The organism is Nostoc foliaceum FACHB-393, assembly GCF_014698505.1.
Taxonomy (GTDB): Bacteria; Cyanobacteriota; Cyanobacteriia; order Cyanobacteriales; family Nostocaceae; genus Nostoc; species Nostoc foliaceum_A.
The window spans coordinates 1-221,824 of the sequence record NZ_JACJTD010000005.1; the positions used below are offsets into that span (position 1 = coordinate 1).

Here is a 221,824-nt window from a genome sequence, read left to right on the forward strand (position 1 = left end):
GCGTGGCTTTGAGGACGAGGTACTTTTAGTTTTGCTTTTAATCGATATCGAACCCAGGCATAAACCGTTGCATACTCTATGTCTTGTCCATGTTCTTCTTTTAACCATTCGACTATTGCACCGTAACTACTAAACCCTTTTCCTGTTTCTAGTTCTTGCTTGAGAGCAGCAAGTGCTTCATCCTGAATTTTTCGTCTTGCTCCTGGTGCTTTCTTAATTTCTAACAAGCCAGACAGTCCACTGGTTCTATACTTCTGCAACCATCTTGTTACTGTTGAAGTATCTCTGGCCAAACGTTTTCCAATTTCTTGCTGTTGGTTGAGTTGACCACTCTTGAGCCACCACAACATTTGTAATTTTTCTTTCTGGATTCCTGAAGATACTGTTTGTAGGCGTTGTTTTAGTTCCTCTTCGCTTTCAGCGATTTCAATCTTAAATGGGCGGCTCATGGGTATATCAACTTACCGACTTTGCTTCTACCTATTATATGCATCTTCATCTTAAATTGGTATAAAAGGGTTATATAAAAAAGCAAGAGCCGAGAAGATTAAGCATTTCACTGGTCTCGATGATCCTTATGAAATCCCACTCTGTGCTGAAGTCGAATGCAAAACTAATGAAGAAAGCGTTGCTGAAAGTGCAACTAAGGTTTTAGAAAAGCTGGGAAAGTTGGGTTATATAGTTGCTAGATTGAATGATTTATGAGTTAAAGAAAGTTTTTAACTCATAAATTTCACTACGATGCCAATAATTGCCGAATTAACCTGGCTACAGCTTTTTGTGTGAAGCGGGTGGCAATTTGTTGACCCAAACGTTGTACATCTGAATTTACCAATAACTGGGAAATTTGGGGCGCAAGTTGCACTGGGTCAAAGCCTCGTGTTTCTCGGAGAATACCTAATATACGTTTGATATGCTCTAAGGTTTGTTGTTGCTCTACTGTCGCCGCCGGAGTTTCATTAACTGCTGTTAACCCAACGCGTTCCCGCAGCAAATAGGTGAAGTTATGCAAAACATTTTTACCTAAAGCATCGAGTCCGTTAACAGATTCATCTACTAGCTTGTCACGAATAAAAGCACCGCGTTCGGATGACAGAAATTCTATCCCCTGATTCAGCACTAAATTGAAGTCGTAGTCTTGACTATTACGCGCATTCTTTAACAAGTTTTCTAAGCGGTTCCAGCGAAATCTGCCATCTTTAAAGAGCAAATCTTGTAATGATGCTCTTAATTGCGGTGCTGGGTCTGTTAACAGGCGTTTGGAAACGTAGGGATAAGCTTCGCTGAGAACTTTAAAGTTGGGATCTATATATATTGCAATACCTTCGAGCGTCACTAGGGAGCGAATAATTAAGGCGTAATATGGGGGTACACGAAAAGGATACTCATACATCAAAGCCGATAGTTCATCAGTAATGCTTTTAATGTTAAGTTCGGCAACACTGGCTCCTTGGGCATCAGCAAAGACTCTGGCAAAAGCTGGGATAATTGGTGTTAAATCAGTTTCTGGTGATAAGAAATCTAACTTAACGTAGTCTTTTGCTAAACCTTCAAAGTCGCGATTAACGACGTGGACGATCGCTTCAATCAATCCATAACGCTGAGGTGGCTTAATCTCGCTCATCATGCCAAAGTCAAGATAAGCTAATTTGCCATCGGTTGTTGCTAACAAATTACCAGGGTGGGGATCTGCATGAAAAAATCCATGTTCTAGCAATTGGCGCAGAGAACACTGCACCCCCACTTCAATTAGATAACGAGCATCTATACCTTGGGCGCTAATTTCTTCGGTCTGGGTCAATTTAGTGCCGTTAATCCACTCCATCGTCAAGACGCGGCGATTGGTGTATTCCCAGTAAATTTTCGGTACATATACGTCTTTTATGTGACCGTATAACTCGAAAAATCGCTCGGCATTTTCGCCTTCATGGATGTAATCCATCTCTTCAAAAATGCGATCGCCTAATTCATCGAGAATACCAACTAAGTCACTTCTTACCCGTTTGACCTTTTTCTGCACCCAAGCAGCGAGGTTACGCAAAATATACAAATCAATGGTGATCCGCTCTCGTAAGTCGGGGCGTTGGACTTTAACAGCGACTTCTTCACCAGTTTTTAGCTTACCTTTATAGACTTGCCCCAAGGAAGCCGCAGCAATTGGCTGGGCCGAGAGTTCGGCGTAAACCTCTTCTGGAGGTGCGCCTAGTTCTTCTTTGATAAACTGGTAAGCAAGTTCGTTGGGAAAAGGCGGTAATTGGTCTTGTAGCTTAGTTAATTCTTCTAGGTATACGGGAGGAACTAGATCCGGTCTGGTGGACAAAGCTTGTCCAATTTTGATGTAAGCAGGCCCCAACTGGGTAAGCAATACTCGTAGCTGAGTGGCTCGGCGGCGGTCATTTTTGACGACGATTCCCCGTTTACTATCCGACCACAACCCAAAAGCAAAGGATAGAGTCGGCCCCAACACGGCGAAAATCCGCCGTACAACTTGCAGTTTTCTGTTTTGGTAATGGGCCGCTATGCTCACCGGATCGTAAAGCGTCTCAGGTTCGGCTGTTGGCCTCACCTGTTGGGCGGCTAAGAGTCTTGGCGAGCGCACAACTAAGCTTGGTGTACCATCTTCTGGCAGTACATCAATAACGTCCAGTTCGCCTCGGCTATTTGTGCCGTTGCGATTGTCCTCCTGAATTGGTCGGGAACTAGGGGGAAGTGTCTTAACAATCATGAAGAAGGCCACCAGTCAGAACGATCACATTAAGTATTGTAACAATATGTTGAAGGATTGAGCATGGGCCATTAAGTATTGGGCATTAGGATTAAAAAAATATTTTCCACTACCCAGCCGCCAGTACCCAGTGGTTTGTTACACTTAAACGGGCATACTAGTTCAATAGTAGTAGGTATTGCTAGTTGCTGAAAGATCATACTTATTGTCTTGTAAGTTAGAAGTGTCCGGCATCTGCCCTCATGGAGAATTTGGCTTGATGTTGCTTTGCCTACGAATTGAAAACTTTGCCCTAATTGACCAACTGGAATTGGAATTTGGCGCGGGACTAAATGTACTGACAGGTGAAACCGGCGCTGGAAAATCGATTATCTTGGATGCCATTGATGCGGCTTTGGGCGGTAAAGTCTCTAGTCGAGTCATTCGCACGGGAACAACTAGGGCGATGGTAGAAGCTACTTTCACCTCAAACGCCCCACTAACGGCTTGGTTGACCGAACAAGAAATAGATTTGCTTGATGAAAATTCTGTAGTGATTAGCCGAGAAATCACAGCCACTGCTAGTAATATTCGTAGTCGATCGCGGGTGAATGGCGTGTTGGTAAATCGGCAGATTATGGGAGGAATGCGCGATCGCTTGGTGGAAATCACAGCCCAAGGTCAAACGGTACAAGTCGGACAATCTGCCCAAGTCCGCGACTGGTTAGATTTATATGGCGGTGACTCTCTGATGCAGCAGCGTCATAAGGTGGCTACTAGCTTCAGTGCTTACCAACAGGCGCATCTAGCACTAGAAAAACGCCGGACATCAGAACGGGAACGGTTGCAACAACTTGACTTACTTACTTATCAAGTTCAAGAACTGGGAGCAGCCAATCTCAGCGAACCTAATGAATTGGAACAGTTGGGACAAGAACGGGAACGCCTAAATCATGTCGTCGATTTGCAACAAATGAGTTACAAAGTTTATCAGGCTTTGTATCAAAACGATAATGAAACTCCCGCCGCCGCAGATTTATTGGGAGACAGTGAAATTACATTAAATGACATGGTGGAATATGATACCCAACTGCAACCCCTATTAGAATTGGTGCGGGATGCGCAAGCTGCGGTAATGGAAGTGGGAAGGCAGATTAATGCATATGGGGATGGATTGGAAGCCGATCCGCACCGATTGGAAGAGGTTGAAGAACGCATTCGGGAATTAAAGCAAATTTGCCGTAAGTATGGGCCGACACTTACAGAAGCGATCGCTTATTACCAACGTATTCAAGGGGAATTAGCCCAACTTAACGACAGCGAACAATCGATCGAAAAGTTAGAACAGCAAGAAAAGGTGTGTTTTGAAAAACTCACCCAAGCAAGCAATCAGTTAACTCAACTGCGGAGTAAGGCGGCTGCTAATTTAGAATCACGTTTGATAGCTGAACTCAAGCCCCTAGCGATGGAAAAGGTGAAGTTTCAGGTTGAGATAGTGCCTGCTTCCCCAACTGCTATGGGAGCAGATAAAATTACCTTTATGTTTAGTCCCAACCCCGGAGAACCACTGCAACCTTTAACGGAAATCGCCTCTGGCGGGGAAATGAGCCGCTTTTTACTAGCGCTGAAAACTTGCTTTTCTCAGGTTGATGTGGCTGGGACAATGGTATTTGATGAAATTGATGTCGGCGTTTCGGGAAGAGTCGCCCAAGCGATCGCGGAAAAATTACACCAGCTAAGTCAACGTAACCAAGTATTATGTGTTACCCACCAGCCTTTAGTTGCGGCAATGGCTGATCGCCATTTCCGCGTAGATAAGCAAACTATCAATCAAGGCAAAGGTAAAAAAACCAACAATGGCAACGCCGAACAGCGTACCGTTGTCAGAGTTACTACCTTAGATAATTTAACCACTCGTCGGGAAGAACTAGCGCAGTTAGCTGGTGGTAAATCTGCAAGTGACGCGATCGCTTTTGCAGAATCTCTGTTATTGCAAGCTGCTAACCACCGCCGTGGGGAGCATACTTAGGAATGTGGATTAAATAAGATCCAGATGAAGCAGAAGCAGACAGTGCATTTTTGCAGTTGTCTCAAGTTACTTCTTCTGAAAGAGCAAGTCAGTGTTATGCAGGATTACTACAAGTCATTGAGTCTTTATTGCAAATGCCAAGGCAATTTTCTCTAGCTAGAGAAAACGATTATTTTAGCCAATAAATTCGCAAGATACTTTACGGTAGAGGGCACAACTCCAAGAATTAGGAATTACGAATTACGAATTAAATTAACATCTCTGGTTATCTTCAACATTTTATTTCCACCAGGCTGTAGTTCGTATTCAACCTTTTCAATATCTACTTTATAACCTTTTGAAGTGTAATATTTAACTATTTCATCTAAATGTTGTGAATGTTTCCACATTAAAGTTATGAGGGGAAATATTCGGACTTCTTTAGCAATACGCAGCATCTCACCTACAGAATCTAGGTGAAAATTGTAATCGAGATGGTCTGAATATAAAAACAATAAATGTGAACAAAGCGCTATATCAAATTCTTGATTTTTAAATGCCAATTTTGGCAATTCCCCGGCTCTGTATCTGTTGGTGTTTATGCCAGTTTCATAATCAGACAGAAATTCTTGAATAACTTTCACTCGATTGTTTCGCAAATCCTCTGGAGATTTATGATAGCTCCATACCCAATCATTTGATGTAGCCTTGACTTGGTTAATGATGTTATCTACAACTTCATTAAATCTTTGCAATATTTCATCACCGGAAAATTGGTAGAGTGGATCAACAGAAACTACATTTTTACCCTGACGTGTCATTTCCGCATTAAAGCTTGCCGGGCCATCCCCAATCCCAATAATTCTTTTATTTAAATCTGCATTTGTTAAATTGAATATTTTTATATATTCATCCATTGACCTCCCAAAAGGAACTACTTGATCTAAAACCATTGCCATAGAATTTACCTCATCAATAGACTGATTACACAGAATAATAGCAAACTAAAAATACTTTATTGCTAGACGGCAATCATTCAAATGAATCTGATAACACCACATCTTTACGCAATTTGAGATTTTGAATACGAGTATCTTCGGTGGGTGGCACATCCCCTTGAGCAAATGGAATTTGCTTAAAGTTAGCAGCCAGATATTCTGCTAATGCATCTTGCTCTGAACCATCAGCAGCAAAGGTGGCTAAACCTGTGCGTTTGCTCTTATCAGCATCTTTTGATGTCAAATCAACCCCTTCTCTTTTGGGAAAAGGATAGCCATCACCACCAGTTGCGAGGAAGTTGAGGGTAACAGTGCGGAAGACCCGATTAGGGTCACCCACTAACTCTGCATTTTTAACCACGACATCAATAATTTTGCCTTTCCCATCTTTGATAGCAAGGGATTTGACACGCTTACCTGCTGGCAAGTCCGGGTCAAAGCTAAAGGTTAATCCCGCTACTTGGGGAAAACTACCAGGGGTAGCACCGGGCGCTATGCCTGCTACACTGTGTTCAATGACTGCTAGTAGTTCTGTTGCACTCAGAGTAAGTAAAGTCAAGCCATTGTTGAATCGTAGCGCATTGGTGATATCAAGTTGGGAAATTTCTTTTGCTTTCTTACCTGCCACAGGATTTGCTTGAGGTGGCAGTTTGATAACATCCTGTGAGCGAGTCGAACCTGCGGGAAAGGTATAGATACCAATATTGTCACGGATGCCACCACCATTTTTGATCGAAATGACAGTTTTCGGATCATATCGCTTGGCGATCGCTAAATTAGCTTCGGCTGTCAAATTCCCTAAATTAGTTTCTTGTGTGCGGACATCATCCCGCCAGCCGTTGAGGAAAACGTTGGTTTTCCCGAAAATCTGACCATCTTGGGCAATAATCACTTTTTTTAGTGCCTCTGTAATGGCGACAATTTTGGGGTCGGGTTTCCCGCCTACAGTTGCTACTCCTTGGAAATCAGTAGCATAAGCACCGCTAATTTTGGGGTCAATACTAAACGGAATAATCACTCCATTGGCATCAAAGTTAACTACTAGACGACCAACATAGCGATAGTTACCATCAGTATTAACTACGGCTATCGGATTACCATCTGCTGCTTTTTTGAGGATTGGATAAGTTCCAGCAGATTTATCACCCACTCGGAGACGGTCTGTTTTATCGGCTAGTAAGGTATTGGAACCACCAGCAACAATAATATCTACTCCCTTGAGTAATTCTGCTAGCTTTTGCTCAATCGCAATTTGCTGCATATGCGCCAACAGAATAACTTTATTAATCTCTGGGTTTTTTGTCAGCAGTTTATCAACAGAAGTTTGAATTTCAGCAGCTAAGGCGGCGATGTCTGCGGCATCACGGTGATTAAATTCTTTAGGCAACACAGTTACACCACCGGGAGAGGAAATAGTCCGCAGTGTGGGAGTTGTCGCCCCAACTACAGCAATTTTTTCACCATTGAGAGTAATAATGGTGCTACGGGCAATCTTATTAGGAATTTTACTTGCCTCTTGACCATCAGTAGTAACTAATTTTGCTAGGTCTTTATCAGTGCTGAAGTCTAGATTCGTGCTGAGATAGGGGAATTTTGTGCCTGGGTAATCTTCTTTAGGTCGGATTAAGTCAGCAACAAAACCCGTTCCTAAGTCAAATTCGTGATTGCCAAATGCGATCGCACCAAATCCAAGAGCATTTAAAATTAAGATATCTCCTCTTCCCTGTCCACCAAAAGCTGTGTCACTGGCAAATAAGAAGGGACTAGGAATATAAGCATCCCCAGATGAAAGGATTAAGGTATTAGGATAATCAGGCTTCCTGTCACAATTTGCATCCTGATTTTTGAGTGCATTCAACACCGCAGAAAAGTTTGGTACATCCTTCAGCGCAGGAACACCCGCTTCTTGGTCAGAAGTATGTAATAGTTGCAGTGTGAATCCTGGCTTGGGTGCTGTTTTGACTTGTGCTACACCAACACTAGTTCCTAGAAATAAAAAGCTGCCAAATCTAATTAGCAAACTTAACTGCTTAGGACTAAAATCTAAAGTATTAAATTTACTTAAAATTTTATTTCTTGAATCTAGAAAACGCATAATAACTTTTAGACTTGATTGGGAGTAAATAATTTTATAGTTTGCTTTTAGCTTAGACTATAGTATTGAACCACAATTTAACCATCCGGTGTGAGTCGATGCACATAATTGCGGGTAAACATTTTTTCAATATTACGAATTTGCGGTGAAATCTAAAAAGTAATCCCATCGTCCCATAAAGTTTTAGCATCAGGTTTCGCGTTTCATAAAAATGGATAACATTGAGCTAAATAAATGTTTTAAAAATAACCAAAAAATGAAATACTGGTGTTTGATGCTTCAACTTCAAGCTGATAAACAAGCAGATAGTTATGAAAAATAAATTGGATGAGAGCCATAAGAATATAAAAACACCAGCTTTTGATAGCCCAATTTTGTCAGTAAAAAATTTAGGGCGGCAAATCCAAAATCGTTGGTTGTGGCAAGATTTAAATTTTGAATTATATTCAGGTGAACGAGTTGCAGTTTTAGGTGTTTCGGGTTCGGGTAAAAGCTTGCTGCTGCGTGTATTAGCTGGTCTTGATACGGCACAATCTGGGCAAATTATTTTTGGGGGAAAATCAATCAATTCCCACTTTCTACCCCATTACCGTTCTCAAATTATTTACTTGCATCAACGACCAGCCCTTTGGGAAGGAACTGTCGAAGAAAACCTAAAGCAAGTGTATCGTTTGACAACTCACCGCCATAAAGTTTATAACCGTCAACTAATTCTAGAATATTTGCATCTTCTGCATCGAGATGCTGATTTTTTGCAGCGTCCAGTTAGTGCTATTTCTGGCGGTGAAGGTCAAATTGTAGCCTTTTTACGAGCCTTGCAACTGTCGCCAAGAGTACTGCTACTTGATGAACCCACTGCTTCATTAGATGGGTCAACTGCCAATAGTTTAGAAGCTTTGATTGCAGCTTGGCTTCATGATGACCCAGAACGAGCATATCTTTGGACAAGTCATGACCCTCATCAGTTGCAGAGATTAACAACCCGCCAAATTACTTTAAATGGGAGAAATAATGGTAACTAATTATATCTCTATTAGCTATGGACAACTCGCTTTGGCGACTTTGTTTGTTGTTATTAATATCGGACTTTCCTTTGCCTTACGTTTGGGACTAGCCCAAAGTCTTTTGGTAGCATCGATGCGAATGGTAGTGCAATTATTGCTGGTGGGATACGTATTGCAGTGGGTATTTACTTTGCGTAACCCAGTATTGGTGTTACTTGTGGCTCTTGCCATGGCCACAATTGCAGGTTTTTCTAGTGTCAACCGAACCCGCAGACGATTTATAGGTATCTATTGGAGCAATTTTGTTTCCTTGTTAAGTGCTTCATTTTTAGTGACGGGGTTAACAGTTAATGGCATAATTCGCGTTGAGCCTTGGTACGACCCACAGTATCAAATTCCCATGTTAGGGATGGTTTTAGGTAATGCTCTCACGGGTACATCCCTGGCTTTAGACCGCTTTTTGGAGGATTTGACCACTAGAAGAGAGCAAATAGAGGCATTATTGGCTTTAGGAGCCACCCGTTGGGAAGCAGCACATCAGTCAGTCAAAGAAGCTCTGAGGACGGGGATGATTCCCACTATTAACTCTATGATGGTGATGGGTTTAGTCAGTCTACCGGGGATGATGACTGGTCAAATTTTGGCAGGAGCGAACCCGACTGACGCTGTACGCTACCAAATTCTGATTATTTTTACTCAAACATCGGGAACTGCGATCGCTACAATAGGTGTTGTGATTCTAACTTTTCTAGCTCTGTTTAATCGGCAACATCAGCTTGCAGAGATTGCACGCAAGCTAGGTTAGTTCCATCGTACCGTAAACTCATCATTCGTAATTTTTGAATTAGGAATTACGAATTATTCACTTTGCCTTGCCAAACAATTTTCTGAATTTGAATTTATTTCGGCATCAATCAATTTAATTTTATAAAAGTTATCTGCAACTTCTTGTTGTTTAGTGATTCTTAAGTTGGCATTAGAAAGCTTCATTCTGCTATTTTCTATGACACACTCCTCAAGCTAGGTACTGATGCTTAATCATGTATATATATTGGTGATCGCTATACAGATGACTGATGCGGGGCTAAAGGAGTAAAAAGGAAATATATTTTGATTAACAGCGACCAACGTTATCAAGAGCTAGGTGAACAGAGAGTTGAAAACCTTTTTCAAGTTGAAGATAGGCTATTTCTTGATCAATTTAGTCAACTATAATTGCCGAGCAAGCACAATAAAATCTACTAGCTGCCTAACAGACAGTTTGCAATGCAAATTCTTAAAGTACTAACTAGAGTCTATCTGAGTCCGATAGATTTGGATGAGGCGATCGCTTTCTATGAAAATCTCTTTACAGAAAAATGTTGGTTATGGTTTCAATATTCTGAGGCTGAGTTGGAACTCGCAGGTGTGGGTTCTATTCTTTTAATTGCTGGTTCGACAGAAGCACTCTCTTCATTCAAGAGTACACATGCAACATTTCTTGTTGACTCACTCAATGATTTTAAAGAAGCACTTATTCAGCAGGGTGCAGTAATTCTGGCAGAACCTAATAAAGTTCCCACTGGAGTCAATATGCGAGCAATGCATCCTGATGGAACCATTGTTGAGTATGTTGAGTTTGTATGATTAATTTTTAGCTCAAAAAGGATCTGCTGTGAAAGCTGCAATCAAACTAGCTAATGAAAATGATGCCTTAAAAATGCTGGCAACTTATGCGCCGATTGTGCGGGAAACTCCAATTTACTTTGAGATAGAGCCTCCCAGCAAAACGGAATTTGAGGGCCGTATCCAGAATTATCAACAGCAAATGCCTTGGCTAGTGTGTAAAATTATATGCCTATGCTACTCCCTATCGGACTCGTGCCGCTTACCAATGGTCTGTAGAATCATCCGTGTACATCAATGCTGAACATCGCAGAAAAGGATTTGCAAAAGCTTTGTACACTTCCCTTTTTGGGTTGCTGCAACTCCAAGAATTTTATAACGTTTTTGCTGCGATCGCTTAACTTTTCATCATAGCCGAGAAAAGCAGTCAATTAATAGCTAGTTGTACTTAGGTAGCACTACTTTATCATAATATTTTACCACAACTTGCACACATGAGCAAATTAGGAGATTGGAAAAGTATCATTTACGTTTAATTAAGTCCACTTACTTAGCGAGCAATTGCTTACATTACTTTTCATCACAGTTTTATAAAGTCTGACTAAATATTTAGCTGTTATGTCATAATAAAAGGTGAGAATTAATTCGGCGACCGCGTTTGTTTTTATTATTGACAGGCTTTTTCCTTTTGGTATTCACAGACTTTTCTCCGAAATCTAAAACTCTACACATCTATGATTTGGGAGAAAATTTATGTCAGTTTATGTAGGCAATCTTTCTTACGAAGTTACAGAAGAAGGTTTGAATGCTGTGTTTGCAGAATATGGTTCTGTAAAGCGGGTTCAGCTACCTACCGACCGTGACACAGGTCGTGTGCGTGGCTTTGGTTTTGTAGAAATGGGCACAGATGCTGAAGAAACAGCTGCCATTGATGCTCTTGATGGTGCTGAGTGGATGGGACGTGACCTGAAAGTGAACAAGGCTAAACCCAGAGAAGACAGAGGTTCCTTTGGTGGTAATCGGGGAAACAATAGCTTCGGCAATCGTTACTAAAATTCAGAGATATAGCTCTTGAAGCTAATCTACTAAATTGAATTTAATTGTGGCTCAGGCAGGAATGCTTGAGCCTTTTTGTTGCAAAACTTGCTTGATAAAAAGTTAAGCGATCGCCGCTTCACGAGTAGCAACTTTGCTAAACCTCAGAAATTAAATATGCGTTATCCAGAACCATTGTAGAGACGTAGCAGTGCTACGTCTTTTTTTTGATATATCTATTGACATTAATATAAAAGTGTGTATCCTCTATATAGAGCATTGTTGTTCAAATAATATGAAAAGCGAAATAAACTTGCCGTCATTTGAAGATTCACTTTAAGCTTTGTGTCAAAATAGCTAAGATTGGTCTGTTACTGAAAATTTGTTTAAATAAATTACCACCATATAGTAAGAACATTTAAAAAATAGATGAAACTTGCATTCAACTAATTCTTTTTCGAAAGTATATAGAATTTTTACGTAAATAGTAAAAAAACAGTATTTTATTTAAATTTTATTAAGTATTTATAGAAATTTATATGGCTGAGGCGTTTATTTCCTACTCTCGCAAAGATAAAGAGTTCGTCAAAAGGCTTTATGAAGCGCTCAAGCAACAGAAGCTAGATATCTGGGTGGACTGGGAAGGAATTCCACCCACGGCAGATTGGCGAAAAGAAATTTATGAAGGAATTGAAGCCGCTGATAATTTTATCTTTATTATTAGTCCAAATTCAGTCGTTTCTGAAGTCTGCCGTGAAGAGATTGCACACGCCCGAAAGCACAATAAACGTTTAGTGCCAATCGTGTGGCAGTATGCTGAAGGTATTGATCCCGAATTAGCCAAAATTAACTATATTTTCTTCCAGGAAAGTAATGATTTTGAGCAAGCCTTTCAATCATTACTCAAAGCACTTGATACTGACCTAGCTCATGCTAAACAGCATACCCGCTTACTCATGGGAGCCTTGGAATGGGATCAGAAAAAACGCAACAATAGTTATTTGCTACAAGGTAGTGAACTCGAAGAAGCAGAGCAATGGTTCACCCAAGGAGCGGGGAAAGAACCTTTGATTACATCACTCCAACAAGAGTATATTGGCGAAAGTCGTAAAGCCCAGAAGATACGTCACAGAAAAAGACTAATTGGCCTGACTTCTGGGTTGTTGATTTCAACGGGATTGGCTATATTTGCAGCTATTGGCTGGAAGCAGGCTGATCAACTGCGGATAGAAGCACAAAAATCGGAACTCCGAGCCTTAATTTCAGCGTCAGACGCACGTTTTACCTCCAATAGAAATACGATTGATGCCCTGATAGAAAGTTTAAAAGCCGGCAAGCAACTCAAACAATTAACTCAAGCCAAAGCCAACATTCCAATTCAGGAACAGCAAGAGGTGATCGAGGTGCTGGGACAGGCGGTTTACTGGGTAAGAGAACGCGATCGCCTCCAGGGACACAGCGATTATATCCAAAGCGTTAGTTTCAGTCCCGATGGAGAAGCGATCGCTACTGCTAGCGGAGACAACACAGTAAAACTTTGGAACAAACAGGGCCGTTTGCTGAATACTTTAGGGCATCTTGATCAAGTCGTTAGTGTAAGTTTCAGTCCTAATAGTCAAATCCTTGCTTCTGCCAGTTTAGATGGAACGGTGAAACTTTGGAAACAAGACGGCAAAGAACTTAAAACCTTTAAAAAGCTAAATACTGGAATTCGGGCTGTGAGTTTCAGTCATGATGGCAAAACTCTTGCCTCTGGTGGTGACGACAACATGGTGAGACTTTGGAACATAGAGGGTCAGGAACTCAAAATGCTCAAAGGGCATACAGGCAGAGTCTATAGTTTGAGTTTCAGCCACAACGATCAAATCCTTGCTTCTGCCAGTTTAGACGGAACCGTGAAACTGTGGAACAAAGACGGTAAAGAACTTAAGACCCTAGAAGAACATAATAATACAGTGACTAGCGTGAGCTTTAGTTCTGATGATACCCTTGCCTCTGCCAGTTTAGATAGAACGGTGAAACTTTGGAATACTGAAGGGAAATTGCTTTCAACTTTTAAGAAATTAGAGGCACAAAGTAGTCGGATCTACAGCGTCAGTTTCAGTCCCGATGGTCAGACCCTTGCCACGGGTAATGATGATAATAGCGTGACACTCTGGCAGAAAAATGGCCAGGAACTTACTACCTTTAGAGGACATAGTAGTAGAGTCAATCAAGTTACTTTCAGCCCCGATGGTCGTACCCTTGCATCTGCTAGTCAAGATAAGTCAGTGAAACTGTGGCAAATTGACCGCCCTTGGCAGACTATTCTCACTGGACATCAGGCTGGTGTCAATCGTGTGAACTTCTCAGCCGACGGGAAAGCGATCGCTACCGCCAGTGATGACAAGACGGTGAAACTCTGGAATCAGGAGGGTAAGCAGATCAAATCGCTTCAGGTAAATGACTACACAATCTGGGATGTGAATTTTAGCCCAGATGGTCAGATAATTGCCGCTGTCAGTTCTGACGAAGGGGTGTTGAGACTGTGGAATCGGCAAGGTCAGCTACTCAAGACTTTAAAGAATGGCGATGGCGATCGCATTCATAGCGTGAGTTTCAGCCCAGACAGCAAAATGATTGCCACCGCTAGTCAAGATAAAACAGTGAAACTTTGGAATCGCCAGGGTCAGATGCTTAACACCCTAAAACATAGCGCCACCGTCTATAGCGTCAGTTTTAGTCCAGACGACAAGATGATTGCCACTGGTAGTAATGACGGGGCAGTGAAACTCTGGAATCGGCAAGGTCAGTTACTCAAGATTTTAAACCATAACGCTTCTGTCTACAGCGTCAGTTTTAGCCCTGATAGTCAGACCCTTGCCAGTGCTGGCGCAGATGAGAGAGTAAAACTTTGGCAGCTTGATGGTGGTGCGATCGCTAGTCTTGATGGGCATAGTGCTGCAATCTGGCAAGTAATTTTCAGCCCTGACGGCAAGATGATTGCCACTGCTAGTGATGACGGAACGGTAAAACTTTGGCACAAAGACCGGACTTTGATTATTACTCTTACTGGCCATAGCGGTGAGGTCAACGGGATCAGTTTCAGCCCTGACAGTAAGACTCTCGTTTCTGGCAGTAAAGATGGTACAGCAATTTTGTGGAATGTAGAAAATCTCACCCTAGATAATTTGATGGGGCGTGGGTGCGATTGGCTGCATGATTATCTGAAGAATAACCCGAATGTGAGTCAAAGCGATCGCAATCTGTGTGGTGGAGTTCAAACTCAGGCTAAATATTGATTTCGACAATTTTCACTATTATTTCAGGTAGTCAAATGCTTCAATAAAAGCAATAAATTTTAACTACTTTTTTGCATAAAAAAAACCAAAACCATAGATAAACATAACAGCATAAATCTGAGAGGACATCACCATGTATAAAAAATCAACAGGTTGGATACCAGACTACCCCGATTTTAGAGACTATCGTATGGACGAAATCAATCAGAAGTTAATGATCACAGTCCAAGATATACAGATAAATAATGATAATGATTCCCAAAACAGTATAGAAGAATTGTTTGAGTTATTAAAATTAATAAAAAATGGACTAAATCCAACTCTCGAAGAGACACTCGCCTCAAAGTTCAACAATTTTCAGCAAAAGATAAATAAAGGTTTCAAATTAGTCAATGCTAAAGCTCTTAAAGAACAGATATTTTTAGCTCATGGTTGTGCAGGGCAGGAAGTCTATAATCTTCAACAGAAGTTGCTGGAATTTAGCGAATATGAGCATATTTTTGGAACTGAGGGACAAAAAATTAGGAAATTTGTAGATGATTTTTCAAAATCAGATTATCTGGAATATGGTTATTTTGGTGAAATTACAAAGGAGGCAGTAAAACTATTCAAGAGTATTTTTGGTCTCTCAATTGTCTCAGATGACAGTATTGATAGGGCTAACACTGATGACAAGGTTGATAGTGTTGTAGATCAAGTAACACTCTATACTTTAGACCGAGTTTTAGAAATCTTAAAACTTCAAAAAACAGAAGAAACTTCTAAAGCTAAAAGCACGGAAAAAACAATTAAAAAATTTGGAATGTTTGATCCAGAAATTAAAGACATTCAAATAAAACTGAATAAACTAGGCTATCTCAAAAATTTAGGAGAAAATAACGGGGCAATAAAAGGATTCTTTGACTATCTAACAGAGGATGCAGTTCAAGAATTTCAAAGACAATATCATCCTTCAAAGGTTGCTCGTGTTGATGGGATAGTTGACGAAAAGACAAAGAGAATCCTAGATGATCTATATGATGCACAAGCAAAACAATATTCTGGTGATGATAAACTTAAAAAAGTACAGCAGCTTTTATGTGAGTTAGGAGAATTTGATGGACAAGTAACAGGGTATTCTAGTCGGCAGACAGATACAGCTATAAAATCATTTCAAGCTAGATATGAAATAGAAATAGAAAGGGATGATGTTGATTGTACAAAAACCTTACAAGTATTAAGTGACTTAGTTGCGCTCAAAAAACAACAGCAACGGGAAGTTTTACCTGCATCCTCAACAATACCCATAACCCTTTATGAAATAATCTTAAGGGTTTTTGAAATTTCTGAATTGAAACCTGAACATTTTGTTAATGAAAAAATAATTCCAAAAGCTACGGATAGTATTAATTCTGATCTCGCCAAACACCGAGATGCGTTGAAACGAGCAATTGACATGATAGTTAAATTGGTTGCTCAACTAATTTCTCCTTTAGCTAAACATAGAAATCTTGAAAAAGCTGTAAGAGACGTATTAGATAAGCTAGATCAATGGTTCGATAAATCTGAATACGTTAACTATATCCGTCAAGAAAATAATCAACAAGGGAATAATAAATCAGGGATTAATGCTAAAAACAATAAATATTCTCAGCAAAAGTTGTGGGAAAAATCTAGTATTTTTTCTCAAGCAGAACAGGAAAAAAACTTATTTAAAGACTGGGATTTAAATCCAGTGTCTTTATATATAGCTATTTCAGCAATTTTAAATTTCAAACAATCCCTGAGTAATATTGATAAGAAAATTACTGATCAAGTTTGCCTAGATAAAGATAGAAAAAAGAAATTAGCTACATCTTTAAAAAAGATAGATGATATATTTAAATCTATCAAAGATTTAGAAGTAACTATCAAGAATTTAAAAATTAGTCTGAATTATAATCCTCAAGTTCAGGGAGAAAATAATTCAAAAACTCAACCGAATAATCTGAGAACAGTCATCCAAATATTACCCGAACGTCAAGATTATCCAAAGCATTTGGAGAAAAGTCTAGAGTTTCAAAGTGATTTACAACTTCCGTTAGAAGGACATTTACAAAAATGTGTAAAACAAAAACAAAAACAAGAAAATAGCAAGAATGTAACTGTATATTTATTAATGCCAGAATTTGTAGATTTAACCTTCTGGTGTTCCCCAATTGAAGACCAAGGCTCATTGGATTCATGTACGGCACATGCCGGTGTTGCTTTAATGGAGTACTTTGAGAAAAGAAGTTTTGATAGATATGTCGATGCTTCTCGGCTCTTTCTTTACAAAGCAACACTCAATCTCATGCATCGTCACGACGATGCAGGAGCATCTCTTCGGGAAACCATGCGGGCAATGGCATTATTTGGCGTGCCTCCAGAAGAGTATTGGCCCTATCAAGAAGACAGGTTTAAAGATGAACCAACCCCTTTTTGCTACTCTTTTGGTCAAAGTTATCAAGCGCTGAAATACTTCCGTCTAAATCCCTTAGGTACTACAGGAAATATACTGTTATTCCGAATTAAAACAGCTTTAGCCGCTGGTTTTCCCTGCGCCTTTGGGTTTACTATGTATTATTCCATCGAGGATTTAAACCCAAGTGGGTATATTCCATACCCAGTTAAAAACGATAAGGTAAAAGGAGGTCATGCTGTTGTTGCAGTTGGCTACGACGACCATAAAGTAATAGAGAACGCTGATGGTAGTAGATGCTCACAAGGAGCATTGCTAATCAGAAACTGTTGGGGAACCCATTGGGGTGAAGGGGGCTATGGTTGGCTTCCTTATGACTATGTATTGGAAGGATTGACAAATGATTGGTGGTCGCTGCTCAAGTCTAAGTGGTTTGAGACAGGACACTTCGGGTTAGAAGCAAACGATTGGGTGTCTAATTTGGGGGGAGGGCCTACAGATAATACACCAAAAGAGAACTCTAAGCCGCCTAGAAATTAGGGCAAACGCACGTAGTTTTAGCAAACCCTTGGTGATAAGGATATTGATGAAAAAAATCGCCTAAAACATGAGAGGAAAATAACTTATGTCCGATTTAATTAACAAACAAATCATCCTCAAAAGTCGTCCAGTGGGCGAACCAAAAGAGAGTGATTTTGCTCTAGTAGAAACACCAACTCCCGAACCAGGTGAAGGCGAAATTCTTAGCCGTACCATTTATCTATCTCTCGACCCTTATATGCGTGGTCGCATTAGTGGAGGCCAGTCTTATGCTGCACCGGTAGAATTAGGTTCAGTTATTGTCGGTGGTACAGTTAGCCAAGTAATTAAATCAAATCATCCTCAATTTCAAGTAGGAGATTTTGTTCTTAATAGTAACGGTTGGCAAACTTATGCTGTATCTAAGGGTGAGACACTGCGTAAACTTGATCCTACTCAAGCACCTTTATCCTATAGTTTAGGTGTACTAGGTATGCCTGGCTTGACTGCTTATGCTGCTCTGCTTGATATCGGTCAACCTAAAGAAGGTGAAACTGTTGTGGTTTCAGCTGCTTCTGGTGCTGTCGGTGCAGTAGTAGGTCAAATTGCCAAAATTAAAGGTGCGCGAGTAGTGGGAATTGTCGGGAGTGACGATAAGCGGGATTATATAGTTAAGGAATTAGGTTTTGATGTTGGCATTAACCGCAAAACTCAAGAACTTGATTCAGCGCTCAAAGAAGCTGCCCCGAATGGCATTGATGTTTACTATGACAATACAGCAGGTGTGATTTTAGAAACTGTCTTGCCGCAGATAAACCTTGGGGCAAGAATTCCACTAGTAGGTTTGATTTCAGAATATAACGCCACATCTACTCCACCAGGGCCTAATTTAATGCCACTACTAATCAAACGGGCTTTAATCAAAGGTTTCTTAGTTAGCGATTACCAACATCGGTTTAATGATTTTTTGCATGATATTACTGGATGGTTGCAGTCTGGTCAACTCAAGTATAAAGAAGACGTAGTTGTTGGTTTAGAGAACGCTCCTGGTGCATTCATCGGTTTACTTCGAGGTGATAATTTTGGCAAGTTGATTGTTAAAGTTAATGACGATCCAACAGCAGCTTAATCGGTTATTCAGTTGGGTATGTGGTACGTTGACACTCAAATTATTTCCAAATGAGCGAAAATTCTGGCACACCACTGGATAAAAGGGAGCAAATTGTTGAAAATCAGCGTCAGGAGTAGATAATTCAACTAAAGTTTTAGGTGTAATATCATGTCCGGTAAAAGACTTATCATTAAGACCGCAGGGAGCAGGGGGAAAGAGAGTTTTAAGATTTTTGCATAGATGCCCTGAATAATAACTAATTAAGCGGACATGATATCACTAGATGCACAATGGTTTTAGGAGTAAGCTGCCACTACTGCTGACATTCTGCTTTAACCCTTTGAATTTTCACTTGTAGAACAGGGAACAGATTTTTTACCCGACCAATCTGTAAGAGTATTTTCATCTTTATAATGCCGGGGTGTTTGCAGCAGCAAGTTCCAAGCCTCGCTAGCATCCAATAAATTAAACTGTTCAGAATAGTGAGTTTCCAATAAATCTCTAACTACGAAGTAATAGTCAGAGTTCATTCCTGGAAAAATATGATGTTCAGTATGGTGAGAGAAATTTAAATGCAACAGGTCAAAGAATTTATAAACCCGGAGAGACATACTATTAATAAGTGGATCATTAACGCTGGTCATTCTACAAAGCAAATGATTGGTATAAATGTAAAAAATTATCCCACCATAGCCAATTCCAATAGGTAAAAAGTAACCAAGTATGAGTTTAAGGGGTTCAAATTGGAGATAGATTAGGATGCTTAAATGAATGACGATCATCATTAATAATTCCCCTGCGATCGCACGACGATCTTTAGGACTAACTGTAAATGCAGCAGGAACATAATCGACGGATTCACTATTAAAAAATAGCACAGATGTGAGATTGCGAAAAGTATGTACTCCCCAAGCTGAAGTCAATCCGACTGTGAACCAAATAGGATTGACTTCACTAGAAGGCACAAATAAGTCCTGAATCCATTTTCCCCAGGTTGAAGACTGTTCGTATAAGTAATTACGATCCGGGTCGCTCAAATCATTAGTGTGATTATGATGTACTCGGTTATGAACTGCTTTCCACAATGTTGGTGGCATCCACAACATTGTTAGCCCTAGAAAGCTAATGATATAGGTTAACCGGGCGTTTTTAATCACGCTACCATGCATCAGATCGTGGGAGCTAAATAGTAAGACAACCACGCTATTACCCATAATGATGCTTAGAGGTAGATAAAGCCATAAAAGAGATGGCGACCAACAATCTAACCGAGCCGCTATCATCCAGCCTAATATTAAAATTGTCAGATTAATGAACAAGATAATTAACTTGCTTGGATCTGGGATAAATGCTTCGGGTGGAATCAGGGAACGTAGTTCTTTTGCATATATTTTCTGGTGAATCAGTGTTTGATCAGTACTAACATTCATAAATCTTTGTTACCTAGAGAATTGAACTAAATACAGTTTTGGGGTGAATCGTAGCGTTTAAAAACGCAGAGAAATGCAAAGTCTTTCGTAATTTTATGCATTACGGACTTATGAAAGCCTATACTATAGCAATTCCAAAAGCTAACTGCTCTCCAAGACTTCGCCAAAAAAGATGATGGAGAGATAGGACTGATGTAAAAGTTAACTATAGAAGGACGAGCAAGGGAGCAAGAGAAGCAGTTCTTCAGCAATAAAAGAATGAAAAACAATCTTTTATTGGCTTTGAAGTTACTTCTGTTTTCTAGCAATCAGTAAATTTTGCTGTTCTAGCCTCTTATTGTTCTAACATTTGGAAGAATCGGGTGAAGTAATCTGGAAAGGTTTTCGCTGTACAGCCAGGATCTTTAATCACAATTCCTGGAACCTTCAAGCCCGTGACAGCAAAAGCCATCGCCATTCGATGATCGTGATAGGTTTCAATCGCCGCCGGAGTAATGGGGCCAGGCTCAATTTTCAGTCTATCTGCGAATTCTTCAACCTTGACTCCTAGGCGACGCAACTCTGTGACTACAGCTTTAATCCGATCGGTTTCTTTATATCGAATATGTTCCACATTCCGAATGGTAATCGGTGAACTGGCAAAAGGCGCGATCGCTCCTAATGTTTGCACTAAATCCGATATATCATTCATATCAATGTCGATGCCTTGCAATTGCTTTGGCCCCGTCACTTCGGTGTAATCATCCGAATCCTTAATTTGGCAACCCATCTGTTCTAAGACATTCAGCCACAGAATATCTCCTTGACAAGATTGTTTGGTCAAATGTTTGACGCGCACCCGTCCACCCGTGACGGCGGCGGCGGCAAAAAAGTAAGAAGCATTTGACGCATCAGGTTCTACTGTGTAATGTCGAGCTTGGTAACGTTGACCGGCTTTGATCTGAAATTGATTATCGCCGATTTGAATCACCTCAACGCCAAAATCTGCCATTAGACGACAGGTCATCTTAACGTAAGATTGAGAAACTAATGTCCCCTCAACCTCGATGATCGTATCTTGTTGAGCATAAGGCGCAATCATCAGCAATGCCGAAAGTTGCTGACTTGTTTGGTTGGCTTTCAACCGAAAATTTCCGCCAGCGAATCCCTGACTATAGACGGTGTAGGGCATAAACCCAGAGTTTCCCTCAAAGTTTATGGTTGCTCCACCCGTTTGCAGCACCGTCAACAAGTCGCCCATCGGCCGTTCTCGCATTCTGGGAACGCCATCTAGGCGATATTCGCCGTTCCCCAGTGCCACCAACGCCGAGATAAACCGTGCTGCTGTACCTGCCAAACCCACAAATAAATCTGCCTGTTTAGCTGGAATGTCGCCTCCTCTTCCCGCCACTTGGATCTTTGCCAGATCAGGATTCAGTGTAATAGGAATGCCCAATTGCTCTACGCATTTGGCAAAATACTCGCTGTCTTCACTAAATAAGGCATTTTCTAAAATTGAGTCACCTTGTGCCAAAGCAGCAACAAGCAACGCCCGATTGGTAAGACTTTTAGAACCGGGAATTTCTACCGTGGCATCCACTGGCCGATTTAGAGCAGGAATTGCAATGGTATCCACGTTAAACCTCTACGTAGGCGGTTAGCTACAACTTTATATATTGCCATATTGTAACCAAATTCGTAATTCGTAATTCGTAATTCGTAGTTGAGTGAAAAATCTGACTTTGCTTTTGGGAATACTTGATTTATTCCCCTGACTAATCTAGAACCTAGGTATTTTCAATATGAAATGGATTAAACCATCTCTATATTTTGTTGCCTTTTCCTTACCTTTGTGTTTGCTTTCTGCTCTCACAGCACAGGTACAGGCTCAGTCGGATCATTCCAATAAAACTTGGCAAATTAGTCAGACATTTAAGCCGCCACAGCGGGGAAAACCTCCCGCAAGTGCTGGTGGTTCTACCCGTGGTGGCTCTTGCATAACAGGGAAAAAACTAGTAACTCCCTTAATACCTCCAGATAAATTAGGGCTGACATTTGCTCAACGTCCAACATTTTTCTGGTATGTACCTCCATCTAAAGTTAAAACAGCCAAGTTTCTGCTTTTAGCTGAAGACCAGAACGTATTTTATGAAACATCTTTTACACTACCGAATAAACCAGGAATTGTGAGCTTCAAACTTCCTGACAGTGCCCCTGCACTTGCTGTAGGTAAAACTTATCACTGGTATCTAACAATTGTTTGTGATGCTCAAGACTCCAGCGAAAATCCCACTGTAGATGGTTGGGTGGAACGCACTCAACCAGGAGCACCCTTGTCGGAGGCGTTAGCAAAGGCAAATTTGTACAAGTTTCCCAGCATCTATGCAGAAGCTGGGATTTGGCATGAGGCGCTGACTAGTTTGGCACAACTGCGCCGGACTGAGCCGAATAATTTAAAAGCAAGGCTGGATTGGAGACAATTTTTCAAGTCAGTAGGTTTGAGTGCGATCGCTTCAGAACCATTGATCGATTGTTGCACATCTAAGAATTCACCACCAAATTGAACAAGGGCATTGAAAAGAGGCAGAGGGGAAAATTCTCCCTTGCTCCCTGCTCCCTGCTCCCCTGCCTCTTCCCCACTCCTAACTCCTAACTCTTGTACAGACGCGATTAATCGCGTCTCTACTCAACATTAAATATTATGTGGGCAAAGCTGAAACCGCAAATCTGGCAATGGCGGGGTGTTTTACTTGCTGTTCCGAATATTACAGCCCTGGTGATTGCACTACGTTTGACTGGATTACTGCAATTGTTGGAATTGGCAGCACTGGATCAATTTTTTCTCCTCCGTCCACGAGAGTCGGCTGATACCCGCATCGTCATAGTTGAAATTAATGAAGCAGATATCCGCAAACAAGGTCAGTGGCCTATGTCTGACGGAAATCTTGCCAGTTTGTTAGAAAAAATCAAACAGCAGCAACCCAGAGCAATCGGTTTAGATATTTATCGTGATTTACCTGTCAATCCCGGTCATCAAGACTTACTTAAGGTCTTTAAGTCTACTCCCAATTTAATTGGAGTCCAAAAAGTCTCTGATACTATTGATAGTTCGGCGGTTGATTCATCTCCAGAACTGAAGCAACTTCATCAAGTTGGGTCGAATGACATACCCATAGATGGAGATGGCAAAATTCGGCGAGGATTGTTGTACGTAAATTTAAATAATGACGAGATTCTCGAAAGCTTTGGGTTAAAGCTGGCATTGTTGTACTTGAAACCTGAAGGTATTACCCCAAAGCCATCAGCAGCTAACTCTAATTACTTGCAATTAGATCGGGGTGTTTTCCCGATTTTTGAGGCTAATGATGGCGGTTATATCCGAGCAGATGCGGGGAGTTACCAAGTGCTGTTGAACTATCGAGGACGGATACAGCAGTTTACTAAAATTTCTCTTAGCGAAGTGCAAGAAAATCCCATTCCACGAGACTTAATGCGAGACAAAATAGTATTAATTGGTGCTACCGCTGAGAGTTTGAAGGATCTATTCTATACGCCTTACAGCAGTAATGTATTGGCTGAACCAGAACGGATGGCGGGTGTAACAATTCATGCTAATTTAATTAGTCAAATTTTAAGTGCGGCAATGGATGGTCGTCCACTGATTAAGTGTTTACCTGAGTCGCTAGAATGGCTATCAATTTTGATTTGGTCAATTATTGGCGCTAGCTTGTGTTGGCTGCAACGCCACAGTAGCAACCAAAAAATGCTCATGGCTGTTAGTGTTTTGTTGGCAGGTAGCGGTTTACTTGGTGGCAGTTTTTTGGCGTTTTTGGCTGGTTGGTGGATTCCCGTTGTCCCTTCAATGCTGGCATTTGCAGGTTCTGCGATCGCACTCACTCAGTATATTGCTCAAAGCGCTACTGAGATGCGAAAAACCCTCGGCCGCTATCTAACTGATGAAATTGTCGCTAATATCCTGGAAACTCCTTCTGGGTTAAAGCTAGGGGGAGAACGAAGAAAAGTTACGGTTCTCGTGTCTGATTTACGAGGATTCTCAGCTATTTCTGAACAATTGCCCCCCGAAGAAGTAGTAAAGATTTTGAATCTTTATCTGGGAACAATGACAGATGTGATTAACCAGTATAAAGGCACAATTAATGAGTTTATGGGTGATGGTATTTTTGTGATATTTGGTGCGCCAATTAGTCGCAAAGATGATTCTCAACGAGCGATCGCTTGTGCTATTGCGATGCAATTGGCAATGCAGCAAGTGAACGAACAAAATCAGCAAATGAATTTCCCAATTCTCGAAATGGGAATTGGAATTAATACAGGCGAGGCCGTGGCGGGAAATGTTGGTTCTCAAAAACGCGCTCAATATACAGTTATTGGCAGTCATGTTAATTTAGCTGCCCGAATTGAGTCTTATACCGTGGGAGGACAGATTTTAATTTCTGAAAATACCTGTAAGGATGCCAATATTGACCTACAAATTGCTGGACAACTACAAATAGAACCTAAGGGAATAAAACACCCTGTGACAATTTGTGAAATTCGTGGCATTGGCGGTCAATATAATTTATTCTTGCCTGATGATGATCAAGAAATGATCATTCTCAATCAAGAAGTCCCTGTGGAATACACCATTTTGCAGGGAAAACATGCAGTGGGAACAGTATTTTTGGGAGCATTGATTAGCCTCTCAGAAAAAAAGGCGCAATTACAATCGCCACATTCTCTAGAACTGTTGAGTAATCTCAAACTCAAGTTATTGATTGAACCAAAACTAGATACAGAAGAAGAATATATCTATGTCAAGGTGATCCAACAATCTCATGTTGACGAGCATCTTTTTCTGCTTCGGTTTACAGCTGTTCCCCCAAAAGCGATCGCAATTCTCAATGCACTCCGTCAGCCTGGGTGAGATTAAGGCATCAATGTTGAAATGCTAACAAAGGGAGGTGTATGTAAATAGAGTCAACCGAAAAAGTAGGTAGTTCAGCTTTTTTTAAAATAGTAGCAATTGTTGCTGATACAAGCTGGCGATCGCGGTAAGATTTTGGACTTAAGCCTGATCAAACTCCAATAACTCCTAACTCTGACCGAATAATTAATAATTCGTAATTTATGGTATGGAGCAATTTAGTTGAGTTATGGAGATAAAAATATGATTTTTTCTAAAACTGAGATTTAATTACATCCGAAGGACAAATGACCAACGTAAACAACTTTCAAAGACTAGTAGAACTTGCAAACGATCATGGAATTATTTGCCAGCCAACCCCAGAAGAATGTTTGATTGCATCCTTGCCTGGAGACGATGATTTCTTATTAGCTTTTACTTGGTCTGGTACAGTTGAAGGAGAGCCGCCAGAGCATGAATTAATCGCAATTAGTGTACAGGATATAGTCAAAGAAGTTACTGTTGCAGCTTGGCAGATTCCTTTTTATTTATTCGGAAATGTTTTAAGGCAAGCTCAGATGCTTGTCGCTGCTCATAAAGATTTTGTTAGCAGTTAGCAGACAAGCTTTAGCTAAAAATTGCTATCCCTGTCCTCTGTGGCAGGGATTTTTATTTGAACTACTACTTTAAGAGACCATTTATCGCCATCCAAGCACTGTTGCAACCCTGACTGCGGTTCCCATTCAGATGCGGTACAACATTACATCACGAGCTGTAGGGGCACGGCACTGCCGTGCCCCTACGAGTCTACCTCACGTAAACGAGAGTGGCGATCGCAGTCAGGAATTTAGTCTTAGATTTGGAGACTTCAGTCTCTACTACAAACTGAGCATCATTATAATTTGGTTCATCAGTGTAACTCAAAAAATTAAAGCTGTAGTTATTACAACTCCTTCTGTATTAACTACAGCTTCTTCTTTATTAACTACAGAAGAAGCTGTAGTTAGTAATGTTTCTAGTTTGATAAGTAACGCTTAAGTTGTTGTTACTGCGCCTGAAGCTGTAGTTAATAATGTTTCTAGTTTGATAAGTAACGCTTAAGTTGTTGTTACTGCGGCTGAAACAGTAGTTATCAATGCTGAAGCTGTAGTTAATAACGTTCCTAGTTTGATAAGTAACGCTTAAGTTGTTGTTACTACGGCTGAAACAGTAGTTATCAATGCTGAAGCTGTAGTTAAGACACAAGAAGTTAATCTTCTCAGTTTTCATCTCCTATGTCTAGATTTTTAACCACCTGCTACTCAATCGCGATTCAAAACGGTAGCCTTAAATAATCCAGCAACTCACACACTGCATCATGTTACCTAAACCCAAAAAGCACTGGACACCCTCAAACTGGGCAAGTTGGAAGCCTTTCGGGATTGGCGAACAGTACCCCAACAACTACTGGGAAGTCTTTCGGGCTATTTGGCTGTCTCGTGACAAACTACCGTATGCGTGGAATATTCTCGATAAAGGTGTCTGCGATGGTTGCGCTCTCGGAACAACAGGGATGAAAGATTGGACTTTAGATGGCATTCATCTCTGCAATGTCCGGTTGCGGCTGTTGCGGATGAATACGATGCCAGCTTTTGACCCTGTACTACTAGAAGATGTTTCGCAATTGCAAAAGCAAAAAAGTGCCCAATTACGAGACTTGGGACGGCTTCCTTACCCGATGATTCGTCAACGAGGGGAAAAAGGTTTTCGTCGTGTTAGCTGGGATGATGCTTTAGGGGTAATTAGCGATCGCATCCGCACTACCACACCAGACCGCCTCAGTTTTTATGTTACCAGTCGCGGTACTGTCAACGAAACTTATTATGCCACCCAAAAAGCTGTGCGAGCAATGGGAAGCAATAATATTGATAACGCGGCCCGCATTTGCCATTCTCCCAGTACAGCAGGACTGAAAGCTGCTCTGGGTGCAGGGGCTACTACCTGTTCTTATAAAGACTGGATTGGAACTGATTTATTAATCTTCATTGGTTCCAACGTTGCTAACAATCAGCCTGTTACCGTTAAGTATCTCCATTATGCCAAGAAAGCTGGCACTAAGATTGTAGTTATTAATACTTACCGTGAACCAGGAATGGAGCGCTACTGGGTGCCCTCAATTGTAGAAAGTGCCGTTTTCGGTACAAAGTTTGCCGAAGACTTCTTCTTAATCAACATGGGCGGGGATATAGCATTTTTGAATGGCACAATTAAACATATAATTGCTAACAACTGGGTAGACCAGTCATTTATAAATTTACATACAGTTGGTTTTGCCGAACTCAAAGCATCATTAGAAAGTCAATCTTGGGAAGAATTAGAGCGGCTTTCTGGTACATCCCGCGATGAAATGTACGCCTTTGCCAAAATGGTCAAAGAAGCTAATACAGCCGTATTTGTTTGGAGTATGGGCATTACTCAGCATGAATGCGGTGAAGATAATGTGCGAAGTATTATCAACTTAGCTCTTACCAAAGGTTTTGTCGGTCGGGAAGGCTGCGGTTTAATGCCAATTCGCGGCCATTCTGGGGTGCAGGGTGGCGCAGAGATGGGATGTTACGCCACAGTATTTCCTGGTGTTAAACCCATTACCCCAGAAAATGCTGCCCAATTGAGTCAGCATTGGGGCTTTGAAGTGCCAGCAAGTAAAGGTTTAATTGCTCCAGAAATGATTAACGCTGCACATCAGAAGCAATTAGATGTGTTGTTTTCCGTGGGCGGGAATTTTTTAGAAGTGCTGCCAGAACCAGATTATGTGGAAGCGGCGCTGAAGAAAATACCGCTGCGGGTACATATGGATATTGTTCTCTCCAGTCAAATGTTGGTGGAACCTGCTGATACTGTGGTGCTTTTACCTGCGACGACTCGCTATGAAATACCAGGGGGAGTAACAGAAACTAACACTGAACGCCGGGTAATTTTCAGCCCAGAAATTCCAGGGCCGCGCATTGGAGAAACGCGTCCAGAGTGGGAAGTGTTTTTAGAATTGGCAAGGCAGGTAAAGCCAGATTTGGCAGATAAGCTGGCTTTTGCTGACACAGCTGCTATCCGTCAAGAAATTGCTCAAGTCGTCCCCCAATACGCTGGTATTCAACATTTACAGCAGGCTGGTGACCAGTTTCAATATGGTGGATCACATTTGTGCTTTGGTTGGAATTTCCCTACAGCAGATGGTAAAGCACATTTTGGCGTATTATTGCCACCACAAAGAGAATTACCAGAGGGCTATTTTTTATTAGCAACGCGCCGAGGCAAACAATTTAATAGTATGGTGCAAGAACGCAAGGATGCAATTACTGGGGCAATACGAGAGGCGGTGCTGATGAATGCTGCTGATGCGGCAGAGTTGGGTTTAAAAGATCGCGATCGCGTCATTCTTAAGAATGATTTAGGCGAGTTGTTCTGTCAAGTCTACATTGCGCCAATTCAGTCAGGTAACTTGCAAGTACATTGGCCAGAAGGGAATGTGCTACTAGATAAAAGTAAGCGATCGCTTGAAGGTGTCCCTGATTATAATGCGATCGTGCGATTGGAAAAAATCTGAATCAAGTCTCATTTTTCCAATTTATTTCAACCAAATCTATCGTAGGGGCATAACAATACTGTGCCCCTACAGCCTGATTTATTTACCTGAAAATAGCTGTAATTTGCTACTTTCAGTTATCTCAAATTCTAGAGAATATTGAGAGTTATTAAACTTAGCTAACCCATCGCTTGTACCGCACTCAACATAAAATTAACCCGCTGTTCAAACTCTAGCTTTTTGATCAATGCGACAAATTCATCCGTTTCAGCAGGTAGTTGATAGTCGGAAGGTACTTGGATGATGGTTCCATTGTCCATGCCTTGTGCTAGCAGCAGCCAAACCTCTAATTTGGCATTAGGACTTAGACTATTATAGGTTTGGCTAATATTGTTAGCTGCACCATTAATAATGTCGCGCTGTGCTTGCAGTTGCTCTTCTTTAGACAAATCTAGGATTTGGTCAAACACTGCTTTAGCAGGAGTTTCAACACTTTGAGGAGGTGCCGGGTTTAGCTGCTCTTTAAGATCCAAATAACCAAACCAAAGTAAGGCTAGCTGAGTATCTACATCAAAGCGTTGAAAAGTTTCTAAAGCTGGTCTTGTTGCTTCATCAACTGTGTAAGTCATAAAAAACTCCAACTAAGTTAAGGCTATTGTGATTTCCTTAGTTACTTGCTAAGAAAATTTGCTTTTAGTACTTCATACAACTTAACTAACAAATGCAGATAGATAACCCTACTTAGGGTAGGGATAGGACTCATTACATAAGACAGATATAGATAACCGAAGTTGCTAGTTACAAAAATGGCTGCTTCGATGTATAGGAAAGCTAAATAACGTCTGTGACTGTAAGCGATCGCTTGAAGGGATTGCTGATTATAAGCAACCATTCTGTATCTAGCTACAGAGATAAGCCAGAATCAGCCTGTAGCATATATCAACAATACAGCAGATAACATTAGAATAATTACTTACTAAACTGTTCAAGCCTCCCCCACAAACGCTTATTGTGGGGGTTTTTTAGCCGTAAAGTCTCAAAAGCCTTACTTACAAATAATTTATAGGGGTTCTCGTTTACGTGAGCTATACCCGTAGGGGCACGGCAGTGCCGTGCCCCTACAGCTCGTGATGTAATGTTGTACCGCATCTGGGTGGGAACTATATAAAAGAATACAGTACTTGAAATTCGGTGCTAAAGGTGACAAATCGTTTTGCTCAACAACAGGTGCAACGTGCCGAATAAGAAAAACAAAGAGCCGATCATTTAGCAGCAAAACTGGGAGAATTAAATATTGAGCGAGAAAATTTATAAAAATTGCTCATGCCTAAAATTTTCTAGATAATGAATAGACAAACTGGCAGTAAAACCAAAGCGCAAGTTTGGGTTGTGGAAAATGGTAAAGTGCGATCGCGTTTAGACCAACTCACCACCGAAGAACCTTTAGAAATTCGCCTCGTTCCTCTCCAAAAGACGGTAGCTGTAACCATGCGGACACCAGGGGCAGATTTTGAACTAGCTGCTGGTTTCCTCTACAGTGAAGGAGTCGTTAGCCACAGGGAAGATATCCGACGTATCAGCTACTGTGTGGATGAATCGGTAGATGGTGAGCAACGCCATAACATTGTAAATGTAGAACTGCGGGATGGTTTGATTCCAGATTTACAGCCTTTAGAGCGTCATTTCTACACTAGTAGCGCCTGTGGAGTGTGTGGTAAAGCTAGCCTTGAAGCTTTGCGTCTGCGGGGATGTCCAGTGATTCCTTCTGGGCCAACAGTAACGCCTGAGATTATCTACAGCTTACCAGACAAGCTCCGGGCTGCTCAAGGTATCTTCACAGCTACAGGGGGTTTGCACGCTGCGGCTAGCTTTAATATTCAAGGACAACTGTTAAATCTGTGGGAAGATGTTGGACGACACAATGCTTTGGATAAATTGATCGGTTCAGCTTTGTTCAGTGATGAGTTACCTTTAAATAATTGTATTGTTTTGGTGAGCGGACGCTCTAGTTTTGAGATTTTGCAAAAGTCTACAACTGCCGGAGTTCCGATTGTTTGTTCTGTTTCCGCTCCCAGTAGTTTAGCGGTGTCTGTCGCCAATGAATTCGGGATTACCTTAATTGGATTCCTGCGCGGAGAACGGTTTAATGTTTACACTGGTTTGCAAAGAATAAACGCTGCTGAGAGGGGTTCTCGTTTACGTGACGTACACCCGTAGGGGCACGGCATTGCCGTGCCCCTAAACCTCGTGATGTAATGTTGTACCGCATCTGAATGGGAACCGCTATATAAGTAGGTAGGCATAATTAAAGATACAAGAAAATTCTAGTTTGTAGTGAGCGATTCATCGCTCGTAGCAAGGTTTCTCAGGACTAAAGTCCTTACTACAAACTTGGATTTATTTACGCCTAGCTACTTACCAATTCTCTATAAAGATGGAAATTAAGGGAAAATGCCTTTAAAATGAAGTTTTTTCAACGATTTTCCCACAAAGTCAATACCCTAGTTAGTAGCTAGTTTGTCCGGCTTTTTTGCAGATGGCGATCGCGGCGATTTACGTCCAGAGATATCATGTAGTAAACCCATCAGTGCGGGTACGACGGTGGGGGTCAAAATCGTAGAAAAAGCTAGACCACCTGTTAAGACGATACCTAACCCCTGATATAACTCTGAACCTTGTCCTGGTAGAACTGCTAGCGGTAACATCCCCAAAACGCTAGTTCCAGCAGACATGAAAATGGCCCGGAGGCGATCGCTTGTTGCATTATATAAGGATGCATCAAAATCCTCACCTGCTTGCTGGAGTTGCAAGGCGCGATCGACTAGCAAAATGGCGTTGTTCACAACCACACCTGTAAGGATCACAAATCCCAAAGCTGTAATCATATCTAATGCCACATTCATTCCCGGAATCATGTTGGCAATTACTAGACTCAATAGTGCGCCACTCATACCCATCGGCACTGTTGCCATAATCACTACTGGGTAAAGGAATGAGCGATACAACGCCACCAATAACAAGTAAGTAATCAAAATCGAAAATGCAAATGCAGCAGCTAATTGACCAACAGTTGTAGCTAACTGATCTGCTGAACCCGCCAGTTCTAGCCGATAGCCTGTTGGTAAACTTGCACGCAGAGGAGTCAGAATTTCTTCTTCGGTACGTTCTACCAGGGTAGCAAGGGGGGCATCTGGTGCAAGGGAAACTGTAAGGCTAATGGAGCGCTCTAAATTGACGTGGTTAATGGCATCGGCTCCCGTTGTTTCACGGACTTCGGCGATATCGCCCAGTTGCACTTGTCGTCCTTGTGCATATAGAGGCAATTGGCGCAGTTGTTCTGGCGTTTCCACAGCAGTATTTTGCAGTTCCACTGAGACATCTAATTCTTCTTTGCCATCAATGTAATTGGAAACAACTCGACCGCCCAATGCTGCTTCTACCATTGAACCAATTTCTGCTTCCGAAAGTCCTACCTCCGCGATGCGTTCGCGGTTAGGAATTACTTGTAATTCCCCTGCACCCAAGACAAAGTTTGAGCGCACATTCTGCACTCCTGCAAGCGATCGCAATTTTCCGGTAATTTGCTTTTCTAAGTCACCAATCTGATTTAAATCAGCCCCAACAATATCCACTTCAAATTCTTTACCCGGATCGCGGAAGATAGAAATCCGCGTCGGGATGACAAAGCGGTATCCAGCAAAGTTGCTGCTTTGGGCGCGTAACCGATCCACCATCTCAGTGAGTCCTGTAGTGGTGGCAAATTCTGGTTTTAAGATAGTTGCAATACCGCGCAGTGCGCCTGGACGGTCAACATACATGATGCGCTCAACTTCTGGTTGCGATCGCAGAAATTTTTGCACAGGTTCAGATTGTCGAATCGCTTCGGGTATACTGGTTCCTGGTAACGGTTCCGCCCGCAATACAACTAAGTTCCGATTTCCTTCGGGTAGATAATCCGCAGGTGGTAAGAGAAAAATACTAGTAACGAGTAAAACAATCGGAATCGACAGCACAATTAACCTGCGACCAATCCGCTTACGTCCCAGTGACCAACTAACTGTAGCGGCGAGAAAGTTTTCCAGTTTGGTTTGGAAATGACGAAACACCGCAGAGGTTTTGGCCACCATCCGTTCAAACCAATTGCCGCCCCGATATTCACCACCCTGCATCATTTGCATGGCTTCCGATTGTTTGAGGAACAATCCCGATAGCATTGGGACTAAAGTTAATGCCGCAAACAGGGAGAATAGAGAAGAGGCAGAAAGTGCGATCGCCATATCGGCGTAGAGTTGCCCCGCTTCACCCGTCACCATTAACAAGGGTATAAATACCACTACGTTGGTTAACGTGGAACCAAGCATTGCGCCCCAAACTTCCTGAGTACCTTCAATAGCCGCCCGCATGGCACTTTTACCTTGCTGCATGTGGGTGAAGACATTCTCAATCACAACGATCGAGTTATCTACAACCATACCCACAGAAAATGCTAGTCCTGCTAGACTGATGATGTTCAATGTGCGTCCCAATGCAGACATAACAATGAACACAATAATTGTACCGATAGGAATGGTAATTGCAATTACAGCAACAGTTCGCATTGAGCCAAGGAATAGAACTAAGACGATAGTTGCTAGTAATGCTCCACTGACCAAGTTCTCTCGAACGAACGTTACCGATTGATTGATATACTCACTTTCGTCATAGTTGTAAACAAAGCGAATACCTTGGTTTTGCTGATCAAACTCAGTTTGAAGTGCCGCAATTTCCGCGCGGATGCCTTTAGCCACCTCTGGCACATTCGCCCCAATTTGCCGAATTACACCAATTGCTGCTCCAGGTTTGCCATTGAACACCAACGCACCATCTTGGGGTTTGCGTCCCATCTGGACTGTTGCTACATCCCGCAAGTAAACTGTGCCCGATTGGTCGCGTCGCAACACAAAGCCTTCAATTTGTGATAAATCTTGCGATCGGCTGATTGTGCGGACTCGGTATTCCCGTCGTCCGAGAATTAATGGCCCACCCCGAATATCGCGGTTATTTTCTTGAAGGATTCGCACTACATCGCCAATTGCGAGATTGCGATCGCTTAATGCTTTCGGATCAACCTTCACCTCAACTTCTCGTTCTTGTCCACCCACTAACAAAAATTGTCCAGTTCCCTGGACTCGTCGTAAGCGCGGAATTACTACTTCTTCTGCTAAGTCTCGATAACGGTCTGCATCCGGTTTAAATCCTTCTTTGGTATCAAACGGAATCCACATCATCGGCGAACTGTTACCACCTACCAGTTCTACATTCGATTCCTGCGCTTCTGGGGGCAAACTTCCCACCTGCTGCAAGCGGTTCAGAACATCTACCATCCTTTCTCTGGCGTTGGCATCTTGAGCAAATTCCAAGGTAATGCTGCTGCGTCCAGCACGAGAAGTACTGCTAATTTCTTGGACGCCTAGCACCTCTTCCATCTGTTCTTCGATGGGGCGGGTAATTAGGTCTTCTACTTCTGTTGGCCCTGCGCCAGGATATGTAGTTGTAATAGTAATTTCCGGGCGATCGCCTCCTGGTTGCAATTCTAGGGGTAACTTTAGTAATGAGAACACCCCAAACATTGCCAGCAAGCAAAACAAAACAAAAGTTCCATGTCGCCAACGAACAGCGGTTTCAATAAAGTTCATATTAATTGGTAATTCGTAATTCGTAGTTCGTAATTCGTAATTCGTAATTCAGAAAATTATATTTAAACTGGGTTTCCAGTATTTTGAAGAAGGAAAGGCTAAAGGAGAAAGAGATGATTCTTTCTCTTTAACCAACTTCTGCAAGAAGTCTATGGAAGCGTGGTGCAACCTATGTTACGCCGTGTGCGACTTTCTCTCAGACCTAACCCCCAACCCCTTCCCTACAAGGGAAGGGGAGCAAGAATCAAAGCCTCTCTCCGTTTCGGGGAGAGGTTTGGAGAGGGGTTTCAAGAATAAGTCGCACATCGGGTTATGTTTTAAGTTGGATCAACTATCTTTACAGGTGCACCATCTTGCAATCCATCACCGCCACGTAGCACAATGCGTTGACCGGTGCGTAAAGTGGGATGATAAATTGCGACATTTTTACCCATGTCAGAAACCATCTCGACTGGAATTTGTTTAGCTTTGCCATCTGCAACTGCAAAAACTAGCCACTCGTTTTGTCTTCTGGTTAATGCATCTCGTGATACCACAAAGCTGGAGCGATTCGAGGGCATATTTAAGTTGCCTGCGATCGCCATTCCTGGTATTAATCCTGAGGGGGGTTTGTTAATTTGGACACGCACCATCTGGCGACGAGAGGCAGTATCAGCAGAAGGGACTACAGCAGTGATGGTGGCGCGTTGTTTCCATTGAGGTAGGGCGCGAGTTGTGAGATCGATTGTCATCCCTGGGGTAACTTTACCACTGAGTTCTTCTGGTAACTCTAGGAAAATATCGAAGCGATCGCCTGCTACCAAGGTGACAATTTGACCCGAACTTTGGACTAAATCACCATTGCTGATATGGCGAGTCTGCACTATTCCTGATTCCGATGCCAGAATTCGCGTGCGCTGCTGTGCTAATTCTGCTTGAGCTAAGGTGGCTTTAGCTGCTTCTACATTTGCTCGTTGGGCGGCGATTTCTTCTTGAATTGGCCCAGCTTTAGCTTCGGCCAGTTCTGCCTCGGCTTCTAACCGTTCTCCTTGAATGTTATTCAATTGTGCTTGGGCTTCCACTAACAATCTTTGAGATAAAGCACCCTCTTTAACAAGATCGCTAGTTCGTTTCAGATTATCCTGTGCTTCCAGTTCTCGCGCCTTTGCAGATGTGACAGCCGCTTGCCGTTGAGCAATGATTTCAGGACGAGTGCCAACTTCCAAGCGGGCTAGATTGCTCCGTTGTTGTGCGAGTTGCGCTCGTGCTTGGCTAATTGCCAATTGCTGATCGGTATCATCCAGTAAAGCGATCGCCATTCCTACTTTCACGCGATCGCCTGGTTGCACTGAAATTTGCTTGACAATTCCACTAGTTTGAGCGCGGATTGTTGACTGCTGAGTTGCTTCTACTTGTCCCAACAACTGGACACTTCTTGTAGCACTTCCAGTTGCCAAGGCGATCGTTTCAATTGGCTTTGGAGGTGGCCCTTGTTCCTGTGCAACAGAGGAGCGTGGTGCGCCACCAGGAGCGAACATCCGCCATAGGATAATGCCACCGGTTGCCAGAAATAGAATCAGCAATCTCCAGAACCAAGGTTTACCCGAACGAGTCGGTGCTAACTCAGAAGGCACAGAACTATCTGATTGGGTTTCAACCTTTGAAACTTCAGTTTCAGAAGTATCCATAGCGATTAACGGTGGGCTACTGAGGGTTAAGTACTAACTATTAACCGTTGAAAGTGAACAATGAATAGTCCAATGTTCGCTATCAACAGTCAATTATTTTAGATAAAAGTAAATTTACGTTACCTTTTCTGTAGTTTATTGGATAAATATGACAAAGAAATGTCAAGGATAGTCATTGGTCATTAGACCTCTTGTATAAATCAAAAACGCGATAAATTATCATAAAGACGCGATAAATCATCACAAAGACGCGATAAATCGCCGTCTCTACAATAATGCATTGGATTCAACTATTAGTTCTTTAACTCGATCGCGCGGTAAACCTAACTCTTGACTAAGAGCGGTTTCAAGTTGGCTTATATCTGTTATTGGAAATTCAAATACTATCCTTGTGAGAACTGAGTTGTTGGTTTTAACGTTCACCCGTGAAATTCCTTCTTCGGGGAGAATTTCCACCTTGATTGCTACTATCCTTTTCATAATCTGTCGTGCCGATTGGGTATCTGCTATCAGATATTTTTTGGTGAGATTGGAGTGACTTAAAATCCGATCTCCAACAAAGCCGCTTCCCAGCCAAAAAACTAACCCAATCAACGGCAAGGACAACCAAAACACAAAGCCTAACGATCGCAACGCTTGAAAAAGTTGAAGTTGCTGCATGGAAGGTATCAGGTTGAGTGTTTCCCGTCACTTTTGCGTCATCCTTTTACCTTAATCTAAAATTAGCAAGGAAAAATTACGGCAACCTGAGCAAATAGGATGTTGATCTTACTAGTCGAAGATGACACATCGCAGTTAGAGCCACTGCGGGCAGCCTTATTGAAGGTGGGGCATACAGTTGATGCGATCGCAGATGGGGAAACCGCACAATGGTTTGCCTTTCGCAAAGACTATGACTTGCTGATTCTAGATTGGATGTTGCCTAAAGTTAGTGGCGTAGAATTGTGTCAAGTATATCGACGAGCAGGTAAGCTGACTCCTGTATTGATGCTGACGGCGAAAGACACGGTTTTAGATAAAGTAATGGGTTTAGATGCTGGAGCCGATGATTACTTAGTAAAGCCTGTAGATGTTCTGGAGTTATTGGCACGAGTCCGGGCACTAGGAAGGCGATCGCCTATGTGGCAAGGAGATATACTTAGCTTGGGCGATTTGCAACTTCATTTATCCAGTTTGACGCTGGAACTTGGTTCATTGACAACTCAACTTTCTAGCCGGGAGTTTCAATTGATGGAGTATTTAATGCGTCATCCCCGCCAAGTATTATCTCATAACCAGATTGAGCAAGCCCTTTGGAGCTACGGAGAGGAACCAGAAAGTAACGCAGTCACTACCTTAGTTCGCCGCTTGCGCCAGCGCCTACAAACCATTGGTGTCAAAGATTGGATAGAAACAGTGCATCGGATGGGCTATCGAATAAATCCGCCTTTCTAAGCCGTTAGGAGGCAGGGGCAGGAGGGGCAGGGGAGCAGGGGGAGATGAGGGGGACAAGGGGACAAGGGGACAAGGGGACAAAGAGAATAACCTATGCCCAATTACCAATGACTAATGACCAATGACTAATGACTAATGTTTGATCATAGCCGTCGTAATCTTGCTCACTGGTTTGCCCTGTCAATGGGTGGAATTTTGTTCGCTTTTGCAGGGGTGGGTTATTGTCTGAGTGTAGAAGAACAGTTGCGGGTTTTTGACGACGAACTCTTTTCGCAAAGTAAAACCTTTGCTGCCAAAACCCAATACTCGCTTTATCAAAGTCAATGGCAAAATCAGCGCGGCCAGACTCCTGTAGAAAGCGGTGTATCGTTGAATGGCGGGCTAATGTACGTCCGGTGGTATAACTCTAATAAACAACTTTTGCAATTTATCGGTTCATCGGGTGGCAAACAGTTGACCGCAGAACCTGGATTTCAAACATTAGAAACACCAATAGGCTCAGAGTCATCTAGTACAACAACATGGGTTCGCCAAGTTACACTTCCTGTTTTGGAAGGTAAGGTGCTGATTGGCTATTTCCAAACAGCGGCTCCAATGAACTCTCTACGCGTTGGACTGAACCAAGCTCGCTTGTTTTTAACTTTCGGGGTTCCCGTGACCTTTGGTGTAATTGGCATTACAGGTTGGTTTTTAGGTGCATTGGCAATGCGACCCAGCCTCCGTGCTTATCAGCAATTGCAGCAATTTACAGCCGATGCTTCTCATGAATTACGTGCACCCGTTGCTACAGTATTGAGCAATGCCCAAGTTGCCCTGATGCCCCCCGAAGACCCCGTGGAGCAAAGATTGCGGTTGCAAAACATCGTCCAAACTGCGAAGTCCATGAGTACGCTGATCAATGATCTGCTTTTCCTATCGCGTCATAATGGCTCCCTTGCGGAAATCGTATTAAAACCCGTTGATTTGTGTGAGATATTGCGATCGCTTGCTCAGGAGTTCGCCACCCAAGCTCCTGCTCAAAATCTCAATTTCGATGCTCACCTTCCAGAGCATCCCATCATGTTAAAAGCCGATGCTAATTTGCTCAAACAAGCTGTAATTAATTTACTGACTAATGCCTTCAAGTACACACCAGCAGATGGTAAGGTACAATTACATCTTTTTACCCAGTCTCACTACGCGGTAATTCAGGTACAAGACAACGGGATTGGTATTCCGTCCAGCGATTTGCCACATATATTTGATCGTTTTTATCGTGTAGATACTGTCCGATCTCGGCAAACAGGCGGCTTTGGACTTGGACTTGCGATCGCTCAACAAATTGTGCAACGATATGAAGGGCAAATTACTGTAAATAGTATTCTAGGTCAAGGCTCCACCTTTCAAATTAGCCTTCCTCTGAAACTTTGACAAAAATAATTCAAAAATTTGTTCCAGACGCTTGGCACCGATAATTGCTGAAGATACGCCTTCATTCCGCAGTACACCCGTAGGGGCACGGCATGCCGTGCCCCTACTAAACAATGATTTTTCACGATATTTTTAATCCTCAAATCTTCATCCTCTAAAAGTTACAAAAGAAAGATATTTGAATTACAGTAATGTCTTTTTAAAAAACTTGTAAACATTAGAATCTATAACTTTTGGATGATGAGCTTGTTAGCTAATTAGACGAAAATTTTGCTGGAATTTAGAAAATATTAAGCAAAAAAATATGTCTAGGATCGCAATTACTGATTTGCAACTTGACAATCAAGTTGAAGAACGCGAAGTATCTGAGGCTGTTATGACGGTAGTCATTGGAGGAATTCAACTTAAGCTTCTAGGTAATAACATTCTGGATGCGACATTCAAGGGTTTTACATTGACAATTTAAATTTGGCAACATATTACATATTCCTTGTAGAAGGGGTAAATTCAACGAAAGTCGGCGAGCAGCGATCCCAGACAACCCGTGAAGGGATAGCTGCTCGCCGATTTCGTCATTTGTCATTAGTGCCAATTACTAATGACCAACGACTTCGATTTCCCCCTTAACCCAAAAGTATTGCCTATACACTAGCAACAATAAATACTTCCTCTTGCTGCATTACTGCTGCCTTACAATCAGACAATAAAGACAAAAGCGTAGGCGTGGAGGTATTTTTTTCAGACAAGTTTTTTAATATACGTAATGGCTCAAGTATGGTTACACTACCGACATAGTAATCAATGTTGGTGGAATACCGAGCGATGTATAGAAATGCTAAAAGATTTACTGGTATTTTTCTGTTGATTTTTCTGTTGATTGTTTCTATCAACTTTGCAGTAATGGCTCAAGATAGTTCAGATGGCCCTTCTGTAAATTTTGCATCGCCTCAGGTATGTTCAGTACCTCCTGGTCTCAAAACTCAACAAGTCATTGCCGACAATGGTCGTAACCAAGTTAAAATGGGCGATCGCATCAGGGTAAGAGTTGAAGGATTATCAGCAGCGACCAGAAATGCAACGGCTAACGCCAATTCATTTGATCCTCGACAATTAGTGTTGTACCTAGATGGTTATGAACTAGAGGATGTCCACGGAGAACCAGTCATCGTCATGGTTCCAGGTAAAGATCAAAAGAAAATTGTTGATGATAATTGGTTAGCCTTTCGGCTTGAACGTACCGACTCATCTCAAACTGCATGGAATGCGCTTCTTGGTAGAGCAAGCAGATACAGTATTAACGTGATAGCGGGAGTAGGCTGTCCCAAGAAACTAGCGATTCCGGTGAGCAATCCTTTATCACCTCCTCAATTAAAAATAGTTCTGTTTTCGTGGCGATTTTGGCTATGTCTGCTTCTACTTGTGGCTATTGTATTAATATTTGTTAGATATTGCCGAAACACTCTTCGTAGCCCTGGGATAGAAGGGGTTTGCTCAAAAAAAGAGGTGATTGGTGGACAGGAACTATTGATCGCAGAAAAAGTTGATCTTGAAAACGAATATCGGAAAACCCCAATTGCTCGATTTTTCCTTGGTAGAAAAAAATTAAACAGAAACCCATTCAGTCTATCAATATCTCAACTTGCTTTTTGGACATTTCTAATTTTTGGTTCTTACCTGATTATCTACGGCATAACAGGAGATTATACCAATATTTTGACTGAACAATCACTAATATTATTGGGCATCAATTCTATAACTGCTTTTGGTAGTTCGTTAATTGATGGACAAGGTAATGAGAAAAAGCGAAAAGGTAGTCAACGGATTTCTGAAGGTTTTTTCTACGATATATTATCAGATATTAATGGAGTCAACTTTCATCGGTTCCAAACATTTATTTGGACAGTTGCGATTGGACTATTCTTTGTTTGGGAAATCATTAAAAATCTGGCAATGCCGGAATTTGATGAAACACTTCTTACACTTCAAGGAATCAGTGCGGCAACATATCTTGGACTTAGAGGGCAAGAACAGCATGGCATGAAAAAAGAGCCGGACTCTATATCTACAGAAGATAACTCGTTTGAACAACTGCTTCCACCAGAACAAGATAATCCACCAGAGAGCGATTCATCAATTCCTCCTGGCTAAATTCTAGAGAGTTTGTAGTAAACACTTTAGTGTAATATCATGTCAGCTTAATTAGTTATTATTCAGGGCATCTATGCAAAAATCTTAAAACTCTCTTTCTCCCTGCCCCCTGCGGTCTTAATGATAAGTCTTTTACCGAACATGATATAACCTCCCTTTTTCTGGATTCGCTGGAATTGATTTTGTATTCATTACTGAATTAATAGTAATACTTGAACTATGAGCCAGTATCGTTTTAAACAGTCATTCTCTGATGATCCCAGCTTAAGCGATAAGCTTTTTGACTTGATGGAAGTCACATTTCCCGGACTCAGCAGTTTAGCAGAATGTGCAAGAAAACTAGGTGCATCCTGGGAAACAGCTTCAACTCCGTTTATGCGCTTTCATGATGATATAGCTATTACCCATGTGGGAGTGTTAGAAATTCCCATGCAAATTATGGGACAAAGACTCACTGTCGGCGGAGTTCATGGAGTAGCTACCCGTGCAGAATTTCGCAGGAGAGGGTATTACCGTGAAGTAATGGGAGAAGTGTTGGAATATTGCGATAGTTTTTACGAAACCCTGGTACTGTCGACACCACAACCAGAGTTTTACTTACCTTTTGGCTTTCGTGTAGTCGAAGAACACATCTTCAAAGTTAAGTGTAACTCCACAGGTAGCACTGATAGCTTTAGAACACTGGATTTTACAGTGACCAAAGATTACACATTGTTACACAGACTTTTGGAAACACGCGCACCTGTCTCTAATATAGTTGGTGTAGTCAAGGAAAAAGCTGTGTTCTGCGTCAATGAAGGAAGTCGTCCTTTATACTATGCAGAAGATTTAGATTTAATCGCCTGCATGGAGATAGAAGATAACCGACTTCATCTTTTCGATTTAGTTACAACGCAGATATGCTCTTTAAACAATATTCTTGCTAAAATACCTCAACCCATTGAAGAAGTAGTGATTTACTTTAGTCCAGAACTTCTTGATGTCAAAGATGTGCAAGCATTCACCCATGTATTTGATGAAACTGTGCTGATGGTTCGTGGTAAATTTGCAGCAGAAGGTGAGAAATTTATGCTGCCGCGTTCTGCAAGGTGTTGAGTTACTCAAAAACAGCAATTTCACATATTAAAATTAGCTAGATTTGCAAGCATACTTTGTATGGTAGTTCTGCACGCACTTTCAGATTTCATTGACTACGATTTGGCTGTCAGTGACTCATCTTGTAGTTATTGGTACGAAGGGCGTTGTCTCCAAAGTGGCGTAGGCGTAGCCCGTCGTAGACATCACTTAAGATTACCCCGCACCTCAACGTCCGAAGCGATCGCTCACGGTTTAATGCAACAACTTGCCAAAAATGACTGTTCTTCTCGTGAAGGCAAGATGTATGGAATACTATTAGTCGAACTGCTTAATGGCGAACAAAGGGTACTCAAAGCCTTCTCCGGTCTTTTGAATGGTTGTAGTGTGGTTAAGGGATGGGTGCCGCCAATTCCAGGAAGAGACGAAGTTGCTTTAGAAGAAGCCCGCACTTTGGCACAGTTGGACGCGATTAAGCAGGAAATTCTTAACCTAAAGCAACTAACGGAACGCCAGCAGTATGAAACCCTGTCTGAGGAATTTGAGCAACAGTTGCAAGTAATGAGCGATCGCCATCGCTATTGTAAACATCAACGACAGGAAAAACGTCAGCAAATCTGCAATACACTCACTCCAGAAGCACTCACTATTGCCCTTGAACAACTCGACGAAGAGAGTCGTCAGCAGGGAATTGAGCGACGACAACTTAAACGCCAGCAAAATGCGGTATTACAGCCCCTCAAGCAGTTAATTGCAGCGACGGATGCGCGAATTAGCGAACTGAAACAACAGCGTAAAGAACTATCCCGTCAACTCCAAGCTCAGATGCACGCTACCTATAGCCTGACTAATTTTTCTGGGCGATCGCTATCATTACAGCAATTGATGCCAGAAGGCTCCCCCACTGGTACAGGAGACTGTTGTGCCCCAAAGTTGCTTCATTATGCCGCAACACATAATCTCAAACCACTGGCAATGGCAGAATTTTGGTGGGGTGCGTCTTCCGTAAATCAGGATAAAATCCAGGGAGAGTTTTACGGAGCATGTGCCGAGCGATGTCAGCCATTGATGGGCTTTTTGCTCTCAGGCTTGAAACCTAAACCCCCTGCCCTGGGAGGGGTTGGGGGAGAAGTCACTTTACCAATTATTTATGAAGATGAATGGCTGATTGCTGTCAACAAACCTGCTGGGCTACTTTCGGTGCCTGGTCGTTACCGCGATCGCCAAGATAGTGTCTTGAGTCGCTTACGTCATCTGTTAGCTGATGGCATGGCACTTACATCTGTGCATCGGCTAGATCAAGAAACTTCTGGTATTTTGTTATTGGCACGCGATCGCCAAACCCATCAGCAACTCAGCCAGCAGTTTCAGCAACGCCAAGTTCACAAAGTTTATGAAGCCCTGCTTTCCGGTACTGTGACAGTTGACCAAGGTGTGGTTGACTTGCCATTGTGGGGAGATCCTGAAAATCGCCCTTATCAAAAAGTTGATTGGCAACACGGCAAACCGAGCTTGACACACTTCCAAGTAATGGCGAGGGAAGGAGACTACACCCGCGTAGAATTTACGCCGCTAACAGGACGCACCCATCAACTGAGGGTTCATGCGGCTGATAGACGAGGACTTGGGGCAACTATTTTAGGCGATCGCCTTTATGGATGCTGTGTAGTTACTAGCCGATTACATCTCCACGCTAGGGAACTTCGCTTCGAGCATCCGCAGTTAAATGAAACTATTCACCTAAATGTAAAGACACCATTTTGAGAATGTGCGTTGCATAAATGGGGGATAAATTTGAGGTTGAAAGCATTGAAGTTCGTTCCAAATGGGTCATAATCATCCCTTGATTCAGCAACGCCGGATTTTCCATACTCTACATTTTTACTTTGTATTCGAGCCTCGATAAATTCGCTCCATTTGCTCTGGAGAAAGCACTGTCATTGGAAACCATTCATTTGTGGAAATAGGGAGTTTCTGAGACGATTGATATGCTCGTTGTTGAGTTTTAGTGAAATGTATCTCCACATTGCTAGTTAAAGGTGGGCTAATTAACGTCTCATCTATCTCCGATGGGAGAAGCTGATTTTGGGGCAAGACATAGGCGTGCTTTTGTGGATCGTATGCCAAAATTTCTCCTGTCTCGATTTGATAAATCCAAGCATAAATATTGAGTTGCCCTTGGTGGAGCTTAGAGTGAATCACCGGATAAGTCCGTAAATTTTCGATTTGGGTGAGTACATTCTCGGCAATAATTATTTCTAAGAGTTCTTCCCCTTCATAGTGGCTATAATTGTCTTTTACCAGCCGTCGGGTTGCCTCTGCATACTTGAGCCAGTCATGTACAAGCGGCATTTCTACCCGCAAGCTGTCTAACTTCATTAACCCTTTCATAGCACCACAATGCGAGTGTCCACAAACAATAATTTGTTGAATATCTAATGCTTGAATAGCATATTCAATTGTTGCCCCTTCACCGCCATTAGTCGCACCAAATGGTGGAATGATGTTGCCTGCATTGCGGATAACAAACAATTCCCCCAACCCGGCTTGTGTAATCAAGTTTGGATCGATACGCGAATCTGAACAAGTAATAAATAGTACTCTGGGCTTTTGACCATGAGAAAGTTGTTCAAACAGTTCTTCATTAGCAGAAAAATAACTACTTTTGAATTCGCGCAAACCTTTAATCAGTTTTTTCATAAAAGTACCTAAATGAATAAGTAATACTTGAAATCTTTCGTAACAATTTATTTCTCAAATTAAGGAAGTAGGGACAGGTTAATAGTATCTATAAACAGATTGACTTAATTGATCGGCTTTTGCCATTGCCCCATCGGCTTAGTCAAAGGGTGAAATTCATCCTTGTATTGTTTAAGCAGTCTTGCCAAACTACTCTCTTTGGCCACAGTTTTAACATGAACTCAATCTACAATTGGAAATAAATTTGATATTTTTTTCCTTCCACTTATCTAATTCCTCATTCCCGATTCCCTATCTGCACAAGTAATCTCCCAGCATGACAGCAAGTACTCGAAGCCTAGGTTTTGTCTCAAAATCTCAGCCTTCTTGACTTTTTCCAGTCTTCCAGACCGCAATTTAGACCATATAGCGATCCCGGACGGGTGCGGCAGAACGACCCACACACGGGATAAATAGCTAAACAAAATTAATTACATAGTTTTTACCAAATGGAATGTTTGAAATTTGAAGTTAAATGCTCTTAACATTTTTTGCAACATAACTATTTTTACAACACATAGTTTTGCTAAAATAAATTATTTATCTGACCAGCAAAGATAAAAAAATTGGTATTAATCTTAGTCGCCTCCCAAATGGAGGAATATAGATGACGAACCACACCATCTTAGAACCATTGCCAGAAGACCAATGGTTTATTGAGAGCCAGGAACTACGATCCTTTGTAGCAACAGTGCGGGAAATTAGCGCTAGTACTGTTGACGATCGCACACAAACTCTCGCTAGACTAAAACCCTATTTTCAAGAACTGCTTGCTCAACAGCAATGGCTACCTGAAAAGTTTGCCCAAGTCAACCCCGAAAGCAGGATGGGCGGTGGTATTGGTCAGTGGCTACTTTATCGCGCCAAAGACCGTTCACTGTCAGTCTTCAGTTTGGTGATTCCCCCAGGTTCAACGACTCCCGTCCATGACCATTTAGCCTGGGGATTGATTGGTTTATACAAAGGCAATCAAGAAGAAACAGTCTATCGCCGTGTAGATAACGGCGATGCTGAAGGACACGCACAATTACAAGTAACTGAAGTGCAATCGCTTCAATCAGGGGATATCTACTGCCTCTTACCTCCAGATGGTGATATCCACGCCGTCAAAACCACGTCCCAGAGCGCATCTGTATCGATCCATCTTCTGGGTAATGATACTGGTTGCATCTTGCGTCACCAGTTCATCCCAGAATCTCACAGCGTCAAATCCTTTCGCTCTGGATATTCCAACGCTCCCTGCAAAGAGGAACAGGAAAAAGAACATGCCCAAGTACGCTAGACCAAAACCCCCCATATTCGAGCGAGTTGAAGACGAACGCCTACACCGTAAGCAACGCCTAGCCGCTGCCTTTCGCCTGTTTGGTAAGTTTGGTTTCAGCGAGGGAATTGCAGGTCATATTACAGCTCGCGATCCGGAGTTTACAGATCATTTCTGGGTCAATCCATTAGGAACATACTTCGGTCACATCCGAGTCTCTGACCTGCTCTTAGTTAACAGAGAAGGCGAAGTGGTTAAAGGCGATGCGGAAGTGAATCGAGCTGCTTTCGCCATCCATTCTCATATTCATGAAGCTCGACCTGATGTAATCGCGGCGGCTCACGCCCATTCACTTTATGGTAAAGCCTGGTCTAGTTTAGGTCGTCTCCTTGACCCCTTGACTCAAGATTCCTGTGCTTTTTATGAAGATCATGCGCTATTTGAAGATTTTACAGGTGTTGTTTTAGAAAGTTTTGAAGGTCAGCGACTAGCACAAGCCTTGGGGCGAAAGAAAGCCATAATCCTGCGTAACCACAGCATTTTAACTGTGGGACATACGGTAGATGAAGCTGCCTTTTGGTACATTAACTTAGAGCGATCGTGCCAAGCCCAACTACTGGCAGAAGCTGCGGGTAGACCCACTACCATCAAACACGAAACAGCCCGTTTAACACAAACTCAAGTGGGGTCACATACAAATGGGTGGTTCAGCTTCCAGCCTCTTTACGACAGGATTGTACGTGAAGAACCTGATTTGCTAAATTAGTGCTGTGTTTTTTGGCACTGGGATAATAGCGGCGAAGTTTCCATTCACCGCACTTCCCGCTCTTTTATGTCCAAGAACGATATGGGTGGAAGAATTAATCAACGCGCGGATTGCTAAAAGTGGTGAAACAAAAGAAGCAGAAATTACTAGAGTCAGTGCAACAGTTTCTTTAGGTCGCATCGTTACACCACAAGAGTTTGCCAATGTCGCGGTATTTCTGAGTTCACCAGCAGGCTCATTTGTAAATGGAGTCATGCTGCAAGTAGATGGTGGAGTTATTCAAGGAACATTTTGAGCAATTAAATACTCAAAACAATGCAATAGTTGCTTTTTTCAGATTTATAAATAAATATTAACAATCTATTAAAATTCAAACTTTTTGTACGTATTCAGGCGGCACATAATCCACTAACCAAACACCATTAGCAGAACAATAGAAGATGTAACCCGCTTGATGCATTGCCGCGGCATGTACGGTCACAACCACTGCTTTTCCATGTCTTGCACCAACAGTTTGTGCTGTTACAATATCCTTTGATAAATGGACATGATGTCGTGACATTTTGGAAATTCCTGTTTGCAGAATTGATTCTACAGATTTGCGTCCCGTGCCGTGATAAAGCTCATCTGGCGGGACAACAGGTTCTAATTGTAAATCGACTTTTACACTATGTCCTTGGTTAGCACGAATCAAATTACCTGTAGAATCAAAAGAAAAGCGTTGTTTCTCGTTGAATTCAACTACCACCTGTAATTCCTGGCGGGTAATCGGAAACTTGTTTTTAGCACAAGCAGTAAGTAGTTCATCAACAGCAACCCAACCACCAGGAGCAAGTTTAATTCCAATTGCGTCCGGTGTATGCCGCAGATATTTGCTGAGATATTTGCTGATTTTGACGAGGCGAGAATCACTCATTTGATCAGTCTATACTACAGGTATATGCTAATTATACTACATGAAAATTATCATTGATGGTTTTACTGTGTGGCAATTGACATAATTTGTCTTCCCATCATGGCTAATGCTATTCCAACCATCACAATGAGTGTCACTTTCCCACCAGGAACGAGTGGTTGATTTATACTATCTGAGTTTTCTTGTTCTTGACGTTGCTTCCAACTCATTAACGCTGGAATAATTCCACCTAAAACTGAGATACTAAATGTTCCAGTGTAATCTAGGGCAGTGAAAAAGATGCTGGGATTGAGCGTTCCAAGAGTCATCGGAGGGAAAAGAACTAGGGAATATAGGGGTAGGCGGCTAGAAAGTTTGCCCTGTGCAATGAGAAAAATATCTTTGAACAAATCCAACAATCCGTAGACAAATCCAATGAATGATGTTGCGATCGCAAACTCTGAAAAAATGGATACTAGCACTCCTAACCATTCCCCCGCCCCACCTGCTCGGAGAATTTGCAATGGGTCAAAAACAGTTCTACCGCCAGATGTGACATGTAGCATATCGGAACTGACGCTTCCTAAAATTACGGCATTCCACGCCAAGAACATAATTAGAGGAATCACAGAACCAAAAAAGATAGACTGACGAATTTTGCGGGCATCCCCTTCAAGTTGCGTTACAACCAGCGGCACAACGTTTTGGAAAAATAGGGCCACAGACATCACTGAAATGGCACTACCAAGAGCACTCCAGTTCTGAAATAAAAGTTGGGCACTCTGAATATGCCCTCCTGCCAGAAACAATAGTCCCAAGAAAGAAACGATGACAATTCCCACAAAGGCGCTGTTTAATTTTTCAATAAACTTTTCTCGCCCAAGATACATAATGCCACCAAATAAGAGCGTGAAAGTTGTTGTACCTACCCACGTAGGTAATATCTGCGCACCCCAGACTTTTGCTACCGCAGAACCTAAAATCTCTCCACCTTCGGTAATGTATGCCACCAAGAGAGCATAGTGCATGAATAAATATGCGCCGCCTGCAAGTCGCGCTCCCAGCTTACCAAGGATTTTCTCAACAATTCCCAAAAAACCTATACTGGCACGCCCTTCTGTTCGCATCGTGTTTAAGGTTACCTCTGCAACCAGTGACCCTGAAACTAAAGCGTAGAGCCAAACAGCAATCAGCCCAGATGTGGAGGGTACAATACCAGACGGCATGGTAACAGCTGGTAGGGCGAGAATCCCAGCCCCAACAGTGGTTCCCGCAATCAGTGCAGTACTCCCCAATACACTACCCGGTTGATGATTGAGCTTTTTTCCATCGAATTCGAGATGAGAAAACAACCGAGTGACTTGCTCTGAATCTTGGAGAACAGTCTTTATGGGAAGCATACTGAATATCCGTACTTAAACCAAAAAGTTAATATTAACATATGTAAATATTATTCGTAAAAACCTTGATGTTCTTGGTTTTTCAAGCAGATTTTTCTGTTAAATAAGCGATCGCCACTTCATTATGAACACAACTTTAATCGCTCTTTTGTTACTACGGTAAAAGTCAGGAACCGCTCGCTATATAGCGATTCTCATTCAGATGCGTTACATGGGTAGGGACACGGCAATGCCGTGTCCCTACCCATGCGGAAACCACTATAAATGAATTAAAAACACCATCGCCTACTACCCCACTTTGATATTTGGTGGCATGGCTGCGGGCAAATCTTGGACTACCAGCGAGATTATTTGGGCAAAGCTTAAAGCTGGCTGGAATCAAATATTTGCCCTACATCTACATGGTACACAGGTCGAGTGGCAAGGGATGAATCTGATTACTGGCTATGAGCGGTCAAATAATCTGTCGCTTTACATTTGGTATCAGTGTTTTTTATGAGAATGTTCTCATGGTTCCTTAATTATCTTCTCATAAAATTCTGATTAAATTTAATTTAAGGTAAAGTTAACTGACACTCAGTAATACTTTACTTATCATCAGGAGGCATCCTAATTAACAAAGATAAAGCAGAAATAAAAGAGATGAAAATAGATGAAAAATATTACAATCACATCACCACAAATACGCAATTGAATATATTTTTTAAATATTTTTACCGTTCAAACCGTTGGGAAATTAAATCACTGTTGGCACTATTTTTAACTTCTCTATCTGGAGTTGCAGTATTTTTACCCAATGGCTTATCTACACAAGGGCGGGTGACAATATTTGTATTTCTGCTGGCAGTAATTTTGTGGTCAACAACCTCAATCAATGCTGGTTATATTGCCTTGAGTTCAGCACTTCTTTTACTGTTAACCGGGGGAATTTCCCAAGAACAATTTTTTGAGTCTTTGGGTTCAGATGTCGTCTGGTTAATGATAGGTGCGTTTGTTTTAGGAGGAGCAGTTAAGCAGACTGGTTTAGCAGCACGGCTAACTCAAGTAGTAGCTGCCAAAGCACACAACGTTAATAGTTTATTTTGGTTGCTCACTACAGTCTTAATTCCAATCTCATTTTTGATTCCCTCGACTTCTGGACGTGCTGCTGTTACCTATCCCGTTTTTCGCAGTCTCACCAATGCCATAGAGGATAGTCGCATCCGTCAGGCTCTAGCCTTGCTGATGCCTACTATTATCCTGGTGTCTACAATTGTTTCCTTAACTGGCGCAGGTTCCCATTTAATTGCTAAAGATTTATTACAAGAAATTTCAGGAAAAGATATATCTTTTAGTCAGTGGTTGCTTTACGGCTTGCCCTTTGGAGTGGCTGCCAGTTATGCATCTTGCTGGGTAATCATGCGGATGTTTCTAGACAAAAAACGCTGTCAACAAAAGTTAGATGTTAAATGTTTGCAATCAGAACCCTTATCTGTGCCAGAACGCAAAACATTGCTGATTATCTTCTTGATGTTGGCATTTTGGTTAACTGAAAAATGGCATGGTTTAGAAATTGCTACCGTCACCGTCATCGGTGCAATGATTCTCACCGCACCCAAGTTTGGAGTGATTAAATGGAAGGATGCAGTCAAAGCTGTTTCTTGGAATCTAATTATTTTCGTAGCTGCAACTCTGGTTTTAGGACGTGCATTAATTAGTTCTGGTGCGTCGGGATGGATTATCAATAATATCTTTGATTTGAGTGACATCAACAGCACTAAACCCCATTTTCTGATTCTGCTGCTACTGGCTATCATTTCTCTGACTTCCCATATCTACATGACTTCCCACACTGCAAGAGCAGCAGCTTTAGTTCCTCCTTTGCTGTACCTCGCCAGCAGTCTAAATATAAATCCTGTCGCTGTCTTGTTTCTCAGCACCTTGGGAATGGACTATTGCCTCACCTTTCCTGTAAGTTCCAAAGCACTGATGGTTTACCAAGAGGCAGAAGAACAAGGCTTTAAACCAACAGATTTACTCCGGCTAAGTTCAGTGATGATTGTCGTTCACTTAGCTTTAATCGTGTTGTTCTACTACACCTGGTGGCGTTGGGTAGGTTTATCCCTCTAATTCTAAGTGCCCAGTAGTGAGTTAAGAATAAGAATTTCTCTCCTTATCTCCAATCCCCAATTGAACAACAAAAAAGCGGCTGGGTTGCCGCAGGAAGTTAATAATGACACTAAATATTTTAATCGCTCCTTCTGGATTTAAAGAAAGTCTTGATGCAGAACAAGTAGCTGATTGTATTGCTACGGGTATAACCAGAGTTTTATCCGATGCAAATATCCGCAAAGTACCTTTAGTAGATGGCGGTGAAGGCTTTACTAAAACCCTTGTAGCAGCCACAGGGGGTACTTTACATTATCTTGAGGTAACTGGACCTGTGGGAAAAAAAGTACAATCTCACTTTGGCTTTCTTGGTGGAACTACAAAGAAAACAGCAGTATTAGAAATGGCTGCTGCGGCTGGGTTACGTCTTGTACCTGCCAATATGCGAAATCCAATGATCACAACAACCTATGGCGTTGGTGAGTTAATTAAAGCTGCCTTAGATGCTGGTGCAGAGCGCATTTTAGTTGGCTGTGGTGATTCCGGTACTAATGATGGAGGTATAGGAATGGCTCAGGCTTTGGGTATAAAGTTATTGGATGAGAGTGGAAATGAGTTAGGTTTGGGTTGCGGTGAATTAATCAAACTCAAACGCATTGATTTGTCTGGGCGAGATTCTCGTTTAAATAAAGTCCAGATTGATGTTGCTTGCAACTGGCATAATATTCTGTGTGGTAAAAAGGGGGTTGCCAGAGTTTTCGGCCCCCAAAAAGGTGCATCTCCTGAAACGGTGGAAAGAATGGCTTCAGCACTAGAACACTACGCCGCAGTCATCAAAGCAGATTTAGGTATTGACGTGCGAGAAATGTCGGGTGGTGGTGCTTCTGGTGGATTGGGTACAGGTTTACACGCTTTAATTGGAGCTAAATTATACTCACGCTACGATATAGTTATGCAGTATTTGGAATTAGATAAGTTGATTCTAGAAGCTGATTTAATCATTACTGCGGAAGGCTGTATTGACTTTCAAACTCCACGCGGTAAGATTCCTGCTGAAGTAGCAAAGCGTGCCAAGCTTTATAAATTACCAGTGATTGCACTTGTAGGAACTATTGGTGAGGGTGCGGAAATTAATTTCCAGGAAGGTATCGATTACTTCAACAGTATTTTGACTCATCCCTGTCAATTGAGTGAGGCTATTGCTCAAACTGCAAGCTTATTAACAAATGCGGCTGAACAACTAGCGCGGTTGTTGTTAGTTGGCAGACAAATTAAAAGTTACACGCCTATAGGTTAGTAATTCATCGTTTGAAATAATTTAAGTTTTCCCCAGAAATTTACTAGTACTTTATCAGTACTAAATTGCAAAATAAAGCTGTTCTTTACATCAGTAAGCCATTTAATTTTACTGATTTATTGAACAGCATTCATGCTACTTTGCTAGCAAAAGTTTAAAACTTAAAATGAGTGCGAATAGCCCCCACAAAAATACTTTCGTTATTGGCATTATGTTCAGGATTAGTAATCAAAAATAACCCAGGCGTAATCGAAATATTATCTGTAACCTGAAACCGATAAAAGCCTTCTATATGTAAAGATGTGTCTCGATCAGCGATTAGACTGCTACTGGTAACTTTTGGTGGCATTCCCATAACTAAACCAGCTAAATTACCTTCACCTCCAAAATCAGGTAACGCTAAACTAACAGCATAATTGAAAATATCTGCATCATCATTAGTGACTTGCGACTCGCTTTTTGTATAACCAACCCAACCAGAAAGAATAAACTTTGGATTTATTTGCCAGCTAGTTTCTAAACCAAATGAATTTGCTATAGTCGCAACATTACCAAAAGGACTACGGGCGGTTAAACTACCTGTACTTCCTGTCAAATTAACTCCACTTTCCCCTCCACCTGCATAGTAACCATGAAGATAAGTAAAAGTAATTCCTAAATTATCAACTGGTCGAAAATATAAGTGTCCAAGTGCCGCAAAGTTACCATTAAATAAGCCATTATTTTCCGTCGGAACGGCTGCATTATTAGCCATATAAGCAACAGCAAGATGAGTTCTTTGATTTAATTGATAGTTAATCCCTAAACCTGTTCCGTCCATACTCCGTAAAATTGGGTTATACCTACCAAAACGCGAGACTGCACCGCTACCACTACTCGCCAAAGGATTTATAGGTTCAGCAATATCATTTAATTCCATTTCTGTAATAGCGATTGTTGTTTTTATCTTGTCACCAATAGGAAAGGAATAATATACTTCATCCAACCCGATATCATTACCAGTATCTTCATCAAAACCCAAACGAGTCATCGTTGTACCTGTAGTGCTGTCATCAAATTCGGGAATGTTACCTGATTCTAAGCGGAGGTTTAATTCATCTTTTCCAGTAAAGCTAGTCAAAAAATTTAAACGTACACGCTGGGCAAATATAAGATTTGTATCTAATTGTGCATTGTTATTTTGATTATCATCACTATCGGTAACATTTTCACCAAAAATATTAGCAACAGTCAAAATTGCTTCAGCTTCTAGTTTTGTTGTAGGAGAGAATTGATTTGCTTTTAACTCAGAATTTGTGCTTTCTAAAGCATCTACTCGACTGCGTAGTGTTACCAACTCTGATGAAAATTCTGATTGTAATTTTTGGATTAAATCTAAATCTTCTTTAGTTGCTAAACTATTGTTGGTAGTGGCAATTAACTCTTGCACTTTTGTTAAACAAGTATTTAAACTAGCTGCAAATTCATAACGTGTCATTGCACGTTCGCCGCGATAAGTTCCGTTCGGATACCCAGCAATACACGCATATCTTTCAATGAGTGATTGTAAAGCCTGAAATGCCCAATCTGTAGGTTGTACGTCTGAGAGTTGAGAAACAGATGTTAATTGTGATATGTCTGCTAGAGGAGTCTGTCGCTGATTTGCTTGAGCAAAAATTGGTGTGTTAATGCAGCTTATGGTAACAGTTAAGCTAGATGTCAAGATGAGGAATTCACCGATTTTATTCATTTTCACTGCAACAAGAAAGTATGAATATACAACGCTATTTGCATAATAAATTAGCATGATAATAGCTCATAAATCATGAGAAAATTCTCATCTATTTATTTGCAATTAATCCTCGAATAAATTAATAGACCCTAATTGTAATGCGTTTGTCTAGTGATGATCATCATCCAAGTATCTCGGCTTAATGGCCTCTAGATATTTTTGTAACGCAGATAAGGTTCTATAACCAGACGCAACGCAACATGAGCATTTCCCTATTGGTGCGAACTATACCCAATTGTGGGTAATGTGCTGCAAACATTAGCAGGATAATATAGACAAACTAAAGAATGAGGGTTGTAGCGTTCGTAGTATGTGTCTTGTTGATAAATCCTTTCTCCGGCAAGAACTGCCTTCTTTGATAATTCGTTAACCGATAATTGATTTTATTTTTACCTTTGATTAAAGTTTGCTTAAGCTCCTGACTATAAAATAGGATGATTCTAATTAATTGGAGACTTATTTTTTAGAAAGGTAAAATTATTGCTTTTCATCACTGTTTTAATAAGTGAGACTTATCCATTTTGGAAATAAGGAAGTTAGAAATAGTTTATTTCTATAATTTGCAGTGTGTATTGCTTACAGAAGTTTATGATGAGGAAAACTGAAATGAAATTGGTTTCACCATTAGTACTTGCTGCTGCTAGTCTGACTTTAGGCTTTGTTACTGTAGATGCAAAATCTGTATCTGCTGCAATTATTAATTATGCTTTCACAGTTGATAGTCCGATAACTAAGGGAAATGGCTTTTTTAGCTTTGATGACTCAACTTTCAGCAATGCAATTAATCCGGTAGCTACCATTAATTTCCTCTCTTTCCAATTTGATGGTGAATCTACCATTTATACTGAAAAAGATGATAACAAATATCCAGAGTTCCCTGTTGTTTTCCCAACCACATCTTTAACAGGGCAAAAATATTTTGCATTAGATTATCTGTTCAACGATAAATCTAATCCTTCCAGTTCTATAAGTTACGAAATTATTGGTGAGGATTTTACAATTTTCTCTAGAACTTCTCCAGATGCTGAACCCATCTCAGGGAAAGTTTCGTATATACAAGTACCTGAACCTACACCTTTCGTTGGCGCTCTTTTTGCTTGTAGCCTTGGCTGGATGATGAAGAGAAAGGTAGCATCAATGAAAAAGGTTAAAATCTAACCTTGGTTAAGTTGATATTAACGCTTTCTTTGCCAAGGATTAATCTCTGATTAGTAGGCTTTTATGTAGCAAAACAACATCTAACACAATGATACTAAGAGAAAAATTGGGAATTAAAACCTGATTTTGGTAAGGGAATTATTTATGAAGTTTGTCTACGATTACCCTGCGTTCTTCGTGTTAGCTGTTGCTGTGCTTTAACTTACCTGTTAGCCAGGAGTAGAGAATGGTAGATTACCGGAATTTTGAGCAGTTCCTGCACAGTCGAATGAAACGACGCAACTTAATTATTGGGGCGGGAGCATTGTCTGGTTTAGCGATCGCTAACCAATTTTCTCATCAAAGAGCGATCGCTAGAGGCAGATTTTCCAACTATCCTTTCACTTTGGGCGTAGCATCGGGTGAACCCTATCCTACCAGCGTAGTGATCTGGACTCGTCTCGCTCCTGAACCCTTAAACGGAGGCGGAATGCCACCTATGAATGTGCCAATTCGCTGGGAAGTTGCAACTGATCCCGATATGAGGCGCATTGTCTCCAGAGGTACGGTATTGGCAACTCCAGAACTAGCTCACTCAGTTCGAGTTGTGGTAGAAGGACTGCAATCTGATACTTGGTACTGGTATCGGTTTCTTGTTGGCCAAGACGCTAGCCCTATTGGTCGCACTCGTACAGCACCTTTAGCAAATAGCTACTTAAGTAAATTTAACTTTGCCCTTGTCTCCTGTCAGCACTATGAGCAGGGGTACTATACTGCTTACAAATATCTGGCCAAGGACGACCTCAGCCTCGTAGTACATGTTGGTGACTACATCTACGAAGGGGGAATCACAGAAAATCGCCCTAGAAAACACAATGGTTCAGAAATTTTTACTTTAGAGGATTACCGCAACCGTCACGCCCTCTATAAAACTGATACCAATCTGCAAGCAGCCCATGCAGCATTTCCCTGGATTGTCACCTGGGATGACCATGAAGTAGAAAACAACTACGCCAACGATATCTCCCAAGTTGATACTGAACCTGATCAAGAACGGGCAATTTTCCTCCAACGGCGGGCTGTTGCTTATCAGGCTTACTACGAACACATGCCACTGCGCCCCTTCTCGCGTCCCGTTGGCCCCGATATGCAACTTTTCCGCCGGCTCTCCTTTGGCAACTTAGCCACCTTCCATGTCCTAGATACCCGCCAATATCGCACCGATCAGCCCTGTGGTGATGGCACCACAGAACGTTGCCCAGAAAATTTAGATCCGAATGCAACGATTACCGGTAAGGTACAAGAAGATTGGTTATTCGATGGTCTAAATAGCTCACACTCCAAGTGGAATGTTTTGGCGCAGCAAGTTCCTATTGCTCAACGAGACACAACACCAGGAGAAGGCGGAACTTACAGCATGGATAAATGGGATGGTTACGTGGCTTCGCGCGATCGCCTCATGGCTTTCCTCGGACAACGCCAGCCCTCTAATCCAGTATCCTTAGCAGGCGATGTGCATTCCAACTGGGCGATGAATCTCAAAGCTAACTTTGATAAACCAGAATCCGCCACACTTGGGAGTGAATTCGTCGCTACCTCAATTAGCTCCGGTGGCGATGGGACAGACAGCAACCCCACGGTTGAAGCTTACTTACCCGATAACCCACACATTAAGTTCTACAACGCTCAACGGGGTTATGTTCGTTGTGCGCTGACTCCTACAACCTGGAAGACAGATTATCTAGTTATGTCAAATGTCACAACCCCATTTGGCACGATTAGTAAACGGGCTTCATTTGTGGTTGAAGATGGTCGTCCAGAAATACAACAAGCCTAATCATTTAATTCCCAGGTATTGACACCAGATAATCATAGATGGATACAGATGAATCATTAGTATTTATCTGCATCCATCTGTGTTTTCATTTTCTGAAAATGTGACTTTTGCAAGTCGATGCTTTCTAGCGTTAACCCAATCTACAAGATTAGCGATCGCACTTACAGCCGCCATATCTTTTTAAGAACTTGCAAAGACTCTTCTTGTCGCCGCTCAATAACTGCTGGAGTCCATTCAGATTGACATATAATTTCAAGTACTACCTGAGTATAATCTGATGCTAATTTCCCTGATCAAACGCATTTTAACTCACTAATTACTGCGATCGCCAGACTGAATTAACTCAAGTTATACATATACAATGAGCTAACCTACGGTTTTTTACTTAGTTTTGGGAATTCTAAATCTAATAACCTACAGAAACCGCAGATATATATGACTAAATTTAAGATATGTGACTCAAGACAATGGCAATTTCTGCTTTTTGTAACAGGTCGCACTGTTGTTATTTTTACCAGCATTTTGCTATTTTCAGAATCAAATGTGGCAAATGCTAGGCAGTATCCGGTAAACATTGCACAGAGAATGCAGACAGATTCGCCAGATGCAACTCTTGCTGCGGCTGAACTTGCATATCAGCAGGGGAAGGAGCTATATGAGCAAGGAACAGCAGAATCTTTGCTACAGGCGATCGCAAAATTTGAGATCGCACTCCCATTTTATCGGAAGGCAGGCGAACGCTCATCAGAAGCTTTCACCGTCGCTCATCTTGGCAAAATCCACTCAGATTTAGGGCAACAGCAAAAAGCACTTTCTTATTTGAATCAAGCCCTATCAATCAGGCAACAGTTGGGAGATCAAAAAGGGGAAACTATTACCCTGAACAACATTGGCAACGTCTACTTAAATTCAGGAGAACTGCAAAAAGGACTCTCTTATTTTCACCAAGCCCTGTTACTCAAGCAACAAATGGGAGACAAAGCAGGGGAAGCTCTTACCCTGAACAACATTGGCATAGTCTATTTAGAGTCAACTCAATACCAAAAAGCCCTGGATTATTTCAACCAAGCCCTACCTTTAAGGCGACAGGTGGAAGACAAAGCAGGAGAAGCTCGTACTCTGAACAACATTGGTAGAATCTACTTAGATTTAGGAGAACCGCAAAAGGCGCTGGATTATTACAACCAAGCTCTGCTTCCACTGCAAAAACTGGGAGACAAAGGAGGCGAAGCTATTGCTCTAAACAACATTGGCACAGTCTACTTAGATTTAAGAGAACGGCAAAAGGCGCTGGATTATTTCAATCTAGCTCTGCCTCTATACCGACAAGTGGGAAACAAAGCAGGAGAAGCTTATAATCTGAACAACATCGGTACAGTCTACTTAAATTCGGGAGAAAAACAAAAGGGGCTGGATTATTTCAACCAAGCGCTACCCCTATATCGACAGGTAGAAAATAAAGTAGGGTTAGCAACTACCCTGAATAACGTCGGTACAGTCTACTTAGATATGGGAGAACAGCAAAAGGGGCTGGATTATTTCAACCAAGCGCTACCTCTATATCGACAGGTGGGAAACAGAACAGGGGAAGCTCAGACTCTTTATAACGTCGCCTCTGTACAACGCAATCAAGGAAATCTGAAAGCAGCCCTGACTCAGATTAAAACAGTTATCAACATTGTTGAAGATTTACGTACCAAAATTAACTCTCAGGAACTCCGCACCTCTTATTTTGCCACAGTGCAGAATTATTATGAATTTTACATCGACCTGCTGATGCAGTTACACAAACAGCAACCATCCCAAGGATATGATGCTCTGGCACTGCAAACCAGCGAACGCGCCCGCGCCCGGAGTCTTTTGGAACTGCTGACAGAAGCTAAGACCGATATTCGCCAAGGCGTAGAGCCAAAATTACTCTCTCAAGAACGCAACTTGCAACAAAAACTTGATACTTTAGAAAAACGCCGGATACAGCTATTAGGTGGCAACCATACCTCAGCACAGGTGCAAGTTTTAGAAAAAGAAAATGAGGCGCTTTTAGAACAATATCAGCAAATCCAGGCGCAGATCCGCGCCACCAGCCCACGTTATGCAGCACTCACTCAACCCCAGCCTCTCTCACTCACGCAGATTCAGCAGCAGGTGCTTGATGACAACACTCTGCTTTTAGAATATTCTCTGGGGGAAAAGCGCAGTTATCTTTGGGCAGTTACCAATAAGAGTATTACCAGTTACGAACTACCCAAGCGTGCAGACATTGAAGCTACCGTCCAAAAATTCCGTCAAGAAATCACTACCCCATATCTCAGAAATAGCCCATCTATAGATGTTCTCTCTCAACAATTACTTGCACCAGTCGCCCAGCAACTAGAAAAGAAACGCTTAGTGGTTGTCAGCGATGGCGCTTTGCAGTATGTCCCATTTTCCGCCCTGACTAGACCTAATTCAAAAGGAAGTAGCAGCTATGAACCATTACTGCTCAACCACGAAATCATTACTTTACCCTCAGCCTCTACAGTAGCTATCCTTCGACATGAACACAAAGAACGTAAATCTGCTGCCAAAACATTAGTTGTCTTGGCAGATCCGATTTTTAGCAGTGATGATGAGCGTCTCCAAGGTAAAGTACAAGTGTCTCGCCCACCTGTAGCAGAAAATAATTTAGCCAGCCTCGCTTTAACCAGAACTGCCACAGACTCAGATATTAGCTTTGATCGTCTGCGTTTTACACGGCAAGAAGCCGAGCAAATTCTTGCTCTTGTACCAGCTAACGAAGGCAAGCAAGCTTTTGACTTTACTGCTAGTCGTACCACTGCAACTAGCAACGAGTTGAGTCAATATCGCATTATCCATTTCGCTACTCATGGCATTCTCAACAGCAAGCATCCAGAATTATCAGGAGTAGTGTTATCGCTATTTGACGACAAGGGAATGCCACAAAATGGCTTTTTACGCTTGCACGATGTTTTCAACCTCAACCTGCAAGCAGAACTGGTAGTACTCAGCGCCTGTAAAACCGGATTGGGAGAGGAAGTTAAGGGAGAAGGATTAGTAGGGTTAACCAGGGGGTTTATGTATGCAGGCAGTCCGCGAGTCGTGGTCAGCCTGTGGAGTGTAGATGATCAGGCAACATCCGAACTCATGAAGGTATTTTACAAAAAGATGCTGCAAGAAGGATTAAAGCCAGCAGCAGCATTGCGGATAGCCCAAATAGAAATATGGCGCACTCAAAAATATGCCGCACCTTATTATTGGGCAGCTTTTACTCTACAAGGCGAATGGAAATAAAGGAATGTTGAGTGAATTTTTCTTCAGCTTTTCTTTATTCACTCAATGTTGAATTTTTTTAAACATCTGTTACATTACTTTACAGACAGTTACAACTGCTACAACACTTTAACTTTGGAGTTTTACTCATGTCAGGTTTTAAGAATCCTGCGCCTATTGTTTCAGAAGATCCTAATGCTGTGCGTTTTGGCTTCACTCCTCAGAGTGAAAATTGGAACGGTCGTCTTGCAATGATTGGTTTTCTATCTGCGATTTTGATTGAAGCTTTTTCTGGTCAAGGCTTACTCCATTTCTGGGGCATCCTCTAAATTAATGAGGTAGGGGCGCACACCCGTGCCCCCTAATAACTGTCATTCCACGCAAGTTATTCGTTTCTAACCTATGGCAGTTGTCGGAATTGGTGCAAAATATCAGATTTTTCCGGTTGAGCCAAAATATAAGTGAATAATTACTTTACATTGAATATGTATAGATAAAACTCATGGAAATACCTCAACGCGTATCAGTCCGCTACAAAGACGCGTCCTTCAACACTAATGAAATCCGCTTGAGAACTTTTCGGCTTGGGTTACAAATATGGGAAGAACAAACCAAACCTAGAAAAACAGAGCTTTATCAGTTTATATCGTCTTGCTTGAAACAAGTTGACCGCCAAGATCGTTTTATGTTTTCTCTGCTGTTCATAGAATTAACAGACCTCATACGCAATTCTTCGCTGGAAAGGGGAACGAAAGAAGTTCTGATTAAAACAGCTTTTAGGGAGTTTGCTTGTGCAATAACAGACTTTGAAGACGTTACCAAATAAAGTTGGTTATGGCGGTGCTGATATTGCTTAGGCGTAACCCAACCCAGGCATCGCCCTGAAGTCAGCTAACCTAATCGAGTAGGATATCTATTAAGTAAGCAGCTTTCCAATCAGATTAGTTTTTTCGCTGAATGCGCGGATTGGTAGGTGTTGGGGAAGGGGTGACTAAAAAAATGGCTGAATTACCTTATATACAAGAACTTGAGAGCGTTAGCATTTCTAAACCATTCGCGCACCTTATGGGGACTTGTTTTCAGCCATTTGCCTCTAGCCAACTCACAACTCCTCATGTTATGATTTCTGCATTCGCGCAACCGAACCTTGAAAACCAAATAAAGCAAGACTTTCAGAAGCCAGCTATTGCAATTACCTAAAATCCCTATTAGGGATTGAAACCTCGCGCGGCTTGTTGCTGTGCTTGTTCCCTGAAATTGCAATTACCTAAAATCCCTATTAGGGATTGAAACATAAGTCGGTAACAAGCTACTCTGCAAAGAAAGATTGCAATTACCTAAAATCCCTATTAGGGATTGAAACAAAAGCGGCTAACTTTTTAACTTCTACATAATTCATTGCAATTACCTAAAATCCCTATTAGGGATTGAAACCATTAATTTTAGTATTAACAACGAAGATATTAAATATTGCAATTACCTAAAATCCCTATTAGGGATTGAAACAAATGTGCGTACTTTACCCCCACGGATTACCTTAGATTGCAATTACCTAAAATCCCTATTAGGGATTGAAACAACTAAACCCCGGTGTAAACTATCCAGCGCATATTGATTGCAATTACCTAAAATCCCTATTAGGGATTGAAACTACCCAAAGAGTCAACTAAGGTTAGAATAGTAGATAATTGCAATTACCTAAAATCCCTATTAGGGATTGAAACATAGTGATCGCTTGGATAACTTACACTCTGAGTTTATTGCAATTACCTAAAATCCCTATTAGGGATTGAAACAATGCTAATCCTTGGGCGTACCGTGGTAGGTGCTTCTGAATTGCAATTACCTAAAATCCCTATTAGGGATTGAAACTAATCGGATCATTTGCCCGGCAGCCCCCTGATAACATTGCAATTACCTAAAATCCCTATTAGGGATTGAAACTACCAACTTCAAAGGGCACAACATAAAGGATATTATTGCAATTACCTAAAATCCCTATTAGGGATTGAAACGGTGAAGCGATTAAGAATACTTTGATGTATCCCAATTGCAATTACCTAAAATCCCTATTAGGGATTGAAACCACCATTAGGGTCAACCTCAGTACGGAACACATAAAATTGCAATTACCTAAAATCCCTATTAGGGATTGAAACTTTCTGCACAGTCTAGAGAACAAACACAGCATTCTGAAATTGCAATTACCTAAAATCCCTATTAGGGATTGAAACTTACACTGGTGAAGCCTGTAACTACTTATTTTATCATTGCAATTACCTAAAATCCCTATTAGGGATTGAAACAAAGCCGCGATCGCTGCTGAAAACGCCCTGAGAAAAATTGCAATTACCTAAAATCCCTATTAGGGATTGAAACTAGTGATTCACGAGGTGGCAACCACCTTGAGACTGATTGCAATTACCTAAAATCCCTATTAGGGATTGAAACATCCAAAGGGCGGTGCTTAAGTTCGCAGTAGAACGATTGCAATTACCTAAAATCCCTATTAGGGATTGAAACTATCTTAGTAATGACAAAGTGAGATACGTTCTAGAATTGCAATTACCTAAAATCCCTATTAGGGATTGAAACATTTTAGAATCTTTGGAATTTACTCCAGTACCCGTAAATTGCAATTACCTAAAATCCCTATTAGGGATTGAAACAATGCAGAGAGATTGCCACAAGCGACAGCCAGAAGCATTAGACCAATTGCAATTACCTAAAATCCCTATTAGGGATTGAAACAATGCAGAGAGAAGGGGCTAGTTTAGAAGAAATAATCATTGCAATTACCTAAAATCCCTATTAGGGATTGAAACAGGATTGCAGCACTAAGTGTGGTGAGTGGTGGTGACATTACTTGTATTGCAATTACCTAAAATCCCTATTAGGGATTGAAACAGGATTGCAGCTTATCTGGCACTAGTTCATTAGGATGCGGCGAATTGCAATTACCTAAAATCCCTATTAGGGATTGAAACAGTTTGGCTCAAAGCAATAATGCAGCGCTTGGGCTTGATTGCAATTACCTAAAATCCCTATTAGGGATTGAAACCTCCATTAGCTTGTCCGTTAGATGATGATTTAAGATTGCAATTACCTAAAATCCCTATTAGGGATTGAAACGTAGCAGGCTCAGTGCTATCGAGAGTACAACTTATTGCAATTACCTAAAATCCCTATTAGGGATTGAAACCCGGTGTAATGTCTGGCACATCCTTCTTAAGCTGACAAAATGTTTGGTATGATTAAGAAGTGTAAAGTTATGTTACACTCAGTTACGAGTCAGGAGTCGAGCGCAACCGACATCTGAACAACAGGCCAATTTATCAAACATTCCCATAGAACTCAGAAAATGACTCTATCGATTCGTCCCGATCTAACTTCTGCCGATCAGGTACTGTCATCTTTAGCGACTGGGCAACAGCAAACTGTAACAGAAGCTCAAATGATGCAGGCTGTGCGTACTTTGCTGATTGGATTAGGAGAAGATCCAGACCGCGAAGGACTAAAAGATACTCCGAAAAGGGTGATGAAAGCCTTACAGTTTCTCACAAAAGGGTATCATGAATCATTGGATGAACTGCTAAACGGAGCAGTATTTACAGAAAATGCCAATGAAATGGTATTAGTACGGGACATCGATATTTTCAGTTCCTGCGAACATCATATTCTGCCAATTATTGGTCGTGCTCATGTTGCTTACATTCCTAATGGCAAAGTAATAGGATTATCTAAGATTGCCCGTATTTGCGAAATGTATGCACGACGTTTACAAGTTCAAGAACGTCTGACTGTACAAATTGCTGATGCTTTACAAGGATTACTCAAACCCCAAGGGGTTGCAGTGGTAATAGAAGCAACCCACATGTGTATGGTGATGCGCGGTGTGCAGAAACCCGGTTCTTGGACTGTTACTAGTGCAATGCGCGGTGTTTTTGCAGAAGATGTGCGGACTCGTGAGGAATTTATGAATTTGATCCGGCACAATTCTAATTTTCACTAAATAGCCTTGGTTGATATAAACCTAAAGATTTGACTATCACCAATTTTTAAACTGGCGTTTGCCCCTCAAAATCCAAACAGTTTTGAGGGGCAAACTTTGGGCTTTTCAGGCTAGATTTTGATAAACCGTCAGCCTGCTATAGTTTGAGTAATTCTCACCTACCTACTTACCTAATACGAAGATAAACCATCAACAGATAGAGGAAAAGCGGAGAAAATAATGATAGCTTGAGAGCAGATAAAACAGATAAAAAGCCATTGTGAATAATTCAGCATTAATTGCCCTTTCCCTATTAGCGTTTATAGTCCTGTCGCCAGTTAGAAAAGCTGATATTGTCCAAGGTTCAACCAATCATGCTATCAAAATGTCTTCATTTAACCTCAGTTCCCAAAAATGGAAAAATCGCGTGCTACTAGTATTTTCACCGTCTGTTGATAACCATACCTATCAGCAGCAAATGCAACTATTACAAGAGCATAACAGTGGTTTTGCAGATCGGGATTTAGTTCTCGTTCAGGTTTTGGCAACAGATGAAAGTTATGCCAACAGACAGCCCATAGATGCGTCTTCTGCTGCCAAGTTGCGCGAGTACTTTGGGGTTGACAAAGAAAATTTCCGTGTGATTTTGGTGGGCAAAGATAGTGGTGTTAAGCGCAGTGATACTACACCAGTAAAGGCTACAGCAATTTTTGAGCAAATTGACGCTATGCCCATGCGTCAGCAAGAAATGCAAGAGCGAGGCAGAAAGTAATTAGAATTGCTGTAGTTAAGACTCTCTAATGTTTTCTTTAGTTGAATGACTAGCTTTGAAAAAGATTTGTCAAGTTTTTTATAGCAGAATAATCTGATGATCACTGTCCATCACTTGAACAACTCCCGTTCCCAGCGTGTGCTTTGGCTGCTGGAGGAACTCGGCATAGAGTACGAAGTCAAGCGCTACGATCGCAACCCGAAAACCATGTTAGCACCGGCATCGCTGCGCGAGGTACATCCACTCGGTAAGTCGCCAGTGATTACCGACGGTGCCCTGACCCTGGCCGAATCCGGTGCCATCATTGAGTATCTGGTCGAACGCTACGGTAACGGGCGGCTGATTCCTCCTCCAGGTACGCCGGAGCGACTGCGCTACACCTATTGGCTACATTACGCGGAAGGCTCGGCTATGCCTCCACTGCTGCTGAAACTCATCTTCGACCAAATCGAAAAGGGGCCAATACCGTTTTTCGTGCGGCCAATCGCTCGGGTCATCGTCAGCCGCGTCAAGAACTCGTTTATTGAACCTCAGATCACGCAGCACCTAGATTACCAAGAGGCGGAACTGGAGAAAAGCACATGGTTCACTGGCAATGAATTCACCGCAGCTGATATCCAGATGAGCTTCCCCCTGGAGGCAGCAGCCGCGCAAGCAGGACTGGATGCGAAGCGTCCGAAGCTCATGGCTTTCCTAGATCGCATTCACACGCGTCCGGCCTACCAGCGTGCGCTGGAGCGTGGTGGTGCTTACGAACTGAGCTTCTGAGTTCAGTGACCTGTAGCTATGGCATTGGCCAACAAGTAAGAGAGAAACCACCAGATGGTACAACTCGTTATATTCCTGTTAGGCTTTACTTGCACTGTAAGATTTAATCGGATAACCTGAGCGATCGAGATTGTTTTCTAAGAAAATCAATGAACAAATTCATACTGAGTTTGCTTTCTTCTCCTGTGCTGATTAGCTCTATTCTCTCTATGGGAGTAATGCTCAATCAAGCACAAGCTATGGAGCCAGAACTAAAAACCAACACCACAGACCGTCTATCTTGTATACGCAATAAACATAAAGTGGGTTTAGTTTGTGCAAGGGCTTCGGTATTAGCTCAAATTCCTAACTATCAGCGTGAAATAGAGTTTTCTCAGGAAAATTCTCCTATGCTGGAGTTCAATGTCGAGGAAAGCGATGTGGCAGTCACCTTATTTAATTGCGATTGTCCTGCTTGTATAAATTCTTTACGTCAGATGCGCGGCGTGACACCTTTGGTATATTAGGATTTTACAAATTTTTCTTTGTTTATAAGCAACATCCGCAAACTTTTGTGAGGGCATAACGATGTTGTGCCCTCACTGTATCTTGTATTCAAAATAATTACGCTGATTTTTCCACTCGCAAACCAAAGTAGGTCAAAACAAGCTCAGTGGAGCCACTATTGACAACTTCATGTACTTCTCCTGGTTCTATCGCTACGCAGTTCCCTGGCAGCAAAGGGTATTCTGTACCATCAATGTGAATTACTCCTGAACCAGCTTCCACAAAGAATACTTCGCACATATCTTGATGTGCGTGTGCTGGTGCGGTTTGTCCAGGAGCAAAACGTGCTTGAGAAAAGTTAGTCAGGTGAGGCAAATCGCCGAAGCGTAGCATCACCTTTTTCTTGATTTCGGCATTGTGAGAAACAGATTCTTCTGGCAAGTTTTTCAGAGAAGTGGTAATCATTCGGGTCTTAAATCGTTAGATAATTCCACAATACCCCTAGAGCCATCAATCCTTACCCGTTGACCATCTTGCAGTATCCATGTAGCGCCACGAACATCCATCACAGCGGGAATTCCATACTCACGAGCAACGATCGCACCGTGAGAAAGCCTGCCTCCAGCTTCGGCAATTAATCCTCCAGCCCTCAATAACAAAGGTGCCCAGCCGGAATCTGTGTAAGGTACTACCAGAATTGTATCTCGATCAATCTCTGGGATGTCTTGTAAATTTCGCAACACCTTCACCCTGCCTTCAGCTTGTCCGTGACTGGCTCCAATCCCTTGTAAGATTTGATCAGAGTAGAGTGCAGAGGGAGCTAAGGGGTGAGGAGGTGTATTGCCGTAGACTAAAAGGGGTATTTGAATGATCTCACTATCTTGGACGAATTGCGATCGCCTCGATTCCACTAACTCATCTAACTCCTCAATTAACCTAGAATCGTCACCCGCAACTAAACGTCGCACTTCATCAAACTCTAGAAAAAAGATATCTCCTGTTTTCTTGAGTAAGCCGGACTTTAACCAAATTTTCTCTAAAGCTACAAAACTCCAACGCAATTCAGCCAAAAGCCGTGAATAAACTTCGGTAACTCGTCCTTTGATATCCACACGCCGTTGCACAAAAGAGCGTTTGCGCTTACCAGCAAAGATGCTATTAATCGCGTCTTTAGCGCCTGATTGTGGTTCGTTACCCTGCATTAACTGCACAAACATCTGCTTAATCATCTGGGGATTTTCCCGCCAAGTAGGAACGGAAATATCAGTTCCCACTTCGCTTAAATAGCCGTAATCCTGAAGCAATTCGTCAAATTCTTGCAGGATCTTCTCTCCCTCTGGAGTTTGCTTTAATTGCTCAAATACTTGCTGCGGCTCAAACTCAAGCAATACTTGCTTGGCATCTGTGGCTATTGCACTCAGCGATCGCAATGCGGCTACCTCTGGAGTCACGCTATTATCAATTTGCCCATCTTTCACCCGAAAAATCGCCTGCCGCAGGGCAGCGCTTAAGGGAGCTAAAATGCTGTAATATGTCCCATGGCGTAGCAAATCCAGAATCAAGTCAATTCTTGACAACAGCTTGGCTGGTTCCAAATTATCTATATCTGACTGCGCCAACTCCGACAAACCAGGAATAAACCGTTTGTGATAATCTTCCTTGAAGTCTTTTTCTAAACTTAATTCCCGCTTCAGCAACTTCCCTAGTCCTGGCAAATTCTCCCAGGTTGACTGCAAGGATGGTTTACTTAATTTAGCTCCTCTAGTTAAAAATTCCAGACTTTCCGGCGGCAATCCCATGCGGATAAAGATGTTCCCTAAGAGGGATGCATTAAAGTAGGCTCTAGAATAATGCAGAGTTGCTGTTTCGGCAAAATCTAACCCCAAGGCGCGATCGCCTAAAACTAGAGTAAAAAATTCTCCCCAAACTCCACAAGTTAAAGGACGATTAATCGACCATGTTAAGGGGTGAATTACTCCGGGGATCACTTCCGCGGCAATTTTGCGTGTCCAGATTGGTAATAGAGTGGTAATTGGTCGAGATTGTAACACCCACAGCGTTTGACCGTCATAACTCCATTCGATATCTTGGGGAGTGCCATGATAACGTTTTTCGAGTCGGTAGGCTAAGTATGCAACTTGTTTAATTAATGCTTGTGGGACTCGTCCTTGACCCTCTAATTGCACAGAGGAAGAATTTTCTCCTTCAATGACAAAAGCGCGATATTGTTCTGGTGTAACTTTTCCCGAAACGACTTGCGTCGGGCTGCCTGGAAGGGCTTCAATGATGATCGCATCACCTTGCTGGGTAATGGGATCGCGGCTGAAAGCTACGCCAGAATATACACTTTGCACTTGTTGTTGAATCAACACAGCCATTGCAGTATCGTTTAAGCCGCGATCGCGCCGATATTGCACAGCAGATGGATGATTGTAGGAAGCTTGAACTTGAGCGATCGCTGACTGCAATGCCTCTGGGCTGGTAACATTTAAAACTGTTTCATACTGCCCAGCAGCAGAAGAGTGTTCAGAGTCTTCTCCAATGGCAGAAGAACGTACCACCAAGGGAGATAATTTTGATGGCTGGAGAAATTCTGTCAACACTTGGGGATCGTCGATTGGCGCAAGTACCCACCCTTTCGGGACTGGATAGCCCCAGCGCTTAATTTGAGATAACGTAGCTGCCTTTTCTCCGACAATGGCAGCATCCAACTCTTCATCTAAAGAAACCATCGTGCGTTGGCGTAGCCCGTCGTAGACATCGCCGCGTAAAAATTCCAACATCGTTTGCGATTCTGTTTGTGCCTCTTGGGCTGGCAGATTCATATCATCAGGAATTTTAGTATAAATCCAGCCCATTAAACCAGCTAAGGCCACAGCAGCAAGCATTCTGGGGTAATCGCTAATATGCAGAACTATCACAAACAGAGGAAAGAGAAGCAAAACCCCAAATTTGACTAGCTGTCTCGATTGCAGAATTGTAAAGCTAATACCTGCAAAGAAGGATACAAATATTGCTACAAGTGGATCATGTACGACAAATCCCCAGACGACATTTGTCGTACCTGCCCCTCTGCCTATCCAGTATCTACCAATTACCAGAGCGATGAGAGCGATCAATTCCCAGAACGATCCCTCTGGGAAGAAAACGCGGGTGAGTAAGACTGCTGCAACTCCTTTCAAAGCTTCTGACAAGACTGCCAGAATTCCTACAAACTTACCGCCGTGATAAAAGGCAGCCGATACACTAATATTTCCTGTACCAACTTGTGATAACTGCTTCCGCTTGAGGGCGTAAGTTATCCATGCAATCAGGGGTAATCCGCCCAAAAGGGGGCAGATAATTAAAATAACTAAGACACCCCAAGGTTCAAACATTCTGGATTTTGGATTTTAGATTTAAATTTTCCATCTAAAACCTCAAATCTAAAATCTAAAGTTTTTCTGAAATTTTTGATGGTTATTAGGGCGTTTTTATTTACTAGTTACTGAATGGACACTTGGCTACGACGGAAACCGTTTTTGCCAGTGCCCTTCTAGGTTACTAATGGTTTTAGTTTAGCGCATAGGCAGCTTGCAGCGCCCAGATTATGAGAGCAGCGATCGATCCCAGAAGCAACACGGTAGAGATAGTGACTACTTTTGGGGAATCTGCACCCTCAAATTTCATAATTCCGCGATTTAAGTCGGACATAGCTTTGTAATCCTCTTTTGTTGGAGCATGAAACATTTGTCCGTTTTGATTGTAGTCCCTCTATTTACGGATGATGTTAAATTCCTAATATTATTTTGTTTTAGCTTGGCAATTTTTCCATCACCAAAATTGCTTAGTTCTTGGGAGGTATTAGTTGTATTTATACAAATGTGGGAGTGGGGAGCAGGGGGAGATGGGGGGGGACAAGGGGGACAAGGGGGACAAGGGAGAATTATTGAACAAGTTTCTTCCTTGTCTCCCCCCTCTTCCTTGTCTTTTCGCAATTCCCAATCCCCAATTCCCAATCTCATCCAATATGTACTAGAATCAATGACTTGAGTCACAAAGAGAGCAATCATGGCATCCATCCGCGAGTTGCACCAACAGCTGGTTAAGAAAGAACGTTCTGCCGTTGAAATTACCCAAGAAGCTTTAGAGCGCATTCAAGCGTTAGAGCCGAAATTGCACAGCTTTTTATGTGTGACCGCAGAACGGGCATTAGAGCAGGCGGGTGCTGTGGATGCCAAAATTGCCGCCGGAGAAGAAATTGGGCTGCTAGCAGGCATTCCCGTGGGGATTAAGGACAACTTATGTACTAAGGGAATTCCTACCACCTGCGCCTCTCGGATTTTGGAAAATTTCGTGCCGCCTTATGAATCAACAGCGACGCAAAAACTTGCAGATGCTGGTGCGGTAATGGTAGGCAAAACCAACTTGGATGAGTTTGCGATGGGTAGTTCCACAGAAAACTCTGCCTACCAAGTCACGGCTAATCCTTGGGATTTGTCACGAGTTCCAGGTGGTTCTTCGGGGGGTTCTGCGGCGGCGGTGGCGGCTCAAGAATGTGTAGTTGCTCTCGGTTCTGATACTGGCGGTTCGATTCGGCAACCTGCATCTTTTTGCGGTGTGGTGGGAATGAAACCGACTTATGGTTTGGTTTCTCGTTATGGTTTGGTGGCTTACGCTTCGTCTTTGGATCAAATTGGGCCATTTGGAAACACAGTAGAAGATGCTGCAATATTATTAAGTGCGATCGCAGGTCACGATCCCAAAGATTCTACCAGCCTCAAAGTTGCCATTCCCAACTACGCCGCCAGCTTAAAACCAGACTTCAAACCCAGAGGTCAGCTAAGAATTGGCATCATTAAAGAAACTTTTGGTGAAGGTCTGGACTCTGTTGTGGAACAAGCTGTTACCAAAGCAGTAGACCAACTACAAAGTTTGGGAGCAGAAATTCATATAATTTCCTGTCCCCGCTTTCGCTATGGCTTACCCACCTACTACATCATTGCTCCATCAGAAGCGTCAGCAAACCTAGCTCGTTACGATGGCGTTAAATATGGTTACCGTGCCCCTGATGCGGATAATCTGCTATCGATGTACACTCGCACCCGTGCCACTGGTTTTGGTACAGAAGTCAAACGCCGGATTATGATCGGCACTTATGCCCTTTCGGCTGGCTATTATGATGCCTACTACCTGAAAGCACAAAAAGTCCGCACCCTGATTAAGCAAGACTTTGAAAAGGCTTTTGGCGCGGTTGATGTGTTAGTTTGTCCCACATCTCCCACAACAGCATTCAAAGCAGGGGAAAAAACTACTGATCCCTTGAGTATGTATTTAACTGACTTGATGACTATTCCTGTGAATCTTGCTGGTTTACCTAGTTTAAGTTTGCCATGTGGTTTTGATGATCAGGGGCTACCGATAGGATTACAGCTAATTGGCAATGTGCTGCGAGAAGACCAACTGTTTCAGGTAGCTTACGCTTATGAGCAATCTACTACTTGGCATCTGCGTAAACCACAAATATCTTGAAAATGGTCATTGGGAAGAGACAAGGAAGAAACTTATTCAATAATTCTCTTTTGTCACCCTGTTCCCTGCTCCCCTGCTTCTTCCCCACTCCCTGATTACTATTCACTGATTAGTTACCATTGACTGTTGACCATTGACTGCTGGAGTCAGGGATTCAGATGCAATTTGCGGTGGATTAAGTGTATAGAAAAGGCCAGTAGATGCAGCTACTAATAATAGAATGTAGGTGACGACAAGAGGTATGTATGTATTGGATTTGTTGTCTGAACTCTTATGGGCATTATTGGAGTCTTGGCGGACTACATTGCTGCTTATAAGAGCATGTGATAAAGCATTCCCATCCAGTCCTAAAGCATCTCCATAGCGACGGATCAATCCTTGAACAAAAATAGGCTCAGGCAATTCTTCAAATCGTTCTTCTTCTAAAGCTTGCAAAACACCTGCTCGAATCAGTGTTTCAGCAGCTATTTCTTCTATGCGTATGGATTTTTCTTGTCTTACTTGTCGCAAGTGTGTGGTTATTTCCTTTAGCTGCTCTACTTGAGCTTGGTTTAAGAGCGTCACAGTCTTCTCCTGTATGGGCTAATTCTACTATTCATATAGTGAGAAGACTTCAAATCGCATACGTATTTTTACTGAATAATTGATTTTAGAGTAAAATTTTTTGAGAATGCTTGAAATCTAGATACAAAAATGCTAGAGCTACTCATTCTAAGTAATTTCTTTGTTAATATAGACACTTTAATATTCAATAAAAAGTTAGGCATGGGAGTTAATAAGCTGCAATTTTTCATACAAGTATTTTCCCTACTGCTACTCTGGGGTGGAATCATTGCATCATAATGACACAGCAGTAATTGCCGATTTGCAATATTTGCAATGGGTAGAGTCTTTTGTCGAAAAAGTGTGAGCTAGTAGCTATTCCCTTTGGGTGCGGCTATTGTCATAATACGTATCTTCATAAAGAGTAGTATTCAAAGACTTATTGCAGATATTATTGGAAAGAATCATTAGACTTGTCCCTAAATTCTGCAAAAAAAATTATAGATTCATCACCGAAATGAAATATGCTGTAACTATTCAACCAAACTTGATTATAAGTTTTGAGATTAAATTAGAAGATTTCTAAATACCTTTTATTAGTTACATATGTTTCAACGAGTGTTGATTTGCACAGACTTTTCCGACGGTTTGCATCGTCTAAGACATTTTGTTTCTAGTCTTGCACTTACGGGGATGAAGCAAATAGTTTTTCTGCACGCTGTTCCATTATCGGAAAGAGGCATTATTCCACAAGTCGATAGTGAAAAAATAGAACAAGCTCAAACTCGATTCGCAGAAGCTGTTGGCGAAAGCCCCACTGATGTAGAAGTAAAAATAGAAGTTCAATCGGGAAAGGCTGTTGATACCATACTTAAAGTTGCCCAAACCTATCGATCTCAATTAATTATCCTGGGTTCTCAAAGTCGCAGCTTACTCACGGAAAAATTGGTGGGTAGTACGATGGCTAACTTATCTCGTCGAACACCTATTCCCTTACTGGTACTGCGTCCTCAGTTGATGTATGCTTATACTTCTGAGGAATTAATACTCCGTTGTCAGCACCTTTTCCGTTCTTTGCTACTTCCCTACAACGGTACTCAAGAGGCGGATTATTTGGTACAACAAGTAAAGCAATTGGCTCAACAACAATCTGGTAGATATCTACAACAATGCAAGCTTTGCTGGGTTTTAGAAGATACTGGTCGTCGAGAATTACCAAGGAAAATCTTACCACAGCAGGCAGGGCAAACTCTATCTCAGATTAAAGCTGATTTGGAGGGGATAAATTTACAAGTAGAGCTAGAAGTTCGGGAAGGATACTCTGTTACCGAGGTTTTAGAGGCGGCTGCAATGGGTGATATTAGTGCGATCGCAGTGTCTTCAGGAACGATAGGTAAACTCCAAGAATGGTTGGTTTCCAGTTTTACAGCTGAATTATTACGTTTTAGCTGGTATCCCGTACTCTTTTTTCCAAGCCAACGTGGCTAAACCTCTGCCACAGACTTACTAGCTGCTATCATTGTTAACCCATATTAGCTCCCCTTCAGCCACCCCAATAGCCTCGCCAACTGCGGCTCTTTTGAATTCCTGAGTCTTCATCAGCTTCCACTAGCTTTGCGTTGGCGCAGCCCGCCCCGCGCTTCGACCCAACTCTTGGAGAGGCTGCGCCCTAAGCGTAGCTATGCCGCAGGCTTTACGGCATAGGTATGTAACCACCGGAGGCATCGCTTGTAGTTTAGTACAGTTGCTTACTTCAAAAATCTTCATCAGAATTCTATTCCGATATATCGTGATATATTTCGATATATCGTATATTAGAGAAAGTTGATTTGAAATTGATTTATGTTTAGACACTTTCGATCGCGCTTTGGGACACCTGCATGGGCAGGAGTTAGCGAAGATGATTCATTGTTTGTCAAGTCTTGGTTTGGGCATGGCAAGCATCATGGTAGAGATCATGGCAAACACTTAGGTAATGAAATGTTTGGTCGTGGTTGGGGAGATGAATATCGAACTCGTCGGGGTGATATCAAGTTCATCCTGCTGGAATTGTTATCTGAGCATCCTAGTCATGGTTACGACCTGATCAAAGATGCGGAAACTCGCTACGGTGGTTTCCGTCGCCTCAGTCCTGGCTCAGTGTATCCAACACTCCAACTGCTGGAGGAAGGTGGTTATCTTAAGAGCGCCCAGGAAGGTGGCAAGCGGATTTACACGATCACCGATGAAGGTAGACAACTATTGGCAGAACGTGCCCAACAAGAAACTTCAGATACTCCTTGGGATAGCGTCAAAAGTTTCGTGACAGGTAAGCCCCAAGAGTTTATTGAGTTGCGAAATGCTGCAACAGAATTAGCTGCTGTTGTGGTGCAGGTTGCTCGTAGTGGCAATGTGGAGCGAATAAATCGGGTGCGTGAGCTATTAGAGCAAGTTAAACGGGAAATTTACGCAATTTTGGCTCAAAAATAAGTAGAGAGGCAAAAACTTGCATCTCTACTCTCAATATTCTCAGATTTTGCGCTTAGAAGTTAGAAGCGATCGCACTTAAATCTTGTTCAATAAGTGAGTTTAGCAATGTCCACAACTGCAAATCAGTAAAATCTGGAATTGCCATAAATGCGCCGATTTCCTGTAAAACTTGGGGATCGTGGGTTGACGCTATACCAATAGTGCGGATATCTGCGCTTACCGCCGCCCGAATACCAGAGGGAGAGTCTTCTAAAGCGATCGCTTCCTCTGCTGTAATCCCCAACTTATTCAGGGCAGCTTGGTAGGGTGCAGGATCGGGTTTACCTGCAATACAATCATCCGCTACAACAACTGTATGAAAAGCTTCTTTGATTCCCAAAACGTCTAGCATAAATTCTGCATTTAATCTAGGGGCATTAGTTACTAATGCACGTTTTAAATTATGTGTCTCTGTCCATTTTAGTAGTTCAGAAAATCCACTTAGCGGTTTTAGATCCGGGGCGAGTTTGCGGAAAAGTGCCTCTTTTTCGTCTGCAAATTTTTGCCCTTCTACTGTTGATAATTGTGGCAGAATATCCTTAACAATTTCTGGATTTAGCCGCCCACTAATTCGCGATTTATAAAATGTTTCGTCAATTTCTACACTGTAATTTAACAGCATTTCCTGCCAAGCTCGGTAGTGTATGGGGTCAGTGTTAACAATAGTGCCGTCTAGGTCAAAGAGAATTGCAGTTAGCATGATTGTTTGGTAAAATGTAAATAATTGTTAACTTAATTTAAATAGTTTACATCGTTTTTTTATTCTTAGTGATTGTTCCTTGGTTAATACAGGGTAAAAAGTCGCGCTAAATCCTAAAATCTATACTGGATAAGCCATGTAAAGGCAGACAGGTAGAGCTTCTCAACAAAGTGCCATATAATTGATAACCTTCTGTGTAAGCAAATGCTAGCCGCTACAAACTTTTTTCGCGTTGATGATTTACTAGTGCAGATTTACAATTCTGAAGTCGAAATGGCCCAGGATGTTGCCGAAATCGCACAAAAGCATTTACAGCAAGTTCTCAAACAACAAGATACAGCCGCTGTATTGTTAGCAACAGGTAACTCCCAACTTAAATTTCTTGATGCTTTGATTGCATTGGGTGGTGTAGATTGGTCAAGGATTATTCTGTTCCATCTAGATGAATATTTGGGAATTACTGCTGACCATTCTGCGAGTTTCCGGCGCTATATGCGAGAACGTGTAGAGAAACGGGTTGCTCCTAAGGAATTTCACTATATAGAAGGTGATACATTGCAACCAGTAACAGAGTGCGATCGCTACACTAAACTACTGCAAGCACAACCAATTGACTTATGCTGTCTTGGTGTTGGCGAAAATGGACATTTGGCTTTTAATGATCCAGCAGTAGTAAATTTTCAAGATCCTTACAGTGTAAAATTAGTAAAACTGGATACAGTGAACCGTCAGCAACAAGTAAGCACAGGTCACTTTCCGAATCTAGAAACTGTCCCACAGTATGCTTTTACTGTCACTATCCCAACGATTTGTTCAGCCAAAAAAATTCTCTGTCTTGCTCCAGAAAAACGTAAAGCGAATGTGGTAAAAGAGATGTTGCAAGGAGCTATAAGTACAAACTGTCCAGCTTCTATTCTCCGTCAACAACCTCAAGCGACGTTATTGTTGGATGTCAATTCTGCTAGTTTGCTGTCGTGAAGAAAGATTGAGAACTCCAATTCAAGCGATCAAATGGTGAATTACAGCAGTTTGTAACTAAATGAGGTACAAAACCAAGAACTCAAAACAGAAATTATTATTCTTTCTCCTGCCTCAAAATCTGTGATTTTGTACTTCATGCAAACAAAAGCTGCTGTATACAATTATATGCTTCAGGTGTTGCCGACTGTGCTGCCTTAATAGCATAAGAGTCTTGCAATTACCCTAATTTTGAGCAAATTTATACCATCACTTTTCTAATGTTAAATATTTGGACAAAATTGTTGTAATTATGTTTATTATTTCTAGTTTTAAGGAATTAGAAAAATACTAAATTTTTAAATGATTGGTAATTTTGAAATTTTCTATAATTCTTTGTAGCGTGCATCTTGTCTATTTACCCATAATCTAGTAAGACTTAGGTTTGTAGCTATATAATTTAGTTCTATCTAGTTAGGCTAATTAGTTAAATAATTGTAGATATTTAAAAGCATGGCTTAGAGATTGTCTTGTCAAGAGTCTCCGACTGGGAGGGCTGCTGCCTCTTGAGTTGCGGCAGCAGCCCAATGATGAGCATTTCCCTCCTCTGGCTGGGAACAAGGCTTTAAAGGAGTTTTAGTTTAAGTTGCCACCAATGGGTACTGCCGTATTCCTACACCTCACGATATGTTGTACCGCATCTGAATGGGAACCGCTATAAATATAAAAAAGTCCGCTTTCGCGGACTTGACTAAGGGCTTCTGTCACTTTTTTCGGCTACAATCATGTATGAATCATGATGTTTTTATTGTTGTTTATCCGTAAAAAAAAATCAAGTTACCTGAGCTATTTTAATAGACATAATTACTTTAATTATATCTTTTTCCAGGTACTCCAATAATAGCTATTAAATTGTTTCAAAATATTTCTTATTATTCCATGCGACAGAGATTTAGACTAGCACAAATTTACTAACTTATGTAATTATTTTTGGACAGAACACAGATATATATGTCTTTTAAAAAGCAAGAATTTACAAGATTTTTGCATTAAAAAGGTAAAGGTGGTCAGGTATAACAGCCCCAGGAATGAATTCCCAATCCTGGGGTTTTATTATGCGATCGCTTAGAGGATGTTTGAAAAGTCCTCTTATCGGTATCAAATAGTTTTAGATCCCCCTAAATCCCCCTTAAAAAGGGGGACTTTGATTCTGGTTCCCCCCTTTTTAAGGGGGGTTAGGGGGGATCTAAAAGTGCTTAAAGTTACAGCGAAACACTTTTCAAACAACCTCTTAGAAAAGTGGATTTAAAAAAGTGCTTATGCCTGCTTTTATGTATAGCGACGCGGCGTATAAACCCAGATATTACCATCGCGGCGCTTGATGGTTCGGGTTTTTGTGGAACCAACGAGAATAATTGTCCGCATATCAGCGGTTGCTGGTGCTAACTGGTCAAGCGTGATCACTTTCACCACCTGTCCTGGTCTACCAAGATTCCGTGCCAACACTACTGGTGTATCCGGTGTTCTATGTCGCAGCAAAATATTTCTTGCTTCTGCCAGTTGCCAGGTACGCTCTTTGGAAACAGGATTGTAGAAAGCAATTACAAAATCAGCCTCAGCAGCAGCCGCAATTCGTTGTTCGATCGCAGACCAAGGTTTCAAGATGTCAGACAGGGAAATAGCACAGAAGTCATGCCCAAGGGGCGCACCAATGGCTGCTGCTGCTGCCTGCATGGCTGAGATCCCTGGTGCTACATGAATATCGATATTGTCCCATTCGGGCTTGGCATAGCGATCGCATACTTCAAATACTGCTGTTGCCATTGCATAGATACCTGGGTCACCAGATGAAACTACAGCTACATATCGCCCAGATGCTGCTAAATCAAGGGCCATTTTCGCCCGTGCTTCTTCTTCGCGGTTGTCGGACTCATGCCGTTGCTTGCCATCAGCCAGAGAACCGACTAAATCTAAATAAGTTTTGTAACCCACTAGGTCAGTTGCCGACTTGAGTATCTCCTTGACTTCTGGAGACATCCATTGTGATCCACCGGGGCCCGTGCCAATAATCGCTAATCGTCCGCGTGGTTGACCGATGGTGTTGGGGTCAATTGGTTGAGGGGCAATAGCGATCGCAATCTGGGGAGATGAGGAAGATAAGGGGGATGTGCCTGTGGCTGCGATCGCTACTGCTTGGGCGGGGCTATAACCTTGTGATAACAGACTTTCTAGCTGATTTGGGGTAAAAAAGCGGGCAGGCACTCCTAAGGCGCTAGCTACGGCATGGATTGCTGGATCGGCTGCGACGGTGATGGGTGCAAATATCCCGGCGACTGATGCTTTTTCTAGTTTGGCATCAGCTAGTAGCTGCTGTACTAAAGTGACTGCATCATCAATGGGGGTACTAATTGCGATCGCGATCGTTGCTGGGTGGTAGACAAGGCAGTTAGCTGTAGGAGTCACCAAACGTTCCGTAACTTGGATGGTCAAATCTCCCTGTGGATTTATGGGCAGTTTACTATCGCTCAACCAAGGTGCTACTCCTTCTAACTTGACTTGTGCCCCGGCTAGCAAATCTGAGATAAATTTCTTCGCATCGTCTGGGTTTGCTAAATGGTATCCGGGGGGAGGAGATAACAGCGTTGTGCCCAAACGTAAATCGCCTGTGGTCGTAATTGCAGGTTTGACATCAAGCACTTCGGCAATGCGACGGGCTAAATCGTTTACCCCACCAAGTCCGCCCAAGAGGGGGACAACAGCACTACCATCCTCAGCCACAGCTAGCACTGGTGGTTCCTGTTGTTTATCTGAGAGTAGGGGGGCTAGCGTCCTAATTAAAATACCAGCGGCACAAATGCCAATTAGCGGCGTTCCTTGGGCAAATAGCTCGCGCAGCGTCTCGCCAAAGTTAGTAAAGCTGACATCAACTCCAGATGTGCGACCCGTTAGACCGTATAGTGTCGCCCCTGGTAGGATACTAATGATTTTGCGTGCTACTGTGACGCTATTTTGACCTAGTATTACAATGGCGGGTGCAACGTTCATCAACATAAGTAGATATCTTGCAAAGTTTAATATCCTTCAAATAAAAGCACAGATTTAGATATACTTAAAAACCTCTTTTGGGTTTATCCCATATTAGGTTTTAGAATTTAACTGAGTTCAGCAATATGTCATAACTCTCATCGAGATCGAATAAACCATCGCCAGAAAAAAGGCAAGCTAAAGTGCCTAAATCAGTTTTCAGCGAAGAGTACAATCGGTTTCGCCAGCTACTTATCGAAGCCCGAAAAGCTGCCAAGCTCACTCAAGCAGAGTTGTCAGCAAAGCTAGAGCTTCCGCAATCCTATGTATCAAAGTATGAACGTGGAGAGCGTCGTCTTGACGTGATTGAATTTTTACAAGTTGCCCAAGTTCTTGAAATCGATCCGCTTGCTTTTATCAAAGAACTGTTGAAATACCAAAAGGAGACATAATAATCATTATTCAATATGTTGACTTTAACGCAGCAGATACAATAATTAATACCCAATACCAAAACGAATGGCATGAGATTAGTAATACTCTCACTAGAATGCCTTTACACCTCAAGGCTTCAGATCAAGCTGGAATTCAGGGTAATACAATATTTGATCCAGTAGGTACGAACGAATATATTAAAGGTGCTTTTACTCATGATGGTTGGCAATCAAATATTCCTATTCCAGCACCTTATAGATTTTTAGGTACAGATGTTGATTTTGCCAAATCTGGCATCGTCATTGAAATTCAATTTTCTAACTATGCCTACTTACTCAATAACACTTTGCGTTCAGAATTGTTCTTCAAAGCTAAAACTGAATTTGTTCAATACCAGACTAATTTGGTAATTATAGTAACAAAGGCTCTGATGTTTCCTGCTTCTAATAGCACTCTTTATTACGAGCAAGCTGTTAATCAGTTAACAGCTTTGACTAAATACCAAGTTTTTGATGTACCAATCAGACTGGTTGGATTATTTGAACAACAGAATACAATAGTGCCTATCATCTGGACAGAGTATTCATCTAAAAGATATTCTAGAACTGTGAATACTAGAGTTAGTCGCCAATGCCAAATCATTACTGGACGTTCAGCCCGTAGTCGTTGTCTATTTAACTTATTGTAAGAATTAATCTATTCACTCCATAATCTCAATTCAATTTGTTCTATTTCTTCTACTTGTTTTACTATTTTATTTTGCAAAGAGGTCTTTTTCCCATTACCATTAAGCTTTGCATCTACTGGAATTTCTTCACCTCTTATATTAGCTGCAAAAGCAGATTCTTCATAGATTAATCTTTCTTCCATTTCTTGCAAGTGATACTCTTCTGGATAAATTTTGGCTTTGCTGCGTTCTGAAGCTTTGTTTCCTACCTGCACATCAAACTTAAATTTATCAATAGATTGACCAGTTTTTTCAACATAATCGCGCAAGGTTTTTAAATTTGGAAAACAACCATTTTTATCTGGATTGCCACTGAGACGACGTAACGCAACTTGATGATATTTTGGTTCAATTTCTGAGCCAATAAAATGGCGTTCATGATCTCTCGCAACCACTGCCGCAGTACCAGAACCCATAAATGGATCTAAAACAATATCATTTTTGTTAGTTGTAGCTAGTATAATTCGAGCTACCAAGTCTTCTGGAAATTGGCAAGGATGTATAGTCTGTTCTTCATGGTTGTGTTTAACATTCCGAAATAGCCAAATATCACCAGGATTTTTCCCTTCTGGATTGCATGAAAGTTCCCCTTTATGATTTCCCCGATAATGTTTCTTATTTTGATACTTTTGGGGAACTCTAATAGCATCTAGATTAAATTTATAGTTATCTGATTTAGTAAACCAAAGAATAGTTTCATGTCTACAAGAAAACTTTTTCTGGGCATGAAGACCATGTTGCCTAGCCCAGATAATTCGGTTGCGAGGAATTAATCTGCATGACTCTAAAATCGGAAAAAAGCGAATATCCAGAGGAATCAGAATTCCTCGGTCAGAAAAAGCACCAACTTGCCAAAATAGCGAACCTGTATTTTTGAGAATCCGGCTACATTCAAGTAGAACGGCTGTTTGTTCTGCCAAATAAATCTCAAGAGCCTGCCTTGATTCGTATTCTTTGCCTAGATTATAAGGTGGAGAGGATACAACTAAGTCAACACATTCATCTGGCAGATTACTCAGCATTTGTAAGCTATCCTCTAAGAGAATCTGGTCTAAGGGTAGATTCTCTCGATTACTCTTCATTACGATACCTACCTTGCAAGTAATACTAGACTTTCGTCATAATAACCTATTTTAGGTTATTAGCCAATTCATAGTCTAATACTTTGAAGCGATGGAGAGGCGATATCTCACGACAAGCCGTCGTAGACATCGCTTCTGGTTTCAATTAGCTTTACGCTCTTTAAGGACTTGATCTAACAAGTTTCTAGCCGATTGTGCTTTAGTCAACGCTATTTGATGGTCATTATAAGCCCGAACAAGGCGAGAAAGACTGCTCACACCTGCTTTAAGTTGCTCAAGCTCTTCACCCGCAACCAGTTCTCCATCAAGCATCCGCCCGATTAACGGTTTGATATCGCCCACTTCCTGCCGGACTTTTTGGAGTTTTTCTAAGCTACTCAGCAAGGTTTTGAGTGAGTTCAAGATGTCGTCAATATCCTGGACATCCTCTACAGCTTCCGGTAAATCTTCAATTGTCACTGTATCTTCATCTGATATTGTAGGCAATTCCTGTGCAGACATTTCAGTTTTAACCCCGTTTGACCGTGCCATCAAAGCTTCCTCAAGGAATTTTCCTTAGTGTATCGCTGATTCAGCCTATGTTAAGCAATTTCGCCATAGCCAACCGTTGTAGTTTGCCGGTAGCACCACGAGGTAGTTGCTCCAAAATATGAATTTGCTTCGGAACTTTGAAGTCTGCCAACATAGTTGAACAGTGAGCTAAAAGTTCTTTTTCGTTAGCTTCTCCCTTAAGGACAACAGCAGCATGGATATCTTCTCCTAAAGATTTGTGGGGAACGGCAAAAGCCAAGGCTTCGGCGACGGCGGGATGGCGCAGCAAAACATCATCCACTTCCAGGGGAGAAATTTTTTCCCCACCCCGGTTAATCAATTCTTTAATGCGTCCAGTCAAGCGGAGGTAACCGTCTGCGTCCAGTGTGCCCTGATCCCCTGTGCGAAACCAACCGTTTACAAAAGCTGTGGCATTAGCTTCCGGGTTGTTTTCGTAGCCATCGATGACATTGGGTGCTTTTACCACCACCTCGCCCAGGCTTCCCTGAGATAATAAGTTGCCTTCGGAGTCCATGATGCCGACTTCCACACCGAAGCCATAACCGACAGTACCCGGTTTCCGCATTTTTGGCGGTAGGGGGTTGGTGGTCATTAAGTGAGAAGCTTCAGTCATGCTGTAAGATTCCACCACGGGAGCATTGAGAGTTGCCTCTAGTTGTTCAATAATAATCGGGGGTAAAGAAGCGCTACTAGAGCGAATGAAACGAAAGCGGTTAGCTTTGACAATTTCTGTGTTGCGGCTAGCGCGGGCCAAAATTGTCTGGTGCATAGTTGGCGCTGCGGAGTACCAAGTAGGTTTGTAGGTATCTACCAGTTTCCAAAACTCCAGGGCATTAAAACCATTGGGACAAATTAGTGTACCGCCCGATGCCAAAGTTGCCAGCAAACAGCCTACCAATCCGTGAATGTGGAATAGGGGCATTAAGCAAAGTGTAGTATCAGCTGCTGTGAGTGAGTAAGCACCAATGATGTTGTTGGCTGAGGCGATTAAGTTGCGATGACGAATCGGCACACGCTTGGGACGACTGGTGGTACCGCTAGTGTGGAGAATCATCGCCATATCATCGGCGTTGGGGGCTGTGGGATTCGAGGCCTCTGCTGGTTCTGAACCTGTTTTGACTAATTCAAAGCTCAATCTGCCGTCTGTGTTTACCTTGGTATTAATCAGCATCATTTCGGATGTGAGGGCAGCAATGGCTACTTCTGGCCCCTCAGACAAGGTAATCAGTGCTTTTGCTTGGGTATCTTCGTAGTAGAAGGCAAATTCTTCTTGTTTGTATTTGGGATTTAAGGGTGCAGCAGTACCACACAGGGCGGCAGCCAAAAAGGTGATAGCCATTGGTGAACCGTTAGTCATGGCAATGGCAAGGCGTTCTCCCCGTTTCAATCCAAAACTATTGAGTTGGGATACTAGTGCAACAACATTCTCGCGCAATTGCTTGTAGGTTAGCGATCGCCCCCCAGGCGTAACTAGGGCTGGATGATTGTCTTCCCCTGCTAAAAGCTCAAATAAATTCATGAGTTTTTCCGGTCTGTCAACAGATGATTCAATCAGTTCTAAGAATAAAGCACACGCCAGGGGTAAATCACGTTTAGTCTGGTTTTCTCGACATGGTAATATTTATTACATTAAAACTATTGATTAATATCATTGACAAACAAATGACTTAATTATAGTTTAAATAGGGTGTACAAAATATGAATATTTAATAACTTTATTAAGCATAAACAAGCTCTTATGAGTCCTATAAAAATTACTATGTTAGGCGAAGGCTTGGAGCGGCAAGGTGGAATAGTTTCTGTGCAAAAGCTCATCCTTGAAGAAGCTACTTCTGATATTCAATTTAGACATATTACTACTTTACCGAATGGCTCTGCTGCCCAGAAATTGTTAGTGTTTGTGCAGGCAATAGGAAAGTTATTTTGGAACTTATTAAATAAAAAATCCGACATTATTCATATTCATGTTTCAGATAGAGGTAGCGCTTTTCGTCACTCAATCACTACTGTTATTAGTTGGTTATTTCAGAAACCACTAATTATTCATACTCATAGTGCTGACTTTCATGTGTTTTACTCTGAGCTTCCTCAATTTCTTAAACAATGGCTCAGTTGGTCTTTTTGTAAATGTACTCGTTTTATTGTTTTATCAGATAGTTGGAAAAAATTTTATATCGAAAATCTTGGTTTAAAACCAGAGCAAGTTATCGTTCTTCCTAACGCAGTAAGAATTCCTACACAAATCCCACAGCGTATAGATTCAAGCCAGATAGTTTTCTTATTTTTAGGGCGAATTGGTGAGCGCAAAGGCGCATTTGATTTAATTAAAGCATTTGCTTCTATACCTGCTGAAGATAAAAGCAAAGTAAAGTTGGTTATAGCGGGTGATGGAGATGGAGAAAAAGCTCGTAATTTGATTCAAACTCTAAATCTCACTGAATATATTACTATCCTTGACTGGGTAGACCAAGAAAAACGCGACGATCTTTTAGCTAAAGCTGATGTATTCGTGCTACCTTCTTATAATGAAGGTTTGCCGATGGCACTACTAGAAGCAATGAGTTGGGGTTTAGCTGTTATAACCACTACAGTAGGAGGAATACCCGAAATAGTTACTCAGAGCGAGAATGGTTTATTAGTTAATCCGGGGGAAATTCAAGAGTTGTCAGACGCAATGCAATCTTTAATTGCAGACAAAAATTTGAGAATATCTCTAGGAAATAATGCACGGATAAGAGTTAAACACTTGGATATAAACAATTATCTTGCATCTTTAAAATACATTTATACATCAGTTGTAGGTTGAAATCAATATTGTTAAGATAATTGATTAACAACAAGCTTGTCTAAAAGTAAACAAAAGTGATTTTTAATCAGAGTGCATAGCATATGAAAACTTTCCCGGAAGTAAAGTTGTTTAATACAAGATTTCATAAAGTCAAAGTACAAGAATTAATCGATTATTTAGTAGAAGCAGTAAAAACTCCTAAAAAGACAATTGTAGAATATGCGAATATCAGATCGATGAATTTGGCATATGAAAAGTCTTGGTATCGGGATTTTTTAAATAATGCTGATTTAGTATTTTGCGACGGATTTGGTGTATTGCTAGCAGCTAAATTAAGCGGTTATTCGGTGCAATCTGCACATCGGATGACAGCACCAGATTACCTAGAAGATTTAGCATTAAAATGTGAAAAAGAAAATATTTCTTTATTTTTGCTAGCTGGAAAACCCGGTGTAGTGGATAAAGCAATTACTAAGTTAGTATCAATTGCACCAAATCTCCGAATACAGGGACATCATGGTTACTTTGATAAATCAGGAAAAGAGAATGATTTAATAATAGAAAAAATTAATCATTTCCGTCCAGATATTTTATATATTGGTTTTGGTATGCCGTTACAAGAACGGTGGATTTTAGATAATTTCAATAAAATTGAAACTCGTGTATTTTTACCTTTAGGCGCTTGTTTAGATTTCTATACTAACTCTGTATATCGCGGCCCCCGTTGGCTTACTGATAATGGCTTCGAGTGGTTAACACGCTTAATTGCTGAACCTACTCGTCTATGGGATCGTTATATTATAGGCAATCCATTGTTTTTTTATCGTGTTCTTAAACAACAAATCACTCAAAGATTAATAGCAAATCGCTGAGAAAACTTGCTTCAAATTTTGTATTAGTATGATTGTGACTGCTAAAAAGTCATGGAATCATCAAGATACCAAAGCAGCTTTAGTTATCAGGAAAGGCAGAGGGCAGAAGGGAATTCTGATTTCTGCCCTCTCGCTTACGACCGGAGGGAGTAAGGGTTTAAGACCCCTACCAAATTGAAAATTTGGGGCTGCTTGTTCAGGAGAGGTCTGAATCCTCTTCTGAACAAAACCTTCTGCCTTCTTCAATTCTACAACCCAGTTGGTAAAAGCTTCATCTTTACAGAGGAGCAGGCAATTATCCTTGTGAATATCGAGGATTTTTCGCTTTTCGAGACGAAGATGCCAAGTTATTGGGCGAGAATTTTTCAGGCACTTTCCTGTTGTTCTCTTCTTTTCTTTCTAAGTATTTGCTTTTGCTTGTCAGCCAATTAAAGTTCATCGATGTGCGTTATCAAAAAGCTGGCTTGAAATATAACGAAGTCGACGTAAATAATTAAAAGTTTGTAGTGTACCTCTTTGGGGATATTGCTACGCGTACCGTCTCGCAGAGAGGGCTAGGGCCGCTCAATGCGAAATAATTTTATTATTTTATACATAGTTAATATAGTTTGAGTTATTATCATCGGCTTACTTACGTTTTATAAAAGTATGTTGTAATTATGTATAGTGTTAATCATCATTTGCCTTCTTGATTAAGTAAGTTGACGGCAGAAATAAAAAGTTAAAATTAAGTAAATAGCTAATCTAAACTGTATCTGCCATTACCAGCAATCACAAAAATATTTTTGACCAGGTAAATCAATTAATAAAATATGGATCGTCGGAATTTTCTAAAGTATGTCACTTTAGCAGGATCTAGCTTTACCTTAACTAGTTGTGTTCAAGGCAAAAATTCCAAATTGCAGGGTGAGGTGTCTCCCTTTGCGTCGCCTGTAGCTGTAAATGAACCTCTCAAAGTGGGATTTGTTTATGTGGGGCTTGTGAGTGATTTTGGCTGGACTTATGCCCATGATTTAGGTCGCAGAGACATGGAAGCCAATCTTCAAGATAAGGTAAAAACTACCTTTGTCGAAAATGTCAACGAAGGCGCTGACGCTGAAAGGGTGATTCGCCAACTAGCATTAGATGGTAACAAGTTGATTTTTACAACTTCCTTCGGGTACATGAACCCAACAATTAAAGTTGCCAAAGACTTTGGTGATGTTGTCTTTGAACACTGTACAGGATACAAACGTGCTGCTAATGTCGGTACTTATCTGGGACGTTTTGAAGAACCGCGTTACTTAACCGGCATGATTGCTGGCAAGATGACAAAATCGAATGTAATTGGTTTTATTGGCGCATATCCAATTCCAGAAGTAATTCGGGGAATCGGTGCATTCACTCAAGGAGTAAGGCTAACAAATCCCCAAGCAAAAGTTAAGGTACTTTGGGTACAAAGTTGGCACAATCCAGCTAAAGAAAGAGAAGCGGCTCAAGCTTTGGTCGATTTAGGTGCAGATGTACTAACGCAGCATACTGGCTCTGGTGCAGTTGTCCAATTGGCTGAGGAAAAAGGGATTTATGCTTTTGGCTACAACACTGATATGAGTAAGTTTGGTCAAAATGCCCACCTGACATCAGCTATTAACAAATGGGGCAAATTCTATATTGATAAAGCCTTGGCTGTAATGAGTAATAATTGGAAGTCTCAAGAGGTTTGGGATGGCATTGGTCAAGGAATGGTGGATATTTCCCCCATGAATCAGGCGATTCCTGCGGATGTGCAACAACTGGTGAATGCAAAGCGCGATGAGTTTATTCAGGGTACTGCACATCCTTTTGATGGCCCGGTGCAAGACCAAAAAGGGGTAGTGCGAGTGCCAAAGGGTAAGGTATTGGATGATAGGGGACAACTGGCGATGGATTGGTATGTTGAAGGAATTGAAGGCTCAATTCCCAAGGATAAATCCTAGCGCTGCTAAAAGTCTGATTGGCGGCTTTTACTTTCTTTCACTAGTTGTCCAACTTGTCAAATAGCCATGCTAAAGCACCATCAACATCAGTAACCTTTTCTCCTGGCGGTATGGCTGGACGATTTACCATAACAACCTTCACACCCAGTTCTCGCGCTGCAATAATCTTAGGCTTTGTTGCATCGCCACCACTATTTTTACTTACTATGGTATCAATCTTGTTATGAATCAGGATTTGTCTTTCATTATTGAGGGTAAAGGGCCCGCGATCGCACAATATCATTCCCGGTGGTACTAAAGCATCATCGGTAGGAGGGTCAATCATCCGCATCAAAAACCATATTTTCTCTAGATGAGCAAAGGCGGCGAGTTCTTGCCTCCCAACTGTCAAAAATACATGCTGTGCCTGGTTTGCTACAGATGCTGCTGCGGCTTCAATGCTGTCAACTTCAATCCAGCGATCGCCACTTCCTTTTTCCCAAGGCGGGCGAATTAACATCAGATGGGGTACTCCGACTTCCGTTGCAGCATCTGCCGCATTGAAGGAAATCTGAGTAGCAAAAGGATGGGTTGCATCAATTAATAAGTCGATTTGCATTGCTCTGAGATAGCTAACCAATCCAGCCACACCACCGAAGCCTCCAACCCGTAAATCGCCCAACGGAACTGATGGTTCACGGGTGCGACCAGCTAGAGACGTGATTGCTTCTAACCCTTGGATAGTCGCCACTTTGGCAGCTAGTTCTGCGGCATCTCCCGTACCACCCAGAATTAAAACTCGCATCATTGAGATAAAGGTGGAATTTTTGCTAATATGCCCTTTTTCAGGGCTTCTGGACGCTCTGACCAAGGGAGTAAACCATTTGCTTTGGCATAGTATTGAGTAGCACATTCTAGTATCGCAGATGCACTGCCATCAACGGCTAAATCACCAAATAGATATGTTAATTTGCCCTTGGCAGCAAAGGCAACTACACAGGAACGATTACAAGCACTCATGCATTCAACCTCTTGAATTGGGAATTGATCTCGCAAGTCCCAATCTTGTGCCAAGTGCTGAAGTTGCTGTAGTAGTTGTTCGCCACCACTTTCACCTAAACGTTTTCCATCTTGCCAAACGCTAGCACAGGTTTTGCAAACAAATAAAGTGTGGTCAGGAACACCAAAGCGATTAGTTGGGGAAATATTTGCAGTAGCAGTCATCTGTACCTCGCAGAAATGGGGAACTGATCAATCTACTTCGGCGGGCATCCTGACTCACTCAATTTGGAATTTGGGATTACTTAGTTTGCTAATCTCAAATCTCAAATTAGTTCACAGTTGCGGGACAGCGCCGGATTTGCACCGAACTTTCCCCGTTACCTCTGGTAGCTGACCCCTACCAGAACCGAATAACCTCAATGATCATACACCAGGGTCGAATGGTACTTCTCTTATTGACACTCCCCGCGATAAATCGACGGGGATTCTTTAATCAAAGATGTTACTTACTCAGACAGGATTGCTCCAACCAGAATAGAGGCATCATCTCCGAAAGCGTTGCTTGCGTCTAGCGCAAAGGTTCCAGTATGCCCTACTGCACGTTTTACCAATCTCACCCGTTTTATCTGGTTAATTTGGTAGGCACAAGCCTTGAATAAATCAGCCCAGCCGTCGCTTTCGCCTTGAGGGCTTTCATCGCCTAAATCTCTCGGTTTTGCCAAAAATATTATTGATACGGCTGGGCTGATTTATTTATTGGATCTCCCGTAGAAGTGCAAATCACGAGTACCTTTGAGTTTTAAGCGACCAATACCTTTTTTGTCAGTAAAGGTTATAGACTTACGATTATCCGCAAGCTTCCATCCTGATGTTTTGTATTCAACAGAACGACAGTCTTTCTGGAATTGAGGATACCCTTTTAAACCCGAAATACCCTTCTTGCAGTGATCATAAAACCGAGAAATAGAAGACCATGCTCGTTCAGCAGAAGCTTGACGAGCCATTGAATTAAGTTCATTGGCAAAAGGGAAATTAGCCGCAAGTACAGCGCAATATTTCTGCAAGTCGTTTTTACCTATACCTTTAACATCCATCCATAGACGAATACAGCTATTACGAATAAACTTTGCAGTCCGAATTGCATCATCTATTGCGACTAGTTGCGCTGAATTCCCATAAGCTTTGAACTCAAAAACAAGCATCTTTTTACCTCCCCTCTTATACTACGATATCTGGTATAAGATATCTGAGGAGTTCAAAAACTTGTGTCTTTATTGATACCCGAATAAATTCAGCCATTCGCTTATATCCCCTCGCCTAAAGGCGAGGGGCTTTACGCTTCACGACTCGTAAGATGGATTTACACCTTTATCTTGCTTTATCAAGAAAATATGTGTTATTATTAATAATCGTGTGGTTAAGGACGTATAGCTCAGTTGGTTAGAGCGCTACGTTGACATCGTAGAGGTCACTGGTTCGAATCCAGTTACGTCCATTGTTGGTGTACATTCACAAATTGAATGTCGTGTGACTTTACCCATAACTTTGCCGCAACGGCAAGCTTATGGGTAAAGTGACAATAATGGCAATCTGAATGCTGGGTCTTTTGAATTGCTCAGTATCCTGCTTGCTTGTCTACGACATTCCGCAAAGGCTGACCGGTTTGGTAGCGTTTGAGATTGTCGAGAAACAGTTGTGCTATGCGCTTTTTCAGCGGTGGTGAAAGGGCTGAACAATGGGGTGTGATAAAGGCGTTCGGTAGTGACCACAAGGGGCTTTCTGGTGGCAGAGGTTCTGTAGCCACTGTATCTAATCCAGCACCCGCAATCCATCCTTCACGTAGTGCGGTGAGTAATGCAACTTCATCAACGATCGCACCACGAGCAATATTGATTAGATAAGCAGACTGACGCATAGAGCGCAATGCAGCTTCATCGATCAAGCCTTTAGTTTCTGGAGTTAACGGTGTAGCAATAACTACATAGTCGGCTGCTGTTAGGAGCGATCGCCACTCATCAGCACCCACAATTTTGTCAAAATTCGGCAAGGGTTCGGGATGGCGGCGACTACCCCAAACTCTAACTCCAAAGGCTTTGGCACGAGATGCGATCGCTTGGCCAATATTCCCAGTACCGAGAATTAATAAAGTCGCGTCTGCCAACTCTTCGAGAAACACTCCTCTTACCCAAGTATGTTCATTCTGCAAAGTTTGCAACTTTCGCAGATTCTTGGCGTGATAAAGCATGAATGCCAATACAAATTCTGAAATTGGAATTGCGTGAACCCCTGCGGCATTGGTGAGGATAATATCCTTTTGTAAAAAAGTTGGTATGAGGATGTGATTCACACCAGCACTTGGTGACTGTTGCCAACGCAGCCTGGGTGCTGCTGTCAGCACTTTGTCAAGGGTAGAGGTTTTCAGATAAAATCCATTGACATAAACTTCTGCATCACTGGCATCACCATCGAGATTACCTTCACTATCCACCTCTACAACATCTATATAAGATGGTAGGTGTGGCTGAATATCAGCAATGAGCTGATCGGGTAAAATTAGTTTCACCATTTACTATTCTTCGATTTCATTTTGAATTTTCAAAGGGACTCGATATTACAAAAGATAAAATAAAGTATGAAGGTAGAGGCAGGTTTATTCAGCTATTAAGTTGGCGATCGCATCTACTAATTCGGCTGGATCTACTGGTTTGGCAAGATGCTTTTGAAATCCGGCTGCAAGTACTTGCTTGGCGTTCATTTCTCCAGCGTAGGCGGTAAGTGCGATCGCTCGAATTTGCCCTCCCTGCTCTGGTGACAGCATTCTCAACTGTCGCATGAACATACAGCCATCCACTTCTGGCATCCCAATGTCGCTTAAAAGTATATCTGGCAAGGATTGGCTTAAAGCGGCTAGTGCTTTTTCTGCTGATGCTACTGCTATCACATTTGCCCCATACTGCTCTAGCAAGAAGGCAATGAATTCTCGCGTATCTGCATCATCATCCACTACTAAAATATTGACACCATTTAAATTTGAGGATGTCTCTGAGTTACTAGTGTTTTGTTTTATCTCTAATTGATTTTGGATCAGTGGGAGTCTCACAGTAAAAGTTGCCCCCTGATCTTCGCCCCCACTTTCTACCTGGACTGTGCCGCCATGCAGTTCGACTAAGTGACGGACGATCGCTAACCCTAATCCCAATCCACCAAACTTTCTGGTGGTGCTGCTGTTCTCTTGACGGAAGTATTCAAACACGTAAGGCAGAAAATTGGGGTCGATGCCTTTGCCAGTGTCGATGACTTGAATTAGTGCTGAGTTGGAATTGGAATTAACACATGATGATAGTCGGATTTCAACCCGTCCCCCCGCAGGTGTAAACTTAACTGCATTTGAGAGCAGGTTCCAGACGACTTGCTGCAATCGGCTAGAGTCACCCAAAACTTGCCCCAAATTTGGTTCCAGGCTGATGTGCATCTCAATTGACTTAGCTTCTGCCGACAACCGGACTGTTTCCATTGCTGCCGAAATCACAGATGTCAAATCAACTGGGTAGATATTCAGGCTAAGTTTACCTTGTAAAATCCGGGAGATATCCAGCAAGTCTTCAATTAGTTGAGCTTGTAATGTAGCATTTCGCTCAATAGTCTTCAGGGCTTGAGGGATTGTCTTTTCATCAAGTTTTTTGGTTTGGAGTAGCTTAGACCATCCTAAAATTGGGTTGAGTGGCGATCGCAATTCATGAGAAAGGACTGCTAGAAACTCGTCTTTAATCCGGTTGGCGTTTTCTGCTGCTTCGCGTGCCGTCTGCTCCGCCTCGTATAAACGGGCACGTTCCATCGCTTGAGCGCACTGCTGTGTTAGTGCCAACATAAAGGCTTGGTCATCCTGATTAAACTCCTGAATCTCGGCAAAAGCTAGAGACATTCCACCTATGGCTCGTCCCTCGATGATCAATGGAATTGAAATCCAAGCGCCGTAGTCAAGCTGGGCGTATTCTTTAGCAAGATGTGAGTAACGAGCAATTCTTGCTGTTGTTGACTCTTGCCAGATGGGCTGCTTGTTTCTCACTGCTTCTGCCAGTGGTACGGATGCATTAATAGAAAATCGACGCCATGAATCTACTGCTTCTTGTTGATAACCAACGGTTCGGATAATTTCCAGATCAGTACCACTTTTAGTCACTAGTGCTACTAAAGCAGAACTAGCTCTCATAGCTGCCATACCTTGCTCTACAATTACTTCAGCAACCTGTGCCGGAGTTAGAGATTCAGAAAGCGCAGCGGTAATGGTTTGCAGACGCGCAGTGCGAGATGCTGCCCGTAAAGTCGCCTGTTGAGATTGCTCTGTTTCTGTATAGAGTCGGGCATTATCAACGGCTACGGCAGCACGACAAGCCAACTCCTCAGCTAACATTAGGCTTTTGGTGTCGTAGCGACGACCTGAAGAAGATACCAAATTCATAGCTCCTAACACCTTTCCTCGAACTATGAGCGGTACACTCATACCAGATGTAGGATTTAGTTCTTGCAAGATTTTTAGGTGAGCGGTGTTCTGGGTTGCCGCTTGCATTTGTTCATCAGAAATAAAATGAATAATTTGTGACTTGCCTGTCCGTATTACCTCAGCAACACCTTCTCTTCGTGTCAAATCAGGCGGATAATTTTGTAACTGTTCTACCAATTCTTGTTTCTCTGGATTGGCGTGGGCTGCTGCAATCCTGCGGACTAATTGATTGTCATAAATAATATCAACTAAGCACCAATCAGCTATTTTAGGCACTGCTAAACGCGTCAAACTGGCTAAGGTTGTCTCGTAGTCCAATGATGCAGCCAAAATTCCACTAGCTTCAGCTAGAAAACGCTGCTCCTCCTCCACCTGCTTGCGCTCAGTAATATCGCGCGAGGATGCCTGCATCTCTACAATTTCTTTAGTTTGGCGATCGCGAATAGCTCGAATAGTTGCTTCCAACCAGATATAATTTCCGTCTTTATGACGAGCACGGTGAGTAATGGTATAAATATCTGGTAAATCGGCATTGACTGGGTAATTACTAGCAATCTCTGCCAAATCGTCTGGGTGAACTAACTCCTGGCTGTGATGACCTACTAGTTCCTCTGGTTGATACCCCAATACTGTGTAGCAAGCTGGTGAAACGTACAGAAGAGTTCCATCTACTGTATGACGTGAAATAATATCAGTTGAATTCTCTGCCAGCAGCCGAAAACACGCCTCACTCTCGCGCAGTTTTGCCTCTGCCTGCTTGCGGACATTAATGTTACGGAAATAAAGCGATAACCCTGTGGCTGAAGGATAGGCGCGAACCGTAAACCATGCATCAAAGGGTGGGTAATAATCTTCAAGCTCAAGCGGTATTCCTAGATCAACTGCCCTTTGATAAAGCTGACCAAAGCTAGTACCAGCCAGTTCTGGGAACTCTGACCACAAATTTTTTCCGAGCAGATCCTCGCAGGAACGCCCCAGAGTTCTACTTCCCTCATGATTGAGGTAAGTAAAGCGCCATTCACTATCAAAGGCAAGAAAGCCGTCAGTGATACTTTCTAAAATCTTGGTAACTTGCTCTTTGGCAGTTTCAGCCTCAACACGAGCCGCTTGCTCTCGCTCAAACAGCTGTTCACGCTCGACTTCTGCTTGCTTGCGCTCCGTGATTTCTTGGCAGATTGCACCCACCCAGGTAATATCACTTGGTAGTTTAATCGGATAGTAATTTACCGACCAGTGCCGCTGCTTTCCAGGCGCGGCGGGTGTCTCTCCGCTGGCCTCTTGGGCAATAGATTCTCCCGTTTCGATCACATGCTGGAAAGCTTCTATCACCGCAGAATCTACCCCAGGTAGCAGTTGGGCGATGGTCTTACCGATATGCACCTCTTGGGGAAAACCATTAATCTCAGCTAAAGCATCATTCAACCGAACGTATCTCAATTTCTCATCCCATAAGCCAATACCTATAGGTGCGTTATTGAAGAGCGTATCAAGCAGAACGTTAGCTTCAACCAAGCGAGTCTGTTCTGTTTTCAGTAGCGCCAGCAATTGTTCACGTTCTGCCTCAGCTTGTTTGCGTAAGCGAAGCTCGTCGTAGACATCGCTGATATCTACGCACATTCCTACCCATTCCTCGATTTCGCCTGTTTCATCGAGTATAGGCACACCGCGTATCTTCATGTAACGGTATTCGCCGTCATGCCGCAGAACACGATATTCGGCAACTGCAACGCTGCGTCCAAAAAAGGCCTGTTGCCAAATAGCAGCTACAGATGTCCGGTCATCTGGGTGCAGTGCGTCAACCCAACCCCATCCTTTGTATTCTTCAGGACTTTGCCCAGTGAACGCCTCCCAAGTTGGAATCTCGTCAACAACGTTGCCCCAAGGCCCCGCGCACCAGACGATGGATGCGCTTGCTTCTGCCAGTGAGCGGTAGCGTGCTTCACTATGACGCAGATTTTCTTCTACTTGCTGCTGTTCACCCAAATATTGCCGCAAATCTGTAACCTCTTGAGCTTTTAGATTATCAAGTGAATTTTCTTCCCCAATCGAGACACCTGAGGTTTCAAAAATCCGACGATATTTTTCCTCACTTTCTTGCAGTAACGACGAACTTCGCTGCTGCTCGATGAACTGACCAATTTGAGTGGCGATCGCACTCATCATCTGGAGTAAATTAGTGTCAGGTTCTGAAATTTCGTCGCTGAAAAATTCGATCACACCTAAGATTTTATTACCCAGCCGAATCGGAAATCCGATGGCGGCGGCAAAAAAATTCTCGTTTTGAGCGGGTTCTGAAATCCAAACAGGTTGACCACTTGCCCAAATTTGACCGGGTAACTCTTCACCCAAAGCAATTGTCTGTTGGTTGAATGGCTCTTTCTCCAAGTCAGATGAATACCAAGTACTCATGCGCTGGAGAACATTAGCTTCATCATCAACACTCCAGATGATCCCAGCTTGCCATCCTAAACTTTCGCACAAGGATTGTAAAATAGCTGGAACTGCATTCACAAGCGTAGTCGCCTCAGAGAGGAGGTTAGCGATCGCATACTGGGCAGTTAAAAGCTGTTGGCTGCGTTTGCGCTCAGTAATATCTGTAATTAAGAATGATACGCCAGTTTCTGAAGGATAGACGCGGTTTTCCAACCAGCGATGCCATTTTGGATAGAAATACTCAAAATTTACTGGAACTTGTTCGGCAACAGCCCGGTACAGTTCAGTGTAGAGTATGCTATTAACTGTGTCAGGAAACTCCCAAATACTCTTGCCTAAGAAGTCTTCTTTATTTATCCCAGCTAGTTCAGCTAGCTTGTCATTAACGTAGGTGTAGCGCCATTCGCGATCCAATATGACAAAAGCATCGCTGATCCTAGCTAAGACTTGTTCAACGTCTTGGGTGATAGTTGCTGTCACTTCAGCAGTCACAGTCTCTGCTCCTCATTTTTGAAAGTATCTGGCTAAAAGCGCTTTACCGGGTTCTCCCATTTGGTATAATAGCTTTTCAATTTCTTTCATAGCCAGTGGCGAAGGTCGTGTCCGTCCGTTTTCCCATCGGTTTATAGTGTGGAACGAAACCCCTAACATCGTTGCCAGTTTTACCTGTGAAAGTTTGAGGCACTGCCGAGTCTCACGAACCAACTGTGCAATCTTTGGCTGTTCGATTGCTGGCATAAGCTAAATATATTTTTATTTTTCTACTAGATATTGGAATATAGCAGATGCTATAACTCTCACTACATCTATCTAGAGTTATAGAGGTTGTAAGTTGGTGATTATGTACTACATCAACTATCATTCAAGCTATTTAAGCTAGTAATAGAGTTGTTTTAATCCAGGGAATGAAAATATGAGGGTTTGGCTTGCCTGCTTTTTTGTGCTATTTGCTTTAGCAGAACTGTTTGACTGGTTGCAAGAATTCAATCTGCCATTACCTATCTATATTTTGGGTGGCGCTTTTTTAGCTGTTGCTTCTAACTACGATAAAATCATTGGCTCTTATTTTGATGATCCGAGTATCGAAGCATCACTAGAACAACCCCAGTTAGATTCACTAACCCCATCTCCTAATCCTATTTCTTTCCCAATTGCCAGTTCTGTTGAAGATGCTCACAAATCTCAAACAGAGAATTAGCCGTATAGCGCGATTGTCTTATTCTGTGGTTGACGCTGGGTCTAAATTTTAAGAGTAAGAGTACGCCAAGGTCTCTAACCAGCAAGTAAATTGCTACATTAATAGGAGCTTCAGGTTAAATAGCTTTTAACCTAGATTCCGAAAATTAACTTCTGCGCCTGCAACATCTACCCAATTCAGGCTACCGCCGCAACGCCGTGATTAGTGGACTATTAGAAAAACTCCGTGTCCCCTTTGTCAAAGTTCAGGATTCCCGTGAAACTTCCAAGAGCAAAAGCTGGTTGCAAATTATTTTGGTTACCAGTGTGGGAGTCACCACCTTTATCTGGGGAGTTCGGGAACTCAAATGGTTGCAGCCTTGGGAGTTAAGAGTTTATGACCAGATGTTGCGATCGCGTCCAGCACAAGCACCCGATCGGCGGATTTTGCTAGTAAAAATCACTGATGAGGATCTCAAACGAGAGAAATGGACTCTATCAGATCGGACAATCAATCAGCTATTAAAGAAAATAGAGTCTTATCAACCGCGAATTGTTGGTTTATATCTTTTCCAACCAGAACACAACAATTTGGCGGCTAATCTGCAAAATCAAGATAACATCATCAGCACCTGCTTGTTCAGCAGCTTGGGTAGAGATGAAATTCCACCGCCGCCGAATGTCCCTATAGATAATGTTGGGTTTAGCGATGTGGTTGCTGACAATGAAAACGACCAAATTCTCCGCCGTAGTTTGTTATTTGCTCACTCTACAGACCAGCAATGTACAACATCATTTGCATTTGGTGCCCTCATTGCAATTAATTATCTGGAAAAACAAGGCATTGAATACCAGTTTACTAAGAAAGGAGATTTTCAGTTAGGTAAAACCCTGTTCTGGCGTTTACAAGCTAATTCCGGTAGCTACCAACATCTAGATGCAGATGGCTATCAAATATTATTAAATTACCGTCACCCCGACAGCCTCGCCGACCAAGTAACCCTCACAGAAGTTCTTAGTGGCCAAGTCAACCCAAATTTAATTAAAGACCGTCTTGTAATTATTGGCACTACTGCGGCTAATTTACCTCCAGGTGGTTTTTATACGCCCTACAGCGCTTTGCCAGATCAACCAGCTAGAATGCCTGCTCTGTTTATTCATGCACAGATAGCCAGTCAACTAATCAGTACAGTGTTGGATGGGCGATCGCTAATTTGGTATTGGCCAGACTGGGTGGAACTTATTTGGGTGTTGGGTTGGTCGCTTTTAGGTAGTGTTTTAGCATGGCGATGGCAAAATCCGTTGCATTTGCTAGCAGTAGTAGGGACAACTCTATTTGGCTTGGTATTAATCTGCGTTGCTTTGTTTTTGCAAGCCGGATGGGTGCCGTTAATCCCTTCTGCGCTTGCTTTGGTGATTAGTAGTATCTGTGTGATTGCTTATACTAGCTACCAAAATCAGCGACAAACTCAGGTGATTATTCTGCAAGTTGAAAAACAACAAGAAGCGATCGCCCAATTAAATGTCCTTTTAGAAGACAAAACAGCAATTCCCGACTCGTCTGTTGATTTTCTTCCCCCAATTGATTCACGAGAAACAAAATCAGGTGATTTGCTTTTGAGTGGACGCTACAAAATATCTCAAACTCTCGGTGCTGGTGGATTTGGTCGCACTTATTTAGCACAGGATACTCAACGACCGGGTAATCCGATTTGTGTAGTGAAAAAGTTAATGCCAGCCCGCCAAGATACACGGTTTTTGCAAGTTGCTCGCAGGTTGTTTAATAGTGAAGCTGAAATTTTACAATCTTTGGGTAGACATCATCAGATTCCCGAACTACTTGCTTATTTTGAAGATGACCAAGAATTTTATTTAATTCAACAATATATTGAGGGACATACCTTAAGTGAAGAATTACCACCTGTGCAAAATGTACAGAACGAATCATTTGTAATTGAGATGCTCAAACAAGTTTTAGAAGTTCTAGAATTTGTTCATCAACATCGAGTGATTCATCGTGATATCAAACCGACTAATATTATTAGATGTGCTCAAGATAATCGGCTGGTCTTGATTGACTTTGGTGCTGTCAAATTGATGCAACCGCCCAGTAGTGAGCAAACAGAATTAGCCACAGTAGCGATCGGGACGCGGGGTTATGCACCTCCAGAACAATTTGCCGGTCATCCCCGCTTGTGCAGTGATATCTATGCTTTAGGAATGATTGCTATTCAAGCCATAACTGGGATATCACCGCAAGAACTCTACCCAGATCCAGAAACGGGTAATGTGATGTGGCGAGAAACGGTGCAAGTGAGTGAAGAGTTAGCAGTAATTTTAGATAAGATGGTTTGCTATCATTTTAGCGATCGCTATCAATCAGCCGCCGCCGTTTTACAAGATTTAAAACGGATGTAGTCCTGGCGATTAGAAATCCCGGAACCATCAAAACCAAGCCCGCCTTAAAGCGATGCCTAGGGCGGTAAACTACGCCACATTAATAAATAATTGATTGAGAACAGCATAAAAAATTCAAGTAGCCAGAATTTGGATTTGTGCGCCGTTCGGATCACCGACCCAGATATAAGCCAAACCTCCTATTTAGAAAGTAACTGGGCATTTAATGCTTTAGTGATGCGATCGCCAGAAGCTTCTAAGTGGGCTAGGGTGTAAATATCAAGGCTTTCACCCAGTTGTTTGAGTCTGACATCAATCGCTTTTTGCAGTTGGCGCAATTCATACCAAGCCAGTGTCCGGCCATCTTCAGGTGTATCAGTAGTACCCAACATCATCTCTAGCAAAATATTCAGATATTCCCGTTGCAATGAACGGCGGATGCTAGAAATTGGCTTTGCTTCTCCTGGAGTTAAAACTTCTGTCCAGATGCCTGTTTGCAGGGTGTCTAACAGTTCCGGGATGGAAAGCGCTTCTCCAGGCTGGGTTTTCAATTCTATATCTTGTAAACGATTCAGGCGATCGCTGTCTAGTAGCGATCGCAGTACCGCACTCTGGAAACTCAGAATGCGATCGTGAATTGGATAATCAAGGCGGTTGTTAGGTACAGAACTACCCCAGTGTTCCCAGCGCGACGGTGCTAGTTGATTGAGCAATTGTGGTGAAAAACTGAAAGCATTCTCAGCAAATACATACTCTTGAAGCTTTGTCAATGCTTGACGTTGTTTTAAAAGTGAAACTGGTACAAATGCCCAAGAAGCATCATCACTAACATGGACACGCCGAAAAGATTGTCCACCAATGTACTTAGAAAGCAAAGTGGCGTTGCGAAAATAATATTTAAGTACTCTATTGAATGAGCCACGCAGGTTACTATAACTTTCTCCTTTCGATAGATAACCCTTATCAAGGTGCTGCCACATAAAACGGGCATTATCCATTTGCCATTGCGAATAAAGTAGCACATCACTACTCATGTCCCAGACATTTGCCAAAGGATTAATGTCCCAGATATCTTCATCAGTTGCATAAGATAATTCTGGTTGAGGCGACACCAGGGCAATCTGCTCTAAAAAACTTTTTTCTGATTCTGGAATGATTCCCTCAAGTGCTACTGATGGGCTTTTTTTATAACCATACTCAATTGCCCATTCGTCGTAGGGGCCAACAACTCCTGGGAAATAATCACCTTGCTGTACTCCCTGTGGAGCTATATTCACGGGTAGATAGTCCATCACCGAACCCACTAAACCTTTAGTGTGAGTGATTTCAGTATTATTTAATTCTTCGGGCGCTAACATGGTGCTGCCGTGAAAATTATGGCGTAAACCGAGAGTGTGCCCGACTTCGTGAGCGATGAGAGAACGCAAGTATTGATGCACATACTCTTTCATCGTTTCACTACTGGGTGTAGTGCTTGGCAAAATTGACAACACCAACGCCCCCATCGCTGCTTGAGATGAAGACTCCATGCTATAGCACAGTTCATTGTCTGCTAAATGTTGTTCAGGAAAAGCTTTAAAACCTTTCGATAACATTGCAGATAAATTAGCTGGACATGAGTTTTTACCCAGTTGGGAAAAGTGTCCATCCATAAGTGCGTGATATTCTTGCTGAATTGAGCGCACCATATTGGCATCCACAATAATATCTGCATCCAATATTTCCCCGGTGAATGGATTAACGCGCACTGGGCCTCTGGCAAAACCTGCATCTAAAGAATTGAACCAGCGAATAGTGTTGTAATGTACATCTGCCGGTTGCCAGTCAGCATCATCTGGCATTTGCTGCACTTCAATAGCATTTTGAAATCCAGCTTTTTCAAATGCTTTGTTCCACATCAAAACACCTTCACGAATCGCATCGCGGTACTCTAGTGGCACAGCATTTTCAATCCAAAACACAATTGGCTTTTTGGGTGGAGATAAAGGAGCCTTAGGATCGGATGGTTCTAGATGCCAACGATTGATGTAACGAACAAATGATTCGTGAGCGTTATTATTAGAAAAATCTTGGAAAGCAGTAATAAAATATCCCACTCTGTCATCTGCAAGTCTGGGAATATAACCAGTGCTTTCTCTAAGCTGAGAAAAACTGTAGTGTACCTTCAGAGTGAGTGCCCTGCTATCGGGTACGGTGATTAAATTTGCTCCTTCTGGTGATGAAAAACCGTAAATAGAATCAATTTCTACATTTTCTGGGAAGCTGTTAACATCTCCCAAATAAGACTTGTGTGCATCCAAGTGGTAATCAGCTTGCAAAGAGTATTTTAATAGGGGAGTTAATCCGGGAAAATCCTGCATTAGCAGTTCATCCAGGTTGATCAGAATATTTTTACTGTGCGGATCAATAGTGTATATTTCGAGCGAATAAAGAACTGAGTCGCTAAATGAACGAGCAAGCGATCGCTGTTCTGGTCTACTTTCTGCACGGAATTTAACATTACGCACAACAAAGTGCAATCTATTCTTTACTCGTTGAAAGTAGAAGAGAAAATCAGAAAGAGGTAATCCACTATAAATTCCCCTTTCCCCAACGCCCGATTCTAATGTCACTATAGCTAGATAGTCTTTATTTAGTTGCTCTGGTTTAATTTCTAAGTAAATTTTGCCCGAATCCTCACTGCAATAAACTGTGAAGAGTCCCTCTAATTTATCTATTCTTTTGGCAACCTCATGCACTCGACAAAAATCTTCTTTTCTACTCTTAGCAAGATTATTGTCAGCACTTGCTAAGTTTTCAACTACCGGGAGTGCATTTAGTTGTTGCACATCAATATTTGAAAGTTGGTTTGCTCCTGCGTAATCACTTGATAGGAGCAAGTTATACAGTAATACTATACAAATTGCTAATTTCCTTATCCAGTATTTCATCCTTTGGCTTTCCACCTAAAGCAGTTCTCGTATTGAGGAAAAATGTGGATTAATTTGTCGTCTGTAAGCCCTTCAAATATCTAGGAATTACGGTATAAATCCACTCAGTTAGACAAAACTTTGCCTCTAGCCTAAAAATTGGCTGACTAATGATTGTTATTAGTAGCTCTTTAGGAATTATGTATATCTTAAGATAGATAATTTATCTAACTATAGATACATGTTTTTTTTATTTGTATCTGTATTAAAAACCAAATGTAGCATTAAAAATGTATTTGGTGCTACATTTGGAAGCCGAAGGAAACTCAAGCATGTTTTATAAACAAAGAGCTAAACTTCCAAAAAAGCTGTTATTGAGCAGGAAAATGCTTTTTTTGGATTAATTGGCTAAATTTATCTTAATCCCAACCGTTTTCTTACATCCTCAATTGGTTCTTCCCAATGGTCTTCAAAGCGGTAGCGCAACATAAAATCAGCTTTGTTGCCTAGTTCTCGCCCTTTCGCTAGGTTGACGAAAATCGCTTTGGTTTGTTGGGGAGCCAAGATGGGATAGAGCAATCTAGCCAACCACAAACCGATTTGCAGTGATTGACTGTAGTTTTGTGTAGCAGCAAAAGCAAGTACACCAATTTCTCCTGCGTAGGTGGTATCAAAATCAAGCAATACATGAAAAATATCGTGGGTGACTAAATATCGCAGAGCAAATAGGTTGCGTTTGGCAATGTCTTCTAGTTCCGGGCTGATGTTTAATGGTTTTAGTTGATTTATCCGCATATGATTGACATATTCTCGCCCAAAAGAGCCTTGGGGATATTGACTTAATTGGTTCAAATCAATTACGGGATAATATCCCGCTACTGGTTGTAGTTTGGAGGCAACTATTGGAGAAACTTTAGCACCAAAGAATTCAGATTTAAAAATGGCAATATCACCCAAATTTCCTGAGCTTTTATAAGCTATAATTGCTTGGAGTTGTTGTAATTTTTGGAGCATAATAATTTTATTTAGGAGCTTTTAAAAAGTCTAAATAAGGGTAGTTTTAGACCTCTATCTAATTTCTAATAACAGTTTGATGTATTCATTCAGCATTCGCTTTCGGATAATTATCTCTCTCGGTTGTTATACAAACTCTCTGTAGAAAGGCAGTATTGCTCGTTGCTTGTACCCATAGATGAATGGTAAATATCCATATAGCTCACAAATCACCTCTTCCCCAAGATTTAAAAATTATTTCTTTTTTATAACTAAAATATGTCTTTTGCTAGAAGGTTAATTATCTTTTTATAGTTAATCTTTATTTGTAGTCAAAAAATAAGCTAATTAGCAATGATAAATTTGATTTCTAGGACGATTGGTAACATCAGTTCTCTACTTAATGGACTTCAGGTAAAACGTTTTTTGGCTGTTGTCCTAGTTGGTTTTCTAGTGCTGACAACGAATGTTACTTATGGGCAGAATGACAAAGGCTTAAAGGAGAGAGTCCGCGAACAGGTAGAGCAAAATGATGCTCAAAGACCGAAAACAATAGGACAGTGGAATAAAGAAGCTCGTGAAACGGAAGGTTCTCCTGGTGAAAGACTTCAGAAGATTGCAGGAGAGTCAGCAGAAGCCTTTAAGGAATTTGGTTCAGGCTACGTAGAGGGCGCTCAGGAAACTGCTAGCGATGTAGGGGACAGTGCGGCACGGGCAGGCCAAGACATCTCTAACAAAGTTCGGCGCTAAATGCGTTACGATATCTCATTGGCAGCAAGTAATAATAACTTTTCGCCAATAAAAGAGTCATAATAGGGACGCTGGTGTGTAACCACCGAACTCTTCTAATACTTGGGTAACGCGCTTACCCTTCCTGATAATAGATTGTAGCGTTTCTCAGTTGCATAAAATATAGGTCTTTAGTAGGGGTGCACAGCTATCTGTGCACCCCTACTATGTGTTGCAAAGACTGCGTAATTTTTAGAAGCGTAAGCGTAGCCCATCGTAGACATTGCCTACACCTTGTTTGATACATTTGCACTGCAAAATCTAGATTAATACTACATAAGAAATAACTTTAAGTAATAACCTAGTCAGTAGGCATAAATAAACTGAGCTATTAAGGCTTGTGATTTTTTATTTGCAAGTAGTAAAAGGCAGTTGATGCAGATACGTCAGCAGCTTTCCGTAGGGGAAGAAAAAATTACAATCAATGCAATATAGCTTTGTTTTTTTATACCCACTCATCCAACTGCCACAAAGTAGATGCGTATCTTTTTTTACCTATGAAACAATAATTTAATAACAGCTAATTAACTGTTGAATAACTGTTTAAAAACATGAAACAATGAGGAGATAGTTAAGACAGTAAATAAAAAAGCAAATAGATAATTAGCAATTATGAAGCAATCTAAGAGCACGCGAAGACGGGGAATTGTCCTAACAATCGCTGGGTTGAAGCGTTTGCAAGCGGCAATTCTGGCTATGGAAAAGGTTCAAAACAATGGCGAACGCTTCACCTTAGAAGATTTAGGCGATCGCATGAGTGTTTCTACCAAGACTCTGAATCGATTATGGTCATTGAATACAGGTGTGGATCAAAAAACCCTGAAATTGTGCTTTAGTGCCTTTAATCTAGAATTACAAAGGGAAGACTATGCAATTCTGAGTGAACCGAGTAATTCTGAAAGCTCTCGAAGTTACTTACTCAGTTTAGATACAGAAGAAAAAAAAATATCACCGCTTTTATCCCTAGATTCATTTGCGACTCAACACCATAACCAACTCGAAAATCTTTGGTCATATCCAGATGGCCCCGTAGCCCTAGATTCCCCCTTCTATGTAGAACGTCCCCCCATTGAGGAACTAGTTTATCGAGAAATAATTCAACCAGGCTGTGTGATTCGGATTCGAGCACCAAGAGAGATGGGAAAAAGTTCTCTTGTACTGAGGCTATTAGCCTTTGCCCAGATGCAAGGTTATCGCCCAGTGAACCTGAATTGCAAGCAAATCGATGCCAACTGTCTGACAGACTTAAACAAGCTTTTGCGTTCTTTTTGCTGGCAAGTTGCAACAGAATTAGGCATTGACCCCAAGCTAGATGAAAATTGGCATGAGGAAATAGGTTGTAAGTTGAGTTGTAGTTTATACTTGCAATCTTATTTGCTCAAGCAGAGTCAAAGTCCAGTAGTTTTAGTCTTAAATGACGTTGACCGCTTTTTTGAATATCCTCAAATTGCTGAGGAGTTCTTTGGTTTGTTGCGTTCTTGGTATGAAGAAGCAAGACAAGATACCAACTTACAGAAACTGAGACTAGTGGTGGTTTATTCTACAGAAGTGTATGTTTCCCTAGATATCAACCGCTCCCCATTTAATATCGGACTCCCAATTCGGCTACCAGAATTTACTGAGCAGCAAGTAGAATATTTAGCGCAGCGGCATGGGCTAGACTGGACTTCTAGTAAGCAGGTTACCCAACTGATGTCCCTTGTGGGGGGACATCCAGCACTAATTAGGATTGCTCTGTATTATCTATGCTGTCAAGGAATCACCTTAGAAGAACTCATACAGGAGGCGATGGCTAACGGCGGTATATATCGTTATCATTTGTGGCGACACTGGGCAATCCTGCAAGAAAATTCCAATTTGGTAAAGGCATATGTTGAAGTTGTGACCGCAAAGCAAAGCATTTCCCTGAATCCTATTTATGCTCATAAACTCGAAAGCTTGGGGTTGATCACTTATGAAAGCGATCGCATCCTACCGCGTTGCGAACTCTACCGTTCTTACTTTCAAAAACAACTATGCGTTCCTGAATTTGAATATGAATCATTGCAAAAACGTGCTTAAGAAAAAACTATCAGGTGCTTTTTTTCTCACTCATCGTAATTCTGGGTAGAGAATTCCTTTGGTCAGATTTATCTGGAGCATGAAGCTCTTTTATGTATTCAATTAGCAACGCCAAGAACTATCTACAGTTTTTCACTAATGGCGGCTGGAAAAAATTTTAAACTGGTTCTTGATTTTTTTTTAACTTGAAATGTAGCTAAACTGTAAGCTAAGGAGCGATACCGCTAATTTTTAAAGGTGTTTTATTTTACTCTAAATAAGACACCCTGATTTTTCACTTGTTGATGTAGATGTCGTCACAGAGATAGCGATCGCTGTTTGCCAACTTAGGAGTATCCTGAAAATATCCTAAGTTCCCAACATCTGCAAGTTATGCAAAGTGGCATAAAGCCCTCCTTGTTGCAGTAGTTGATTGTGACTTCCCTCCTCGATTAGTTCGCCACGCTTCAGAACAAAAATCCGGTCTACATTGCGAATCGTAGACAGGCGATGAGCGATAATAATAGCGGTACGTCTGAGCAAAAGCTGGTTTAATGCCTCTTGAACTAAAGCTTCTGTCCCAACATCTAAACTAGCAGTAGCTTCATCTAGTACCAAAATTTGGGGACTGCGAATGGCAGCCCGTGCAAAGGCTAAAAGTTGCTTTTGACCACTAGAAATATTTGTGCCCCGTTCTCGAAGTTGAGTATCATAACCTTGGGGTAGTTCTTCTATAAACTGGGCAATGTTGGTTTCCTGTGCTGCTTGTTGAATCTGTTCAACGGTATAGCCATCTCCTAAAGAAATATTGCTTTTAACATCCCCTGCAAACAAAAAGCCTTCTTGTAGAATTACTGCCATATAACGCCGCAGTTCTGCCTGTGGTACCTCTCGAATATCTACGCCATCTATGAGAATGCGCCCTTGGGTAGGTTCGTAGAGGCGGCACAAAAGACGGATGATCGAAGTTTTACCCGCACCTGTGGGGCCAACTAATGCCACTTTTTCACCAGGATGAATCGTAAAATCTAAGTCTTTAATTACGTATTCATCGTTTTTGTAAGCAAACCAAACATGATCAAAGCGGATTTCTCCCAGTTCAGGGGGGGAAGTGAGGTCTGGGGATTCTAGATTTGCAACTATCTCGTCTATGTAGCCAAATTTGGCATCAAATATCGAGAAGCGCACGTTGGCGCGATCGCGGATTTCTATTGGTTCATCCAATATGTCGCCTACCCGTTCAATGGCAGTGAAACCAGCTTGAATTACTGTAAATTTTTCGGCAAAATCCCTTAAAGGATCAAATAATCGTTGGGCATACAAGATAAATGCAGATAAAGTCCCAAAAGCCAAAGTTTTTCCTAACAGTAACCAACCACCCATGCACAAAACAGCTGCGATCGCAATCAAACCAATCCATTCTAAGGTTGCTGAAATAAATGAATCATAAAAGATGGTTTGATCCATTTGCTGAGTGTAGCGGCTGTTTGTGGCGCGAAACAATTCGGCATTAAATTTTTCCCTGCGAAATAACTGCACTACGTTAATGCCCAGCACATTTTCTTGTAGCTGTGAGTTTAGGATAGAAAGTTCTTCCCGCCCTTTGTAATTGGCTTTGCGGTACTGTTGCTGAATATAAACTATTAACCAGGTAACTGGTAACAACATCAATAGCAGCAAGCAAGTGAGTTGCCATTCGATGGAAAACATTAAACCCAAAATCACCAGCATGGAAAACAAATTGGACACAATGCCAATTGCCCCGGTAGAAAACACATCGCCTAAAACTTCCACATCGCTGGTGATTCTGGTGATTAATTTACCTACGGGTGTGCGGTCAAAAAAGCGTACTGCGAGAGATGTCACATGCTGGAATAAGTCTTGGCGAATTGCTGCGGTGATTTCTTGCCCTAGCTTCTGTACTATGTAACCTTGGTAGCCCGTCAAAATCAAGCGGATTGCGATCGCAACCAACAATAATCCCTCCAGAATATTTAGCCCTTCGGACAAGGGACGATTCCTGAGAAATTCGTAAGTGTTTGGTTCATTGCGAATCAGAGAGATAACTTGGCCAATCAACAGCGGTTGTACGGCATTAGCTAGGGCAAGCGGTACAAGTAGGCACATTGACAGCGCCAATAGCCGTCTGCTACGACGGGCATAAGGAACTAGACGCAAAAACAACCGCCAGTCATTTTCACGCCGACGGTCTTGCGTATAAGATTTTTTGAGAGATTGATAGATGCTCATAGTAAGAGCATTATATTTTATATTAATGTTTGTAAAAAAATACGCTTGTTTAAAGTAGCATTTATCTTCCTATTCTGATACCATGCCTCAGATAGAAACCGCAAGACTACTACTAAGACTCTATACTCCTCAAGATTTGGATGAACTGCTCCCATTTTGAGCAACCCAGCAGTTATGAGGTATTCACCTAGAGGTTCTATACCTAAAGATCAAGTCAAAGAAGTAACCCACGAAACATTACTTACAATTTTTTATTACACACCGGCAACAGCATGGTTTTGGTGTGTGGGCTGTAGTCAGGTGTAGGGGCACGGCAGTGCCGTGCCCCTACGGGTGTACCTCATTGAAATCAAAGAATTGCCAGCGAAGCCGCAAAGGCAAGCTTGAGGTATGGCTTTGAGGAAGCTATCACTGCACCAGAACATACAGCTTCGCGTCGTGTAATGGAGAAATGCGGCTTGAAATACAAGAAAAATGCTCAGTTTTATAACTTAGATGCAGTGTATTATTCTCTGGCTCGTTCATAATGGCGCTCAGATGATTCAGAATTAAATTTTGTAAATTTAATTCTGAATTGGGGTAATTATGGAAATCGAAACTGCGCGGCTGCAACTAAGGCACTTCTCTCTAAACGACTTTGATTACCTATTTCGCCTCTACAGCGATGTAGAAATCATGAGGTATCTGTTGCCAAGAACAAGAGAACAAACCCAGGCAAGTTTAAGCAAACATATCCAACAGTGGCAAAAACACAACTTTGGGATGTGGGCGGTAATATACAAAGAAACTGGTAAGATGATTGGTCGTTGTGGACTTAGTTTTCTAGAAAATACACCGGAAGTTGAGCTTGGCTATGTGTTTGACAAGTCCTATTGGAACATGGGACTGGGGACTGAAGCCTCACAAGCAACTTTAAAGTTTGGATTTTGGCAAGCAAAGCTAGATCGGATAGTAGCGATCGCACATCCAGAAAACATCGCTTCAGTGCGCGTTATTCAAAAGGTAGGGATGAAGTACGAAAAGAATGCTAGCTATTACGGTCATGATGTCGTATATTTCGCTATCTCACACACAGAATGGCAGGCGGATGATTCCCTTTATATTTTTAAATCTTAAAAGTATCAGTCCCTCTAGCCAGAAATGTTGTTACGTTTGAGTTTGCAGTCATAGGAAAGAGAATTTGCGAACTATATTACTTCCTAGTACTATTTATTCTTGTCCCAATAATTGATTGCTCTTTATCTTTTATGAGAAATTTAGAGCTATTAATTCTAAGAACTTCATAATTTTCTGGCATAAACACAGAACCTAAAGTAGCTATCATATCTGCCAAAGAAATCTTAAAAGCTAGTGGCACCTTTAAATTAAAAAATGATTTTGGCATAGTTCTAACATTTAAATGTAACTTTTTTTGAGTTACGTACCATACACCAGTAAATTTATTACCTGTTAGAAATTCTTTAGGTTTAGAGAAAAGAAGTATTTGAACCCTGTTTTGCTCATAAGTCATATCATCTTTAAATTCAATAGTAATTTTTTCGGAATACGTATCAAAACGCCATTTTCCCAAAAGTAAAATTTCTATTTCTATATCAGAATGTTTACTATTACTCATATTTATCCTAAAACTATTAAATTTTTTTATATTATTAATAAGTATGCAATTAATTCATAGGTAACTTTCGTTAGAGGTTGTTTGAAAAGTGGTTAGCTGTGATTTTCAGTCCCTCTTGATCCCCCCTAGCCCCCCTTAAAAAGGGGGGAACCGGAATCAAAGTCCCCCTTTTTTAAGGGGGATTTAGGGGGATCTAAAACTTTTTGCTACCAACAACAGGACTTTTAAAACATCCTCTTACAATTTTTTACACGAGAAAAAAATAAATGCATCTGCCAAACTAACCAAGACTTTACCCGCCAAGCTCCCATTGAAAGGTGTTCTGTAGATGATTTTGGGGATAAGTCAAAGCTCTCTTGGTCATAGTGTAACCATTTGGCTGGTAGGTGTCCCATCGGTGTCATGGGGGACAATTTAAAAGTTAATTGCTCATAGTCTAACCATTTTCCCTCTTTTCGCCAACCAAGGCGATCGCCAAGTCTCTTTTCTGTTTCATAGTCTACTTTACCACCCATTTCGCTCCAGATAGTTTGCTGAATACTGAAGCCGAAATAACCATAACTATATTGATCCCAAAGTTGATCAATGGTGTGGAGTTCTTGACAAGGAAAATTATCAATATCTTCCTTATAGACTTCATTCCAATAATTCTTTTTCATGACTTTTAGCATTAATTTGGTGGTTTCAATGTCGGCTTCTTTCCACTTATGCTGCGCGAGGAGATGCCGCAATTGGGTATAATTAATATTTTCATTGTTTAAAAGTTCTTTTGTTAATGTAACGCTGTTGTTAGTCAGTCCCATGAATCCTGTGTCTTCAACAGTAGATAGAGTCACTGTAGAGACAAAATTTACTTCTGCTATGCCTAGCACTTCTCTTTGATCAGTGAGTTGCTTGGATATATAGTCAGATATTAAATCAATACCCTTATCTAAAAAGACACCATTTTCGCTCAAATCAAAATTATGGATTTGCCAATCTAATAATTGAGATTGAATAAAAGCATCTTTTAATCTCGCTTTTTTATCGTAACTTGTCACCATAAAATCGAGGAAAGTTTCAGAAATTGCCTCATTCTCTTCAAGGTTAAATAAATTTGACTGATACTTTAAAACATTATCCCCTAAAATTTTAATATCTCCGACAGTTGCGTAAAAATATTCATCTACTTTTACGACTTCATCTATTAAAGATTGAAAGGGACTAAAGTAATCTTGTAAAGAATTTTCAAAATTGATTGCGGTATGGGCAATTTTTGCTATCTCTTGGCGAATCTTATAGGCTTTTCTTTGATATTCGTAAATCTCTTGATATACTTCCACATCTTTAACTATCTGCTGAACAATCTCTTGTTGATTTTTTGTGTCCTCTGCAAGCTTTTTAATTCCTTCGCCAAGCAATCTTATTTTTTCTAACATTAAAAAATAAGCATTGCTCAACAGTAAAACTGATCTAAAGTTTTCTTGCTTCTCCCATCTTAGTTCATCAATTATTTTTAGATTTTTATTATTTTTTAGCTCCAATTTTATTCTTTCATCTTCTAAATTTTTTATTTCTAAATATTTCTGTTTGAATAATTTTTTCAAATTATCTGCAAGGATTAATAAAAAATTATGATAATTATTCTTATAACTTTCTAAAAAATCAATGATATGACTATAATCTTTAATAAATAATTGGATTTCATTAAAAATTTCTCCCTGGCTTATTTCTTCTTTTCGCTTAATTATTCCCCCAAAATGATGATGATATTTAACACCTTCCTTGATTAATCTTTGCCGTTCTCGAATATTTTTCTGAACTGCTTTTACACCCTTATTTTTTAGGACAGGTAATTGATAGGTTTGTTCGTAAATTGAAATAGTTTCGTAAGTAATTAGTTGTTTTTGCTGTTTAGTTAGCATGACCTTGATTTTCAAAACTATGAATAGTTATTAAGCTTTTACCCATTTCAACACTTTCGGGTCTTTTTCATAGCGGTACGTAAAGCCATCTTTAGTAGTAATGGACTTACCAAGGCTAGCCTTGCTCCTGATGGTGCTAATGCTAGAGTCTGTTAATGTCTGCATTTCCTTATGAGAAAGCCCTATGATCGTGTCTATCTGTGTCGATATTTTTGGTTGACTTTGGGATTCACTATTGGGTAAAACATCTATTGTAATTTCACCTTTTTTGGGAGGATTAGTGACAAATTCTTTTGCTTTTTGAAGCCGATAATCCTGAACGGTTACAAGTTGCCAACTTGAATCTTGTGATAGTTCTAAAACCCATTGATGGTAATTAAACAGGCTTTCTCTGTGTCCAACACTAATAAAAGTTGTTTTTGTTGATTGTAACTGTTGATATAACTTTTCTTCATTAATCAAATCCAGAGCACTCGTTGCTTCATCTAATATAGTAAAGCTAGGACGAGTAACTAATAGCCGTGCGAATGCAAGACGTTGTTGTTCTCCCAATGAGAGGATATTTTCCCAAGGAACTTCAGTATCAAAACCATCCACTCGACTGAGCAAATTTTGCAGATTAACTTGTTTCAAAATTTCTTTGAGTTCTGCATCGCTCATTTCACGATTCGTATTAGGATAGAGTAACTGTTCGCGCAAAGTTCCCAAAATTATATAAGGACGTTGGGGCAAAAATAAAACTTCTTCTAAGGAAGGTCGCACCAGACGACCAGTTCCTGCGTTCCACAAACCAGCGATCGCTCTCAACAGAGAACTTTTACCTCGACCACTGGGCCCAACAATCAATAAACCTTCTCCTGGCTGAACAGACAATGACAAATCTTCAACGATCACCTGCTCATAGTTGGGCGTTTGTAAAGTAACATTCTCAAAAGCGAGATGGTTTTCTTCTACTGTTTTAATAGTACTTACTTTCTCTGGTTCTTTGGTAACAAATTCTAACGCATCTGTAAACTCACCCAAACGCTCAACATAACTAGAAAATCGTCCAGAAGTTCCAAATTCATTGATTAATTCTGCCAGAGCATTGGCAAAGAGATTGCAAGCTAAACTGGCTTGGCCAACTTCTCCAAAATCAATTTCATCTCTAATATGTAAAGGGCCGAGTACTATAAATGGAAATATTTGGATAATAGCCTGATATCCTCTGCTAAAAATATCCTTGTTTCTTTCCCAATCAATTTTGCGTTTAGCACTTTTTATGAGATTACTAAATCTTCGCTGAATTATATTTGATTCTTGATTTTCTCCCTGAAAAAAAGCTATCGATTCAGCGTGATTACGAACATGAGTCAGTGCATAACTGTAATCGGCTTTAAATTCAAGTTCTTCTTGACTAATCTTATTCAATTCTTGAGTCAAGTAAACAGCAATCACATTGCCTAGAATCGTATACACAACGAGACAAAGTGCAACAAATCGAGAAATTGACCAGACAATTATTAAAAAAGTCGCCATTTCCAGCACTTTTTCTAGGAAAGTAGCTGAAAAGCTAAGGGCATTTCGGGTAATAGGTTCGATTTCTTGGGCTAGACGTTGATCTGGGTTATCAATATCAGACTTGAAGTTTATTTTATAATAAGCACGATTGCTAAAATATTTTTCTAAAATTTGATTATTTAGCCAATTATACCAATCAAGAGCAATTTGTTTTCTGATAAATTTAGTAAATCCTACTAAGAGCGTTACGCAGATCAGGGCAGCACCATAAACCAATAATGTATCAACAAATTTATTAAAATCTTTATCTTCAATAATGACATCGACCAAATAGCGGCTAACGAAGCTATTAAAGGCAGTTACACCCACGAGCGTGATGATTAATAATATCAAGAGAATGAGCATTCCCCATGCACGAATCACATCTGAAAATGCTCGTCCCCATGCCTCTGTGGGATACCAGTAAGGGCCTGCGATCGCTTTGACATTCTCCCAAAATTGAGTAAAAGCTGAAGTAGTATTTTTTATGGGTTGATTAAGAACAGTTTTAGATTGCATGTTGTAAAAATCAGTTGAGGCTCTTGAGGCTGACTGAATAACTTTGGTATTTTACTATATTGACTACATCTTTTATTTTGCAATGCTTTTAGGTTGTGTACAGTAGTTTGCAAACAAAACCTATATGCTTTAGCTGTGGGATGTAGTGTAGATCGCAGATATTCTTTCCCACTCCACAATAACTGCGAGCTACTACATGACAAAAAAGATTATTTAAAGACTCCATTTTTCCATAACTCCAACACTTCGTTTGCTGTAAAATAGCGTTCTTGCTCAACAGCAAGAGATTTAATCACTGAGCGCATTTTTTCATATAGCTTCCTTGGTTGAGGATTTTGCAGTTGCTTTTCAAATAGATATTGAAAATTACTGACTCCACTCCATTTGCCGAAGAGAACCTCTATGCTGTTGTAAGGCAAAGCAGCATAGCTTTGAGGGTCGCTAAACAAAGAATTGACATGGATACCTGATTCGTGGCGTTGAGCAGTTTGAGAGTAAGGTGAAGCTGGATAAACACCCAATTCCTCCATGTAATCAGTCACAGTAGCGATCGCATCATAGTTAATCCCCTTGACTTCAATTCCGAAGCGGACTCGCAACCCATTTAACACTTGCTCAATGGCAACATTTCCGGCTCGTTCACCAATTCCGCAAAATGTACCCGATACGTAACTAGCCCCGGACATGATGGACTGGAGAGTATTTTCGAGAGCCAAGCCCATGTCATTGTGGTAGTGTACTCCGAAAGCAACCCCTGTTGTCCGTTGGAGCAGGTCGTTAATCCAGATATAGCTCTTTTCTGGAGTCAGGACTCCGACAGTATCGCAGAGCATGAAGTGTTCGATATAAGGGCCAAAAGAACGGATACATTGCACTAAAAAGTCAAAATCGGCTCTTGAGGCATCCTCGGCGGCAAAGTCTACTCTGAGACCAGCAACCGTAGTTGCATAGTGCAAATTTTCGACAATTACATCAATGGCGTTTTGGCGAATTCTCTCGATTATTTTTGCTGGGATATCGTCATCAATGGTTTTTCCTTTAAACTCATTCAACAAACGGATCTGAGGATCTCGTAGAAAGAGTAGGCGATCGGAAAGACCATGAAAAAGAATAATACGCTTAACACCACAGTCTTTTGCATGATCAATATACTGCTTTTGCATTAAGGTAGCGGCAGTAATCAATCTATCAAATCCCTCTGATACTAATGTTTTAGTCAGTTCAGATTCTTGCTCACATACACAGGGCATAACGTTGAATCCAGCAACTCCTGTTTGAGCAATTAGATGGGCAAGTTTTTGTTTAGTTGGGTAAGAGAAGAAAATGCCTGCTTGTTGTTCTCCATCCCGCAGGGTTTCATCGTAAATTTTGATCGGAAGTGTTTCCATTAGACCTCTCGCAAAATTATTTTAGGGTGGGATAAATAAGGAGTCAGAATACTCTACTTTGCTCCCTCTAGCATCAAGACTTGTAATTGTGTGGCTAATAGTTTGACATTGGGTTCATAAAGCATAAGTCCGTGGTTTCCAGGTACAGAAATCACCTTTACAGGCTTTTGAGTATAGGCTTGCCATCCCCAATCGGGTAGGTCGTAATCAGAAATAGCTTGGAGTTCTTGCAAAACAATCTCCTGAACTTCTTGAGCGCGGAATAAAACAATGGGAGCAGAAATTCCATGAGTAGGCTGATAATTTGCGTAATTGAGCGTTAGCACTTTCATCACTTTCATATTAGTTTTGAGTAAAGAAAGGGTGGAGTGCTCCGGTAAAACATTATGTCGGTATAGATAGTTTGCTGCTAAATCCCACCTAGCTCGGTCATTGGGTTGAGTCGCTAAATCGTCGTATTGCAGTCCTAAAGAAACTCCCTTTAAGACTTCAATTCGTCGAATCAATTGCCAAATCCAATCAAGCTCTGATCTATCAGTAAAATACTCTGGCTTAGAAACTAGTCCAGCGTCCAAAATAGCTAGTAAACTCACCGTTTCACCTTGCTGTTCGAGTTGGGAAACTATTTCAAAAGCAACGGCACAACCTGAAGAGTATCCTGCTAATATGTATGGACTTTTAGGTTGCTGTTTACGTAATAGCTCAATCAGTTGACTCGCATGAGTTGCTACTGAATCAGGGAGTGCGCTAGAGCCATCTCGTCCCGGAGTTTCGAGTCCATACACTGGCCGCTTAGTTCCTAAATTGATTGCCAAATCTCGAAAATAGAAGCCGTGTCCGTTTGCGCCAGGAAGAATAAATAGAGGGGTTGCATTTCCTTGAGGTTGAAGTGAAAGTAAATCGGGATTTGACTGTTGAACCTCAGTGTTCCAAAGTTGTTCTGCGAGTTGAGCAATAGTAGGATTTTGAAATAAATTACTTAAAGAAAGTTTTTGTTCGAAGACTTGTTGAATATTATTGAGTAGTTTGATAGCTAATAAAGAATGACCGCCCAAGTCGAAAAAGTTATCATGAATTCCAATGTTTTGATGTTCGAGGACAGTAGACCAAACTTGTGCCAATTGCTGTTCAACTGCGTTGCGTGGGGATTCATATAAGCCCTCAACTACACCATTTGGAGCAGGTAAAGATTTCCGGTCAACTTTGCCATTGGGAGTTAAAGGCAACTCATCCAATACGATTATCTGAGCAGGTATCATATAATCGGGCAGACGGGATTTAAGATGATTTTTAAGTTGGGTAGACAAATCATTGTTGATTCCCGTTACATAAGCAATTAAACTCTGGTTGCTCTCAGTTTTATATAAAATGACAATTGCTTCTTTAACTGATGAGTGTTGCAACAAAATCGATTCAATTTCACCAAGTTCAATTCTAAAGCCCCGTAATTTAATCTGATCGTCAATGCGACCTAAATATTCAAGGTTTCCATCATCTCGCCATCTTGCTAAGTCGCCTGTTTTATAAATTCGCTCAAGTTTACCGAATAACTCAATGTTGATAAATTTTTCGGCGGTTAAATCGGGACGGTTGAGATAGCCTCGTGCTAAACCCACACCAGCGATGCACAATTCTCCAGGTATTCCTGGGGGTAATGGTTGATTTTGAGCATCTAATATATAGATACGGATATTAGGTAATGGTTGACCAATGGGTGGTTTTTTTCCATTAGGATGACAGAGTGCGATGCCTGGGGCAAGCATAGCTAACGCAGCATTAACCGTAGATTCCGTAGGCCCGTAGCAATTAAAGAAACGCACTCCCTTTCCCCACTGAGTAACTAATTCGGCTGAACAAGCCTCGCCACCAACAGTTAGGGATTGCAAATCGGGTAAGGTTGCTGAAGGTAAAATAGATAAGGCCGAGGGAGATAAAAAGCTGTGGGTAATTTTGTGATCAGCTAAAAAGTCAACTAAGATTTGACTGGGTAACAAGGTTTCTTTTTTCGCAAGATACAAGCAAGCACCCGTGACGAAGCTAGTCGCAATTTCAGCAATAGATAGATCAAAACTAAAAGAACCAAACTGAAGTAAACGGCTTTGGGATTGAACTTGAAAAGTTTCAGCCCAAGCCAAACTTAAATTGACAATTGCGCGATGCTCAATCATCACCCCCTTTGGTCGTCCCGTCGAACCAGAGGTATAAATTACATAAACTAAATTATTAGGCGTACTTTGAGGGCTAGGATTTTCTTTTGAAGCTTCGGCAAAAGTTACCTTATTTAAACAAATTATCTGACAGGGTTTTTTGAGGTTAGCTAAGGGTAATTGGTCTAATAGGAAACTTTGCGTCAGTAACACCGATGTCCCAGAATCTTCTAACATGAACCCAATCCGTTCTTTAGGATAATTGGGATCAATCGGCACATAAGCCGCACCTGCTTTCAGGATACTGAGTACACCAATAATCATTTCTAAAGACCGTTCAACACAGATACCAATTAAAGTGTCTGGCTTAATTTGGTGATTTTGAATTAGATAATGAGCTAGTTGGTTCGCTTTTTGATTCAGTTCTCGATAAGTTAACTGTTGAGATTCAAATACTAAAGCAATATTATGAGGATTTTTTTCAACTTGTTGTTCAAATATCTCAACTAGAGTTTTATCGTGGGGATAATCATTTTCCGTTTGATTCCAGCGTTGCAGTTGTAGAAGTTCAGGCGCTGTCATCAAAGGCAGAGTATTGATAGGTTTCCCAGGATTATCAACAATTCCCTTCAGTAAAACTTCAAACTGTTCCGCCATCCTTTGTATAGTGCTCTGATCAAAGAGATCAGTGGCGTATTCCCAAGTTAAATCTAGCTGGTTATCAGATTCTATGACCAGAATTGCTAGGTCAAACTTAGCAAACGGATAGGTTAATGGGAGCCATTCAATCTCTAGTCCTGGCAAACTTAGGTCGGGACTTTCGTTATTTTCCAGTGCTAACATGACCTGAAATAAGGGATTATGGCTCATGCTGCGTTCTGGTTGCAACTGTTCTACCAGATACTCAAAGGGAATGTCTTGATGAGAGTATGCATCTAAACAAGTTTGGCTAGTTTGTTGTAGGAACTTGATAAAACTTTGCTCAGGTTTGATTTGGCTACGTAGTATCAAAGTATTGACAAAAAAGCCGATTAATCCTTCTGTTTGGCTGTGGGTGCGATTAGCAATAGGAGAACCAATACATAAATCTTCTTGGCGACTGTAACGAGAAAGCAGAATACTGAAAGCTGCCAACAAAGTCATAAATAGACTTGCGCCTTGCTGTTGACTTAAAGTTTTAATGGCAAGAGTCAACTCAGACGGTAAGGAATAGCGATCGCGATCGCCTCGGTAGCTTTGTAATGCTGGACGGGGATAATCGGTAGGTAACTCCAATAATGGGGGAGCATCGCTGAGTTGATTTTTCCAGTACTTGATCTGGGTTTCTAAGACTTCTCCTTGTAACCAGTTTCGTTGCCAGTTTGCGTAGTCGCTGTATTGAATGGCTAATGGAGACAGCTTTGGGGTCTTACTTTCAGAAAAGGCGGTATAAACTTGTCGTAACTCACGGACAAAGATTCCCATTGACCAGCCATCACTGATAATGTGGTGCATATTGATGAGCAACACATATTTCTGCCCTTTGAATTGCAGCAATTTTGCTTTAAATAAAGGCCCAGTATTTAAGTCAAAGGGTTCTTGAACATGAGCATCGATAAAATGCTGGATAGTTGGAGACGGAATTTGTTCATTAAGGTTTCGCCAGTCTTGTACAGTTAAAACTTCGATGTCATCTAAATTTTTGATCGCAATTTGAGGTTGTCCCGTCACTGTGGGAAAATACATCCTCAGACTCTCATGCCGATTCAGCAGATAGGCCAAACTAGAATGCAAAGCATCAATATTGAGGTTTCCATCTAGTTGTAAAACCATCGGCATATTGTAACTAGCTGATGGCCCTTGGAGTTGTGCTAACAGCCAGAGGCGTTGTTGAGCAAAGGAAAGGGGCTTTGGGGCATCATCTGGCAAGGTTGGAATTTCTTCTGCAATGACAGATCCGGCTTTGGCAGAATTTAAGAAGGCTAATATCTCTGCTTTGTTGGCTTGAATTTCCTGCTTGAGTTCAGAAGTTAAGGCGTTTTTGGTTGTACGCAGACGTAATTTATCATCTTCAGCCCAAATTCGGCATCCGATATTCTGCAAACGCAGCATTAAAGAAACTACTTGCTCTTTTTGTGTCATAGTTCAATTTTCTTTTCGTTCCCACAGGTAATGCGATTCTCCTTCTCCTGGCGGAGACGCTGCGCGAACGGAGACGCTGCGCGATCGCACGGATTAATTAAAAGCCCCATTTTTCCATAACTCCAACACTTCGTTTGCTGTAAAATAGCGTTCTTCTTCAATAGCAAGAGATTTGATTGCGGAGCGCATTTTCTCATATTGCTCTCTAGATTGGGGATTGTGGAGTTGTTTTTCAAACAGATATTGGAAATTACTAGCTCCACTCCATTTGCCGAAAATAACGTCTATAGTGCTGTGAGCAAAAGCATCATAGCTTTTGGAGTCAGACAACAAAGAATTGATATGAACACCCGTTTCATGCCTTTGAGCACCTTGAGAGTAAGGACGAGCGGGACGAACTCCTAATTGATCAATGTAATCAGTTACTGCTGCGATCGCATCATAATTAATTCCACTGACTTCAATTCCAAAGCGGACTCGCAACCCATTTAACACCTGCTCAATGGCAACATTTCCGGCTCGCTCTCCAATCCCGCAAAAAGTACCCGATATTAAAGTCGCTCCCGCCATCAGGGACTGGAGGGTATTTTCGAGAGCCATACCCATATCATTGTGGTAGTGTACACCCAATGCTACTCCTGTAGTAGATTGGAGCAGGTCATTAAGCCAGACATAGCTCTTTTCTGGAGTGAGAATTCCCACTGTATCACAGAGGACAAAGTGTTCGATATAAGGACTAAAAGAGCGGATACATTGCACTAAAAAGTCAAAATCGGCTCTTGAGGTGTCCTCGCCTGCAAAGTCTACGGTGAGTCCCGCAACCTTTGTGGCATAGTGCAAATTTTCGACAATTGAATCAATAGCATTTTGGCGAATTCTATCGATTACTTTGGCTGGGATGTCATCATCAATGGTTTTTCCTTGAAACTCGCTCATCAAACGGATCTGAGGATCTCTCAAAAAGAGTAGTCGGTCAGAAAGCGCATAGATCATGACGATTCGCTTAATACCGCAGTCTTTTACTTGATCAATGAACTTCTTGTTCATTAAGGTAGCCGAAAAAATCAGACCATCCAATCCTTTTGATATTAATGTTTTAGCTAGTTCAGTTTCTTGCTCACAGATAAAGGGCATAACGTCGATGCCATGAACCCCCGTCTGGGCAATTAAATAGGCAAGTTGATGTTTAGTTGGATAAGAGAAGAAAACGCCCGCTTGTTGTTCTCCATCGCGCAGGGTATCATCGTAAATTTTGATAGGAAGGGTTTCCATTGTTTTATACTCCTTAAAAAAGAAAACATTCAGATTTCGTTTGACAAAAGACTACTGCTGTAATTGGCAATTGATCCTTTTCCAGGTCATACTTGCGTCACAGTTCAATCTCCTCTTCGTCTGAGTTTAAAGGTTGCATATCTGCGGTGGAGGCATTAATCCAAATGCAGGTATCGAGATAATTTGCTAATTCAGTGAGGGTGGGATACTCAAATACCCTACGCAGAGGTAGTTCTACTTTGAATATGTCGCGGATGCGGTAGCACAGTTGAGTGGCTAATAAAGAATGACCCCCCAAGTCGAAGAAGTTATCATGGCGGGCGATTGCTGCATATTTAAGCAGCTTCGCCCACAATTGGGCCAGCAATTTTTCTGTCGAGGTTACAGGTAATTCAATGTCTGTTGATAAAACGGTTGCATTTGGTGCAGGTAAAGCTTTCCGGTCTACTTTTCCATTTGGTGTTAGTGGTAGTTTTTCTAAGACAGTGAAATGGCTAGGAATCATATAATCAGGGAGAGTTTTTCCGAGAAATTCCCGCCATTCGGCGAATATTGTTGGATCAACTTGATTGGTGCGATATTGCAACGGTTGATTTGCGTAATCTTGCCAAGGTTTGAGTCGTAAATTTTCCCCTTGAGTAAATCGTGGCAATGTAACTTGTCCGGGGATATTTCGTTGAAAAACAACATCGTAATTAGCAAACCCTGTGGAACTGTATTGGATAAAAAGGGTATAAGGTAAATCTCCCGCTATTCGGAACACTTCGGGTTCTATCCCCGGTTTGGCTTGGGCAATTGCGGCTTTTAAATCTGAAACAGTACTATCTAATTGGGCAATTTCTTCTAACAGCGCCATTTCTGAGGTTAGACGAGCATTCGGAATATTGTTAATGCGTAACAAATCCGGTTGCTGAGTTGTTAAAATTCTTCCTATTGTTTCCAAATTCAGCTTTTCACCTTGCCAATCTAAGCATTGTGGTTCGGCAACGGGAGTATCTGTCTGATCTAGGTGTAAAACAACGTCATAACGAAAACGACTCATTTCCGTTTGAGCATAACCCCGTTGTAATTGAATTTGCACCTGAGTAATCCGAGGAATTCTTTGTTTTAGGGCGATAAAGAAATCAGGATCAATTAGTAATTCGCCTTCGGTGTCAATGCTTTTTTTAATCTGTTGACGCAAGTCTCTAATTGACAGATCATCGGGGGCGCCATAAAACTCGACTGCGGTGTGAAAAGCTTCTAGTAGTTGAAGATTACGCACATCTCCAATAAAGATCGAACCCTGAGTTGTCACAGCTTTAACAACTCCCTCCAACACTTGTAAAAAGTAATCCAGAGAGGGAAAATACTGGATAACAGAATTGATGATTACCAAGTCATAAGCATTTGTCTCAATAGCATCAAATTGGTTAGCTGCACTGGTTTTTAAAGTAACTTTATCGTTAAGAGACTGCTGTTTGAGATGTTGTTCAATATACTGCAACGCTTCAAGTGAAAAATCTGTACCCAAATAATGCTGACAATGGGGCGCAATTTTAAACAACAACATCCCTGTCCCGCAACCGATTTCCCAGATCCGTTTGGGTTCAAGTTCCAAAATTTGGGCAACCGTTGTATCTCGCCATTCCCGCATCGCTGCTTGGGGAATGGGTTTTCCTGTGTAGCTATCATTCCAACCAGCTAGATTCAGAGTTGGATCATCGATTGGGGTTTGTTGCTGAGAATAGCTATCACTGAAAACTTGTTGCCATAATTCGACTTGTTCAACTTGCAGACTTTTATCTTCAAAGTCTTTATCTGTTGGTGTGGGTACAATATAAGCTAGCAAGCGTTGAGCGATCGCATCTTCTCTTTGTAAAATCACAACTGCTTGCTGAATTTTCGGGTGTTTGGCTAACAAGGCTTCAATTTCACCCAATTCAATCCGAAAGCCGCGCAGTTTTACTTGGTTGTCAATTCGCCCCAGATATTCTAAATTACCGTCAGGCAACCATCTGGCTAAATCTCCGGTTTTGTAGACTCGTTCTCGTTCGCCAAATAAGTCGAGTTCTATAAATTTTTCTGCTGTCAGTTCGGGACGGTTGAGATAGCCACGGGCTAAACCAGCACCCGCAATACAAAGTTCGCCAGGAATACCAGGAGGTAGGGGTTGGTTTTGGTTGTCCAAAATGTAAATACGTGCATTAGCAATTGGCTGTCCGATTAATAAATCGCCAATTAGATCGATTTTCCCAGTTGCTTCGTAGACACAACACCCCACAACCGCTTCTGTTGGCCCATATTCGTTGATCAAACGGGTATTGGGGGCATAAGTCAGCCACGGTCTTATCTGGTTGGTATGTAATGCCTCACCGCCTAAAACAAAGGCATTAACCCGATTTGGCATAGCATCAGCATTGAGTTGCTGATTTAGGATTTCCAGATGGGACGGTGTGATTTTGACAAGGGAGAGATGTTTGTTCTGTTTGACGATGTTTGCTAAAGCTTCAATTTCTTGTTTTTCTCTGACTAATGTGGTGGTACGCCCACAAATTAGAGGTAGGTAAAGAGAGGTAATGGTTGCATCAAAGCTAAGGGAAGACTGCACAGGTGTACCTTGCCCTTGCGCTACTGCATAAAAGTCTTTGGCCCAGTGCAAATAGTTAGTTAAACCACGGTGTAGTAGTTGTACACCTTTGGGTTGCCCAGTGGAGCCTGATGTGTAAATGACATAAGCTAAATCATTGGGTTGACTTTGGCAACTTGGGTTATCTGTAGATTGATTGGCAAAGTTATCTTTATCTAAACATAGTACCTTCGGTAGAGACGCGGTTAATCGCGTCTCTACTAGGGGGTGGGGGAGAGTTTCTTTATTTGCGATCGCTAATTTATCTTTGAGTTGACTATGGGTTAGCAAAACCCTTGCTCCACAGTCTTCGAGCATGAAATGAATGCGTTCTTGTGGGTAATTGGGGTCAATTGGTACATACGCCCCACCTGCTTTGAGGATACCAAACAAGCCAACAACCATTTCTGGCGATCGCTCTACGCAAATCGCTATCAATGGATTATCAGGTAATTGTTGCTCTGCTTTGAGTTCTAATAGAGAATACGCTAGCTGATTAGCTTTTTGGTTCAGTTCTTGATAACTCAGGCTTTGGTCTTCAAACACCACCGCAATGTTATCGGGCGTTTGTGCTGCTTGTTGTTCAAACAGAGTAACTAAAGTCTGATTTTTGGGATAATCGGTATTAGTTTTATTCCAAAGTTGCAGTTGTTGGATTTCTGCTGTTGTCATCAAGGGCAGCTTACTGACCATCTGCTGGGGATTTTCAGTGATTGCTTCCAGCAAGGCTTCAAAGTGTCCCGCCATGCGCCGAATGGTTTCTGCCTCAAATAAATCGGTGGCATATTCCCACATACAGCGTAGTTGACCATCCCTTTCGCAAAGGTCAAGTGTCAAGTCAAACTTGGCAAATGGATAATCTTGATCCAACCATTGAATATCAAGCCCTGGTAAACTAACATTTGTCCCCGCCCCTTCGGTGTTTTGCAACACGATCATCACTTGGAATAAGGGATTATGGCTCAAACTGCGCTCTGGTTGTAACTGTTCTACCAAATATTCAAAGGGAATATCTTGATGAGCATAAGCATCTAAGCAAGTTTGGCGAGTTTCTTGGAGTAACTGGCTAAATGCTTGCTCTGGCTTGATTTTGCTCCGTAATACCAATGTATTGACGAAAAAGCCAATTAACCCTTCTGTGTGGCTGTGGGTGCGGTTAGCGATCGCAGAACCAACACATAAATCCTCTTGACGGCTGTAACGCAATAGCAAAATATTAAAAGCCGTCAACAGGGTCATAAACAAACTAACCCCGTGTTTTTGACTGACGATTTTGAGTTTCTCAGTCAATTCGCCACTCAAACAATATTCCTCGCGCCCACCTTCGTAACTTTGTTGTGCTGGACGGGGATGATCGGTAGGCAAATCTAGCAATCGGGGAGCATCGCCTAGTTGTTGTTTCCAATAATTTTTCTGATTTTCTAAAATCTCTCCTTGTAACCAACTGCGCTGCCAAGCTGCATAATCGCTATACTGAATCGGCAACGGTGGCAAATTTGGAGCATCCCCCGCAGCAAAAGCTGAATAAGCCTGTTCCCATTCCCGCTTAAATACCCCCATTGACCAGCCATCACTAATAATGTGGTGCATATTCAAGAGCAGTACGTTTTTCTGTTCGCCCAGTTGCAGCAATTTCGCTTTGAACAGAGGGCCGGTATTTAAGTCAAAGGGTTCTTGGGCGTGGGTATCTGATAACCGTTGTACAGTTTCTGCTTGAGTTTGGGGATTAAGTGATTGTAAATCTGCGATTGCCAGTACTTCTATATCCTCTAGATTTTGGGCGACTACTTGCGGCTGTCCCTCCAAGGCTGGGAAATAGGTGCGTAAAATGGGATGGCGATCGAGGAGATAATCAAAGCTTGCACGTAACGCTTCTATATTCAACTTGCCTTCAAGTTGCAGAGCCGTTGACATATTGTAGGTAGCCGAGGTTCCAGTGCCTTCAAGTTGGGCTAAAAACCAGAGCCTCGATTGAGCAAAGGACAGAGTTTTAGGAGCATTTTCAGGTTGTGGTGTGATGGGAGGTAAAGCAATTACTGAAGATGCTTTGTCAATTTCTATTGCCAACTCAGATAAAATGCTTTGCTCAAATACCTTGCGGACAGGCAATTCCACTCCAAAACTGTCACGAATGCGGGTAACTAATTGGGTTGCTAACAGAGAATGTCCACCCAATTCAAAGAAGTTATCTTGGCGGCTAACGGACTTAGCTTTCAGGAGACTTTGCCATAAAGTCGCCAGCAGTTTTTCCGTTGGCGTGACTGGTATTTCAAAGTTAGTCGAAGTGACTGTATCTGGTGCTGGTAGCGCTCTGCGATCTAGCTTACCGTTAGGTGTAAGGGGCAACTGATCCAACACCATAATCTGGCTAGGAACCATATAATTCGGCAGGCGAATTTTCAGATAATCCTTGAGTTGACTGCCTAAATTGCTGGATTTTTCTGCCGCCGTAATATAACCAACTAACCTGGGATTATGATCAGTTTCGTATAAAATAACAACCGCTTCTTTAACTGAAGGGTGTTGCAATAATAGCGATTCAATTTCACCAAGCTCTATTCTGAAGCCCCGTAGTTTAATCTGATCGTCAATGCGACCGAGATACTCAAGGTTGCCATTATCTTCCCATCTTGCCAAGTCGCCAGTTTTATAAATTCGCTCAATTTTGCCAAATAATTCAACTTCAATGAATTTTTTGGCGGTTAAATCGGGACGGTTGAGATAGCCTCGTGCTAAACCAACGCCAGCAATGCATAATTCTCCAGGTATTCCTGGGGGTAATGGTTGATTGTGAGTATCCAAAATGTAGATGCGGACATTGGATAACGGTTTACCAATGGGTGGTTTTTTGCCATTAGGTTGACAAATGGCTATACTCGCACTAACTGTAGATTCCGTAGGGCCATAGCCATTGAATAAACGTCGCCCAGTTGCCCATTGTGCCACTAATTCTGCTGGGCAAGCTTCACCACCAACGCCTATAGTTTGCAAATCGGGTAAGGTCGCTTGAGGTAATACCGATAAAGCCGAAGGCGGTACAATAATGTGAGAAATTTTGCGATCGCCTAAAAAATCAACCAAGCCCTGACCGGGTAACAAAGTGTCTTTTTTAGCAAGATATAAACAAGCACCCGTGGCTAGAGTGGGAGCAATTTCAGCAACAGAAATATCAAAACTAAAAGAAGCAAACTGAAGAAAACGGCTTTGGGGTTGAACTTGCAAAGTGTTAGCTACAGAAGAAGCCAGATTAGTCAACCCTCGATGCTCAATCATCACCCCCTTGGGTCGTCCCGTCGAACCAGAAGTATAAATTACATACGCTAAATTATCAGGTGTACTTTTTGGACTGAGATTATCTATTAACGTCTCAGAAAAATCTGTCTGATCTAAACAAATTATCTGACAGGGATTTTCTAGTTGAGTTAGAGCTAATTTTTCTGTCAGGAAACTTTGGGTTAACAACACCGAAGTTCCACTATCTTGTAACATCCACTGAATCCGATCTTCTGGATAACTAGGGTCAATCGGCAGGTATGCACCACCTGCTTTGAGGATACCGAGTACACCAATAATCATTTCTAAAGACCGTTCAACGCAGATACCAATTAAGGTATCTGGCTGAATTTGGTGATTTTGAATTAGATAATGAGCGAGTTGGTTGGCTTTATGATTGAGTTGTTGGTAAGTTAAGCTTTGAGATTCAAAAACCAAGGCGAGATTATCAGGAGTTTTGGCGACTTGAGCTTCAAACAAGTCAACCAAAGTTTTATCGTCCGGGTAATCAGTTTGAGTTTGATTCCAGTTTTGCAGTTGCTGACGTTCAGCTTCTGTAATCAACGGTAGAGTATCGATGGGTTGTTGAGGATTATCGACAATTCGCTGAAGTAAAACTGCAAAATGTCCCGTCATCCGTTGAATAGTTTTAGCTGCAAACAAATCGGTTGCATATTCCCACTCTCCTATTAAACCTTGAGGAGTTTCGCGGAAAATCAGCGACAAATCAAGCAGAGTCGTTGTGTTTTCCCACTTGAAGGGGGTCAGAGTTAATCCATTGGTTTCTAGTTGCTGTTGGGTTTCATTTTGCAAGCTAAAAGCCACTTGAAATAGGGGATGATGAGAGAGCGATCGCTCTAAACCTAATTCATCGACTAGTTTCTCAAAGGGTAAATCTTGATGGTCATAAGCATCTAGAGTTGCTTGCTTCACCCGTTGCAGTAATTCTAAGAAAGTTGGATTTCCTTGCAGATTGGTACGTAAAGCTAGGGTGTTGACAAAAAATCCAATTAATGATTCTGTCTCTCGACGATTGCGATTAGCGATCGCAGAACCAACAACAATATCTTCCTGTCCACTGTAGCGCGACAGTAACAGCGTAAATACTGTCAGTAAAGTCATAAAGAGAGTGGTTCCTGATTCCTGGCTTAAACGCTTCAACTTCTGCGTTAAATCCTGATTCAGTTCTAAAAACTCACTACGCCCTCTGAAACTTTGAACTGATGGGCGGGGTCTATCTGTGGGCAATTCTAACAGGGGTGGAACTGCGGCTAATTGTTTTTGCCAGTAATTAAGTTGGGTTTCGAGTACCTCTCCCTGTAGCCATTGTCTTTGCCAGTGAGCGAAATCGGCATATTGCAGAGATAATTCGGGTAATGGAGACGTTTCTTTGGCGCAAAGTGCGCTATAAATGCTGAACAATTCACGCCTGAATATCTGCATTGACCAGCCATCACAAACAATATGATGGATGACGAGCAACAACAGATGAGATTGGTCAGTCAGTTGCAACAACTTTACCCGCAGTAAAGGAGGGTTTGATAAGTCAAATGGCTGTTGTAACTCTTCTGTCGCTAACTGCTGCGCTTTGCTTAACTGGTTCTCTTCCGTCAATTGTCGCCAATCTAGCACTTGCATCGTCAGTTGGGGATGAGCGTGAATCACCTGTATTGGTTCGCCATCGACAACTGCAAAACTAGTGCGTAAGACTTCATGACGTTGAACAACTTCTCTAAGAGCTTGTTCTAAAGCAGCTATATTCAGAAATCCACTAAGTTGCCAGAAAAAAGGGACATTATAGGCACAATTTTCGCCTTCTAGTTGGTCGAGAAACCACAGTCGAGCTTGTGCAAAAGAGAGAGGAAGAGATTGTTGTCTCGATGTGGGTGTTAGAAGTGGAGTTTTCCTATCATTATCCTGTCCAAATAGTTGCTGTTGCTTTTTTAGTTTTTGTAGGACTAATTCTCGTTTTTCTGGTGAAAGATTTTCAAGACGTTTTAGTAGATCGCTCATAATTTTATTCCTGACAATTATGTTGAAAATCACCTGACGATAATAATGAAATAGCGGTATATGAGTTCTTGAAACTACTGCGTTTGTTTGTAAACCTGTTGTATGACCTCGGCTAAACGTTCCATAGCAGTTTCGATTTGTTCATCGCTTGCTGTCAGGCTAATACGAATACATTGATGTTTGTGTGACCAATTTTCCTGTAACCCTGGAAAGAAAAACCTTCCAGCCACAACAATTACACCCACTTGCTTGAGTTTTTGGTATAAATCTAAGTCACTGATAGGTAAGTTATTGAACCACAACCAAGCAAACATTGCCCCCTCGCCCCAATGCAGAAACCAAGGTAAATCTTTGGGTATCTCTTGGTCAAGTTTGGCTTCGAGAAGTGAAATTTTATTTTTGTAAAAAGGTCTTATAACTTCTTTCGATATATATTCAATAGCACCAGAATTAATAGCACGAGCAGCGATCGCTTGCCCATAATGAGGAGGTTGGAGACATAGATTCGTCTGAAAAGATTGGAGAACTTGAATAATTTTAGAGTCCCCAATCGCAATGCCAATTCGCTCCCCTGGCAAACCCACTTTTGATAAACTCATGCAATGTACAATATTTTCACCAAACATGAGTGTCATATCCCTAAAATTTATTGCTGGAAAGGGGGGGCCATAGGCAGAATCTATGAACACGGGGATATTGTAGGGTTTAGCAAGAGCCGCAATTTTTTTGATTTCATCGTTAGATAAGATATTGCCTGTAGGATTACAGGGGCGAGAGAAGAGGATACAGCCCGTATTTGCTGTAATTGCTAGGTTGCTGAAATCAGGGTGATACTTGAACCTGTGAGCTTTGGTATCAATATCTAAAGCTGGTTTATACGAGATTAACGCCTCTGGTGCTAAACAGATTCCGTCGTAACCTGTGTATTCAGGACTCATTGGTAAAACAATTTGCTTTAAATCTCCGTTGCTTGTGTAGCCGCCAAAAGCATTAACAGCATAGAAATAAAGCATTTGACTACCAGGAGTAATCAAGATATTGCTTTCATTTAAAGAAAGTCCGTAGCGACGATTAAAATCGTTGGCGATCGCTTGAATTAATAGAATGTATCCCTGACTTGAACCATAACGACAAACTACTTCACCATACTCAGAACTAGCTAAAAGTTCTGCGGTACAGTCACGCCACATCTGCTCAACTTTTGGCAATAACACTGGATTTCCAGCACTTAAATTAATAAAATCTTGCTTTTGCTTGGTTTGTAGTGTTTCGATAATGTCTTTTGCGATGGCCTTAACACCTGTAAGACTCGACATTTGAACACCGATTTTAGATAAGTTGGGTATCATAAAGGTTATTGCATGACTTTTAATCATCAAAATAGTAATTGATGCGTTACCTCTTGTTCTGATAAATGCTCTACCTCTTGCAAAATACTTGCTAAATCATCATTCTCTGCTTGCTCAATTTGTTGATCGCTCACTTTTTCGGCGAGTTCAGCAATGGTGGGATTTTCAAATAAATAACGCAAAGCAAAATCTAGAGAAAAGACCTCTCTCAAGCGAGAAATAATTTGTGTAGCTAGTAAAGAATGTCCCCCTAACTCAAAAAAGTTATCGTGAATTCCCACCTGTTTGACTTTGAGAACTTCAACCCAAATCGTGGCTAATTCTTGTTCCGTAGATGTGCGAGGAGCAACAAAATCAACCTCTAGATTTCTTTGAGAAGTATCTGGGGCAGGCAAAGCACGGCGATTGATTTTACCATTGGGTGTTAAGGGAAATACTTCTAGAAATACGAAAGCCGTGGGAATCAGATAATCAGGCAGCTTTTTCTTGAGGAAGTTTCGCAGGGTGCTAGGCGTTGGCTGATTATTTTTGGTAATAAGATATGCCACTAAATACTTGTTCCCAGGTTCATCTTCCCGCACAATGGCAACGACTTGATTTATGTCAGAATGTTGAATTAAAATCGCTTCAATTTCTGCTAATTCAATGCGAAAACCGCGAATTTTTACTTGTGTATCAATTCGACCGATAAATTCCAGGTTTCCATCAGGAAGACGGCGGGCTAAATCTCCGGTTTTGTAAAGTCTATCTCCCTCAAAAAAAGGATTAAGAATAAATTTTTCACGGTTTAATGTTGGTTGATTTAAGTAACCTCCAGCAACACTCGCCCCACCCACATAAAGTTCCCCAGGAATGCCAATCGGAACTCTATGTAAATCTTTATCTAGTAGGTAAACTTTTCTGTCGCCGATGGGTTTCCCAATGGGAATTGAATGCACATTTTCAGCAAGTTGTTTGGGAATCGGGTAACAGCAGGTAAAAACTGTACATTCCGAAGGGCCATAGCCATTAATTATTTGCGTTTCCGGTAATAGTTTTAAGGCACGACGAACATGATCTACAGAAAGAGATTCTCCCCCAATGAGCAGTTGTTTAACTCCTGACAAACCTTGTGGTATTGTATCAATCATGAGATTGAAGAAGGCAGAAGTTAGCCAGAGGATATTAACTTTTTGTTCTTGGATGATGCGGCTTAAGCCTTCTGGTGTAGGAATTTTGTCTGGGTACAGCACACAACACCCCCCGTAAAGCAAGGGCGGCAAGAGTTCTAGGGTTGAGGCATCCCAGGAAATCGATGAATGTTGTAGCCAAATTTGTTCTGCATCAAGGTGAATATAATCAACCCCAAACATAAATCCAATGAAGCTACAATGGGGAACTTTTGTTCCTTTTGGTGTTCCTGTTGAACCAGAGGTATAAATGATATAAGCTAAGTTTTCTGGATTAACTTCGCTATGTAAATTGTCTTCTTTGTATTGGGCAATGATTTTCCAATCTGAGTCAAGATTAACCACAGTTTGATTATTGATTGGGAGCCTATCTTGCAAATGAGTTTGCGTTAGTAAGATGGGTGTCTGTACATCTTCCATCATGAACGCCAGTCTTTCTGAAGGGTAAGCTGGATCTAGAGGGATGTATGCTCCACCCGCTTTGAGGATAGCCAGTATTCCTACCACCATTTCTAGCGATCGCTCTACACAAATTCCCACCCGGACTTTGGGTTTAACTCCCAGTGATTGTAAATAATGGGCTAATTGATTAGCACGATTATTTAGTTCTCGATAAGTTAAATTTTGTTGCTTATATACAATTGCTACTGCATCAGGAGTTTTTTCTACCTGCTGTTCAAATAAAATATGAATACATTTGTAATTAATAGAATCTATTTTTTGCTGATTTTCTAGCAGAATCAATTGATATTCTTCATCTGCGCTGAGTAAAGATAATTGGGAAATATTCCGTTGTAAATCAACTGACATTCCTGTTAGCAATGTTTGGAAATGTCCAATCATGCGGGCAATTGTCTGTTCCTCGAAGCGGCTAGTATCATAAACAATTCTGCCAGACAATTGTAAAGCAGGATTAATAACTACAGTCAAAGGATAATTTGTGCGTTCAAAACAACTAATATGACTAATTTCTAAAGTTTTTTTGGTTTCCTGTTTAGCAGAATCTAGCGGATAATTTTCAAATACTAAAATACTTTCAAATAATGGCATTCCTGGAGGAATATCACTGAGTTTTTGAATTTCTGCTAGGGAACAATAAGCATACTGTTGCTGTTCTAATGCTTGGGTTTGTAATTGCTTGAGCCAGGGTAATAATTCTGTCTTATTTGTAACTTTCACCCTGATCGGAAGAGTATTGATAAATAGCCCTACCATCGAGTCTACTTGCTCAAGGGTTGGTGGACGACCGGATACAGTCGCACCAAAGACCACATCGCTTTCCCCACTGTAGCGTGACATTAGTAACGCCCATGCTCCCTGCACCAAATTATTCAAAGTTAAATGGTACTGTCGCGCTGCATATTGCAATTTTTCAGTTACCGTTTGAGATAATTGAAAACGTTGTTCATTATATGTTTCCAGTCCCCTGTTCCCTCCCAAAAAAGTAGGAGTTTCAAAACCCTGGAGAGTTGTTTGCCAAAAGTTCTTTGCTTGATCGATATCCTGTTGCTGTAACCACTCAATATATTCTCGATAGGGGCGAACAGACTGGAGGCGTAAATGTTCGCCTCGCTGATGTGCTTCATAAAAAGCTAAAACTTCTTTGAGGATAATCTGCATCGACCAGCCATCAAAGAGGATATGATGATGGCTCCAGATAAATTGGTAGGTTTCCTCCCCTAACTGGATGATAGTGAAGCGCATCAGGGGAGCAACATCCAGTTCAAATCCTTTTTGGCGATCGCATTTCAAAAAATCCTCTAGATGCTGTTGTTGTTCATCGGGCGTGAAATTCCGCCAGTCCAGTTTTTCCCACGGAAGATCCACTTGCTTACTCACCATTTGCAAGGGCTTTTCTATCTCTTCCCAATAAAAGGAACTGCGTAAAATTGGGTGTCGTGCAACAACCTGTTCCCAAGCTTGCTGGAAGGCAATAAAATTTAATTCTCCAGAGAGGATGCAAAGCAACTGCTCAAAATAAACTTCCGATTCTGGCGCATAAAGGGTATGAAACAGCATCCCCTGTTGCATGGGCGAAAGTTCATAAAGATCATCGATATTGTTCATGAAACTACCTCTGAGTTGGAACTGGGGAGAATAAAAAATGATTCTTGACAAATGACCAATGACTAATTATTTTTGTTAATTTTGGCTAGGAATGTGTCAAGCTGTTTTTGGCTGAGTCTGGCTGCTGAAAAATCTGAAGGTGTATGACCGATCGCATCAGGAGATTGACAGTGGACAATAAGCGATCGCAACGCCTCCATAAACCCAAAAGCCAAATGCTCAATGGTGTCTCGTTTATGAACTTTCTCGCTGTAAGCCCAAGTCATTTCCAGCCTTCCTGCACGAATAAATCCGCTTATTCCTAATAGGTGACTGCGCTTATTAAGTAAACTCTGTTCAGCTTTGAATTCTTCAGCCAAACCCAATACACCAGACGCTTTAAGCACCTGATCGAATTGACCAAGGTAGTTAAAACTTACCTGTGCTTGGGGTAGGGCTTGTAGTTTCGTGCGTATTGTTTCATCCTGCTGCAAATATCGCAACACACCATAGCCGATGCCTCGGTTGGGAATGCGCCGCAGTTGTTCTTTAACTGACTTTAAAACCTCTCCTGGATGGTCAACTTCTTCTAGCTTTAAGTGAACGGGGAATAAGGTGGTAAACCAGCCTACAGTCCGCGACAAATCTACATCCTCAAACAAGTCTTCTCGTCCATGTCCCTCTAAATCAACAAGCAGAGAACGTTCTCCCGTCCATTGGGCAAAGCTTTGCGCTAGGGCAGTCAACAGCACATCATTAATTTGAGTGTTGTAGGCAGAGGGTACATCCTGCAAGAGGGCGCGGGTCTGTTCTTCAGTTAAAGAAAGGGACACAGAAGCAGTTGAGGCGATGGTGTTGTCCTCTTTACCTGAAGGCTTGTACTGAGCGGAGTCGAAGTGATAATCTACTGGCAAGGCGGTAACTTTCAAACTAGACTCACCCAGCCAGTAATTCAACTCATCTGATATCGCCTCTGATTTTGCATATTCTGTCAGGCGATCGCTCCAATATTGCCAGGAAGTTGTCTTCGGTGGTAGTTTAATAGCTTTACCACAGCTGATTTGCTGGTAAGCCGTAGCCAAGTCTTCGAGCAAAATCCGCCACGAAATGCCATCTACTGCTAAGTGATGGATGATGAATAGTAACCGACCAGGTTGATTGTTGCCCAACCTAAACAGCACCACTCGTGCGATCGCTCCAGTAGATAGATTCAAACTAGCTTGAAGTTGAGCGTTCTCCGCTTTCATTGCTGTTTGTTGTTCTTCTGCCGACAAGTGCGACAAATTGATGACGCTAAATAATTCGTAATGGGCTACGCCCCGCTTCTCTACGAGACGCTGCGCGAACGCTAACGTAATTCGTAATTCGTCATTAAACTGCTGCCAGTTTTCGCCTTCCTGCACAAACCGCAGACGCAAAGCATCGTGATGCACTAACAATTGTTCCACGACTTGCTGCAATAGCTCTGGTTGCAAGTCTGGCGGTACTTCTAGCAGGACTGACTGGTTAAAGTAATCAGGTTCGGGCAAATTCTGCTCGAAAAACCACCGTTGGATGGGTGTTAACGCCACCTTGCCAGTTACTAACCCTTGTTCGGCTTTGACAGAGCGAGTAATTCCTGCCACGGCAGCTAATTCAGCAATTGTTTGGTACTTAAATAGTTGTTTAGGGGCAATTTGGATACCTGCTTGATTGGCACGAGAAATTACCTGAATACTGAGGATAGAGTCACCACCCAGTTCAAAGAAGTTATCGTGGATGCCGACTTGTTTTAGTCTTAAGATTTCTGACCAGATCGCCGCTAATTTCTCTTCTATAGAGGTTTGGGGCGCAACAAAGTTATCTTCTACCCTCCGTGAAAATTCGACTGTTGGGAGGGCGCGGTAATCTACCTTCTGGTTCGGAGTTATTGGTAAAGCTTTCAGCAGCGCGATCGCTGAAGGCACCATATAATTAGGCAGCTTTTGCTTTAGGAACTGGCGCAATTCATCGGTGGTTGGTTGCGGCTGGTGCGCAACAACATAAGCCACAAGTCGCTTTTGTCCGGGAATGTCTTCACGAGCAATGACCACAGCTTGAAAGACCCGTGGGTGTTGTCTCAGCACTGTTTCGATTTCTCCCAACTCGATGCGGAAGCCGCGAATTTTCACCTGATCGTCAATTCGACCGAGATATTCTAGGTTGCCATCGGCGCGAAATCTTGCTAAATCACCCGTTTTGTAGAGGCGATCGCAGGTTGCATTCTCAATAAATTTCTCAGCCGTGAGTTTAGGACGTTGCCAATATCCTCTCGCTAATCCTGCCCCACCAATGTGCAGTTCTCCAGGAACTCCTATAGGTACAGCTTGCAGATATTTATCTAAAACATAAACCTGAGTATTGCTGATGGGTCGTCCAATGCTGACAGAGGAGGCTGTTGGGGTTAAGCGTTTTAAGGTAGTGACAACCGTTGCTTCCGTTGGCCCGTAACTATTAAGTAATTGGGGTGGATGGGAGAGGTGAGCAATACTACTGTGCCAGCGCTTTCCTCTTTCGAGTTGAGCTTCTTCTCCGCCAATAATCACCATTCTGAGACTTTCGGTAATTCGGGTATCTTCAGGGTTAAGTTCTGCTACTAACTGGTGCCAGTACGCTGTGGGAAGATCCAAAACAGTTAACTGCCATTCTCGGCAACACCGCCAAAATTCATCGCTGGAGTGTAACATCTCTTCGGTGCGTAGCACTAAGGTTGCACCTACGGAAAGACAAGGGAAGATTTCTTCAATAGATGTATCAAAACAGATTGACGCAAATTGCAGAATATTATCGCTTGCATTAATTCCATATTCATGAATCGCGTTGATAACAAAATTCATTAGCGATCGCTGTTCAATCATCACCCCCTTGGGTTTACCCGTAGAACCAGAGGTATAAATAATGTAGGCGAGGTTATGAAGTTGAACGTGAGTAATCGGATTGGCTGTACTGTGTTGAGCAATTATTTCCCAGTCTGTATCTAAACAGATCGTTTTTCCGGCATAATCTGGTAGTTTGTCATGGAATCTTTCTTGAGTCAGCAGAATGCTTAGTTGGGTATCTTCGAGAATATCAGCCAGTCGCTCTTGAGGATAAGCTGGATCGAGAGGAACATAAGCACCCCCAGCTTTGAGAATTCCGAGTAAGCCAACAATCATCTCCAAGGAACGCTCAACGCAGATACCGACTAAGGTTTCTGGTTTGACTCCCAAACTTTGCAGATAGTGGGCTAATTGATTGGCGCGATCGCTCAATTCACGGTAGGTTAGCTGTCGACCTTCTTGCTGAATAGCTACAGCATCGGGCGTTGACTCCACCTGAGCCGCAAATAAATCATGAATACACTCTTTAGCGGGATACTCCCTGTGAGTCTGATTCCACTCCACCAGTAATTGCTGCTGAGTCTGCGTTAGCAGTGGTAATTCGGAAACTCGCTGTTCTGGGTTGACAACAATCCCTTCTAGTAAAGTTTGATACCCCTCTAGCATTTGTTGGATTGTGGCAGCATCAAATAGGTCGCTGTTGTATTCTAAGACTAGCGTGATTCCCTTAGCTCCCGTTTTAGAACCGTTCTGCACACGTTGCTCAGAACGTGGGATAACCAGTAAATCCAGATCAAACTTTGCTGATTTATTGCTGATAGGTTCATGCAAGCTGATGTCCAAACCAGGGAGATTCAAGTCTGGCATGGGGGAATCATGGAAGCTGAACATTACTTGAAATAGAGGATTGTGGCTCAGGTTCCGTATCGGCTTGAGAACCTCCACCACCTTATCGAAGGGTAAATCTTCATTGGTGTATGCTTCCAGAGTCACTTGACGCACTCGGCCGAGTAATTCCTTAAATGTGGGATTGCCAGACAAATCAGTGCGTAATACCAAGTTATTGACAATCATGCCAATCAGCTTTTCTACTTCATGCATCCGCCGATTGGCGACAGCAGTCCCGACGCTAAGATCGTCCTGCCCAGTATATCGGTGCAACATGACCAGGAAAGCTCCCAGCATCGTCATAAATAAGGTGACACCCTCTTGACGACTCAGAACTCGCAGAGATTCGCACAAGTTAATAGGAAGTTCCACCCTGATTTGATCGCCATTGTAAGTTTGTTCTGTCGGTCGCAGGCGATCATAGGGTAATTCCAACAAGGGTGGACTACCGGATAACTTCTGCTGCCAATAGGCCAATTGAGCTTTGGCTTCCTGGCTTTTGACCCACTCTCGCTGCCAATGGGCAAAATCCACGAACTGGAGGAGTGGTTGAGGAAGCGGGGAAGGATTACCCGAACAGAAAGCTTGATAAAGTTCTATCAACTCACCCAGGAATACGTTGAATGACCAACCATCATGAGCTATATGATGCTCACTGTGGATTAACAGATGTTCTTGGTCGCTCAACCTCAATAAAACCCACTTAACTAATGGTAGTTGATTCAGGTCAAACGACTTTTGCACTTCTGTCTCAACTAGACACTGAGCTTCTACTTCCCGCTCAGATTCAGGGAATCTCTGGAGATCAACTACTCTGAAGCTGATTGGTTGGGCTGGGTGGATTACCTGAAATAGCCGTCCATTCTCCGCCGGATAAGTCGTGCGAAAAATTTCATGACGTAGCACAATCTCGTTGAGGCATTGTTCTAATACCGCCACATTGAGATAACCCTTAAATCGCATAGTTGCCTGGAATTGGTAGGCACTACTTTCAGGAGCCAATTGCTCGATGAAGTACACTCGCTCTTGAGCAAAAGAGACTGGCAAGAGTCCCTCACGCCCAATTCGTTGTATAGCAGGACGATGCAACTGCTGCTTTAGGTGACTGTGCTGTTCAATTAGTTGAGCTAGAGCAGCGATGGTGGGTTTTTCAAATATGTGATTAAAGGACAACTCGACTTGGAAAACTTCGCGCACGCGAGAAAGGAGTTGAGTGGCGATGAGGGAATGACCACCCAATTGGAAAAAATTGTCATTGATTCCAATCTGTTCGAGTGCGAGTAACTGGCCCCAGATGACCGCTAATTTCTCCTCAATTGGGTTACGAACTGCGACAAAGGTTTCTTCGAGATCGGGGCGTGTGCGATCGCAGGCTGGAAGATTTTGACGATCAACTTTACCATTGGGGGTGAGAGGCAAGGAGTCTACGATTACAAAGACTGCTGGCACCATGTAGTAGGGTAGCTTTTCTTGAAGAAAGCGTTTGAGGGTAGTCGCGCTAGCATCAACTTTTTGCTTAAGCACAATATAGGCGACAAGACGCTTATCACCAGGGATATCTTCACGAGCGATTACCACTGCCTGTTTTACATCCGGGTGTTGACTCAAAAGCGCCTCAATTTCTCCGAGTTCAATACGGAAGCCGCGAATCTTCACCTGATGATCAATTCGCCCCAAAAACTCAATGTTGCCATCTGGTAAGAAGCGGGCTAAGTCACCAGTTTTGTATAATCTACTCCCTTCTGCTTTCTCAAATAAATGGGTAATAAATTTTTCCTTAGTTAATTCTGGACGGTTTAGGTAGCCTCTAGCCAAGCCGTCGCCACCAATATATAATTCACCAGGAGTACCAATAGGAACTGGTTGAAGTTTGGAGTCAAGGATATAGATTTGTGTATTGGAAATCGGGCGACCAATCGGCACTTTTGTAGCCCCTTCTGGAATATCCTGCACTAGATACCAAGAAGCAAATGTTGTACTCTCAGTCGGCCCATATACATGTAGCAATCCCTGTGGCGCTCCATTCCTTAAAACTGCTTTGACTGAATTAGGATCTACAGCCTCGCCTCCAAACAGCAAGTATTGGAGTTCTTTAAATGCGTGGGGCACAACGCTGGCTAACTGATTAAATAAGGCTGTCGTCAAAAATAATATACTAATTCTTTGTTTGCCGATGTAGGCTGCGAAATGCTGGGGCGAAAGCACAACATTCTGAGGAATTACGACCAACCTAGCTCCGTGAAGGAGAGATCCCCAAATTTCAAATGTAGCTGCGTCAAATGAAGTATTTGAGGCTTGAGCAACGCGTAGTTGACCGCCGTAGGCATCGCTAGGTACAAAGTTCACGTAGTTGGTATTGCATACTAGCCGATTGACAGCCCGATGCGGCACAGCTACTCCCTTTGGTTTTCCTGTAGAACCAGAGGTATAAATGACATAAGCCAGATTTTCAGATGTAGCGTTGCTAGTCGGATTCTCTTGCTGGTGATTAATCGATTCCCAATCAGTATCCAGACAAACCAACTTTGTTACGCTACCAGCAAACTCTTCCATGAACTTTTGCTGGGTCAACAACACCTGCACTTGTGAATCTGACAGCATGAAGCTTAGACGCTCTTTCGGATACGTTGGATCTAGTGGCACATAAGCTCCACCCGCCTTGAGGATGCCCAATAATCCCACTACCATTTCCAAGGAGCGCTCAACGCAAATGCCTACCAACACCTCTGGTTTTACACCCAAACTTTGTAGATAATTTGCTATTTTGTTGGCTTGGTAGTTCAACTCTTGATAAGTTAGTTGTTGCTCTTTGAAGACAACAGCAATACTGTCTGGAGTTCTTTCTACTTGTGCTTCAAATAACTGATGTATACATAAGTGCTTAGGATAATCTACCTTTGTATCATTCCATTCAATTAATATTTCATGTCGCTCCTGCTCAGTTAAAGCAGAAATATCATCAATAGATTGAGTAGAGTTAATTTCAATTTCTTTCATAACCTTGGTATATAAATTGCGATATTCAACTAGTAATTCACTTAATGGTCAGTTTTCTTTTTGTTGATTTTAGCTATAAATTTATCAAGTTGTTTTTGATTAAGTTTGGCAGCAGAGAAATCAGAAGGGGTATAGCCTTGTGACTCTGTTGATTGACAATGAGCAATCAGGTTTCTTAATGCTTTCATAAATCCAAAAGCTAACTTTTCAATAGTCGAACGTTTGTGAAGTTTGTCACTATAAGCAAAGTCGATTTCTAACTTTCCTGAATGAATTAATCCGCTTACTGCCAAGAGATGGCTACGATATCCTCGCTTACTCTGCTCTGATTTCCACTCTTTGACAGATCCAAACATTGCAGATGCAGATAGTACTTGGTCAAATTGACCTAAATAATTAAAACTGACTTCTGCTTGAGGCAAATTCTGGAATTTATTGTGAACTGCCGCATCTTGATTTAAATATCGCAATATACCATAACCAATACCGTGTTTAGGAAGGCGGCGCAGTTTTTCTTTAACTAATTTTAAATCTCCTAACTGATCAACAGAACTCAGTTCTAATTGGATAGGAAATAAGGTAGTAAACCAGCCTACGGTACGGGACAAGTCTACATCTTCAAATAAGTCTTCCCGTCCATGTCCTTCTAAATCAACAACTAACGATTTTTCTCCTGTCCATTGGCTAAAGCTTTGTACTAAAGCAGTCAACAAAATATCGTTAATTTGTGTATTGTAGGCAGCAGGAACATCTTGGAGCAAGGCGCGGGTTTCATCCTCATTTAAAAAGAGGGTAAAAGAATCATTTGAGGATAACTTATTGCTTTCTTTTTCGAATGGCTTGTACTGAGCCTTCGCGTAGCGTCTCGCAGAGAAGTCGAAGTGATAATCTATCGGTAAAGGAGCAATATTGCTTTCAAAGCTAGATAACCAGTAATCAATTTCTCTGGCAATAGCTTCTGATTTACTGTATTCTTGGAGTCGATTTGCCCACTCTTGGAAAGAACTAGTTTTAGGGGGCAATTTGATTGCTTCGCCACCGCTAACTTGCTGATAAGCTGTTGCCAAATCTTCAAGCAAAATTCGCCATGAGATCCCATCTACTACTAGGTGATGGATAACAAATAGTAACTGACTTGGTTGATTCATCCCCAGATGAAACAACGCAACTCGTACAATTTCGCCTGATGACAGATTTAGGCTAGCTTGAAGTTCAGCATCTTTTGCTTTAATTACAGTTTGTTGTGCTTCTGGAGAAAGTGCCGACAAATCCACAATGGTGAAAGGCACTGTTTCTTGGGGCGCATCATTAATCTGTTGCGGGGGATTCGTTTCTAAGACAAAGCGCGATCGCAGTGCATCGTGATGCAATAATAATTGTTGCAAGACTTGCTTTAATAACTCCGGTTGTGTTTCTGATGGAATTTCTAGCAAGGCTGACTGGTTAAAGTAGTGAACATCGGGTAAATTTTGCTCGAAAAACCAATATTGGATCGGCGTTAGCGGTACTGAACCCGTTACTAACCCCTGATTGGCTTTAATTTGACTGGTTGTGCCGACAACGGTAGCTAACTCAGCAATGGTTTGATATTGAAACAGTTGTTTTGGAGTTAGCTGTAACCCGGCAAGATTTGCTTTAGAAATCATCTGAATACTGATGATTGAATCGCCGCCTAATTCAAAGAAATTATCGTAAATGCTGATATTTGGTTGCCTCAACACTTCAGCCCAAATTGCCGCTAATCTTTCCTCTATCGGAGTCCGAGGAACAACAACCCCTAAGTCTAAATTTCTGTCTGAAGTATCTGGGGCAGGCAAAGCACGATAGTCTAATTTCCCATTAGGGGTAATCGGTAGCTGATCCAATGTAACGAAGGCAGAAGGAACCATATACGGGGGTAACTTCTGTTTGAGGAATTGGCGAATTTCATCAATTTTAACTTGTCCTTTATTTCCAACCACATAAGCTACGAGACGCTTCTTATCAGGGATATCTTCACGGGCAATCACAACAGCTTGAGTCACTTGGTGATGTTGATTTAAGATGGTTTCAATCTCACCAAGTTCAATTCGAAAACCGCGAATCTTCACCTGAGAATCAATCCGCCCCAGATATTCTAGATTGCCATCGGGTTGATAACGCACTAAATCCCCAGTTTTGTATAACTTATTCTCTTCTGCTTTCTCAAAAGGATTAGAAATAAATTTTTCTGCGGTCAATTCTGGACGGTTCAAGTAACCCCGTGCTACACCTGCACCGCCAATATGGAGTTCCCCTGGTACACCAATAGGAACGGGTTGCAAATATTTATCTAACACATATACTTGAACATTACTAATAGGTTTTCCAATAGATACTTCCTGACGATTGAGAGCGTTTTCTGACAAATCAGATAAGGTTGCCACCACAGTGGTTTCAGTTGGCCCATAACTATTAACCAACTGAGGATTATTGCCCACCAATTGATGCCACATTGCAACTTTTTCGGGTAGCACTCGCTCTCCGCCGATAATAACCAGTCGTAATGAATCAGGTAATGATAAATTTTCACTGGCTAATTCACTTACTAACAAATGCCAGTAAGCTGTTGGTAAATCCCATACAGTCAATTCCCACTGTTTTGATTGCTGTATAAATGCTGACACAGACTGCAACATTTCCTCGTTACGCAGCAGCAGTGTCCCACCGCTACTTAAACAGGGATAAATTTCTTCGGCGGCAGCATCAAAACTAATTGAGGCAAATTGAAGAATGCGTTGGCTTTGCCCGCCGTAGGCATCGCACTCTGTCAGTTTATATTCAGCGATCGCAGTTTGCGTAAAATTAACTAAAGAATGATGTTCAATCAGTACGCCTTTGGGCTTTCCTGTGGAACCTGATGTATAGATAACATAGGCTAAGTTACTTTCTACTACCTTAGACTCAAGATTTTCTCGACTCTGGCCTGAAATCAAAGCCTTTTGAGTATCTAAACAAACCATATGTAGGGAATGTTCAGCTTCCACGGTTGCCCATTGCTGCATCGTCACTAGAATTTGCACGTGAGCATCATTGACTATATCCCTTAATCGTTCGGCTGGATATGCGGGATCTAAGGGAACATAAGCACCCCCAGCTTTGAGAATTCCTAACAGTCCCACTATCATTTCCAAGGAGCGATCAATGCAGATTGCGACTAAGTAATCAGGTTTTACCCCCAAGCTTTTCAGATAGTGAGCGAGTTGGTTAGCTTGTTCATTCAATTGCCGATAGGTGAGTTTTTGCCCCTCAAATTGCACTGCTACTGCATCAGGGGTCTTATTTACCTGTTCTTCAAATAATTGATGAATACATTTCCCTTCGGGATAAGCTGCTTTAGTCTGGTTCCAGTCAACTAATAACTGGTGCTGCTGTTGTGGCGTTAATAGAGGGTATTGGGAAATTCGTCGATCGGGGTTAGCTACAATCCCTTCTACCAATGTTTGATATTGACCCATCATGCGATCTATGGTGGCGGCATCAAATAGGTCACTGTTATATTCCCAAACAAGAGTTATACCTTCTGTTTCTATTCCTTTGGCTTCGTCTTTGGAATTGCGCCCTACCCGTTGTTCAGAACGTGGCATAACCACAACATCAAGATCGAATTTGGCTGATTTATTGTTGAGTGCCTCATGCTGTTTAATGGTCAATCCAGGTAGATTCAAATCAGGTAAAAGAGCATCATGAAAGCTGAACATCACCTGGAATAGCGGATTATAGCTCAGATTCCTTTCTGGTTTAAGAGCTTCTACAACCTTGTCAAAGGGTAAATCTTCGTTGCTATAACCCTCTAGGGTTACTTGACGTACTTGAGCCAGAAGTTCTCGAAAGGTGGGATTACCAGAAACATCTGTGCGTAGGACGATGTTGTTGACAATCATGCCAATTAACCCTTCTGTCTCCCGCCAACGACGATTAGCTACCCCAGATCCCACACAAAGGTCTTCTTGTCCTGTGTAGCGGTAGAGCATGGTTACGAAAACCGCAAACATACTCATAAATAAGGTTACGCCTTCTTGGCGACCCATGTTTCTCAGGGCTTCACAGACATCTAGGGGAAGCTCCATCCGCAGCATTCCGCCTTGATAACTTTGTTCTGCTGGCCGCGCGCCATCGCCAGGTAATTCTAATAAGGGCGGAATGCCAGATAATTTTTGTTTCCAATAGTCCAATTGGGCTTGTGCTGGCTCTGTTAATACCCACTGTCGCTGCCAATGGGCAAAATCTGCAAACTGTAGTGAGGGTTCAGCTAAAGGTGACGGTTTACCTTCAGAGAATGCTTGATATAGTGTTAATAATTCTCGCAAAAATAAATTGAATGACCAACCATCATGCACCATGTGATGTTCAACATGAACTAACACATATTCTTGGTCACTTAACTTTAATAAGTTCCAACGAATTAAGGGTAATTGACTAATATCAAAAGGCTTTTGAATCGCTTCGTCAGTTAATCTTTGCACCTCAGCTTCCTGCTCGGCTTTAGGAAATTTTTGCAGATCGATAACTGTTAAAACAACTGCTTGAGGAGGGTGGATTACTTGTACCAGCTTTCCTTCTACCGCGGGAAACGTGGTGCGGAAGATTTCATGACGGCGCAAAATTTCGCTCAGACTTTGTTCAAGGATAGATATATTCAAATATCCTTTGAAACGCAAACTCTCTTGAAATTGGTAAGCGCTCATGGAGGGGGCTAATTGCTCAATGAAATATACCCGCTCTTGGGCAAAGGAAACAGGTAAGTAACCCTCGCGTGAAATTGGCTGAATTTTAGCTAAGGGGGATGACTGTTTTAATTGCTGTTGCTGGACAATAACCTGAACTAAATGGTTGATTGTTGGGTTTTCTAAGAGTTGCCCAAAGGATACCTCAACTTGTAAAACATCCCGTATCCGAGACAGAATTTGAGTGGCGATTAGGGAATGACCACCTAACTGGAAAAAATTGTCATCGACTCCAATCTGTTCTAAGCCGAAAACTTGGCACCAGATTTTTGCAAGAGTTTCTTCCTGGGCATTACGAGGGGCGACAAAGTTTTCTTGAAGTTTGGGGGCGGCAAGTGCTTGGCGATCAATTTTCCCATTGGGGTTGAGAGGTAAAGTGTCTAGGGAAACAAAGACTGTTGGCACCATGTAGCTAGGTAGCTTGTTTTTCAAGAAGCTTTGCAGATTTGTGCAGTTAATCTCCGTCTTTTGGTAGGGGACAACATAAGCTACTAGACGTTTGTTTCCAGGGGTGTCTTCACGAACAATGACGACGGTTTGAGATATTTGGGGATGTTGATTGAGAACGGATTCAATTTCTTCTAACTCAATGCGGAAGCCATTAATTTTTACCTGATTGTCAATCCGTCCTTTAAATTCTAGGTTGCCATCTAGTAGATAGCGTCCTAAATCTCCAGTTTTATATAATTTTGAATTGTTAAAAGGATTTTGAATAAATTTTTCTGCGGTCAATTCTGGGCGGTTCAAATAGCCTCGTGCTAGTCCAGCACCCCCAATGTATATTTCTCCTATTGTTCCAGTGGGGACTATTTGAAGGTTTTGATCCAAGACATAGACTTGAATGTTATCCCCAATTGGTTTGCCAATGGGTATTTCTGTCCCCTCTAGTTGGGTATAGCTCAAATTTGATAAAGTACAAATTGTAGCTGCAACAGTAATTTCTGTGGGGCCGTAGGAATTAATCAACTCAGGGAAATTCCCTACAAACTTGAGCCACATTCTAACTTGTTCTGGAAGCGCTCGTTCCCCGCCAATAATCACCAAGCGTAATGATTGGGGTAATTTTATTTGACCAGTGACTAATTCATTTACTATTAAATGCCAGTAAGCTGTGGGTAAATCCCATACAGTTATTTGCCAATCTTGAGATTTCTGTACAAATAAGGATAAGGAACTCGCCATTTCTTCAGTTCGCAGCACTAAAGTTGCACCACAACTAAGACACGGATAAATTTCTTCTGCGGATACATCAAAATTTATCGAGGTGAACTGAAGAATACGATCGCTTGCGGAGATTTTGTATTGAGCGATGCCTGCGGCGGGCAAAGCCAACGCCATCTGAGTAAAATTCACCAATGATTGATGTTCAATCATTACCCCTTTGGGTTTTCCGGTTGATCCCGATGTGTAGATGACATAAGCTAGATTATTTAGTTTTACTGTGTTAAAAAGATTGCACTCGCTCTCGTTAGCAATCTCATCCTGTTGAGTATCTAAACAAATTACTTGGCCTGAATAATCAGATATTAAACTAGACCATTTTTCTTGTGTTACCAAAACAGAGATTTGAGCATCTTGCACCATGTAGGTCAATCGTTCGGCTGGATAAGCGGGATCTAGCGGTACATATGCGCCTCCAGCTTTGAGAATTCCCAACAAAGCTACAATCATTTCTAGGGAGCGATCGACGCAGATTCCGACCAGTACCTCAGCTCCCACCCCTAATTTTTGCAAATGATGAGCGAGTTGGTTAGCTTTAATATTTAATTCCTGGTATGTTAGTTGGTTCTGTCCAGATTCCACAGCTACAGCTTGCGGAGTTCGTGCAACCTGGGCTTCAAATAACTGATGAATACATTGTTTAAACATAAGCTAAGTATTTGCTGAATGCTGATTTAGAATTTTCAGAAGTGAATCAAATTCTTCTTTTGACAAACTTTTCAACTATTTTGTAATTAGATGTAATTACAAAATTCATATTTTATCTAAAATTATAGGTTTGAATCTGTTACCGAATTTTAGAGATCCTTCCAGGGATGGGGAATTATATGTATGATTTTAAATGATGGCCTTTGAGGGTTTACTCCGGTGCAATCGGACTCAGAGGCCATTTTTCTCGTTGAGATGAATTAAGCGATCGCACTTAATTTAATCCCATTGTGTCTGGAATTTTAAATAATCTAATAGTGAAATTATTCCTCGACAATTTCAATTGTTTTTGGCGGCTGAACTTCTTCCACATCAATATTGATTTCTGGACTCAGTTCATTTTTCAGTTTGAGTTTTAGCTCATCTGAAATGGGTAAATCTTTAATTTCTTTGAGGAGGAATCTCACGGATTCAGTTTTACTACGTTCTGTATAGATAGCCTTGAGAACAGCTTCAATTCCATATCCAGCTACAGTATCCCCTACAACTGTTATCAGACCAAGCAATCCTATACCTCCAACAATACCAAAGGGGCCTCCCAAGGCTGTGAGGGCAGCAACAATAGCAGCATTACTACCTGCTGATGTGACTGTTAAAATCACGAGAATTATGCCAGGAAGACCCAGACCAGCAAGTTTTTTAACGATTTCGTCCATTGTAATTACCTAAAATCCTTTTTTTCTTGGTTAAGACATTAATAAGGGTACGAGAATGGAGTCTTTGTAAATAAAGAAACCTATCTCAAAACCTAGACTAAGCTCAATAAGAGTCATTCACGCTTCGATTGGGTTAATATTTTTTGAGTTTTATCTCTATTGACCCTGATCTGATAGTTCAGTCTTTAATCAAAGCGATCGCTAATTTTTCCATTTACAGCAGAGATAGCCACTGTTCTTGGTGAGGCTAAATAATTTTTGCCCGTTGGATCGCCACTGCGTCCTTTAAAATTGCGATTGGTTGCATAAATTCCTGTTTCTTCTTTTGCCAAAACCCCAAGCCCAGAATTTATACAAGCCCCGCAACCTGTCTTGAGAATCTGCGCCCCTGCTTGTTCAAAAATGTCGAGATAGCCCAACTCTTGGGCTTGTTCTCGGATTTCAACGGTTGCCGGTACAATAAACAAGTTTACACCGTCTGCCAGTTGGCGACCATTCAAAACTTCGGCTGCTTGAGCTAAATCGTAGAGTTTACCCCCAGTACAAGAGCCAATAAAAGCTTTGGTAATCGGAATGTCTTCTAACTGACTAATGGCAACTACTTGATCCGGTTTTGGGGGACGTGCAACTTGCGGTTCTAAATCACTGAGGTCAAATTGATAAACCTTTTCGTACTCAGCATCAGCATCGCCAATAACCTCTACAAATTCCTCTGAAACTCGGTTTTTTAGATAATCACGGGTTACTTCGTCAGGAACAATCAAGCCACATATTGCACCACACTCCACAGCCATATTAGCTAGAGTTAACCGTTCATCAAATGGCAGTTGTGCGAGGATTGATCCTCTAAACTCCATTACCTTACTGGTTGCACCAGCACAGCCGATTTTTCCCAGGATAAATAAGATAATATCTTTGGCACTGATTTTAGCAGGCAAGGTTCCAGACAACTCAAATACTAGAGTTGGAGGAACACGAATCCACATATCTCCTGTGGCATAAATATTAGCCATATCGGTGGTTCCTACACCCGTGGAAAAGGCTCCTAATGCCCCGTATGTGCAGGTATGGGAATCTGTACCGGCAATTACCATTCCTGGGCGGACAAACCCTTTTTCTGGGAGTAAAACATGACAGATGCCTGCTGCTTCGCCTGGGGAAACCACATCAAACAGGTGGCATCCTTGGACTTTAGCAAACTCAATCATCTGTTCATACATGATATGAGCTTTGTCATCAGCACGGATGTCGTTGACTTGGATAAAGTGATCGGCTACCAAAACTACCCGTTGGGAGTCCCACAACTTTGCTCCTTCTCCATAATGCTTATAAAATGTCTTGGCCACAGGCCCGGCCACAGCATCATGAGATAAGGCTAAATCGACTTGAGCAAAAACCACTTCTCCCGGCTGGACGTAGGAGTTTCCAGAGGCTTTGGCCAAGAGTTTTTCGACTAAAGTCATGGATCGAGTTGGGGTCAGGCTGCGAGGAATGGTGATCTGTCCCTGACGACGCAGTTGATTAAAAGACATTAATCCACCTGCTGCTGCGATCGCATCAACTACAGGATTCTCCTGTTTTTCCCCCAGAATTTCTAGGGAAAGTCCAATATTGATGCTATTACGATAAAAAATTTCGGCGAACGATCGCGCCCGAATCTTTTTAATTCCCGCAGCTTGCAGGGCAATGGGGGCAACTTCTCGACTGGAACCACACCCGAAATTTTCTCCTGCTTCAATCACATCGTATTTCAGCAGTTCACCTTCGCCAATAACATGTTCTAAAGCATAGTTTTTTAAGCGATCGGGGTGATCATTGGTCGCCCGATTAGCAGGAATAATATCATCGGTATTGATATCATCTCCAAGGTGCAAAACATTATTTGTGTGACTCATGAAGTACTCCTAATTGAGAATGTTGCACCACTGAAAGTTCTTCAAACAAAAGGCCAACTAAGGTTGCAGTGTTAACTAAAATTTCCTCCCCTTGGGTAAACAAATCAGCTGTTCGGTATCCCTTAGCTAAAATTCGGTCTTGCGCTGCAATAATCCGTTGAGCAGCCTGCACTTCCCCCCATTGCTGAAGCATTAAAATACAGGCTTCCAAGGTTCCGAGGGGATTAGCAATTCCTAAACCTGCAATGTCTGGGGCTGTACCATGAATGGCCTCGTACAAACCAAATCCATTATCGTTAAGACTCGCCGATCCTAATAAGCCAATGGAGCCAACTAATGCACCGCCAATATCGCTGAGAATATCTCCAAACAGATTCCCCGCCAAAATTACATCAAACTGTTGGGGATTCAGAACCATTTGCATGGCTAAGTTATCTACCAGCATAGGTTCGACAACAACGCCGGGAAACTGTGTAGCTTCTTCTTGAACTAGACGAGTCCAAGGCAAATGAGGTAAGGCGTTTTCTTTGTGGGCTACGGTGAGTAATCCTCGCCGACATTGCGCCTGTTCTAAAGCCTTGCGAGCAATCCGACGAATTTCTTCATCGTAATAGCGCATTGTATGGTATCCATAATTTCCTTGTTCGTCTGAGGAGCGTCCAGACGGGCCAAAATAGATTCCACTGACCAGTTCTCGAACAATGAGAATATCAAGTTCTTGAATTTTCTCTGGTCGAAGGCTAGATTTATGCAGAAGACTTTTAACGCTACGGATCGGACGAAGATTGCAAAAAAAGTCAAAATGCTTTCGGAGTTCTAGCAGTCCACCTTTAGTAACTGCACCAAATACAATCCCATCGGCTCCATCGCACAATTCGGCGGTGGCTTGAGGGAAGTAACTACCAAATTCCTCAAAGGCAGTTGTACCAAGCCAGCCATAGTCTACCTGCAAGGTAAATCCTTCAATTTTAGCGACGTGTTGCAGAATTTTTAAGGAAGCTTCCACAACTTCTGGTCCAATCCCTTCCCCAGGAATAGCGACGATCCGATAAGATGGTTTACTTAAAAACCCCATTTTGCTATAACTCCAATACCTGGTTGTTTTACATAACTTATTCAGAAAACCTCAAATTTAGGTTGTTAAAATACTACACAACTCATCGATTTCTTGACTTTTTTCTTGAATCAGTGTGCTACCTAAAAGTTGTAACTGCCGTAGATTTTCTGGTTTGGCATTATCTATCGCTTCTAGTTCACTTTTTAAAAATGTTTGGAATCGATAATAAGAGCTTTTATTACCTTTATTCTTAGCCTCAAACAACCGTTCTAATTCTCCAGCTACTACTTCGCTCCCACCGTCAAGCACAATATTTAACAGTGGTTTTGCCCATTGCAATAGTCCCCATTTTTTAACTTCGTCATAAGGGTAGACACTCGTCAATGAACCAGTACCCAAGGATACTAATAATATATCCTCTGTATTTAGGACTTGTTTGTTTTCTTGTCTGCTAATTTGTGCTTCTAAAATAGCCAAGTTAGCTGGGTTATTAGCAACTACTCCGCCATCGACTAAAGTATAAAAGCCTTTGGTATTATGAGAACTTGCAACGCGATGGGGAGCAAAATAAGTCGGAGTTGCACTAGTTGCCAATGCCGCATCTGTAAGCGTAAAACCTCCGCATAACTTGCGAAACTTTTTCGATTCTGTCTGTTGTTTTTCTAGTTTGTTAGTAAAGAATATCGGGATTCGCTGCTCGATATCGTAGCTAGTTACGAAGACTTCTTTGAGATTCTTTTCTAGAGGAGTATCACCAAAATATTGCTTGATAATTTCCTCTCTGCCTTCAGAAGAATATTTTGGTTGGACGAATATATCCTCTAACTGACCGAGTACTTGTTCCCAGAATGGTTCGTAAAATATCTCAGCCCCATACTCAAGATATATTTGCAGCAGATCCTCAGCACTATATTGAGCGGTGGGCGAAGTATCAGTTGCTTCTAAATCTAATCGGGGTTTAGTTAATCCGAGTGCCAGAATTCCTCCGCTGGAAGTGCCAGAAATTAAATCGAACAAACTAAAAATGGGCTTTTGTGTCCGCTTTTCAATTTCTGCTAGTACCAGTGCTGGGATAATGCCCCGAATTCCGCCACCATCAATAGCGAGAATTTTATATTTGGGATTGGCTTTTGTATTCATAGTTTTTTGCGATCGCTCCTGAGTTGATGTTTGCGGTTGTTCCTGCTGTTGGATATCGGCTGGAACTTCACTTTCCTTAGCTGTTTCGGCTTTCTCCCCCTTTGGCTGGGGAGTTGGAATATTGGCAGATTTCTCGCTTTGCTTCTTTGTCCCTTTTTTTTCTTTGGAATTTACAATCGTTGTCTGGGCTGGAATGCCAGTTTCTACAATTGGGGGAACCTGAACGGACTCTTGCTGCAAGTCGGCTTGGGCGATCGCAGTTACTTCAACGGAGACAACCTCTGCAATCAACTGGCTTTCTTCCTCTAGCACCACAGTTTCCGCAGGTTTTTCTTCCTCGGAACTACTGGCTGTCTGTTCTTCGTTGGATGATTGTGTAATTCCAAATGGAAGTTGTGCTAAATCCCAACTGGGATTGCCACGCAATTTTCCATCATGACCATTTTCAGTCTGGTCTTTTATAGTTGCCCCTTGTCCTTCGTTTAATGTCCAGTAAGCTACTAATCCTTGTTCATTCCCGACTAGAGGCTGATAGCGATGCCCTTGGATTTCCACTGGGGGGCAAGGGTAATTCCAGACGCTAAGGTTAGCTAATTGACCTGTGAAATATATGTTGTTGTGTAAAGTTGCACCCAGAGTCAGAGAACTAGTTGCTTTGTTTAAAGAGTCACCTGTAAAATAGCCAAAATACTCATACTCATCAAGATATACGGTCAGTTGACCTTTATTAAAAACAATGGCAAAGAAGTGCCATTGTCCGATAGTTAATTCTCCATTACCAAAAGTTTTGATAACCTTTGCAACGTTCTCATCAATGTATATATCTAGGTTTCCCGATTCACTGATCCCAAACTCAAAATTATCACTATATCGATCTGAAGAACGGGCAAAAAAAACATTGCGCGTCCCGTATGTAGTGGCTTTATCTGTTAGCTGATGAGGATTCACCCATCCTGAAATCGTAAAGGCTGAACTTCCTTGAGCAAAAACACCACCTAAATCGTTTTTGCCAAAATCTATGTAATCATCTTGACCATCAAATGTCAGGACTGATTGGCTATATACCTGGTTTTTCACGAGATTTTAATCTCCAAAATAAGATAATTTATAATACTCGCCAAGGCGTAAATAGCTAGCTATCTAAATGAATGCGATAGATAAATATAGTAAATTAGAATGTATTTCTTAAAGTCAAGAATTAATTTTTTTCATTATCTTCATTAAGTAAGCTAGCTTTTTAAAACCAATATTGCTTAACTATACTTTCAAATAATGTCAGCTTTATCAATAAAATGCAATAGCAGATAAAACCATCCAAGTGGACAGTTAAGACAGTTAAGCAAATAGTTAAGTTGATAGTTAAGACAGTTAATACATTTGAATGGACAGTTAAGACAGTTAAGACAGTTAAGTGGACAGTTAAGACAGTTAAGCAAATAGTTAAAATATTTAAAATAATTAAAACAGTTAATAAAAAATAATTACCAAGTGTAACTTCTTTGTATCTAGAGAGCCGCACAATTAGTAATCTGTTTAGCATGGGTGATTATTAGCACGTGAAGCTACATGCAATACTGAAATAACCAAACTGCCTAGGTATTATTTCATAGCTCCATTCGATAGCACAAACAATACCGCAGTCAGTGCATTAGCAGTGAAAACGTTGATATTCCACTATCTCAATTGCCTTGGTAACAAATTTGTGATATCCAACGTGTAATACCATTTCACTTTAATAATGATACAAATACCCTGGTAAGGGCATGGCAATGCCATGCCCCTACGAGAAATCTATATGTATGTATCAGGATTTTTGTGAATTGGTATAATATCATGTCCGCTTAATTAGTTATTATTCAGGGCATCTATGCAAAAATCTTAAAACTCTCTTTCCCCCTGCTCCCTGCCCCCTAGTCTAGTGTCCAAAACTGTTCCTAACTGTTTGTGATTGCACCGTAACTATCAAACCCTTATGAGTTTTTTAATTGCTTGTCGAGTACCTGTTGTACCTAAGTTGGTATTGTTCTAGGTCTTTCTAGCGATCGCTTTTTCTCTTACAACTCTTCCATTGCTTGATCGCAATATGGTCGTAACCATGTTTGAACCGTTACCCGATTGCGATCAAGCATTTGTCCACAGAATTTGACTTTTCCCGTTAAGCCTTGAAAAGCTTGCTCACAAAAGATTTAGGATCAAGTACAGCATATACGGTAGGGTAATTGAAATTGGGTGCTAAAGGTGACAAATCATCTTGGTCTGGTGGGGAGAAAAATTTTGCGACCTGTGAATTAGGCAATATTCGTTACTAGGCATCTTTCAGGAAAATAAATACTGTTTAATTTCAGTTTTTTGACGACGTAGAACAGTGATTGCTTGCTGTTGGATTTGGCGAACTCGTTCTCGACTCACATTCAACTTCTCTCCAATCTGAGCCAAAGTTAGTTCTTGATCATTCTCCAATCCAAAGCGCAAAACTAATACTTCACGCTGAGTTGGTTTAAGTGATGCTAACAAATTATTCATGTCTTGGCGCAGAAGTTCTTTGGTAATATGGTCGTTTGGAGATATGCCCTCATCTGGTAAAAGTTCATTGAGTTCTGTGTCTTGGTTATCTCCGACTTTTACATCTAGAGAAATTGGCTGACGAGAGTTGCTGAGAAAATCCCTAATCTGGCTTGGTTGTAAGTCTAAACTTTCAGCAATTTCTACAACATTGGCTGGACGACCCAGTGTCTGAAATAGTTCTCGCTGTACTTTCTTAATTTTGTTGAGTTGTTCGGTGATATGAATTGGCAAGCGTACAGTACGGGATTTCTCTGCGATCGCGCGTGTGATTGACTGCGTAATCCACCAGTATACGTAGGTGGAAAGCTTATAGCCGCGATTGGGGTCAAATTTCTCCACACCCCTTTGTAAACCTATGGCCCCTTCTTGCAGCAAATCCAAGAATTCGAGATTGCGCTTCTGATACTTTTTGGCAATCGAAACCACCAGACGCAGGTTTGCTGTTACCATTTTCTGTTTGGCTCGTTGACCAAGCTTTTGTATTTGAGCTATTTCGGTTTCACTTTTGTCAATATCAACAGCTAATTCGACCATTGTTGGCTCTCGATCTAGTTGTTGGGTGAGTTCATTTTTTCTTTGCTCAATTGCCATGATTTGCTGTACCTGCCTGCCATAAGCAATTTCTTGGTCTGCGGTCAGCATTGGGTAACGACCAATCTCTTGCAAATAGATACGAACCATGTCTGAACTCAGGCTGGACATACAACTTAACTTTTTTTGATAATTAGACGAATTTAAAAGTATAAATCAAATAATCGAATCAATTTTTTTGATTTAAATGGATGGGATAATGCAAATTGCCCGGATCTCACCACAAGGTAAGCTTCCAGACGGTGGTTCAGAACAAGCTGTAGCTTTTCAGTTACGCTTCTTCCTTTCTACGAAGCTTTGGTGGATGAGGTTCATCCTTAAGGGCAAAATCTAGCCCACCGATGACAAATCTCTCTCGTGTCCGTTCCACTGTTGAAACATAGACTCGAACAGTGCCCACGTAGGCGTAGCCTAACCTAGGCATCGCTTGATCTATTTCTCACTTCATTGCAATCAGAAGAATGGAATGTTCGCGCGGGTGATGGTTCTTGCCTTGTGCTTATAGCCGTTCTCGTTTACGTGAGGTACACCTCCCGCTTTGAAGGACATCCAATTGCAGTTTTGGAGGCTCTTTCTTATGGCTTACCTTGCCTCCTTACGCCTGGGACAAATATGGCAAAAGAGGTGGAGGCTGCTGGTGCTGGATGGAAGGTTGAACCAAACCCAGCAGCTATTGCTGAAGGTATTTCTAGCGTTCTAGCTGCCCGATCATAAATTTCAGTCCGTGGACAGGCCGCAAGAAATTTAGTTGAGAAAAAATACTCTTGGTCACACATTAGTATGCAGTTACTAAAAGAGTATAAAAGTATCATCAACGAAAACATTTAATGAAAAATAAGTGTTGAGATGCTGCTCAAGAGAATTTTGGATAAATTCTTGAAAAACCAAAAAAATTACCTTTAGGAGACAAAAAATGCATATTGTCATTGTTAATCCATTTGATTCACTACCTTGGGAAAGTAAGCGACGCCATCGATACACTATGCTAGTTGATGAACTGATTATTAGAGGACATAGATTAAGTTGGATTGTTGCTGATTTTGATCACAGTACTAAACAATATAGGAGCCAAATAATAACTGATGAAAGACAATGTTTAAAAGTAATTTTTGTTCATGTACCCCCTTATTATAAAAACGTTTCTTTGCAACGTATTCTTAGCCATCGTATCTATGCCAATGGAGTTTCCCAAGCTTTAAAATCTCTGCACGCATCAGAACCCGTTGATGTAGTTATAGCAAGTATTCCTCCGATTGAATCATCTCGTGTTGCTATGGAATTCTGTGCTGCAACCCATGCTGTAGGAATAGTGGATATGCAAGATGCTTGGACAAAGGCGATTACATCTGTATTCCCTCACTCAATCAGGAATTTTTTAAGCGATACTCTACTTCATTCTTTAAAACAAAATGTGAAAATGGCAGCTGATATTGCCGAGGGACTAGTGGCAGTTTCTCCAGAATATTTAGATTATCTACTTAACTTTAGAAAGTGCCAGATTCAGGCGGGTTCTCTAGTATTACCTTTAGGGTTTGACAGTAATTTTATACAAATGTCAGAGGTGAAACAAAAGAATTTGGAAATGCCTTTAACTGTCTCATATATCGGTAACTTTAGTCATTTTTATGACTTGGAAACCGTGATTAAAGCAGCAGAAATTTGTGCTGACCAGCCAATTAAGTTTACTCTGATTGGAGATGGGCCTACTTACGATAAAGTTAAGCAACTAGCCGAGACTCTAGGTGTAAAAAATGTTAACTTTAAAGGTCGTTTAAACTTTGAAGTTGCTCTACCTATTTTGCGGCAATCTGATGTAGGCTTGGTTCCATTTACATCAGATTGGCCATCTAATTTTCCAAATAAAGTTTTCGATTATCTTTCTCTGGGTATTCCAGTTATTTCTTCAATCAAAGGTAATTTCCAGAAAATATTAAAAGAATATAAGTTTGGCTTGCAGTATGAGGCAGGAAATCCCAAATCATTAGCAGATGCATTACTGCAATCCAATACAAACCGCAAGTTATTACATGAAATGGGAACTGTAGGTTTGGAATATGCCAAGAATAATATGGATGGAAATACAATCTACCAGCAATATGCAAATTTTGTAGAAAATTTAGCAAATCCATATTCTGTAGTAGGTAAAGCAGGTTGAAAAATCTTTGACTAAACTTAATTGATTCTTAAATCAATTGAGTTTAGAATAATTAGGATAATATCGTGCCAGACAATTAAATTGGCTATAACTAAGAATAGTGCCAAACTGGCAACACTTATTTTCTAATTTCAGTTATATTAATTGTAATTGGTAACAACTCAAAACTACTAATACCAATTCAGCTTTTGGTTTAAGTTGCTTAAAAAATCAAACCCACTTACTTAATTAGTAATGGTAATCGCCGCAAATAAAATAAAGCAATTTATATCTTACTTTCTATTCATTAAAATGATTAGACAAGATTAGTAATTGCAACGAAAACTATTCCGGCAATTTTGAACTTATAAAAAGCAACCAGCATGGCAAACGCATCTAAAGTACAAGAATCCCTTAATAGCAAGGGTTTGGACGTTTCATAATTTAGGCTGTTTTTTCATTAAGATCCTTATTCAGCAAGTGTTTCATTTTTTACTTGTGTTTGCCCTGAAACAACCAGTGTGTATATCTGCATATACTTGCTTTTCACTTCATCCTGTATAGCATATCTTCTTTCCTATTTATTTCGATTCTTGGAGCGAAGGGTGTATTTATGAAGACTATAAATTTCCCAGTCCATCGTCGTCTAACAAAGAATAGTAGACTCATCAAGTCTGTATTAGATAAAGTCACAGCAGCGATCGCATTAATTGTTCTTTCTCCTGTGCTATTGAGCGTTGCGATCGCTATTTATCTTCGTATGGGTCGCCCAATTCTCTTTACCCAACAACGTCCCGGTAAAGATACTCGCCTTTTCACCTGCTATAAATTTCGCACAATGACAAACACGCGTGGGACTAATGGTGAGTTATTACCTGATGCTGAAAGGCTCACAAATTTAGGCAAGTTTTTGCGTAAAACTAGCCTCGATGAACTTCCACAGCTTTGGAGTGTGTTTATAGGAGATATGTCTTTTGTAGGGCCTCGCCCCTTACTAGTTCAGTATTTACCATACTATTCGGCACGAGAGTGTCAGCGCCATTCAGTTCTTCCCGGAATCACTGGATTAGCCCAAATTAATGGACGCAATAGATTGCTGTGGGAAGACCGGCTGGAACTCGATGTCCAGTATGTTGAGAAGCAGTCCTTAGCATTAGATATTTACATCTTGTTCATGACTGTTTGGAAAGTAATTGTTCGTAGCGATATTGATATTGATACAAATCTAGAAGGTAATTTTGCTAAATGCCGTCAACAGCAATTAGGACAATCTATAGATTTGGAGCTAAAGCCTAAGACAATCAGAAGATAAGGGGACTGTATGATCACTACAAGTGCACGCAAAGCTTTGTTTTGGGGACTAGATTATATGCAGGGTGCACCCATCCACACCCACCTTCACAATATTCAACAGGTGACAGCAGATGTATCTCTTCTAGGTGAACATCAAGCCCAGCAGCTAAAATCACTCTTAACCCATGCAGTTCAGACAACAGATTTTTATAAAAACTATGATGCTTCTGGTCAGCTTGAAGACTTTCCTGTAGTCGATAAGAATATTATTAGGGAATCATTTGAACGGTTTGAGTCAACAGTCTTCAAGGGCAAAAAACTGAAGGTAATGGAGACTAGTGGTTCGACAGGAACTCCTTTTCGAGTCGTTCAGAATTCAAGTAAGCGTCAACGAGTTTTGGCCGAACTAATCTACTTTAATTCTCTTGTTGGTTATAGTATTGGCATCCGACACGCCTTTTTCCGAACCATAGAGTTTAACTCCAGAAAAAGCTCGGTCAAACTCTTCATGCAAAACGAGGTTGAATTCGATGTTCGCATCCAAGATGTTACCTCTTTCGAGCAACAACGCCTAACACTTCTCAAAGACAAGCGCGTTGAGATACTGATTGGATACTCCTCCGTTATTTATGACCTTGCTCGTCATATAATCTCCCAAGGAAATAGCCCTGAAGATTTCGGAGTCAAGGGAGTTCTGTGTCTTGCAGAACCACTTTACCCAAATATGCGGGATACCATCCGCAAGGCTTTAGATTGTCAGATTTTATCAAGGTACTCCAACCAAGAATGTGGTGTACTTGCTTACGAATGCCCTACCTGTGGTCGATTCCATCTAAACACTGCCAACTATTTCTTTGAAATCCTTGCTTTGGATGGTGATGAACCAATATCTCCAGGTACACCAGGACGTATTGTCATTACCGATCTCTATAACTATGCGCTGCCGATGATCCGCTATGACACTGGTGACATAGGCTCGATAGTTCCCAATGACTGCTCTAAATTTGCCACTCCTATTCTTAATTCCTTAGAAGGTCGTCGCCTTGATTCAGTGTATGACACTGCGGGACGACGGCTTGTTTCCTTTATTTTTGATGACATGTTTGAGGCATTGAGTAGGTTAGGTATGTTAAAGCAGTTTCAGTTTATTCAGGAGGATAAAACTCACTACCGCCTCCGTCTTTGTGTTAACGAAACATTCTCAGAAGAAGAATCAGTTATTGAGAAGCTAAAGCAGATATTAGGAGGCAATGCTCAAATTGAGGTTGATTACGTTGACGAAATTCCAGTTTTGAATTCTGGCAAGCGAAAATACATCGTTAGCTTATATGATCCCTCAAAAGAGGTATTGACCTCATCTAATCTCTAAGTTTTACAGAAATACCATCAGCTACAGAGGGTTGATATTTATGAATGTCATGTTGACTTGTGTGGGAAGACGAAATTACCTTGTAAAGTTCTTTCAAGAAGCTTTAGAAAATCGAGGTCTGGTGTTTGTTGGGGATGCTAGCCTAGAGGCTCCAGCATTACAGGAAGCAGATAAAAGTTTTTTGTTGCCAGCTGTAAATCACGATGACTACTTTGACAAACTGCTTTATATCTGTGAACAACATCAAGTTCGTTTGTTAATACCACTAAATGATTTAGAATTACCCCTGTTAGCAAAACAACGCGATCGCTTTCTCAAGATAGGGACTATCCCAGTAATTTCGTCTTCAGAAGTAATTGATATTTGTTTTGACAAATTAGCTAGTTTTAAATTTTTAACTGATTTGGGTATTTCTGTTCCCAAAACTTATCTTTCTATTAAAGAGGTGAAAGAAGCAATAAAGCATCAAGAAATATCTTTTCCTTTAGTCGTTAAACCTCGATGGGGAAGTGCATCGATTGGGATTGAATATCCTGAAGATGATGAAGAATTGGAATTTGCATATCGCCGTGTAAAAAAAACGATATGTAAATCATTTTTGGCAGATATAAGCTCTACAGATTCTGATGAGTATATCCTGATTCAAGAAAAGATATTGGGACAAGAATATGGTTTAGATATTATTAATAATTTAGATGGAAATTACATCACTACTTTTGTTAAACACAAGTTAGGTATGCGAGCCGGAGAAACAGATCGAGCGTTAACTGTTGAGCATGAAGCTCTTAGAGAGCTAGGTGAAAAAATAGGTAAAAACATCGGACATATTGGCAATCTAGACTGTGATGTAATTGTGGGACAAAAAAGTGCGTGTGTGTTGGAAATGAACCCACGTTTTGGTGGTGGATATCCATTTTCTCATGTAGCAGGAGCAAATATTCCAGCAGCCTTGATCGCTTGGGCAAATGGTGAAAATTCTAACGAGCAATGGCTGACGGTTCAAACTAATACAATGAGTGCAAAATGTGATCGCCTTGTCACTGTTCGTAGGTAAAAAATAAAAAATTATGAATAAACCAATCCTTCTTTCAACTCCGCATATGGGCGATCGCGAGTTAGAATTTGTCAAAGAAGCTTTTGATACCAACTGGATTGCACCAGTTGGCCCACACGTAGATGCTTTCGAGCAAGAATTTTGTCAAGTCACTGGGGCTGGCTATGGGGCGGCTGTCAGTTCTGGTACGGCGGCTTTGCATTTAGCTTTACAATTAGTTGGAGTTGAATCAGGAGATGAGGTTTTTTGCTCTACCCTGACCTTTATAGCTACCGCTAATCCAATTACCTACTTAGGGGCAAAACCAGTATTTATTGATAGCGATCGCACTTCCTGGAACATGAATCCCGAATTGTTAGAGGAAGCATTGGAGAAACGCGCCCATCTTGGCAAATTACCTAAAGCGGTAGTAATTGTACATTTGTATGGTCAAAGTGCAGATATTGAGCCAATTCTAAAAGCTTGTAATCAGTATGATATTCCCTTAATTGAAGACGCTGCGGAAGCTTTAGGTGCCACCTACAAAGGTCATGCTCCTGGAACTTTTGGGCGCATTGGTATTTACTCTTTTAATGGTAATAAAATCATTACTAGTTCTGGTGGTGGGATGTTAGTTTCCGAAGATCCGCAATTGGTAAAAAAAGCCCGTTTCTTAGCAACCCAAGCACGCGATCCATCTCCTCACTATCAACACTCAGAAATTGGCTACAATTATCGTCTCAGCAACGTCTTGGCTGCCATTGGTCGTGGTCAATTGTATGTTTTGAGTGAACGAGTTGCAGCAAGACGACATAATTTTGAGATTTACGCTTCTGCTTTGAAAAATCTGCCAGGTATAGAATTTATGCCAGAAACTAGCTATGGACGCGCTACTCGCTGGTTAACCTGTTTGACAATAGATCCCCAAGCTTTTGGTGCAGATCGAGAGAAAATCCGTCTAGCACTTGCCGAACAACAAATTGAATCTCGTCCTGTTTGGAAGCCTTTGCACCTCCAGCCTGTCTTTGCTGAGTGCGAAAGTGTTGGTGGTGCAGTAGCTGAAGATTTATTTGCACGCGGTCTTTGTTTGCCTTCTGGTTCAAATCTTACATATAAAGATTTAGAGAGAGTTATTAATGGAATTAAAGCAATTCACCATAACACTGAACAATATCAACGTCATATATTCATAGATTAATTAGAAAATTCATTTGATAGTATAGAGTCAATTTGATTTATGACCAGCCATCCGTTGATTCTACTGTAACTATACAACATTCATCTTAAATCTAAATCAACAATTTTTTATTATGGAACCACAAGAAAATTCTTCAAGCTTTGACAAATACTGGCAAGTTTTAAAACGTCGTTTCGTTCCTGCATTAAATATCTTTCTTCCTGTTTTTTTAATTTCCCTTATTGCGTCAAATTTTTTACAGAAGCCTTTTTATATAGCAGAAGGCAAGTTACGCTTTCATAGAATAAATCCTACTTCGACATTAACAGGATTAGGAACGGAAATTGGCAAATTAGAACCAGTATCTAAGGATAATGCAACTAATCCTCTTGATACAGAAGCAGAAGTCATACGTTCTCTTCCAGTTATACAAAAGACCATCAAGAAACTTAAGCTGAGTAATAGCAAAGGATTACCTTTAAAACCGAAAGATTTTCTGAAAAAATTGACAGTCAATGCTATTAGTAAAACAGATATTCTAAAAATATCTTATAAAGATTCAGATCCAGAAAGGGCTGCACAGGTTGTTAATACCTTAATGGATATCTATTTAGAGCAAAACTTGTTTTCGCTCAGAGCCGAAACTGCGGCTGCCCGTAATTTTATAGAACGACAACTGCCAAATACAGAACTAATTGTTCGACAAGCAGAAGCAGAGCTAGCAAAGCAAGGTTTAAAGAAAAGTACCGCGTTATTTCCCTACAAGAAGAAGCAACTAAAGCAGTGGAGGTGATTGCAGAGTTAGAAAAACAACTTAATGAAGCTCAATCTAAACTTGCTGATGTCGATGTACAGTCTAAACAAATTCGTAAGCAGTTGAGTATGAACTCACAACAGGCTGTAGTGATGAGTTCTCTCAGCCAAATTGCTGGGGTACAAGATATTCTCAAAGAAACTCAACAGCTAGAGTCAGAACTTGCAGCTAGGCGAACTATTTTACAGGATAACCATCCACAAATCATAGATTTAGAAAATAAATTAAAGTCTTTAAATGGGCTGTTAGAAAAACGGATAGAACAGGTTACAGGAAAAAATAAAATACAAATAAATCAGAACTTTCAACTTGGAGAATTGCAACAACAACTCTCAGCAAGGCTGGTAGAATTTGAATCAAGCCGTATGGGTTTAGCAAGCCAAGTTGCTACTTTATCCAATTTACAAACTTCTTATAAGCAACGCTTCAACAATCTTCCCAGATTAGAGCAACAACAGCGCCAGTTAGAACGTAAAGTACAAGCTGCTCAATCTACCTACTCACTTCTGTTACAAAAGCAGCCAGAAAGTCGCATCGCTGAAAATCAAAATGTAGGAAATGCCAGCATTATATCCCAAGCTGAAATTCCAGAAGAACCAAGTTCTTCTCGGATGTTTTTGTATTTAAGTACAGGTTTGTTGGCTAGTATGGCAGCTTTTACGGCTATATATATTTTGGAGGTAACAGATAAATCAGTTAAAACTGTTGATGAAGCGAAAGAGTTGTTGGGGTTGACTTTATTAGGGATTATTCCTTCCTTTAGTAAGTCGAACAAATCCATTCGTGGGAAAGAAGAACCAGACTTGTATAGTGAAAGACTTGTGGTTTGTAATGCTCCGCGATCGCCTGTTAGTGAAGCATACCGAATGCTGCGGGCTAACCTGAGGTTTATGAGTGCTGATAAGGAATTAAAAGTTATCGTGATCACTAGTTCCGTACCTACAGAAGGTAAGTCAACAGTAGCAGCTAATTTAGCTGTAGTAATGGCTCAAATGGAGCATAAAGTCTTACTGGTAGATGGAGATTTGCACCGTCCAGTTCAACATAAAATTTGGGAAATAACGAATAATGAAGGTCTAAGCAATTTAATTGTTGAGCAGGCGACACCTAGGGCAGCTATTAAACAAGTAATGAATAATTTGGATGTCCTCACATCTGGAGTAGTTCCTCCTAGTCCAGCATCCTTACTCGACTCAAAACGCATGGCTGCATTGATGAAAACTCTTGCTGCTAAATACGATTTTGTGATCATTGATGCTCCTTCATTAAATGTTGCTGCTGATGCTGCTACTCTCGGACAAATGGCTGACGGTGTTTTGTTCGTAGTTCGTCCAGGAGTAGTTGATTCGGTTAATGCAGCTTTCGCTAAAGAACTTTTAGAAAAATCTGGTCAAAATGTCTTGGGACAGGTAGTGAATGGTGTAATTCCTAAAAACGAACCTCATAGCTACTACTACTTTAGAGAGGATGGCGATTTAAAGGTAAGCCAAGAATCTTCCAAAACACTAGTAAGGTAAAGTTTTTACCTGCTAACAAACTGGGTGGTTGATTCAATTAAGTTTGCCCCAAATCTGGAAAAATATTCAAGTGAAGCTATAGTTGCAAAGTCAAAAGTGCTACCATATCGTGGTCAATCACTACTAAATTGCCTTATAGGAAAAGTTAGATTGAATATGAATGAGACTTTAGCCACTACATTAGGGGAACTACAAGCACAAATATATTGGTTACATGATGCTGAAAAGTTTTCAGAACCCTTATCTTGGTTAAATTGCTTATTTTTAGGCTTGAACGCGATTGGTAAACTTTGATGAGCGATGTTTACAACTTTTGCGATCGCATCAGTAGGGGCATTTTTTAATTAGTTCTCTTCAATATTGGATTGGGTGGGCTGGGCGAGCGCTTGGTTTCCTCTTTGAATTGGGTGGAGCGATCGCACTGCTACCAATTAAATTACTTTACAAGAAAGCTACCTCAGTACGGCTGGTAATAGAAATGTCAATTACTCGCAAATCAACCTACTTGTATCAATAAATGCTTCTAATAATAGATGACTTGGTGATTGGGAAAAAGATAATACTGAAAGACGTAATTCCTAAGACCAATTACTGACTAGGAGATTATTTGATGAAAACCAGAAAGCTAGGCAAACAAGGGTTAGAGGTGTCAGCTATCGGACTTGGTTGCATGGGAATGTCTGAGTTCTATAGTGGCCGTGATGAATCAGAAGCGATCGCTACTATCCATCGGGCATTAGAACTTGGAGTTAATTTTCTCGATACTGCTGATATGTATGGGCCGTTTACCAACGAGCAACTAGTAGGCAGATCAATTAAAGCTCGCCGAGATCAAGTAGTGTTAGCAACCAAATTTGGCAATGTCCGCACTGAAGATGGTGGTTGGAAAGGAATTAGTGGCAGGCCAGAATATGTCCATCAAGCTTGCGATGCCTCGCTAAAACGCCTGGGAGTTGAAGTGATTGACCTCTATTATCAACATCGTGTAGATCCAACCGTACCCATTGAAGATACTGTAGGGGCAATGGCAGAGTTAGTTAAGCTTGGTAAAGTTCGTTATTTAGGACTTTCGGAGGCTGCTCCTACCACGATTCGACGGGCTGTGGCAGTTCACCCCATTACTGCATTGCAAACAGAATACTCTCTTTGGAGTCGAGAGCCAGAGGATGAAATTTTACCGACTGTCCGGGAATTAGGAATTGGGTTTGTTCCCTATAGCCCATTAGGAAGAGGGTTTTTATCAGGTGCAATCACTAGCCCTGATGATCTTGCACCTGATGACTATCGAAGAAATTCTCCTCGCTTTCAAGGTGAGAATTTCTATAAGAACCTGCAATTAGTAGAGCAAGTCAAGGCAATTGCCAGCGAAAAAGGAGTAACTTCTAGTCAGCTTGCTTTAGCGTGGCTATTGGCTCAAGGAGAAGATATTGTCCCAATTCCTGGTACAAAACGTCGTACTTACTTGGAGGAGAATGTTGCAGCTACCGAAATTACCCTGACTGAACAAGAGTTGAATCGACTTGAAGCAGTTGCACCAAAAGATGTGGCAGCAGGCGAACGTTACCCTGATATGAGTACTGTTAACCGTTGATCCATTTAGGTGTTGGGGTATTTTTTCAAATTCTGCTTTTGATGAGCATAAGTAATGCCTGCGGCGGTAAACTATGCTCCTCTATTTTTTTATCTAAGAATAAGGGCAGCTCATTCTGGTGACTTAGAGGCTTGGGATAGGTGCGATCGCTTTTTATGAGTCGTGATGCGTAAAACGCTGGCTAAGGGACTTCCAGAAATTAAATTATCCAATTTCTGGACTTCACTACGACTATCCCTCCCCCTGCTCCCTGCCCCCTGCCTCTATAGCGATGGTATATTTTTTTATTTGGAAGTCCCTAAGGGCGGAGTGGCGACACTCCGACCTTAGCCAGCGATATAAGCGAATTAGTCAAGCTTTACGACTCGTAAAATCCCCACACTTGAGGCAGGGACTATAAGCTTACTCTCAATCATTAATACAGAAATACTATATGTATTGCTCAAGGTAAGCACCTACACTTAGGACAACTAAGATACTTTCGGTTGCTGCCATAAGATGAGTTGTAATTCAGAGCAGTTGTAAGCTCCATCACTGATTTGGTGTTCGTGGTCAGCTAGCCAATCATAAATTTGTGCAGCTTTTGCCAATGCCACCCTTTCTGAACGATAAAGCCGAGGAGTAGGGCAGTAGGCTTGGCCATTGATGTGTATACCTACAATCTGCCAATAATCGCTCTCTGGTACAACTTCTAAAAACCCGTTACTGTAAGACTCGATTATTCCTATGTTCATCTACAACCATCAAACTTTCTAAAGTTGGCCACAACAAAGCCGATACCAGCCATTCAACCGATAAAAAGCTGGAATCACCAGGGAATACAGTAGCAACCCCTGCTAATGATTGTGGGTTCGTAGTCAATGAAAATCTGAATTATTGGTCACTTTTTGGCTAGTTGTCTTAGTGCTAGTTTGGGCTTGATGGTGAGGGTATTCACCTCAAAACCAATATCAAAACAGTAAACTAGCAAAAACTAAAAATAATATGTGGGTAAGTGCCATAGTCGCGTATTTACATTATTTAAGCTTCATATTGTGTTTTGGCGCTCTGGTATTAGAAGCATTCAATTTAAAAAAAGAATTGAGTTTAAATGAGGCTTGGAAGATTGTTATAGCTGATGCAGTGTATGGCATATCAGCAACTGTTGTTCTTGTTACAGGCGTTTTGCGTGTTATCTACTTTGGTAAAGGCACGGATTACTATTTGAGTAACCCAGTTTTCTACGTCAAAGTTGGGGTTTTTATCGTGGTAGGTTTGCTATCTCTCTATCCCACTTTTTCTTTCATTGGTTGGTTGAAAAGTCTGCAACAGGGGCAAGCACCCAAGCTGGAATTACTAAAACTAAATCGTCTAATCTGGCTAATTAGAATTGAACTGGTTGGTTTTACCCTAATTCCGTTATTGGCAGCAATCATGGCAAGGGGATTAGGCACAAACTAGGTTAGGCAGTCAAAGTTGCACTCTAGATCGCCTCACCTAAAAAATTCAAGCGATCGCATTCAGCATCTCATAGAGAGGAAAAAATTGCACCCCTGGAGCGATCGCTTGGAATGGATAGTACACTAGTACTATGCAAAAGCTTCCCCAGTGCGTAGATGTTTAATGGCTCCTATGACCGGTACAATGCTCTTTTTGCGCCTGTGCATTGGGATTGCTCGGAGTACGGCTGGATGGATGATTCGGTGTAGGCGAACCGATAAGGCGCAGCACTCACCCAAAATGACCGAAAATAAATGAGTGCTATTTAAAACTTGAGGGGAAAATTTATCATGTCTCATCTGCTAAAAGCGTTCCAGCAGCGATTCTTGCGGAGTATTACTTTTGTAATACTCGTAACTTTGATTAGTAGTTTCATACTTCCTGGGGCTACTTGGGCTGCTTCTTCTAGCTTGGGAGTTGATAATGGTTATCTTACTGCTTGCCCGGCTTCAGACAACTGTGTTGTGAGTCAAAATGCTGATGCTAAACACGCCATTGACCCGATTACTTATCATCTAGACCAGAATACAACTAGAGAAATCTTACTAAAAGTTCTCGGTGTTGTTCCCCGTACAGAAATTGTAGAACAGACTCCTAATTACATCCATGCTCTTTCTAAAAGCCGCATCTTCAAATTTGTTGATGATGTAGAGTTTTATTTCCCTCCCAATGAATCAGTAATTCATCTGCGATCGGCATCTCGCGTGGGAGAATCGGATCTCGGTGTCAACCGCAGACGAGTCGAGCAAATTCGTCTGGCTCTACGCGATTTAAACATTTGATTTTAGTAGCCGTGAGGAGTGCCAAGATTAGTGATGGATGACAACCAACTTAAACTTGGCTCAACTTACGAGAATAAAGTTCATCAGACACTTCTTTGAGTTCTGGTTCAACCACTGTCAAATGTTGCTCTAAAATAGTCAAATTGCGAATATTAGACTTATAGAAAGCATCAAATAAATCACCCACTAAAGGCACAGTACCCACGACTGTTTCCAAACCAACATTAAAAATCATTTTGGCTAAATCTTGACGGGGAATACCAAAACGGGTAGCTAAAAATATGATGTAAGCTGAAAACGCTGTACTGATTAAATCACCAGCACCTGGCACCAAACCGATAATTGGGTCTATTCCAATGTGAAAACCTGTTAGAGGGATGCGTATAGATGTATCCATCAAGCGGCTGAGTTTGCGGATGCGATTTAGAGTAGCAAGGCGTTTGGCAGCGTCCATAATTTTCGATATTTGCACTACTTTTAAATTGCACTATTTTTAGTTATTTGTCTTGTACCGTTAGAAAGAAAAAGTATGAATAAAAATCTTGAATACTGCCTAAAAAGCAGATAAATGGATGATACACTATACTTTTTTTGGTACTCGTGGATAGAAAATATGTCGCCCTGGATTAGTCTTATAACTGCTTTGACACTTTTGCTCTATTTGGTCATCACAATTAATGTTGGTAGAGCCAGAGCCAAGTATAAAGTAGCACCTCCTAAAACGACAGGAGATGCCGGCTTTGAACGAGTGCTGCGTGTTCAGCAAAATACCCTAGAGCAGTTAGTTCTTTTCTTACCCGCTTTATGGTTGTTCTCCTTCTACGTCAACCCATTGTGGGGGGCGCTTGTTGGTGCTATCTGGCTTGTTGGTCGAATTGCCTACGCTTGGGGATATTATCAGGCTGCCGAAAAGCGGATGCTTGGCTTTGGCATTAGTTCCCTCAGCAGTATGGTGCTACTCTTGGGTTCGCTGGTTGGCATCATCCTGTCTTTGGTGCGCCCATAAGTCATTTGCATTGAGGGAGCGATCGCAGGATATGTAAGCCAAAAATTTCCCACAGAAAATACAGAATATGCCCTTTAGTAGAACCAGAGCCACGAGCTAAGGGTAGTATCTTGGAGTCAAAGCTATCTTATTAGTTTTTGATTGATTACAACTTCTGCTAGAGAATCAATTCAGTAATCAAAAACGCCAAACTCCCCGCTCCGCTATCTAATGGCAGGCTTACGCCAAGGTCGACGGGTTGGGGGAAAAGTTCTTCCAGGATTACTGAATTGGTGTTCTAGATTACTCCTGGATGAAATTTTTAGTATTTTTCAATACTGAATCTGGAGAGCAACACTCTTCAGGACAAGCTGACTCAACTTGTAGAACCAGAAGAAAAAGCCCTTGCCGCCATTGATGCACGCAGCAAAACAATCACTGATACATCTATATGTTCCCAGTGCCATTGGCAACATAATCCAGAACTGGGCAACACTGAGCATTGTAATAACTGTGGTCATCCTGTGTACTCGGTGGGCGAAGAGTCTGATTGCTCAGAATGCGCCCAACGATTGCGACAAACCGAGGCAGATAGACAACTTTACACGCATCAGCACCCTGTTGAGACAAGAACTTATTGCTACATCCAGTTAATTTATCATTTTACAACTGGAGAGTTTATGAACTATATCAACAAAATTATCCTCGAACAGCTGCGTTCCGGGGGAAAAACTGCCGGAGAACTTAAAGATACCCTTGAGTGTAGTTATAGTGTTCTCGACAAAGCTTTGCGTGAGCTGATTGAAGCTTCTGAAATCGAGCCAGGATGGAGTAATGATGATTTTCCTGTGAGAATTTATAAACTTAAGCGCAAACAAGGATCTATTCCTTTTTGGATAAATCAATAAGCTCTAAAATGTCTGCTCCATCTATTTTATAGATTTAGCCTATGGCTATCAGAACCAAAAAAGATAAGAGTTATGATAGATGAATTACATGAAACCCTCATTGACATTATTCAACGCTGGCTAGAACAAGATAGCGACCCACCAAGCTGCCGAATTTTATCCCGCTCTGTTTCTTTAACAGAGTTAATTGAGCTTAAGACCATCAAAGAACAAGAACAAAGCACTTACCAAAATGCTTGTTTCCAAGCAGGGCAGCGATGGCATCAATCTCTACACCTTCGCGCTTGTGATGGTGATTTAGTCCGCGTTCCCTTCCTGGCAAAAATTAAAATTAAGTACGGTTTAGAACGCCTCCACCAACAAATTGATAGTGATGTTTTAGCAACTTCTACTAACTGGTGTAACGAATATGGATGGACGGATTTATTTATATTTGAAGGTCGTTTCTGGGCTTTCCCTCATAACGCTGTACTACCATTGCCAATTTCTGAGGCCTTATAGTCTATAGGATGTCAAGGCTAGGCGGCAATCTAATACTTGTCGGTTAAAGGGGAAAGGATTTAAATTCACCCCTTACCCTTTTCTCCGATCACACCAGAGTGAAGAGTACTTATCCGAGAAGGATTGGGAGGCAAATAGTCACTCTGTATTGCCAAGCTCGACGCTACGCAATAAGTATTAGTTTTTTTACTAAAACTTATTCGCTGCCTCCGATAGCTTTATTGATATCAGTTAAGTTTTGATACTGTTTTGGAGGTAATTGCTTCAAAGCTCGCAAAACAACCTCATCAACACCTTTTTCTTCCGCATATTTCAGCAATTCATTTCTGCTGATTGGGTAATTAACTTCATTCAAATTGTTTTGTAATTTTGATAAATTGACTGTAGCGTTCATGATTTTCCTCCATGTATAATATTGTATGTTGACTCAACAAAATGGTTATTGAGTTTAATACTCGTCTTGGCAACAATTGAAAACAGTTAGTTACAAAGCAATTAAGACTATCCTCAGCCAATGTGCTTTTGAATCAATTTGATTTAGGGTCTTATTCCTTGGCAAGCTTTCTCGTTGCCGCAATCAGGTATTTACTCGCCTCATCGGCACATAAAATTCCCATATCTACCATCTCTAGCTTGAGGCATACCTGTTCGTCAATTCATTCTCCTTAAGTATGATTTAGTTTTGTTGCACTTCGGTTATGGTGCAAAGCACCCGCAAGGGAGAGCGATCGCAATCCAATACTGCTTGCTTTGTGCATTTTCAACTCGGAATTGGGTTTAGGGAAAAGGTTAAAGGTTTTTTCTTTCCCCTTTTCCTTTTCCCCCTTAAGCCAAAAGTATTGGAGCAGAGCTGTTCCCCGCCTTTTGAGTACCGTATAGTTACAGTTGTCCAATAACATACCTCGATATATGAAAACTTTCATTTGTTGTGTTGCTCTGCTCTTATTTGGCCCTAGCTTTCTAGCTAACAGTCCCAGTAATGCCAATGAATCATCTATTACTAGGAATAGTCTTGTTGTTGCAGAGACTGCTAGTAATCAAGAATTCATCGCTAGGGGTACAGAACCTTTTTGGAGTGTTACTGTGAGCAAGAGGGGAATTGTCTACTCTTCACCAGATGTGCAAAAGCGAACCTTCTCTTATGTTGCACCCTTGAAAGCAGAGGCGCGTCCCGCAGACCTAGTGCGGGTCTATCGACTTAAGGGCAAAGGCAACAATATCTTAATCATCAAAAAAGTCGATGCCTGTAGCGACGGTATGTCAGATCAAGAGTATCCCTACTCGGCAATTTTTATCTTGGAGAATAAAATTTTAGAAGGTTGCGCTGAGAAAAAATGATGCCCTGATGCAAGAACTAACCGTTACTCAAATGATTCGGAAGTTAAATAAAAGCCGTGCTAGAAGCACGGAGCTTTAAACCCATTTTCTCGGTAAAAAATACATTAACAGGAATTACGTAAGTTGAAGATAAGTGATTTCACGATAGAGGTGTGTGGAAATCTAAAGAAATTGTTAAGGGGATACCCAGGTAATATGGGTAAAAATTGGGTAGTTACGCGCTATTTTTAAGCAAGCGATTGAGCGATGATTATGTGTATAGAAAGCGCTGGCAAAGATTTTTAGCTGGCATTTAATAAACCGCATATAAAACAAAGCCCTGAAATTTTTCAGGGCTTTTTAAATTAAAAACTCAGTTTTCAGCCAAAATATACAAAGCTTGCCTCGATTTGTCCACACCCAACATATAACAATAAAATTGCCGACTTCTCTAGAAAGTTGGTAATCTGAGCCTTTCAATTACTTGGAATATAGGTATTTCCTAGGGACGCACAGATGTACGCCCCTATTATGTTTTTTGTATCAATTGCGTCATTGTTATACCTGTAAGTATGAAACAATACCATACTTCTCCCTTTACGTCTTATATCTAAAGGTAGAAGATAAAGGTTAAAATTTGGGAAACCTAAGAGAGGTTCATTCCTAAAAGATGTCCTGCCTATTTATCGCAGAATGCAACTGAGGTCAGATGACGCAATCTTTAAATCGAGTCAAAGAGTGGGAACAACGTCGTGATGAAGCAAGCCGCTACTACCAGCGGGGGAAATTCCAAGAGTCTCTCGATCTTGCAACCAAGAATTTACACTTGGCTAGATCAATTCCAGACCGAGCCAGAGAAGGTTATACATTAAACGACCTTGGTTTAGCTCACCTCAGTTGCTGGCAACCTCAAAGAGCATTAGAGCGCTTTCATCAGGCGCTTTCGGTTGCTGTTGAAATTGGCAACGCGCCAGCACAAGCAACTGCACTTAGCAATCTGGGTTCTACCTACAGCCGTCTTGGACGCTTTTCGCAGGCGTTAGAATATTTTGACCAAGCACTACCAATCTTTAGGCGATCGCAAGATACTCAAAGTGAAATTTCTACTCTTAATGATGTAGCCCTAATTTATACCCGATTGGGAGAACCAAAACGGGCACTGTTGCTACAACACCAAATTTTGAGGATGCGGCGATTGTTAGGTGACTTTTCTGGTGAAGCAACAACCCTAAATGGCATTGGGTTTGCTTACAACGTCTTAGGCAAGTTTGAGGAAGCTCTAGAATTTTTTCAAGCAGCCCTTCCAATTCAACGAGCTGTCAAGAATTTGGTTGGTGAAGCAACCACTTTGAACAATATTGCCTCAATCTATAGTGATTTAGGAAAACCGAAACAAGCGTTATTGCTTTACTATCAAGTTCTTTTGACACGTCGAGCAATCAGCGATCGCTCCGGTGAGGCAACAACCCTTCATAACATTGGTTTTACCTATAGCACTCTGGCAGAGCATCGGCAAGCAATGAAGTTCTATAAGCAAGCCATTGCGATTTATCAACAACTAGGCGATGGCCTTGGAGAAATTTCGACTTTGCTAAATATGGGAAGCCTTTACGCTACAACGAAACGCAAAAAAATGGCGCGATCGTGCTACCAAAACGCCCAAGAGTTAGCAGAGCAAATCGAACATCAGCCACTCCTAGAAAAAGTACAGCTGTTTATAGATTCTCTGTAGTTTGATGCAGCAGACTCAGATTCCCCACTTCTTTAAGAAGAAATGGGGAATTTTTTTGTGCGAGTTGAAACTCAAAAAGTTAGCAACTTCGTTACCGTCATCCAGATATTGCTCAACAGGTTACGATCAATTAAGAAGTAATAATTTGTTACGGCACCGCCAGGAGTCTTTTAAATGTTCATTGATGAATTGTCACCTATATTCAAAGAATTTATCCAGCATCCAGTCTCATTTGTGGGTGGGTTCTTCTCTGGTGTGCTTCGGCTCAATCTTGCAGACGATCCTGTAAAAAGCTGGCTGGATCAACAGATCCGCTCTAATAGTTACACCAGCACCGCAACAGACGGACACAATGGCAAAGCAAGTGGGCCTCAACAGATTTCGATTGACTAAATTTTTGAGTCATCGCAAATCAGGCTAATTATTTTGGTCACATACTCCCACATTGTTGCAAGCATACAGTGTGGGAGTAGTTTATTTTCACCAAGCTGTAGCTGTACTAGTCGGTTGCTCCCCTATTAAGAGATACTAAAGCTAGGTAGATAGGCAAAGAAATATGGAATCCCTAACCTCTCGTATGCAGGCGGTACAGTCGCCAATTATTCCTGTGGTTGGGGAACTGATTAAAAACTCTCCTGGAACAATCTCTTTAGGACAGGGTGTTGTTTATTACAATCCACCACCGGAAGCGATAGAATTTTTACCCAAATTCTTAGCCGAGCCTGCTAATAATTTATACAAATCAGTTGAAGGAATTCCCCCTTTGCTGACAGCACTTGCAGAGAAATTGCAAGCCTTTAACGGCATTGAAATCAATGGGGAAAACTGCATCGTCGTGACAGCGGGGAGCAATATGGGATTTATGAATGCCATTCTTGCGATCACTAACCCAGGCGATGAGATTATTCTAAATACGCCCTACTATTTCAACCACGAAATGGCGATCGCAATGGCTGGTTGTCGTGCAGTGTTAGTGGCGACGGATGAAAATTACCAATTGCGCCCAGATGCGATCGCTCAAGCAATTACTCCCAAAACGCGGGCTGTGGTAACAATTTCACCAAATAATCCGACTGGAGTTGTCTATTCAAAAGCAGCATTGCACCAAGTAAATCAAATTTGTGGCACTCGCGGCATTTACCACATCAGCGATGAAGCCTATGAATACTTTACCTATAACGGGGTAAAACACGTTTCCCCTGCTGCATTTGAGAGTAGTAGCGAGTACACCATTTCTCTCTTTAGCCTTTCCAAAGCATACGGTTTTGCCAGTTGGCGCATTGGCTACATGGTGATTCCCAAACACTTATTTGTCGCCATCAAAAAAGTCCAGGATACAATTTTGATTTGTCCGCCAGTAATTTCCCAATATGCAGCTTTAGGGGCATTGCAAGCCAAAGCGGAGTATTTGGAGAGTAATATAGGTGCGTTGGCGCAGCCCGCCGTAGGCATTGCTCAAGTGCGGCAAGTAGTACTCAACTCCCTTAACCGTCTACAAGGTTTATGTAGCATTACACCCGCCAATGGCGCTTTCTATTTTTTTCTCAAAGTTAATACTCAGATGGATGCTTTTGAACTAGTTAAAAGACTAATCCAGGAACATAAAGTAGCAGTCATTCCAGGTACAACCTTTGGCATGGATGACGGATGCTACCTACGCATTGCCTATGGGGCGCTGCAAAAAGAGACGGTAAAAGAAGGTATAGAAAGATTAGTGCAAGGTTTGGAAACTATAGTTGGGAGTTAGGAGTTAGGAGTTAAAAGTTTATATTTAATTTATGAGGGCGTTATATCATGTCCGCTTAATTAGTTATTATTCAGGGCATCTATGCAAAAATCTTAAAACTCTCTTTCCCCCTGCTCCCTGCCCCCTGCTGCCTGCCCCCTGTTCCCTGCCTGCCCCCTGCTCCCTGCTCCCTGCCCCCTGCCCCCTGCCCCCTGCGGTCTTAATGATAAGTCTTTTACCGGACATGATATTAGACTGTGTTAGCGTACCTCATCCGTAATCCCAAATATCAAATTTCAGAGATGCCAATTATTAATAAGTTAATTGAAATTGAAACTGAACCAAAAATTAATATTCATAATATCACGCCACAAATCAAAGATTTTATTGCTTCAACATCAATTAAAAATGGACAAGTTTTAGTATTTTCTCGACACACAACAACAGCTTTAGCCATCAACGAGAATGAAGTCAGATTGTTAGAAGATATAAAAGTGTTCTTGCAAAAATTAGCACCGGAATCAGACAGCTATTTGCATAATGACTTGCATTTAAGAGATGTCCCGGAAGATGAGCCGATTAATGCTCACTCTCATTTAATGGCAATGATGCTGACCACGAGTGAGATAATTCCCATCGTGGATGGTAAATTAGCTTTGGGAACCTGGCAATCTGTGTTGTTTTTTGAGTTGGATGGGCCGCGCAAAAGAACGGTATTTGTCCAAATTTCTGGCGAATAATGCAACTTCACACCTGCAATCCTCCCAGAACAACCCAAATCTGAGAGAATTACGAACACGACCAACAAGCGTATCACTTGAATTTACCTACAGCAATTAAAGAAAGAATGTTTCTCAGCATAACCTTCCTTTCCACAAACCAAGACTTTCGTTGTGTCAAAGGCAGACGCAATTAGTTATGAAAAATAACGATAACTTTGTATTACGCAATACTTGGTACTATGCTCTGCCTAGTAATCAGATCAAGCCAGGTATGATGATCAGCCGCATTTTCTTGGGAGAACCAGTGCTGCTAGTTCGCAGCCAGGATGGCAAAGTTTCTGCAATGACGGACATTTGTCCCCATCGTGGTGTGCCCTTGAGTTGTGGTAGATTTGATGGGCAGGAGGTGGAATGCTGCTATCACGGTTGGCGTTTTGATCCGGCTGGGCGCTGTACTGCGATACCTTCTCTTGTAGAGGAGCAGCAAATGGATTTGAGGCGCTTTGACGTACATTCCTATGAAGTCCGGGAAGCGCAAGGAAATATCTGGATATATATGGCTGATCCCGATAATTCTAAACCTGCTTCTGAGATGGAGATTCCGGTAATTCCAGGGTTTGATGAGCGATCGCCCCAGTTCATAGAGGTGATGAGATTCCCCTGTTTTGTGGATCATGCAGTGGTAGGTCTGATGGACCCTGCTCATTCACCCTACGTTCATCGCGCTTGGTGGTGGCGAAGTGAGCAACTGCATGAAGAAGTGAAGCAATTCGATGCTTCGCCTTACGGCTTCACGATGCGACGACACCGATTGCCAGCGAATGGGGGTAGATTATACTTGCTGATTGGCGGTGGTGTGCCAGAAACGGAGATTTCTTTTCGTTTACCTGGAGTCAGAATAGAAGAAACCACAATTGGCAACCATCGAGTCGTTAATTTAACGGCAGTTACACCCATTTCAGACACGGAAACCGAGGTAAATTTTGTTCTTTACTCGACACTTCCTTGGGTGGGATTTTTCAAGCCACTGCTACATGTGCTGGCGCGGACTTTCCTTGGTCAAGACCGAACGGTTGTGGAAAAACAGCAGATTGGCCTTAAATATAATCCTGTGCTACGGCTGATTAAAGACTCAGATATGCAGGCACAGTGGTACTACCAGTTAAAGCGGGAGTATGCTCGGTCTGTCGCTGAACGACGAGAATTTGTGAACCCTGTCAAGGATCAGATACTCCGCTGGCGTGCTTAAATTACTCCAAGCCAAATTCTGCAAATTCTCTTTGCCCAAACAGCATATTTCGGTCTACCGCTGACAAAATTTTATTATTGGTGCGTTCGTTATTTAAACAGCGACCAACTAACTGCGCGACATCTGCACGATTGATGCTACCACTAATGTGCGGATCTTCGGTCAAAACGCCGTTACCTGTTGCTGGTTCTGACTTTAGTCCACCTGGGCGGATAATTGTATAGGTGAGTCCACTGGCAATTAAGTGTTGTTCAGCTTTGTCTTTCTCAACTAAAACTGTTCCCAGTGCTGCTAAAACTTGGGGTGACAGAGCAACAACACTATTGCCAGCACCAATGGAAGATATAAGAATAAACTTTTGCACCCCAGCTTTAACTGCTGCATCAATCAGATTTCTATTACCAGGGTAATCTGCCCTTTCTCCCTCTGATGGTAAACCGCCAATTGTACTGATAACGGTGTGAATAGGTTTATCTGTCAGCATTGCGTGTTCTACATCGCCAACATTCAAGGCATCTCCTAGAACTACCTCAATACCGATTTTCTCTAGTTCAGCAGCAACTGATGCTGTTCTTAGGAGTGCTCTTACCTTTAGCTGTTGCGCTGTGAGATATTGAGCAATTTCTCGACCAACACCGCGACTTGCCCCAGCCAGAAAAATATAAGATGTACTTGTCATAATAAATTTAACTATTTACGCTCAAAGGATTTTATCAGAGGATTGGCAGTATTTAATAATTGCTCAAGTGACTGAGATGCTTCTGGTTGATGGCGAACATAAGTGTCAATAAACAAACTAATGATTTCACCCATCAGCAAACGGAAGCTTTCTTGAGGTTGGGTGGCGGGAAAGTCCAACAAGGGTGTATCTAGAGTGGAGTCTAGCTGATCAACTATTGAAAAGTGATTTGCCCCATCCAAAAGTATCAGATAGCTATCATTTCGTCCTCCAGTAATTGCTTCTTGGAATGTACGGATGACTGGGGTGGTAGTATTTCCAGGACTTACACCGTAGCGATCGCTGTTGTTCGCAATTACTCCATCGCAGGTTCCTCCCATAAGTAGAAGTGGTAGGGAGTCTGGTAAGGGTAAGATAGTACCTGCTTCATACCCCAATAATAACGTTGCCATAGTGTGTAAACCATAACCAAAAGATGCTGCAACTTGAGGGAAAAAATGGGGATCAGCATTTTCGATTGCTACTCTACCACCTGCGGAGTGTCCACCTAAAATTATTCGTTGCAGATCAAGCATTCCAGCTAAAATACCCTCAGACTGTAACTGTTCCACTTTCGCTAGCAGTGTTGGCAAAGCCAAAGCAGTGGGAACAGTACGATAAATTGTTGGTTTCATCTTTTCAAAATCAACGCCTGGAGTCAGACTAATTATTCCTGGTATCATTTCCGTAATCCAGTTAAAGAGAATCACCACTAGTCCACGTTCAGCGAGTTTAACTGCCAACCATTGATATTGTTGAGCATCACAGTTAAAGCCGTTGAAGAAAATCACTACTGGAAAAGGTGCCTTTTCTAAATTAACTGGCAAAATTTCCCTATTTCTTTCTCCCTTATGCCTTGACATCTCTACTGGATAGAAAATTTTCAGGTGGATGGTATCGTAAGGAGACTGGAAACCCTCGACTTTAGCAGCTTGGAAAAAAGCACGAACTGTCATCTGGTTGTTCCTGATGTCATTGAAAATTTTTCTATTGCCCAGAACTGCTCCTAGCAATGCCAATCTAGTGATATGAAATAATGTGGCAGCAATAATAACATAAATTGTAGTAAGTAATTAGATTTAACCCAATTGTAGGAAGTATTTTAGTAAGCAATTGTGTCAATCTAGCAAATAACTTTTCTTTGGATTTACTTATGGCTAAAAAATCTCAAACAAATATAGAACCATACCAAGATGTTAGATTATCTGCCACCACAAGAATTTGGGTAATTACAGTCGCAATTCTCGGAGTTTGCGTCCCACTGTCAGCAGTGACTAGAAGCGGTGCTATTCTTCCTTTAGTTGCAATTGGTGGGGCAGCTGTTGGTACAGTTGCTGTTTGGCGTTCTGATGAGCAAAAATCAAAAACTAACTATTTGCAACAGCAGCAAATAGAACTGTTAGAGCGGAGATTAGCGAATCTAGAAACAATTGTTAGCAGTGATGACTTGAACTTGCAAATGAAAATTAAACAGATTGAGACAAGGGATACTTTTGGCGACTCATCTGATGTAAGTACTACACCCAGACAGCCAAAACGCAAAGGTTAAATTTAGCCAATCTTCACCATTTATGCCGATTTCAGATGATAAACCCTAGAATTATCGTTACTAGGTTGTTTTTGTGTAGGTATTTGTTGACTTCTCGTTACGGCAACCTTTGAAATTCCTCTTACATTAAACTTTCCTTTGCGGCTATAAATGTTTCTAGGGAAACAGTATCTCGTTCTCCATCTCCGTTAGAATTGACTGACATCATTTAATTCTATATACTTCAACTGCATCAGTTCATGAAATGTCTAAGTGCTATCCATCTCTATCTTTCCCGGAAAAATCTGCCAATGGCTGTGTTTTATTAGACTACTAACATTACTGAATTTTTAATTAACTAAGGTTATAAACTTGAGTAATTGCATTGGTATAGTTTACCGTAGGTATGCAAGAGTTTGCCGCAGGAATGCAGATGGATTGGATTAGCTTACTTAAAGCTCAACAAGCTGATTTCCTTCAACGTGTGAAAAAGCCTAAAACTTATGACTTATCTTTGCTGGAAAGTCAAGTAAAAGGCTGTCACACTGAAATCATGGCTTTTTGGGGCGAGCCATTGGCAAGACTCCAAGAAGTTTCTCGCCAACAAGCAGAAGTTCTCGCCAAAAACCCGCCGCCGACACCGCCTGAATATCCTGAGCCTCCCGACTGGACGATACCTTTCCCCAAATACTTCCAGCGACAAGCGGAAGATTATCTTTTGCGGGAGCATATTGTTGACCGGGTGATAACTGAACGCTTGGGGAAGTTGGTAAAAAAGGTATCACAAGATACCTTGGAAAACATGGTTTTAGATGATGAGGGAAATTTGTGTGGCGAAAGCAAATTTTCTTATCTACTAAAAGATAATCCTCAGCTAAGTGTTCAAGTTTATGTTGCTGACGGAGAAAGTTTTAATGGTATTAAGAAAGACAAAATTAGGTGGTCGGTTACTCAAGAAGATTTAAGAAAGCACCAAGCATTAATTTTTCTATGTTTGTTTTATCCATCTACAGGTAAGCTAGGATACGACGAAAAACAGAGCATAATTACAGGCTTTTTACCTGCAAATCAAATTGAGCTTACTGAACCAAAAATATACATTAATCCGAGTAACTTGTTATATGCAGGGGGGTTGAGTTGGTATTTAGAATCACTTGTTGGCAAAAAAGACACATCACCATTAATTAATGAGAGAGCGATCGCAGATACAATACAGACTCTACCATCAGAGCATTGCCTTAAGGGTATAGTTGGTGATTGGGAATGCTGGCAGACTTTGCAAGGGCACAACAGAGGCATTAATTGCCTAGCTTTCAGTTCCGGGTGTAAGAATGGCAAAGCCTTACCCATATTGGCAAGTGGTAGTCGTGGAGAAACGAAACTCTGGGATTTAAGCAAGGGTGAATTAATAGAGACATTATCAGAGTATCCTTGGGTGATATCTGGGCTGGTGGATGAAGTGAATTCCCTGGCTTTTAGTTCAGATGGACAGACTTTAGTGAGTTGTGGTGCAGATTCCACTATTAAGCTTTGGCACGTAGGCGCTTTAGACTTGATAGATATTTTGCACAAACATAATGGGGTAGTGCGGTGCGCTGCCTTCACCCCAGATGGCAGAATGTTAGCTACAGGTGGAGATGATAGAAAAATTCTGTTTTGGGATTTGATGCATCGTCAGGTTGCGATCGCACTCTCTTTAGATGATACAGCTGCTCATTCCCTGGTTTTAAGTCGAGACGGGGAAACTTTAGTTACAGGTAGCTATCGCAAAATTAAAGTCTGGCGCACCTTACCTCAGACGGGTATCAAAAGTTTAAAGGACGCAGAACCACTGCATACCCTCATGGGTCATTCTCACATCGTTCGTTCCTTGGCGATTAGTGCAGATGGTAAAATGCTGGTGAGTGGTAGCTGGGATCAAACAATTAAAGTTTGGCAATTGGAGACTGGGGAATTACTTCATACTCTTAAAGGACATAGAGATAGAGTATATGCGATCGCATTAAGTCCCGATGGTCAAATTATCGCTAGCGGTAGTGCTGATAAAACCATTAAGTTGTGGCATCTACAAACCGGGGAATTGCTGGGTACGTTTACAGGTCATGGGAATATAGTCACAGCATTAGCCTTCACAGCTTCCGGTGAGATGTTGGTTAGCGGGAGTTTAGATAAGACGATTAAAATTTGGCAACGGAGTTAATAATTCGTAATTCGTAATTCGTAATTATTCAGTCTTTGATATTCGTGTGAGACGCATCAAATCATGAGCTAAATCAGCCTAAAACCCCATTGCACCTACCCATAACTGTCCATAGAAACCGATCCAAAAAACACTATGTCTGTGCTGCGATCGCTGTAATTCCTGGAGACGACCAACATAGTTTTTGTAGTCCCATTTAACGGTGTTTGTTCTGAGATTGTCGGCTGTTTTTGACCCATCGGCTTCAGCCCCTTTGTCACCCCTTCAGGCTAAAAACTAAAACTGGCGTAGCGACTGTCTTAAAAGTCAAGTGTATTGTCCTATAAGTGCATTCCCTGGTTCTTGCCAGGGAACGAGAGGTACTTCTAACTCTTAAAATCTTTCCACACCTTCAAATTGCTTGAGTGCCGATGCATTTGCTGCTTCACCACAAGTACGCGGTGTAGGGAATATCTTTTCAGGATTTGCTAACCCTTTAGGATTAAAAACTTGCCGCACCCATTGCATCGTTTCTAAATCAACTGGGCTAAACATCTGTGGCATATAGCACTTTTTCTCTTCACCAATGCCATGCTCACCAGAAATACTACCACCAACTTGGACACAAAGTTTGAGAATTTTTCCACCCATTTCTTCTACTTGCTCTAATGCCCCAGGCACAGAATTATCATAAAGAATTAGCGGATGAAGATTGCCATCGCCAGCATGAAATACATTAGCAACCCGATAACCGTATTGTTCACTTAATGTCTTAATTTCGTGCAGAACATAAGGCAACTGAGTCCGGGGAATGACACCATCTTGTACATAATAATCTGGACTTAAATGCCCAGCAGCAGCAAAAGCCGCTTTGCGTCCTTTCCATAATTTTAATCGAGTTTCTGGGTCACTAGCAGAAGTGACATTTCGCGCCCCATTCTTTTGACAAATTTCAGTAACTCGTTGCTTATTTCCTACAACTTCCACTTCTAAACCGTCAATTTCTATTAGCAAAATAGCAGTAGCATCACGGGGATAACAATTTGTTGCAACAACATCTTCAACTGCATTGATGCTGAAGTTATCCATCATTTCCATCCCACCAGGAATAATTCCGGCGCTGATGATGTCAGAAACAGTTGCTCCGGCAGCTTCAATACTGGTAAAATCTGCCAACAAGACACAAATTGATTCTGGACTTTTGAGAATTCGCAAAGTAATTTCTGTGGCAATTCCTAAAGTGCCTTCAGAACCAACAAACACACCTGTTAAGTCATAACCAGGCATTTCGGGGATTTGCCCGCCTAAATCAATAATTTCCCCTTCTGGCGTAACAATTTTTAATCCCAAAACGTGGTTAGTGGTAACGCCATACTTGAGACAATGTACGCCACCAGAGTTTTCAGCAATATTGCCTCCGATAGAGCAGATAATTTGACTAGATGGGTCAGGAGCATAGTAAAAACCAGCACCACTGACAGCTTGTGTTACCCAACTATTAATCACTCCTGGTTGCACAATTGCCCGCTGATTTTCCAAATCAATATTCAGGATTTGCCGCATTAAGGAAGTGACAATTAAAACAGAGTCTTTTTGTGGCAAAGCGCCACCAGATAGACCTGTGCCAGAGCCGCGTGCTATGAAGGCAATAGAGTATTGGTTGCATATCTTTACAATTTCTGCAACTTGTTCTGTAGTTCTCGGTAACACCACTACAGCCGGACGTTGGCGGTAACCAGTTAAACCATCGCATTCATAGGTAATGAGTTCTTCGCGGCGTTGCACCACACCATTTTTACCAAGGATAGCCTCGAATGCTTTGATAATGGGTTTCCAGTTGCGTTGTTTTTTATCTTGGGCAAGCATAGTTTTTTAAAGTTTGCTCTAGTAACTTAGAGTTTAAAACAATCCCCAAGTTTTGAGGGATTAGTCTCTACTCCAAACTCTTTTTCTGTTAACCAAAATTTGCTTGCTTGCTTAAGAAATCCCGGTAAAGCAACTACCCCCAATTTCAACTTCACCTAATTCCCAAATAATTTACTACTGTGTTTTACAAAGAGTCTATTTATACTAGTAACTATATTTATAGCTGTTCCCATTTAGATGCGGTACAACATTACATCACGAGGTGTAGGGGCACGGCACGTAAACGAGAACCGCTATAAGTCCTTCTTTGCGTATTGTAACAAAAGTTTTGATTCAAGTATAGTTAACTACAATATAGTCCAAAAAACTTGTGTTTGAGACAACTTGATGCTGGAATTTGGGAAAAGGCTTCTTGCTTATAAACAGTTTATCCCCCACGGTCATTGCTATCTTTGGAAAACAGAATTAGTGGGGTTACATATTGTATCCGATAGTTTAATTGCGCTTGCTTATTATTCCATTCCCATCACGCTACTTTATTTTGTCCGCAAGCGCCAAGATTTGCCCTTCAACTGGATATTTCTGCTATTTGCAACATTTATTGTTACTTGTGGTACTACCCACCTGATGGAGATTTGGACGCTCTGGTATCCAACTTATTGGTTGAGTGGTTGCCTTAAAGCTATTACAGCCGTAGTTTCACTGTACACAGCTTGTGAACTTATACCTTTAATACCAAAAGCACTTGCTCTCCCCAGTCATGCACAACTGGAGGCAGCTAATCGAGAATTAGAGCGGGAAATTAGCGAACGGCAAGCCGCGCTGTGCGATCGCAAACAGGCAGAACTCGCACTACAAGAGCGGGAAGCTATGTTGCGGCGAATTGGCGATAACCTGCCCAATGGGGCAATTTATAAAGTAATCCGCCAATTGGATGGCAGCGATCGCTTTGATTATATCAGTGCGGGGATTGAAAGACTGACGGAAGTCAGGGCAGAAGATGCACTGAAAGATCCAAGTTTACTTTATCGCCAGTTTATCCCAGAAGACGCACTACTCTTTCAGGCAGCAGTCGATGAATCCCGGCAGAATCTCTCGGTGCTTGATATACAAGTGCGAATTCAAATGCCCAGCGCTCACCTTAAATGGTTTCATTTTCGTTCTACGCCACGCCAGTTGCAGGATGGTTGTGTAGTTTGGGATGGACTGGTAGTAGATGTGACCAACCTCAAATGTGCTGAAGAAACACTACGCAAGAGTGAAGCCTTATTAGAAGAATCTCAGCGAGTTGCTCGTCTCGGTAATTGGGAGTTTGATATAGCCAGTCAAAAAGTTAGCTGGTCAAAGCAGCTTTTCGACCTCTTTAATCGAGATCCAGCACTTCTTGAGCCGAACTACCAAGAAAATCTGCAACTATACTGGGCAGAAGATGCAGGAAAATTAGCCCAAGCAACTGAGCGGGCAATTTCAACTGGCGAATCCTACAAACTTATTCTACGCGCATCTCCAACTTACGGGTCTACTATTTATATTGAGGGGATTGGACATGCAGAATTCAACGCGGATGGAAAAGTAATTCGCCTCTATGGGACTGCCCAAGATGTTACAGAACGGCTTGCCGCACTCAACGAACGCAAACAAGCCGAGAAAGAACTCCGACGCAGTGAAACGTTGCTAGCTACTGCTCAAAAGATTGCCCATCTGGGCAGTTGGGAGTGGTACTTAGAGTCTCAAAAGCAAATTTGGTCAGATGAAACCTTTCGTATCTTAGGTTTAAATTCTACTCAATCAGCACCGACGCAGGCTGCATTTCTCCAGATGCTTCACCCAGAAGACCGACCAGTGTTGCAGAGGCGTTTACTAAAGGCGATCGCCAATAAAACTCCTTTCAATCTTGAATATCGCATTATCCGACCTGATGGCTCATTGCGCTACCTGGAGTCAAGAGCAGAGGTAGCTTATGATACTCAGGGTAAGACTGTTAGACTGTATGGAGCTATTCAAGATATTACAGAACGTAAAGAAAGCGAGTTAGAAATCACCAAGAGCCGCGACTTGCTAGAAGCTGTCTTTAACGAATCCGCTGATGCGCTTTTTTTGGTAGATACAGAAACGTTACTGACCATTGACTGTAATAATCGTGCAGTAGAACTATTTGCAGCCTCAAGCAAAGCTGAACTCATTGGTATTGAAGGTCATACTTTACAAAAAGAGCAGTTTACTTCTGATGAACTAACCAGCATTGTCGAAAAAATTAACCAGCAAGAGTTGTGGAGTCGTGAAATTGCATACTTTACCAAGCAGGGCAATTGCTTTTGGGGAAACATAGCAATCAAACAAATCAGGGTTGCTGACCGAGTGATGAATTTAGTACGAGTTACGGATATCAGCCCCAAGAAGCGTATCGAAGAAGAACGCCAACGAGCAGAAGTAGCCTTAGCTAAAAGTGAAGAACAACTTAGGCTGACGATGGAATTTAACTATATCGGTAGTTGGGATTGGAATTTGCTTGATGGGGCAGTCATTTGGAATGACAACCACTTTCGCTTGTTAGGGTTAGAACCAGAAACATCATCAGCTAGATACCAGGTATGGCGCAATGCTATTCATCCAAAGGATGTTGAGCGAGTTGAACAGGCTCTATTCAACGCCATGACTCAGCATACTAATTATGAAGCTGAATATCGGGTGATTCATCCTGATGGCAAAGTGCGCTGGTTGGTTGGAAAAGGACGCAGTATTTACAACGAAGTAGGTAAACCTGTGCGGATGTTGGGTGTGGTGATTGATATTAGCGATCGCAAGCAAGCAGAAATTGCTCTGAAACAAAGTGAGATTCGCTACCGTGCCATTGTCGAAGATCAGACTGAACTCATTGCCCGATATTTACCAGACGGTACACTTACGTTTGTCAACCAAGCTTATGCAGTTTATTTTGGACAATCGCCCGAGGAAATGATCGGCAGCCGCTATCAACCGATTATCTTTGAGGAAGATCGGGAGCGAGTTGTTCAATTAGTCGCTTCAATTAGTGTCGATAATCCTGTCGTGATTATTGAGAATCGCGTCGTTGTGGCAAATAAAGTGCGTTGGACTCAATGGCATAACCGAATGCTGTTTGACGAGCAAGGATGCTTTATCGAATTTCAATCAGTGGGACGCGATATCACAGCCCTGAAGCAAATTGAAGAAACACTTTTTCAAGAAAAAGAATTAGCTCAGGTGACGTTGCAATCGATTGGAGATGCAGTTATTACCACAGATGCGTTTAGCAGGATTCAATACCTCAATCCCATTGCAGAATCTCTGCTCGGATGTAGTGAAGCATCTGCACAAGGGTTGCCGTTAAAAGAAATCTTGAGAATTGTGCATGAAACGACACGGGAGGTAGTTCAGAACCCAATTGAGCAAGCGTTAAAGGAAAATCGAATTGTGAGTTTAGCAAACCATACCGTCTTAATTACTGAAAACGATCAAGAGATTGCGATTCAAGATTCCGCCGCGCCCATTCGCAATCGTGAGGGACAAGTTATTGGCGCGGTTATGGTGTTTCATGACGTGACTCAGAACCGCCAGCTTTCGCGTCAGCTATCCTGGCAGGCAACCCATGATGCCTTAACCGGATTGGTGAATCGCCAGGAGTTTGAGCGGCGGGTTGAACAAGCATTGCACCTTGCTTCTTTAGACTACCAGGTTTATGGGTTGTGCTATTTGGATCTCGATCACTTCAAAATCGTAAATGATACCTGTGGTCATGTGGCTGGAGACGAATTACTGCGTCAAATTACTGCCTCATTGCAGGAGAAGATTCGGAAAACTGACACACTCGCACGGTTAGGCGGCGATGAATTTGGCGTATTACTCAATCAGTGTACACAGGAGGAAGCTTTAGGAGTTGCCAACAATCTGCTTTCATGTGTTCAAGAGTTCCGGTTTGTTTGGCAAGAGCAGGTATTCTCAATTGGAGTAAGTATTGGCTTGGTCGGTATCGACACGAATACCAAGAGCCTTGCAGAGATTATCAGCACGGCTGACGCAGCTTGCTATGCCGCGAAGAACCGGGGGCGCAATCGCGTGTATATTGCTCAGACTGACGACCAGGAGCGACTGCAACAGCGTGGGGAGATGCAGTGGGCCAGCCGCATTTCTCAAGCCTTGGAAAGTGATTGGTTTTGTCTCTATGCTCAAAGAATTACCGCGATCGCTCCGACAGATCAAAATGGCGACCATTATGAAGTGCTGCTGCGGCTCCGGGATGAGCAGGGAAATTTAGTGCTGCCGATGGCGTTTATTCCAGCAGCAGAACGCTACAACTTGATGCACCTGATTGATCGGTGGGTGATTCAGACTCTGTTCAGGAATTGGACAAGGGTCGTTGGCGATAAACAAAGCATCTATGCGATTAACCTTTCTGGCTCTAGCATCAACGATGATCAGTTCATTGACTTTCTGTATGAGCAGTTTACCCTACACCCCATCTCACCCCAGTGCATTTGCTTTGAGATTACCGAAACCGTAGCGATCGCCAACCTCATAAAAGCCAAGCAGTTCATTGAGTCACTTCAACAGATGGGCTGTCGCTTCGCGTTAGACGATTTTGGGGTGGGGATGTCGTCGTTTGCCTATCTCAAGTCTCTGCCTGTGGATTACCTCAAAATTGACGGGAGCTTTATTCGTAACATTGTCGAGAATCCTCTAGATAATGCGATCGTGACAGCAATCACGAGCATTAGCTGTGTGATGGGTATTCAGACGATTGCTGAGTTTGTGGAGAATGACGCGATTTTAGAGCGAATTACGGCTCTAGGAATTGATTACGCACAGGGATATGGCATTGCAGTACCTTGCCCATTATACATATAGCCTGTTGCCGTAGCTGGGCGTGTCCCAGATTTCTAACTTGGAAAAATCGGAGACAAGCTCCCACGTAGGTGCAAGATGTGATCTAGAGTTATGCGTGGTGCGTGCGATCGCTAATCTAGATTAACCCACTAGCGATCGCCACTTCATTCGCCCTCACCCTGAATGTAGAAGCTGTTATTACCAACATCACGACATTCATCACCAACATCACGACATTCATCACCAACATCGCGACATTCATCACCAACATCGCGACATTCATCACCAACATCACGACATTCATCACCAACATCACGATGTTCATCACCAACATCGCGACATTCATCACCAACATCACGATGTTCATCACCAACATCACGATGTTCATCACCAACATCGCGACATTCATCACCAACATCACGATGTTCATCACCAACATCACGACATTTCGGTATAATTTATTCCTTAGTCTCTATTCTTTACTTTACAGGCGAACAAAGTTGCTGCACTTTTTGGGGAAGTTGCCGACACATCTGCTGGAATCCTTGAGGATTAATTTGCCACCAAGTAAATAATCCTAGACTTGTACCTCCAACAAGTAACGCCAACACTCCCCCCAGCATTGCCAAACGTTTGCCCCGATTAGGTTTTGTAATTAAGGTTGGTGGAATTTCTGGGCTGAGAATTGGTTCCTCTGACATATCCAACTCTAGATCCAAATCTAGCAAAGTTTGCGAACTTTCTGTAAAGGAAATTAATTCCTCCTGTTCCTCCTGTTCCTCCTGTTCCTCCTGTTCCTCTTGTTCCTCCTGTTCCTCTGGTTCATCTAGTTGCTCTTCTTCCTCTTGTATTTCTGCTTCTATAATCTCTTCTGGCAACGCCGGAGTCACAGGTACTACGTATTCTGGGGAGACACGGTAATAAGTGAGAACAACCGATGTATTGTCACGCCCATTTTTTTCGTTTGCTAAGTTAATCCAGTTGCGAACAGCATCTTCAACTGTCAATTGCCCTGCTAACACGGGTATTGCATAATCCTGCCAAGATTGTTCCACCCAGTTATTATCACTTAAACCATCAGAACACAGTAGCAAGATGCCATCTTCTTCCACAATAAATCGCTGAACCTTGAGACGCAAAGATTCTGAATCTCTTGTCCCCAATGCTTGAGTTAAAGCACTAGCATCTGGTCTAAACAGTGCCTTTCGATACAAGCTTTTTGCAAAGCGGACTTCCCGCATTGCTACATCATCATCTACTGTCAGTAGCTGACAATAATTGCGACTAATCCAATAAGCACGGCTATCGCCAACATTAGCCAAATAAAGCTCATGGGTATTATTTGATTGCCAGCCAGTACTTGTCTGCACTCGTTGGGGAACTTGCAAGGCCATTACAATAGTTGTAGCCATGCGTTCTTTGCCTTGGCGTTTTTGTTCATTATTGCGGGCACAAATCACATTATTTACTACCCGCAAGCTTGCTTCTAGTTGTTCCTGCAACAACTCTGGTGGTACAAGTACAGTTTGTTCTGTAACCTCCCTTAGTAAAACACGAATTTGCAACTTTACAGACTGCACTGCCAACTGGCTGGCAACTTCACCGCCTTCGTGTCCACCAATGCCATCGCAAACAATCGACAAGTGGCGCAATAAAGGTTCATCTAAATCGCTCAAAGCATTGGGATAGCAAGCGTCTTCATTTTGCTCCATCAATGGGCCAATATCTGTTGAGCCTGCCACCTTTGAGACTAATGGCAATTCTGCCGCAGATGCTAATAGTAAATTATTGAGTTGAATATTAATAGCCTCTAACTCAATCTCAGTTTCACACATCTGCTGGACTATGTTTTGTAAGCCTTTGGCTACTGATGCCTTTGCAGACGCTACCCAAAATTGCCAACACTCCCCTAAATTTTGTAAACTCAGCTTCTCATCTGCTGGTGTTTGGTAGAGTTCTAACAGTCGCACACACCAACCTTGGACTCTCAAATTGTCTACTACTAGTAAACTGCGGCTAAGTCCTAATTCTGATAAAGGTGTCCAAAGTTGGAGAATTTGCCACAGCCAATAAACTTGTCGGACTGCTGTTGCTTGCTCCCATGCCTCAACAATAGTTGGATAGATATTTCCTGTCTTATCTATTGGCACATTTTCCAACAAGAGGATATCAGTTGGATCTTCCTCAAGATTACTAGCAAATCCATAAGCCTGGGGCAAATGCAACCGCTCTTGATATAACCGTAGATAAGGAATTACTTCCGTTGGCAATTCTTCAGGTACATCTGGCGGCAGTGCCGGTTGAGTATCCAGCCAAATCTGGGGACTAATTACCTCATACCTGTCTGCTACCGTTGTGCCTGGTGTAATTTGAGCAGACGATGAGCCAGTAGCCCAAAGATAGCGGTGAACCAAAGGAGTTTGGCAACTGGCACAAACACTATCTCCCATTGGATTAATGGGACTCTTACAGCGTGGATTTATACAATAAATTATCAGTTGAGTAGAAATCATAAAGGTATAAATTATAAGAAACCAATCAACTCATGAACTTCGATTAACTTTAGCTGGCAAAGACTTGAAGGCTAGAATAGACTGGATTTGTGTACCGCTAGCTACACCTTGTTACTGAAATTAATCAAAATTATTGGTAAAAAGACCAAGTTTTGTTTTCTGTAAATAACTTACGTCTGGCTGTATCTAATCGTAGAAATGCATTTACGTCAATGTAGAGTTTAGGATGGCGCTATGCCAAGTTTTACCTTAATCTGGCTTCTGGCAGGAGCAGTTCTGTGTCTAACGGAACTGTTTTTACCATCGGCGTTTGTCGCCTTCATGATGGGAATTAGCGCTTTTGTGGTGGCGTTGCTGTCTGGAGTGGGTTTGGGAAGTGTATGGTTGCAAGTTGTAGTTTGGCTATTACTTTCCACATTACTAATCGTGCTTTCTCGGCGGTTTTTGCAACCGCGACAACGCAAATCAAAAATTCAGGATGCAGTTATAGCTGAAACCTTAACAGAAATTCCGCCTGGGAAGACAGGGCGGGTACTGTATGAAGGAAACTCTTGGCAAGCACGATGTGATGATGACAAATTTACCGTAACAGCCCATCAAAGAGTTTATGTGGTTAGGAGAGAAGGTACTACCTTGATTGTGATACCAGAAAATCTGTTGAATTCTTAGGAAGGAGGCAGAAGGCAGGATAGCGCAGCGGTAGCGAGTCCGCGAGCGTCGGCAGGTGGCAGATGGCAGTAATTCTTCATCTTCCTCTGCTCCTCTGTCTCTCACTCTCCTCTTCTGTTGAGTTAAATTTAATACTTAAAAAATCAGGAGATTTACAATGGAACAGTTCTTTTTACTAGTCTTTTTAGCCCTTGGTGGTTCTGCTGTAGCGGGGTCTGTAAAAGTCATCAATCAGGGTAATGAAGCTTTGGTGGAAAGATTGGGTAGCTATAACAAAAAGCTGGAACCAGGAATGAATTTTTTAATTCCTTTTTTGGATAAAATCGTTTACAGAGAAACCATCCGGGAAAAAGTCTTAGATATTCCTCCCCAAAAATGCATCACCCGCGACAACGTTGGTATTGAGGTAGATGCAGTGTTTTACTGGCGCATTGTGGATATGGAAAAAGCCTGGTATAAGGTAGAAAATCTCCAGTCTGCAATGGTAAACATGGTACTGACTCAAATTCGCTCCGAGATGGGACAACTAGAGTTGGATGAAACCTTTACTGCCCGTTCCCAAATCAATGAACTTCTATTGAGGGATTTGGACATTGCTACAGATCCTTGGGGTGTGAAAGTGACGCGGGTAGAACTGCGAGATATTGTTCCATCGCAAGCGGTGCGAGAATCGATGGAATTGCAAATGTCGGCAGAACGACGCAAACGGGCAGCAATTTTAAATTCTGAGGGTGAACGCGAAGCTGCTGTCAATAGTGCTAGAGGTAAAGCAGAGGCGCAAATATTGGATGCCGAAGCTCGGCAAAAATCAACAGTTCTGCAAGCGGAAGCGGAACAAAAGGCGATCGTTCTGAAAGCTCAAGCGGAACGTCAGCAGCAAGTTTTGAAAGCGCAGGCGATCGCAGAGTCATCAGAAATTATTGCACAAAAGCTCCAGACGAATCCCAATGCTAATAAAGCAGTTGAAGTTCTGTTCGCCTTGGGTTATCTCGATATGGGCGCAACAATTGGTAAAAGCGATAGCAGCAAGGTATTATTTATAGATCCGCGTACTATTCCTGCTGCTTTTGAGGGTATGCGTTCTGTGATCTCAAATGGTCAGGTTGACTCTAACGAGTTGTTTTCTAAACACATACCAGGATTAGAAAATAACCGCCCTATTTAGGAGAGACGCGATAAATCGCCTCTCTACATGAGGGCTTTCTGGCTTATCCCAAGGGTATTGAGATAAAACTGGTGACTTGTGTGTACACGGTAGGTACTGGGGAGTAGGGACAAGGAGACAAGCTTCTTCCTTGTCTCTTCGTCTTTTTCCAATGATTAATGACTAATATTAAAATATTAGAAAATACCTTCAGGTCGTAGCGGAATGCGGGGAGCGTCAAAAGAGTAATTTTTGCAAAAACTCGAATTTCCCAACATTTCAAAGCAGGTATGGGGCAATGGTACGATTAAAACCGTGGCAGTGGGTCGTTTTAGCAATCCCGATCGCGTTTATTATCATTTTTTTACTGGTATCCGCCGGTACGCAAATTCATGCGTGGGGCATTAATTGGATTTGGGGTGTATTCACCCTTTTATTCGTTGGTTGGCGTTGGCTATTGGTCAAATGGACTCAACCAGCTGTTAACCAAGTGGAGGCTGTATTAGCCCAAGTCCAAGAAGAATTGGAATCGACAGCAGAGAATACAGTAACGCCACCAGTGGGAAGTGACACCACAAAGCTTGCAGAAGCCGCACTCCAAGAAATTCTGCAAGCAGCACAAAGCGATCGCCCGATTTGGGAAGACTGGCAAACTTTTTGGACGCGATGCCAGGATTTAGTGATAGCGATCGCTCATATCTATAATCCTCAGATTCAATATCCCCTGCTGAATATTTACGTCCCCCAAGCTTACGGGCTGATTCGGGGAACGGTGGATGATATGGATCAGTGGATGCAAAAGTTATCGCCTGTCCTCAATCAGGTAACGATTGGACAAGCATACCAAGGATACGAAGTCTACCGGAAGTTGGAGCCATCAGCTCGGAAATTCTGGCGTGTTTGGAACTGGGCACAGTGGGTCTTAAATCCGGTGGCGGCGGTGGCAAAACAAGCTACTCAGGGTTCTAGTAACCAAGCAACTCAGCAATTATTGGGGAATTTGAGCCAGTTATTCCGAGAAGCTGCCCTGAGAAACTTATGTCGGCAAGCGATCGCACTCTACGGACGTAGCACATTACCAGTTTCAGCAACCGTTGTTTCCACACCAACTTTACCCAAGGCAAAAACTCAAACACTCCGAGAAATCATGACTCAAGCTCAACCAGCCGAGGCGGTTGAGCAAAAACCCGTGAATATTCTGCTGGTAGGGCGCACGGGATCAGGAAAAAGTAGCCTGATTAACACGCTATTTCAGGCAGATTTAGCAGCCGTTGATGTTTTACCTAGTACCGATCGCATTCAAAATTATCAATGGCAGACTCAAAGCGGAGAATCCCTGACGCTTTGGGACACACCTGGTTATGAACAAGTTAACCGTGCCGATCTCCGAAACTTGGTACTTGATTATGCCATTAATGCAGATTTGCTGCTGTTAGTCACCCCTGCCCTCGATCCTGCCCTGCAAATGGATGTGGACTTTCTGCAAGATATCAAAGCAGAAGTTGCAGATTTACCTGCGATCGCGATCGTCACTCAAGTAGATCGTTTACGCCCCATCCGCGAATGGCAACCGCCTTATGATTGGGAATGGGGCGATCGCTCCAAAGAAATTGCCATTCGAGAAGCCACTGAGTATCGCGCCAAACTGCTGGGAAACTTCTGTAATCTAGTTCTACCTGTGGTTACAGGTGACAGCAAAACGGGTCGAGTCGCTTGGGGAGTGGAGGCGCTTTCACTGGGATTAGTAGATGCGATCGCACCAACCAAGCAACTTCGTCTCGCCCGCTTTTTACGTAACCTAGAAGCCCGCACCGTCGCCGCAGCCAAAATCATCGACCACTACACCTTTCAAATGGCGACAACACAAGGACTAACGTCTTTGCTCAAAAGTCCCGTTCTCCAGTTTGTTTCTACCCTATCAACCGGATCTCCAACCCTAGCCTATGTGCTGGCCGAGCAAATTCCCGTGGAACAGTTGCCGATTGTGATTGGCAAACTCCAAATGGGATATGAGCTTTTCTCGCTCTTGAATACAGCTAACCCTAACCCGCTCAACTTTGAATTGCTATCCCTCTGGCCGCTACTGCTAGAAAACTCCGCTTCACCCGACCGCAACGCTTGGGCATTTGGTCACGCTCTAGTGGAGTACTGGACTCAGAATTTGACAGTTGAACAACTCCGAGAGCGATTTGAATATTATCTGTCGATTGCCAAATAATTTGTCTGCGATAAGCGATGTCTACGACGGGCTGTGACGCTCCTGCGGACGCTCGTTCCTCGCTACCGCTTTGCTAACGCTAATGCTACGCTATCGGTGACACATCTTCCATTCTCTTGCAACTGCTACGCCTAAATAGCGAGTTTGCTAACTACGTTCCCCCTGTATATTAAAATCACAAGTTGCGTTAGCCCTCCAGTATTTTACGAATATTTACTCAGCAGCGTTAAAAATATTTATACCCAGAAATAAGTTAACAAAAAATGCGTTAACAGGTCGTAATCTTAACATCAAAGTTAAGATTACGATTAAGAGTAGGTGTCTGCTGAAACCTACCCGCTTTACCTGAGTTTTTACAGAGACATCCCTTTTGTTCGGAGTTTTTTATGAAAAATATATTACAAACCTCCATCTCTCAAGAACAGGATTCACATCAGAGCTATAACATTTCCTGTTACAATCGGCTGCTTGTCGTCGTGAAAGATTTGGCTTGTGTGCGAACTATTGAAGAAATTATCGAGATTGTGCGTTTGGCAGCCCGCGATCTCACTAATGCTGATGGAGTAACTTTTGTATTGCGCGATGGTGAATGTTGCCACTATGTCGATGAGAACGCCATCGGGCCGCTTTGGAAAGGTATGCGTTTTCCGCTCAAATCTTGCATCTCCGGTTGGGCAATGCTCAATAAACAAGCAGCCGTAATTGAAGACATTTACCAGGATGCTCGAATTCCTCTTGATGCTTACAAAGTTACTTTTGTCAAGAGTTTAGTGATGGTTCCCATACGGGTTTCTGATCCACTGGGTGCGATCGGAGCGTACTGGAGTAGACAACACCGAGCCACGCCCCAAGAGATAGAAATGCTTGAGATTTTGACTGATACTACAGCAGTGGCGATCGCGAACGTTCAACTTTTCCAGAAACTTACGAACCAAAACGCGCTTAAAGACAAATTCATTGCAATGCTAGCTCACGAGTTGAGGAATCCCGTTGCCCCCATCTCGAACGGAGTTCAGCTTCTCAAGTTAAAACTGGGCGAGACTGGCTCAGTCGGAGAAACAGTTTTAATGATGCAACACCAGATTAAGCACCTCTCGAAATTGATCGATGAGTTACTTGACGTATCGTCCATCACCTACGGTAAGATTTCATTAAACCTTGAGAAGCTTAATCTGGTGGAATTAGTTCGCCAGAGTCTTAATGACTATGCACAAGCAATAAAGAAATCGAATCTTACCATAGTAGAAAACTTGCCAAACAAGCCTCTGTGGACTTATGTTGACCCGACCCGTTTCTTCCAGGTCTTTAGAAACCTTCTTGATAACGCCTTAAAGTTTTCCAAGCCAGATGGGACGATTTGGGTCGATCTCTCATTCCTTCCCGGTGAACATAGCTCAGGTAGTGTAGCGGTCTTATCTGTAAGAGACTCAGGCATAGGGATAGACCCGACAATCTTACCAGAACTCTTTGAGCCATTTACCCAAGCCGATCGCAGCCTAGATCGTTCAAGGGGCGGGCTAGGTTTAGGACTCTCAGTAGTCAAAAGTCTTGTCGAACTTCATGGCGGTAATGTTGAAGCCTCAAGTAGAGGGGTCAATTTGGGAGCAGAATTTAAAGTCACTCTCCCTGTATGCGAAGAGATTACAACCTTGGACAACGACTTAGAGATTATAGAAGCGGCTAAAAAATCGTTGAAGATTTTAGTTATTGAAGATAACGACGATTCAGCCGTATCATTACAAGCAGTACTTGAGCATTTTGGGCATGAAGTTTCCATTGCCAAGAATGGAATTTTAGGGGTAGAAACTGCAAGGAAATTTGAACCTAATGTGATTATTTGTGACATCGGACTTCCCGAAATGGATGGATTCGCCGTTGCACAGGAACTGAGTAAAGACCCCAAATTTACTCGCTCAATTCTGATTGCGCTCACCGGTTACGGTGGCCAGATGGATAAAGAGCTTGCGCTTAAGTCTGGTTTTAAATGCCACTTGACCAAGCCTGTGGACTTTGAAATACTTACGGCAGAAATTGATCAATACTTTCTCATGAGTGCGTAAGCGTAGCCCATCGTAGACATCGCTTTTATCCCATTAAATCATCTGTCGCAGCCTCACCTGGATAAAAGCGATCGCTCAAAATTTCCTCAAAAGCATATAAACATAGCTGGGGAAAAGTTGAGAGTGGCAGATTTGTTTCTCCTGATGCTAAATCCCTACCATTTTCATAAGATTCCTGGAGTGCTTCTTCAAGGTAAGTCCTCAGAGGTTGTTTGAAAAGTGTTTCGCTGTTACTTTAAGCACTTTTAGATCCCCCCTAACCCCCCTTAAAAAGGGGGGAACCAGAATCAAAGTCCCCCTTAAAAAGGGGGATTTAGGGGGATCTAAAACTATTTGATACCGATAAGAGGACTTTTCAAACATCCTCTCAGGCTAGGATTTTCGCTTAACAACTTGAGAATTTATCGTCGTTGTACTCTAATTGTTGCTAACCCTTCGGGTTCAGAGATTTAAACCTTATTTGAAAAAGTACTGTCTGCATAAGCATCAGTTACGAATTACGAATTACGAATTACGAATTAGAAAGTTACCACACTCCGAATTGATTCACCTTTGTGCATCAATTCAAAGGCATCATTAATTTGCTCAATAGGCATCACATGGGTAATCAAATCATCAATATTTATCTTACCTTCCATATACCAATCAACAATTTTCGGCACATCTGTACGTCCTCTTGCGCCACCGAATGCCGAACCTTTCCAAACGCGCCCAGTTACTAATTGAAAAGGACGAGTACTAATTTCTTGTCCAGCACCAGCAACACCAATAATTACACTAACGCCCCAACCTTTGTGGCAGCATTCTAATGCTTGACGCATAATTTTGACATTACCGATACATTCAAAACTGTAATCAGCCCCACCTTTTGTTAAATCAACCAAATAGGGAACTAAATCCCCCTCTACTTCCTGCGGATTGACAAAGTGCGTCATGCCAAACTTTTCCGCCAAGGCGCGTTTACTGGGATTAATATCCACCCCGACAATCATATTTGCCCCTACCATCCGCGCCGCTTGGATGACATTTAAACCAATACCACCCAAGCCGAAAACCACTACATTTGCTCCCGGTTCCACCTTGGCAGTATTGATGACTGCACCAACACCAGTAGTCACACCACAGCCTATATAACAAACCTTATCAAATGGGGCATCTTCCCGAATTTTTGCTAGGGCAATTTCTGGCAGCACCGTATAGTTAGCAAAAGTTGATGTACCCATATAATGATGAATCATCTGCCCATCGATGCTAAAACGACTGGTGCCATCGGGCATCACACCGCGTCCTTGAGTTAAGCGAATGGCTTGACAAAGATTAGTTTTGAAACTCAAACAATATTCGCACTGACGACATTCGGGAGTGTAGAGAGGAATCACATGATCCCCTGGTTTGAGGCTGGTGACACCAGCGCCTACCTCCACTACCACACCAGCGCCTTCATGTCCTAAAATAGCCGGAAACAAACCTTCGGGATCATCGCCAGATAAGGTAAAAGCATCGGTATGACAAACCCCGCTGGCTTTCACCTCAACTAACACTTCGCCAGCTTGTGGCCCCGATAGTTGAACGGTTTCAATTGTCAACGGCTTACCTGCGCTGTAAGCTACTGCTGCTTTAACTTGCAACATCAGCCCTCCTGTATAGTTATTTGACGTTATCCCCATACTTCAGCACTGGGGATTCTTTCACTTAAACATATTGAACGCATGATACACTTTTGTATCACTTCATCGTATTTATTAAGGAAAATCGCCGCTATAACGATAAATATTACTTTGTCAAAATATCATTCTCTAGCTAGATTGGTTAAAGGCGGCAACAGCTGTTTTGACAACAATGTAAACTGAATGTCAGCAGCAACACCCCAAATAATTTGTCCACCTCTCGATTAATACATTTTGTCACAGCTTATGAACCCTGCCCTAACTCAAATTGGCGCTCAAATGTCCAACCTGACTGGCGTCAGAGCAATCATGAAGGATATTATCGAAACATTACGAGCGGGTGCAGGGCAGCAATTTATTAATTTGAGTGCTGGTAATCCGTTGATTTTGCCAGAGGTAGAGCAGTTATGGCGGGATTGCACTGCACAGCTTTTGACTAGCCCAGAATATGGTGAGGTAGTTTGTCGCTACGGCTCAAGTCAGGGTTATGCACCGTTAGTTGAAGCGATCGCTAATGATTTTAACAAACGCTACGGTTTAAACTTAAGCGATCGCAATATCCTCATCACCCCCGGTAGTCAAACCCTCTACTTCTACGCTGTGAATAGCTTCGGTGGCTACACCCCTAGCGGCGAGTTAAAAGAAATCGTTTTGCCTCTCAGCCCTGACTACACAGGTTACGGCGGCCTCTCCTTAGTTCCAAAAGCCTTAACTGCTTACAAACCAACTCTCGATATTGATGAAGCCGCCCACCGATTTAAATATCGCCCCGACTTCAGCCAACTGTCGATTACAGAAAATACGGGTTGTATCCTCTTCTCACGCCCCTGTAATCCCACTGGTAATGTCCTCACTGAGGATGAGGTGAGAAAGATTGCTGCCCTAGCTGCGCCTTACAATCTACCCGTGTTAATTGACTCAGCTTATGCGCCTCCCTTCCCGGCATTGAACTTTACCGAAATGACACCAGTGTTTGGTGATAACATCCTCCACTGCATGAGTTTATCAAAAGCGGGATTACCAGGAGAAAGGGTTGGTATTGCCATTGGGGATGAAAAGTGGATTGAAGTGCTGGAGTGTTTCCAAGCAAATATTAGTCTCCATTCTTCACGTTACGGCCAAGCGATCGCAGCTCTTGCAATCAATTCAGGTGCTTTAGTCGAAATTTCTCATACTGTCATCCGTCCCTTTTACCAAAATAAATTTACCGTTTTAGAAACCAGCTTAGAACAAGCGATGCCCAAGGATTTACCTTGGTTCCTCCATCGCGGTGAAGGAGCAATTTTTGCTTGGTTGTGGTTACAGGATTTACCCATCAGTGATTGGGAATTTTACCAGCAACTTAAGCAAGTAGGTGTGATTATTGTCCCAGGAAGTAGCTTCTTCCCCGGTTTAGAGGAAGAATGGGCCCACAAACACCAATGTTTCCGCATCAGCCTTACAGGTACGGATGAAGAGATAGCTACTGCTATGCAACGTTTAGCCAAAGTGGCTGAAGAAGCTTATAAAAGTGCAGCAGTAACTGCTTAGTAGCGCAAGGCGGAATTAAAAATTAAAAATGAATACAGTGTAAGTGTTTCATTAATTTGGAATGGGTGGTTTATTTCCGCCGTGTTGTACTAGTAGGGAAAATGGCAATGAAACACGAAGAAGCTAACAAAGAGAAGGGAGACAGAGGGGCAGAGAAGCAGAGGGGCAAGAGAGTAGGAGGAAATTCAAAAATTAAAAATGTTCAATCTCCAGCCCCTAATCCCAAACCCTTAGTTGCCAGTCCCCAATCCCCAATCCCCAATCTCGACGATTGGCTAGAAATTGGTAAGATTGTTTCCCCTCAAGGATTGTCTGGAGAATTAAAAGTTTATCCTGTATCTGACTTTCCCGAAAGATTTGAGGTGCCGGGAAAACGTTGGTTGTTGCGTTTAGATGGCACAGAACCACAACCAATCGAATTATTAACAGGACGTTATATCAGTAACAAAAACTTGTATGTAATCAAATTAGCTGGTGTGGAAAATTGCGATCAGGCTGAGGCGTTGCGTGGTTGTAAGTTAATGGTGCCAGTGAGCGATCGCCCCCAATTAAGCGAAGATGAATATCATGTCCTCGATTTGATTGGCGTGGAAGTCTTCATGCAAGCATCTGGCGAACTCGTTGGTACGGTGGTAGATATTATCCCGGCTGGTAATGATTTGTTAGAAGTAAAATTCCATGAATCATTTGCTACTGACAAAAAACAAAAGACTGTTTTGATTCCATTTGTGGAAGCGATCGCACCAGTAGTAGACTTGAAATCTAATCGCATTGAAATTACCCCACCACCTGGGTTATTGGAAATTAATAATTAGAGTATTAATTGAATGGAAATTATTAATTTTTAATTCGGAGCAAAGCGACGTGACTAAAGCTTTACCAAAAATCGTAACTTTTGCAGTATTAATACCAATACAGTTCAGAATGAGCAACAAAACCCTCATGTAGAGACGCGATTTATCGCGTCTTCAAAGACCAATTACCTACACCAATAACCCTTAACCCAAGGGTATTGGTATTAATACAATACGGTTCGGTTAATGTTTTTTGATGAAAACTCTAGATCCAAAGACGCGATAAATCGCCGTCTCTACAAGGATGAATCTTTCGTCTTGAGGCGATTTATCGCGTCTCTCTAACCGTCAAAATGAATTTGACAGACTAGTAGGCATAGCCCTTCGTAGACATTGCTTTCCATCCTGTGCCCAAAACCAAGCAATTTAGCCACAAAGGCTGAAAAAAATCATCATGGGTAGATGGCCATCATTTGCAAAAAAAGTATAATTGCTTACTGATGAAGCCGTCAAAATCCTTTTTGTAATGGAGTGTCGAAATGACATTAGCTACAACTCCACAAACAAAGCCTTTAACAGATGAAGAATTACAGAAGATAAACGCCTATTGGCGTGCTGCTAACTATCTTTCCGTTGGGCAGATATATCTACTGGACAATCCGCTACTGAGAGAACCCCTAAAGCTGGAACACGTCAAACCCAGACTCTTGGGTCACTGGGGAACAACACCAGGGCTGAACTTGATCTATGTTCACCTGAATCGGGTCATCAAAAAATATGACCTCAACACTATTTATATTGCTGGCCCTGGTCATGGAGGCCCTGGACTGGTAGCCAACACCTACCTAGAAGGCACTTACACTGAGTATTATCACAACATCTCCCAGGATGCTGAAGGAATCCAGAAACTCTTCAAACAATTTTCTTTCCCTGGTGGTATTCCTAGCCATGTTGCACCGGAAACTCCCGGTTCGATCCACGAAGGCGGGGAGCTAGGTTATGCCCTGGTCCATGCTTTCGGTGCTGCCTTTGATAACCCTGACTTGATCGTTGCTGCTGTTGTGGGTGACGGCGAAGCTGAAACAGGTGCTTTAGCAACTAGCTGGCATTCCAATAAGTTTCTTAACCCTGTGCATGATGGGGCTGTACTGCCGATCCTCCACTTGAATGGGTATAAAATTGCTAATCCAACAGTATTGGCACGGATAAGTCATGAGGAATTAGAAAGCTTATTTGTAGGCTACGGCTACAAGCCATACTTTGTTGAAGGTGACGATCCCGCAGATGTACATCAGCAGATGGCGGCGACTCTAGATATAGCGATCGCAGAAATTCAAAACATTCAGAGAGAAGCCCGCGTACATGGTTTCACTGAACGTCCTCAGTGGCCGATGATTGTTTTGAGAACCCCCAAAGGTTGGACAGGCCCCAAGGAAGTAGATGGTAAAAAAACCGAAGGTTATTGGCGATCGCACCAAGTTCCCTTTGGCAACATAGCCAAACAGCCAGAACACCTGAAACTCTTAGAAGATTGGATGAAGAGTTACCAACCGGAAGAACTCTTCGACGCTAACGGCACACTGATCCCAGAACTAGCAGAATTGGCTCCCAAAGGTCATCGGCGCATGGGTGACAATCCCCACGCCAACGGCGGTATTTTGCTGCGCGACCTGAAAATGCCCGACTTTCAAGACTATGCCGTAGATGTTCTCAAACCAGGGCAAGCGATCGCTGAAGCTACCCAAGTTGCCGGAATTTTCCTGCGGGATATCATGCAACTTAACCAAGAAAGCCGCAACTTCCGCATCGTCGGCCCCGACGAAACGGTATCAAATCGCTTAGGCGGTGTGTTGGAAGTCACAGACCGGACTTGGGTAGCCGAGAAACTCCCAGAAGATGACCACCTTTCCCCCAATGGTCGGATAATGGAAATTCTCAGCGAAACTTGTTGTCAAGGATGGTTAGAAGGCTACCTTCTCACAGGCCGCCACGGGTTCTTCTCATGCTACGAGGCGTTCATCCACATCATTGACTCAATGTTCAATCAGCACGCCAAATGGCTAAAAACGACCAGAGATATTCCCTGGCGTAGACCAATAGCTTCTCTCAATTATCTACTCACCTCCCACGTTTGGCGGCAAGACCACAACGGCTTCTCGCACCAAGACCCCGGTTTTATTGACCATGTAGTCAATAAGAAAGCAGAAATTGTTCGCGTGTATTTGCCCCCCGATGCAAACACTCTGCTATCGGTAACTGACCATTGTTTAAGAAGCCGTAACTATGTCAACGTTATTGTTGCTGGAAAGCAACCAGCATTGCAATACCTCGACATGGATGCTGCTATCAAGCACTGCACCAAAGGCATCGGTATTTGGGAATGGGCAAGCAACGACCAAGGCGACGAACCAGATGTAGTGCTGGCTTGTGCTGGGGATATTCCCACCTTAGAAACTTTGGCGGCTGTAGACATTCTGCGCCAGCGCTTCCCTGAGTTAAAGGTGCGGGTAGTGAACGTAGTCGATTTGATGACACTACAGCCAAAAAGCGAACATCCCCACGGTTTGAGCGAAAAAGACTTTGACACGATTTTCACCACAGACAAACCGATTATCTTTGCCTTTCATGGCTATCCCTGGCTGATTCATCGCCTAACCTATCGCCACACCAACCATAATAATTTGCATGTGCGTGGCTACAAGGAAGAAGGAACCACCACCACTCCCTTTGATATGGTTGTTCTTAACGATCTAGATCGCTTCCATTTGGTGATGGATGTTATTGCTCGCGTGCCAAAGCTAGGATATAGGGCAGCTTATGTCAAACAGGAGATGCAAGATAAGCTCATCGAACACAAACATTACATTGAGAAGTACGGCGACGATATGCCGGAAATTCGCGATTGGAAGTGGCCGTATTAAGAGGAAAACACGCTTTTTCAATTGAAGAGAATACACAACTTTGCCCACTCCCTTACTTTGTCGGAAAGGGAGTTTTCGTCTATGTCAGTGAAGCAGGTACAGTTCTCAAAACTAGATCAACAAGCGATCGCACTTAGTACTTCTAACATACCTCGCTCATATTAACCTTCAACTTGAGCGATCGCCTCAGTTGGCGATAAATCACCATCAATGACAGACATCAGAACTGGTAAGTATTTATCCATCATTCGTAGATTGGTATAAACCATTGTTTTAATTAGTGCTGAATTCAGATTAGTTACCTCAGCTTCAACGCTTGTTTTATAACGAACTTCTCCATCAGCAAAATCTAGTTCAAAGTTGCCAACCATCATACCGTAGTTTGCTCTAGTTAAAAACTCAGCCACTTGGAAGCGTTTCTCTTTTGGTGTTTCTAATGGACTTACAGAATAAAAAATAAATTGCTTTTGCTCCTCTCTAACTAGGGCGTAGCAACTCCATTCTCCATTATCACCCTGAAACCCCATTCCTAAAGCTGACTCCCCCTCTAGCTTTTCAAACAGCCAGTTATCTTCTTCAAAGAACTTAATAACCGTTTCAAACATTTGCGCCATATAAATTACCTCAGAAAGCTTTTAATCGGGATTATTTTTTCTAAATAATAATCAACAAAGCTTAAATAAAAGTTTTTCATTTTTATACATTAATTTAAAGCATATTTTTTTCCTTAGCTAGTCTCTGCATCCTATCCAAGGCATTAGTTGCTCCCATAGGAGTGTTTTCCATTGTTTGTAAAGATGTTTTTGCATTTTGAGGAACATCACCGGGCTTCTTGAATTCCACATCTTTCAAGACATTAAAAGCCTCAATCTCTTTTGCCGCTTCAAATGATATATAAGCTTCTAAATAATCATTATCTGGATTACTTTGATTAGTTAATCCTGCTTTGTATGCTTTCCAACCTTTTCTAAGCGCCAACTCGTACAAATTCCTCATTTGTATTTCTATTTTTTCCTTTTGACCTGGCTGTAGAAGTTCATTCATATCTTCAAAAAGTTGTGAAATATATTTTACTTGCCTGATTAAATTACCTGCTTTCTCAGCAAGTTCAGCACTTTCTGAAAGAATGGAAGTATCTAGATCCTGTTTTTCTCGCAGATTTTCAATAATCTCTTGAGGTTCTTGTTTAGCAGTTGTATGTTCCAAAAACTTATCAGCTGGATATATAAGATTAGAATTCTCTTGAGGAATTGTAATTTGGACGTATACACCTTCAAGGCTTACTCCACCATCTTGAAGCATTTGTAGAACTTGGCGAGTCATCGCTGCATCGGGATGATAGTGACCACTTGCATCAGTAATACCTTGCAGCACTCCATCTTTAATTTCTATTTCGCCTGCGGCAGCAACTTCAGCCCCAGCTACAAAACTTGAGTGGTGAAAAATCCATTGTTGCTTTTGACGCGGGTCTAGTCCTTGTTGATACTCAGCCGCCTGGTCTGCGGCGTAAATCTTACCGTTAACGGTCATTACAAATATTGCTTTACCACTGCTTGAACCCCATAGAGTTTTCATTTCTTTCGTCTTATAGGGCTTTCCTTTCCAAAGAAACTTGTTTTGATCCTCTTTATCTTGTTCTTTAGACTCTGAATCATGACCGTAGAGTTTGCCATCTTGAATCTTGAGCTTTTTAGCTTTGCGATCTTGTCCATATAAATGTCTGATAGCTTTACCCTTATAAGCCGGATGCCAGTTCTGCATTTGACCAATGATTTTGCCATTATCATCTTTAACTTCACCTTGGTTTTCTTGCTGCGTTTTATTTTTTTGATTAGATGCTTTTCTTTCTCCATATACTCCTAGTTTTTTATTTAATTTAAACTTGTTGTCATCTATTTTTTTAGATTCCTGAAACTTTGTTTCTGAAATTTCAAATTTACCATCTTCTTGTTCAAACTTGTTTTCCAAAAATTGTGAGTCTTTTCTATTGAAATAATCTTTAGACTTTTGTTCTTCTAGTTGAGGTTGTGAATAGCCATCATTTTGCTCTTCTAGTTGGGGTTGTGAATAGCCATCATTTTGCTCTTCTAGTTGGGGTTGTGAATAGCCATCATTTTGCTCTTCTAGTTGGGGTTGTGAATAGCCATCATTTTGCTCTTCTAGTTGAGGTTGTGAATAGCCATCATTTTGCTCTTCTAGTTGGGGTTGTGAATAGCCATCATTTTGCTCTTCTACTTGAGGTTCTATATAGTCATCATTTTGCTCTTCTACTTGAGGTTCTATATAGTCATCATTTTGCTCTTCTAGTTGGGGTTGTGAATAGCCATCATTTTGCTCTTCTACTTGAGGTTCTATATAGTCATCATTTTTTTGCTCTTCTGGCTGAGTAGTTTTTTTATTTTCTTGAGATTCCTCAAGTTTGTCAGAATATTGAGAGTATTTACCATCGAAAGATTCATTATCCAAATCCGCTTCAACTTCAATATCTGTTCTATATTCTTCAGATTCCTTGTATTCTACTTCGTTCTTATCCTGATTTAATTCACTTTTAAGTTGTGTTAACATACTTTGGACTTCATTCAACAGAGCATTTACTGCTTGCTGACGAAGTAGAAAAATTTCAGTTTTTTTATCTTCTGTGAAATATCTTGAAGACTTGATTACTTGTTTAATACCTTTGAGTAGTGAGATTCTCTCTTTTAAATCTTCTTGTCTATCTCCATTTTTTGATGGGTAATGGACAAAATAAAATAATCTTTCATCTATTGCTTTTAAAGCATCTCTGCTCGCAGTTTTACTAAATCTATATCCCTTTCTTCCCACTTTTGCTTTAGCTTGAGTTTCGTTGAGCCAGGAATTGTATTCACCGGGATTTAAATACTGACACTGAACTATATTACCCTGTAGGCTCAAAGCTGCTGCATTCATATTGATCTGATTGTGGTGCACTAACTCAGTTGTATGAGTGTTTATTTGCTCCTGCTCATCCCCCTTTTGCCTTTGCACCGTACTCTGATTCTGATGTATTTCTTTTATGACATCTGCGGCTACCTTGTCCGCTTCCTGCTCATACTTATCCCCAGGCTGTCCAATTGTCAGTTGTGGCTGAATCTGTTGTGCTAAACGTGTTTCACGCCGTGTAAATATACCAGGGATTTCTAATAAGTTAGGCTGACCCTTACTACTTTCTTTTCTCTGCACCCAGAAGTCATTCATCTTACCTTGCAATACACCCAAGCGTTCCTGTCCCTCTGGCGTTATCGTGCCATACTTTGCCTGGATCTCTAGTTTTGTTGCCTCCATTTTTTGATGTTGGAGGGCTTGATTCTCTATTTCCCCCTGCGTGGGAGGCTTCCTCGATGTCTCTTTACTCTGGATACCGAAGGGCCGAGACGCTAACTTGGAGTTTTCTTGAAATGTTTGAGGATTCTGAGAGGTAGATTTATGGACTCTTTGGAATTTCATTTACAACTTGTTTATAGCTTTCAATAAAACAGGTATTCTATGTAGATTATCCTTCTTTAATTATTCCCGCCAGAGTCAAAACTTAAATCCTTGCACATTCAGATTTAGTTCGCCGGGCTTCATTTCAGCAACGCTAAAATCTCTTGATCTAAAACACTGGCGATGATATTTATATCTCAGGTAGCTGAAGACATTAGTGTGTAAGTGTTCAATAATAAAACGGGCGTGTCTAAACGGGGCAATAAATTCTCGAACTTAGAGTTTGTTTCCTACGACTCATGCGGAAGGAGTTAATAAATATTTAGCTGTTTGCTACTTTTTATTAACTTCATCAAACCAATCGCAATGCTTTGGATTAAGGCTTGCTCTTCCCTAACCCTGCTTGAGAAGGTGAGAATTAAGTCCTGTTTTTAAGGGAAGCCAGCGCGGTGAAGTAGTGTGGTCTTCTCTCAAAGGGCTACGTGGTGTACACACAAGTCTTCTAGAGTTGCCCCACAGGATTTTAATCCACCCAACTCTCCTTTAAAAAGGCTACCGTATACACACAAGTTTTTTAGAGTTACTGCGTAATGTAGGTAGGTTAATTTTTGCAGATCGCAACTAAGGTGCAAATCGATGTAACTAAGGTGCAAGTCGATGCCACTAAGGTGCAAATCGATGCAACTAAGGTGCAAGTCGATGCAACTAAGGTTTAAGTCGATGCAACTAAGGTGCAAGTCAATGCAACTAAGGTGCAAATCGATGCAACTAAGGTGCAAGTCAAAATACTTGTGTGTACACCGTAGCTTAAAAAAGGGAGCAAAGACCTCTCAAAGTCCTCCTTAAAAAGGAGGATTTACAACGACTTTGGTTTTGTAGAAAGAATTTGCATAACTTTTTAACTTTGCGGCGAGAAGTACTTTAAGTTACTTAATGCATCAACCGCTACCCACTTTCATGGTTAGCGCTAGGATAGCTATGTATTTTATTAAAGTATAAATATGGCTCAAGCTTTTTACGTAAATCCTGTATCAGGTAATGATATCAACCCTGGTAGCCAACAAGCCCCATTCAAAACTATTACCCAAAGCCTTAAGGTAGCTACAGATAACACTAAGATTCAACTGGCAGATGGTAATTATAATGCTGCTAGCGGTGAAGTCTTTCCCCTAACGGTTCCATCTGGGGTAACTGTGGTGGGTAATGAAACCAATAAAGGCAGTGGCATTTTGATTGAAGGGAGTGGTAATTATCTAAGCCGTACTTTTGCTGGTCAGAATGTCACATTCGTGCTGCTGGATAAAGCCGAACTGCGGGGAGTGACTGTAACAAATTTTGCTAGTCGCGGTACTGGTATCTGGATTGAATCAACTGCCCCTACTGTTGCTAATAGCACCTTCAAAAACTGTAAGCGGGAGGGAGTTTTTGCTACAGGTGATGCTAACCCAGTTATTCTAGGTAATGTGTTCAGTGAGAATGCAGCCAATGGAATTGCGATCGCTAAAAATTCCAAAGGTCAAATTCAAGGTAATACCTGCTTCAAAACAGGTTTTGGCATTGCCATTAGTGATACTGCATCACCCATTCTTCGAGATAACAAAATTTCCGAAAACCGTTCTGGAATCGTCATCTCTGGCAGTGCTCGTCCTGTATTGCGTAACAATGTCTGTGAAAATAACACTGACGATGGTATCACAGTAATTGGAACCGCCCTACCGGATATCGGCACTACCAATAATTTAGGAGGCAATACTCTACGCAGTAATGGTAAATTTGATTTGCAAAATGCCAGTTCCAACAAGCTGGTTTCTGTGGGAAATAAAATAGATGCGTCTAAAGTCACAGGAAACGTAGAGTTTGCAGATAGTTCGGTTCCAACACCAACTCCGGCTCCCACTCCTACTCCCACGCCTACGCCGACTCCCATTCCGACACCGACTCCTACGCCTACGCCGACTCCCACTCCGACACCGACTCCCACTCCGACTCCCACTCCGACTCCCACTCCGACTCCCACTCCGACTCCCACTCCGACTCCCACTCCGACTCCGACTCCGACTCCGACTCCGACTCCGACTCCCACTCCGACTCCGACTCCCACTCCGACACCCACGCCTACTATCGAATTAACCGATATTAGTAATCATTGGGCAGGTGGCTTTATTCGGGAATTAGTCAAATTTGGGATAGTTAATGGTTTTCCCGATCGCACATTTAAACCTGATGCTACGATGACACGGGCGCAATACGCCGCATTACTGGTAAAAGCTTTCAACCCATCGCCAAACCGCCCCGTAATCAAATTCAAAGATGTACCAGCAGATTTCTGGGCATCCAAGGTAATTCAGCAGGCATATCAAGGTTCATTTCTCTCTGGTTTTCCTGACAATACCTTTGCCCCTAACAAAAATATCCAGCGCGTGCAAGTGATTGTTTCCTTGGTGAATGGATTGGGGTTATCTGCTGATAGTGCAACCGCTACCAAAACTTTCGATGACCAAGCAAAGATTCCTGATTATGCTAAGGATGAAGTCATCAAGGCTACTCAAAAGGAAATTATCGTCAATCATCCGAACCTCAAACAACTCAATCCTACCCGCGATGCTACACGCGCAGAGGTAGCGGTGATGGTCTATCAAGCCTTGGTAGATGCTGGTCGTGTAGCTGCGATTGACTCGCCTTATATTTTGACTGCTTAATTTTAAAACTGGTTTGTTTTGTAAAATCGCATAATTTTCGTAGGGGCAATTGATGAATTGGGAAAGCAAGGTGGTTTAATACAAAAAAAGAAAAATACATAAGTCTTGATTTCTCGTTTTGTATCCAGGCTTTTTCCCTCTCTCCAAACCTCTCCCCCACAGTGGTAGAGGCTTTGAAACCCAGTTTTAGTTTTTTTCTGCTTGTATGAAACCACCCTGCAATTCATGAATTGGGAAAGGGGAAAAGGGAAGGGAAAACAGGAATAAATTTACCCTTTCCCTTTTTCCCTACTTTTCGGTTTACTGATACCAATTTGAAAAAATAATATGACACATAAAAGCCTGAAAAACCAGATTAAATTAGGCTTTCTTAATTTTTAATTGGTATGATCTTATCTACCTACTGAACTATGCTAGCCTTGCAGCAGTAGGGATAAAGGTTAGGAAAATCCGTCAATGTCTTTGAGGAAAAGAGTAGTTGGGAGGATAATGACATTTGGTAATGACAAGCAGCCAAGTGTCTTGTTAGCAATTCTAGAAATTGCAATTATGACAACTTTACCGATTATGTTTGTTCCCTCTACTACTCAAGCTACTCACACTCGTTTATCAGAAGTCGATCACGCAGAGGTCACTATATTAATGGCTTCTGCACAGATTAACAAACAAGCGTGTAGCTCCCTGAAAATTTCTCAGACTATTGAACGGCTGCAATCTCAAATTGTTGAACCCACTCAAATTTTATTAGAGTGTGGCACTGCGGCAACTGTCCCTCTGATTCAACTGCTTGAAGATGAAAGCAAAAATACCCTTAGTCGTCGTGCTGCGGCTAGAGTTTTGAGTCAGATCGGTTCTCAAGAGGCTATTGCTGCACTAATTAGGCTCGTTCAGCAGAATCGCTCAGATATCCGTGATAGTGCATTGAGAGCGATCGCTGATATTAATCCACAAGCAAGAGATGCCGTTCCTATTCTAACTGTGGCTGTCGCAGATAAGAATCTAGAAGTCAGCAAAGTGGGAATGGAAGCATTACGTCGCATTGATCCAGCAGTGCCAAATCAAGTTATCAGTTTTCTTCAAGAAGCACTTAGAAGCAACAATGCACAAAGACGCAGCACAGTTCGTTCTCTACTGGATCAACTGAGTTCAAATTCTCAACCCGATATTTCCTTGTTAACCCAAGCACTCGAAAGCCAACACGAGCCGACACGAGCGATCGCAGCCTATGTTCTGGTTCAGCTAGGAAACAAAGCACAAGTTGCAATTCCAGTTCTCACCGCAGCTCTGTTTGATGAAAGTAGCTCGGTTCGAGACACGGCTGCTTGTGCGTTAGGGCGAATCGGTTCAAGGGAAGCTATTACCGTTTTAATTACACAGTTAAAAACAGGAAATGAAGCGACTCAAACCAGTGCAGCGATCGGGCTAAGTTCTCTGACGGCTGAAGCAAGAGAAGCACTTCCCGTCTTAATTGCAGCACTACGAGACGACAATGAAAAGGTTCGCAGCATGGCAGCCTATGCGTTGGGGCAAATGGAGAAACACGCACGTCGAGCTATTCCTGCATTATTGGGAGTATTGAGCGATCGCAATCCTAGTATACGCGGATCTGCCATTCATGCGTTGGGACAGATTGCGCCAGATGACCCAAGAGTAATTCGGGCGATCGTTAGACAAAGTTCTTTAGAGTCAGATTTGACAGTACTGAACAATGCTGCTGAAACACTGAGGCAAATTACTCCAGCCGCAATGCCTACACTACTGGAAATTATTGCATTTGATAAGAGTTGGCAAAATGTAATGATAGCTGATACGCTGGTAGGTCGCTTTAACCCCACAATCCTACCTAGTTTGACTTCTGAAGCAAGTCTTTTGCTGATTCCGGCAGTACTTCGGCGTTATTCTGAACTTCTTTATCCCTATAACTACTATACAAAAGGATTAGTAACCTCTTCCTCTTATTTCAAGAGACAGTTGACTCCTCAAGTAATTTCTCAATTAGTAGAGATTCTAAAAGACGGAAATCAAGATATCCGCCTTCGGGGAAATGCATCTATGGCAATAGGTTTGGCAGATTTAGAATCTCCACTAATCAAAATTTTAGAGGATGAAAATCAGGATATAGCACTGCGTACTGATGCAGTGATCGCTTTAGGATTCACAAGTGGTTCATCTGTTGCAATTTCCAGTTTAATTAAATTTGTAAGACAACATCCGGCTTATCATCTGGGGTTGCGCCTTTCCAAGGAACAATTGCGAGAATATTTATTCTCTAAATTATCAAATGATGAGTTAAATCTACTTGGTTTTACTTTTATAACGCTGCTAAAATTTCATACTTCCAATGAAGCAAATTTGTTTTTCAATCAATTCGAGCAAGAGAATTCAGTATTATTTTCTGAACTAAAGAATTTGATTTCTCTGGTTAACGGTGCAGATGGGCCAGCAATGGTGCGTTTATTGCAAGAAACTTCACCAACACCAGCTATTTGTCGTATCACCTTTATGCAAAGATTTCTTTGGAGATGTCGTAAACCACTCAAAATTAGTTAGTTATGATTAATTTTGTAATTCAATTTAGTCTAAATTCAGTTATTTTATTTTCATGTTTTACTAATTGTTATTTTTTTAAAATTAATTTTAATTACTCGGTAATTAACTTGAATAATAACCAAAAGCTCCAGAAAGAAAGTAAAAGGATATGCACAAACACCAGAATTGAGAATTTAATTAATCAATTACAGACTTTAAAAGGTTCATCAATTGAAATCGCTTCTATCCTTAAGGAGTTGGTTAGTTGTGGATCACAGGCTGTTCCTGCTTTGATTAAAGTTTTTGAGAATGAAAAAGAAAAAATAATAGTTCGTCGGATTGTAGCTAGAGCATTAGGACAAATCGGCTCAGAAGAAGCTATCTCTGTATTAGTTAAAGCAGCTATAAAGAAAAAGTCACCTCTTTATGACAGTGCTATTAGAGCTTTAGATGATTCTGCCTTGGGACTCATATTCTTAATTACTACTAACCCTCCACAGCAAGTTTATATTGATATCCAAAATGCTGTTCCGCTTCTTGTGAAAGCGTTAAGTCATGACGATGAAAATATTCGATCTGCTGCTGCTGAAGCTTTAAGTGAAATTGGTCTAGATGCCCGGATTGCCATTCCAAACTTAATCAGACTCATTGGAAATGACACCAGAATTGTTCAGGCTGAAGCTATTAACGCATTAGGACAGACGGGAAAGGAAGGAATTAATGCTTTGATAGAAGCAATTAAGCACGGGAAAATAAGTTTTAATTTTGGAGCTATAGCTCTCATACAATTAGAGAAGAATCCAAACGTGAGGGATGCGGTAGAGAGAGCTACTCCATTTTTGCTTGATTCCTTCCGTAAGAATAGAATAACTCTTGAAAATACATGTGATTTAGTTTATTTTCTGTATTCTAATGGTCAGAGAAGGGCAGCGGAAGAAGTGCTTTCTGCATTAGAAAACCGTGATGAATATTGCATATCTGGATTGCAATCAGGTGGAGCAGAACTTGCCCTAGAAGCAGCGACTTCACGAGGAATTGCAAGACAACCCGCTATATGTCGATTTAGCTTAATGCGTCGAATTTTATGGAGATGTCGTTGATGTTTCATTACCAACAATTCTTCAAAATAACTTTGCAAGCTTTTCTTGTACTTTCATCATGGCTGGCTGCTTTTGTTCTATTCTCTTCACAAGTCTTTCCACAAATTTCTCAATCCAATAATGAGGAAAATTCAGAATTTCTATTCAAGGATGTGCCAATTCCGGCACCACGAATCTGTTCTAATTCTGAGATTCAAACCTACATTAAACAGCTAGATTTTCCTTCGCAACTCGCTATTTATAGAGCGTCTTATTATACCTTAGTATCTCAATGTAAAGTATCAGCCGTACCAGCCTTGATTGAGGCATTAAAGAGTAAACGTGAAAATATCCGAGCAAATGCTGCTTTGGCAATTGGCGAAATTGGTACAAAAGCGATCGCCGCAATTCCAGCTTTAATAGAGGTGTTAGACGATGAAAGTAACGCTGTCCAAATAAATGCTGCCTATGCACTTGGACAAATGGGATGGGCTGCTGAAGCTGCTATTCCTAGCTTGAGTCAACGATTAAAGGATGAAGATCGAGCAGTGATTACCAGTGCTGCTTATGCGATTGGGCAAATTGGCGCATCAGCTTTACAGCGATATGAAGAAATGTATACGGTGGTGACTGAGCAAAATGGTTATCGCTACGTCAACTTATCTAAGGAAGGCGAAGCAAGGCTGCAAACTTTTTCTTTTCAACTATACGAAACCCTGTTTGATGCCTTAAATAAACTTTACATTGCCCGTACCGATAATCGCCAAGCTTGGAATAGAGATATTAATGCTGAGACTGCCTTTCTTAGTATTGTTGATGCAATGGAAGCGATTGGTATGATTGATTATTTGTATGCTGAACTCAACCAATGTCCTGAAGGAGTCAGTGATTTTGAGTGTTTAGAGGGTGGAGTAAAGTTAGCTGCAAACCTCCAATCCCATATAAACAGTAATCGTCCTGCTATTTGCCGAGTCAGTTGGTTGAAGCGAGTGATACCAAGGTGCAAAAATTAAGCATAATCTGGCTACCTGAGATGTAGACTCAATTTAAGCAATGGTTTGTACTCAAAGATGCAGCCGACAACGTTCCAATATCAGAATTTGCGAGGGCGTTCCTTCAAGGGACAGGATTTGTCTGGACAGGACTTCAGTGGTGCTGATATTCGAGGTGCAAACTTTACTAACGCTACATTAGTTGGGGCTAATTTCAGCCAAACGAAAGCAGGTCTACGACGACGAGTGGCGATCGCACTTGTTGCGCTTGCGCTTTTTTTGGCAATCCTCTCAGGTTTCATGAGTGGCTATGGCGCAGGAGTTATCGCCAGCTTGATTGCATTAGGAAATAAGCTCAACCCACACTCGTTTCCCTCTGGAGTTGTGGCTCTGACTCTCCTGGGAGTGTTTACTGCAATCACTTTTCGTAAAGGGTTAGCCTCAGCTGGGGGAACAGCCGTTTCTATTGCTGTGATTGCGGCGCTATTTGCGGCGATCGCCTCCCAAGAGGTTGCTGTTGTTGCCCTTGTTCAAACCATTGGGATTGTGAGTGCTGTCGCCGGGGTAATGGTGGGAGCCTTAGCAGTTGCCCTAATGCTAGTGATGATTGCAACCAGAGCTTTAGTAATTATGGCTATTCTGGCTGTTCTCAGTGCGGCTGTAGGCACTCAATTTGGTATTGCTGGAATTGAGTCTGACCAAATCTTTGTGATTGCCTGTGTAGTTGCAGGAGCGATCGCGCTGGTGATGCTCTGCCTAAGTGGTTATACTGGATGGCGTGCTTGGAAAGGAAGCAGACGTTATACCCTACTCCGCAGTCTTGCGGTGGCAATATCGACTCAGGGAACAATGTTTCGAGGAGCTAACCTCACCAATACTGATTTTACAGGAGCGATTCTCAAAAACACAGATTTTCGCGGGGCAACACTAACTCGTACCTGTTGGTTTCAAGCAAAGCAACTAGAGCAGGGACGGTTAGAAGACACCTATCTCGACGATGCTGCAATTCGGCAATTGGTAGTCACCAAAGATGGTCGAGAACAGAATTTTGACTACTGCAATCTGCGGGGAGTAAATCTGCAAGATGCAAATTTAATCGATATCAGCTTGATTGGGGCTGATTTAAGTGAAGCAAACCTACAAAATGCTGACCTTTCCAGAGCAAAATTAGTACAAACTCAGCTTTACCGGGCTAATTTGACCGATACCTGCTTGACGGGAGCCTACATTCAGGATTGGGGTATTTCCACTGATACTTGTATGGAGGAGGTGAAGTGTGAATACATCTATATGCAACTACCTACTAAAGACGATCCCGATCCCTGCCGTAAACCGGACAATCGCCAGGAAACCTTTAAAGACGGTGACTTTTCAGATTTCATGGCTCCCATCCTGAAAACGCTGGGATTATATCGCCAGCAGAATGTCGATCCGCGGGCGATCGCCCATACATTCAAAACTCTAGACCTCTATCACCATCAGGGCATCGATCCTGCGGCTGCGGCGATCGCCTTGAAGCAACTTTCACAGCAGTATCCAGAAGCTGGGCTAGAAGTAGTTGCTTTGGAGGGAAGGGGACGAGAGAAGATTCGCCTCCAAGCAGTTGTTACGGATGCGGTCGATCGATCTCAACTCAGTGCCCGTTATTTTGCTACCTATGATGAAATTAAAGAGTTATCTTATCGTGATATACAAACTCTATTGACAGAAATCGCCCAAAAAGATGAGCGAATTCGGAGTCTAGAGCAAATGGTCAAGACAGCAATCGATAGTAACAAATTTTACGTAGAAACCTATTACAACCTGGGGGATACCGTGTCTGAAAAAAGCTCAATCAACATCGAAGGCAGTACTGTTAGTGGTTTAGTGCAAGGTAATATCACTGATGTCAGTGGTGTGGTGAATTTAGGGGCAATTAGTGGCGATGTCACAAATGCCATCGGACAACTACCCAGTAGCGATGAACCAGATCAACCAGGACTGAAGGAATTACTGACTCAATTGCAAGGGGCGATCGAAGCTGAAACCCAGTTAAGTCAAGAAGATAAAGCTGAGGCATTAGAACAACTTAAGGTATTGGCAGAAGCTGGTCAAAAGCCTCAGGATGCACCACTTAAGAAAATGGCAAATACAGCGGTTAAGGTTCTCAAGGGAACAATTGCAAGTTTGTCGGAAGCTACAAACCTGGTTGAGATTTGCGGTAAATTATTACCAATTATTACTAAGGTTTTGGGACTACCGTAAAGTTTCGTAGAACGCTGTTTATACTCCAATACAGTTTAGATAAGTAGGGGCAATTTATAAATGGTGTCAACTTAAGCTGAAAGCTATATCAGGTATGTGTTTTACACATCACCTCACGCCCTCATCCCCTAACCCCTTCTCCCTTGGAAGAAGGGGAATTAGATATCTGCCTCCCCTCTCCCTTGGGGAGCTACGGTCTACATATAAGTCTCTTGACCTGCACCTTTGATGCATCGACCTGCACCTTTGATGCATCGACCTGCACCTTTGATGCATCGACCTGCACCTTTGATGCATCGACCTGCACCTTTGATGCATCGACCTGCATCTTTGATGCATCGACCTGCACCTTTGATGCATCGACCTGCACCTTTGATGCATCGACCTGCACCTTTGATGCATCGACCTGCACCTTTGATGCATCGACCTGCAAAAATTAACCTACCCTACGTTACACAGCCACTTTAAAAGACTTGTGTGTACACCGTAGCCCTTGGGGAGAGGGGCTGGGGGTGAGGACAAAACGTTTTTAGCAAGGAGATTTCACGTTAAGTTGACACCAATGTTCATGAATTGCCCCTACACCGTGTAGTTTTGCCTAAGTCCTATCAAAGCAGAACTTTAGCTAAAATCGGTTCCACACTTTTAGAAATCTCTGGGACATACACTTGTGAAACGTAGTCAGCAATCATTCTGTCGGTGTTGAATAACGGCGCATTTGTCTTAATGGACGTTTTCATCATCTGTACCCAGCGGTGGGGAATGCCTTGGGCATCTTGGTCATAGTATAGAGGAACGATTTCTTCTTCTAAGAGCTGATAAAGCGATCGCGAATCAATCCGATCTTGCAATTCTTGATCGCTAGTATGAGCATCTTCACCAATTGCCCAACCGTTAATTCCTTTGCCATCCTTTCCAGCTTGGTAGCCTTCGCACCACCAGCCATCCAAGACGCTGCAATTAAGACCGCCGTTAAAGCAGACTTTTTGCCCACTTGTACCAGACGCTTCCAAGGGACGACGAGGATTATTCAACCAAACATCAACACCTTGCACCAGTTTTTGACCAGTGTAAATGTCGTAATCTTCAATAAAAGCGACTCGATTGATAATCCCGGAATTGTGACACCATTCCATCAAACGCTGAATAATCCGCTTACCTTCTTCATCGGCTGGGTGCGCTTTCCCTGCAAAGATAATCTGTACTGGACGTTGGGGATTACCAAAAATCTTCAGTGCGCGTTGAGCATCGCGCAAAATCAGATCCCCGCGTTTGTAAGGGCTGAAGCGTCTGGCAAATCCAATGGTCAAAACGTTGGGGTCGAGTAAGCTTTCAGTTGCTTGAATGAGTTCGTAATTTTCGCCACGCAACTCCCGCGCTTTCTTCACCTTATAACGGGTGAAGGCAACCAATCTTTCTTTGAGAATAAGATGCCGTGACCACAGTTCCTCGTCGGGAATGTCATCAACTTTAGCCCACATCTTAGGATCAACGGCACGAGTTTTCCAGTCTTCTCCCAGATACTCATTATATAAATCGCCCAATAGAGGCGCAGTCCAAGTGGGTGCATGAACGCCATTGGTAATGTAACCAATTGGTACTTTGTCTTCCGATCGCTGCGGATAGAGAACTGTCCACATTTTACGGGAAACTTGACCGTGCAATTCACTCACGCCATTGCAAGCACGAGACATCCGTAATGCTAAAACGGTCATCCCAAAGGGTTCCCAAGGATCGCCCAGTCGCCTTGCACCCAATGCTAAAAATTGTTCGCGGGAAAGTCGCAATTGCGGCCAATAGCTGGCAAAGAAAGAATCTATTAAATCGGGAGAGAAGACATCATGACCGGCGGGAACGGGCGTATGGGTGGTAAATACACAACTGTTTCGCACCTTGGCTTCGATGTCGTAGAAAGATTTACCAGTGCGTTCAATTTCTAGCCGCGCAATTTCTAAGGTGCAGAATGCAGCGTGTCCTTCGTTGAGGTGATAGACAGAAGGTTCAATTCCTAAGGCGTGTAGGGCGCGAACACCACCAATTCCCAAAACGACTTCTTGGGCGATGCGGGTTTCCAAGTTACCGCCGTATAGATGTCCCGTTAGCCAACGGTCAATGGGATCGTTATCGTTGCGATCGCTATCTAATAAATATAATGTCACTCGCCCAACTTGCACTCGCCAGATTTGCACTTTCACAAACCGTTGGCGAACTTGTAGCTGGATAGTGACTGGTTCCCCTTGCTCATTTTTAATTAACTCCAAGGGCATCTTCTGGAAGGGATTGTCAATATAATAATCTTCTTGCCAACCGTGCCGGTTCAAGCGTTGCCGAAAATAACCTTGGCGATACAACAAGCCAACACCAACCATCGGTACACCCAAATCTGATGATGATTTCAGGTGATCCCCGGCGAGAATGCCTAAGCCACCAGAGTAGACGGGTAGGGATTCATGGATGCCAAATTCGGCGCAAAAGTAGGCAATGGGGTGGTCTTTGGATACTTGCGGTGCAACTCGACTGACCCAAGTATCTTGCTGGTTGATGTATTGGTCAAACTCACGCGCGAGGGCGGATATCTGCTTTAAGTAAAATGGGTCTTCTGCTAGTTGGGTGAGACGCTCATAGCTAGCTGATTCTAAAATTGCTACTGGATTATGCCCACAGCGTTCCCATTCTTGGGGATCAATTGTTTGGAATAAAGAGATGCGATCGCCACTCCAACTCCACCAGTAGTTATAAGCCAAGTCTGCTAAACGCTTGAGCGGCAAAGGTAACTTTTCACTCAAGCGTCGTGCTGCGTTGATTGCACTACTATTAGCCATACTTAATCAATGTCCTCGCGCTTAACTTTTCTCTATTTCACCTGCTCACAATCGATTCCTCTTCAGGTTTATGACCCCGGAGGATTCATAAATGAATCCTCCCCTGAAGTCAGAGCAGTTTATCGACATCAAACCTTATCCAAGTAAATGGTTGTTATTGTTTTCGTCTTCTAAAAATTATCTCTACTTTTGGACAGGTTTGATATTTTTTTCTATCAAATTCGTTGACATTATTTTAATTATTTTGTTTTATTGTTAATATTTATTTAAATATTAACAATCAGCAACTAAAATTATTGATATGTCTTGATGGCACTCACTTTTGACTACAACTATTTGCATCAAGATAATGCTTTTTATACGGCAATTACAGCAATTTTACCGTTATTACTGGTAAAGATCATATCTGTTAAATAAGAATGAAGGTTGAATCATCAAGTGGCAAAATGTGCATCTTAATATTCATAGGACTTACACACGAGTTAGGAAATAACATTGGGCGGGTTCCCCGACTTGTAGCAACTGACGGGACACGGAGGAAAGTCTGAGCAAAGGCTTGTTTAAATTAGAAGTTCTCCTAAAGGAGACGCTGCGCGTAGCTTTCTTCCCCGTAGGAGTATGGTCAATACGCTTCGGTTAAAGAGGAAAGGTGTTCAGTTTTTTGAAAAGCTTTTACTTTCACACTATGAATTAAAATAAATCTAAATATATAAGATTTTTAATCAAATCCAGATAAAAATTTTGTTTTTTTAAGAAAAACAATGCAGTTGAATCGAAGTAATTTTCTCAGGTTGCTGATCCAGTCAGAGCCAGGAAAACCAGCAATATCCAACGGCTTACGAGCTGCATTAGCGTTGGGAGTTCCCATGCTAATTGGGCAACTAATCAACCAAAGGGAAAGCGGATTATTTGTGGGTTTGATGGCTTACTTTGTCAACTTAGCGAATGTTGGTGGCCCTTACCAAATCAAAGCTAAGGCGATGGCGGCAGCTACTTTAGGAATCGCTGTTTCAGTATTTGTAGGTACTCTAGTCGCTAGAGTTCCAGCGTTAGCTGTGGTGCTGACATTTGCCTGGGGACTTGCTTCAGGTTTTGCGTCGCTGTACGGTAATGCTGGTGCAAATGTCGGTCTGGTGGTAGGGGTATCATTTATTTCCACGATCGCACAGCCAGGAAACTTGGAAATTGCACTGATGCGATCGCTGTTATGTCTCATTGCAGGTGGATGGGCGATGTTACTTTCCTTAGTAATGTGGCCTTTTAGACCTTATGACCCACTACGAATAGCTTTGGCTAACTGCTTCAGCGCAATTGCCAACTACATTCAGGCATTTCTCGGTAAGGTGACAACACCTGAAAATATTCTCGAAATTAGACAGGCATTAGAGACAGCACGGACTACTTTAGGTACTGTACGGATTGGACAGCCGGCTCGGAGTTGGATGGATGAGCAATTGTTAGTGCTCATTCAGGATGGCGATCGCTTGCTTGGCTCAGTTATTGCCTTAACAGAGTTACTCGAAACTCATTTCCAACATCAGCAATATCACGCAGTCCAGCAATTAGTAGACGATGCACTCGAACAAATATCAGTCGTTCTGCAAGCCATAGCAAAAGTCATATCAGGTAAGCCTGCCAGCATCGATCTGGGAAATCTTAGCCGCATCTGCGAGGCACTGAAGGAACAAGAAAATCTGCAAAGAAAAGCAATTGCTGGGAGTGAGACAGACTACACAACTCTCGTTGCTTTCACTAACCTAGTGCTGATGATTGAAAAGCTGATCAAGCAATTGCAATATACCGCTCAGACAGCTAAATCTCTGGTAGATCACAGCAAAATCAGTCGCCGAGATGTAGATACACATCTTTTAGTTAACAACGAACAGCGATCGCTCTTAAATTTACTCAAAGAAAACCTCACTTTAGAATCAGCAATATTTCGCCATGCTCTCCGCATTGCTGTAACTCTAGCTGTAGGCGTAATCTTATAGAATCCATTTGACATCTTTTACTATCTTGAAGTACAGTTACCGCAAAAGCCGTATCCAGCAGTCATGCCGTACTCTAGCAGCCTAACAGACGAAGAGTGGGAAATCCTTGAACCCCTACTGCCGA

Annotated in this window: 152 protein-coding genes, 1 tRNA gene, 1 pseudogene, 1 CRISPR repeat array and 1 riboswitch; of the genes and pseudogenes, 91 read left to right on the forward strand and 63 right to left on the reverse strand. The window is 41.9% G+C overall.

Going from position 1 to position 221,824, the window contains the following annotated elements; all coding sequences use genetic code 11:
* Nucleotides 1-449: helix-turn-helix domain-containing protein (locus H6G92_RS06525; RefSeq protein ID WP_190892018.1), on the reverse strand; the 449-nt coding region annotated here is incomplete at its 3' end.
* A gap of 61 nt (nt 450-510) precedes the next feature.
* Between H6G92_RS06525 and H6G92_RS06530 the strand changes: the two genes are divergently transcribed.
* On the forward strand, nt 511-705 hold the full coding sequence (locus H6G92_RS06530; RefSeq protein WP_313889944.1) for an adenylyl-sulfate kinase: 195 nt from the start codon (nt 511-513) through the stop codon (nt 703-705).
* A gap of 31 nt (nt 706-736) precedes the next feature.
* On the opposite strand, the gene H6G92_RS06535 is transcribed toward H6G92_RS06530, so the two are convergent.
* On the reverse strand, nt 737-2,725 hold the full coding sequence (locus H6G92_RS06535; RefSeq protein ID WP_190892020.1) for an ABC1 kinase family protein: 1,989 nt from the start codon (nt 2,723-2,725) through the stop codon (nt 737-739).
* A gap of 259 nt (nt 2,726-2,984) precedes the next feature.
* Between H6G92_RS06535 and recN the strand changes: the two genes are divergently transcribed.
* Nucleotides 2,985-4,733: a DNA repair protein RecN gene (gene recN, locus H6G92_RS06540; protein WP_190892023.1), complete on the forward strand. Its 1,749-nt coding sequence runs from the start codon at nt 2,985-2,987 to the stop codon at nt 4,731-4,733.
* Nucleotides 4,734-4,966: 233 nt separating this feature from the next.
* Here recN and H6G92_RS06545 read toward each other — a convergent pair whose 3' ends face one another.
* Complete coding sequence (locus H6G92_RS06545; RefSeq protein ID WP_190892025.1) at nt 4,967-5,671, reverse strand: SAM-dependent methyltransferase; 705 nt, start codon at nt 5,669-5,671, stop codon at nt 4,967-4,969.
* 73 nt (nt 5,672-5,744) lie between these two features.
* Complete coding sequence (locus H6G92_RS06550) at nt 5,745-7,730, reverse strand: bifunctional metallophosphatase/5'-nucleotidase (RefSeq protein WP_242059060.1); 1,986 nt, start codon at nt 7,728-7,730, stop codon at nt 5,745-5,747.
* Nucleotides 7,731-8,116: 386 nt separating this feature from the next.
* Between H6G92_RS06550 and H6G92_RS06555 the strand changes: the two genes are divergently transcribed.
* From H6G92_RS06555 to H6G92_RS06590, 7 genes are all read left to right on the forward strand, one after another.
* On the forward strand, nt 8,117-8,827 hold the full coding sequence (locus H6G92_RS06555) for an ABC transporter ATP-binding protein (RefSeq protein WP_190892028.1): 711 nt from the start codon (nt 8,117-8,119) through the stop codon (nt 8,825-8,827).
* On the forward strand, nt 8,817-9,614 hold the full coding sequence (locus tag H6G92_RS06560; RefSeq protein WP_190892029.1) for an ABC transporter permease: 798 nt from the start codon (nt 8,817-8,819) through the stop codon (nt 9,612-9,614). The genes H6G92_RS06555 and H6G92_RS06560 overlap by 11 nt, the downstream gene beginning before the upstream one ends.
* Nucleotides 9,615-10,075: 461 nt before the next feature.
* Nucleotides 10,076-10,435, forward strand: a complete 360-nt coding sequence (locus H6G92_RS06565; RefSeq protein WP_190892030.1) for a VOC family protein — start codon at nt 10,076-10,078, stop codon at nt 10,433-10,435.
* Between the two features lie 732 nt (nt 10,436-11,167).
* A complete protein-coding gene (locus H6G92_RS06575; RefSeq protein WP_190892031.1) occupies nt 11,168-11,467 on the forward strand; it encodes an RNA recognition motif domain-containing protein in 300 nt (99 codons plus the stop codon).
* 521 nt (nt 11,468-11,988) lie between these two features.
* Nucleotides 11,989-14,730, forward strand: a complete 2,742-nt coding sequence (locus tag H6G92_RS06580) for a toll/interleukin-1 receptor domain-containing protein (RefSeq protein WP_190892032.1) — start codon at nt 11,989-11,991, stop codon at nt 14,728-14,730.
* A 133-nt stretch (nt 14,731-14,863) separates the two neighbouring features.
* Nucleotides 14,864-17,689 (forward strand): peptidoglycan-binding protein, encoded by a 2,826-nt coding sequence (locus tag H6G92_RS06585; RefSeq protein ID WP_190892033.1) that lies wholly within the window; start codon nt 14,864-14,866, stop codon nt 17,687-17,689.
* Nucleotides 17,690-17,774: 85 nt separating this feature from the next.
* A complete protein-coding gene (locus H6G92_RS06590) occupies nt 17,775-18,797 on the forward strand; it encodes an NADP-dependent oxidoreductase (RefSeq protein WP_190892035.1) in 1,023 nt (340 codons plus the stop codon).
* Nucleotides 18,798-19,111: 314 nt separating this feature from the next.
* Here H6G92_RS06590 and H6G92_RS06595 read toward each other — a convergent pair whose 3' ends face one another.
* A complete protein-coding gene (locus H6G92_RS06595) occupies nt 19,112-20,209 on the reverse strand; it encodes a fatty acid desaturase family protein (protein ID WP_190892037.1) in 1,098 nt (365 codons plus the stop codon).
* A gap of 334 nt (nt 20,210-20,543) precedes the next feature.
* Nucleotides 20,544-21,824, reverse strand: coding sequence for a 3-phosphoshikimate 1-carboxyvinyltransferase (gene aroA, locus H6G92_RS06600; protein ID WP_190892039.1), 1,281 nt, complete (start codon nt 21,822-21,824; stop codon nt 20,544-20,546).
* Nucleotides 21,825-21,990: 166 nt separating this feature from the next.
* Between aroA and H6G92_RS06605 the strand changes: the two genes are divergently transcribed.
* The 5 genes from H6G92_RS06605 to H6G92_RS06625 all read left to right on the forward strand — a co-directional run bounded on the left by H6G92_RS06605 (nt 21,991) and on the right by H6G92_RS06625 (nt 28,671).
* On the forward strand, nt 21,991-22,752 hold the full coding sequence (locus H6G92_RS06605) for a DUF928 domain-containing protein (protein ID WP_190892041.1): 762 nt from the start codon (nt 21,991-21,993) through the stop codon (nt 22,750-22,752).
* A gap of 137 nt (nt 22,753-22,889) precedes the next feature.
* Nucleotides 22,890-25,112 carry a CHASE2 domain-containing protein gene (locus H6G92_RS06610; protein ID WP_190892043.1) on the forward strand — a complete coding sequence of 741 codons (2,223 nt, stop codon included), beginning with the start codon at nt 22,890-22,892 and terminating at the stop codon, nt 25,110-25,112.
* A gap of 287 nt (nt 25,113-25,399) precedes the next feature.
* Nucleotides 25,400-25,708 (forward strand): hypothetical protein, encoded by a 309-nt coding sequence (locus tag H6G92_RS06615; RefSeq protein ID WP_190892046.1) that lies wholly within the window; start codon nt 25,400-25,402, stop codon nt 25,706-25,708.
* Nucleotides 25,709-25,838: 130 nt separating this feature from the next.
* Nucleotides 25,839-26,129: a hypothetical protein gene (locus H6G92_RS06620; protein WP_190892048.1), complete on the forward strand. Its 291-nt coding sequence runs from the start codon at nt 25,839-25,841 to the stop codon at nt 26,127-26,129.
* Nucleotides 26,130-26,448: 319 nt separating this feature from the next.
* Nucleotides 26,449-28,671 (forward strand): FdhF/YdeP family oxidoreductase, encoded by a 2,223-nt coding sequence (locus H6G92_RS06625; protein ID WP_190892050.1) that lies wholly within the window; start codon nt 26,449-26,451, stop codon nt 28,669-28,671.
* A 158-nt stretch (nt 28,672-28,829) separates the two neighbouring features.
* Here the strand turns inward: H6G92_RS06625 and H6G92_RS06630 are convergent, their stop codons facing one another.
* Nucleotides 28,830-29,279, reverse strand: coding sequence for an orange carotenoid protein N-terminal domain-containing protein (locus H6G92_RS06630; protein ID WP_190892053.1), 450 nt, complete (start codon nt 29,277-29,279; stop codon nt 28,830-28,832).
* 715 nt (nt 29,280-29,994) lie between these two features.
* Here H6G92_RS06630 and fdhD point away from each other — a divergent pair.
* Nucleotides 29,995-30,867, forward strand: coding sequence for a formate dehydrogenase accessory sulfurtransferase FdhD (gene fdhD, locus H6G92_RS06635; protein ID WP_190892056.1), 873 nt, complete (start codon nt 29,995-29,997; stop codon nt 30,865-30,867).
* A 284-nt stretch (nt 30,868-31,151) separates the two neighbouring features.
* On the opposite strand, the gene H6G92_RS06640 is transcribed toward fdhD, so the two are convergent.
* From H6G92_RS06640 to H6G92_RS06650, 3 genes are all read right to left on the reverse strand, one after another.
* Nucleotides 31,152-34,325 carry an efflux RND transporter permease subunit gene (locus H6G92_RS06640; RefSeq protein ID WP_190892058.1) on the reverse strand — a complete coding sequence of 1,058 codons (3,174 nt, stop codon included), beginning with the start codon at nt 34,323-34,325 and terminating at the stop codon, nt 31,152-31,154.
* Between the two features lie 317 nt (nt 34,326-34,642).
* Nucleotides 34,643-35,992, reverse strand: coding sequence for an efflux RND transporter periplasmic adaptor subunit (locus H6G92_RS06645; RefSeq protein ID WP_190892060.1), 1,350 nt, complete (start codon nt 35,990-35,992; stop codon nt 34,643-34,645).
* 267 nt (nt 35,993-36,259) lie between these two features.
* Nucleotides 36,260-36,652 (reverse strand): hypothetical protein, encoded by a 393-nt coding sequence (locus tag H6G92_RS06650; protein ID WP_190892062.1) that lies wholly within the window; start codon nt 36,650-36,652, stop codon nt 36,260-36,262.
* Between the two features lie 99 nt (nt 36,653-36,751).
* Between H6G92_RS06650 and H6G92_RS06655 the strand changes: the two genes are divergently transcribed.
* The 6 genes from H6G92_RS06655 to H6G92_RS06680 all read left to right on the forward strand — a co-directional run bounded on the left by H6G92_RS06655 (nt 36,752) and on the right by H6G92_RS06680 (nt 43,822).
* Nucleotides 36,752-37,426, forward strand: a complete 675-nt coding sequence (locus H6G92_RS06655) for a response regulator transcription factor (RefSeq protein ID WP_190892064.1) — start codon at nt 36,752-36,754, stop codon at nt 37,424-37,426.
* Nucleotides 37,427-37,561: 135 nt separating this feature from the next.
* Complete coding sequence (locus H6G92_RS06660) at nt 37,562-38,836, forward strand: sensor histidine kinase (protein ID WP_190892066.1); 1,275 nt, start codon at nt 37,562-37,564, stop codon at nt 38,834-38,836.
* A 304-nt stretch (nt 38,837-39,140) separates the two neighbouring features.
* Complete coding sequence (locus H6G92_RS06665) at nt 39,141-39,302, forward strand: hypothetical protein (RefSeq protein WP_190892068.1); 162 nt, start codon at nt 39,141-39,143, stop codon at nt 39,300-39,302.
* Between the two features lie 356 nt (nt 39,303-39,658).
* Nucleotides 39,659-40,984 (forward strand): hypothetical protein, encoded by a 1,326-nt coding sequence (locus H6G92_RS06670; RefSeq protein ID WP_190892070.1) that lies wholly within the window; start codon nt 39,659-39,661, stop codon nt 40,982-40,984.
* Nucleotides 40,985-41,203: 219 nt separating this feature from the next.
* On the forward strand, nt 41,204-42,079 hold the full coding sequence (locus tag H6G92_RS06675) for a GNAT family N-acetyltransferase (protein WP_190892072.1): 876 nt from the start codon (nt 41,204-41,206) through the stop codon (nt 42,077-42,079).
* A 60-nt stretch (nt 42,080-42,139) separates the two neighbouring features.
* Nucleotides 42,140-43,822, forward strand: a complete 1,683-nt coding sequence (locus tag H6G92_RS06680) for an RluA family pseudouridine synthase (RefSeq protein ID WP_190892074.1) — start codon at nt 42,140-42,142, stop codon at nt 43,820-43,822.
* A 117-nt stretch (nt 43,823-43,939) separates the two neighbouring features.
* On the opposite strand, the gene H6G92_RS06685 is transcribed toward H6G92_RS06680, so the two are convergent.
* Nucleotides 43,940-44,758, reverse strand: a complete 819-nt coding sequence (locus tag H6G92_RS06685) for a carbonic anhydrase (RefSeq protein WP_190892076.1) — start codon at nt 44,756-44,758, stop codon at nt 43,940-43,942.
* Nucleotides 44,759-45,404: 646 nt separating this feature from the next.
* Here H6G92_RS06685 and H6G92_RS06690 point away from each other — a divergent pair.
* From H6G92_RS06690 to H6G92_RS06700, 3 genes are all read left to right on the forward strand, one after another.
* Nucleotides 45,405-46,079 (forward strand): cysteine dioxygenase family protein, encoded by a 675-nt coding sequence (locus H6G92_RS06690; RefSeq protein ID WP_190892078.1) that lies wholly within the window; start codon nt 45,405-45,407, stop codon nt 46,077-46,079.
* On the forward strand, nt 46,063-46,824 hold the full coding sequence (locus H6G92_RS06695) for a class II aldolase/adducin family protein (protein WP_190892080.1): 762 nt from the start codon (nt 46,063-46,065) through the stop codon (nt 46,822-46,824). The genes H6G92_RS06690 and H6G92_RS06695 overlap by 17 nt, the downstream gene beginning before the upstream one ends.
* Nucleotides 46,825-46,909: 85 nt before the next feature.
* Nucleotides 46,910-47,119, forward strand: a complete 210-nt coding sequence (locus H6G92_RS06700) for an SDR family oxidoreductase (protein ID WP_313889941.1) — start codon at nt 46,910-46,912, stop codon at nt 47,117-47,119.
* Nucleotides 47,120-47,194: 75 nt separating this feature from the next.
* Here H6G92_RS06700 and H6G92_RS06705 read toward each other — a convergent pair whose 3' ends face one another.
* Together H6G92_RS06705 and H6G92_RS06710 are read right to left on the reverse strand one after the other, a co-directional pair.
* Nucleotides 47,195-47,740 (reverse strand): RNA 2'-phosphotransferase, encoded by a 546-nt coding sequence (locus H6G92_RS06705; RefSeq protein WP_190892082.1) that lies wholly within the window; start codon nt 47,738-47,740, stop codon nt 47,195-47,197.
* Nucleotides 47,741-47,802: 62 nt separating this feature from the next.
* Entirely contained in the window at nt 47,803-49,119 is a 1,317-nt protein-coding gene (locus tag H6G92_RS06710) for an amino acid permease (protein WP_190892084.1), read from the reverse strand.
* A 313-nt stretch (nt 49,120-49,432) separates the two neighbouring features.
* Here H6G92_RS06710 and H6G92_RS06715 point away from each other — a divergent pair, with 313 nt between their 5' ends.
* The 3 genes from H6G92_RS06715 to H6G92_RS06725 all read left to right on the forward strand — a co-directional run bounded on the left by H6G92_RS06715 (nt 49,433) and on the right by H6G92_RS06725 (nt 52,504).
* Nucleotides 49,433-49,618 carry a hypothetical protein gene (locus tag H6G92_RS06715; RefSeq protein ID WP_190892086.1) on the forward strand — a complete coding sequence of 62 codons (186 nt, stop codon included), beginning with the start codon at nt 49,433-49,435 and terminating at the stop codon, nt 49,616-49,618.
* A 143-nt stretch (nt 49,619-49,761) separates the two neighbouring features.
* Nucleotides 49,762-51,228: an SLC13 family permease gene (locus tag H6G92_RS06720; protein ID WP_190892088.1), complete on the forward strand. Its 1,467-nt coding sequence runs from the start codon at nt 49,762-49,764 to the stop codon at nt 51,226-51,228.
* A gap of 103 nt (nt 51,229-51,331) precedes the next feature.
* Nucleotides 51,332-52,504 carry a glycerate kinase family protein gene (locus H6G92_RS06725; protein WP_190892090.1) on the forward strand — a complete coding sequence of 391 codons (1,173 nt, stop codon included), beginning with the start codon at nt 51,332-51,334 and terminating at the stop codon, nt 52,502-52,504.
* 154 nt (nt 52,505-52,658) lie between these two features.
* On the opposite strand, the gene H6G92_RS06730 is transcribed toward H6G92_RS06725, so the two are convergent.
* Complete coding sequence (locus tag H6G92_RS06730) at nt 52,659-54,233, reverse strand: iron uptake porin (RefSeq protein ID WP_190892092.1); 1,575 nt, start codon at nt 54,231-54,233, stop codon at nt 52,659-52,661.
* A 648-nt stretch (nt 54,234-54,881) separates the two neighbouring features.
* Between H6G92_RS06730 and H6G92_RS06735 the strand changes: the two genes are divergently transcribed.
* From H6G92_RS06735 to H6G92_RS06775, 9 genes are all read left to right on the forward strand, one after another.
* Complete coding sequence (locus tag H6G92_RS06735) at nt 54,882-55,433, forward strand: PEP-CTERM sorting domain-containing protein (protein WP_199344721.1); 552 nt, start codon at nt 54,882-54,884, stop codon at nt 55,431-55,433.
* 226 nt (nt 55,434-55,659) lie between these two features.
* Nucleotides 55,660-57,249 carry an alkaline phosphatase D family protein gene (locus tag H6G92_RS06740; protein WP_190892094.1) on the forward strand — a complete coding sequence of 530 codons (1,590 nt, stop codon included), beginning with the start codon at nt 55,660-55,662 and terminating at the stop codon, nt 57,247-57,249.
* Nucleotides 57,250-57,684: 435 nt separating this feature from the next.
* Nucleotides 57,685-60,540 carry a CHAT domain-containing protein gene (locus tag H6G92_RS06745; protein WP_190892097.1) on the forward strand — a complete coding sequence of 952 codons (2,856 nt, stop codon included), beginning with the start codon at nt 57,685-57,687 and terminating at the stop codon, nt 60,538-60,540.
* A 128-nt stretch (nt 60,541-60,668) separates the two neighbouring features.
* Complete coding sequence (locus H6G92_RS06750) at nt 60,669-60,848, forward strand: chlorophyll a/b-binding protein (protein ID WP_190892099.1); 180 nt, start codon at nt 60,669-60,671, stop codon at nt 60,846-60,848.
* A 173-nt stretch (nt 60,849-61,021) separates the two neighbouring features.
* Entirely contained in the window at nt 61,022-61,345 is a 324-nt protein-coding gene (locus H6G92_RS06755; protein ID WP_190892101.1) for a hypothetical protein, read from the forward strand.
* A 359-nt stretch (nt 61,346-61,704) separates the two neighbouring features.
* Nucleotides 61,705-63,721: a CRISPR direct-repeat array (repeat unit 37 nt; unit sequence ATTGCAATTACCTAAAATCCCTATTAGGGATTGAAAC).
* 159 nt (nt 63,722-63,880) lie between these two features.
* Nucleotides 63,881-64,531 (forward strand): GTP cyclohydrolase I FolE, encoded by a 651-nt coding sequence (gene folE, locus H6G92_RS06760; protein ID WP_190892103.1) that lies wholly within the window; start codon nt 63,881-63,883, stop codon nt 64,529-64,531.
* Nucleotides 64,532-64,790: 259 nt separating this feature from the next.
* On the forward strand, nt 64,791-65,282 hold the full coding sequence (locus H6G92_RS06765; protein ID WP_190892105.1) for a DUF4174 domain-containing protein: 492 nt from the start codon (nt 64,791-64,793) through the stop codon (nt 65,280-65,282).
* A 96-nt stretch (nt 65,283-65,378) separates the two neighbouring features.
* Entirely contained in the window at nt 65,379-66,050 is a 672-nt protein-coding gene (locus H6G92_RS06770) for a glutathione S-transferase family protein (protein ID WP_190892107.1), read from the forward strand.
* A 149-nt stretch (nt 66,051-66,199) separates the two neighbouring features.
* On the forward strand, nt 66,200-66,556 hold the full coding sequence (locus tag H6G92_RS06775; protein WP_190892109.1) for a hypothetical protein: 357 nt from the start codon (nt 66,200-66,202) through the stop codon (nt 66,554-66,556).
* Nucleotides 66,557-66,653: 97 nt separating this feature from the next.
* On the opposite strand, the gene H6G92_RS06780 is transcribed toward H6G92_RS06775, so the two are convergent.
* From H6G92_RS06780 to H6G92_RS06790, 3 genes are all read right to left on the reverse strand, one after another.
* Nucleotides 66,654-67,001: a cupin domain-containing protein gene (locus H6G92_RS06780; protein WP_190892111.1), complete on the reverse strand. Its 348-nt coding sequence runs from the start codon at nt 66,999-67,001 to the stop codon at nt 66,654-66,656.
* Nucleotides 66,998-69,913 (reverse strand): glycerol-3-phosphate acyltransferase, encoded by a 2,916-nt coding sequence (locus H6G92_RS06785; RefSeq protein WP_190892113.1) that lies wholly within the window; start codon nt 69,911-69,913, stop codon nt 66,998-67,000. The genes H6G92_RS06780 and H6G92_RS06785 overlap by 4 nt, the downstream gene beginning before the upstream one ends.
* A 175-nt stretch (nt 69,914-70,088) precedes the next feature.
* Nucleotides 70,089-70,229, reverse strand: coding sequence for a hypothetical protein (locus H6G92_RS06790; protein ID WP_041565237.1), 141 nt, complete (start codon nt 70,227-70,229; stop codon nt 70,089-70,091).
* 357 nt (nt 70,230-70,586) lie between these two features.
* Here H6G92_RS06790 and gatA point away from each other — a divergent pair, with 357 nt between their 5' ends.
* The gene (gene gatA / locus H6G92_RS06795) at nt 70,587-72,047 is read left to right on the forward strand and encodes an Asp-tRNA(Asn)/Glu-tRNA(Gln) amidotransferase subunit GatA (protein WP_190892115.1); all 1,461 of its coding nucleotides are present in this window, start codon (nt 70,587-70,589) and stop codon (nt 72,045-72,047) included.
* A gap of 102 nt (nt 72,048-72,149) precedes the next feature.
* Here the strand turns inward: gatA and H6G92_RS06800 are convergent, their stop codons facing one another.
* Complete coding sequence (locus H6G92_RS06800) at nt 72,150-72,611, reverse strand: helix-turn-helix domain-containing protein (protein ID WP_190892117.1); 462 nt, start codon at nt 72,609-72,611, stop codon at nt 72,150-72,152.
* Nucleotides 72,612-73,196: 585 nt separating this feature from the next.
* On the opposite strand from H6G92_RS06800, the gene H6G92_RS06805 reads away from it, so the two are divergent.
* Together H6G92_RS06805 and H6G92_RS06810 are read left to right on the forward strand one after the other, a co-directional pair.
* The gene (locus H6G92_RS06805; RefSeq protein WP_190892119.1) at nt 73,197-74,078 is read left to right on the forward strand and encodes a universal stress protein; all 882 of its coding nucleotides are present in this window, start codon (nt 73,197-73,199) and stop codon (nt 74,076-74,078) included.
* Between the two features lie 354 nt (nt 74,079-74,432).
* Entirely contained in the window at nt 74,433-75,059 is a 627-nt protein-coding gene (locus H6G92_RS06810; RefSeq protein ID WP_190892122.1) for a PadR family transcriptional regulator, read from the forward strand.
* A gap of 52 nt (nt 75,060-75,111) precedes the next feature.
* Here the strand turns inward: H6G92_RS06810 and H6G92_RS06815 are convergent, their stop codons facing one another.
* Nucleotides 75,112-75,798 carry an HAD family hydrolase gene (locus H6G92_RS06815; protein ID WP_190892124.1) on the reverse strand — a complete coding sequence of 229 codons (687 nt, stop codon included), beginning with the start codon at nt 75,796-75,798 and terminating at the stop codon, nt 75,112-75,114.
* 204 nt (nt 75,799-76,002) lie between these two features.
* On the opposite strand from H6G92_RS06815, the gene H6G92_RS06820 reads away from it, so the two are divergent.
* Nucleotides 76,003-76,776 (forward strand): glucosamine-6-phosphate deaminase, encoded by a 774-nt coding sequence (locus tag H6G92_RS06820; RefSeq protein ID WP_190892126.1) that lies wholly within the window; start codon nt 76,003-76,005, stop codon nt 76,774-76,776.
* Nucleotides 76,777-78,084: 1,308 nt separating this feature from the next.
* Here the strand turns inward: H6G92_RS06820 and cobJ are convergent.
* On the reverse strand, nt 78,085-79,806 hold the full coding sequence (cobJ, locus tag H6G92_RS06825) for a precorrin-3B C(17)-methyltransferase (protein ID WP_190892128.1): 1,722 nt from the start codon (nt 79,804-79,806) through the stop codon (nt 78,085-78,087).
* Between the two features lie 176 nt (nt 79,807-79,982).
* Here cobJ and H6G92_RS06830 point away from each other — a divergent pair, with 176 nt between their 5' ends.
* Together H6G92_RS06830 and H6G92_RS06835 are read left to right on the forward strand one after the other, a co-directional pair.
* A complete protein-coding gene (locus H6G92_RS06830) occupies nt 79,983-80,231 on the forward strand; it encodes a helix-turn-helix domain-containing protein (protein WP_190892129.1) in 249 nt (82 codons plus the stop codon).
* 44 nt (nt 80,232-80,275) lie between these two features.
* Nucleotides 80,276-80,902, forward strand: a complete 627-nt coding sequence (locus H6G92_RS06835; RefSeq protein WP_390625441.1) for a BglII/BstYI family type II restriction endonuclease — start codon at nt 80,276-80,278, stop codon at nt 80,900-80,902.
* Nucleotides 80,903-80,910: 8 nt separating this feature from the next.
* Here the strand turns inward: H6G92_RS06835 and H6G92_RS06840 are convergent, their stop codons facing one another.
* From H6G92_RS06840 to H6G92_RS06850, 3 genes are all read right to left on the reverse strand, one after another.
* On the reverse strand, nt 80,911-82,023 hold the full coding sequence (locus H6G92_RS06840; RefSeq protein WP_190892130.1) for a DNA-methyltransferase: 1,113 nt from the start codon (nt 82,021-82,023) through the stop codon (nt 80,911-80,913).
* 141 nt (nt 82,024-82,164) lie between these two features.
* On the reverse strand, nt 82,165-82,554 hold the full coding sequence (locus H6G92_RS06845) for a hypothetical protein (protein WP_190892131.1): 390 nt from the start codon (nt 82,552-82,554) through the stop codon (nt 82,165-82,167).
* Nucleotides 82,555-82,594: 40 nt separating this feature from the next.
* Nucleotides 82,595-84,094: an acyl--CoA ligase gene (locus H6G92_RS06850; RefSeq protein WP_190892132.1), complete on the reverse strand. Its 1,500-nt coding sequence runs from the start codon at nt 84,092-84,094 to the stop codon at nt 82,595-82,597.
* Nucleotides 84,095-84,313: 219 nt separating this feature from the next.
* Here H6G92_RS06850 and H6G92_RS06855 point away from each other — a divergent pair, with 219 nt between their 5' ends.
* The 3 genes from H6G92_RS06855 to H6G92_RS06865 all read left to right on the forward strand — a co-directional run bounded on the left by H6G92_RS06855 (nt 84,314) and on the right by H6G92_RS06865 (nt 88,190).
* Nucleotides 84,314-85,381 (forward strand): glycosyltransferase family 4 protein, encoded by a 1,068-nt coding sequence (locus tag H6G92_RS06855; RefSeq protein ID WP_190892134.1) that lies wholly within the window; start codon nt 84,314-84,316, stop codon nt 85,379-85,381.
* Nucleotides 85,382-85,464: 83 nt separating this feature from the next.
* A complete protein-coding gene (locus H6G92_RS06860) occupies nt 85,465-86,235 on the forward strand; it encodes a WecB/TagA/CpsF family glycosyltransferase (protein WP_190892137.1) in 771 nt (256 codons plus the stop codon).
* Between the two features lie 812 nt (nt 86,236-87,047).
* A complete protein-coding gene (locus H6G92_RS06865) occupies nt 87,048-88,190 on the forward strand; it encodes a BMP family ABC transporter substrate-binding protein (protein ID WP_190892139.1) in 1,143 nt (380 codons plus the stop codon).
* A 40-nt stretch (nt 88,191-88,230) separates the two neighbouring features.
* Here the strand turns inward: H6G92_RS06865 and H6G92_RS06870 are convergent, their stop codons facing one another.
* The 4 genes and pseudogenes from H6G92_RS06870 to H6G92_RS06885 form a co-directional block, all read right to left on the reverse strand.
* Nucleotides 88,231-88,974, reverse strand: a complete 744-nt coding sequence (locus tag H6G92_RS06870) for a cobalt-precorrin-6A reductase (protein ID WP_190892301.1) — start codon at nt 88,972-88,974, stop codon at nt 88,231-88,233.
* Nucleotides 88,974-89,393: a DUF1636 family protein gene (locus tag H6G92_RS06875; RefSeq protein WP_190892141.1), complete on the reverse strand. Its 420-nt coding sequence runs from the start codon at nt 89,391-89,393 to the stop codon at nt 88,974-88,976. Before H6G92_RS06875 ends, H6G92_RS06870 begins: the two co-directional genes overlap by 1 nt.
* Before the next feature lie 22 nt (nt 89,394-89,415).
* A riboswitch (cobalamin riboswitch) is annotated at nt 89,416-89,597 on the reverse strand.
* A gap of 80 nt (nt 89,598-89,677) precedes the next feature.
* Nucleotides 89,678-89,893: a hypothetical protein gene (locus H6G92_RS06880; RefSeq protein ID WP_190892315.1), complete on the reverse strand. Its 216-nt coding sequence runs from the start codon at nt 89,891-89,893 to the stop codon at nt 89,678-89,680.
* Between the two features lie 45 nt (nt 89,894-89,938).
* Nucleotides 89,939-90,373 (reverse strand): annotated as a pseudogene (locus tag H6G92_RS06885) (RNA-guided endonuclease TnpB family protein); the annotation flags it as partial.
* A gap of 219 nt (nt 90,374-90,592) precedes the next feature.
* Between H6G92_RS06885 and H6G92_RS06890 the strand changes: the two are divergent.
* Nucleotides 90,593-90,666, forward strand: a tRNA-Val gene (locus H6G92_RS06890).
* A gap of 120 nt (nt 90,667-90,786) precedes the next feature.
* Here H6G92_RS06890 and H6G92_RS06895 read toward each other — a convergent pair.
* The 3 genes from H6G92_RS06895 to H6G92_RS06905 all read right to left on the reverse strand — a co-directional run bounded on the left by H6G92_RS06895 (nt 90,787) and on the right by H6G92_RS06905 (nt 96,843).
* A complete protein-coding gene (locus tag H6G92_RS06895) occupies nt 90,787-91,737 on the reverse strand; it encodes a D-2-hydroxyacid dehydrogenase (protein WP_190892143.1) in 951 nt (316 codons plus the stop codon).
* An 84-nt stretch (nt 91,738-91,821) separates the two neighbouring features.
* Nucleotides 91,822-96,597, reverse strand: coding sequence for a PAS domain S-box protein (locus H6G92_RS39240; RefSeq protein WP_190892146.1), 4,776 nt, complete (start codon nt 96,595-96,597; stop codon nt 91,822-91,824).
* A 12-nt stretch (nt 96,598-96,609) separates the two neighbouring features.
* Nucleotides 96,610-96,843 carry a helix-turn-helix domain-containing protein gene (locus tag H6G92_RS06905; protein WP_190892148.1) on the reverse strand — a complete coding sequence of 78 codons (234 nt, stop codon included), beginning with the start codon at nt 96,841-96,843 and terminating at the stop codon, nt 96,610-96,612.
* Nucleotides 96,844-97,018: 175 nt separating this feature from the next.
* Here H6G92_RS06905 and H6G92_RS06910 point away from each other — a divergent pair, with 175 nt between their 5' ends.
* Both H6G92_RS06910 and H6G92_RS06915 read left to right on the forward strand, forming a co-directional pair.
* Nucleotides 97,019-97,303 carry a hypothetical protein gene (locus H6G92_RS06910; protein ID WP_190892151.1) on the forward strand — a complete coding sequence of 95 codons (285 nt, stop codon included), beginning with the start codon at nt 97,019-97,021 and terminating at the stop codon, nt 97,301-97,303.
* A 197-nt stretch (nt 97,304-97,500) separates the two neighbouring features.
* Entirely contained in the window at nt 97,501-99,699 is a 2,199-nt protein-coding gene (locus H6G92_RS06915; RefSeq protein WP_190892154.1) for a CHASE2 domain-containing protein, read from the forward strand.
* Nucleotides 99,700-99,878: 179 nt separating this feature from the next.
* Here H6G92_RS06915 and H6G92_RS06920 read toward each other — a convergent pair whose 3' ends face one another.
* Together H6G92_RS06920 and H6G92_RS06925 are read right to left on the reverse strand one after the other, a co-directional pair.
* Nucleotides 99,879-102,608, reverse strand: coding sequence for a zinc-dependent metalloprotease (locus H6G92_RS06920; RefSeq protein ID WP_190892157.1), 2,730 nt, complete (start codon nt 102,606-102,608; stop codon nt 99,879-99,881).
* A gap of 393 nt (nt 102,609-103,001) precedes the next feature.
* Nucleotides 103,002-103,601: a Coq4 family protein gene (locus H6G92_RS06925; protein WP_190892159.1), complete on the reverse strand. Its 600-nt coding sequence runs from the start codon at nt 103,599-103,601 to the stop codon at nt 103,002-103,004.
* A gap of 333 nt (nt 103,602-103,934) precedes the next feature.
* Between H6G92_RS06925 and H6G92_RS06930 the strand changes: the two genes are divergently transcribed.
* Both H6G92_RS06930 and H6G92_RS06935 read left to right on the forward strand, forming a co-directional pair.
* On the forward strand, nt 103,935-104,330 hold the full coding sequence (locus H6G92_RS06930) for a hypothetical protein (protein ID WP_190892161.1): 396 nt from the start codon (nt 103,935-103,937) through the stop codon (nt 104,328-104,330).
* A 651-nt stretch (nt 104,331-104,981) separates the two neighbouring features.
* Complete coding sequence (locus H6G92_RS06935; protein WP_190892164.1) at nt 104,982-106,430, forward strand: AAA-like domain-containing protein; 1,449 nt, start codon at nt 104,982-104,984, stop codon at nt 106,428-106,430.
* 348 nt (nt 106,431-106,778) lie between these two features.
* Here H6G92_RS06935 and H6G92_RS06940 read toward each other — a convergent pair whose 3' ends face one another.
* Nucleotides 106,779-108,659: an ABC transporter ATP-binding protein gene (locus H6G92_RS06940; RefSeq protein WP_190892167.1), complete on the reverse strand. Its 1,881-nt coding sequence runs from the start codon at nt 108,657-108,659 to the stop codon at nt 106,779-106,781.
* A 383-nt stretch (nt 108,660-109,042) separates the two neighbouring features.
* On the opposite strand from H6G92_RS06940, the gene H6G92_RS41060 reads away from it, so the two are divergent.
* Together H6G92_RS41060 and H6G92_RS06945 are read left to right on the forward strand one after the other, a co-directional pair.
* The gene (locus H6G92_RS41060) at nt 109,043-109,186 is read left to right on the forward strand and encodes a GNAT family N-acetyltransferase (RefSeq protein ID WP_390625440.1); all 144 of its coding nucleotides are present in this window, start codon (nt 109,043-109,045) and stop codon (nt 109,184-109,186) included.
* Between the two features lie 58 nt (nt 109,187-109,244).
* The gene (locus tag H6G92_RS06945; protein ID WP_199344723.1) at nt 109,245-109,775 is read left to right on the forward strand and encodes a GNAT family N-acetyltransferase; all 531 of its coding nucleotides are present in this window, start codon (nt 109,245-109,247) and stop codon (nt 109,773-109,775) included.
* 76 nt (nt 109,776-109,851) lie between these two features.
* On the opposite strand, the gene H6G92_RS06950 is transcribed toward H6G92_RS06945, so the two are convergent.
* From H6G92_RS06950 to H6G92_RS07030, 17 genes are all read right to left on the reverse strand, one after another.
* On the reverse strand, nt 109,852-110,274 hold the full coding sequence (locus tag H6G92_RS06950; RefSeq protein WP_190892169.1) for a hypothetical protein: 423 nt from the start codon (nt 110,272-110,274) through the stop codon (nt 109,852-109,854).
* Between the two features lie 224 nt (nt 110,275-110,498).
* Nucleotides 110,499-112,178 (reverse strand): GUN4 domain-containing protein, encoded by a 1,680-nt coding sequence (locus tag H6G92_RS06955; RefSeq protein WP_190892171.1) that lies wholly within the window; start codon nt 112,176-112,178, stop codon nt 110,499-110,501.
* Nucleotides 112,179-112,208: 30 nt separating this feature from the next.
* Complete coding sequence (locus H6G92_RS06960) at nt 112,209-114,236, reverse strand: ABC transporter ATP-binding protein/permease (RefSeq protein ID WP_190892173.1); 2,028 nt, start codon at nt 114,234-114,236, stop codon at nt 112,209-112,211.
* A gap of 209 nt (nt 114,237-114,445) precedes the next feature.
* Nucleotides 114,446-115,624 (reverse strand): 2-isopropylmalate synthase, encoded by a 1,179-nt coding sequence (locus H6G92_RS06965; RefSeq protein WP_190892175.1) that lies wholly within the window; start codon nt 115,622-115,624, stop codon nt 114,446-114,448.
* A 53-nt stretch (nt 115,625-115,677) separates the two neighbouring features.
* Entirely contained in the window at nt 115,678-119,892 is a 4,215-nt protein-coding gene (locus H6G92_RS06970) for a non-ribosomal peptide synthetase (protein ID WP_190892178.1), read from the reverse strand.
* Between the two features lie 93 nt (nt 119,893-119,985).
* On the reverse strand, nt 119,986-121,164 hold the full coding sequence (locus H6G92_RS06975) for a 2-isopropylmalate synthase (RefSeq protein ID WP_190892181.1): 1,179 nt from the start codon (nt 121,162-121,164) through the stop codon (nt 119,986-119,988).
* Between the two features lie 97 nt (nt 121,165-121,261).
* Complete coding sequence (locus H6G92_RS06980) at nt 121,262-129,058, reverse strand: non-ribosomal peptide synthetase (RefSeq protein WP_190892183.1); 7,797 nt, start codon at nt 129,056-129,058, stop codon at nt 121,262-121,264.
* A gap of 74 nt (nt 129,059-129,132) precedes the next feature.
* Nucleotides 129,133-130,407 (reverse strand): valine--pyruvate transaminase, encoded by a 1,275-nt coding sequence (locus H6G92_RS06985; protein WP_190892185.1) that lies wholly within the window; start codon nt 130,405-130,407, stop codon nt 129,133-129,135.
* 26 nt (nt 130,408-130,433) lie between these two features.
* Nucleotides 130,434-133,643 (reverse strand): non-ribosomal peptide synthetase, encoded by a 3,210-nt coding sequence (locus H6G92_RS06990; protein ID WP_190892187.1) that lies wholly within the window; start codon nt 133,641-133,643, stop codon nt 130,434-130,436.
* Nucleotides 133,644-133,705: 62 nt separating this feature from the next.
* Complete coding sequence (locus H6G92_RS06995; RefSeq protein ID WP_190892190.1) at nt 133,706-140,344, reverse strand: non-ribosomal peptide synthetase; 6,639 nt, start codon at nt 140,342-140,344, stop codon at nt 133,706-133,708.
* A 41-nt stretch (nt 140,345-140,385) separates the two neighbouring features.
* Entirely contained in the window at nt 140,386-146,958 is a 6,573-nt protein-coding gene (locus tag H6G92_RS07000) for a non-ribosomal peptide synthetase (protein WP_190892192.1), read from the reverse strand.
* A gap of 323 nt (nt 146,959-147,281) precedes the next feature.
* Nucleotides 147,282-147,674, reverse strand: a complete 393-nt coding sequence (locus tag H6G92_RS07005; protein ID WP_190892194.1) for a hypothetical protein — start codon at nt 147,672-147,674, stop codon at nt 147,282-147,284.
* Nucleotides 147,675-147,859: 185 nt separating this feature from the next.
* The gene (locus H6G92_RS07010; protein ID WP_190892196.1) at nt 147,860-149,569 is read right to left on the reverse strand and encodes an aconitase/3-isopropylmalate dehydratase large subunit family protein; all 1,710 of its coding nucleotides are present in this window, start codon (nt 149,567-149,569) and stop codon (nt 147,860-147,862) included.
* Nucleotides 149,553-150,644 carry an isocitrate/isopropylmalate dehydrogenase family protein gene (locus tag H6G92_RS07015; protein WP_190892198.1) on the reverse strand — a complete coding sequence of 364 codons (1,092 nt, stop codon included), beginning with the start codon at nt 150,642-150,644 and terminating at the stop codon, nt 149,553-149,555. Before H6G92_RS07015 ends, H6G92_RS07010 begins: the two co-directional genes overlap by 17 nt.
* 57 nt (nt 150,645-150,701) lie before the next feature.
* Nucleotides 150,702-152,843: a patatin-like phospholipase family protein gene (locus H6G92_RS07020; RefSeq protein WP_190892200.1), complete on the reverse strand. Its 2,142-nt coding sequence runs from the start codon at nt 152,841-152,843 to the stop codon at nt 150,702-150,704.
* Between the two features lie 1,239 nt (nt 152,844-154,082).
* The gene (locus tag H6G92_RS07025; RefSeq protein WP_190892202.1) at nt 154,083-155,033 is read right to left on the reverse strand and encodes an RpoD/SigA family RNA polymerase sigma factor; all 951 of its coding nucleotides are present in this window, start codon (nt 155,031-155,033) and stop codon (nt 154,083-154,085) included.
* A gap of 160 nt (nt 155,034-155,193) precedes the next feature.
* Nucleotides 155,194-155,346, reverse strand: coding sequence for a hypothetical protein (locus H6G92_RS07030; RefSeq protein WP_190892204.1), 153 nt, complete (start codon nt 155,344-155,346; stop codon nt 155,194-155,196).
* Nucleotides 155,347-155,369: 23 nt separating this feature from the next.
* On the opposite strand from H6G92_RS07030, the gene H6G92_RS07035 reads away from it, so the two are divergent.
* The 10 genes from H6G92_RS07035 to H6G92_RS07075 all read left to right on the forward strand — a co-directional run bounded on the left by H6G92_RS07035 (nt 155,370) and on the right by H6G92_RS07075 (nt 165,850).
* Nucleotides 155,370-155,636 (forward strand): glycosyltransferase, encoded by a 267-nt coding sequence (locus tag H6G92_RS07035; protein WP_190892206.1) that lies wholly within the window; start codon nt 155,370-155,372, stop codon nt 155,634-155,636.
* A gap of 199 nt (nt 155,637-155,835) precedes the next feature.
* Nucleotides 155,836-157,077: a glycosyltransferase family 4 protein gene (locus H6G92_RS07040; protein ID WP_190892208.1), complete on the forward strand. Its 1,242-nt coding sequence runs from the start codon at nt 155,836-155,838 to the stop codon at nt 157,075-157,077.
* A 592-nt stretch (nt 157,078-157,669) separates the two neighbouring features.
* Nucleotides 157,670-158,368 (forward strand): sugar transferase, encoded by a 699-nt coding sequence (locus H6G92_RS07045; protein WP_190892210.1) that lies wholly within the window; start codon nt 157,670-157,672, stop codon nt 158,366-158,368.
* A 9-nt stretch (nt 158,369-158,377) separates the two neighbouring features.
* Nucleotides 158,378-159,718 (forward strand): phenylacetate--CoA ligase family protein, encoded by a 1,341-nt coding sequence (locus H6G92_RS07050; RefSeq protein ID WP_190892211.1) that lies wholly within the window; start codon nt 158,378-158,380, stop codon nt 159,716-159,718.
* A 40-nt stretch (nt 159,719-159,758) separates the two neighbouring features.
* Entirely contained in the window at nt 159,759-160,772 is a 1,014-nt protein-coding gene (locus H6G92_RS07055; RefSeq protein ID WP_190892212.1) for an ATP-grasp domain-containing protein, read from the forward strand.
* A 13-nt stretch (nt 160,773-160,785) separates the two neighbouring features.
* A complete protein-coding gene (locus H6G92_RS07060) occupies nt 160,786-161,949 on the forward strand; it encodes an aminotransferase class I/II-fold pyridoxal phosphate-dependent enzyme (protein WP_190892213.1) in 1,164 nt (387 codons plus the stop codon).
* A gap of 112 nt (nt 161,950-162,061) precedes the next feature.
* A complete protein-coding gene (locus H6G92_RS40790) occupies nt 162,062-162,721 on the forward strand; it encodes a GumC family protein (protein WP_313889942.1) in 660 nt (219 codons plus the stop codon).
* Nucleotides 162,712-164,259, forward strand: coding sequence for a polysaccharide biosynthesis tyrosine autokinase (locus tag H6G92_RS07065; protein WP_313889943.1), 1,548 nt, complete (start codon nt 162,712-162,714; stop codon nt 164,257-164,259). Before H6G92_RS40790 ends, H6G92_RS07065 begins: the two co-directional genes overlap by 10 nt.
* 24 nt (nt 164,260-164,283) lie before the next feature.
* Entirely contained in the window at nt 164,284-164,553 is a 270-nt protein-coding gene (locus H6G92_RS07070; protein WP_190892318.1) for a hypothetical protein, read from the forward strand.
* Between the two features lie 316 nt (nt 164,554-164,869).
* Nucleotides 164,870-165,850 carry an aldo/keto reductase gene (locus tag H6G92_RS07075; protein WP_190892214.1) on the forward strand — a complete coding sequence of 327 codons (981 nt, stop codon included), beginning with the start codon at nt 164,870-164,872 and terminating at the stop codon, nt 165,848-165,850.
* Between the two features lie 470 nt (nt 165,851-166,320).
* On the opposite strand, the gene H6G92_RS07080 is transcribed toward H6G92_RS07075, so the two are convergent.
* Nucleotides 166,321-166,584, reverse strand: a complete 264-nt coding sequence (locus H6G92_RS07080) for a hypothetical protein (protein WP_190892215.1) — start codon at nt 166,582-166,584, stop codon at nt 166,321-166,323.
* 250 nt (nt 166,585-166,834) lie between these two features.
* Between H6G92_RS07080 and H6G92_RS07090 the strand changes: the two genes are divergently transcribed.
* Together H6G92_RS07090 and H6G92_RS07095 are read left to right on the forward strand one after the other, a co-directional pair.
* A complete protein-coding gene (locus H6G92_RS07090) occupies nt 166,835-167,290 on the forward strand; it encodes a DUF2214 family protein (RefSeq protein WP_190892219.1) in 456 nt (151 codons plus the stop codon).
* Between the two features lie 329 nt (nt 167,291-167,619).
* Nucleotides 167,620-168,111 (forward strand): DUF1499 domain-containing protein, encoded by a 492-nt coding sequence (locus tag H6G92_RS07095; RefSeq protein ID WP_190892221.1) that lies wholly within the window; start codon nt 167,620-167,622, stop codon nt 168,109-168,111.
* A 49-nt stretch (nt 168,112-168,160) separates the two neighbouring features.
* Here H6G92_RS07095 and H6G92_RS07100 read toward each other — a convergent pair whose 3' ends face one another.
* Nucleotides 168,161-168,565: a DUF4112 domain-containing protein gene (locus tag H6G92_RS07100; protein WP_190892231.1), complete on the reverse strand. Its 405-nt coding sequence runs from the start codon at nt 168,563-168,565 to the stop codon at nt 168,161-168,163.
* Nucleotides 168,566-168,724: 159 nt separating this feature from the next.
* Between H6G92_RS07100 and H6G92_RS07105 the strand changes: the two genes are divergently transcribed.
* Complete coding sequence (locus H6G92_RS07105; RefSeq protein ID WP_190892232.1) at nt 168,725-169,117, forward strand: MAPEG family protein; 393 nt, start codon at nt 168,725-168,727, stop codon at nt 169,115-169,117.
* 311 nt (nt 169,118-169,428) lie between these two features.
* On the opposite strand, the gene H6G92_RS07110 is transcribed toward H6G92_RS07105, so the two are convergent.
* Nucleotides 169,429-169,617: a hypothetical protein gene (locus H6G92_RS07110; protein WP_190892233.1), complete on the reverse strand. Its 189-nt coding sequence runs from the start codon at nt 169,615-169,617 to the stop codon at nt 169,429-169,431.
* Nucleotides 169,618-169,776: 159 nt separating this feature from the next.
* On the opposite strand from H6G92_RS07110, the gene H6G92_RS07115 reads away from it, so the two are divergent.
* Entirely contained in the window at nt 169,777-170,004 is a 228-nt protein-coding gene (locus tag H6G92_RS07115; protein ID WP_190892234.1) for a hypothetical protein, read from the forward strand.
* A gap of 72 nt (nt 170,005-170,076) precedes the next feature.
* Nucleotides 170,077-170,505, forward strand: a complete 429-nt coding sequence (locus H6G92_RS07120) for a hypothetical protein (protein ID WP_190892235.1) — start codon at nt 170,077-170,079, stop codon at nt 170,503-170,505.
* Nucleotides 170,506-170,701: 196 nt separating this feature from the next.
* On the opposite strand, the gene H6G92_RS07125 is transcribed toward H6G92_RS07120, so the two are convergent.
* Nucleotides 170,702-170,899, reverse strand: coding sequence for a DUF2795 domain-containing protein (locus tag H6G92_RS07125; protein WP_190892236.1), 198 nt, complete (start codon nt 170,897-170,899; stop codon nt 170,702-170,704).
* A gap of 515 nt (nt 170,900-171,414) precedes the next feature.
* Between H6G92_RS07125 and H6G92_RS07130 the strand changes: the two genes are divergently transcribed.
* The 6 genes from H6G92_RS07130 to H6G92_RS07155 all read left to right on the forward strand — a co-directional run bounded on the left by H6G92_RS07130 (nt 171,415) and on the right by H6G92_RS07155 (nt 177,251).
* Nucleotides 171,415-171,843 carry a COG3650 family protein gene (locus tag H6G92_RS07130; protein WP_190892238.1) on the forward strand — a complete coding sequence of 143 codons (429 nt, stop codon included), beginning with the start codon at nt 171,415-171,417 and terminating at the stop codon, nt 171,841-171,843.
* Between the two features lie 688 nt (nt 171,844-172,531).
* Nucleotides 172,532-173,554: a tetratricopeptide repeat protein gene (locus H6G92_RS07135; protein WP_190892240.1), complete on the forward strand. Its 1,023-nt coding sequence runs from the start codon at nt 172,532-172,534 to the stop codon at nt 173,552-173,554.
* A 174-nt stretch (nt 173,555-173,728) separates the two neighbouring features.
* Complete coding sequence (locus H6G92_RS07140; protein ID WP_190892243.1) at nt 173,729-173,947, forward strand: hypothetical protein; 219 nt, start codon at nt 173,729-173,731, stop codon at nt 173,945-173,947.
* Nucleotides 173,948-174,110: 163 nt separating this feature from the next.
* A complete protein-coding gene (locus H6G92_RS07145) occupies nt 174,111-175,301 on the forward strand; it encodes a pyridoxal phosphate-dependent aminotransferase (protein WP_190892245.1) in 1,191 nt (396 codons plus the stop codon).
* A gap of 281 nt (nt 175,302-175,582) precedes the next feature.
* Nucleotides 175,583-176,020 carry a secondary thiamine-phosphate synthase enzyme YjbQ gene (locus H6G92_RS07150; protein WP_190892247.1) on the forward strand — a complete coding sequence of 146 codons (438 nt, stop codon included), beginning with the start codon at nt 175,583-175,585 and terminating at the stop codon, nt 176,018-176,020.
* A 178-nt stretch (nt 176,021-176,198) separates the two neighbouring features.
* Nucleotides 176,199-177,251: an aromatic ring-hydroxylating oxygenase subunit alpha gene (locus H6G92_RS07155; RefSeq protein ID WP_190892249.1), complete on the forward strand. Its 1,053-nt coding sequence runs from the start codon at nt 176,199-176,201 to the stop codon at nt 177,249-177,251.
* 1 nt (nt 177,252) lies between these two features.
* On the opposite strand, the gene H6G92_RS07160 is transcribed toward H6G92_RS07155, so the two are convergent.
* Entirely contained in the window at nt 177,253-177,930 is a 678-nt protein-coding gene (locus tag H6G92_RS07160; RefSeq protein ID WP_190892251.1) for an SDR family oxidoreductase, read from the reverse strand.
* 11 nt (nt 177,931-177,941) lie between these two features.
* The gene (locus H6G92_RS07165) at nt 177,942-178,925 is read right to left on the reverse strand and encodes an alpha/beta hydrolase family protein (RefSeq protein ID WP_190892254.1); all 984 of its coding nucleotides are present in this window, start codon (nt 178,923-178,925) and stop codon (nt 177,942-177,944) included.
* A gap of 197 nt (nt 178,926-179,122) precedes the next feature.
* Between H6G92_RS07165 and H6G92_RS07170 the strand changes: the two genes are divergently transcribed.
* Nucleotides 179,123-179,518: a hypothetical protein gene (locus tag H6G92_RS07170; protein ID WP_190892256.1), complete on the forward strand. Its 396-nt coding sequence runs from the start codon at nt 179,123-179,125 to the stop codon at nt 179,516-179,518.
* A 385-nt stretch (nt 179,519-179,903) separates the two neighbouring features.
* The gene (locus H6G92_RS07175; RefSeq protein ID WP_242059061.1) at nt 179,904-181,697 is read left to right on the forward strand and encodes a WD40 repeat domain-containing protein; all 1,794 of its coding nucleotides are present in this window, start codon (nt 179,904-179,906) and stop codon (nt 181,695-181,697) included.
* Nucleotides 181,698-182,069: 372 nt separating this feature from the next.
* Here H6G92_RS07175 and glcD read toward each other — a convergent pair whose 3' ends face one another.
* A complete protein-coding gene (glcD, locus tag H6G92_RS07180; RefSeq protein WP_190892259.1) occupies nt 182,070-183,542 on the reverse strand; it encodes a glycolate oxidase subunit GlcD in 1,473 nt (490 codons plus the stop codon).
* A gap of 387 nt (nt 183,543-183,929) precedes the next feature.
* Between glcD and H6G92_RS39250 the strand changes: the two genes are divergently transcribed.
* A complete protein-coding gene (locus H6G92_RS39250; protein ID WP_190892270.1) occupies nt 183,930-188,405 on the forward strand; it encodes a bifunctional diguanylate cyclase/phosphodiesterase in 4,476 nt (1,491 codons plus the stop codon).
* A 171-nt stretch (nt 188,406-188,576) separates the two neighbouring features.
* Nucleotides 188,577-188,933 carry a hypothetical protein gene (locus H6G92_RS41065; RefSeq protein ID WP_190892308.1) on the forward strand — a complete coding sequence of 119 codons (357 nt, stop codon included), beginning with the start codon at nt 188,577-188,579 and terminating at the stop codon, nt 188,931-188,933.
* On the opposite strand, the gene H6G92_RS07195 is transcribed toward H6G92_RS41065, so the two are convergent.
* A complete protein-coding gene (locus tag H6G92_RS07195; RefSeq protein WP_190892273.1) occupies nt 188,864-190,897 on the reverse strand; it encodes a protein phosphatase 2C domain-containing protein in 2,034 nt (677 codons plus the stop codon). The two genes, H6G92_RS41065 and H6G92_RS07195, sit on opposite strands and share 70 nt — an antisense overlap.
* Nucleotides 190,898-191,131: 234 nt before the next feature.
* Here H6G92_RS07195 and H6G92_RS07200 point away from each other — a divergent pair, with 234 nt between their 5' ends.
* From H6G92_RS07200 to H6G92_RS07215, 4 genes are all read left to right on the forward strand, one after another.
* Nucleotides 191,132-191,566, forward strand: a complete 435-nt coding sequence (locus H6G92_RS07200; RefSeq protein ID WP_190892275.1) for an NfeD family protein — start codon at nt 191,132-191,134, stop codon at nt 191,564-191,566.
* A gap of 157 nt (nt 191,567-191,723) precedes the next feature.
* Nucleotides 191,724-192,731, forward strand: coding sequence for an SPFH domain-containing protein (locus tag H6G92_RS07205; protein ID WP_190892278.1), 1,008 nt, complete (start codon nt 191,724-191,726; stop codon nt 192,729-192,731).
* 277 nt (nt 192,732-193,008) lie between these two features.
* Entirely contained in the window at nt 193,009-194,928 is a 1,920-nt protein-coding gene (locus H6G92_RS07210) for a GTPase family protein (protein WP_190892280.1), read from the forward strand.
* A 386-nt stretch (nt 194,929-195,314) separates the two neighbouring features.
* The gene (locus H6G92_RS07215; RefSeq protein ID WP_190892282.1) at nt 195,315-196,988 is read left to right on the forward strand and encodes a hybrid sensor histidine kinase/response regulator; all 1,674 of its coding nucleotides are present in this window, start codon (nt 195,315-195,317) and stop codon (nt 196,986-196,988) included.
* A 25-nt stretch (nt 196,989-197,013) separates the two neighbouring features.
* Here the strand turns inward: H6G92_RS07215 and H6G92_RS07220 are convergent, their stop codons facing one another.
* Nucleotides 197,014-197,193 (reverse strand): DUF29 family protein, encoded by a 180-nt coding sequence (locus H6G92_RS07220; RefSeq protein WP_190892310.1) that lies wholly within the window; start codon nt 197,191-197,193, stop codon nt 197,014-197,016.
* A 313-nt stretch (nt 197,194-197,506) separates the two neighbouring features.
* Entirely contained in the window at nt 197,507-198,616 is a 1,110-nt protein-coding gene (locus tag H6G92_RS07225) for an S-(hydroxymethyl)glutathione dehydrogenase/class III alcohol dehydrogenase (protein ID WP_190892313.1), read from the reverse strand.
* Between the two features lie 285 nt (nt 198,617-198,901).
* On the opposite strand from H6G92_RS07225, the gene H6G92_RS07230 reads away from it, so the two are divergent.
* From H6G92_RS07230 to H6G92_RS07240, 3 genes are all read left to right on the forward strand, one after another.
* The gene (locus H6G92_RS07230) at nt 198,902-200,185 is read left to right on the forward strand and encodes a valine--pyruvate transaminase (RefSeq protein WP_190892284.1); all 1,284 of its coding nucleotides are present in this window, start codon (nt 198,902-198,904) and stop codon (nt 200,183-200,185) included.
* Nucleotides 200,186-200,292: 107 nt separating this feature from the next.
* Complete coding sequence (rimM, locus tag H6G92_RS07235; RefSeq protein WP_190892286.1) at nt 200,293-201,000, forward strand: ribosome maturation factor RimM; 708 nt, start codon at nt 200,293-200,295, stop codon at nt 200,998-201,000.
* Between the two features lie 518 nt (nt 201,001-201,518).
* Nucleotides 201,519-203,900, forward strand: a complete 2,382-nt coding sequence (locus H6G92_RS07240) for a phosphoketolase family protein (RefSeq protein WP_190892287.1) — start codon at nt 201,519-201,521, stop codon at nt 203,898-203,900.
* A 161-nt stretch (nt 203,901-204,061) separates the two neighbouring features.
* On the opposite strand, the gene H6G92_RS07245 is transcribed toward H6G92_RS07240, so the two are convergent.
* Both H6G92_RS07245 and H6G92_RS07250 read right to left on the reverse strand, forming a co-directional pair.
* A complete protein-coding gene (locus H6G92_RS07245; RefSeq protein WP_190892288.1) occupies nt 204,062-204,514 on the reverse strand; it encodes a type III secretion system chaperone family protein in 453 nt (150 codons plus the stop codon).
* Nucleotides 204,515-204,608: 94 nt separating this feature from the next.
* Nucleotides 204,609-207,203 carry a hypothetical protein gene (locus H6G92_RS07250; protein WP_190892289.1) on the reverse strand — a complete coding sequence of 865 codons (2,595 nt, stop codon included), beginning with the start codon at nt 207,201-207,203 and terminating at the stop codon, nt 204,609-204,611.
* A 1,142-nt stretch (nt 207,204-208,345) separates the two neighbouring features.
* On the opposite strand from H6G92_RS07250, the gene H6G92_RS07255 reads away from it, so the two are divergent.
* The 6 genes from H6G92_RS07255 (at nt 208,346) to H6G92_RS07280 (ending at nt 217,355) form a co-directional block, all read left to right on the forward strand.
* Nucleotides 208,346-210,043 (forward strand): DUF1565 domain-containing protein, encoded by a 1,698-nt coding sequence (locus H6G92_RS07255; RefSeq protein WP_190892290.1) that lies wholly within the window; start codon nt 208,346-208,348, stop codon nt 210,041-210,043.
* Between the two features lie 489 nt (nt 210,044-210,532).
* Nucleotides 210,533-212,593 (forward strand): HEAT repeat domain-containing protein, encoded by a 2,061-nt coding sequence (locus H6G92_RS07260; protein WP_190892291.1) that lies wholly within the window; start codon nt 210,533-210,535, stop codon nt 212,591-212,593.
* Between the two features lie 2 nt (nt 212,594-212,595).
* Nucleotides 212,596-213,672, forward strand: a complete 1,077-nt coding sequence (locus H6G92_RS07265) for a HEAT repeat domain-containing protein (RefSeq protein ID WP_190892292.1) — start codon at nt 212,596-212,598, stop codon at nt 213,670-213,672.
* Nucleotides 213,672-214,664 carry a HEAT repeat domain-containing protein gene (locus tag H6G92_RS07270; protein WP_190892293.1) on the forward strand — a complete coding sequence of 331 codons (993 nt, stop codon included), beginning with the start codon at nt 213,672-213,674 and terminating at the stop codon, nt 214,662-214,664. The genes H6G92_RS07265 and H6G92_RS07270 overlap by 1 nt, the downstream gene beginning before the upstream one ends.
* Nucleotides 214,665-214,721: 57 nt before the next feature.
* Nucleotides 214,722-216,887, forward strand: coding sequence for a pentapeptide repeat-containing protein (locus H6G92_RS07275; RefSeq protein ID WP_190892294.1), 2,166 nt, complete (start codon nt 214,722-214,724; stop codon nt 216,885-216,887).
* Between the two features lie 228 nt (nt 216,888-217,115).
* Nucleotides 217,116-217,355 (forward strand): hypothetical protein, encoded by a 240-nt coding sequence (locus H6G92_RS07280; RefSeq protein WP_190892295.1) that lies wholly within the window; start codon nt 217,116-217,118, stop codon nt 217,353-217,355.
* Nucleotides 217,356-217,495: 140 nt separating this feature from the next.
* On the opposite strand, the gene glgP is transcribed toward H6G92_RS07280, so the two are convergent.
* A complete protein-coding gene (gene glgP / locus H6G92_RS07285) occupies nt 217,496-219,709 on the reverse strand; it encodes an alpha-glucan family phosphorylase (RefSeq protein ID WP_190892296.1) in 2,214 nt (737 codons plus the stop codon).
* Between the two features lie 761 nt (nt 219,710-220,470).
* On the opposite strand from glgP, the gene H6G92_RS07290 reads away from it, so the two are divergent.
* A complete protein-coding gene (locus H6G92_RS07290) occupies nt 220,471-221,700 on the forward strand; it encodes an FUSC family membrane protein (protein ID WP_190892297.1) in 1,230 nt (409 codons plus the stop codon).
* The last annotated feature ends 124 nt before the right edge of the window (nt 221,701-221,824 follow it).

Bases quoted from the DNA above. Each gene is read 5' to 3' on its own strand.
- H6G92_RS06535 (WP_190892020.1), bottom strand. From the start codon at position 2,725: ATGATTGTTAAGACACTTCCCCCTAGTTCCCGACCAATTCAGGAGGAC.
- recN (WP_190892023.1), top strand. From the start codon at position 2,985: ATGTTGCTTTGCCTACGAATTGAAAACTTTGCCCTAATTGACCAACTG.
- H6G92_RS06545 (WP_190892025.1), bottom strand. From the start codon at position 5,671: ATGGCAATGGTTTTAGATCAAGTAGTTCCTTTTGGGAGGTCAATGGAT.
- H6G92_RS06555 (WP_190892028.1), top strand. From the start codon at position 8,117: ATGAAAAATAAATTGGATGAGAGCCATAAGAATATAAAAACACCAGCT.
- H6G92_RS06560 (WP_190892029.1), top strand. From the start codon at position 8,817: ATGGTAACTAATTATATCTCTATTAGCTATGGACAACTCGCTTTGGCG.
- H6G92_RS06565 (WP_190892030.1), top strand. From the start codon at position 10,076: ATGCAAATTCTTAAAGTACTAACTAGAGTCTATCTGAGTCCGATAGAT.
- H6G92_RS06575 (WP_190892031.1), top strand. From the start codon at position 11,168: ATGTCAGTTTATGTAGGCAATCTTTCTTACGAAGTTACAGAAGAAGGT.
- H6G92_RS06580 (WP_190892032.1), top strand. From the start codon at position 11,989: ATGGCTGAGGCGTTTATTTCCTACTCTCGCAAAGATAAAGAGTTCGTC.
- H6G92_RS06585 (WP_190892033.1), top strand. From the start codon at position 14,864: ATGTATAAAAAATCAACAGGTTGGATACCAGACTACCCCGATTTTAGA.
- H6G92_RS06590 (WP_190892035.1), top strand. From the start codon at position 17,775: ATGTCCGATTTAATTAACAAACAAATCATCCTCAAAAGTCGTCCAGTG.
- H6G92_RS06595 (WP_190892037.1), bottom strand. From the start codon at position 20,209: ATGAATGTTAGTACTGATCAAACACTGATTCACCAGAAAATATATGCA.
- H6G92_RS06605 (WP_190892041.1), top strand. From the start codon at position 21,991: ATGAAATGGATTAAACCATCTCTATATTTTGTTGCCTTTTCCTTACCT.
- H6G92_RS06610 (WP_190892043.1), top strand. From the start codon at position 22,890: ATGTGGGCAAAGCTGAAACCGCAAATCTGGCAATGGCGGGGTGTTTTA.
- H6G92_RS06615 (WP_190892046.1), top strand. From the start codon at position 25,400: ATGACCAACGTAAACAACTTTCAAAGACTAGTAGAACTTGCAAACGAT.
- H6G92_RS06620 (WP_190892048.1), top strand. From the start codon at position 25,839: ATGCGGTACAACATTACATCACGAGCTGTAGGGGCACGGCACTGCCGT.
- H6G92_RS06625 (WP_190892050.1), top strand. From the start codon at position 26,449: ATGTTACCTAAACCCAAAAAGCACTGGACACCCTCAAACTGGGCAAGT.
- H6G92_RS06630 (WP_190892053.1), bottom strand. From the start codon at position 29,279: ATGACTTACACAGTTGATGAAGCAACAAGACCAGCTTTAGAAACTTTT.
- fdhD (WP_190892056.1), top strand. From the start codon at position 29,995: ATGAATAGACAAACTGGCAGTAAAACCAAAGCGCAAGTTTGGGTTGTG.
- H6G92_RS06640 (WP_190892058.1), bottom strand. From the start codon at position 34,325: ATGAACTTTATTGAAACCGCTGTTCGTTGGCGACATGGAACTTTTGTT.
- H6G92_RS06645 (WP_190892060.1), bottom strand. From the start codon at position 35,992: ATGGATACTTCTGAAACTGAAGTTTCAAAGGTTGAAACCCAATCAGAT.
- H6G92_RS06650 (WP_190892062.1), bottom strand. From the start codon at position 36,652: ATGCAGCAACTTCAACTTTTTCAAGCGTTGCGATCGTTAGGCTTTGTG.
- H6G92_RS06655 (WP_190892064.1), top strand. From the start codon at position 36,752: ATGTTGATCTTACTAGTCGAAGATGACACATCGCAGTTAGAGCCACTG.
- H6G92_RS06660 (WP_190892066.1), top strand. From the start codon at position 37,562: ATGTTTGATCATAGCCGTCGTAATCTTGCTCACTGGTTTGCCCTGTCA.
- H6G92_RS06665 (WP_190892068.1), top strand. From the start codon at position 39,141: ATGTCTAGGATCGCAATTACTGATTTGCAACTTGACAATCAAGTTGAA.
- H6G92_RS06670 (WP_190892070.1), top strand. From the start codon at position 39,659: ATGTATAGAAATGCTAAAAGATTTACTGGTATTTTTCTGTTGATTTTT.
- H6G92_RS06675 (WP_190892072.1), top strand. From the start codon at position 41,204: ATGAGCCAGTATCGTTTTAAACAGTCATTCTCTGATGATCCCAGCTTA.
- H6G92_RS06680 (WP_190892074.1), top strand. From the start codon at position 42,140: ATGGTAGTTCTGCACGCACTTTCAGATTTCATTGACTACGATTTGGCT.
- H6G92_RS06685 (WP_190892076.1), bottom strand. From the start codon at position 44,758: ATGAAAAAACTGATTAAAGGTTTGCGCGAATTCAAAAGTAGTTATTTT.
- H6G92_RS06690 (WP_190892078.1), top strand. From the start codon at position 45,405: ATGACGAACCACACCATCTTAGAACCATTGCCAGAAGACCAATGGTTT.
- H6G92_RS06695 (WP_190892080.1), top strand. From the start codon at position 46,063: ATGCCCAAGTACGCTAGACCAAAACCCCCCATATTCGAGCGAGTTGAA.
- H6G92_RS06705 (WP_190892082.1), bottom strand. From the start codon at position 47,740: ATGAGTGATTCTCGCCTCGTCAAAATCAGCAAATATCTCAGCAAATAT.
- H6G92_RS06710 (WP_190892084.1), bottom strand. From the start codon at position 49,119: ATGCTTCCCATAAAGACTGTTCTCCAAGATTCAGAGCAAGTCACTCGG.
- H6G92_RS06715 (WP_190892086.1), top strand. From the start codon at position 49,433: ATGGCTGCGGGCAAATCTTGGACTACCAGCGAGATTATTTGGGCAAAG.
- H6G92_RS06720 (WP_190892088.1), top strand. From the start codon at position 49,762: ATGAAAATAGATGAAAAATATTACAATCACATCACCACAAATACGCAA.
- H6G92_RS06725 (WP_190892090.1), top strand. From the start codon at position 51,332: ATGACACTAAATATTTTAATCGCTCCTTCTGGATTTAAAGAAAGTCTT.
- H6G92_RS06730 (WP_190892092.1), bottom strand. From the start codon at position 54,233: ATGAATAAAATCGGTGAATTCCTCATCTTGACATCTAGCTTAACTGTT.
- H6G92_RS06735 (WP_199344721.1), top strand. From the start codon at position 54,882: ATGAAATTGGTTTCACCATTAGTACTTGCTGCTGCTAGTCTGACTTTA.
- H6G92_RS06740 (WP_190892094.1), top strand. From the start codon at position 55,660: ATGGTAGATTACCGGAATTTTGAGCAGTTCCTGCACAGTCGAATGAAA.
- H6G92_RS06745 (WP_190892097.1), top strand. From the start codon at position 57,685: ATGACTAAATTTAAGATATGTGACTCAAGACAATGGCAATTTCTGCTT.
- H6G92_RS06750 (WP_190892099.1), top strand. From the start codon at position 60,669: ATGTCAGGTTTTAAGAATCCTGCGCCTATTGTTTCAGAAGATCCTAAT.
- H6G92_RS06755 (WP_190892101.1), top strand. From the start codon at position 61,022: ATGGAAATACCTCAACGCGTATCAGTCCGCTACAAAGACGCGTCCTTC.
- folE (WP_190892103.1), top strand. From the start codon at position 63,881: ATGACTCTATCGATTCGTCCCGATCTAACTTCTGCCGATCAGGTACTG.
- H6G92_RS06770 (WP_190892107.1), top strand. From the start codon at position 65,379: ATGATCACTGTCCATCACTTGAACAACTCCCGTTCCCAGCGTGTGCTT.
- H6G92_RS06775 (WP_190892109.1), top strand. From the start codon at position 66,200: ATGAACAAATTCATACTGAGTTTGCTTTCTTCTCCTGTGCTGATTAGC.
- H6G92_RS06780 (WP_190892111.1), bottom strand. From the start codon at position 67,001: ATGATTACCACTTCTCTGAAAAACTTGCCAGAAGAATCTGTTTCTCAC.
- H6G92_RS06785 (WP_190892113.1), bottom strand. From the start codon at position 69,913: ATGTTTGAACCTTGGGGTGTCTTAGTTATTTTAATTATCTGCCCCCTT.
- H6G92_RS06790 (WP_041565237.1), bottom strand. From the start codon at position 70,229: ATGTCCGACTTAAATCGCGGAATTATGAAATTTGAGGGTGCAGATTCC.
- gatA (WP_190892115.1), top strand. From the start codon at position 70,587: ATGGCATCCATCCGCGAGTTGCACCAACAGCTGGTTAAGAAAGAACGT.
- H6G92_RS06805 (WP_190892119.1), top strand. From the start codon at position 73,197: ATGTTTCAACGAGTGTTGATTTGCACAGACTTTTCCGACGGTTTGCAT.
- H6G92_RS06810 (WP_190892122.1), top strand. From the start codon at position 74,433: ATGTTTAGACACTTTCGATCGCGCTTTGGGACACCTGCATGGGCAGGA.
- H6G92_RS06815 (WP_190892124.1), bottom strand. From the start codon at position 75,798: ATGCTAACTGCAATTCTCTTTGACCTAGACGGCACTATTGTTAACACT.
- H6G92_RS06820 (WP_190892126.1), top strand. From the start codon at position 76,003: ATGCTAGCCGCTACAAACTTTTTTCGCGTTGATGATTTACTAGTGCAG.
- cobJ (WP_190892128.1), bottom strand. From the start codon at position 79,806: ATGTTGATGAACGTTGCACCCGCCATTGTAATACTAGGTCAAAATAGC.
- H6G92_RS06840 (WP_190892130.1), bottom strand. From the start codon at position 82,023: ATGAAGAGTAATCGAGAGAATCTACCCTTAGACCAGATTCTCTTAGAG.
- H6G92_RS06845 (WP_190892131.1), bottom strand. From the start codon at position 82,554: ATGGCACGGTCAAACGGGGTTAAAACTGAAATGTCTGCACAGGAATTG.
- H6G92_RS06850 (WP_190892132.1), bottom strand. From the start codon at position 84,094: ATGAATTTATTTGAGCTTTTAGCAGGGGAAGACAATCATCCAGCCCTA.
- H6G92_RS06855 (WP_190892134.1), top strand. From the start codon at position 84,314: ATGAGTCCTATAAAAATTACTATGTTAGGCGAAGGCTTGGAGCGGCAA.
- H6G92_RS06860 (WP_190892137.1), top strand. From the start codon at position 85,465: ATGAAAACTTTCCCGGAAGTAAAGTTGTTTAATACAAGATTTCATAAA.
- H6G92_RS06865 (WP_190892139.1), top strand. From the start codon at position 87,048: ATGGATCGTCGGAATTTTCTAAAGTATGTCACTTTAGCAGGATCTAGC.
- H6G92_RS06870 (WP_190892301.1), bottom strand. From the start codon at position 88,974: ATGCGAGTTTTAATTCTGGGTGGTACGGGAGATGCCGCAGAACTAGCT.
- H6G92_RS06875 (WP_190892141.1), bottom strand. From the start codon at position 89,393: ATGACTGCTACTGCAAATATTTCCCCAACTAATCGCTTTGGTGTTCCT.
- H6G92_RS06895 (WP_190892143.1), bottom strand. From the start codon at position 91,737: ATGGTGAAACTAATTTTACCCGATCAGCTCATTGCTGATATTCAGCCA.
- H6G92_RS06905 (WP_190892148.1), bottom strand. From the start codon at position 96,843: ATGCCAGCAATCGAACAGCCAAAGATTGCACAGTTGGTTCGTGAGACT.
- H6G92_RS06910 (WP_190892151.1), top strand. From the start codon at position 97,019: ATGAGGGTTTGGCTTGCCTGCTTTTTTGTGCTATTTGCTTTAGCAGAA.
- H6G92_RS06920 (WP_190892157.1), bottom strand. From the start codon at position 102,608: ATGAAATACTGGATAAGGAAATTAGCAATTTGTATAGTATTACTGTAT.
- H6G92_RS06925 (WP_190892159.1), bottom strand. From the start codon at position 103,601: ATGCTCCAAAAATTACAACAACTCCAAGCAATTATAGCTTATAAAAGC.
- H6G92_RS06930 (WP_190892161.1), top strand. From the start codon at position 103,935: ATGATAAATTTGATTTCTAGGACGATTGGTAACATCAGTTCTCTACTT.
- H6G92_RS06935 (WP_190892164.1), top strand. From the start codon at position 104,982: ATGAAGCAATCTAAGAGCACGCGAAGACGGGGAATTGTCCTAACAATC.
- H6G92_RS06940 (WP_190892167.1), bottom strand. From the start codon at position 108,659: ATGAGCATCTATCAATCTCTCAAAAAATCTTATACGCAAGACCGTCGG.
- H6G92_RS06945 (WP_199344723.1), top strand. From the start codon at position 109,245: ATGGAAATCGAAACTGCGCGGCTGCAACTAAGGCACTTCTCTCTAAAC.
- H6G92_RS06950 (WP_190892169.1), bottom strand. From the start codon at position 110,274: ATGAGTAATAGTAAACATTCTGATATAGAAATAGAAATTTTACTTTTG.
- H6G92_RS06955 (WP_190892171.1), bottom strand. From the start codon at position 112,178: ATGCTAACTAAACAGCAAAAACAACTAATTACTTACGAAACTATTTCA.
- H6G92_RS06960 (WP_190892173.1), bottom strand. From the start codon at position 114,236: ATGCAATCTAAAACTGTTCTTAATCAACCCATAAAAAATACTACTTCA.
- H6G92_RS06965 (WP_190892175.1), bottom strand. From the start codon at position 115,624: ATGGAAACACTTCCGATCAAAATTTACGATGAAACCCTGCGGGATGGA.
- H6G92_RS06970 (WP_190892178.1), bottom strand. From the start codon at position 119,892: ATGACACAAAAAGAGCAAGTAGTTTCTTTAATGCTGCGTTTGCAGAAT.
- H6G92_RS06975 (WP_190892181.1), bottom strand. From the start codon at position 121,164: ATGGAAACCCTTCCTATCAAAATTTACGATGATACCCTGCGCGATGGA.
- H6G92_RS06980 (WP_190892183.1), bottom strand. From the start codon at position 129,058: ATGAGCGATCTACTAAAACGTCTTGAAAATCTTTCACCAGAAAAACGA.
- H6G92_RS06985 (WP_190892185.1), bottom strand. From the start codon at position 130,407: ATGATACCCAACTTATCTAAAATCGGTGTTCAAATGTCGAGTCTTACA.
- H6G92_RS06990 (WP_190892187.1), bottom strand. From the start codon at position 133,643: ATGAACAATATCGATGATCTTTATGAACTTTCGCCCATGCAACAGGGG.
- H6G92_RS06995 (WP_190892190.1), bottom strand. From the start codon at position 140,344: ATGAAAGAAATTGAAATTAACTCTACTCAATCTATTGATGATATTTCT.
- H6G92_RS07000 (WP_190892192.1), bottom strand. From the start codon at position 146,958: ATGTTTAAACAATGTATTCATCAGTTATTTGAAGCCCAGGTTGCACGA.
- H6G92_RS07005 (WP_190892194.1), bottom strand. From the start codon at position 147,674: ATGGACGAAATCGTTAAAAAACTTGCTGGTCTGGGTCTTCCTGGCATA.
- H6G92_RS07010 (WP_190892196.1), bottom strand. From the start codon at position 149,569: ATGAGTCACACAAATAATGTTTTGCACCTTGGAGATGATATCAATACC.
- H6G92_RS07015 (WP_190892198.1), bottom strand. From the start codon at position 150,644: ATGGGGTTTTTAAGTAAACCATCTTATCGGATCGTCGCTATTCCTGGG.
- H6G92_RS07025 (WP_190892202.1), bottom strand. From the start codon at position 155,033: ATGTCCAGCCTGAGTTCAGACATGGTTCGTATCTATTTGCAAGAGATT.
- H6G92_RS07030 (WP_190892204.1), bottom strand. From the start codon at position 155,346: ATGCCTAGGTTAGGCTACGCCTACGTGGGCACTGTTCGAGTCTATGTT.
- H6G92_RS07040 (WP_190892208.1), top strand. From the start codon at position 155,836: ATGCATATTGTCATTGTTAATCCATTTGATTCACTACCTTGGGAAAGT.
- H6G92_RS07045 (WP_190892210.1), top strand. From the start codon at position 157,670: ATGAAGACTATAAATTTCCCAGTCCATCGTCGTCTAACAAAGAATAGT.
- H6G92_RS07050 (WP_190892211.1), top strand. From the start codon at position 158,378: ATGATCACTACAAGTGCACGCAAAGCTTTGTTTTGGGGACTAGATTAT.
- H6G92_RS07055 (WP_190892212.1), top strand. From the start codon at position 159,759: ATGAATGTCATGTTGACTTGTGTGGGAAGACGAAATTACCTTGTAAAG.
- H6G92_RS07060 (WP_190892213.1), top strand. From the start codon at position 160,786: ATGAATAAACCAATCCTTCTTTCAACTCCGCATATGGGCGATCGCGAG.
- H6G92_RS40790 (WP_313889942.1), top strand. From the start codon at position 162,062: ATGGAACCACAAGAAAATTCTTCAAGCTTTGACAAATACTGGCAAGTT.
- H6G92_RS07075 (WP_190892214.1), top strand. From the start codon at position 164,870: ATGAAAACCAGAAAGCTAGGCAAACAAGGGTTAGAGGTGTCAGCTATC.
- H6G92_RS07080 (WP_190892215.1), bottom strand. From the start codon at position 166,584: ATGAACATAGGAATAATCGAGTCTTACAGTAACGGGTTTTTAGAAGTT.
- H6G92_RS07090 (WP_190892219.1), top strand. From the start codon at position 166,835: ATGTGGGTAAGTGCCATAGTCGCGTATTTACATTATTTAAGCTTCATA.
- H6G92_RS07095 (WP_190892221.1), top strand. From the start codon at position 167,620: ATGTCTCATCTGCTAAAAGCGTTCCAGCAGCGATTCTTGCGGAGTATT.
- H6G92_RS07100 (WP_190892231.1), bottom strand. From the start codon at position 168,565: ATGGACGCTGCCAAACGCCTTGCTACTCTAAATCGCATCCGCAAACTC.
- H6G92_RS07105 (WP_190892232.1), top strand. From the start codon at position 168,725: ATGTCGCCCTGGATTAGTCTTATAACTGCTTTGACACTTTTGCTCTAT.
- H6G92_RS07110 (WP_190892233.1), bottom strand. From the start codon at position 169,617: ATGACCACAGTTATTACAATGCTCAGTGTTGCCCAGTTCTGGATTATG.
- H6G92_RS07115 (WP_190892234.1), top strand. From the start codon at position 169,777: ATGAACTATATCAACAAAATTATCCTCGAACAGCTGCGTTCCGGGGGA.
- H6G92_RS07120 (WP_190892235.1), top strand. From the start codon at position 170,077: ATGATAGATGAATTACATGAAACCCTCATTGACATTATTCAACGCTGG.
- H6G92_RS07125 (WP_190892236.1), bottom strand. From the start codon at position 170,899: ATGAACGCTACAGTCAATTTATCAAAATTACAAAACAATTTGAATGAA.
- H6G92_RS07130 (WP_190892238.1), top strand. From the start codon at position 171,415: ATGAAAACTTTCATTTGTTGTGTTGCTCTGCTCTTATTTGGCCCTAGC.
- H6G92_RS07135 (WP_190892240.1), top strand. From the start codon at position 172,532: ATGACGCAATCTTTAAATCGAGTCAAAGAGTGGGAACAACGTCGTGAT.
- H6G92_RS07140 (WP_190892243.1), top strand. From the start codon at position 173,729: ATGTTCATTGATGAATTGTCACCTATATTCAAAGAATTTATCCAGCAT.
- H6G92_RS07145 (WP_190892245.1), top strand. From the start codon at position 174,111: ATGGAATCCCTAACCTCTCGTATGCAGGCGGTACAGTCGCCAATTATT.
- H6G92_RS07150 (WP_190892247.1), top strand. From the start codon at position 175,583: ATGCCAATTATTAATAAGTTAATTGAAATTGAAACTGAACCAAAAATT.
- H6G92_RS07155 (WP_190892249.1), top strand. From the start codon at position 176,199: ATGAAAAATAACGATAACTTTGTATTACGCAATACTTGGTACTATGCT.
- H6G92_RS07160 (WP_190892251.1), bottom strand. From the start codon at position 177,930: ATGACAAGTACATCTTATATTTTTCTGGCTGGGGCAAGTCGCGGTGTT.
- H6G92_RS07165 (WP_190892254.1), bottom strand. From the start codon at position 178,925: ATGACAGTTCGTGCTTTTTTCCAAGCTGCTAAAGTCGAGGGTTTCCAG.
- H6G92_RS07170 (WP_190892256.1), top strand. From the start codon at position 179,123: ATGGCTAAAAAATCTCAAACAAATATAGAACCATACCAAGATGTTAGA.
- H6G92_RS07175 (WP_242059061.1), top strand. From the start codon at position 179,904: ATGCAAGAGTTTGCCGCAGGAATGCAGATGGATTGGATTAGCTTACTT.
- glcD (WP_190892259.1), bottom strand. From the start codon at position 183,542: ATGCTTGCCCAAGATAAAAAACAACGCAACTGGAAACCCATTATCAAA.
- H6G92_RS39250 (WP_190892270.1), top strand. From the start codon at position 183,930: ATGCTGGAATTTGGGAAAAGGCTTCTTGCTTATAAACAGTTTATCCCC.
- H6G92_RS07195 (WP_190892273.1), bottom strand. From the start codon at position 190,897: ATGATTTCTACTCAACTGATAATTTATTGTATAAATCCACGCTGTAAG.
- H6G92_RS07200 (WP_190892275.1), top strand. From the start codon at position 191,132: ATGCCAAGTTTTACCTTAATCTGGCTTCTGGCAGGAGCAGTTCTGTGT.
- H6G92_RS07205 (WP_190892278.1), top strand. From the start codon at position 191,724: ATGGAACAGTTCTTTTTACTAGTCTTTTTAGCCCTTGGTGGTTCTGCT.
- H6G92_RS07210 (WP_190892280.1), top strand. From the start codon at position 193,009: ATGGTACGATTAAAACCGTGGCAGTGGGTCGTTTTAGCAATCCCGATC.
- H6G92_RS07215 (WP_190892282.1), top strand. From the start codon at position 195,315: ATGAAAAATATATTACAAACCTCCATCTCTCAAGAACAGGATTCACAT.
- H6G92_RS07230 (WP_190892284.1), top strand. From the start codon at position 198,902: ATGAACCCTGCCCTAACTCAAATTGGCGCTCAAATGTCCAACCTGACT.
- rimM (WP_190892286.1), top strand. From the start codon at position 200,293: ATGAAACACGAAGAAGCTAACAAAGAGAAGGGAGACAGAGGGGCAGAG.
- H6G92_RS07240 (WP_190892287.1), top strand. From the start codon at position 201,519: ATGACATTAGCTACAACTCCACAAACAAAGCCTTTAACAGATGAAGAA.
- H6G92_RS07245 (WP_190892288.1), bottom strand. From the start codon at position 204,514: ATGGCGCAAATGTTTGAAACGGTTATTAAGTTCTTTGAAGAAGATAAC.
- H6G92_RS07250 (WP_190892289.1), bottom strand. From the start codon at position 207,203: ATGGAGGCAACAAAACTAGAGATCCAGGCAAAGTATGGCACGATAACG.
- H6G92_RS07255 (WP_190892290.1), top strand. From the start codon at position 208,346: ATGGCTCAAGCTTTTTACGTAAATCCTGTATCAGGTAATGATATCAAC.
- H6G92_RS07260 (WP_190892291.1), top strand. From the start codon at position 210,533: ATGACATTTGGTAATGACAAGCAGCCAAGTGTCTTGTTAGCAATTCTA.
- H6G92_RS07265 (WP_190892292.1), top strand. From the start codon at position 212,596: ATGATTAATTTTGTAATTCAATTTAGTCTAAATTCAGTTATTTTATTT.
- H6G92_RS07270 (WP_190892293.1), top strand. From the start codon at position 213,672: ATGTTTCATTACCAACAATTCTTCAAAATAACTTTGCAAGCTTTTCTT.
- H6G92_RS07275 (WP_190892294.1), top strand. From the start codon at position 214,722: ATGCAGCCGACAACGTTCCAATATCAGAATTTGCGAGGGCGTTCCTTC.
- H6G92_RS07280 (WP_190892295.1), top strand. From the start codon at position 217,116: ATGCATCGACCTGCACCTTTGATGCATCGACCTGCACCTTTGATGCAT.
- glgP (WP_190892296.1), bottom strand. From the start codon at position 219,709: ATGGCTAATAGTAGTGCAATCAACGCAGCACGACGCTTGAGTGAAAAG.
- H6G92_RS07290 (WP_190892297.1), top strand. From the start codon at position 220,471: ATGCAGTTGAATCGAAGTAATTTTCTCAGGTTGCTGATCCAGTCAGAG.